Below are 220,780 nucleotides of genomic sequence, written 5' to 3' on the forward strand. Positions count from 1 at the left end.
CACGGCCGAGCCCGCCACGAGCCCCGGCGCGGCCGAGTCCGCCGTCGGCGGGCTGCGCGTCCACGCCGACCTGGACGGCACGCTGACCCGCCTGGACGTCGGCTGGCTGGTGAACGCCACCGGCCCGTCGCCCGACGTCACCTCCGATCCGTTCATCGCGAGCCTCGTCGCCGCCGGCCAGGCCCGCCCCGACCCGCTCATGCTCGGCCTCGACGCCTCTGATGACGGCCGGGTGCTGGACGCGTCGGGGCGGCCGGGCGATCGCCTGTTCGCGGTGGGCCCGCTGCTGCGCGGCGCCCTGTACGAGACGACCGCCGTCCCGGAGATCCGCGCCCAGGCCGCCGCCCTCGCCCCGCGCCTCCTCGAAGCCGCCGTCTCCCGGGCCGCGCCGTCGCGCGCGTGCGTATAGGAGCGCTCTCGTAGATGCCAGGACACTCCACGGGGCCACGCCGCTTCTGCAAGGAAAGGAGGGTGTGCAGGCTCGCACGTGCGGGCGTATCGTGGATGTCGTGACGACGTTTCGGATCAGCGAGGCGGCGGCGTTGCTCGGGGTCAGCTCTGACACCGTCCGCCGCTGGGTGGACGCGGGCCGGCTGCGCGCCGAGCGCGACGAGCACGGCCATCGGATGGTCGACGGCGCCGATCTGGCGGCCTTCGCGCGCGCCCAGGTCGGGGAGAGCGAGGGCGGCGGGCGCTCGTCGGCGCGCAACCGGTTCCGCGGCATCGTGACCGACGTGGTGCGCGACGCGGTGATGGCGCAGGTGGAGATCGCCGCCGGGCCGTTCCGCGTGGTGTCGCTGATGAGCCGGCAGGCCGCCGACGAGCTGGGCCTGGAGCCGGGCGTGGTGGCCGACGCGGTGATCAAGTCCACCAACGTCGTCGTGGAGCTCCCGGGTCATGAGCGCGTGGCCGCCGGCGTGTGAGGAGGGCCCCCTTTGGTGTTGAGACGTGTCTCCCGATGGGCGGTCGCGCTGCCCGTCGCGCTGGCGCTCGCGGGCCTGTCCGGCTGCGGCTCCGGCGAGCCCGCCGCGTCCACGGGCTCGGGGGCCGCGGCGGCCACGGAGCTGACGGTGTTCGCGGCGGCGTCGCTGACCGAGACGTTCACCGAGCTCGGCACGAGGTACGAGGCCGCGCATCCGGGCACGACGGTGCGGTTCAACTTCGGCTCCAGCGCCACGCTGGCCCAGCAGATCGTCCAGGGCGCCCCGGCCGACGTGTTCGCCGCGGCCGACCCGGCCACCATGAAGACCGTCACGGACGCGTCCCTGGCGGGCACGCCGGTCACGTTCGCGCGGAACAAGCTGCAGATCGCCGTCCCCGCCGGCAATCCGGCCGGGGTCGCCGGGCTGAAGGACCTCGCCGACCCGAAGGTGAAGGTGGCGCTCTGCGCCGAGCAGGTGCCGTGCGGCGCGGCGGCCGTCAAGGCGCTCGACGCGGCCGGGCTGCGGGTCAGGCCCGTCACCCTGGAGCAGGACGTCAAGGCCACGCTGACCAAGGTCGAGCTGGGCGAGGTGGACGCCGCGCTCGTGTACAAGACCGACGTCATCGCCGCTGGAGGCAAGGTGCAGGGCATCGAGTTCCCCGAGGCCGATCAGGCGGTCAACGACTATCCGATCGCCACGCTCGGCAAGGCTCCGGCCGGTGAGGCGGCCCGGCGGTTCGCCGACCTGGTGCTGTCGCAGCAGGGCAAGGACGTGCTGGCCAAGGCCGGGTTCGACACACCCTGATGAGCGCGCCCGATCGGGAACGGCGCGGCCGTGAGATGGCCGGGCGGCCGCCGTGGATGCTGCTCGTGCCCGCGCTGGCCGGGCTCGCGTTCCTGGTGCTGCCGCTGGCCGGGCTGCTCATCCGCGCCCCCTGGGGCACGCTGCCCGCCCGGCTGGCCGAGCCGCAGGTGCTGGAGGCGCTGCGGCTGTCGCTGGTGAGCGCCACCGTCGCCACCGCCGCGTGCCTGCTGCTCGGCGTGCCGCTGGCCTGGCTGCTGGCCAGGGTCGAGTTTCCTGGACGGCGGGTGGTGCGGGCGCTGGTCACGGTGCCGCTGGTGCTGCCGCCCGTGGTCGGCGGCGTGGCGCTGCTGCTCGTGCTCGGGCGGCGCGGCATCGCCGGGCAGTGGCTGGAGGCGTCGTTCGGCGTGACGCTGCCGTTCACCACGGCGGGGGTGATCGTCGCCGAGGCGTTCGTGGCCATGCCGTTCCTGGTGATCAGCGTGGAGGGCGCGCTGCGCGGGGCCGACCGGCGCTTCGAGGAGGCCGCCGCCACGCTCGGCGCCTCGCGGTGGACGGTGTTCCGGCGGGTGACGCTGCCCATGGTCATGCCGGGCGTGGTGGCGGGGGCGGTGCTGTGCTGGGCGCGGGCGCTCGGCGAGTTCGGGGCGACGATCACGTTCGCGGGGAACTTCCCCGGCACCACCCGCACCATGCCGCTGGCCGTCTACCTGGCGCTGGAGACCGAGCCCGAGGCTGCCATCGTGCTCAGCCTGGTGCTGCTGGCCGTCTCGGTGATCATCCTGGCGAGCCTGCGCGACCGGTGGGTGAGCGCGCCATGACGCTGGACGCCCACCTGGTCGTCACCAGGCCCGCCTTCACCCTCGACATCACGCTCAGTGCCCGGGCGGGCGAGGTGGTGGCGCTGCTCGGCCCCAACGGCGCGGGCAAGACCACCGCCTTGCGCGCGCTCGCCGGGCTCACCCGGCTGTCCGGCGGCCACATCACGCTGCACGGCCGGCCGCTGCACACCTTGCCCGCCGAGAGCCGCCCGATCGGCATGGTGTTCCAGGACTACCTGCTCTTCCCCCACCTGTCCGCGCTGGACAACGTCGCCTTCGGGCCGCGCTGCCAGGGCGTGCCCAAGGCCGAGGCGCGCCGGGCCGCCGCCGAGCTGCTGGAGCGGGTCGGGCTCGCCGGCCTGGCCGCCGCCAAGCCCCGCCGGCTCTCCGGCGGGCAGGCGCAGCGGGTGGCGCTGGCCCGCGCGCTCGCCGTACGTCCCGAACTGCTGCTGCTCGACGAGCCGCTGGCCGCGCTCGACGCCCACACCCGCCTGGAGATCCGCTCGGGCCTGCGCCGTCACCTCGCCGGTTTCGACGGCGCGACCGTGCTGGTCACGCACGACCCGCTCGACGCCATGGTGCTGGCCGACCGGCTGATCGTCATCGAGAACGGCGCCGTCGTCCAGCAGGGCACGCCCGCCGAGGTGGCGCGCCGCCCGCGTACCGACTACGTGGCCCGCCTCGTCGGGCTCAACCTCTACCGGGGCACGGCGGACGGGCACCAGGTCAAGGTCGGCGAGGTGGCGCTGCACACCGCCGAGCGGCCGTCGGGGCCGGTGTTCGTGGCGTTCCCGCCCGGCGCCGTCGCGCTCTACCGTTCCCGTCCCGACGGCAGCCCGCGTAACCTCTGGCGGGCCCGCATCGATGGGATCGAACGCCACGGTGACAACGTCCGCGTCCATCTCGACGGCCCGATCGCGGTGTTCGCCGACATCACGCCCGCCGCGGTGGCCGACCTCGACCTGAGCCTGGGTCAGGAGATCTGGGCGTCGGTCAAGGCCACCGAGACCCATGCGTACCCGGCATGAGCGCCCGGCAAGGCCGCGCCCGCACCGCCATGCGCCCGGGCGGGCCGTGCTGCGGCCTCCTCACGCACCTCGGCGAGGCGCCACCCTGTAAGGGTTGAAGCGCATAAGACCCTTACGCCAGCCTGGATGTCGTGACACCCACTGATCACGACATGTCAGCACTCGTTCTGTTCAGCCCGTCATGCCGGCTCGCGTGAGGGCGGCGGGCGGGTACCGCTGGGTCGTCCTGGGGGTCGCGACGTTCACCCAGGCCGCGGCGGCGTTCTTCGTGCAGGGCATCGGCGCGATGAGCGTCCACCTCCAGCGTGACCTCGACCTGAACACCACCCGCCTGGGCCTGCTGCTGTCGGCCGCTCAGCTCATGCCGCTGGCCGGGCTGCTGGTGGCGGGACGGCTGCTGGACCGGCACGACGAGCGCTGGGTCGTCGGCATCGGGGCTCTCGTCGTCGCCGCCGCGCTGGCCGCCGGCAGCCTGGCTCCCGGGTACGTCTCGCTGCTCGCCGCGCTGCTGGTCGTCGGCGCCGGGTACAGCACGATCCAGCCGGGCGGCAGCAAGTCGGTGGCGTCCTGGTTCGACGCCTCGCAGCGCGGCCTGGCCATGGGGATCCGGCAATCGGGGCTGCCGCTCGGCGGGGTGCTCTCCGCCTCCGCCCTGCCCGCCCTGGCCGCGGCCTTCGGCTGGCGCTCGACGCTCGTGGCCGGGGCGGGCGTCGCGCTGGCGGGGGCGGTCGCGTTCCTGGCCTTCTACCGCCGCCCGCCGCACCGGCCTCCCGCGCAGACGGCGTCCCCCGTGCGGCTGGACCTGCTGCGGGAGCCGTACATGAAGAAGGTCATCCTGTCCGGTACGTGCCTGGTGTCGGTGCACGGCGGGCTCGGCGTGCTCACCGTGCTCTACCTGCACGAGGTGGCCGCCATGGACGCCGCCGCGGCCGCTGCCGTCTATGTGGCGGTCCAGTGCGCGGGCGCGCTCGGCCGGATCCTCCTGGCGGCTTGGAGCGACCGCCACAAGTCCGGCCGGTACGCCTGCGTGCTCGCCTGCCTGGCCGCGGTGATCGCCGGGATGGCGCTGCTCGCCACCCCCGCCGGCCGCTCCCCCGCCGTCGCCTGCCTGCTCTTCGTCTGGCTCGGCTTCTTCGGCATCGGCTGGTACGGCCCGTGGGTCGCGTACGCGGCGGACGCGGCACCGCCGGACCGGACCGGGTTCGCGCTCGGCCTGGCCATGGCGGTCAACCAGGTGGCGATCATCCTCGCGCCGCCCGCGCTCGGGCTGCTCACGGACGTGACCGGCGGCTTCACGGCCGCGTGGGTCCTGCTCGCCGCATCGGCCGGGCTCACCCTGGCCGCGACGGCCCGGCGTACCGGGTGACCGCCGCGCTCCCCCGCGGCTGGAGCCGGGCCCGATACGTTGTGCCGGTGAGTCCGTGAAATGACGCGGTGGGATCAGGGGGGACGTACCGCCCGATCCCACCGCTGGGTGACTACTGGTCGGCGATCACGATGTCGTCGACATGGAGGATCTCGCCGGCGTCGCCGTCACCGGTCAGCTCCAGGGCGACGGTGGCCGTGCCGGAGGGGGCGGTGAGGTCGGCGGTGAACTCCTTCCAGCTCGTGCTCAGCCCGTTCAGCGCGATCTCGTCGCTGCGCAGCAGCTGTTCGCTGGAGTCGCGCCACACCACGCTGAGCGTGGCGGCGGTGACGCCGGGGCTGCCCTGCCTGGCCCAGAGGCCGACCTGCTTGCCGCCCTGCCTGGCGGTGAAGCCGGGCCAGTTGTCCGTGGCGACGCCCCAGCCGTCGGGCTCGGTCACCGCGACGCGCAGGCCGTAGTCGCCGTCGTGGGCGGCGTCGGCGGAACGCTCGGCGGAGGCGCTGTACCAGGCGGCCCAGGCGCCGATCGAGCCTTCGAGGGTCGAGGTGTCGGTGTCGAGGGCGTTGGGCGTGGGCGGCTCCTCACTCGAGCCGTTCAGCGTGCTGCCGGCGTCCTGGTTGTACGGGGCGGCGCGCCACACGTCCCAGGTGACCGTCTCACCCCAGCCCTTGGCGAACTTCCAGTCACCGACGTAGGTGTTGTCCGCGAACGTGTTGCCGCCGTCGAACATGACGTTCTGCTGGATCTCCGCCACCGTGTACGGCGCCCACGGCATGTTGTCGGCGCCCTGGGCGTACAGGGCCTGGACCCCGCAGTAGGTGCCGGCGCAGGGCACGTTCGAGCGGTCGAAGCGGAACTCGTTCCCCGTCACCTTCACGTTCTGCGCGTGCCAGCGGCAGTCGGTGCGCAGCGGCTCGTTCGCGATGCCGGTGTAGCAGGGGTGGGTGTCGTTGATGGGGTTCGGGTAGACGGTGTTGCGCGGCTCCGGGATCACCGTCGGGGAGACGAACGGCGTGCAGTAGCTCTTGCTGGTGTTGCCGTTGCTGTTGCAGAAGCGGTTGGCGTTCTCGAAGATCGAGACGCCGGAGAAGTTGTCCTCGAAGTAGTTGCCGGCGATTCTGAGGTCGGTACTGCCGCTCACCTCGCTCGGGAGCCTCGGGTCACCGCCCGACTCGGAGATGTAGATGGCGGGCGACGGGGAGCCCTGGTTGTCGTTGCCGCCGACCCAGCCGTTCCTCTTGAAGACGTTGCGGGTGATGGTGGCGTTGTAGCTGATCTCGTACCAGAGGCCTTCGCTCTCGTTGTGCTCGATCCAGTTGCGGTCGAACAGGAAGTCGACGTTGTTGGTGTCGGCCCAGAGGCCGACGCCCAGGTTGTCGTGCACGTAGTTCTGGGTGACGGTGGCGCCTTCGACGTCCCAGAACTTGGCGCCGCCAGTGCAGCCGCAGCCCGGTTCCCTGGTCTCCCAGTCGTCCTGGTTGTTGCCGGTGATCTCGTTGTTGTGGACGACGAGGTCCTTGACCGCCCGCTCGCCCTCGATCTCTTCCCGGTACGCGCTGGCGCCGTACTGGCCGTTGTCCTTCAGGCAGCTGAAGCGGACGGTGTTGGCGTTGCCGAGGAACACGGCGGCGCCGTCGTTGTGGTGGGCGTAGAGGTGCTCCATCACCCAGCCGGAGGCCGCGTCGTGGTTGATGACGCCCTCGTTGTTGTTCTCCGCACCGGTGCCGAAGTTGCGGACCTCGAGGTAGGCGATGCGCACGTTCGAGGCGTGCCCCGAGAAGGCGTAGGCGTTCGTGTTCCTGCCGTCGAGGACGGCGCCGGGAGCGCCCAGGAAGGTGCTGTCGTCACCGGGGGTGATCTGGCTGAAGTGGGCGTCGCCCATGGTGTGGACGCCCGGGGCGAACCAGTACGTCTTGCCGCTCTGACCGAAGTCGACGTCCGCGTTGTCGCCGGCCGGGACCACGATGGCGCCCTCAGGCGCGCTCTCCGGGCCGTCCTGCCACGTGGCGTTGTCGCAGACCCGCATGGCGTCCGGTAACTCGGTGTACCAGCCGCCGGACGCGCTCTCCGCCGACGCGGCGGCGCCGGTGGTCTGCCCGGCCAGGAGGCCGGCGGTCGTGACCACGGCGAGTAACGCGCCCACGACAACAGGGTGTCGCATGAATGCTCCCGTCCTGAGGTGATCTTGTTGACCACGCAGGCTAGCGGTTGGTGATCACCCCAGTCAGCCGATTGACACCTTTCTGCACCCTCTGTCCACTTCGGTACGCCCGCCCATTTGATATGAGACTTATAAAGTATGAGTTTCATCCGCGATCCGCGGGCGAGCGGCCTGCCCGCCGGAGTGGAGGTCGTCACCGGCGATCCGTCGCGACCGGACACCATCGCGGCGGCCCTCGACGGCGTCACCGCGCTCTTCCTCCACCCGCGCCGCGGGAACGTCGGCGGCCCGCCTCCTTCGCCGCCGGCACGCTCCTCACACTGGCCCCCAGGTGCGCGCCGGCGACGTCGTACGCGGCCCGTACGCCTCCTTCGCCGAGCCGCTGATCTTACGCGCGGAGCATGATCCAGCGCGGCTTCCCCCGCCGTTCGTGGAGGCCCTGCTGGCCAGGTACGCGAGGGGCACCGGCCCCGCCGAGGCCGTCACCGGCGAGGTGGAGCGGATCCTCGGCCGGCCGGCGCGCACGTACGCCGGCCGGGTCGCCGACCACGCCGCCACCCTCGGCGGCTGACGATGTCCCGGCCGGGCTCGCCGGCCTCCGGCCCGCTCGCGCTCAGCCCGCCTCGCCGGCCGCGATCGGCCCGAGGCCGGCGGCGGTCTGCGCGAGCGCACGAAGGTGCGGCCCGTCGGCGACGTTCGCCCAGACCAGGGCGAAGCGAAGGGCGGGGGCGTCGTGCAGAGGCACGAAGACGACGCCGGGCGGGCGGTTGTAACGGGCCGCGATCTCGCCGAGCGGGTGGACGCAGCGACCGGCGGCGACCAGGGTGAGGATCTCGTGGAACGTCCGGGCGACCGGCCCGCGAGGGATCCGCCGCCCGGACGGCGTACGGACCGGGACCATGGACGCGACCCAGTACTCAGGGGCGCCGGGACCGAGGTCCGCCACATGCTCACCGGCCAGATCCTCCAGGGACGCGCTGCCGCGTCCGGCGAGCGGATGCCCCGCCGCGACCGCCAGCACCCTCCCGCTGGTGAGCACGGTGGGGCCGACCGTGAGATCGGGCTCGGCCACCGGTAGCCACAGCACGTGCGCGTCGGCCTCCCCGGCGCGCAGCGCGCCGAACGGGTCGCCGCCGGTGACCTCGCTGAACTGCACGTCGAAGCCGGGGCGGCGGGCGCGGAAGGCGTCCACGAGGGGGCGCAGCACGTACCCGGCATGGCCGAACACGCCCAGCCGCACGGTCCGCGCCGCACCGGCCGCCCTCGCCCGGGCGAGCCCTTCCTGAATCAGCTCGTACGCCTGCGCCAGGTCCTCGCGCAGCCGCCGGCCGGTGGGGGTGAGGGTCACGCGGCGGCTGGTGCGGTCGAACAGCGCGACGCCGAGCCGCCGTTCCTGCCTGCCGATGGCCTGGCTGACGCGGGCCTGCGAGACGCGCAGACGTTCGGCGGTGCGGCCGAAGTGCAGTTCCTCGGCGAGCGTCAGGAAGATCTCGATGTCCCTCAGCTCCACGGATAACCCCTCTGTTATGGATCGCCGCTCGAACCCTACGTTGTTCCGCCGCCCCCTCGCTCCGATGCTGGAACGCGGCACAGGAACGAAGGGGGAACCCATGAGCGACATGCGAGCCGTCGCCGACCGCGTCGAGATCGAGGCGCTGCGCGGCGAGCTGACCGACGCGGTGATGACCCGTGACTACGACCGCGTCGAGTCCCTGTTCACGCCCGACGCCGCCGTGCGGTGGCCGCACATCGGCAGGGAGTTCGTCGGCGGCAAGGAGATCCGCGCCGGGATCGAGTGGGGGCAGGGACTGTGGGAGTTCTTCGTCCAGAACGTCCACCCCGGCGTCATCAGGATCGACGGCGACACCGCGACCGGACGCGCCTACATCCACGAGTTCGGGCGGATGCGCGACGGCGCCTCCCACGCGAACTACGCCGTCTACCACGACCGCTACCGGCGCACGCCCGACGGGTGGAGGTTCGCCGAGCGCGTCTACGAGGTCAGGTACGCCGACGACAGCCCGCTCCCGGGCGCGGCACCCACCAGGTGAACCGGACCGCGCCCGCCGGCGGGACCGCCGCCGCGTGCGGTCCCGCCGCGCACGGGTCAGTTCGACAGAGCGGCGAACGCGCCCGGCCGGTACGAGCCTCCCGGGTTGTGCACGATGACGTTCATCCGGGTGGCCGCGTTGATCAGAGAGACCAGGCAGACCAGCGCACCGACCTGGTCGTCGTCGTAGTGCTCGCGCACCGCGGCCCAGGTCTCGTCGGACACGCCGCCGTCGCCGAGCCGGGTGCCCTCCTCGGCGAGCGCCAGCGCAGCCCGCTCGGCCTCGGTGAAGACCGTGCTGTGCCGCCAGGCGGCGACCAGGTTGATCCGCAGCGCGCTCTCCCCGGCGGCCGCGGCCTCCTGGGTGTGCACGTCCACGCAGAAGCCGCAGCCGTTGAGCTGGGCGACGCGCAGCTCGACCAGCTCCCGCAGGGTCTTCGGCAGCGTGGACTGGTCGAGGATCGCCGAGACGCCGAAGAACCGCTTGGCCACCTTCGCCGCCGTCGGGCTGTCGAACAGGTTGAAACGAGGCTCCATGATGTTCCGTCTCACTGGGTGCGTCGTGTACTGGACGACCACGAGATGCCGGCGCCCCGCCCCTTGTGACGGCGCGGCGATGTGACATGCGCCACCTGTCCGTGATGTCACAGATCGGCGCCGGCGGGCGTCTCGTGTGCGTACCCTGCAGGCGACGAGACAGGCGGGAGCCGACACGATGAACGATCCGGCAGGCACGGACGTGAGCACCGAGACCTTCGTCACGCACCGGAACCTGCTCTTCACCGTGGCCTACGAGCTGCTCGGCTCCGCCGCCGACGCCGAGGACGTGCTGCAGGAGACCTGGCTCCGGTGGGCGGACGTCGATCCCGGCACCGTGCAGGACCACCGCGCGTACCTGGTGCGCATCGCCACCCGCCAGGCGCTCGGCCATCTGCGCAGGCTCGGCAGGCGCAAGGAGTCCTATGTCGGCCCTTGGCTGCCCGAACCGCTGCTGACCTCGCCCGACGTGGCCGAGGACGTCGAGCTGGCCGACAGCGTCTCGATGGCGATGCTGCTGGTGCTGGAGACGCTGGCGCCGGTCGAGCGGGCGGTGTTCGTCCTGCGCGAGGTGTTCGGCGTGGCGTACGAGGAGATCGCGGACGCCGTCGGCAAGACCCCCGCCGCGGTCCGCCAGATCGCGCATCGGGCCCGCGCGCACGTCGCCGCGCAGAAGCCGCGCACGGCCGTGTCCGCCGCCGAGTGCCGGGGTGCGCTGGCGGCGTTCCAGGAAGCGGTGGAGACGGGCGATCTGCGGCGCCTGCTCGACGTCCTCGCGCCGGACGTCGTCCTCCTCACCGACGGCGGCGGGGTCGTACGCGCGGCGCTCGCGCCCGTCGTGGGGGCGGACGAGGTGGCCCGCGTGCTGTGCCGGCTCCACGCGACGGTCTCCCTGGAGCCCGCGCAGGTGAACGGCCACCCGGCGCTGATCGTCCGGCGGGGAGGCGAGCTCGACTCGGTCCTCGCGGTCCGCCTCGACGGCTCGCTCATCACCGGCCTGTACGCCGTCCGCAACCCCGAGAAGCTGTCCCGCATGGACCGGGAGACCGCCCTGCGCCGCTGAACCCGCCCGAGCCGTACGCGCCCCATCACGTGGTCGGACGTCAGGAGGGCGAGCGGTGCGGGATCGCCGCGCACGTGGGCGCGTCGCGCGGTCGTGCTGATCGCTGATTATTCGAGCCGCATAAAATACGTGGGCCAAACTTACCGGCGGAAGGCCCATCGCATGACGTCCTCGACCTCCGAAGAAGCCGAGCCCGCGCGGCGGCGGCGCCGGGTGACGAGCGAGATCAAGGAGTCGCTGCGCGCGCTGAGCATCCAGCTCTCGCTGCTCAACCACCAGGTCGGCGCGCACGCCGGCCTCAAAGACGTCGATCTGTCCTGCCTGGACATCATCAACCGGTACGGCCCGCTCAGCCCCACCGCCCTGGCCCGCCGCGCCGGCCTGCACCCGGCCACCATCACCGGCATCCTCGACCGGCTGCAGCGCGGCGGCTGGGTCACCCGCGAGCGCGACCCGGAGGCGTCCGACCGGCGCGCCGTCATGGTGCGGGCGCTCAAGGAGCGCAACGCGGAGCTGTTCGAGCTGTACGGCGGCATGGGCTCGAGGATGGACGACATCTGCGGCCGGTACACCGACGCCGAGCTCGACCTGCTCGCCGACTTCCTCCGCCGCACCACGGACGCCGGGCAAGCCGCCACCGGCGACCTCACCCGCCGCTGAGCTCACCGGCCACCAAGCCCAGCCGACGACCGAGGCCCGCCGACCGCGAAGACCCGCCAACCACCCAGACCCGCCGACCGCCAAGGCCCGCCTACGACCGGGGTAACCGGCGTCTGTCCCGGCCGAAGTCTCGACCGAGCGGACGGCCCACCCTGCCGGTGTCTCAGCGGATGGCCGGGCGCCGTGCCGGGTGCTCACGCCGTGGCGCCCGGATCAGCCACGCACGCCGCCGCGCCGCAGCGGCTCGGCGGCCGGCGCGAACTCCGGCCTGGCCAACACGTCACCCGCAAACTTGGCGTATGGTGTACGGTACTGCGTACGACAACGATGAGGAGGGGCGGCATGTACCGACCGAGCGCTGACGAGCTGAAGAGCATCGACGAATGGTTCGCCACCTACGACGCGATCGCCGAGCGGGGCGCGATCGAGGAGCTGGCCGATCTGGCGGTGTTCCCCATGAACGTGGTCACCGACGTGCCAGACGGTTACGCGAGCGCCAAGCAGTGGACGCGGGCCGAGTACATCGAGGCGATGAAGGAGTCGATGGGCGGCGGCACGGCGGGGCTCGACCTGCGCTCCACCCGCACCCCGCGCTTCCTCAGCCCGAACCTGGTGATCGTCGAGACCGAGGCCACGATGACGATCGACGGGCAGGAGCAGCGGATGCACTACGCCGACCTGCTCGTGCACACCGAGGACGGGTGGGCGTTCCAGACCATGGTGCAGGGCGGCTGGGGACACGGCTGGCCGCCCGCCAAGCGCGGCTGACCTCGCCGCCCGAGACGGCACCCCGCCGCCGTGATGCGACGGCGGCGGGGCCCGGCGCGGCCGTTCGCCGGATGCAGCCGAGCGGGTTCAAAGGTCCCAGTGCTGGTTGGCGCCGCCCCAGCAGTCGTACTGCTGGAGGCGCGCGCCGTTCGCCGTGGACTGGCCGGACACGTCGAGGCACTTGCCCGAGTGGCGGGCGACGATCTCCACGTAGCCGGTGCCGGACACCGGGCGGAGCCGCCACTGCTGGTTGGCGCCGGTGCCGCAGGTGTACTGGATGACCGGCGCGTTGTCGGCGGTGGAGGCGTTGTTGACGTCGAGGCACTTGCCGGAGTGCCGGGCCACGATGTTGTAGTAGCCGTCGCCGAGGTCGCGCAGCTCCCACTGCTGGTTGGCGGCGCCGGTGCAGGTGTACTGGATGATCTCGGCGGCGTTCGCGGTCGACGCCTCCAGCACGTCGGCGCACTTGCCGGAGTTCTCGTTGACGATCGGGGTGGCCGGCGTGCCGCCGCCGTCGTCGACGTCGTCGCCCCAGCCGTAGCGCAGGCGGTCGGCGCCGGACTGGTTGCGGATCGTGAGGTCGATGTCGGTGCCGCTGCCGCTCTTGGCGTACATGGAGTACCAGTCGTAGCCGATGTCGCCGGGCTTGCCGCCGAGCGCCGGCCAGTACGTGCCGCCCATGGCGTTGTCGCGCATCACCTGGGTGACGGCGCGGATGTGCCGGACGAAGTTGTCCGGGCTGCCGGGGTCGAGGTAGTCGAGCCCGTTGTTCATGGGCGCGCCGAACTCGGTGACGACGGCCCGCGAGGCGCAGCTTCCGAGGCGGGTCTGTACGTGGGAGCGCCAGCCGTCGTAGGTGTTCTCCGGGTAGAAGAACGCGTAGTGGTGGAACGAGAACAGCGTGCCGGCGAAGCGCGAGTCGCCGCACAGGTCGCGCAGGTCCTGGCTGTAGCCGGTGCCGCCGATGAGCACCCGGCCGTGCGGGACCGAGGAGTGCCGGCTCAGCCAGTCGGCGGCGAGGTCGCGCCACTCGGCGGAGCTGTAGCCATGGGGTTCGTTCATCGGCTCGAAGTAGACGAGGCCGTTGGCGGCGTACTGCGCGGTGACGGTGGACCACATCGAGTGCCACGCCGTCAGATCGGTGATGCGGCCGCCCGATGCCGCGCCGTCCTCCCAGTACGCGAGGATGACCTTCCACCCGCGCGCCGTGGCGGCGTCGATGGCGCCGCGGTAGGCGTTCCACCAGGCGGTGCCGACGGTGTGGGTGTTGATCGGCAGGCGGACCGTGTTGACGCCGAGCGTGGCCTGCATGTCGTCGTAGATCGCGTTCGCCTTGGCCTGCACGGTGGCGTAGCCGTCGGAGCTGCTGAGGCCGTCGACGACGAGCGGGCCGGTGCTGAAGTTGTCGCCGAGCACCGCCCAGTTGACGCCACGGAACTGGTTGGTGGCGGCCACGGCGGGCGTCGCCCCTAAGCTCACCGCGATGATCGGCAGGAGCGCCAGCGCCGCCAGCCCGGCGAGCAGCCTCCTGGCCCGGAATGCGTTCATGAGCGAACCCTTCTCGTACGCCGTCACCCCACGGAGATCACTTCGCCTTACAGCGCCAAGTTAGCGCTAACACGACGGCGGGAAAAGGCCTGTGAGAACCGGCCCCGTCCATGAGACCGCCGCCCGCCTTCTCGCGCGCCCCGCTCGACGTGCGCCGATCACCCCAATGGGCCCCCATGAAGGCCGATGAAATTTTCACCTTGCCGAAAGTTTTATCGGCGCCCCGTTGAACCAAGTCACAGCGCCTTTCTCGCGCCTTCAGGCCGCCCTTTCTGACCACCCCGAGTTGACATGATGCAGCCCGAGAGTCGACCTTTTTGGGAGCGCTCCCATACATTTCCATCCGGCTTGTGGAGATGACACAAGGCGGCACGGTGAGAGCCCTGTTGAGAAAGGACGCCCGCCATGGAAACACTGGTCAAAGAGCGGCAGGATCTCTTCCTGGCCCTCTACAGAATGGTGCTCGGCCTGCTGTTCGCCTGCCACGGCGCCGCCTCGCTCTTCGGCATTCTCGGCGGTCCTGAGGGCGGCGCGCCACCGGCGTTCGCGGAATGGCCCGGCTGGTACGCCGCCGTCATCGAGCTCGTCGCGGGCGCGCTGGTGCTCCTCGGTGTGGCCACCCGCATCGCCGCCGTGATCTGCTCGGGCACCATGGCGTACGCCTACTTCATCGTCCACCAGCCGCAGGCGTTGTTCCCCATCGAGAACGGCGGCGAGAAGGCCGCGCTGTTCTGCTGGGGTTTCCTGCTGATCGCCGTGCTCGGGCCGGGTCGCTGGGCGCTGTCCACCCTGCGTACCCGCCAGGAGGAGTCGCTCGCCAGTTGACCCCGCCACGAGAGGCCGCCCGCCCGCCGGCTCGAAGGGGTGCGCGGGCCGGGGCGACCGGCGGGCGCGCCGTCCACCGGCGGGGCACGTCACACGCCGGCAGGCGCGTCACACACCGGCGGGCACGTCACTCGCCGGCAAGGTGCACGAGCCGAGAGCCCCATCCCCCGGCGGCCACCGGCGCGCGGCGTCACCTGCCGGTGGTGCGGGCGGCCAGCTGCCTGGCGACGTCCTTGACCGGGTTCAGCACCCGCTCCTGGCTGAGCGCGGTGGTGTCGGAGTCCGGGCCGGTGGTCGTGGCCACGGTCGACAGGCCGCCGAACGTCACCTCGACCACCTGCCCGCCCACCCGGTAGACGAGGACCGCCTCGCGCCGGTTGACGATCTGCGTACTCGTCCTGATCTGGACGAACGCCTCCTCACCGATGCCGGCCACCGCCATCGGCCTGCTGTCCTTCGTCAGCTGCACGGACCCTCCGGGGGGCGTGGCCGCGGCGAGCTCCTTCTTCTCCCGGAACTCGGCGCGGGCCGCGGCGGCGCCCTTCTTCATGGTCGAGACCTCCACCCGCAGGTTCACCATGTCGTAGGCGGTCCCGCCGGTGCCGTCGGGCTCGAAGGTGCTGCTCCAGCTGCACACCGCCCGGCGGTGGCCGGAGTACTCCTTGTTCTGGGCGCTGGTGCCGGCCTTGCCGATGTACTTGCGCACGGTCTCCGCCGGGAGCGCCTTGCACACGTCCTGCCCCCGGGAAGCGGCGGTGATCCGGCCGGCCTCGCCGTTCCCCTCGTCGCCGCGGGCGCCGCCCTTCAGCAGCGCCGCGGCGAACGCCTTCGCCGCCTGCTGCGCCGAGCCCATCACCTGCGACTCGGGAAGCCGCCGGTAGCCGCCGTTCAGGCCGGGCAGACTGTCGTACCCGCCGTAGCGCAGGGTCACCAGGGCACCGGAGAGCTGGAACGTCACCTCGGCGTCCACGCTCTTCGTGGGCGTGTCCGTGGATGCGGCCGTGTACGCGTACGACGCGTCCCCCAAGCCGGGAACGCTGGTCAGCCTGCTGAACCTGGTCCCCGCGGGCGGGTCCGCGAGCATCTCCTGGGTGTCCTGCTTCTTGATGGCGAAGTGCCGCTGCGCGGTGAAACCGCCCCGGGCCTTCTCGTAGGTGAGCAGGCTCACCTCGAGGTCGCGCTTGTGATCGATCTCGCCGCTCGGCTGCTCGCCCGAGTTCCACTCGCAGGTGCTCTCGGCGGACGACAGCGTGGAGGTGTCGTCGGCGGGGTTCTCCTCCGCGTTCGGCACCAGCTTCTTCAGCAGGGCGGCGGGGAAGATCGAGCAGAGGTCCTCACCCTTGTAGGACGCCAGCCGTACGGCGGCCCGTTCCTTCTCCGGCTTCTCCTCCGGCGCGGTCGCCTCCGCAGGCGCGCCCTCGCCGCCGCCGCGCCCCGCCGGGGGCAGCAACCCGCAGGCGGCGACGCCACCGCCACCGACCAGGGCGAGAGCGAGGATCGACGCGGTCAACGGTTTGCGAGGCGAGTGCGACATGGCCGTCGATCGTACGAACGCGGATTGGCGCGATGTTGGCGTGACGCTCGGTGGCGCGGGGCGGGCGCCGACCGCGTGTGATCCCGGCGGCGGTCTCGTGCTCCACGCCGACGCCCGGGAGGGCTACTTCGGCGGGTGGCCGGCGGCGCGGAACAGGCGGTCGCGGGAGGCCGCCGCCCGCTCGAACACGGTCTCGCCGCCCTTCAGCAGGCCCCCTTCCTTCAGCACCCGGCCGCCGACGAGCACGGTGTCCACGTTGCCCGCGTGGGCGCCCGCGACGATCGCGGCCGCGACGTCGGTGGCGGGCAGCAGGTTGGCGTGGTCGAGCCTGATCATGATGAGGTCGGCCTGCTTGCCGGGCGTCAGGCTCCCCGTACGGTGGTCGATCCCGCAGGCCCGCGCGCCTTCGATGGTGGCGAACGAGATCAGGTCCGCCGAGTCGAAGGTGGGCAGCCCGGGGACGCGGTCCAGGGGACCGCCCGCCCCGGCGATGACGAGCTGCTGGTAGGCGAGCGCGGCCCGCATGACGCCGAACATGTCGCCGCTGACGATGGTCTCGGTGTCGACGCTCAGGCTCGGCCGTACGCCGGCGGCGAGCAGCCGGTTGGTCGCCGGCTGGCCGAGCCCCGGCATGAAGACCTCCAGCGCGGAGGCCACGGACGCGGTGGCGCCGTGGCCGGCGAGCATCCGCAGCTCCTCGTCGGTCGAGGTGCAGCAGTGGATGAACGTCATGTCGGAGCCGAGCAGCCCCGACTCGGCGAGTCTGCGGATGGCCTGCTGTTTGGCGCCCCATTCGCCGAGACCCACGTGCATGCTGATGCGGAGCCCGAGTTCCCTGGCGAGCCGGATGTCGTGCTCGGCCACCTCGAACGTGGACAGTTCGGGGCCGCGGAGCATCGCGTTGAGCGTGACGCGGGCGGTGTCGTCGGGGAGCACGCCGGCGCGTACCCGCCGGATGTCCTCGGGGTGCGTCCTCGCGCTGCCGAACTGCCACTCCTCGGCGTCCGTCGACGGCCAGCCGTGGTCGAAGACGGCGCGGATGCCGGAGTCCCAGTGCGCGTCGATGGCCGCGTCGGTGTGCTCGGGGCTGTTGCTGATGTGCGACTCGTCGCGCACCGTGGTGACGCCGGCGTCGATGGACAGCAGGTCGGCGGCGAGGTTGCCGATGTAGACGTCCTCGGGTTCGAAGTACTGGCCGAGGCCGATCTGGACGGCGTTGCGGTACTCCTGGTAGGTCCAGGACGGGCCCAGGCTGCGCAGCGCTCCCTGCCAGTTGTGGCGGTGGGTGTCGATGAAGCCGGGCAGCACGGCGCTGCCGGAGCCGTCGATCACGCGGGCGTGCTCGTCCTGGAGGCCGCGGCCGATCGCCTGGATCGTTCCATCGGCGATGAGGACGTCTCCGGCGAGGTCGCCGAGCTGCTCGTCCTGCGTCATCAGGTACGCGCCCTTGATCAGGATGCGGTCGTACGACATGGTCTTTCCTTCGTGTTGTTCGGAAGGCCCGAGCGGCGGGCGGCGATCCAGACGGCCGCGAAGGTGAGGAGCGCGCCGGCGACGGTGAACGCACCCGGCGGGTGATCACCGGACGGCGGCACGGCGTCCAGCACGATCGAGCCCGCGAGCTGCCCGGCGATCGATGCCATACCCAGCAGGAGCACGCCGATTCTGCGGACGAGCACGGCGGCGGTGCCGATGAACACCACGCCGCACAGGCCGCCGAGATACATCCACCACGCGGTGGGCTGCGCGGCGCCCGATGTCCCTCCGGCCAGGGTCTTCGCGGTCAGGGCGAGGCCGAGGACGATCGAGCCGACGGCGAAGTTCACCCAGGTGGCGGCGAGCGGCGAGGCGACCGCCGCGCCGGTGGTGCCGTTCATGGCCTGCTGGAGTCCCAGCAGGAGGCCCCCGAGCACGGCGAGCAGCGCGGGGAGCAGCACCGTGGCCGCCGACGGCACACCGGCGAGTCCCGGCAGGGCGGAGACGACCGCGGCCACCAGCGTGAGCAGCGCGCCCGCCAGGCGATGGACGCCGGGCCGCCGCCGGACGCCGCCGCCGACGCCCCGGGCGTCGACGATCAGCCCGCCGACGGTCTGTCCCGCGATGGCCGACACGGTGAACACCGCGATCCCCGTGACGAGCGCCACCGTGGACTGCGCCAGTGCGAACGTCCCGCCCAGCGCGCCCGCCAGCAGGTAGCGGCGGGGCAGGCCGCGCTCGCGCGTGGCGGCGGGCAGGTCCTTCAGCGCCCGGCGCAGCCCCGGCAGGAGGAGCGCGAGCACGCTCATGATGATCAGGCCGCCGGTGAAGCTGATGGTCGCGGCGGCCGTCCCGTCGCCGAGCCGGTGGCTCAGCTCGGCGTTCACCCGGGACTGCACCGGTACGACCGCGCCCGCCGCGACGGCCGCGACCACGGGCAGGGCGCGCGAGCGGGACGGCGACCGTGCAAGCGCCTGGCGGGACATCGTGGACGAGGTCATGGAATCCCCTCCGGGACGGGTGTTGCGCGTCGGGAGGCGGCGACGGACTCGGCGCTCCGGTTGCCGAGGGCCGCATGGACACTCTCACCGACGCTCACCTATCGTGTCCAACGAAGAATTCCGATGCCTTCATCGCGATCTCCGATAGATGGGGAGGGCGGGATGGACGAGCGCAGGCTGGAGTACTTCATCGCGGTGGCCGAAGAGATGAACTTCACCCGCGCCGCCCAGCGCCTGCAGGTGACGCAGTCGACGCTGTCGGCGGGCATCAAGGCGCTGGAGAGCGAGCTGCGCGTCGAGCTGGTGTCACGCTCGACCCGATCGGTGCGCCTCACCGAGGCGGGGGCGGCGTTCCTGCCCGAGGCCAGGGCCGCGCTTGAGGCCCTCGACCGGGCCCGCGCCGCCGTCGAGCCGGTCTCGGCCGGGCTGCGCGGCAGCCTCAACGTCGGCGTGCTGAGCAGCATGACCGTCGTGGACGTGCCCGCGCTGGCCGGCGACTTCCACCGCAGGCACCCGGGCGTGCTGCTGCGCATCTCCATGTCGCAGCGCGGCACCGCGGGGCTCACCGAGCACGTCAAGGAGGGCCGTATGGACGTGGCCTTCGTCGCCACGCACCTGCCCGACGAGCACCTGCACGTCGTCCCGATCAAGCGGTACGACCTGCGGCTCATCGTCCCCGAAGAGCACCCGCTGGCGCGGCGCGAGGCGGTGGGCCTGGCCGACGTCGCGGGCGAGCCGTTCATCGACATGCCGCTGGGGTTCGGCCAGCGGGACCGGGTGGACGAGGCGTTCGCCCGCGCGGCGCTGACCCGGCAGGTGCGGGTCGAGGTCTCCGACATCACCACGATCCCCCAGTACGTCGCCCACGGCCTCGGCGTGGCGCTCCTGCCCGACGCGCTCGGCGTACGACCGGGCGTGCGGGCACTGCGCCTGGACGGGAAGGGGCTCTCCTGGACGCTCTGCGCGATCCGGTCGGCCCGCCGCAAGCCGACGCGGGCGCTGCACGCGTTCCTCGACCTGCTCCCCCAGCACATCCACCACGACCGCGCCTTCTGAACGCCGCCGCGTCACCGGTGAAGAGCGTTCGATGAAGTGAACGCCAGGTTCAGTGTCGCTACCTGTTCGCTATAGTGAACGTATGATTCACCCGATTGGCACGGATAGCGAACAGGTCAGCGTCTACCTCGACGACACCTACCTGGAAGAGGTCGACACACGGGTGATCGCCGTCGGCAAGCGGGACGGCGCGCTGTGGGCGGCGGTGGAGCGGTGCCCGTTCCACCCGCAGGGCGGCGGGCAGCCCGCCGACCGGGGCTGGCTGGACGGCGAGGAGATCGTCCCGGTACGTGACCACGAGTCGGGCCTGGTGGTGGCGATGGCGCCGGAGGGCGGGAGCCTGCCGCCGTTCACCGAGGGTCAGCCGGTGCGGGCGCGGATCGACCTGCAGACCAGGATGCTGCACGCGGCGCTGCACACGGCGGGTCACCTGGTCGAGGCCATGGGCCAGCGGCAGGGCTGGGAGAAGGTGGGCAACAACCACTTTCCGGGTCAGGCGCGGATCGAGTTCCTGCTGCCGGAGGCGGAGACGCGGCTGGGAGATCCGCAGGGCCGCGCGGAGGCGACGGCCGCGCTGCAGGCCGCGGTGGCGGAGGCGGTCAAGGATGACCTGCCGGTCTTCGCGCGCAACGACGGCGCGGGGCGGCGCATGGTGCACATCGACGAGGTGCACGCGGTGCCGTGCGGCGGCACCCACGTACGCAGCCTCTCCGACCTCGCCGAGGTGACCGTGACGGGGCTGAAGGTCAAAAAGGGCCGCATCCGCGTCTCCTACACCGCCGAACACAGGAGCGTCTGATGAGCGGCCCCGGCCGGCAGCCGGTCAGCAGCACCGCCGCCGCGATCGGCGTGAAGATCCGCCTGCGCCGGCAGCAGCGCGGCATGAGCGCGGCCGAGACGGCGCGCCGCGCCGGGCTGAGCAAGGCCACGTTGTCGCAGCTGGAGGCGGGCAAGGGCAACCCGACCATCGACACCCTGGACGCGATCGCCATCGCGCTGGGCATCCCGCTCGCCGACCTGCTGGCCCGCGAGGCCGACACCGGCCCGATCTACCGTCCGGGCACGCCCGCCGCGCCGGGAGAGGTCTCGCGGGAACTGCTGCGCCGCATCAGCAGCGGCAACAGCCTGGAGATCTGGCGCCTGCGCGTGCCACCGGAGACGGAGCTGGCCGGGGTGCCGCATGCGACCGGCACGACTGAGCACCTGCTGGTCTCCTCCGGGCATGTGACGGCCGGCCCCGTCGACGCCCCGCAGGAACTGAACCCCGGCGACATGCTGGCCTTCGCCGGCGACGCCCCGCATTTTTACCGCACCGGCGGCGATTCCGCGGACATCACGGTCGTCCTCGCCTCCCCCGTCAATCCCTGATGTTCACCGATATAAGGAAAGGCGCATTCCGCGCACGGCCCGACACACAAACGATCTTGTGACGATGTGCCGTCAACGCTGGCCGTGTCCGCGTACTGGACAGGAAGCCTGCAGGTCCTGGGCAAGCGGACGCACAGGCTCCCCAGCGGAACGGTCACCACCACGCTCACGCGGCTGTCGCGCACCTGGCACGTGGACAACCCGGCGAGCGGCCGCTACGAGAAGACCCCGTGGTCGTGGGTGGACGTCGCGCCCGGCCTGCGCAAGACCGCCGTGCCGGCAGGCGAGCTGCCGTCCAGGCGGCTCGGGGTGCTCGACCCGGCGACGCGGAAGGTGCTCTCCCGGATCGAGCCGCCGCAGGGTGCGGCGCACGTGAAGTGGTCGCCCGACGGCAGATTCATTCTCGCCACCACTGCAACCGGCACCCCGACGACCTCGAACTCCGCTCCGCTCATTCGATTGCCGGAACGGACGCCACCAGCACGCGCACCGGATACTCCATCGTGGACGCCGCAACCCTGCAAGTCGGGTGTTCGACCTCCTCGCCTGGGCCGACGACGACCGGCTGATCGGGGTGGGCTGCGCGGGCACGTGCGGCAACGAGTTCCGCAACGCCCTCGTGCCGGTCAGCGTGGACGGCAGGAAGGTCATCCGCCTGTCGGCCTACCGCGAGAACAGCGACTCCGAGAAGAGCCGGCATCCCGTACTGACCCCCAGGTGAGACCCCAAGGACTCGGCGCCGCTCTCCAGAACGATCGAGCCGGCATCGCCCTCCTTTCGGCGAACGCCGTGTGCCGCCCGCCGAAGCCCGGCATCATGAGCGCTCACACCGCGCGTCCCGTCGCCGCAAGTGTCGGTGTCGGCGCGTACGTTCACACCGAAGCCACGTTCGAGACGGTGAAGAGCATGCCCATGATCGACGAGCAGGCCGCAGTCCTGGCACTCACGCAAGCCACCCATGACGGACCCTGGCACGACACCGCTCGAGCCGTCGCCGCCGCCGGCAGCGCGCTGAAACTCCTCGACGGCGACATCGGAGATCTTCATGACGATGACAGGGCGCACGCCGCCGTCATCAGAGGCAGGGTCGGGAGCGCCGACCTGGACCGGGCGCGGAAGCTCATCGCGGCCATGCGCTCCCTGGGCGTCCGCCTCGTCACCGTGCTGGACGAGGAATATCCCGGCAACATGTTCTGGACCAACGACTACCAGCCGTTCTTGTGGGTTCGCGGCCCGATCGCTCTGGACGGCCATCGCGTGGTCGCGGTCGTCGGCGAGCACGACCACGAGCAGGCCGCCGCTGCCGCCCGTGCCCTCGCCGACGCAGGACTGACCGTGGTCGCACCGGTGCACACCGCATGCGGTGCGACCGTGCTGCAAAGCGCGGCGGCGGCCGGTGGACGGACGCTGGGAGTCCTGGACGAAGGCCTGAGCCGCCCGCCCGGCCGGTATGCGAATGTCACGCGGCGGGTGGCCGAGCGTGGAGCGCTCGTTTCCGCGTTCTGGCCGGAGACCGTCGCCGGCGAGCGGACGGCAGCGCTCACCCCCATCGTGACCTGCGGATTAGCGGCGCTTCTTTACGTCGCCGACGGCCGCGGCGACGGCTTCAGCCACCGCCATGTCACAAAGGCGCTGAGGACCGGCAAGCATGTGTTCGTGCCCCAACGGCTTCACCGGGAACAACCGTGGGTCGCCGAGGCGGGCTTCAGGGGAGGCATCACTGCCGTCCAGGACACTGACGACCTCTGCACGCAGGCGGTCAAAGTCGTAGATATGGACTCCCGAGCGACGATGTTCTGACCATGAACAATGCCGAGGCGGTGACGAACCTCGTCCTCCCGTTGTTCAGGAACGTTCCAGCGGCACGCCCAGGCGTCTGCCGGATCTGCCACACCGGGCCCAACAACAAAGGCGATGACACGCCGTACGAGATCTGCTCCAGTTGCGAGCGCACGGTGAACGGGCTCCGCCGGCATGTGGAGCCGGTGGTGCCGATCTCGCTGGCCGTCACGAAAGGCGAGGACAATCAGCTGTTCAGGACTGTGGCCCGCAAAACCCTCGTGTGGTCGGGCACCGGCTGGTTGCGGCCGGAAGTCCTGATGGCGGCCACCCTGTCCCGCTTCTACGCCGCCCACAAGAGCTGCCTCACCCGGTTGGCCGGAGGGCCGTTCACCATGGTCGTCACCGTTCCGAGCACTCGGCTGGAGCGGCCTGTCGAGGCGGTTGACATCCTGCCGCGGGTCATCGGCTTGATCGGCGCGTTACGCGGTCTCTACAGGCCGCTTCTCTGGGCGAACGACGAGTACGCGGCGGTGCTCGCCAAGCGCTGTTCGCACCCGAAGGCCTTCAAGGTGATGGGCGCAGCGGATGGCGCAAAGCCGCTGCGCGGCCACCGCGTGCTGCTGGTGGACGATTGGTTCATGTCGGGCGCGCACGTGCAGAGCGCCGCGTACGCGCTGTTCGAGGCGGGGGCGGAGGAGGTGGTCGGCCTCGTCATCCTCAGGGTGATCGTGCCCAGTCCTTCGCACGAGAACAGGTGGAGCATCTGGCAGGAGGCCAACGCCGAGCCGTTCTCCTTCGACCGCTGCTGCCTGTGCGCTGCGGCGAGGCGCTGAATCGGGTGGGGGCGGCGCGGACCGAGGCGATGAGCACCACCGCCGTCGCCCTCCCGGCAAGACGTCTGAAGCGGGCCGTGTTCAGCAGGTGCGCGCCCCGGTGCGGCCACGCCGCCATGAGCAGGGCGTGGGCGCTCGCCGGTGTGAGGATCTGGCCGGCGACGGGGCGGCCGGGGGTGAGAAGCTGCGGGACGAGGGTGCGGGTGGCGTGCGCGTACAGGCCGGCGGGCCGGTCCGGCCGTCCCGAGTCGGGCAGCGGGTGGTGGAGCACGGCGGGCGGCTGGTGGAAGGCGATCAGCGCGGGCGTGTCCGGGCCGAGGCCGTCGAGGGTGGCGCGCGTCCAGGCGAGGGTCTCGGCGTCGAGGATGCGGGCGGCCTGCCCGTACTCGGCCTCCGCGCCGTGGTCGGCGATGTCGCCGGTGACCAGGAGGCCGTCTCGACGGAGCGCGACCCCGGCGTGCGGCTGCTGCTCCAGCGCGGTCCACCCGCCGGCGTAGGGGCTCACGTCCCATTCCGGACGGCCGGAGCGCCAGGTGGCGTAGATTCTGGGTCAAGCCAGCCATGTCCACAATCTCAGGAGATGGCGGGTCGCCGCGTGAGGAGGGTGGGAGCCGTGGGCGCCGACAAGCCGCTTCAGCCGATGCCCGAGCCGGCCGCCCGGGAGGCGGGCGTCTCGGCCACGACCGTCTCCCCGGCGTCGAACGGGCGGGCCGACGTCCCTACCAGGACCCGGCGGCTCATCGCCGAGGTACTGGAGCGGCGCGGCCTGCCCAGGCGGCGCGGAACCCCCAAGGGCGGCATGATCGACGTGGTCCTGCCGGGGCTCGGCGCGGCGTTCGGGACCGCGATGCTGGAGGGTGTCGAGGAGGCGGCCTGGCAGCTCGGCGTGGAGCTGGTGGTCGCCGCCGTCGCCGCCCGTATCGAGCACGGCCGGCCGCCGCACGTCCGGCTGGAGCGGCTGAGCGCCCGCGACAGCGCGGGCGTGCTGCTGGTGCGCACCTCGCCGGGCGCGACGCAGCGGGCCTGGCTGGCCGACCGCGGCATTCCCGCGGTGGTCGTCGAGCCGCGGCGCAAGGTGCCCCGAGGCCTGTCCGTGGTGGCCGCCGCCGGCATGGCCGGTGCGCGCGCCGCCACCGAGCACCTCATCGGCCGGCCTCGGCCACGAGCGCATCGCGATCATCACGGGACATCCCGGGGTGCCGTGCTCGTCCGAGCGGCGAGCGGGTTACCGCAACGCCATGGCCGGGGCGGGCCTGAAGGTCGATCCGCGCTGGGAGGCCTGCGGGAACTTCCAGATGCACGACGCGCTGCAGGCCACGCGGGCGATGTTCGACGAGCTGTCCGAACCGCCGACGGCGATCTTCGCCTGCTCGGACGCCATGGCGCTCGGCGTGTACTGGGCGCTCGCCGAGCGCGGCCTGCGCGTTCCCGACGACGTGAGCGTGGTCGGGTTCGACGACTCGCCGGCGGCGTACCACGCCACTCCGGCCCTGACGACGGTGCGGCAGCCCTGGCCCGAGCTGGGCGCCGCCGGGCTGGCCGCGCTGGTCTCCGACCGGCCGCCGGCGCGGATGGAGATCGAGACCACGCTCATCGTCCGCGCCGGCACCGCTCCCGCGTGAGCCGCCGGGGCCCGGCCGCCGGCAGGCGGACGGCGGGCTCAGCGCGGCAGGGGACCGAGGTCGATGCGGTGGACCTGCGCCGCCGACTCGATCACCAGCGCCCGCTCCTCCTGCCGCCAGGCCACGGGCCGCCCGTCGCCGAGCGCGCGCACCCCGGTGATCTCCCGGTCGAGCAGCCCGGATGAGCGCCCCAGACGGCGCAACACCACCGGGCCGTCAGGGCGGGCGAGCGCGATGGCGTACAGGGACGTGCCGGTGGCGGTGTAGCGGATGTCCTCTGCGGTCATCGCGCCGCCCTCGTTGAAGCCCTGGGCCTGCAGCGCGGGCGGATCTTCCGCCGACGGGCCCTCGCCGAACACCTTCCACGGGACGGTGTCGAAGATCGCCTCACCGTTGACCGCGAGCCAGTCGCCGATGCCGGCCAGGATCGCCCGCTCGTCGTCGTCGATCTCGCCGTCGCCGGTGAGCGGGACGCTGAGCAGGAGGTTGCCGTTCTTGCTGACCACGTCGGCGAGCATGCCGGCCACCTGCGCCGCGCTCTTGTAACCGTGCTCGGCGAGCCTGCGCTCGTCGTAGTGCCACGAGCCCAGGCAGGTGCAGGTCTGCCAGGGCTCCGGCTCGATGCGGTCGCTCGCGCCGCGCTCGACGTCCCAGGTGAGGGCGCGCCGCTGCCGCTCGTCGAGGATCTTGCCGCAGACGACCATGTCCTCGCTCAGGTTGTACAGCTCGGCCGCGATCTCCAGGCCGATCGGGCCGCACTGATGCAGCGGCAGCACGGTGTCGTCGAAGTACACCAGGTCCGGCCGGTACGTCTCGGCGAGCTGCAGCGTCCTGGCTTTGAAGTTCGCCTGGTAGGCGGCGTCCGGCCGGTGCTCCAGGGCGGGCCAGTCCCAGTGGCGGCCGACGGTCTCCGGCCGGTCGAAGCCGGGGACCGGCCGGTGGCGCTGGACGTACAGCTCCTGCGGATCGAGCCCCTCCCACCAGGTGCCCGCGCCGTCCTCCTTGGTCAGCCGCCCGTCGTACGGCACGCCCGCCATCGGCCCGTCGGGGTCGGCGCCCTGGCTCGGCTCGTACCACGACCAGGCGTGCGCCGCGTGCACGCTCACCCCGAACCGCAGCCCCTGCCCGCGCGCCGCCGCGGCCCACTCCCCCACGATGTCGCGGCGCGGTCCCACCCTGACGGAGTTCCACGCGTGGTGCGGGCTGTCCCACAGGTCGAGGTTGTCGTGGTGGTTGGCCATGGCCACGAAGTAGCGGGCGCCCGTGCGGGCGTACAGGCCGAGCAGTTCCTCAGGGTCCCAGCGGGCCGCCTTCCACTCGTTGATGACGTCTTTGAACCCGAACCGCGACGGATGCCCGTACCGCTCCAGATGGAACCGGTAGGCGTCGGTGCCCGGCAGGTACATGTTCCGGGCGTACCAGTCCCCGAACCCCGGCTGGCACTGCGGCCCCCAATGTCCCCACAGCCCGAACTTGGCCTTCGGGAACCACTCCGGCGTCTTCCGCTCCTCCAACGACTCCCACGACGGCGTGAACCGCACGGCTCTCCTCACTCTTCGTCCGGCTGCCCCAAGGTGGCGGTGCGTGAGCCAGGTACACCATCGCACAGGCGTTCCGCGCGGCCGGCCGGACCTCCATTCGACGAGCCCGGCGTGCACGCGTACGGCGCATGGCGCGTCTACGCCGACTCCGTCGAGGCCGGCACCCACATCGTGGACAGGGTGGACAGGAAGGACAACGGTCACGTCTACGAGGTGTACTGGGTCACGTCGGAGGACAGCGCCCTGGAGTACCCGCGCCGCCGGGACGTCCGCCACGAGGGCCACTATGTGATCGTGGAGACGCCGCGCCGCAACCTCGGCCGCGACATGATCATGATTTTCGACGAGGCCGACGGCTCCTTGATCGAGATCCCCGAACGCACACCGCTTCCGCGGCCGACGGCGTCGCCGACCCACTGCGCCCGCTGAGGCTACCCGGTCTTACCCGTGACCGACGTGGCGCCCTCCTCCTGCGACGACCCGGACTTCGGCCACCCCTGGCACACCGCGGACTTCGGGTGGAGCGCCGAGCGGGTGATCCTGTCCGGGGCGGGATACCGGTGCACGCAGTGCCGCAGCGCCGCCTGCCGGGCCTGCTACGACGCCACGGGCGGCGCACAGACGACGATCACGCGCGGCTTCGTGCGGGGAGAGGACGACGGGCGGTCGCATCCCTCCGACGCGATCCTGATGCGCCTCTGCTGGATCTGCGGGAGCCCCGTCACGATCCTCCACGACTGATCGGCCCCTCCGCTCGCCGGCGTCGCGCCCTATGTCATGCCTCAGGCGCGTGCGCGCCGCCGCCGGGTTGCGGGCGCAGGCCGTCCATCATGACCGTGACGAAACCGGCGGCGAGTTCCGGGGAGCTCTCGCTGGAGCGGGCGATGGCGTAGGTCGCCTCGCCCAGCAGGGCGGTGGTGACGGCGGGGTGGATGTCCGTCCTGATCGCGCCGGCGTCGCGGGCGCGGCCGAGCAGGGCGTGCAGGGCGTCGCGGAGCTCGGTGCGCAAGGTGGCGGTCAAGGGGAGCTGCAGGCCCTCGAGCTGCTCGCTCATCACCCAGTGGGCGGCCTGGAAGTCGATCAGTTCCAGGAGGAACGCGCGCAGCGCCGCGCCCGGATCGTCCTCGGCCAGGGCTTCGCGGGCGCGCCGGATGAGCGGTTCGAGCAGGTCGGCGGTGGCGGCGTCGATGAGCGCGTCCTTGGTGCCGAAGGCACGTACGACCGTCGCGGCCCCCAGCCCGGCCTGGCGGGCGATGGTCTCCACGGTGAGGGTCGCGCCGGGCCGGACGAGCAGCGTCTTGGCCGCTTCCAAGGCGAGGTTCCTGTTGCGTATCGCGTCCGCCCGGCGCGGCTGCTGCTGGGCCGCCTTGGGGGTTGACATCTGGAACGCCCTCCCACCTCAAGAAATGGAACAATTATTCCAGTTGAACGCTATCGACCTGGGGCAACCGGCGCAAGCATGGCTCACGCCTCGCCGAGGACGCGGCGCAGGGCGGTGGTGGCGGCGGCGAACTCGGCGTCGTTCAGCAGCGTCGAGCCCCATTCGAGCAGCGGCCGCCGCGCCTGGCGGATGCGGACGGCCATCTCCTCCCCATGCTCGGTGAGCGTGAGCCGGACGTGGCGGCGGTCGTGCGCGGACGGCTCGCGGTGGACGAGCCCGGCGGCGTGGAGGCGGTCGACGAGCTTGCTGGGGTTGCCGGTCTCGGCGACGATGCGGGCGCCGAGCTCGCCGAGGGTGAGCGGCTGGGCCCCGGCGATGTCAGGGTCAGGCCCCGGCGATGTCAGGGTCAGGGTGGTGGCGGCCGGGGTCGGCGCCACGAACGTGATGGCGCGCAGGGGCGAGTACCTGTTCCAGCGCAGGCCGGCCGTTCAGTCCCGGCTACGAGCTGGTGGGCGAGGTGGTCGACCACGGCGTCGGCGAGCCGCCGCCCTGGCCGGCGGCCGGGGCCAGGGTCGCCGCCTGCCTGCCCAGGATGGGCGGCTACATCGAATACGCGAACGTGCCCGTCCGGCTGCCGGCCCCCGTACCCGACGGGCTGGACACTCTGGAGGCCGCCGCGCTGCCGCTGGACTACCTGACCGCGCTGAGCCTCCTCGACCGGCACGGCCGGGCCGCCCCGGCGACACCGTCCTCATCCAGGGCGCGACGGTGGTGAGCACGCCGCTCGGCTTCCTCGTCCTCCCCCAGTGTCAGTCGAAGAGGTGGCGGTGGGCGCGGGACCAGGCGAGCCTGCCGCGCAGGTCGTCCGGATGCCCGTCGGCGACCCAGCGAACCTGGGGCTGACGCCCGGCGGCGCGGGGCAGCGCAGCCAGCGCAGGCACTCTTCGCCGCCGCGGAACGGGCGACGTACTCGAGCGCGACCCGTGCGCCGGGGGCGTCGCCCTGGGCAGGGCGCGGAGGACCTCCTCGTCGGACGTCGTCGCCCGCTCGGGGATCTCCGGCCGGGACGGCCCGGCGCGCGGCGAGGATGCCGTCGCCGGCCGCGACCCTTGCGTCAGGGACGCCCTGGCGCGAGGGTCAGGAGGTCACGGTGATGCGGTACGTGCGGCCCGCGCGGCCCGGCAGGGCGATGACGTCCTGCTCGGGGCGCTCGACGGTCACGGCGCGGCCGGTCCTGGTGTCGCTCACCTCGACCTTGCCGGTGAAGGCGCGGCTGCGGACGTTCACCGTCGCCGTGCGGTCGAAGCCGATGCGGACCTCGGTGGCCGCGCCGGACCGCCAGGTGGCGTCCACCGTGTGGCCGCCGCGTCCGCGCAGCCCGCGCACCTCGCCGTTCGGCCAGGCGGGCGGCAGGGCGGGCAGCACGTGCAGCTCGCCGGTGTGGCTGTGCAGCAGCATCTCGGCGATGCCGGACGTGGCGCCGAAGTTGCCGTCGATCTGGAACGGGGGATGCAGGTCGAACATGTTCGGCGCGAGCCGGTCCGTGCGGACGAGGAGGCGGAGCAGCTCGTGCGCCCGGTCGCCCTCCTCCAGGCGCGCCCAGTAGTTGATCTTCCAGGCGAGCGACCAGCCGGTGCCGTCGTCGCCGCGCAGTTCGAGCGTGCGCCGGGCGGCCTGGTGCAGCTCGGGGGTGCCGCGCTTGGTGATCTGGTTGCTGGGGTGCAGACCGTAGAGGTGGGAGACGTGCCGGTGGTCGGTCTCGGGCTCGATCCAGTCGTACAGCCACTCCTGGATGTTGCCGCGCGAGCCGATCTTCATGGGGGCGAGCCGGTCGCGGGCGGCGAGCACCTTGTCGCGGAAGTCCGCGTCGACGCCGAGGAGGTCGGCGGCCTTGGCGCAGCCGTCGAACAGGTCGCGCAGGATCTGGTTGTCCATCGTCGGCCCCGCGCAGACGCTGACGTCGGGGTGGTGCGCCTGTTCGGGCGAGTTGGACGGGTTGGTGACGAGGTAGCCGAGGTTCGGCTCTTCGACGAGCGTGTCGAGGAAGAACTGCGCCGCGCCCTTCATGGCCGGGTAGTGCTCGCGGAGGAACCCGAGGTCGCCGGTGAAGGCGTAGTGGTCCCAGATGAGGGTGGCCAGCCAGGCGCCGCCGGTCTGCCACATGCCCCAGAACGCGCCGTCCACGACCGACGTGCCCCGCCAGGCGTCGGTGTTGTGGTGGGTCACCCAGCCGCCGGCGTCGTACTGCGCCTTGGCCGTACGGGCGCCGCTGACCGCCAGCTCGTCGATCAGCGTGAAGACCGGCTCGAAGCACTCCGGCAGGTTCGTGGTGTCGGCCGGCCAGTAGTTCATGGGCAGGTTGGCGTTGATCGTGTACTTGGAGTCCCACGCCGGTTCGAGCGAGTCGTTCCAGATGCCCTGCAGGTTGGCCGGTTGCGTGCCGGGCCTGGAGGAGGAGATCAGCAGGTAGCGGCCGAACTGGAACAGCAGCACGGAGAACTGCGGGTCGTCGGTGCTCGCGTGCTGCGCGATCCGCACGTCGGTGGGCTGGTCGGCGGCCGCGGTGCGGCCGAGGTCGAGGCTGACGCGCTCGAACAGCCGCTGGTAGTCGGCGACGTGCCGGCTTCTCAGGTCGTCGTACGCTCTGCCCGCGGCGGCGTCGAGGTGACCGCGGGCGATGCCCTCATGGTCGCCGCTGACGTCGCGCCAGTCGCGGTAGCTGGAGCCGATGGAGATCAGCAGCGTGACGCTGTCGGCGCCCCGCACCTGGAGGGTGCCGTTCGCGCTGCTGACGGTGCCGCCCTCGGCGACGGCGCGGGCCAGGGCGAGGAACTTGACGGAGCCCTTCAGCCCCTCCATGTCGCCGGAGACGCCGTCGAGCGCGACGGTGGCGGCGTCGGGGCTGGTCAGCGTCGTCCGCTGGGGGCTGGTGAACGTCGCGGAGAACGTGATCGAGCCCGGCTGGTCGGCGGTCAGGCGGACGGCGATGACCTGGTCGGGGGCGCTGGCGAACACCTCGCGCCGGTGGCGCACGCCGTTGCGCAGGTAGGACACGCCGGTGATCGCGGTGGTGAGGTCGAGGTAGCGGTGGTACTCCGAGACGGCGGCGTCGCCGGGGAAGGTGAGCTGCAGGTCGCCGACGGTCTGGTACGCGAGCTGCCCGGCGGGGCTGCCGAGCATGGCCTCGTCGATGAGGGCCTGGGCCTGGCTCCACTGCTCCTGGAAGACGAGCTGCCTGATCCGGTCCAGCGCCTGGGCGCCCTTGGGGTTGCTCTGGTCGTACGGGCCGCCCGCCCAGACGGTGTCCTCGTTGAGCTGCAGCCGCTCGGTATCGGTGTTGCCGAACACCATGGCGCCGAGGCGGCCGTTGCCGATGGGCAGGGCGCGCAGCCAGTCGGTGCCGGCGCTCTCGTCGTACCAGAGGGCGAGGTCGTGGGCGGCGCGCACCTCGGGAGGCGGCGCGACGGCGGCTCTCGCGGTGGCCGTCCAGGACAGCGGGAACATCGCGGCGCCGGCGCCGACGGCGCCGAACTTCAGAACTTGCCTTCGCGATACATCGGACATCTGGTGATCGTCCCCCTTGGGGGTCGCAGGCTTACGGGGGCGCGCCGGCTTCCTGGAGGAAGGTAAAGCGGCATGACTGTGCGCGTCAACCGGGAGATCGCGCATCGGACAGGAAACCGGCACCCGGGAGACCCGGCGACCGGGCGGTACCTAACATCGGATCTCTGCCGACCCGAACCTGCTCCGCCTTGAAAGTTTCACGCCCGCGGGCGGCGCGCGGTGATCTCTCCTGGCGCGAAATCCCAGGCGAGAAGGCGTGGCCTCCGCGACGCCTCCGGGGGCCGGCGGCCGTCGTCATTGACTCCGCCAGGGGCCTCGGCTGTACTCCGCGGCAGGAGCTTCACGTACCCGCTTGATGTTAGCGCTAACAGCACCTGTCACAAGGGAGACCATCGGTGAAACCCGTCCTGCGCACGGTCCTGTGCATCATGGGCCTGCTGCTTCCCAGCGTGCTGTTCCCGTCCGCGGCCGCCGCCGACAACCCGATCGTGCAGACCATCTACACGGCCGACCCCGCACCCCTCGTCTACGACGGCCGCCTCTACGTCTACACCGGCCACGACGAGGACGGCTCCACGTGGTTCACGATGCGCGACTGGCGCGTCTACTCCACCACCGACATGGCCAACTGGACCGACCACGGCTCGCCCATGAGCCTGGAGACGTTCGCCTGGGCCGACGACAACGCATGGGCGGGCCACGTCGTCCACCGCAACGGCCGTTTCTACTGGTACGTGCCGGTGCGCCACCGCGCCACCGGGTCGATGGCCATCGGCGTCGGGGTCTCCGACAGCCCGACGGGCCCGTTCCATGACGCCCTCGGGCACCCGCTCGTCAACAACAACGAGATCGACCCGAACGTCTTCATCGACGACGACGGCCAGGCCTACCTGTACTGGGGCAACCCGAACCTCTGGTACGTCCGGCTGAACCCGGACATGATCTCCTATTCGGGCAGCCCGACGCAGATCCCGCTCACCACATCCGGGTTCGGCACGCGTTACGGCAACTCCGACCGCCCGACGCTCTACGAGGAAGGCCCCTGGGTCTTCAAGCGCAACGGCCTGTACTACATCGTCTTCGCCGCCGAGTGCTGCTCGGAGTTCATCGGCTACTCGACCGCGCCCACCCCGACCGGCCCGTGGACGTACCGGGGCACGATCATGCCGACCCAAGGCAGCAGCTTCACCAACCATCCGGGCGTCATCGACTACCGGGGCGGCTCGTACTTCTTCTACCACAATGGCGCACTCCCTGGCGGAGGCGGTTTCACCAGGTCGGTGGCCGTGGAGCAGTTCACCTACAACGCCGACGGCACGTTCCCCACGATCAACATGACCACCGCGGGGCCGCCGCAGATCGGCACGCTCGACCCGTACACCCGCCAGGAGGCCGAGACGACCGCGTGGGCCCAAGGCGTCGAGACGGAGCCGTCCAGCGAGGGCGGCATCAACGTCGGCTACATCGAGAACGGCGACTACCTCAAGGTCAAGGGCGTCGCGTTCGGCGACGGCGCGTCCTCCTTCACCGCCCGCGTGGCCTCGGCCACCGACGGCGGCCAGATCGAGCTGCGGCTCGACGGCCCCACCGGCACCCTCGCAGGCACCTGCACCGTCCCCGGCACCGGCGACTGGCAGAGCTGGACCTCGGTGACCTGCCCGGTCTCCGGCGCGACCGGCACGCACGACCTCTACCTCCGCTTCACCGGCGGCAGCGGCTACCTGTTCAACGTCGACTGGTGGCGCTTCACGCGCTGACCCGCCCCGTACCCCCCACTGTGGAGAGACCTCGATGACCAGGAAACGAACCCGCATCTCCCTCGCCCTGACCATGCTGCTGACCATGACGGCGGGCGCCGTCGTGACAGGGCCGCCCGCCCAGGCGCTGGACAACGGCGTGGGCCGCACCCCGCCGATGGGCTGGAACACCTGGAACACCTTCGGCTGCAACATCAACGAGACGCTGATCAAGGAGACGGCCGACGCGCTCGTCAGCAACGGCATGCGCGATCTCGGCTACGAGTACGTGGTGGTCGACGACTGCTGGTTCGCGCCCGAGCGCGACTCGGCCGGCAACCTGCAGGCCAACTCGTCCAGGTTCCCCAGCGGCATGAAGGCGCTCGGCGACTACCTGCACGCCAGGGGCCTGAAGTTCGGCCTCTACCAGGGGCCGCTGGACCGGACCTGCGCCCAGTACTTCGGCAGCTACCCGGGTGCGACCGGCAGCCTCGGCCACGAGGAGCAGGACGCCCGGCAGTTCGCCGCCTGGGGCGTCGACTACCTCAAGTACGACTGGTGCTCCCCCACCGGCACCATCGACGACCAGGTGCGCACGTTCGCGAAGATGCGCGACGCGCTGGCCGCCACCGGGCGGCCGATCCTCTACAGCATCAACCCCAACAGCATCCACGAGAAGACCGGTCCGCAGCGTGACTGGGGCGACGTCGCCAACATCTGGCGCACGACCGAGGACATCACGAACGCCTGGGACACGGGGCAGACCAACGGCTACCCGATGGGCATCAAGAACATCGTGGACGTGAACGTGCCGCTCGCGGGCAACGCCCGGCCGGGGGGATTCAACGACCCGGATATGATGGTCGTCGGCCGCGGCGGCATGAACGACACCGAGATGCGCAGCCACTTCGCGCTGTGGGCGATCATGGCGGCCCCGCTGATCGCCGGGAACGACGTCCGCAACATGGACGCCGCGACCTCGGCGATCCTGAAGAACGCGAACCTCATCGCCATCAACCAGGACCCGCTCGGCCTGCAGGCCGTCCAGGTCGCCTTCGACGGCACGCGCCGCGTGCTGGCCAAGCGGCTGAGCAACGGTGACGTCGCGGTCGCGCTGTTCAACCAGGGCGGCTCCACCACCACGATCAGCACCACGGCCTCCGCCATCGGCCTGACCGGCGGTCCGTTCACGCTGCATGACGCCTGGACGGACGCCGTCACCACGACGACCGGCACCATCTCGGCGAGCGTCCCCGCACACGGCACCGCCGTCTTCCGCGTCAGCGGCGGCACCCCCGCCCCGCCGCCCGTCCGCATCCGGGGAGAGGGCTCGGGCCGCTGCCTCGACGTGGAGGAAGCCTCCCAGGCCAACGGCACCCCCGTGATCATCTGGGACTGCCACCAGCAGGCCAACCAGCAGTGGTCCGAGACCGCCGACGGCGAGCTGCGCGTCTACGGCGGCAAGTGCCTGGACGTCGAGGAGGCCGGCACCGCCGACGGCACCCCGGTCATCATCTGGGACTGCAACGGCCAAGACAACCAGAAGTGGCGCTTCAACAGCGACGGCAGCATCACCGCGGTCGGCGCGGGCAAATGCCTGGACGTGGCGGGCAACGCCACCGCGAACGGCAGCCGCCTGCAGATCTGGACGTGCACGGGCGCGGCCAACCAGCGCTGGTCCCGCATCTCGTGACGCGTTCCCGTCGAAGCGCACGAGCGGAAGCCCGCCGCCTCACCCGGGAGACGGCCGAATCGGAGCACGAGGCCGAGGTCTGCCCTTTCCGGCGCGGGCGGACTAGGCTCAACGGAAGGGAGAACAAGGAGTGAGCCATGGCACGTGTGCTTGTTCTGGCCGGTGATGCGGCGGAAGAGCTCGACACCATGTACCCCGTCTTCCGGCTGCGCGAGGGAGGGCACGAGGCGGTCGTGGCCGCCCCCACCACCCGCGCGCTGAAGCTGGTCGTCCACGACTTCGAGCCCGGGTGGGACGCCTACACCGAAAAGCCCGGCCACCAGCTCCAGGTGGATCTCGCGTTCGGCGACGTACGCCCGGAGGAGTACCAGGGGCTGGTGATCCCGGGCGGGCGCGCGCCGGAGTACATCCGCACCGATCCCCACGTCGGACCGATCGTGCGCCACTTCTTCGAGCGCGGCCTGCCGGTGGGCACGATCTGCCACGGCCCGCAGGTGCCGGCGGCGTTCGGGCTGCTGCGCGGGCGCAGGACGGCGGCGTTCCCGCCGCTGAAGACCGACATGGAGCTGGCGGGAGCCACCTTCGTGGACGCGCCCGACGTGGTGGACGGGCCGATGGTGTCCTGCCGGGGCTGGCCTGACCTGCCGGACTGGTCGCGCGCCTTCATGCGCGTGCTCGAGGGCGCGAGTGTGACGGTCTAGACGGCCTCCCCGATCACGGCCCCGGCCGGCGGGGCCGTGATCGGGGAGCGGTCAGGCGCAGGTGTAACCGGACGGCAGCGCGGTGTCGCCGTCCGGCCTGCTGACCTGGAAACCGACGCTGGTCGTCGCGGCTCCCGGCGCGAGCGTGCCGTTGTGGCCGACGTTCTTGACCGTGACGGTCTGCCCGCTGGTGGTGACGTCGGCGTTCCACGAGCCGGTCAGCGTGTGACCGGCGGGCAGGGTGAACGTGACGGTCCAGCCGGTGATCGTGGCATCACCGGTGTTGGTGATGGTGAGCGGCTGGATGACATAGCCGTTCCCCCACTCGGACTGCACGGTCGGGACGGCCGAGCAGGTGCCGTCGCTCGGCTCCCCTTCCAGGGTGGTGATCTCGACGGTCTCGGAGACCGGTGAGACGTTGCCGGCGGCGTCGCGCGCCCGGACCTGGTAACGGTAGGTCGTGTCCGGGGTCAGGCCCGTGTCGGTGTACGAGGTCGTGGCCGAGGTGCCGACCTGGGCGAAGGTCCCGCCCGACGCGCCCGGTGCGCGCAGGATGTCGTAGCCGGTCACGCCGGTGTCGTCCGTGGAGGCGGTCCACGTCAGGGTGGTGCCGGTCGCGGTGGTGTCCGAGGCGGTGAGCCCGGATGGGGCCGTGGGCGGCGTGGTGTCGTTCGAAGCGGTGGTCAGGCCGAAGAACTCGATGGCGTAGCGGGCCATACCGGACTGCGGGAGCACATGGCCCGCGCCCTGGATGCTGTACGCCTCCACCAGCACGGTGCCGGACGCGTCGGCGTAGCGGCTGCGGCTCCAGCCGGCCTGCGGGGTGTCGGTGTCGGTCGGGGTCTGGCCGAGCCCGAACACGTCGGTCCACTGCTCGATCGACTCGCCCAGCAGCGAGTACGGCACGAGGGGGTCGGCGGTGCCGTGCCAGAGCTGGATGCGCGGGCGGACGCCGGAATAGCCGGGGTAGACCTGGCGTACCGCGTCGCCCCACTGCTGGGGTGTGCGGTCCATGCCGCCGCCGGTGCACCTGCTGCTGCCCGGCGGGTAGTCGGAGGCGCCGGCGAAGCAGTCGAACGGCACGCCCATGAAGGACGCGCCCGCCTTGAACACGTCCGGGTGGACGGCGAGCATGTGCTGGGTCATCATGCCGCCGGAGGAGCTGCCGGTCGCGAAGACCCGGCCGGGGTCTCCGCCGTAGGTCCGCTCGACGTAGTCGATCATGGAGAGGATCGAGTCGGGGTCGCTGCCGCCGCCGCGCCGTTTGGCCGCGTCCGACCAGGTGTCGAAGCAGTTGCCGAACCCGGCCGACTGGGTGGCGGTCGGGTAGATGACGATGAAGCCGTACTGGTCGGCCAGGGAGGCGAACTCGCTGCCCTGGTAGAAGCCGGGGCCGGAGCCGCCGCAGCCGTGCATGGCGACCACGATCGCGGGCGAGGCGGGCCGCGAGTCCGGTACGTAGACATGCATCTGCATGTTGCCCGGGTTGCTGCCGAAGTTCGTCACCTCGACGAGGCTCGCGGCGGCGGCCGGTGAACCGGTCACCACGGTCATGACGGCGAAGAGCGCCGCGGCGCATGCGGAGGCCAGCGCGGTGGTTAATCGTGTCATTCGCGGTCCTTTTCTCCGTGTCAGCGTGTGAATCCGGGTTGCGCGGAAAATAAAAGCGCCGCGGCCCAGCGTCAATGGTCGCCCGAGGCGCGCGTTCACGTGATCTCGCGGGGAGAGTCCGTTGCCGCTGGTTATCAAGTACCTTGACATCAAGGTCCTTGATACAAGTTCAAGAAACTTACATCCGAGCGCGGGCGCGATATCGTCGCCTGGTGACCGATCCGGCTGTCCCCGCGGCCACCGCGCCGCACGCACCGCCGCCCCACGTGAGCTACCTGGTGTTCCGCTTGGAACGCCGCATCCGCGCCTGCCTCGACGAAGCGCTCGCCCGGCACGGCATCACGACGACCGAGTACATGGCGCTCAGCGAGTTACGCCTGCGCGACGCTCCCTCGTCGGCCGACCTCGCCCGCATCGCCTTCGTCACCCCGCAGGCGATGAACCTCGTCATCCGCGATCTCGAAAAGCGCGGCCTGATCGCCCGCGAACCCCACCCCGACGGCGGGCGCGCCCTGCGTACCCGCCTCACCCCTGAAGGGCTGCGCAAGCTACAGCGCTGCGACCGCTCGCTCGACGACATCGAAGCCGTCATGCTCGCCGGCGTCGACGCCACCGACCGCAGGAGGCTCGCCGAGACGCTCACCGCCTGCGCCCGGGCCCTGCACCCCGACAGCCATCCCCTGCCTCCCGCCCTGCGAAGCGCGGAGAACCCACCTCCGCCCAAGCCGTAGCCACCCACCCTCCGCGGGCCGGCCAACCGTGCATGGGCCGCACCCCACCACCGCAAGCCGCACCCACCCTTGGCAGGGGCATCCCACCCTCCACGGGCCGGCCTGCCGTCGGCGGGCAGCGCTGCGCCGGTTCGGGCCCGTCCGCCTTCAACGCCTTCGGCGCGCCACCCCGAGACAAGAGCCAGTTGCTTCGCTATTGTTCTTGCAACTGATTTGCAAGTAGGAGTGAGGAGCAACAGGCCATGGGCCAGTACACGCTTCCCGACATGCCGTACGACTACGCGGCGCTGGAGCCCGCGATCACCGGCGAGATCCTGGAGCTGCACCACGCCAAGCACCACGCCGCCTACGTCAAGGGCGCCAACGACACCTTGGAGCGGCTGGCGGAGGCCCGCGAGAAGGGCGAGTTCGGCGGGCTGGTCGGGCTGGAGAAGACGTTCGCGTTCAACCTGTCGGGCCACGTTCTGCACAGCATCTTCTGGCAGAACCTGTCCCCCGACGGCGGCGACCGCCCGGACGGCGACCTCGGCGCGGCCATCGACGAGCACTTCGGCTCGTTCGAGGCGTTCAAGAGGCAGCTCACCACCGCCACCACCACCGTGCAGGGCTCGGGCTGGGGCGTGCTGGCCTGGGAGCCGCTCGGCCGCCGCCTGGTCGTCGAGCAGGTCTACGACCACCACGGCAACGTCGGCATGAACACCACCCCGCTGCTCGTCTTCGACGCCTGGGAGCACGCCTACTACCTGCAGTACCGCAACGTGCGCCCGGACTACGTCGAGAAGCTGTGGGACCTCATCAACTGGGACGACGTCATCGCCCGCTACGAGGCCGCGCGCGGCGCCTGACGCGCCCGAAGACGGCGGCGCCCGCCCGGCCCGAGCTTGGTCCGTGGGGCCGGGCGGGCGCCGCATCCCTCATGCGCGAGCCCTCTCATGCGCGAGCCCCCTCATGCGCGAGCCCCCTCATGCGCGCGCAAGCCCCTCCATGCGCGAGGCGGGGAGGGGACGGATGCGGTCGGCCGCCACAGGTGGAGGCGCGGCGCTCGCGAGGCCGGGGGCGGCACCCATCCTGCGGGCGGCGAGCGCGCCGCGCGCAGGACTTCGCGACCGGGACGGCGGTGGTCGGCCGCGTCAAGGGCCTCCCGCTGTCTCGGTCTCGGCGCTTACGCCGAGGTTCGTGCTCTGGTTCTCGATCGCCGGGCGTCGCCGGCTGGGCCGCGCCGGCGCCCGGCGGGCCGTCGCGAGGGACGGGGCCTGGGGCCGAGCGGCCCCGGCCACCCTCCTGACGGTGCGGTCACGTGCGTGCCTGGCTGCCGTTCTGGCCCTTGCCGATGATCGCCTCGTGGGCGTGCGCGGCGAACTCCGCCGGGCTCGCCCGTAGCAGCGAGTTGATCAGACGCAGATTGACAGGCCGGCTCTCCTCGAGGTCGGGGCCGGTGATGCTGGCCGTCTTGGGCGCCTTACCGGTGAAGGTGACCCTCATGCGCCAGTGGTGGCGCTCCACGGCGATCACTGGACCCTCGGCGGACGCCACCTTCCATCCATGGCGGCGGGCGCGTTGGGTTAACGCCTCAGGATGCATGTGATGTGTCTTCCTCGTCGTCGTGGTGGACGCGGCGGCGGACGCGGGTCGCGCTCCCCTGCCGCGTTCGGTCAGAGGTCCGGGTCGAACGCGGAACCTCCGTCGTCGGAGGGTGCACCGGGCACGTTCACGGTGTGCTCGGACTCGGGACGCTCGGAAAGTGCCGGACGACCGTACGCCTGCGCGGGCGACGGCGCCGGGGGGTGGCCACTCCCCCGGCCGTGGAAGGGATCGATCGGGCGCGCCGAGCCGCCGGCGGTCGTGCCGCCGTGGCGGGCGTGGTCGCGGCCCGTTGCTTTCACCTCGTCTCGGTGACCTCCCCTGCGCTGTCGATGCTACGCGCGGGAACCGGGTGTCCGGTTCCTCGCTCCTTCCGTAGATGGGATGGGACGAGCAGGGGTGATGGTTCCCATCGGCTCAATCTTGTCCCTGACCTCGCAAGTAGCGGCGTCCGTTCAGCGACTTCAGGTCGAGCCGTTTTCTCGACGAACCGGGATGGAGCCACGACGAGGTGCTCCTCTTCCTGGGCGTCCGCACGTTCACGCGGAGCCGGTAGCGGCCCTCCCCGTTGATCGCGAGGTTCGCCGGTCAGAGCAGTTCACGTCCCACCCGGTGCGGCTGAGGCGTGCCTGCTCCTCCGGCTGGACCAGGAGGGCGATCGGCAGCATGGTCACGGCCATCACCGCCGCCCGGCAGGCCCGCCCGCGCGGCCGGGTCACGAACGATGCCGGGAGGGGCGCGGCGGTCAAGCTCCCGGGCGGTCCCGATGAGGTCGAGCGTGCCGAGCAGAGCATCGATCGCGGCCCACAGCGCGAGCTCGAAGCCCGCACCGGCCGCCTCGGACAGGCGGTCGTGATATAACGCCATAAATCAGCTGAAAGACGGGATGGGAGCTTATCGAGCGCCACTGTCAAAAAATCGCGCATGAGAAAGGAAATCCCCTCCCTCATGCCTTGCGATATGCGATCGAAACCCGCCCAGGGCCACAAGTCGAAAACTCCACAAAGCCGCCACATAGGCACGGACTTCCGGAGCGAAACCCGAAGAGCGAATACGTCGCCACGGCACGAACATCGCATATGATCGCCACCGGCAAAAGCCACGGCGCCGGGCGTTCTTCTTCAGTGGATCGCCGATCCCGCGGCCGTTGGTCCGTGCCAATATGGGGGCGATGCTGGAGTGGGGCGAGGGCCTGACACCGAGGGAGCATTGATGCCGGCCGCCGACACGAGGGACGTGAGCGACATCACCGACGGAGGCGGGCTCTGGTCCGCGCCCACGACGCTGCGCGCCCTGGTCGGGGCCCGGTTGCGACGGCTGCGGGAGGCGCGCGGGGTCACCCGCGAGGAGGCGGCCTTCCTCATCCGCGGCTCGACCTCCAAGATCAGCCGGATGGAGGCCGGCCGCACCGGCTTCAAGGTACGCGACGTCGCCGACCTGCTCACCCTCTACGGCGTCACCGACGAGGGCGCGCGGGCCGGCCTGCTGGCCCTGGTCGAGCAGGCCAACGCGCCGAGCTGGTGGCAGGAGTACCGCGAGGCGATCCCCGACTGGTTCGAGCCCTACCTCGGCCTGGAGCAGGACGCCTGCCTCATCCGCGCCTTCGAGGTGCAGCTCGTGCCGGGGCTGCTGCAGACCGAGGCGTACGCGCGGGCGGTCATCGCCCAAGGCGCCACGGGCAGCGTGCTGGAGCAGCGGGTGGCCGTGCGGATGCGCCGCCGGCAGGTGCTCACCAGGGACGATCCGGCCAGGTTGTGGGTGGTGCTCGACGAGGCCGCGCTGCACCGCCGCGTCGCCGGCGAGGCCGTCATGCGCGCCCAGTGGGAGCACCTGGCGCTCATGAGCGAGCTGGCCAACGTCACCATCCAGGTGCTGCCGTTCACCTCCAGCGAGATGGCCGGGGGCATCGGCCCGGTGACGATCCTGCGCTTCCCGCAGCGGCAGCTGCCCGACGTCGTCTACATCGAGCAGCTCACCACCGCGCGGTACGTCACCAAGAGCGCCGACGTGCTGCCGTACCACGCCCTGATGGACGAGCTGGGGCTGGCCGCGCTGCCGCCGGACGAGACCGCCGCCCTGCTGCGCGCCCTGGCAAAGGGCCGGTCGAGCTGAGGCACGGCCGTGCGGGCAGGCGGAGGCCCGCACGCTCAGCCGAAAGCCACGCGGTCAGCGAAGGGCCGGGGTGGTCAGCGGAGGAGCCTCGGCCGCCGTCTCGGGCTCGACCGTCTTGGTGCCGTCCTCGATGATCAGGTAGCTGCCGGACGGCAGCACGCGGGCGTGCAGCAGCACCACCGGGTCGTTGTCGACGTGCAGGATGCGGCTGGACGGGTCGACGCGCTGGGCCACCTCGTGCGTGTTGTCCTCGGTGGGCAGGCCGGTGCCGATCCGGCCGAGCGGGGTTTCGTCGGCCACGGGCTGCTCCTTGCCGGCGTGAGGGGTGCCGCCTTTGCGGCAGTCGCCTGTTCTACCGAGCACCTGCCCGCCGCCAGGAGAGCCCGCGGGCCGCTACGGGTCAGCCGGTGACGGCGGCCTCCGCCTGCCAGCAGTGCGTCCAGTGCCCGTCCCCCAGCTCGGTGCGCCCCGGCACCTCGGACGAGCACACCGGCAGCGCCACCGGGCAGCGCGGGTGGAACCGGCAGCCGCTCGGCGGTGTGATGAGGCTGGGCGGCTCGCCGTGCCGCTCGCCCGCAGGCGGCGCCACCCGGTCGGGGTCCGGCGCCGACTCCAGCAGCAGCTGCGTGTACGGGTGGCGCGGCGACTGCGTGAGCTCCTCGCTGGGCCCGCTCTCGATCAGCCGGCCCGCGTACATGACCGTGATGTCCTCGGCGAAGTAGCGGGCGCTGGCGATGTCGTGCGTGATGTAGAGCAGCGCCAGCCCGTTGTCCCTGGCCAGCCCCTCCAGCAGGCGCAGCACGCCGAGCCTGATGGACACGTCCAGCATGGACACCGGCTCGTCGGCGATCAGCGCGACGGGCCGGACGGCGAGCGCCCTCGCGATCGCCACCCGCTGCCGCTGGCCGCCGGACAGCTCGTGCGGCATCTTGTCCATGAACTGCTCGACCGGGGTGAGGCTGACGCGTTCGAGCAGCTCGGCGACCTGCTCGCGCTCCTCGGCGTCGGTGCGGGCGTGGCCGTGCAGCCGCAGCGGCCTGGCCAGGTGGTAGCGGACCCGGTGGAAGGGGTTCAGCGACGCGAACGGGTCCTGGAAGATGAGCTGGACCTGCCGCCGGTACTCCTTGAACGCGGGGCCGCGGTGCGCGCGTACCGGCTCGCCGTTGAGCAGCACCTCGCCGGAGGTGGCCGGATAGACCTGGGCGAGCAGCCGGGCGACCGTGCTCTTGCCGCAGCCGCTCTCGCCGACCAGCGCCGTCACCGTGCCGGCGCGCAGCGCGATCGAGACGTCCTCGACCGCCCGCACCGGCGGGCGCTTGCCGAAGCGGCCGCGCGGGCCGCGGGCGGCGGTGAAGTGCTTGGTCAGGTTGCGTCCCTCGAGGACGACGTCGTTCATGGCGGTGTTCATGACAGCCCCCTCCCGTCGTTGAGCAGGCACGCGACCTCGCCGTCCGCCTCGGACCGCAGCACCGGGAGGGTCTGCGAGCACTCCTCCATCGCCTTGGCGCATCTGGGGTGGAAGGCGCAGCCGGGCGGCAGGGTGCGCAGGTCGGGCGGGGTGCCGGGGATGCCGAGCAGCTCCTCGCGCGGGCCGCGCAGACGGGGGAAGGAGCGCAGCAGGCCCAGCGTGTACGGGTGGCGCGGCGCGCGGTGCAGCGCCTTGGCCGTCCCGGTCTCCACGACCCGGCCCGCGTACATGATGGCGATCCTGTCGGAGATCTCCATGAGCAGCGACAGGTCGTGGGTGATGAAGACGACCGCGAAGCCGTACTCTTCGCGCAGCGCCCTGATCTCGGCGAGGATGTCGCGCTGGACCACCACGTCGAGCGCGGTGGTCGGCTCGTCCATGATGATGATCTCGGGGTTGAGCGCGAGCGCGATGGCGATGGCGGCCCGCTGGCGCATGCCGCCGGACAGCTCGTGCGGGTAGGAGCGCCGGCGGTCGGCGCTGATGCCGACGCGCTGCAGCAGCTCCACCGCCCGCTCGGTGCGCTCGGCGCGGGACATGCCGGGCGCGTGGATGCGCAGCACGTCGTCGATCTGGGCGCCCACGGTGCTGACCGGGTTGAGGGAGTTCATGGCGCTCTGGAAGACGACGGCCAGCTCCTTCCAGCGGAAGGCGCGCAGCTCCTTCTTGCCGAGGGAGAGCACGTCCACGGCGGTGCCGTCCTGGCGGCGGTAGGTGACCGTGCCGGAGGTGACGGCGGCGGGCGGGCGCAGCAGCCTGGCCACCGCGTTGGCCATCGTGGACTTGCCACTGCCGCTCTCGCCGGCCAGGCCGAGGATCTCGCCGCGGCGCAGGTCGAGCGAGACGCCGGAGACCGCGTGCACGGCTCCGGAGCCGGACAGGTAGTCCACGCTAAGGTCGCGGACTTCCAGGACGTTCATGATGCGCGTGCCTTCCTGGGGACCTTGATCGTGCGCAGCCGCGGGTTGGCGATCTCGTCGATGCCGAAGTTCACCAGGGCGAGGCCGGTGCCGATGAGCGCGATGCACAGGCCGGGCGGGATGAACCACCACCAGGCGCCGATGAGCAGCGCCTGCCCGTTCTGCGCGAAGTACAGCATGCTGCCCCAGCTCACCGTGGACAGGTCGGCCAGGCCCAGGAACGACAGCCCGGCCTCGGCGAGGATCGCCGAGACGACGGTGGCGAGGAAGCTGGTGGCGATGACGGGCAGCAGCACCGGCAGGATCTCGAAGAAGACGATCCGCAGCGGCCCCTCGCCGCTCGCCCTGGCGGCCTGGACGAAGTCGCGGCGGCGCACCGACAGGGTCTGGGCGCGCAGCACGCGCGCGCCCCACGCCCAGCCGGTCACCGCGATCACCACGGCGACCGAGGTGACGCCGCGCTGCGGCAGGTAGCCGGCCAGCACGATGATGAGCGGCAGCGCGGGCAGCACGAGGAAGATGTTGGTGAGCACCGACAGCACCTCGTCGACGGCGCCGCCGACGTATCCGCCGACGAGGCCGACCGCGACCGCGAGCACGGTCGCGATGACCGCCGACAGCACGCCGACGCCGAGCGAGACGCGGGCGCCGTAGACGAGCTGGACGAGCACGTCCTGCCCGGTCTGGGTGGTGCCGAGCCAATGCTCGGCCGACGGGGGCTGCAGCCCGGCGTCGCTGGTGGCGGCGGGATCGGCGCCGATGAACAGCGGGCCGAAGATCGCCACCAGTGCGAAGAAGGCGAGGATCCCGGCCCCGATCTTGATCTTCATTCCGACTCCTGCCTGGTCCGGGGGTCGAGCACCACGTACGCCAGGTCGGCCAGGAAGTTCGCGACGAGCACCGCGAGCGAGATGACGAGGAAGATGCCCTGCATGAGCGGGAAGTCCTCGTTCTCCACGCCCTTGAGCAGCATCGAGCCGATGCCCGGATAGGAGAAGACGATCTCGGTGAGCACCGAGCCGCCCACCACGAAGCCGAGCGAGAGCGCGAAGCTGGTGATGTTGGGCAGGATGGCGTTGCGGGCGGCGTAGGCCCACATGACCCGGCGCGAGGTCAGGCCCTTGGCCTCGGCCATCACCACGTAGTCCTCGCCGAGCGTGGTCACCATGACGTTGCGCATGCCGAGGATGCGGTCGGCCATGGAGGCGACGACGATGGTGATCGCCGGGAGGGCGGCGTGGTAGAGCACGCTCTGCACGAACTCGGCGTTGAGGCCGGGCGTGACGTCCAGCCCGTACGCGCGGCTCACCGGGAACCACTGCAGGGTCACGCCGAAGACGAACACCAGCGCGAGCGCCACCCAGAAGTACGGCACCGCGTGCATGAACGTGGCGGCCGGCAGCACGCCGTCCAGCCAGGTGCCGCGCTTCCACGCCATGATGACGCCGAGCGCGGTGCCGACGAGGTAGCTGATCAGCGTGGCGACGCCGACGAGCCCGATCGTCCACGGCAGGCTGTCGGCGATCACCGAGGAGACCTCGGTCGGGTAGAAGGTGATCGACCGGCCCAGCTCGCCGTGGGCGAGGTTGACCAGGTAGTCGACGTACTGCTGCCACAGGCTCGCGTCGCTGATGCCGAACGCCTTGCGCATCGCGTCGATGGCGGCCGGCTCGACGTTGCCCTTCATGCGGGCGACCAGCAGCTCGACCGGATCCCCCGGCATGAGCCGGGGGATCAGGAAGTTCAGCGTGATGGCGGCCCAGGCCGTCAGGAGGTAGAAGCCGAGCCGCCTGGCCAGGAACCTCACGTGCCCGCCGGCTTCAGTCGCAGCAGCACCATCGCCGCGTCAGGCGAGGTGTAGGGGGACGGCATCGCGTACGGGTCCTGCTCGGACGGCCAGCCGACGTACTTGGTGGTGCGGAACTGCGCCCAGGACGGGCTGTAGAACAGCGGCAGCGCGGGCATCTTCTCGACCATGATCCTGGCCAGGCCCTGGGTGGCCTGCTGCTGCTCGGCCAGGTCCTCGGTGGCGGCGTACTCGGCGATCAGCTTGTCGGTCTCCTCGTCCTTCCACCGCTCGTAGTTGCCGGTGGCGGACTCGCCGACGGGCTTGGCGAGCTTGCCGTAGAGCAGCGTGCGGAGCTGGAAGTACGGGGTGGGACCGGCCGGGGTGCCCCTGATCGACAGGTCGTAGTCGCCCTTGCCGACCTTGGAGACCCAGTCCTGGAAGGCCACGCCCCTGGTCTCGACGGTGATGCCGACCTTGGCGAGGTCCTCGCGGATGAGCTGGGCGGCGTTCACCCAGTCGGTGTACGGCGACGGCACCAGCAGCTCGAACTTCAGCTTGGCCGGGTCGATGCCCTTGAGCAGCTCCTTGGCCTTGTCGATGTCCACCTTGTAGGCGGCGTCGCGGTACTCCTCGGGCACGTACGCCTCGCCGCCCGGCATCGTCACGCCGCTGGGGTGGGCGACCTTGGTGTAGTCGCGCTCGGCGATCCTGACGATCTTCTCCCGGTCGATGGCGAGGCTGATGGCCTGGCGTACCTCGGGCTTGCCCAGCACCGGGTTGGTCAGGTTCGGCAGCAGCGTCACCAGGCCCTCGGGCGGGAAGAAGTACTTGTTCTGCTCGGGCTTGCCCTGCACGTAGATCTTGTCGATGTCGGGCACGAACGCGCCCGCCCAGTCGACCTCGCCCTGCTGCAGCGCCGTCTGCAGCGCGTTGGCCGTGTACGCGGGGAAGCGCACGACCGGCACCTCGGGCTTGCCCGGCTGCCAGTAGGACGGGTTCTTGACCAGCTCGTAGAGCTGGGAGGAGAACGTCGACAGCGTGTACGGCCCCGTGCCGACCGGCTTGGGGTTGGTGAAGGTCGACGGGTCCTGCTCCTTCTCCCAGATGTGCTTGGGCACGATGGGCGAGTTGCCGGCGATGTCGTACAGCTTGGCGTAGGAGGTGGCGGCGAAGTCGATGCGCACCTTGTCGGGCGCGAGCACCTCGGTCCCCTCGAGCTCGAGGGCGCTCTTGTTGAGCTGCGGGTGCTTCTTCAGCATGTCGAAGGTGAACGCCACGTCGTCGGCGGTGAACGGTTGACCGTCGGACCACTTGACGTCCTGCCGCAGCGTGAACGTCACCGACTTGCCCTTGTTCGACCACTCGTACTTCAGCGCCAGCCAGGGCGTGATCTCGCCCGGCTTGAGCTTGTTGAAGAACATGAGGGTCTCGTGGATCATCCCGCTGGTACCGAAGTTCACGCCTTCGAGGTGGTACGGGTTGAAGTCCTCCTGGAACGTGCCCGCGTCCACGGCGTGCACGATCAGCGGCGGCGCGTCCCCGCCCGTGGCGGCGCCACCGCCGCCTCCGCCGCCGGAGCAGCCCGCCACCGCCAGTGCCAGCGCGGCCGCCATCGCCGCGATCCGGCTCGCCGGTCGTCTCATGCGGAGGCTCCCTTCCCGAAGTACTTGGTGCGCAGCTGCCGCGAGCCCTTCGGCGCGGCGAACGCCTGGGCCCGCTTGAACCCGGCGGGGGCACCGCGCACGATCGTCAGCGCGCGGTAGTAGTCGACGTAGGGGAAGCCGTAGGTCTCGCCTCTGGCGTAGGCGTAGCCGGTGATGGCCTGCGACCAGATGTCGTACGCCTCGTCCTCGATCCCGACGAACGTGTCGGGCACGAAGCCGTCGGCGTCCTCCCAGTTGTCGGCGTAGTAGAGCTCGCTCGCCCAGTAGGCCTCGTGCTCGCGCTCCAGGGTCTTCAGACCGCCGTAGAAGCGGGCGTCCTCGACGATGCGGTGGGTGCGGGCGTGGTCCTTGTGGATCGAGGCGCTCCAGTGCGTGATGATCACGTCGGGGCGCAGCTCCCTGATCATGTCGCCGACGCGCATCTTGGTCTCGTCGTCCTCGGGCAGCAGACCGTCCTCGTAGTCGAGGAAGCGCACGCCCGCGCCGATCCGCTCGGCGAACGTCTCGGCCTCCTCGCGCTTCTGCTTGGCGTAGTCGGAGACCGGCATGCGGGGGTGGCCGCGCTCGCCGAGCGTCAGGTGCAGCAGCGTCGCGCGGTCGCCGCGCAGCACGTGCTGGGCGAGCACCGCGCCCGCGGTCAGGTCCATGTCGCCCGCGTGGGCCCCGATGGCGAGAACGTGTGTCATGCGGATCGCCTCATCACGTGGAACTTTCTGGTGATCTCGTAGCCGGCCTTGGTGTAGAGGTGGCCGGCCGGGCTGGTGGCGCCGGTCCAGAGGAACCAGGAGGAGTGGAGCCCCTCGGCGCGCATCCTGGTCATGGTGAGGTGGAGGAGGATCTTGCCGAGCCCGGTGCCGCGCAGCTCGGGGTCGACGCCGAAGGGGCCGAAGCGCTCGGGGATGCCGCGGTAGGCGGCGTACAGGGCGAAGCCGGCTATGCGGCCGCCCTTCGTCGCGATCACGATGCGCTCGGGGTCGCGGTGCTGCCGGATGGCCTCGCCCCAGTCGGGGTTGAACTCGCCGGCGGCGAACCTGATCAGCTCGGGCAGCTCGCCCACGGTGGGGCTGCGGAAGGCGTACCCCTCGCGCTCGCGCCGCTCGCGCAGCTCGCGGACCTCGGGCGGGGCCTGGTAGCCGACGAGCGTGCGGTCCATGGCGACCGGCGAGTAGAGGGTGGTGAAGCCGAGCTGCCGGAGCAGGTGGTATGCGGCGGGGTAGAGCTCGGCGTCCGCGCCCGGCAGCACATAGAAGGGGGTGTAGGAGGAGAATTCGATCTTCGTGCGGCCGAGGTCCTCCAGGAACGCGACCGCCTCCCGCAGCAGCCGGCGGCCCAGGCCGCCGCCCCGGTGCTCGGGGACGACGAAGAAGAACGGGATCCAGCCGGTGTCCGGCTCCAGGCCGGTGCCCGGCGCTAAGGGGATCAGGCGGCGGACGGCGTACGCGCAGCCCACCACCTCGTCGCCCGCCACGGCCACGCGCAGGCCCTCGGGGTCGAAGTTGGGGTCGAGCAGCACGCAGTCCTTGAACCAGCCGGCCGTCGTGGGGTCGGCCGGCATGCTGCGGTTCCAGGCGTCGACCAGCGCGGTCTCATCACCGGGCTGGAAGGGGCGGACGGTGACCATGGGGGGAGCGGTCCTTTCACCTTTTGCACTCCCGCCACAGCTTTCCCAGTGTCAACGGGCCAGGTCAAGCGGTTTTCGGAAGAAATTTTCTAACAAGTCGGTCATGTAGAAAATTGTTTTCGTATGCGGTATGTATGGATAGTTCACCCTGTTCGAGGTGTGCGTCCGAGGTGTGCGTCCGAGGTGTGCGTGCGAGGTGCGCGTCCGAGGTGTGCCGAGGCGCGGATCCCGCGCCGACCTGCCGCGCTGATCCCGTGCCCCCGCGCGGGCATGCCGGAGGCCGGGCCCGGCGGCGCCGGACCCGGCCGTGGCGGTGCCTGGTTCAGTCCTTGTCGTGGGCGAGCGGGCCGGACAGCGTACGGGCAAGCAGGCCGAGCAGCGCGTCCGCGGCCTTGCCCAGCAGGGCGAGCAGCAGGATCGACAGCAGCAGGATGTCCGTCCTGCCGGTGTTCTGGCTGTCGATGAGCAGGAAGCCGAGCCCCATGGAGGAGGCGATCAGCTCGGCGGCGACGAGGAACAGCCAGCCCTGGGCGAGGCCGAGCCGCAGCCCGGCGAGCACGGACGGCGCCGCGTACGGGAGCTGGATGCGGGTGAGCAGGCCGACGCCGCGCAGCCCGTACGCGCGGCCCGCCTCGACGAGGTGCGGGTCCACGTGGGACAGCGCGGAGGCGACGGTGGTGTAGACGGGGAAGAACGCGCCGATCGCCACCAGCACGATCTTCGGGGCCTCGGCGATGCCCAGCCAGAGCACCAGCAGCGGCACCCAGGCCAGCGACGGCACCGCGCGCAGGGCGGCGACGCTGGGTGCGAGCAGCGCCCTGACCGGGGCGTACAGGCCGACCGCCGCGCCCAGCAGCAGGCCGGCGGCCGCGCCCGCGGCGAAGCCGAGCAGCACCCGCTGCCCGCTGATCGCGATGTGCTGCCACAGCTCGCCGCGCTGGATCAGCTCGCCGACCGCAGCGAGCACGGCCGACGGCGCGGGGAGCTGGGCCGGGGTGAACACGCCCGCCGACGCGGCGGCCTGCCAGGCGGCCAGTGCGGCCAGCGGCACCACCAGCCCGGCGGCGACCCGCCCCACCCGCGAGAACCGCCGCCCTCCCGCCCGCGCGCTCCCCCGGTCCGGCGGCGGGGTCGCGGGGCCGTCCTGCGTGCGGTCCAGGTTCGGCGTGCCGGTGGGGCGGGTGGTCACGACGCCGCCTTCGCCTGCTCGGCGAAGCCCGGCTCGAACAGCGAGTCGAGCGCCTTGCGGGCCTCGTCCTCGGAGCGGACCTGGTTCTCGCGCACGAGGGTCGGCAGGATGCGTTCGAGCACCTTGCGCTGCTCGGCGCCGGGCACCGGGCTGATGTCGGTCTTCGTCCGCTCCTTCAGCACCACCGCGGCGACCTCGGGCGTGATCTTGGCCTCCTGGGCCAGCAGCTCGACGGCCTCGTCGGGGTGCTCGGCGACCCAGGCGCGCGCCCGCTCGTAGGCGTCCAGCACCTTCTGCGCGAGGTCGGGGTGGTCCTTGATGAAGCCCTCGCGGGCGTTGAGGAAGCCGTAGGTGTTGAAGCCGGGGTTGCGGTAGACGAGCTTCGAGCCGGCCTCCAGCTCGCTCTGCGCCATCATCGGGTCAAGCCCGGCCCAGGCGTCCACGTCGCCGCGTTCCAGCGCCGTCCTGCCGTCGGCGTGCTGCAGGTTGACGACCTCGACGTCCGAGCCGCCGAGCCCGGCCTCCTCCAGCGTCTGGAGCAGGAAGAAGTACGGGTCGGTGCCCTTGGTCGCGGCGACCTTCTTGCCCTTGAGCTCCTTGACGTCCTTGATCGGCGAGTCCTTGGGCACGACGAGCGCCGTCCACTCGGGCTGGGTGTAGATGCCGATCGTCTTGATGGGCGTGCCGTTGGCGCGGGCCTGCAGCGCGGCGGAGCCCGCGGTGGAGCCGACGTCGATGGTCTCGGCGCGCAGGTTCTCGTTGGCCTTGTTGCTGCCGGCCGACAGGACCCAGGTGACCGTGGTGCCCTTCAGCTCGTCCTCCAGCCAGCGCTGCCGGCGGATGACCAGGCTGAGCGGGTTGTAGTAGGCGTAGTCGAGCCGGAGCTCACCTTGCGCGGGCGTCGCGGTGTCGCTCTCGCCCTGCACGCAGCCGGTGGCCAGGGTCGCGACCAGCGCGGTGATGAGCAGGAGGCGACGGTGGATCATGGTGTTTCCTTCACGGGCTTCATCACGGCCTTCTTCACGGCGTCGCCTCTTCGGCGGGGACGGGCCTGGGCACGCCGAGCCGTTCCAGCAGGTCGGCGCGGAGCTCGGCGAGCTCGGGGTGTGCGCGGTCGCGCGGCCGCGGGTGCTTGACGTCGAGCGTGGTCACCACGGTCGCGCCCGGCTCCGGCGGGATGCTGCCGAGCATGACCACCCGGTCGGCCAGGTGCAGCGCCTCGTCCACGTCGTGGGTGACGAGCAGCACCGTCGTCCCGGCGCCGCGCTGCACGTCGGCCAGCAGGTCCTGCATGCGCAGCCGGGTGAGCGCGTCCAGGGCGGCGAACGGCTCGTCGAGCAGCAGTACGCCGGGCTCCCTCGCGAGCGCTCTGGCCAGCGCGGTGCGCTGCGCCATGCCGCCGGAGACCTGGCGCGGACGGTGCCCGTGGAAACCGGCCAGGCCGACGACGTCGAGCCAGTGCCGCACGATACGGTCGCCCTCCGCCTTGCGGGTGCCCTTGGGCAGGCCGAGCCGTACGTTCCCGGCGAGGTCGCGCCAGGGCAGCAGGCGCGGCTCCTGGAAGACGACGGCGCAGCGCTCGTCGATGCCCGTGACGGCGCGCCCGTCCACCAGCACCTCGCCCGCCGAAGGGGTGTCGAGCCCGGCCACCAGCCGCAGCAGCGTCGACTTGCCGCAACCGCTCGGCCCCAGGATGGCGACGATCTCTCCGGGCGGGAGGTCGAGGTCGATGTCCCGCAGCACGGCGTGACCGTTGCCGAAGGTGTGGCCGAGGCCGCGCAACCGCACCCCCGCGGCACGTGCCGCCATGCCCCTCCCTTTCCGGAAATTGCTATTACCTACAGGTTGTGCATGATTCTGGCACGTGTGACCACTCCTTGGAAAGTGCGTCTTACCTTGTGGGCAGCCGGCCCCTCGCCGATCGGCACGAACGCCCGCACCCGAGACCGGCCGCGATCCTGCGGCGTGAGCAGCGGCAGTCCGGGACGGGCCCGGCCTCCGGGTGGTCGAGGCCACGCCGCCCGCGCCGGCCGCCGCCGGCTGGACCTTGCGATCAGTGCCTGCCTGTCCGGCGTGAGGGGTGTCGATGAACGCGAAGACCGGGACGCCGTCCCGCCGCCCACCAGCACCGGGTGGGCGACGGCCCGGTACTCGTCGATCAGGTCCGAGGCGGCCGCCTCGGCGGCGGGGGCCGCGCCGCCGATCGCGATCTCCCCCCTCCCCCGGCTCGGCGCGCAGCCGCGCGATCTCCTCGGCCAGGCCGCCGATGGCCAGGCGGGCGTTACCCTGCGCCCCGGTGAGCATGGTGGAGAAGACGACCTTCCGCAGCGGGTTCCCCGGCGCGATCCATGCGCGCGTCGTCGTCGGGCGACGGCTCCTCGCCGGCGGTCTCCCGGAAGAACATCGTCTCGTACGGCCGCCGCCCCATCAGGTGGACATCGACCCGCCGCAGTTCGTCGATGTGGGAGCGGAAGATCTCCTCATCGGGCCCGGCCCAGGCGAAGCCGCCGCCGGGGCCGGCGATGCGGCCGTCGAGCGAGACTCCCATGGAGCAGGTGACGCTGCGCGCCGGGTCTCCTCCTCGGCGCTCCGGGCGCCGAGGAAGGACCGCCGGCCCGCGGCGGAACTCACTGCTCGCGCGCGAACCTCGTACGCACCCCCCTGAACTCGAAGTCATAGACCGTGCGGTTGACCTGGAGTCCGTCCACGGCGCCGATGAACGGGTTGTCGCGGCCCTTGGAGATGCCGAGGCTGAGACTGATCACCGCGTCCGGCAGCTTGTTCTTGAGCTCGGTGAACGAGCACGGCGTCGCCTGGGTGCAGGTGATGGCCCCGCCCGTGGCGCCGGTCGCGTACCACTTGCTGCCGTCGGCGGAGGCGTCGTACTGCTGCCACCGGTTGACCTCGCGGGTCGTGGGCGCGGACGGGCTGGTGGAGGTGTCGGGCAGGTAGACGAGGCTCGTGTAGTCGGCGGGGCCGACGTTGGGGTCGACCTCGATGGTGATGTTCGGCAGGCTGACGCCGGTGAGGCTGTCCATGCCGGCGAACACCCAGTACTTGAGCGTCTTGATGGACGACAGCCGCTTGCCCGCGAAGATCTTCTCGTTGCCCCACGCGATCTTGTCGGCGCCGCTGCCGACGATGATGCCGAGGCTGCCGTGCCCGTACGGGGGCGGCTGGGTGGCGGCGAACGAGGCGCCGATGCGCCCGTAGGGGCCCTCGCGCAGGACCGCGTTCGGCCCGCCGATCGTGTTGCGCCCGATGATGCCCCAATGGCTGTCGGTGACGATGCCGGGCAGGAGCGCCGGGCTCGCCGAAGGGCCGGCATCGGCTCGCCGCGGTTGCGCTTCGCCGTGCGCGGCGATGGGTGCGGATATCAGAAGAGCCGCCGCCGCGATGACGACGCCGGAACGCCGGCCGTGAAATGCGTCCATGAATCCCCCCGGAAACGAATTTTCGTGGATCTCGCGCATATCGGACATAACGTCATTCCGGCCCGATGGTAAGCGCGGATCAGGTCTTTTCCTGCGGGAATGCGGGCTAAGCACGACCGTCGCCGAATTTGGGAAATGCTTGATCGGATACGCCAGGCGCAATTCCGATTTTTCATCCGCAACCACGCCTGAAGTCGTCATAGGTGGAAAAACAGCCACGCCGCACGTCGTCGCGAGCGGGAGAAGAAGCCGCCGTCACGAGAGAAGAAGCCGTCACGGGTGGGAGGAGAAGCCGTCACGGGCGAGAGAAGACGCCGCCGTGAGCGGGAGGAGAAACCGCCGCGGACGGGAGAAGAACCCGTCGCGGGCGAGAGAAGAAGCCGCCGTGAGCGGGAGGAGAAACCGCCGCGGACGGGAGAAGAAGCCGTCACGGGCGAGAGAAGAAGCCGCCGTGAGCGGGAGGAGAAACCGCCGCGGGCGAGAGAAGAGGTCGCGCGGCGGGAGAAGGTGGCGCTGTGCCGGGATGACGGCCGAGCCCGGCGGCGTCTCGTCCATGCGTGCCGGCTTGGACCGGATACGCCTGGAGATCCGCCCGGCACGGCCGCCGGCGGTGTCACAGCAGCTTGTCCGGGATGATCGGCAGGTCGCGGATACGCCTGCCGGTCGCGTGGCAGACGGCGTTGGCGATGGCCGGGGCGGTGCCGATGGTGGCCATCTCGCCGATCCCCTTCACGCCGCCCGGGATGTGCGGGTCGTCCCGCTCCACGAACATGGCCGTGATGTCGGGGACGTCGGCGTTCACCGGCACGTGGTAGCCCCAGAGGCCGGCGTTGGAGATGCGCGCGTCGCGGCGGTCCACCTCGGTGGCCTCGGTCAGCGCCTGGCCGATGCCCATCACGACGCCGCCGATGATCTGGGAGCGCACGGTGCGGGGGTTGAGGATGCGGCCCGCCTCGACGACCTTGACGTGCCTGGTCACCCGGACCGTGCCCAGCTCGGGATCCACCTTCACCTCCGCGAAGTCGGCGCCGAAGGCGCGCCTTGCGATCGTCGCCTCGTGGGGCGGTGGCGGGTTGTGGTCGCCGGCGGCCTCCACGGACTGGAGCCGGTTGCGGCGCAGGATCCGCGCGTACCGCTCGCCCCTGGAACGGTCGCCCCGGACGTACACGTCGCCGGAGGTGCAGTAGCCGCACTGGAACGCGTCGCAGTCGAGGAACGCCTGCTGCACCGGATGCAGCTCGTCCCCCTCCGCCGGCCCCTCGATCGTGGTGATCTCGGCGTCGCGCTGCATGACCGCCAGCGTGAGACAGGCGTTGACGCGCCGGCCGTCGACCAGCACCGTGCACGCCCCGCACGCCCCCTGGTCGCAGCCCTTCTTGGCGCCCGTCAGCCCGAGCCGCTCGCGCAGCGCGTCCAGCAGCGTCGCCCTGGGCTCGACCCGCAGCGTGTGCTCGCGGCCGTTCACCCGCAGGCTGATCACCACCGGCTCGCCGGCCTTCATGCTCACCGCGTCATCTGGCATGGGACGTGTGCCTCCCTGGTCCCGCTCGGGGCTTTCGCCCTGGGCTGGACCGCAGCGTAGGGTGGGGCCTGAGACGCCGACTAGGACGAAATCGACATGGACCACGTGCAGACGGTCAGGTGGCTCCCGCGGCGGCTCCCAGGGGTCGAAGTCGTGGCCGAGCACCCGGAGCCGCACGCCGACCGGCGGGTCCGCCTCGACGGCGGGTACGGTATCAAGATCACGCCGGGCGGGGCTCCGCCTCCCGTGCACTACCGGGGGCGGGTGCACGGCGAGGCCGGCTCCGGTTTGGTGACCGTCGTCGAGCCGGACGAGGTGGTCTCCTCGGCCGGCGGCGGCCCTGACGCGCACCCGCTGACGCGGATCCTCGTCGTGGACGCATCCCTCCTGCCGGCGGGCGGCCGCGCCGACCGGCCCCGCTTCCGCGAGCTGCGCTACCGCGACCACGACCTGTTCGACGACATCGCGGCGCTGCATGGCCTCCTCGCCGAGGACGACGACGCGCTGACCGTGCAGTCGGCGCTGACCGGGGTGCTCGACCGCCTCGTCACCCGGCACGCCGTCTCATCGCATCCGTCCGGCGCGCCGCCGCGCCACCGGGCGCTGCGCGAAGTGCGACCTTCTGCACGATCGGCTGGACGATCGGCTGGACGACAACATCGGGCTCGACGAGCTGGCGTCGGTCGCCGGGTGCGGCAAGCACCACCTCATCAGGAGTTTCCAGCGCGCGTACGGCGTGCCGCCGCACCGCTACCGGAACCTGGTGCGCCTGGCCAGGGCCAAAGAGATGCCGGCGGCGGGCAAGAGTGTCGCGGAGGTGGCCGGTGAGCTGGGCTTCTTCGACCAGAGCCACCTCAACAGGCACTTTCGGCAGCCGTTCGGGATGAGCGCGGGCGCCTTCGCCAAGGCCGTCCGGTAGCCCGCCTCGATCCCTGCTCGCCCGCCCGCCCCCGGCCGCCCGCCTGGTCGCTGATCACCCGCCCGGCCCCGGCCGCCCGCCTGGTCGCCGGTTGCCCGCATCGTCGCTGATCAACCCGTCTGGTCTCGGGGTCGCCCGCGAGGGCGCGGCCTCGTGCGGCGCTCTCGCGGGCCGTCCGGGTCAGACTCCGGCGTTCACGGTGACGCCGGAGCCGACCGACCGCTGGGTGGTCACGTCGGTGACGAGGTTGCCCGTCGAGGTGACGGTGAGCTGGTTGCCGCCCCGCTGGTACGACAGGCCGGTGCCGGAGCCGTTGCCCCGGATGACGTTGCCGGTGACGGCGACGTTACCGGTGTCGTAGTTGACCCCCGTGATGGCCACGTACGTGGTCCCGGAGCCGCTGAACTGGAAGACGCGGTTGCCCGCGATGGTGCTCGCGGCGTCACCCTGGACGGCGACCTCGATGCCGTAGGTGGCGAAGTCCTCGACGTAGTTGTCGCTGATGGTGGTCGCGTAGAGGCGATCGGCGTTGATGCCCGCGCCGCCGACCTCGTAGACGTGGTTGCGCTCGATCACCCAGCCGGCGCTGTTCTCCAGCTTGATCGCATCGCCCCCGGTCTCGTCGACCCAGGTCTCGGTGAGGTTCCAGTCGGTCACCGCATTGTCGCCCTCCTCGACGTAGATGCCGTTCTGCCCGGATTGATCGATGAAGAGGCCGTGAATGCGGCCGTTGACCATGCCGCCCTGGGGCACGACGGCCCCATTGCGGGCGACGCTGGTGATGCGGAGTCCGTTGGCCTTGGCGTTCTGGATGTGCAGGTTCTCGATGATGCTGCCCCAGGCGCGGATCAGGACACCGTCGCCGCCCTGCGGGTTGCCGGCCGAGTTGGCGTCGATGGTGAGATCGCGCAGCACGATCCGCCCGTCGGCGCTGGGGTCGTCTTCGTCACCGTCGGCCCATGACCTGGAGGCCACGACCGCCGGAAGATTGCGGCCATCGGCCTGCTTGAGGAGGGTCGTCGGGCTCTCGCCCCGGTACGTGCGGTCACCGGCCAGCAGGATGGTGCTGGTGATCAGGCAGGGGCCGTCGATGACGATCTCGTCGCCCTCGTCGGAGCCGTCGATCACGGACTGGATCGTGGCGGCGTCGCCGCTGTTGTTCGCACAGGTCGCGGTGATCCGCGCCGCCTCGGCCGGGTCCGCGTCGGCGAGTATCGCGGCGGAGGCGGCGGCCACGACGGCCGTCAGGGAAGCGACCGTCAGTGCCCGGCGCACGGCAGGCCTCAGATGTGCCATGAAGTCTCCTGTCATCTGCTGCGGAACGCCATGATGATCATGGCGCGCATATAGTGAACAATGAGACGAGACACAACGAAAGTGGTGATTTTTCCGACATGGGTTGATCACCACGACCACCGGCGTCCGGCGAGGCGGAACCCGCCCCGGAGGTCAGGCGATCGGCTGCTGGGAGAGGCCCAGATCGGTGCCCCTCGGCTCCTTCACGGCGGTGACCGCCACCAGCGAGATCACGCAGAGCACCATGATGTAGCCGCCCACGGACAGCGCCGATCCCGTGCTCCGCACCAGGGCCTCCGCGATCATGGGGGCGAACGCGCCGCCGAGGATCGCGCCCAGCGCGTACCCGATCGCCGCCCCCGAGTAGCGCACCGATGCGGGGAACATCTCGGCGTACATGGCCGACATCGGGCCGTACGACAGGCCGAGACCGACGGCCAGCACGAGGATCGCCACGGTGAAGAGCCAGATCCCGCGGGTCTCCATCAGCAGGAACAGCGGGATCATCCAGACGAACACCAGCGCGTACCCGATCTGGAACGTGCGGACGCGGCCGATGCGGTCGGACAGCGCGCCGCCGTACAGCGTGAACACCAGCCATGCCACCGAGCCGGCGACGGTCGCCAGCAGCACGGACGGGCGGGGCAGGCCGAGCGCGGTGGTGCCGTAGCTGATGAAGTACGCGATGAGCAGGTAGCCGGCCGCGTTGTTGGCCACGAAGACCAGCGCGGTGAGCAGCACGTTCCTGCTGTGGCCGCGGAACAGGTCATGCAGCGGCGCCGACGAGGTCTTGGTGCGCTGCTGCAGCTCCTTGAAGACCGGGCTCTCCTCCACGGCGCGGCGCACGAGGTAGCCGATGACGATCAGGGTCAGCGAGAGCAGGAACGGCACCCGCCAGCCCCACGCCTGGAACTGCTCGGGGGTGGTCACCGTACTCATGATCCACAGGACGCCGGTCGCCAGGATGAGCCCGATCGGCACGCCGATCTGCGGGAACGTGCCCCACAGACCGCGGCGCTCGCGCGGCGCGTGCTCCACGGCCAGCAGGGCCGCGCCGCCCCACTCGCCGCCCGCCGAGAAGCCCTGCACGATGCGCAGCAGGATCAGGGCGATCGGCGCCGCCACCCCGATCGACCCGTACGTGGGCAGCAGGCCGATCATCGTGGTGGCCCCGCCCATGAGCAGGAGCGTCATGACCAGCATGCGCTTGCGGCCCAGCCGGTCGCCGTAGCGGCCCGCCACGATCGCGCCGAGCGGCCGGAACAGGAAGCTGATGCCGATCGTGGCCAGCGAGATGATCGTGGCCAGGCCCTCGGACCGGTCGTTGACCGGGGCCAGGAACAGCGGCCCGAACACCAGGCCGGCGGCCTGGGCGTAGATGAAGAAGTCGTACCACTCGATGGTGGTGCCGGCCAGGGTGCCGGCGAGGACCTTGCGGTCGTCGGCGGTCATGGAGCGGGGTTCAGTCGTCACGTCGGCTCCGTTCGTGCTGGTGGGGGGTTCCGGGCAAGGGCCGCTGACGATCACCTCGCCGGGGTGGTGCCGAGGCCACGGTCACCATTCAAACGTGCGCGTTGTGAATTGTCAGCGCCGTGAAGCGCTCGATGCCTCTGCCGCCTGCCGGTTCGCCGGCCTGCTGCTTTGCCGCCCCTTCTCAGCGCGCCCCTTCTCAGTGCGCCCCTTCTCAGCGCGCCCCTCTCAGTGCGCCCCTCTCAGTGCGCCCCCTCTCAGCGCGCCCCCTCTCAGCGCGCCCCCTCTCAGTGCGCCCCTTTCCGCGCCTTGCCCCGGCATGCCGCTCCATCGTGGTACCGCGGCCACGCCGGCGGCGCGTACGGGCCGTCAGGGCCGGTGGTCCCGGGAGGGGCGGATGAGACCGGTCTCGTACGCGAGGATCACCGCGTGCACCCGGTCGCGCAGCAGCAGCTTGCTCAGCACGTTGCTCACGTGGGTCTTCACCGTCTGCTCCCCGATCGTCAGGTCGGCGGCGATCTCGGCGTTCGACCGGCCACGGGCGATCAGCTCCAGCACCTCCCGTTCCCTCGCGGTGAGCGTGCTGATCTCGGGCGGCGGATTCCGGGACGTACGGGCGGGCGGCCGGGCGCGGACGAACTCGCCGATGAGCCGCCGGGTGACCGACGGTGCGAGCAGCGCCTCTCCGGCGGCGACCACGCGTACGGCCTCGACCAGGCCGGACCGGCGCACGTCCTTGAGCAGGAAGCCGGCGGCGCCCGCGCGCAGGGCCTCGAAGACGTACTCGTCCAGGTCGAAGGTGGTCACCACGAGCACCTTGACCGGGTCGGCCGCGTCCGGTCCGGCGATGCGGCGGGTGGCCTCGAGGCCGTCCATGCGGGGCATGCGTACGTCCATGAGCACGACGTCGGGCCGCCACCGCCGGGCCGCCTCGACGGCCTGCACCCCGTCGGCGGCCTCGGCGACCACCTCCATGTCCGGCTGGGCGTCGAGGATCGCGCGGAAGCCGGCGCGTACCAGCTCCTGGTCATCGGCCACGACGATCCTGATCGTCATCCCGCCCGGCTCCCGATCGCCCGCATCGTCATCGCGCACCGCCGATCGGGAGCCGGGCCACCACGGCGAAGCCGCCCTCGGGCCGGGCTGCGGCGGTCAGCTCGCCGCCGAAGAGCTGGACGCGCTCGCGCATCCCGATCAGCCCGTGCCCGCTCGGCCCCTGGCCGTTCGAATCGGACGCTGCCGCACCCCGCCCGTCCTCATCGGATGGTTGCGCATCGCGCCCGTTCTGGCCAGGCCGGTCGATGCCGTCTCCTCCCCCGGTCCCGGGGCCGTCGTCGCACACCTCGATGCGCAGGTCACCTTCGGAGTGCCGGACCGCTACGCGGACCCGCGCCCCGCCCGCGTGCTTCATCACGTTCGTCAGCGCCTCCTGCACGATCCGGTACGCCGACAGCTCCACCCCGGCGGGCAGCGGCCCCGCAGGCCCGTCCACCTCCAGCGAGGCCCGCACCCCGGCCCGGCGGGCCTGTTCGACCAGTTCGGGCACCTGCGCGAGCCCGGGCTGCGGCTCCAGCGCGCCCTCCCCCCGCTGCGGCGCGTCCGCTCCCGGCGGGCTCTCCTCGCGCAGCACGCCTAACAGGCGGCGCATCTCGGTCATGGCCTGCCGCCCGGTCTCGGCGATGGTGTCGAACGTCCGCTCGGCGGACCGCGGGTCGCGTTCGGCGAGCACCGGACCCGCCTCGGCCTGCACCACCATCATGCCGACGTGGTGCGTGACGACATCGTGCAGCTCGCGGGCGATGCGGGCGCGTTCCGCGGCGACCGCGCGGCGGGCTTCGAAGTCGCGTTCGCGGGCCAGCAGCTCGGCGCGGGCCTCCAGCTCGGCCGTGTACGCCCGCCTGATCCGCGCGCTGTCCCCCAGCACCCACGCCCCGGCCAGCAGCAGCGTGGTGAAGGCGACGTCCAGCAGGTCGCTGTCGGTGGCCGGCACCAGCGCGACGACCGCCACGCCGACCCCCGCGAGCACGCCCACGACGGCGGAGACTCTCCTGCCGCACCAGGCGACCATGGTGTAGAGGGCGACGACGCCGCCCGGCGCCACGGGCGTGACCAGGTCGGGGAAGGGTGCGGCGCCGTAGGCGGCCGTCACCGCGCCGACGCCGAGGTTGATCCACAGGGGGTGGCTGCGCCGCCACGCCAGCGGCAGCGTGCTGAGCAGCACCATGGTGACGGCGAGCGGCCCGGGGCGTGGCATGTGCTCGGCGAGGGCGCGGACGAACAGCGCGATCAGGGAGATCGCCGCGAGGAGCACGGCGAGCGCCCCGTCGGCGGCCACCGGGTGCTCCCGGATCCACGCCGCCACGCGTTTCGTCGGCATACGCCCAAGTATGAGGCGCGGCGCCGCGCTCGACCTCCCTCTCAAGAGGGAGCCTCCCCGGACCGGGTGAGCCCGAGGTTCCGTGCGGCGGGGGATCCGGTACGCCGGCCCGCCGCCTACCGTCAGAGGTCACAGGGATCCCGCTGGAACACCGGTTCACCGTTCTCCGACCGCTGCCACCAGGAGGTCCCTCATGTCCGAGATACCGCTCCCCCGCGCCATGGGTGCGTCGCTGCGCGTCACGTTGTGGGACGAAGCGCGCGGCTACCAGCGGCTGGCGTACGCCGTCGGCGCCGCCCTCATCCTCACCGGCCTCGTGCACGGCGCGATCTGGGCGGTCACCGGCGGCCCGATCGAGGGGCCGCTGTCGTGGCGCAAGCCGACCACGTTCGGGATCTCGTTCGGCCTGACCACGCTCACGCTCGGCTGGATCGGCGGCCACCTGCGGGTGCCGGCCTGGTCGGGATGGCTGGTGTCGGTGCTGCTGTGCGTCTCGACCGCGCTGGAGGTGGCGTGGGTGAGCGTGCAGCGCGCGCGGGGCGTGCCGTCGCACTTCAACGACATGACGGAGCTGGACGGGGCGCTGTTCACGGCCGGCGGCGTCACGATCGCGGTCACCAACGTCGCGCTGCTGCTGATCACGGTGGCGGCGTTCACCGTCTGCACCGCGCCCGCGCCGATGGCGTGGGCGATCCGCGGCGGCATGCTGGCGCTGCTGGCCGCGCAGGTGGTCGGCATATGGATGATCGTGCACGGGCTCGGCCTGCTCGACGCGGGCGCCTCGCCGCTGACCCACTCGATGAGCACGTACGGGCGGGCGGGCGCGATGAAGTACGCCCACGCGGTGCCGATGCACGCGATCCAGGTGCTGCCGGGGCTGGCCTGGCTGATGGGCTTCACCCGGCTGTCCGGCCGGGCGCGGCTGGCGGCGATGAGCGCGGCCATCGCCGGGTACGCGAGCCTGTTCGCGGTCGCGCTGGGCCGTACGGCGCTGGGGCTCGAACCATTCGACCTGCTCAGCCCTTCGACGCTGCTGTACCTCGTGCCGGCGCTGCTGCTCGGCGCGGCCTCGGTGGCGACGGCGGCGGGGCTGCGCCGCCGGTCAGGGCTCGGCTGACAGCCGCCTGCGCACGTCGGCGGTCAGCTTGTCCAGCAGGTGGACGAGGGTGGCGCGCTCCTCCGGGGTCAGCCCGGCCACCAGGGAGGCCTCGCGGCCGAGCACCGAGTCCACCGAACGTTCGATGAGCGCGTGGCCCTCGTCGGTCAGCGTGACGACGACGCTCTTGCGCCCCGCGCCGCCGGGCGCGCGGTGGATGAGGCCCGCGCGCTCGGCCCTGGCCACCCGCTGGGAGATCGCTCCGGCCGTGACGAGCGTGCGGCGGGCCAGCTCGCGGGTGGTCAGCCGGTACGGCGGCCCGGACCGGCGCAGCACGGACAGCAGGTCGAGGGTGGCCGCGTCGATCCCGGCGGCGCGCAGCACGCGGGCGCGGTCGTCGGCGAACATCTTCGCCAGCCGCCAGATGGGCGTGACGATCTCGATGGACGAGGTCGGCGTGCCGGGGCGCTCGCGCTGCCAGGCGGCGGCGATCTCCGCGGGGCTGGTGGGGGCGTCGGCCATGTCGGAACCCTTCGCTATATTTAGCCCTAAACATACCTGCCGTCAGGAGGGACTCATGGGCAGGACCGTACTGGTCACCGGGGGAACCAGCGGCATCGGCCGCGCCATCGCGGCCCGCTTCGCCGCCGACGGCGCGGACGTCGTCATCACCGGCCGCCGCCCCGCCACCGTCGAACCCGCCGCCCAGGAGCTGGGCGTGCGCGGAGTGGCCTGCGACGCCACCCGGCCCGACCAGGTCGCGGCGCTGGCCGCCGAGCTGACCGGGCCGCTCGACGTACTCGTGAACGCGGCCGGCGGGCTCCCCGCCACCCCACCCGAGGGCACGCCGCCGCTGGAGGCGCTCGCCCTGCAGTGGCAGTCGAGCCTGTCGTTCAACGTGCTCAGCGCCGCGCTCACCACGGCCGCCGTACAGGACCGGCTGGCGCCCGGCGGCACGGTGGTCAGCATCGGCTCGATCGGCGCGGAACGGCGCGGCGGCTCGTACGGCGCCGCCAAGGCCGCGCTCGCCGCCTGGAACGTCTCGCTCGCCGCCGAGCTGGGCCCGCGCGACGTGACCTGCAACGTCATCTCGTCCGGTTACGTCACCGGCACCAACTTCTTCGGCGACGGCATGACCGAGGAGCGCCACCGCGCGCTGGTGGAGGAGACGCTGCTGAAGCGGCCCGGCACGCCCGGCGACATCGCGCAGACCGTCTTCTTCCTCGCCTCGCCCGGCGCGCGCCACATCACCGGCCAGACCATCCACGTGAACGGCGGCGCCTTCACCACCCGCTGACCCCGCCCGCCGCTCGCACCCGGGGGACGCCACGCCGAGCCACCGACGCCCCTGGGGCAAAGTCCGGCATCGGCAGGGTTTCGAGGCCGAGCCGCCCGCCTCAACGGCCGCCACGAAAACGACCACGGCCCGGAAAACATGACAAGGGTTGTCGGCTTTCCTCGTTACGTTCGCCGCATGAGCAACCATCCGAACCTGCACGGCAAGGTCTGCCTGGTCGCCGGGGCGACGCGCGGCGCCGGCCGGGGCGTCGCCGTCGAGCTGGGCGCGGCCGGCGCCACCGTCTACGTGACCGGCCGCACCACCCGGCGGTCGCGCTCGGAGTACGACCGCCCGGAGACCATCGAGGAGACCGCCGAGCTGGTGAACGCGGCCGGCGGCCACGGCATCGCCGTACCCGCCGACCACCTCGACCGCGACCAGGTCAGGTCGCTCGCCGAGCGCATCGGCCGCGACCACGGCCGCCTCGACGTCCTCGTCAACGACATCTGGGGCGGCGAGCACCTCGCCCAGTGGGACACCCCGCTGTGGGAGCACGACCTGGACGCCGGCCTGCGCCTGCTCCGCCTGGCCATCGACACCCACATCATCACCAGCCACTTCATGCTGCCCCTGCTGATCAAGCGGCCTGGCGGGCTGGTGGTGGAGATGACCGACGGCACCAAGGAGTACAACGACCGCAACTACCGCGTCTCGTTCTTCTACGACCAGGCCAAGAGCGCGGTCATCCGGCTCGGCTACGCGCAGGCGCACGAGCTGCGCCCGTACGGGTGCGCGGCGGTGTCGCTGACCCCCGGCTGGCTGCGCTCGGAGCTGATGCTCGACCACTTCGGGGTGAAGGAGGAGAACTGGCGGGACGCGACCGCGCGCGAGCCGCACTTCGCCATCTCGGAGTCGCCCCGCTACGTCGGCCGCGCCGTCGCCGCCCTGGCCGCCGACCCCGGCGTGATGCGGTGGACCGGCCGGTCGCTGTCGAGCGGGCAGCTCGCGCAGGAGTACGGCTTCACGGACGTGGACGGCTCCCAGCCGGACTGCTGGCGCTACCTGGTGGAGGTCCAGGACCCCGGCAAACCCGCCGACGTCACCGGCTACCGCTGACCTCCGCCGGCGACAGCGGTACTAGACCACGTCGAACTCGTTGCCCTCGGGGTCGAGCATCGCCACCGCGTAATGGTCGGTCCCGGGCCGCGCGTGCACCCGGACGACGGACGCCCCTGCCTTGACCAGCCGTTCCACCTCGGCGTCCACCCGCGCCTTCCTGGTCTCCAGGGGCGTCTCGTCGCGCTTGCCGCCGACCAGCACGTCGAGGTGGAACCGGTTCTTGACGACCTTGCCCTCGGGCACCTGCTGGAACCAGATCCTCGGCCCGCGCCCTTCCGGATCGACGATGCCGTCGTTGCCGTCGCCCTCGCCCAGCTCGTCCTCCGGCACGCCGATGCTGCGCCAGTACGCCCGCCACGTATCGAAGCCATCCGGCGGCGGCTCCAGCTTGTAGCGCAATGCGTCCGCCCAGAATCGGGCCATCCGCTCAGGATTCGCACAATCGATCACCAGTTGATACGAGACCATGCCCGCCATCCTGCCCGAGGTCCGGCGATTCGGGGTGCTCGTCAGGCCGAATATCGAGGCCTCAGATCAAGCTCCGGTGACCGGCACGCGAGGAGGCACCGCATGAGCACGATCGCGCCCCGGGCGGGCGACGCGCTCCCGCGTGATCGCTCACGTGTCGAGAGACAGGAGCGGAAGGCTGCGCCCGGAGATGGAGCCGGACGGGGCCAGACCGATCCGGGCGGCGCCCATCGCCAGGTAGAACGGCTCGGCGTGCGGGTCCGCCTCGATCAGCAACCGCACGAAGCCGAGCCTCCGCGCGGCGGTCACCGCGTGCTCGAGCAGCAGGCGGCCGATGCCGTGCCCGATGGCGTCCGGTTCGACGAAGAGCATGCCCAGCTCCCCCTCCGGCGGATCGCCCTCGACGGTGACGAACCCCAGCACGCGGCCGTCCCGTTCGGCCACCATCGTCCGCCGGGCCTCCACCTGCGATGCCGGGACGGTGAGCTCGTCCCGGCAGGCCGCCATGAACGTCTCGTCGTAGCCCCAGTAGGCCTTCGAGCGCAACGCCAGCTCGCTCAGCGGCTCCGCCTCGTCCGGCCGTGCGGCCCTGACCAGCACGTCCGTTCTCCTGCTCATGCTCTCCTGCCTGGTCACAGGCCCACCGCACCGTCGATGCCCTGACGCAGGAGGTCGGCGTGGCCGTTGTGCCGCCCGTACTCCTCGATCATGTGGAGGAGCACCCAGCGCAGCGTGATCGTACCGCGCCAGGGGTCCGTGCCGGTGATCTCCAGGTTCGCCGCCCCGGCCACGAACCGGTCGGCGAAGTCCACCTCGTCGTGCCAGAGCCGCCACGCCTCGGCGACGATCTCCGCGTCAGGCACGGCGTCGTCGAAGGCCGCGTCGGGACGCTCCTCGGTCTGAAAGTACGGGCCGGCCGGTTGCCCGGCCATGTCCCGGCGGAACCAGCGCCGTTCGACGTCGGCGAGGTGCCGTACGAACCCCAGCAGCGACAGGTTCGCGAAGGGCACCGACCGGCGGGCGAGCGCTCCCGGGTCGAGGTCCTTGCACTTCAGCTTCAGCGTCTCGCGATGCCAGCGGAGGCAGGCGGCGAGCATCGCCTTCTCGTCCCCCTGGGCCGGCACGGCGGGCCTGGGGTCGCTGTCCTCGGGCACGAACAGCTCGGCGAACATCGGCATGTGGATCTCACCTCGCTCGCGCGGACTCGGCCGGCGCGGCGGCGAGGCGCTCGCGCAGCGCCGCTTTGACGGCGGGCCATTCCGGGGCGATCACCGAGAACATGGCCGAGTCGCGCAGCAGGCCCTCCTCACCCGGCGCCCAGGAGGGTGACCAGCTTCGCAGGACGCCCTCGAAGTGCGCGCCGAGCCGCTCGATCGCCCGGCGTGAGCGGTGGTTGCGGGCGTCGGTCTTGAGATCGACGCGGGTCACGTTCAGCGTTTCGAACGCGTGGGTGAGCAGGAGCAGCTTGGCCTCGGCGTTGATCATGGTGCCCTAGGCCGAGGCGGACAGCCAGGTCCAGCCGATCTCCACCGCGCGCAGCTCGTCCCGGCCCGGCCACGTACGGGGATCCCAGAGCCCGGTGCATCCCACCGCCTTCCCGTCGCTCAGCCGAATCTGGGCGAAAGGGGTCAGCCCCTCGCGGGAGAGCTGGGCGCGCAGGTAGGCCGGGACCTCATCGGCGCGGGGCACGAGGGTGAAGGCGTAGGAGGAGCGGTCCTCCTCGGCGGCCTCCGCCAGATCCGCCGCGTGGCTCATCGCCAGCGGCTCCAGGCGGACGCGAGATCCGGTCAGCACGGGAACGTCGAGCCGGCGGTGCATGCGGTCTGCCACCTTTCTGCCGAGCGGGGTGCGGGGAGCACGGCGTGAGCGTCATCGGCGAGCCTCGGCCGGATTTGTATGGTACACCCTACAAATTAACGGTCGTGGGGGAGCTGCACCGGCATCTGGGGAGGTTCGCCGTGGCCGGGCACGATGCTCCGGCTCACCGCCCTGCCGGACGCCTCCTATGCTGGCAGCGCGATCCAGACCCGCATCCGCGAGTAGCTGAAAGGCCATCAAGCAGTGGTACGCCCGCCGGGACCGGACCGGCCGCTCTACATCCGCATCGCCATGTCGCTCAAGGCCCGGATCCTCGCCGGAACCTACCCGCCCGGCAGCCGGCTGCCGCCCGAGGGGGAGCTCGCGGCCGGTTTCGGCGCCAGCCGCAGCACCATCCGCCAGGCCATCGCCGACCTCCGCGGCAACGGGTACCTCACCAGCCGGCGCGGCTCGGGCACGTACGTGAACGCCGAGCTGCCGATCGAGCCGCTGTCACCCCGTTCCGGGCCGGTCTACACCGGGTTCCTCGACGACCTGGACGACGAGGCCCACCATGTCCACGAACTGCACCGATCCCGGCGGGTCATCGTCGCCGACGAGGCGCTCGCGGCTCGGCTGCACATCCCGGCCGGCAGCCGCGCGGTCCGCTTCCGCGGCACCCGGGTGCGCGACGGCAAGGTCTACGGCGTCGCGACCGACATCCTTCCCGCGCACGTGGCGGAGCGGATGGACGCCCAGGTCCTCGGGCGCTGCCCGACCGTCGTCGACGCGCTGGCGGCCGTGGGCCACCGCGTACGGGAAAGCCTCCAGCGCGTCGAGCCGGCCTCACTGGACGCCGCCACCGCCCGGCTGTGCGGCGGCTCCCCCGGCGAGCCCGCGCTCTGCATCACCGGCGTCGCCTACGGCGAGGACGGGCGGCCGGTCGACGCCTACACGCTCGTCGTCGTCGGCGGATACGGCATCGGGCTGCACCTCGTACGGGCCGGTGACCGCCCCACGGCGTGAGCCGTCACCGTCCGAGCAGGGCGACGCGCCGCCCCACCGAGAACGCCCGCGCCACGTTGCCGCGGACCGCGGGCCCGGCGACCGCGCACTTGGCGCAGCAGTGCACGCCGATGGTGACGCGCATCAGGATGAAGACGTACGAGCCGACGTCCTTGAGCGTCCCCACCTGGACCCCGGCGCCGATGATCGCGATGACGACCGCGTACAGCAGCATGGACCTCCACCGCTGCCCGTAGCCGCGCGCGCATCTGCGGCTCTCCTCCGGCGTGGTGGAGTACACGAGGGGGCTGCAGAGGGCGGCCGCCGGCGCTCCCACCGTGCACGTCCAGGGCCACAGCCAGTACGTCGATTCGCGGAACGCCGCGAAGACGGTCGTGGGCAGGCCGATCAGCGCCAGCGACCGGATCATCACCTCGGTGCAGCGGGCGCGCCGGCCGGGCACGCCCCGCACCGTGACCTCGCCCGGAGACGTGCGCGGGACCGTCTTCATCCCGGACCGCCTGGGCGGCCGCCGTCGCGGTGGCGCTGGGCAGGCCGGCGACGGATGAGCGACCGTGGCTGCGCCGTATGTACGAGCGGGTCAACAAAGCTCCGTACGCCGACCCGTTCTCGTGAGGCCTGACGAGCTACTCGAACTCCGCGGCCCCGCAGAGTGCGCTCGTCTCCGGCGATGGCTCAGCGGTCAGGTGACGGTGAGGACGAGTTTGCCGCGGGTGCGGCCCTGTTCGCCGTGGCGGTGCGCTTCCGAGGCCTGGGCGAGGGGGTAGGTCTGCTCCACCTCGACCGTCAGGTCGCCCTTGTCGATGAGGCCGGCGATGCGGGTGAGGGCGGCGCCGTCGGGTTCGACGAGGATGCCGGTGGCGCGTACGCCCTGCTCGCGGGCGCGGTCGAGCAGGTCGGCGGCCACGCCGGACGGGACGGCGATGAGCAGGCCGCCGGGGCGCAGGACGCCCAGCGAGCGGGTGCTGGTCTGGTCGTGGACGTCGCCGATCAGGTCCAGGACCACGTCCACGTCGGCCACGGCCTCCTCGAAGCGCGTGGCGGTGTAGTCGATGAGCTCGTCGGCGCCGAGCGAGCGCAGCCAGTCGTGCTTGGCGGAGCGGGCGGTGCCGATCACGTACGCGCCCGCGTTCTTGGCGATCTGCACCGCCAGGTGGCCGACGCCGCCGGCCGCCGCGTGGATGAGCACGCGCTGCCCGCCGCCGATGCGGGCGGTGTCGATGAGGGCCTGCCAGGCGGTGAGCGCGGCCAGGGGCGTGGCGGCGGCGCCCACGTGGCCGATCGTGCGGGGCTTGCGGGCGAACTGGCGGGAGGGCGCGGTGACGTACTCGGCGTACGCGCCCGCCTGGCGCGGGAACCACGGCATGCCGAACACCTCGTCGCCCGGCTGGACGATGGTCACGCCGAAGCCGACCTCCTCGACCACGCCGGAGACGTCCCAGCCCAGCACGAACGGCGGGTCGCCGAGCACCCCCGCCATGCCGCCGCCCTGGCGGGTCTTCCAGTCCACGGGGTTCACGCCGGCGGCGTGCACACGTACCAGGATCTCGGTGGGCAGCGGCGCGGGGCGCGGCACCTCGGCCAGGTGCAGCACCTCGGGGCCGCCGAAGGTGTCCTGGGTGATCGCGCGCATGGTGGGTGGCATGGGCTCAGGTCCTCGCTCGGCTCGTCCGCGGCCGGACGCCGATCGCCCGGCCGCGTCCGGAGGTACCCGCAGGCCGGTAGTGGCTAGCGGAAGACATGTCCAGCTTTCGGCAAGCCCTACCGCGATCGCCCCGGCCTTCGCGAGGACCGCGAGCCGTTCAGCCCGGGTACGGGCGGTTGAAGCGGGGCGGGGTGAACGGGATGTACCGGGGTTCGGTGCCGGCTCCCAGGCGCTTCGCGCGGGCGTTCATCGCCGGAGCGGACGTCGCGGGCCAGCGGCCCGTGCGCAGCCGGTCGACCATGACGGACAGCGCGGCGTGCTGCTCCGCCGGTGTGAAGTCGCAGTGGCCGGCGCTCTCGGTGTACGTCTGCCGCAGCAGCGAGCCCGCCCCCGCCCGGCGCACGTTCTCCTCGTACGCCTGCTGCTGCGCCACGGTGGAGATCTGGTCGCCGATGTTCGACAGGGTCAGGACGGGGATGCGCAGCCTGCCGTCCAGGACGAGACCGCGGGCGAAGCGCTCGACGGCGTCCGGGTCGGCCGCGATGCGGGGTGCCGCGGCCAGCGTCTTCAGGTCGTCGGCGAGCTTCAGGCCGGCCTCCTTGTAGAGCTTGTCCACGGCGCGCCGCAGCGCGGGGTCGGCCTGGCGCAGTTGCGCGGCGTAGTCGACGCCGGTGTTCCAGGACGGGTTCCCGCCTGTCACCTGCGCGATCTGGCGGCGGCTGCTCATGGCCTGCCCGACGTACGGCAGGGGGCCGCCGGCGAGCGCGAGGTAGGCGCCCTGCTCGAGAGCGGCGGCGTCACCCGGGGCGGGCGGTGGCGGCGTGGTGCCGTCGGGGTTCCTGCCCCAGGCGGGAAGCTGGCCGATCGCGGCGGCCAGCGCGATCCTGGCCCGTCCCTCAGGGGTGCGCTGGGCGGCGGCGAGCGCGTCGAACCACGCCTGGCGGGCCGACTCGACGTCCTCCGGAATGTCGATCACCGGGAGACCGGGCGCGACCAGGCGTTCCAGCACGAACATCGTGTCGAGCTTCTGGTTCCACTGGGCGACGGATCCGCTGAGCCCGCCGCACATGGGGACGGCCGCGTCGAAGACGCCGGGATGGAGCTGGGCGACGCCGGCCGAGACGAAGCCGCCCATGGACGTCCCGGACGCGATGGCGTAGCGGGCCTTGCCGTACGCCTGCTCGAAACGGGCCAGCGCTTCGGCCTGGTTGTCGATGGCGGCGCGCAGGTTCCAGCCGGTGATCTCCCGGCTCGTCCCGCCCCGGGCGATGCCGTCGGCGAGCAGCCGGGCGGTCAGCTCCTCGTCGCGGCCGGTGCCGGCGAAGTCGAGCGCGACGACCACGGTGCCGTTCCAGCGGGCCGGGACGACGAACTCGTACGGCGTGCCGTCGCCGAGCGTGCCGCTGATGCAGGTGGGGCGGGCGGGCGAGGCGGGCAGGCAGGGAGTTCCGCCCGGCGGGCCGGCGGCGGTGGCCGCGGTGGCCGGCAGGGCGGTGGTGGCCATCGTGACCGCGACGGCCAGGCCCAGCATCGCGGATGCGCGGCGGCTCACAGCGGCAGCCCCTTCGACTCGACCGTCCAGCCGTCCTCCCCGCACAGCCCGCAGTCCGGTCCGGCGAAGCGCGCCCCGGCGGCCCGGTCGCCGCGCAGGGTGTAGTCGAACCAGTCGGCGGCCACCTGCCAGCCCATCGTCGTCTGGAGGCCGGCGATGAAGCCGACGTGCCCGGCGCTCGCGTTCGATGCCAGCACGGCGGGGACGTCGAGCAGGGCGTAGTTGTCGATGCTGTTCTGGTACGCGACGTCGTCGGGGCCGCCGTTGACCAGGAGCGTCGGCGTGTGCAGATCGGCGAGGCGGTCGCGTCCGTAGCCGCCGAACGCCGGCTCGGGCAGGTACCCGGTGTTGAACCCGGCGACCGAGTCCACGATCGGGTCGGTGCCGGCGGCGAGCGCTTCGACGCCGCCGCAGCTGTGGCCGAGCACGCCGACGCGCGTGGTGTCGGCGCGGTCTTCGAACTGCTTGCGCGCCTGCTTCGACTCGGTGGCCCAGCGGGCGGCGGCGAGCAGCGCCTCGGGGTGCGCGACGGTGTCCTCGGGCGTGCCGGGTTCCGGGAAGTCGGACACGCCGCCGTTGGCGATCACGATGTACCCCTGGGAGGCCAGGCCGGTGAGGAACGCGATGCCTTCGAGGTTGCTCTTCGCGCAGGCGCCGTTGCCGTGGACGATCACGGGCAGGCTGCCCTTGCGCAGCTTCTTCAGGTCGGCGGGGCGGTAGACGGTGTGGCCGGGGAGCCCGTCGGCGGCCTCTCTGACGGTGGGCAGCACGGTGCGGGCCGGCGCGGGGGCCGGCGGTAAGGGCTTCGGGGCGGGCGAGGCCGTCGCGGCGGGGACGGAGCCGGCGAGGACGACCGCTCCCACGGTCGCCGCCAGCAGCATCCGGGCGGTCTTGAAGCGGGCCGACATCGGTGTGTGCCTCCACATCGGATGGGTTGAGGCCGGCACGAGACTCGTGCCGGGCAAGAGGTGAACGGGAACGAACCCGGCAGCACCGGCGGGCGGTGGCCGGGATACGACGTCAGGAAGCCGGACCGGGAAGCGAGTCCGGCGAGCGGGGGCAGGCGCGGGGGACGAAGCGCAGCGGGGCGGACTTGGGGCCGAATTCCAGCCAGTTGAACATCTCCACCTCGCCGCCGGGCTCGACGCGAGCGGTGGCGGAGAGCAGCTCGCCGAGGGCGGCGGCCAGCTCCAGGCGGGCCATCGCGGCGCCGGGGCAGCGGTGCGGGCCGCGGCCGAACGCGAGATGCCGGTTGGGCCGCCGGTCCAGGTCGAGCCGGTCGGCGTCGTCGAAGACCGCCTCGTCCCTGTTCGCCGAGGGGAAGATCATCGCGATGGGCTCGCCGGCGCGGATCGTGCGGCCGCCCAGTTCGACGTCCCGCGTGGCGGTGCGGGCGAACACCCGGTAGGGGGCGTACAGCCGCAGCAGCTCCTCGATGGCGGCGGGCAGCAGGCCGGGGTCGGCGCGCAGCCGGTCCTGGAGCGCGGGGTCGCGCGACAGGTGGACCGCGGCGCTGCCGAGCACGGCGTGCGGCGCGCCGATGCCGGCCACGACGGTCTGCCGTACGGTGGCCACGACCATGTCGTGCGGGATCGGCCGCTCGGGGTCGCGGGAGGCCTCCAGCAGGCTGGAGACCAGGTCCTCGTCCGGGTCGCGCGGATCGGCGGCGCGCTCTTCGACGATGGTGCGGGCGATGGCGTACAGCTCGTCGCTGGCCGCGGCGACCCTCGCCCGGTCCATCTCCTGGATGGCGAAGCTGTACTCGACGCCGATGCGGCGGATCTCCAGCACCTGCTCGACGGGCAGCCCGAGGAAGATCGCGAAGCACTGTGCCGCGTACGGGAGCGCGAACTCCTGCGAGTAGTCGCCGCGGCCGCGCGCCAGCAGCGGATCGAGCAGTTCGCGGGCGGCCCGCGCGAAGGCCGGTTCGAGGCGGCGCACGACGGCGCGGCGCAGCACCCGGTCCATGGGGGCGCGGTAGAGGCCGTGCTCGGGCGGGTCGAAGTGCAGCGGCGGGCGGCGCTGGGTGCGCGGCACGTGCGGGACGACGTTCTGGGTCGCGGTGCTGAACGTCGCGCTGTCGCGGGCGACCCGCACCACGTCCGCGTAGCGGGTGGCGGCCCAGAAGCCGCCGAAGGCGTCGCTCCACGGCACCGGGCAGCGCCGCCGCAGACCCGCGTAGACGGCGTGCGAGCTGTCGAACGTCTCGGGCGCGGTGGGGTCCCAGTCGGAAGTGCGGCCGGGGTCCGCGGTGGTGGTCATGGCAGGGTCCCTTCGTCGCGGTCTCGTCCGGTCACGGTCACAGCAGGTGGCGGCGGGCGGTGCGGGCGAGCGTCTCGATGGCGTACACGACGACGGCGATCGCGATGACGATCGCGGCGGTGGTGTCGTAGCGCAGGGTGGCGATCGACTCCTGCATGAGGTAGCCGACGCCGCCCGCGCCCGCGATGCCGAGCACGACCGACTCGCGCAGCGCGAGGTCGGCGACGAACAGGCCGTTGCCGGTGAACGCGGGCACGAACTGCGGCCAGGTCCCGGCGGTGAACGCCTGCAGGCGGCTCGCGCCGACCGAGGTCAGCGCTTCGCGGGGCAGCGGGTCGAGCTGTTCGAGCGAGTCGGTGAAGAACTTGGCGGCGAGCGCCGTCGAGGAGATCCACAGGGCGAGGAAGCCCGCGAACGGCCCGAGCCCGAGCGCGGCGACGAACAGCAGCGCGTACACGAGGTCGGGGACGCCTCTGACCACCACGAGCAGCACCCGCAGCGCCGCGCCGAGTGCCGGCCACGGGGTGGTGTTCGCGGCGGTGAGGAGGGCGGCGACCAGCCCGCAGGCGGCGCCCGCGGCCGCCGCGCCGAGCGCCATGAGCAGGCTCTCCAGCACCGCCATGAGCAGGTCGAGGGTGAACGCGGGCGGCCACATGCCACTGAGCAGGGCGCTCAGGTTGGGCCATGCGGAGGACAGCCGGCCGGGGTCGGGGCGTACCTGCCACAGGGCGGCCAGGAAGACGGCGAGGGCGGCGGCCGCGCCGAGCACGCGCAGCACGCGGGCGCGGTCCCAGCCGACGTCGTGCGGGGCCCGCCCGGCGGGCAGCGCCGCGGCGCCCGTGGCGCGCCCGGTGGAGCGGCGGCGCAGCGCCACCGACAGCAGCTCGAGCAGCAGCACGAGGGCGACGATCACGCAGATGATCCCGGCGGCGCGGTGGTAGTTGAGGCTGCCGAGCGCGGTCTGCAGCGCCACGCCGATGCCGCCGGCTCCGACGATGCCGAGCACGGCGGAGGCCCTGATGTTGATGTCGAGCCGGTACAGCACGATCGCGGTCAGCGCGGGGAGCACGCGGGGCAGGACGGTGGCGGCGGCCACCTGCGTCTCGCGGGCGCCGCACGCGCGGGCCGCCTCGGCGGGGGCGGGGTCGGTCTCCTCGATGGCGTCGGCGAGCAGTTTCGCGATCATGCCGACGGAGTGGACGGCGACGGCGAGCGCGCCGGCCGCCGGGCCGAGCCCCAAGATGCGGACGAACAGGATGGCGAACGCCAGCGTGGGCACGGCTCTGGTCAGCACGATGACCGCGCGGGCGGCCTGCCGGAGCACCGGGTTTCCGCGGTGCGTGCGCGCGGCGGTGAAGGCCAGCGGCACGGAGGCGATCGTCGCCAGGCCGGTGCCCGCGACGGCGATGAGCAGCGTCTCGGCGATCATGGACGCGACGTCGCCGGCGGCGGGGAAGGTCGGCGGCCACATGCGGGCGAGCAGCCGGGCGGTGTCGTCGAGCCCGGCGGCGAGCGCGGCCGGTGACAGGCCGATCCACCAGAACGCCAGCCAGGTGACGGCCACGGCCCCGCCGAGCAGCCCGGCCGCGACGAGGGCGCGGGCGCTCACGGGCGGCCGGAGCGGGCCGGGATCCTGCGTGGCGGTGGCGGAAGGGGCGGAGGCGGTGTCAACCATCGAGGTCCCCCACGGGCTCGTGCACCCGGCGCGGCCGGAGGGCGGGCGGTGCGCAGGCGGTGTCAACCATCGCGGTCTCCCGCGTGGTCGTAGATCGCGTGCAGCCGGGCGGCGGTCAGGTCGCGGGCGGGCTCGTCCAGCACCAGGCGGCCGCCGCGCAGCGCCACCACCCGGTCGGCGGTGGACAGCGCCAGCTCGACCTGGTGCAGGCTGCACACGACGGAGATGCCGTCCTCGGCGCCGATGCGCTTGAGCGTGTCGAGCACGAGCACGCTGGCCGCCGGGTCGAGCGAGGCGACCGGCTCGTCGGCGAGGATCAGCTCGGGGCCCTGCAGCAGCGTGCGGGCCACCGCGACGCGCTGCTGCTGGCCGCCGGAGAGCGTGTCGCAGCGCTGGAAGCGCTGGTCGGCCAGGCCGACCCGGTCGAGCTGCTCGACGGCGCGGGCGCGCAGCGCGCGCGGGTAGCTCATGACGCCGTAGCGGGGCAGGCGCAGCGTGGCGAGGGCGCCCATGAGCACGTTCTCCATCGCCGACAGCCGCCCGACGAGGCCGAACTGCTGGAAGACGAAGCCGACCCTGGCCCGCAGGGCGCGCAGCCGGGCGCGGGAGCAGGCGGCCGGGTTCTCCCCCAGCGTGCTGACGGTGCCGCGGTCGGGCAGGTGCATGCCGTTGACCAGCCGCAGCAGCGTGGATTTGCCGGCTCCTGACGGCCCCGCCAGGGCGACGAAGCTGCCGCGCGGGACTTCCAGGGAGACGCCGTCGAGCACGGTGACGCCACCGAAGTCCTTGCCGACGTCCGACAGGCGCAGGACCGGCTCGCCGTTCGTGATCTCAGCCACCGGAGGTGCACACCTCCGCCTTGGTGACCTCGCAGATGCGGGTGATCGGCTGGTAGGTGGCGTCGGTGGCCTTGACGAACGTCCAGGCGGTGGAGGTGCCGAGGGTGCAGGCGGGGGCGCCGGCGTGCTCGCCCCAATCCTTCGGTCCCTTGATCTCGCTGCCCTTGCACAGCCCCGCGGAGGCGGCGCCGGTGGCGGTCAGGCCGGTCACGGTTTGAGTGATCTTGTCGCGTACGTCCTGCGGCAGCCAGGTCCCCACCACGATCGGCGGGCCGGGGATGAGCGGCGAGGTCCACACCTTGGTGACCTGTCCCGGCTTGAGCTGGCCGCGCGCGGGCAGCAGCTGGTCGATGAAGACGTCGCCGACGAAGGCGATGTCGCAGTCGCCGGCCAGGAGCGAGGCGACGGCGGTGTCGTGCCCGTGGGTGAACACGGTCTTGACGTCCTTGTCCACGTCGACGCCGGCCTCGCGCAGCGACGCGAGCGGCTGCAGGTAGCCGGTGGTCGAGCCGGGGTCGGTGAAGCAGACGTCCTTGCCCGCGACGTCCTTGAGCGAGGAGATGCCGCTGTCGCCGCCGCGGGTCACGCCGTAGGCGTACGCGCCGGGCTCGCCGCCGGGCGCGGCGACCGGCACGGCGACGGGCTCGACGTCGGCGCGGGTGCGGGCGAGGTAGTAGCTGAACGCTCCGTAGACGGCGACGTCCACCCGCTTGGCGACCTGCGCCTCGACGACGGCCGCGTTGCTCGTGACGGCCTGGAAGCGTACGGGGATGCCGAGCTCCTTGCCGAGCGCGGTGACGATCGGGGCGAACGACGCCTCGAGGTCGTCGCTCTGCTCTGACGGGATGGCGGCGAAGACCAGCTCGGCCGGCCGGCCTCCGTCGGAGGCCGCGCTGCGGGTGCTTCCGGGGCCGGCGCCGCAGGCGGACAGGAGTGCGATCGAGGCAGCCGCCGCGATGGCGCCCAGAGCTGACTTGCGGAACATCGAGGCTCCTCACATGCGGGTGGTCGGGCCAAAGTAAGCAGCCCTCACACCATTGTCAACACTTATGTGACGACCGTAGGATTTGTGTCGAATAACATCGACGACTCGATCTGGACGAGCGTCCCTCGATGTGTTGCCTTTCTTTCGCGTTGCAGCTTCCCACCCCTGGAGGCGGACATCAATCCCCTTATCGTGATCAAACGGTCATCCTGCGCCGTGGCCGTGTGCACGGCGCTCGCCGTCGCACCACCCGCATCCGCCCAGGCCGCATCCGCCCAGGCCGCATCCGCCCAGGCCGCATCCGCTCAGGCACCGTCCGCTCAAGCCGGCCCCACCTCGACCGCGCCCACTCCGAGCGCACCCGCGCAGGCCGGGCGAAACGGCCCGCTCAGCCTCGCGGGCGTGCACCCGAGCGGCGCCACGTACGCGATCGAGGTGCCGCGCGGCTGGAACGGCACCGTGCTGTCGTTCACCCCCGGCTACGGCCAGGGCGCCGGCCCCGAGCACCTGCCCGCCGAGCTCGGCGGTGACGCGGCCTCGCGCGCGTGGCTGCTGGACCACGGCTACGCGCTGGCCGGCACCCGCCCGTACGGCGACGGCTGGGCGGTCGAGGAGAGCCTGCGCGCCTCGGCCGAGACGCTGGCGGTCTTCAGGAAGGCCGCGGGCGAGCCGGAGATCACGCTGGCGTGGGGCGCGTCGATGGGCGGCGCCATCGCGGCGGGCCTGGCGGAGCTGCGGCCCGACCTGATCGACGGCGCGCTGCCGTACTGCGCATCGGTCGCCGGGCCGGTGGCGATGCTCAACCAGTCGCTGGACGCGGCGTTCGCGTTCAAGACGCTGCTCGCCCCCGGCGAGGACGCGATCAAGCTGGTCCGCCTGGCCTCGGCGGACGAGGAGGCGCGCAGCACGGCGGCGGCCCGCGAGGTGCTGGAGGCCGCGCAGCAGACGGCGCAGGGCCGGGCGCGCATCGCGCTCGCGGCGGCCTTCGCGCAGGTCTCGACCTGGTCGGTGCCGGACACCCCGGAGCCCGCCCCGCACGACTGGGAGGGGCAGCAGGCCCAGGAGTACGCGGCGTTCCTGGCGACCGTCTTCTCCCCGCGCCATCCCCTGGAGCAGCGGGCGGGCGGGAACTTCTCCTGGAACACCGGCGTGGACTACCGCAGGCAGCTGCGCGAGTCGGGGCGCGAGCGGCAGGTGCGCGCGCTCTACGAGCGGGCGGGGCTGGACCTCGACGCCGACCTCACGGCGCTGGCCAAGGCGCCCAGAGTGGCGGCCGACCCTGACGCGGTGGCGTACATGGAGGACTACTTCACCCCGCGCGGCCGGCTCGGCGTGCCGGTGCTGACGCTGCACGAGCGCGGCGACAACTACCCCACCGTCACCCAGGCCCGCGCGTACGCCGATGCGGTCAAGCGGGCGGGGAAGGCCCCGCTGCTGCGGCAGGCGTACGTGGACAGGCCCGGCCACTGCCGCTACACCGGGGCGGAGCTCGCCGCCGCGGTCGAGACGCTGCGCGACCGGGTCGCCACCGGCCACTGGAAGGACACCCACGCCCACGGGCTCGGCCGGCTGGCCGCGCGCCTGGCCGCCGCCGACCCCGCCCTGGGGAGCGCACAGTTCACCGATCACCATCCCGGCCGGTTCCTGCGCCCGCATACACCGCGATGAGCGAGCGCCGGAGACGTAGGATTCAGCCAGCCGCAGCCGACGGGGACTTCAGACGATGGGGGGACGCCAGGTGGCCGCGTCGCCGGAGCCCGGCGCCCTGCCCAGGGCCCGGCAGGGGGCCGAACCTCAGCGCCTGCTGACCACGCTGCTGGGCGACTACTGGTTCTGGCGGCAGGAGCACATCCCGTCGGCGGCGCTGGTCCGCCTGCTCGAGGAGTTCGGCATCACCCCGGCAGGGGCGCGCGCCGCGCTGCGCCGGGTCACCTCGCGCGGGCTGCTGACCAGCTCGCGCAGCGGCCGCACCACCGCGTACGGGCTTCCTCCGAGGGCGCACGACGTGATCGTGGCGCACATGCGCAGGCTGCTGACGTTCGGCGCGGTCACCCCGCGCTGGGACGGGCAGTGGACGGTGGTCGCGTTCTCGGTGCCGGAGGAGCAGCGCGACGTGCGCCGCGCGCTGCGTGACGGGCTGCGCCTGCTGCACTTCGGCATGGTCTTCGACGCGATGTGGGTGTCGCCGCACGACCAGGCGGACGACGCCCTCGCGCTGCTGGGCAGGCTGGGCGTGCGCGGCGCCGCGGTGTTCCGCGCCCGCGAGGTCGCGGGCGGCGACCTGGATCCGGTGCTGGAGCGGGCGTTCGACGTGAACGCGCTGCGCGAGCGCTACGCCCGCTTCATCGAGACCCACCGGCCGATCGCCGAGCGGATCGCAACGTCGAGCCCGCCGCCCGCGGAGGCGCTGCGGCTGCGTACTGCGATCATGACGGACTGGCGGGTGTTCCCCGCGCTCGACCCCGACCTGCCGGCCGAGCTGCTGCCGGAGGGGTGGCCGCGCGAGGAGGCCAGGAGGCTCTGCGTGGAGATCTACGACTCGCTCGGCAAGCCGGCCGAGGAGCGCTTCCGCGAGATCCTGGCCGGGTTCGACCCCGAGCTGGCCGGGCTCGCGGCGCATCACACGTTCGCGCAGGCGGCCACGCTGGAGTCGCCGGCGATCCGCCGCCGTACGAGCTTCGACGAGGACACCGACCGGGCCCGCCTTGACCTGCTCGACGAGAACGGCCGGTCACGCCGCCGGAAAACATGACACGTTGATAACGACCGCACTTTCAAACGTTGTCAATATACTCAGGATGTGAATGATCGGAAGCTGTCTGAGGCAGTAGGCATCGACTTTCCGCGCTTCCAGGTGGGCACACCCCCGCAGCACCTGATCACGACGCTGCTCGGGGACTACTGGATCAGCCGGCCGGAGCAGCTGCCGTCGGCGGCCCTGGTGCGGCTGGCCGAGGAGTTCGGCGTGTCCGCGGTGGCCGCCAGGGCCGCGCTGAGCCGCCTGACCAAGCGCGATCTGCTGGTGTCGTCCAAGTCGGGACGGCGCACCTATTACCGGCTGACCGACCAGGCCGCCGCCGTGCTGCAGGAGGGCCGCCGGCGCATCATGTCCTTCGGCCTGGAGCAGGGCCCCTGGGACGGCCGGTGGGTGATGGCCGCGTTCTCCATCTCCGAGGAGCAGCGCGACCTGCGCCATGCGCTGCGCGCGCGGCTGCGCTGGCTCGGCTTCGCCCCGCTCTACGACGGGCTGTGGGTCTCGCCCAGGGCGGACGCCGACGGCGCCGCGGCGGTGCTGGCCGAGCTGGAGATTCCGATGGCGACGGTGTTCCGCGCCGAGGCGCTCGACCTGCCCGGCATGCGCGCCCCGCAGGAGGCGTGGGACTTCGAGGCGCTGCGGCGCGCGTACGACGACTTCATCGCCCGCTACGAGCAGCTGCTCGACCGCGTGCGCCGGGGCACGGTCGGCGCGTCGGAGGCGCTGGTCGCGCGCTCGGGGCTCATGGACACCTGGCGCACCTTCCCCAGCCACGACCCCGACCTGCCCGCCGAGCTGCTGCCCGCGGACTGGCCGCGCGCGGCCGCCCGCGACCTGTTCGTGGAGATCTACGACACCCTCGGGCCGCTCGCCGAGTTCCGCGTCCGCCAGATCGTCGCCGAGTTCGACCCCGCGCTGGCCGAGCTGGTCTCCCACCACCGGACGGGCTCCATCCTCACCCCCACCTGATCCGCCGCCCCTCCCTCTCCGCCGCACAACGGGCCCTTGACAGCTGTGCACCTCAACGTGTGACACTTGCCTCAACGACCGCACATCCAAGTGCATCATTAGCTGGTCGCGGAAGGACCCCCCATGAGACTGTCCAGGACCATGCTCGCGGGAGCGGCGGCGGTGGCTCTCGCCTCCGTCGCGGCGTGCGGCGGAGACGGCGGTGCGGCGCAGCGGCCGGCCGGTGCGACGGCTCTGTACGACGCTTTGCCCGATGCCATCAAGGAGGCGGGCGTCATCCGGTTCGCCGGTGATTCCCATCCGCCGTACCGGATCGTCGCCGACGACGGCAAGACGGTCACCGGCATCGACAAGGAGCTGCAGGACGCCCTCGGCAAGGTGCTGGGCGTGCGCACCGAGATCACCATCGTGAGCGGCCTGCCCGCGGCGCTGTCCGGCATGCTCGCCTCCCGGTACGACGCCTTCAACGGCCCGGTCAAGGACACCGCCGAACGCGAGAAGCAGTTCGACGCGATCGTCTGGATGGTCACCAGGACCTCCTACCTGATCCCCAAGTCCGGCTCCGCGGCCATCAAGAGCTCGGACGACCTGTGCGGCAAGCGCGTCGCAGGCACGGCGGGCAGCATCGTGGAGGACCAGGCCAAGCGCCTGACCGACTGGTGCGCCAAGCAGGGCAAGCCCAAGCTCGACTTCATCGGCTTCGCCGACACCAACGGCACGATCCTCGCCGCCAAGTCCGGCCGCGCCGACGCGGCGGGCATGACCGAGAGTGCCGCGCTCGACGTGCTGAACAAGGAGAAGGACGCCTTCACCTACGTCACCCAGACCGACGAGCAGGGCGCCGGCGTCGACCAGCTGGCGCTCCTCGTGCCCAAGTCCAGCGGCCTCGGGCCGGTCATGTTCGACGCGTTCAAGGAGATCTTCAAGAACGGCGAGTACAAGCGGATCATGGACAAGTACGGGCTGCAGAACGTCGCCGTGAAGGAGCCCGCGATGAACACGGCGGCCGGGCAATGAGCGTCGCCCCGCAAGCCGCCGCCCGGCCCGTGGACGTCGCCACCGCCCGGCCGCGCATCCGCCCCCTGCGGTGGGTGGCCGGAGCCGTGCTGGCCGTCCTGGCCGCGCAGTTCGCCTGGTTCCTCGTCACCAACCCGCGCTTCGAGTGGCCGGTGGTCGCCCGCTACCTGTTCGACGCCAACATCCTGCGCGGCCTCGGCATGTCGCTGCTGCTCACGGTCATCGGCATGGTGCTGGGCAGCCTGCTCGGCGTGCTGCTCGCGGCCGGCCGGCTGAGCGGCTTCAAACCGGTGTCGTGGGCGTGCGGGATCTACATCGCGGTCTTCCGCGGCATCCCGCCCCTGGTGCAGCTGATCTTCTGGTTCAACCTCGGCTACCTGCTGCCGCGCATCTCGCTGGGCGTGCCGTTCGGGCCGACGTTCGTCTCGTGGCCGACCAACACCGTGATCAGCTCGCTGACCGCCGCCATCATCGGGCTCACTCTGCACGAGGCGGCGTACATGGCCGAGATCGTCAGGGCGGGCATCCTCGCGGTGGACTCCGGGCAGCGCGACGCGGCCCGCGCCATGGGCTTCACCGCCGCTCAGGGCTTCGTCAAGGTGGTGCTCCCGCAGGCGATGCGGGTGATCGTGCCGCCGACCGGCAGCCAGTTCATCAGCCTGCTCAAAGGCACCTCGCTGGTCAGCGTGATCGCGATGGCCGACCTGCTCTACTCGGTGCAGGTGATCTACAACAGGACGTACGAGATCGTCCCGCTGCTGATCGTCGCCTGCGCCTGGTATCTCGCGGTGGTCACCGTGCTCTCGCTCGGCCAGCGCCGCCTGGAGCGGCACTTCGGGAAGGGGCAGCGGTGAGTGAGACGCCGGTGCTGCGCGTCTGCGACGTGCGCAAGCGGTTCGGCGGCCACACGGCGCTCGACGGGGTGAGCCTCGACGTGCACGAGGGCGAGGTCGTCACCGTCATCGGCCCGTCCGGGTCGGGCAAGTCCACGCTGGTGCGCTGCGTCCACCAGCTGGAGAGCATCGACGGCGGCTCGATGTACCTCGACGGCGAGCTGCTCGGCTACGAGATGCACCGGGGCCACCTGCGCCCGCTGCCGGACCGCAAGGTGGCCGCGCAGCGCAGCCGCATGGGCATGGTCTTCCAGCAGTTCAACCTGTTCCCGCACTGGAGCGTGCTGCGCAACGTCGTCGAGGCGCAGGTGTCGGTGCACGGCCGCGACCCGGACCGGGCGCGCGCCCAGGCGCTGCGGCTGCTGGACCGGGTGGGGCTGGCGGACAAGGCGGACGCCCATCCCCGCATGCTCTCCGGCGGCCAGCAGCAGCGCGTCGCCATCGCCAGGGCCCTCGCGACCGACCCGCGGATCATGCTGTTCGACGAGCCCACCAGCGCCCTGGACCCCGAGCTGGTCGACGAGGTGCTGAGCGTGGTGCGCGACCTGGCGCGCGGCGGCATGACCATGATCATCGTCACGCACGAGATGAGCTTCGCCCGCGAGGTGGCCGACCGCTGCGTCTTCATGGAGCAGGGCCGCGTGGCCGCGACCGGCACGCCCGAGGAGATCTTCGACTCCCCCGCCTCGCCCCGCCTGCGGGCCTTCCTGACGCGCTTCACCGGACGCGCGGAGCAGGCCCCTTCCGAACCTGTGCTTGAGGAGGAGAGCACGTCTTGAGCCTCACGGTGATGGCCGTCGGCGATCTGATCGTCGACGAGCCCGATCCCGCGTCCTTCTTCGACCCCGCCCGGGAGACGCTGGGCCGCGGCGACGTGGTGATCGGCCACGTCGAGGTGCCGCACAGCACCTCCGCCGCCCAGGTCAGCACCGACGTGCCCGCACCGCCCGCCGACCCCGCCGCGCTGCGCGCCGTCGCCGAGGCCGGCTTCGACGTGGTGACGCTCGCGGGCAACCACGTCTACGACGCCGGCGACCAGGGCGTGGCCGACACCATCGCGTACGCCACCGAGGCCGGGATGGTCACCGCCGGCGCCGGCATGAGCCTCGCCGAGGCCCGCCGCCCCGCCGTGGTGACCCGCGACGGGCTGCGCGTCGGCGTGCTCAGCTACAACTGCGTCGGGCCTCGCGAGTCGTGGGCGACCAGCCGCAAGCCGGGCTGCGCGTACATCAAGGTGCTCACCCACTACGAGCTGGACCACGCCAGCCCCGGCGGCCCGCCGACCGTCTACACCTTCGCCGCCCCCGAGTCCCTGGAGCAGATGGCGGCGGACGTCAAGGCGCTGGCCGCCGAGGCGGACGTGGTGCTGGTGTCGCTGCACAAGGGCGTCGGCCACACGCCGGCCGTGCTCGCGATGTACGAGCGGCCCGTCGCGCACGCCGCGATCGACGCCGGCGCGCACGCGGTGTTCGCCCACCACGCCCACATCATGCGCGGCGTCGAGATCTACCGCGACCGGCCGATCTACCACGGGCTCGGCAACTTCGTCACGGTCACCCGGGCGCTGACGCCCGCGGCGGGCGACGAAGGCGAGCGGGCCGCGTGGGCGCGCCGCCGGGTCGAGCTGTACGGCTTCGCCCCCGACCCGGACATGCCGTACTACCCGTTCCATCCGGAGAGCCGCAACACCGCGATCGCGCTGTGCCGCTTCGACCGGGACGGCCTGGTCTCGGCGGGCCTGCTGCCCTGCTGGATCGACGGCGCGGGACGGCCGGTGCCGCTCGGCGACGGCGAGCAAGGCCGCGAGGTGGCCGCCTACATCGAACGCATCACACGGCAGGTGGGCCTGGAGACGGAGTTCCGCTGGGACGGCGACGAGGTGGTGCTGCGTGGCTGAGCGTCCGCTGGCCGGCCGTACGGTGATCGACCTGACCACCGCGCTGTCGGGACCGTACGCGACCCTGCTGCTCGCCGGGCTCGGCGCCCGCGTGATCAAGGTGGAGAACCCGCTGACCGGCGGCGACACCTCCCGCAACAACGCCCCGTACCTCGGCGTGGACGGCCTGTCGCTGGCCCGGCGCGACGAGGACGACATGTCGGTGTCGATGCTGCTGCGGGGCCGCAACAAGCAGAGCGTCACGCTGAACCTCAAGCACCCCAAGGCCCGCGACCTGCTGGCCGGCCTGGTCAGGGTCGCCGACATCATGATCGACAACTACAGCGCGGGGGTGACGGCGCGGCTCGGCATCGACCACGCCTGGGCGAGCTCGATCAACCCGCGCATCGTGTGCACCTCGATCAGCGGCTTCGGCGGCCAGGGCGGTCCCGGCTCCGGCAAGGCGATGGACACCATCATCCAGGCGCTGAGCGGCGTCATGATGACCGCGGGCGCGCCCGGCGAGCCGCCGGTCCGCTTCGGGCTGCCGGTGGGCGACCTGGTCGCGCCGCTGTACGCGGTGATCGGCACGCTCGCGGCGGTGCTGCAGGCCGACGCAACCGGCAAGGGACAGCACGTGGACGTGTCCATGCTGGGCGCGCTCACCTCGCTGGTGGCGTGCGAGCCGTTCGACGCCTACGAGAAGCTGGGCCTGCCCATGCGCACGGGCGCGACCGTGCCCAGGCTGGCGCCGTTCGGAACGTTCCCGGCCGCCGACGGCTGGTTCGCGCTGTGCGGCCCCACCGACGCCTTCGCGCGCGGCCTGTTCACCGCGATGGGCCGCGACGACCTGGCCGCCGACCCGCGCTTCGCCTCCCGCGACGCGCGCGTGACCAACGCCGCCGAGCTGCACGAGCTGGTGCGCGCGTGGGCGGCGGACCGGCCGCTCGCCGAGGTGCTCGGCCTGCTGACGCGGCACGGCGTGCCCGCCGCCGAGGTGCGCGAGCCGGGCGACGCCGTACGCGACCCGCTCGTGCTGGAGCGCGAGGAGGTCGTGCCGCTCGCGCACCCGCGCCACGGCGAGACCGGCGACCTGTACGGCACCGGCGTGCCGATCCGCTTCTCCGACGCGGAGACGGCGCTCGACCGGCCGGCGCCCGCGCTCGGCGAGCACAACGACGAGATCTACGGCGGGCTGCTCGGCTACTCCCCCGAGGAGCTGAAGGCGCTGGCCGAGGAAGGGGTGATCTGACGTGGTCACCGCACTGGCCGCGCTCGAGGAGGCCTACGCCCGGCGCGGCGCCCCGCCGCCCCGCAAGGACGGCCCGCCCGCGGGGAGCGGCCCGGCCGCGCAGCACGACCGGCCCGCCCAGGACGGCCCGGTGGTCGGATACGTCGGGGCGGACGTGCCGGTCGAGCTGCTGACCGCCGCCGGGATGCGCGCGGTGCGGCTGACGGGCGACCCGGAGTCCGGCTCCGCGCCCGGCGACCGCTACCTGGGACGCGGGGTGGACCCGGCGGCCCGCTCGGTGCTCACCCGGCTGCTCGAAGGGGCGTTCGGCGACCTGGACAAGGTGGTGGTCTCGCACGGCTCCGAGGCGTCGCTGCGGCTGTTCTACGCGCTGCGCGAGCTGCGCCGCGTGGAGCCGGAACGGGGGCTGCCCGAGGCGTACCTGGTGGACCTGCTGCACCTGCCGCACCGCACGACCGCCCGCTACAACCGGCGCAGGATCGGCGAGTTCGCGGCCCGGCTCGAAGCGTGGGCGGGCCGCCCCCTCGACCTCGCGGCGGCGGTGGCGGCGCACGACGAGCGCCGCCGGCTGCTGGCCGCCGTCGCCGAGCTGCGCAGGGCCGTGCCCGCCCGGCTCACCGGCCGCCAGTTCCTCGCGGTGGCCAACGCCGCCCTGCCGGTGGAGGAGCACGTCGCGCTGCTGCGCCGGCTGCTGGAGGAGGCGGACCGGCTCGGCGAGCATCGCGGGCGGCGGGTCTTCCTCAGCGGCAGCGACCACGACACCCCGCACGTGTACGAGGCCATCGAGGCCGAGGGCGACGTCATCGTGGGCGAGGACCACTCGTTCGGCGAGCTCGCCGTGACGGGTCCCGTCGGCGCGGCGAGCCTCGACGCGCTGGCCGAGCACTACCACCGCAACATACTGACCGCGCACCGGTCCACGCCGGGCGCGCGGGCCGCGTACGCGGCGGTGGCCGTCCGGCGCTGCCGCGCCGAGCTGTTCGTCTCCTACTGCCGCGCGTCCGACGAGGCCCCCGCCTGGGACTTCCCCGCCCAGCGCGCGGCCCTGAACATCCCCGCCGTGCTGCTCGAACGCCAGGAGTACGGGCGCGCCGACCTGACCGCCCTGCGGAAGGAGCTGCCATGCCCCCAGTGAAGCCCCCAGCGAGCTCGCGCAGCGTGAAGTCGCTCGCCACGGCGGCGGAGGCGGGCAGGCATCAGCGCGAATGGTTCGCCGAGCTGCGCCGCAGGGTCGCCGCGGGCGAGCCGTTCGCCCTGCTCAACGCGGACGTCCCGCACGAGATCTTCCGCACGATGGACATCCCGTACGTGGTGGGCCAGTGGTGGGCCTCCCTGGTGACCGCCAAGCAGCGCTCGGGGCACTACCTCGACCTGGTGCGGCAGCGCGGCTACCCCGACTACTCCGAGCAGTACAACGCGGTCACGCTCGGCTCCGCGTTCGACCCCGAGCCCGATGAGGGCCCGTGGGGCGGCCTGCCGAAGCCGGACATCATCGTCGGCGAGGCCACCGGCGACGTCACCCGCAAGATCTTCGACATCTGGGGGCACGAGCCCGGCGTCACGTTCTTCCCCTTGGAGAGCGCGGCGGAGAACGAGGTCCCGGTCAACTGGTGGGAGCTGATGCCGCACCGGTGGGAGGAGGCCGTCGGATCGGCCCGGCTCGACCTGCTCACCGCCGAGCTGGAGAACCTCGTCAGGTTCCTGGAGACCACCACCGGCCGGCGGTTCGAGGAGTCCCGCTTCCGCGAGGTGATGGCGCTGGTCAACGAGCAGGAGGAGTGGAACAGGAAGGCGCGCGACCTCATCGCCCGCGCCCGCCCCGCGCCGTTGAGCGTCGTGGACAGCATCCCCAGCGTCATGCTGCCGCAGTGGCACCGCGGCACCGAGTGGGCCCGCGACCTCGCGCGGAGCTTCTACGAGGAGGTGCGCGAGCGGGTGGAGGCGGGCGTGGGCGTCTGCCGCGATGAGCGGGCCAGGCTGATGTGGATCGGCCGGGGTCTCTGGTACGACATGGGCTTCTACCAGCGCTTCCAGGAGGAGTACGGCGCGGTCTTCGTCTGGTCGATGTACCTCGCGATCGCCGCCGACGGCTACATCCGCTACGGCGACGACCCGATGCGGGCGCTGGCGGCGCGCTTCGCCGCGTTCGGCGACCAGCTCTACACGCCGCCGTGGTCGAGCGAGTGGTACGTCAAGGAGGCCCGCCTGCACGGCATCGACGGCGTGGTCCACCTGGTCTCCGACGACCCGCGGGGCAGCTATTTCACCGCGAGGGCGCTGGAGTCGGCCGGTTTCCCGGTGATCGAGGTGCACGCCGACAACGTCGACACCCGCACGTTCGGCGGCGACGTGGCCGATCGCGTCGCTCAGTGGCTGGAGACCGTGGTGCTGCCGCGGGCGGGCTCGTCGCGGGCGTCGGCCGTCTCGACGATCTCCGACGCGAGCTTCGCCGCCGGCGGCTCGTAGAGGCGGGCGAGGCGGTGGAAGACCTGCTCGGCGCGGATCGCCGGCCAGTCGGGCGGCAGGTGCTCGGCGGGCAGGTGCGGGTCCTGCCGGATGAGCTGCAGCCAGTCGGTGTGCAGCAGGAGCTGGCGGGCGAGGTCGTCGGCGGCCTCCGGCAGCGGCCGCTCGGTGTCCCAGCGCTCCAGGAAGGCGCGGTAGCGGGCGGCGATCTCCTCGATGTCGAACGCCTTGCGGACGATGTCGGCCGACTCGGTGGGCGCGAGCGCCCTGGCCTGCAGCACCGTGACGTGGTCGGTCACCCGCAGGCCGCCGCCTTCGAGCGAGTCTTCGAGCGAGGCGAGGATGCCGCCGACGTCCTTGGTGCCCGGGGCGGCCCACAGGCCGTTCTGCAGCAGGCCGAAGCCGGCCCAGATGAGCTGGGAGCGCAGGTCGTGGCGGGTGGGGCGGAGGCTGTCGGGCAGGGAGAAGCCGACGAGCGTCCACGTGCCGTCCCACTCGCGGTTGACCGCGCCGGTCTCCCAGACGCGGCGGCGGCCGTCCTCCAGCACCTCCTCCGCGCGTCCGGTCAGCCCGAAGTACGTCTTGCGCCCGCGCCGGTGGCGCTCCAGCAGGTTGCGCTTGGCCATGCGGGCGAGCGTGGACCTGACGGCCTCCTCGGAGACGCCGAGGCGGGCGAACACCTCGATGAAGCTCCCGGAGTAGACCGCCGTGCCACGGCCCAGGACGTAGATCCCCAGGAAGCTGAGCAGCAGGGACTGCGGCCGCGCGGCCGAGGCCGCCTGCCGGGTGTCGTTGCCCGTGTCGTTGCCGGTGTCGTTGTCCTCGGTCCTCGTCACAGGACGAGCCTAGGCAGACCCCTAACGTTGGGCAAATCTTTGACGCCCGTCAGAAGAGTGACATATATTCGCATCCGTCCGCCTTACCACCTCAGGGGGAATCCCATGGATCTTTCCGGCAAGGTCGCCGTTGTCACCGGTGCGGGCCGCGGGCTCGGCCGCGCGTACGCCGAGGCGCTCGCCGCGGCCGGAGCGGCGGTGATCGTCAACGATGTGGACGCCGAGGCGGCGTCCGGGGTCGCCGCGGGCATCGCGGACCGAGGCGGCAGGGCGCACGCCGTCGCCGCCCCCGTGGGCTCGTCCGAGACCGCCGAGCGGCTGGTCGAGGCCGCGACCGGCGAGTTCGGGCGGCTGGATGTGATGGTGACCAACGCCGGCATCCTGCGCGACCGGGTGCTGTGGAAGATGTCGGACGACGACTTCGACGCGGTGATCGACGTGCACCTGCGCGGCACGTTCACCTGTGCGCGGGCCGCCGCGGTCAAGATGCGCGAGCAGGGCGGGGGCGGGCGGCTGATCCTCATCTCCTCCCCCGCCGGCCAGCGCGGCAACTTCGGCCAGACCAACTACGCCGCCGCCAAGGCCGGCATCGTCGCCATGGCCAGGACCTGGGCGATGGAGCTCGCCAGGGCGAACATCACGGTCAACGCGGTCGTGCCGGTCGCGGCGACCGAGATGACCAAGACGATCCCGGCGTTCGCCCCGGTCATCGAGGAGGCTGAGCGCACCGGCAAGCCGTTCCCCGAGTGGCTGCGCAAGGACGAGGGCATGGGCACCGTCGAGGACGTCGCGGGCCTGATCGTCTTCCTCGCCTCCGATGCCTCCGCCGGGATCACCGGCCAGGCGATCGGCATCGGCGGCGACCGCCTCGCGCTCTGGTCGCACCCCGCCGAGAAGGCCGTCGCCTTCCGCGACGGCGGCTGGACGGCCGACGCCATCGCCGAGTCCTGGCAGTCGGGGGTCGGGGCCGAGCCCGAGACGTACGGCATCCCCGCGCCCAAGGCGCCCGCCGGTCAGGGGGCCTGACATGGCGATCGACGTCGCGGACCTCGTCGCGATCGACGTCCACACCCACGCCGAGATCTCCAAGGACGGCCACCGCTCGCTCAGCCCCGAGCTGTTCGGCGCCTCCGAGGAGTACTTCAAGGCCCACGGCCACCGGCAGCCGACCATCGCGGAGACGGCCGCGTACTACCGCGAGCGCAAGATGGCCGCCGTCGTCTTCACCGTGGACGCCGAGCACGCCACCGGCCACCCGCGCATCTCCAACGAGGAGGTCGCCGAGAGCTGCGCCGAGCACGCCGACGTGCTGATCCCGTTCGCCAGCGTCGATCCCTGGAAGGGCAAGGCGGGGGTGCGCGAGGCGCGGCGGCTGGTCGAGGAGCACGGCGTGCGCGGCTTCAAGTTCCACCCCAGCATCCAGGGCTTCGCGCCCAACGACCCCATGGCGTACCCGCTGTACGAGGCCATCGAGGAGCTGGGCGTGCCCGCCGTGTTCCACACCGGGCAGACCGGCATCGGCGCGGGTGTGCCCGGCGGTGGCGGCATCCGGCTCAAGTACGGCGACCCGATGCTGATCGACGACGTGGCCGTGGACTTCCCCGAGCTGCGCATCATCCTCGCCCACCCGTCCTTCCCCTGGCAGGACGAGGCCCTGGCGGTGGCCGTGCACAAGCCGTACGTCTACATCGACCTGTCCGGCTGGTCGCCCAAGTACTTCCCGCCGCAGCTGGTGAGGTACGCCAACTCGCTGCTGAAGGACAAGGTGCTCTTCGGCTCCGACCACCCCGTGATCACCCCGGACCGCTGGCTGAGCGACTTCGACAAGCTCGACATCAAGCCCGAGGTCCGCCCCAAGATCCTCAAAGAGAACGCCGCCCGCCTGCTCGGCCTGAAGGAGAACGCCTGATGACCATCACCGCGCACGGACTGTCGGAGATCAAGGCCCTGGCCGGCAAGGACCTCGGCCACACCGGCTGGCTGGAGATCACCCAGGACCGCGTCAACACCTTCGCCGACGCCACGAACGACCACCAGTGGATCCACGTCGATCCGGTCAGGGCCGCCGAGGGGCCGTTCGGCGGCACGATCGCGCACGGTTACCTGACGCTGGCGCTGCTCATCCCGCTCTTCGGGGAGCTGCTGGAGATCCAGGGCGTCAAGATGAGCATCAACTACGGCCTGGACCGGGTCCGCTTCCCCGCCCCGGTCAAGGTCGGCGCGCGGGTGCGGCTCGGCGGGGTCGTCGCCTCCGTCGAGGACGTGCCCGGCGACGGCGTGCAGATGCACCTCGACTTCACCGTGGAGATCGAGGGCTCGGACCGGCCCGCCTGCGTCGCCCGCGCCATCTACCGCCACTACGCCTGACCCCGCACCCGTTCCTCCTGATCCCGCCCGACTCCGCAGAACACCGCCGTCCCCGACCCCTGACCGATCCCCTGGCCTGTTCCACCTGATCCTGGCCATCCCCCGCCGACAGGAGGCCGAACACCGATGCGCAACGCCGGACTGGGATGCTGGCCCGCCCGCCGGGCCAGGATGACGCCGGAGCGGACCGCGTTCATCTTCGCCGACAGGACCGTCACCTACGCCGAGGTCCACGACCGGACCACGCGGCTGGCCGCGCAGCTGCGGGCGTCAGGGGTGCGGCCCGGCGACCGGGTCGCCTACCTCGGCCGCAACCACGTCGCCTTCGTCGAGACGATGTTCGCCGCCCACATGCTGGGCGCGATCTTCGTACCGCTGAACTTCCGGCTGGCGGCGCCCGAGGTCGCGTACATGCTGCGCCATTCCGGCGCGGACGTGCTGGTCTACGCGCCCGAGTGCGCCCAGGTCGTCCGCGCGCTGCCCGGCGACGCGGCGCGCCCGCGCGAGATCGTCGCGCTCGCCGACCCTGGGCCCGGCGAGCGGCACTACGACGACTGGCTCGCGCAGGGCGACCCCACCCCGATCGACACCCCCGTACGCCTGGACGACCCCGCCCTCATCCTCTACACCTCCGGCACGACGGGGCGGCCCAAGGGCGCCGTGCTCACCCACGGCAACCTGATCTGGAACTGCTACAACCTGCTGCTCGGCGTGGACGTCACCAGCGACGAGATGACGCTGATCAGCGCGCCGCTGTTCCACGTCGCCGCGCTCAACCAGACCCTGCTGCCGACCTTCCTCAAGGGCGGCTGCTCGGTGCTCATGCCGTCGTGGGAGGTGGACGCCTGCTACGACCTCATCGAAGAGCACGGCATCACCTGGATGTTCGGGGTCACCACGATGTTCGCCGCGTTCGCCCGCTCGCCGCGGTGGCCGGATGCGGACCTGTCGTCGCTGCGCCACCTCATGGCCGGGGGCGCGTCGGTGCCGGCCGCGCTGATCCGTACGTACCAGGAGCGCGGCCTGGTCTTCTGCCAGGGATACGGGCTCACCGAGACCGCTCCAGGCGCCACCTTCCTGGAGGCGAGCCAGAGCGCGCGCAAGGTGGGCTCGGCGGGGGTGCCGGTGTTCTTCGCCGACGTACGGGTCGTGCGCGCCGACGGCACCGACGCCCCGCCGGGCGAACCGGGCGAAGTGCTCATCCAGGGGCCGAACGTGACGCCCGGCTACTGGCGCGACCCCGACGCGACGGGCGCCGCGTTCACCCCCGACGGCTGGTTCCACTCCGGCGACGTCGCCGTCCTGGACGAGGACGGCCACCTGTACATCGTGGACCGGGTCAAGGACATGTTCATCTCGGGCGGGGAGAACGTCTATCCGGCCGAGGTCGAGGCGGCGATCTTCGAGCATCCGGCCGTCGCCGAGGTGGCCGTGCTCGGCGTTCCGGACGCCAAGTGGGGCGAGGTGGGCCGGGCGTTCCTGGTCCTGCGCCCCGGCGCCCAGGTCACGGCCGGAGAGCTGCGGGACTTCCTCCGGTCGCGGCTGGCTTCGTACAAGATCCCGGTGTACGTCGACGTCGTGGACGAGCTGCCGAAGACCGGCTCCGGCAAGATCCACAAGCCCCGGCTGCGCGATCTCCCGCTCCCCGTCCCCCGGTGACGCGATCAGCGCCGCCCCCGGGTCGCCCCTCGGGCGCTGCACGGCCTGCCGCCGGTCGCTCGGCGAGACGCCTCACGAGATCAGCCCGAAGCCCTTGATCGCGCGTGCGAAGTGGGCGCTGAGCTCGGCGTCGATGCGCTCGGACACCTCGGCGGTGAGCAGCCCGTCCCCGGGTCCGGGGCGTCCGTACGGTCGCGGGCGGCCGCCCGGATCTCCGCCGCGCTCTGCCCGCGCAGCGCGGCGGCCTGCACCGGAGCGAGGACCGGCAGGCCGAGCACCGCGCCCAGCCCGCGGCCCTTCGTGCCCATGCCGGCGTCGGCGCCGGACGGGGTGCCCGCCGGACCGAGGGTGGCGCCGATCCGCGTGTGCGCGTCGGAGCGTCCCGGCGCCTCCTCGCCACGCAGCAGCGACTCGCGCCAGACGGCGAGGCGGGCGTTCGCCCAGATGATCCAGCACCCCACGGCCATGAACGCCAGGGTGAGCGCGTGGACGACGAGCGAACTACGGCTTCACCACGGCCGACGGCGGCTCGTTCTTCCTGTTCGCCATGCTGAACGACACGCAGCACGTCAACCAGGTGCTGAGCGAGGCGGTGCTGGTGCCCAAGGGCGCCGACACGATTCAGGAGGTCGGCGCGAACTGGTTCTCCTGACCCCGCTCAGCTCCACCAGCCGGGCACGACCTCGACGTCCTCGCGCTCCAGCGCCGCGTGCCACACGGGGTCGCGCAGCAGCCGCGCCTCCCACGTGCGCACGACGCCGTCAGGGCCGGTGACGGCGTCCTCGCGGGAGGGGTGCAGGAACAGCTCGCTGGTGCCCTCGGGCAGATCGGCCAGGCGGCGCAGGTAATCGTCGCGGAGCCGTTCGTACGCGCCGAGGTCGGCGGCCGTGCGGCGGTTGGTGGCGATCGTCTGCGGCAGGGCGACGCCGAGCGCGTCGGCGAGCGCGACGGCGCTCTCGTGGGCGGCGGCGAGCGGCGGCGGCAGCGGCCCGCCCATGTACGGCTCCGGGTCGCGGGGCAGCCGGAACGCCAGCCCGTGGCGGGCGCACCACTGGAGCGTCTCGGCGAGGAACGACCTGCCGTGCAGGCCGTACACGGTGCCGGCGTGGGAGTCGGCCGCCACGGGCGCGAGGTCGCGCTCGCGCATCCAGGCGAGCTGGGCGCCGGCCTCGCCGATGACGTCCTCGGCCTGGCCGCGCGCGGCGAAGGCGAAGGGGTCGTCGGTGAGCGTGCCGTCGGGGCCGGCGAGGCTCGCCGCGCCATTGAGCGGCCGCCAGCGCGGCACCCCGCGCTCGCTGGTGAGCGTGATGTGCAGGCGCGGCAGCACGCCCAGTTCCCGCATCCGCCGCGCGGCCCGCTCTGCCTCCGGCGAGACGCAGATGAGCGTGGTCGCGCTGATGTGTCCCTCGGCGAGCAGGGAGGCGATGACCTCGGTCGTGCCGGGCTCGCGCCCGAGGTCGTCGGCGGTGATGACGACGCGGCGGCTCATTGCGGCTGCTCCACCTCCGGCTGCTGCTCGGCGGGCGACTCGATCGGGACGGAGATGAAGCGGGCGGCCACCGCGCCGATCGCGGTCAGCACGAACGGATAGACGCACAGGTAGACGCGGAACGCCAGCCCGGGATCGCCGCCGGGGTCGTCGCCCGAGTTGTAGCCGAAGAACACGCCGAGCGAGGTGAGCGCGAGCCCGGTCACCACGCCGTTGAGCCGGCCGAAGAAGCCGAACGCCGACAGGAACAGCCCTTCGCGGTGCTCGCCGTTGCGCGCCGCGTCGGCGTCGAGGACGCGCGCGACGATGAGGTCGTTCGTGGCGAGCATGCCCGACCAGCCGGCGCCGACCAGCACGCCCGCGGCGATCGCGGTGACCAGGCCGGTGGCGAAGAACAGGGCGGCGAAGCCGGCCGCGAGCACCGCGAACGCCAGCCGCCACGTCCACAGCGCGCCGCGGCGGGCCACGACCCGCGTCCAGGCGACCAGGCCGCCGGCCGAGACGAGGATGACGATGCCCTGCAGGTAGAGGCTGTGGCTGACGGGGAGGCCGAGCGAGTAGCGCACGTACAGCTGGATGCCGGAGAGCACGAGCGCCATGGCGACGCCGTAGCAGGCGCCGGTGAGCCCGACCGTCCAGAACAGCCGGTTGCGCAGGATCGACCGGACGCTGCGCAGCAGCAGCGGGCGCTCGCGGGTGGCGTAGCGGGGGTTCTCGCGGGCGCTCAGCGCCATGAACACGATCACGGCGGCCGCGACGACGCCGTAGATGATCGCGGTCGTCCTGAAGCCCTGGGTGGAGGTCTCGGTCCCGAACACCTTCGTGGTGAGCAGCGGGGTGACCGCCAGCGAGATCACCAGCGCCACGAGCTGGAACCCCTGGCGCAGGCTGTTGGCGACGGCGCGATCGCGCTCGCGCGGGTAGAGCTCGGGCAGCAGCGCGCCGTAGTTCGCGTTCAGCATCGAGTCGAAAGCCTCGCACAGGATCGCGAACACCGCGAACCACAGCAGCAGGCCCATGCCCTCCAGCGACTCCGGCACGAAGAAGAACGCGATCATGCAGGCGGCCAGCATGGGCGCGCCGACCAGCAGCCACGGGCGGCGGCGGCCGAAGCGGGTGCGGGTGCGGTCCGACAGGTGGCCGAGCACCGGGTTGTCGATCGCGTCGATGACCGCGTAGATCACCATCACCACGCCGTAGGCGCGCACGTCGAGCCCCAGGATGTCGACGTAGAAGAGGATCATCGACCCCTTGATCATGTTGATCGGGATGGAGGTGCCCAGCATTCCGACGGCGTAGCGCCAGGCGGGGGTCCGTCCCGGGGAGGGGGCCGGGCCGGGGAGTGCCACGCGATCACCTTCCTTGCCGTTCGCGACTGCGGCGCCGTTGCGCTGCACGGCGACACGTTCGCAGGCCGAGGCGAACGGCGGGTGATGCGCGGGGCGGGCCGGACGTCGTAAGACAGTGTCGCGCTCGGGGGTCGCGAGCAGGTCACGGCTTTCACGCGCACGCGGTCGGAAGACGGGGGCCCGAGGCGGCGCGGGGCGGGGTCGCCAAGGCACGGGCCCGGGGCAGCCGGGAAAGGCCGGCTCGGCCCGGACGCGCGAGCGCCGCCGTGCGCTCCCTGCGGAGCTCATCGGCGGCGCGCGCTTGTTTCGGATTCGGAACGTCAGATCGCCAGCAGGTCGAACCCGCCGTCGGCGAGCGCGCCGGTGCTGGTGTTGTGGACGTTGACGGTGATCGTGTTGTGCCGCCAGCAGGTGGCGGACGGGTTACGGTAGGCGATGCTCGGCAGCCTCCGCGGTTCGCGCGGGGTGAGCTGGATGAGCGTGTGGGGCGCGGACACGTGGTGGCTCAGCTGGATGCAGTACTTGCCAGTGCCTGCCCGCCACGACCGCACGACGTTCGTCCCGTTGTTCAGGCTGCCGTCGGAGTTGATGATGGCCGCGGCCGTGTCGTAGAAGTCGGCCGGGCTCGTGGACTCGGCCTGCGCGGGAGAAGCCGCAGCCGCGATGAGACCGGCGACCGTCAGAGCGAAAGCGCCTGACACAGTACGACGGAGCATGTGTTTTCCTTTCGTTCGCGTCCCGATAGGAAGCAAGAAAGAAAGTAAGACCGCCCCAGCCGCGACGCCGCGCGCCACCCCGACAAAGATGATCAAGAAACCTTGGTCGTTCGCAAGAGAACCCGTGACCATCCGGCGAGGGACATCGGTTCCCCACAGCCTGGGCAGGCGATTACATGGGGAATCCGCGTGCTGGTAAAACGAACGTTTCCGGGTCCTCCCTTTTGTACCTCAGGAACATTCGCGCACCGCTTCCGCGGCCATTCCGGCCGCCCCCTGAATTTACCTTCGAGTGCGCCTTCGCATACCCCTGTACGGCCGTCCTCCGCGCCGTTACCGTAGGGCTGCGAACTTCTCGTGGTGGGGGGAGGTGCCCGTGCCGGAACTGACGTTCGCCACGCAGCGGCTGCCCGGGGTGAGCGTGATCTCCGTGGCGGGCGAGATCGACGCCGTCACGGCCGTACTGCTCGACCAGCGGCTGCGCGCGACCCGCCGCACGCCCCATGAGCACCTGGTGATCGACCTCAGCGACGCCCACTTCCTGGGCAGCGCCGGGCTGCGGGTCCTGCTCAACACGCACGCCTTCGCCCGTCAGCACGGCGGCACCCTGCGCCTGGCCGCGCCGCATCCCCGGCTCGCGGCCATGATGCGGATCACCCGTGCCCATACCGTGCTGCACGTGCACGACACCGTGGAGGAAGCGGTCTTAGCCGCGCTGCGGCTGCCCGCTCCGGCGGCCGCGCAACCGGCCATCGAGGCGGCGCCGTCGTAACGCGCCGCCTGCGGACGTCCGCCCGTTGAAGCCCGCCTGCTGAAGCGCGCCCGTTGAAGCGCGCCCGTTGAAGCGCGCCCGTCGATGCCCGCCCGCTGAAGCGTGCCCGTCGATTCTCGTCCGTTGAAGCCCGTTCGTTGAAGCCCGGGCGGCGCTGCCCGGCGTGGGCTCATTCGTCGGCCTTCGCCTCCTCCTTGGCCGGGGCGGTCTCTCCCGGGTCCGGCATGTCGTGCTGGGTGAACATGTCGATGAGCAGGCGGACGGGCAGGTCGGCCTCCGTGGGGTACCGGAACCGGGCGTCGAGGTTGAGACTGTACTCGTTGCGCCGGCCGACGCGGTCGATGGTGACGTAACCGGCTTGCTGCAGGTCGGAGACGATGCCCTGGACGGCGCGCTCGGTGATGCCGATGCCGGCGGCGATGTCGCGGACGCGCGCCCGCGGATTGCGCGCGATCTCGACCAGCACGCGGGCGTGGTTGGTCAGGAAAGTCCAGGAGCTGGGTCGGTTCGCGGACGTGCTCACGAAATCTCTACTTGTACCAGATCAGGTGGTTCACGGCGCGCTCCCCACCCGGACGGGTCCCGAACCCGGTTCTCGCACGCAGGGACGCCCGGACACCAGAGACGCTTGAGGACCGGACCTGAGGCAGCGGGGGAACTCAAGGCCATCGCCCAAAATCATACGAACAGCACTTCCGGTATTGCAATTCGCGCATTAGGCTGCAGAGCCTGAGACGAACGTCGGACCGACCTCGCCCGGGAGGACGCCATGCACGTTCACATCGCTCACCGGCCCGGCGGCAGCCTGGCGCGCGCCGCATCGCCCCTCACCCTCGAACACCGCCGGCACGCCGCGGGCCTGGTGATCACGGTGCTGGGCGAGGTGGACCTGACCAACTCCGCCGTGTTCGAGCAATACGTCCGCGAGCACGCCTCACCCGGTGACCGGGTGGTGCTCGATCTGACCATGCTGACGTTCATCGACAGCAGCGGCCTGCGCGCCCTGGAGCACCTGCACGTCGACCTGCGGCACGGGGGCGGCTCGCTGCACCTGAAGGGCGTCCACGGAGTGCTGGCCCGGCTGCTGGACATCACCGGCCTGCTGCCGATGCTGAACATCGAGAGCTTCACGGACTCCAGGCCGCCGGGCCGCTAGAACCAGCTCAGCCGACCGACACCGAGAAACTCCGCGTCTGGAAATCCAGGCCGCCGCTAGACGAGGTGATCTCGTACCCGAACTGCACGTCGCCCAGCGTCACGTCGCCGAACCAGTTCCTGTCGCGCAGCCAGGTCAGCACGGCCTTGATGTCCACGGTTCCCGCGTAGGCGTTGCCCTGGCGGACGAAGGAGAACACCTGGTTGGACCCGTTGGAGCCGCGGTAGACGTCCCAGGAGTGGCCGCCGGCCGAGGTGCTGGTCTGGTACGACCCGAGCGGCCCGACCGGGCCGTACTTGTTCATCCAGAGCATGATCTCGTAGGTGTGGCCGTCGCACCAGATGTCGTACGCGGTCGCGTACGCCCCGGCGTTCGGCACCGACACGTCGAACCGGCTGGTCACGCTGCCGAGGGAGCTGATGCGGCGGTTCACGTTCCTGGTGGCGTTGGGGTAGGACTTGACGCCGCCGGTGTCGGGATGGTTCGCCCAGACGCCCCAGTCGCTGTACGAGTTCGCCCAGATGGTCTGCGGGCCCGCGCCGCTGCCCCAGATGTTGTTGTAGAGCGTGTAGCCGCCGTTGGTCCAGGTGCCCCACTGGTCGGACGACGACCAGACGGCGGCCTGGGCCGGCTGGGCGAGCACGGTGACGAGCGCGACGATCACGGAGACGGGGATGAGGAGGCGGAGCTTGCTGAACATGGTCTCCCTTTCCGCTGGGGTCCACCCGCCGGCACCTGTCCGACGGTGTCGCCGGACGACTGTCGAAGCGCTTCGACAGTCGTCCGGCGAACAGCAGCCGGGTTCCGGCGGGGAGGTGGAGCCACCGTAGATCCGTGTACGCGAGATGGAAACCGCGACGGGCAAGCCCTCCTGACAGCCCCAGGTCAAGCCCGGCCGCCCATGAAACTTTCACACGTTGTGAGGCCTTCGCCCCTCGGAGGCCGTACGCGACCGGACGACTGCCGCCGCCGCTCGATCAACCGGCGTGACACATCGCGTAGAGCCCCGACATGTCCGTATTGATATCCGCGATCACCTGATCGGGGTCGCCACCGGTCATGCCGGTCAGGCGGAAGTTGAGTTCCTGGAACTCAGCGGCCAGCCGCCTGATCTTCGCCGCCACAGGTTCCTCCGCGCGGAGACCCGCCCCCATCAGTTCCTGGTACGCCCGTTGAGCCGCGGCCGCCTGACCGCCGCGGCCGGTCCCGGCGTTCCTGTGATATCCGGCCAAGGCCGCCTCCGCCTGGTCGCAACCGTCGGGCCGGACGGATGCCGGCGTCGGCTCGGCACTTCGCACCTCGCGCGAACGAGGTGACGGCGTAGGTGCAGCAGGCTCGGGCGTCGGGTCATCAGTCGGCGGACCCTCCTGTGTTGGCGGTGGTCGAGGGACTTCTCCCGAAGGAGATGGAGCCGGGGTCGGGCTCTCGATCACGGTGACGCCCGGGGGCGGAGTCGGGGCGGAGGTCCCAGATGTCACCGACGGCCTCAGGTAGGCGACGAGCGCGACCAGAGCCGCAATCGAACCCGCGATCGCACTCACCGCCGTCCAATTGAAACGCGACCCCACTCCCCCGCCTCCCGTCCCCGCCGTCCCGCTGTCAGCCATGCGCTCATCGTGGCCGACGCACCGAACCCGGTCCAGGACGTCACCCACAGCCGTTCTTGATCTACAGGAGATGCCGACCAAGCGGCGACATTCGAATGCCTCAAATCTCGCGGAGGGTGACACCTCAATCCACGCCCTGGCGACCATATCTGCAGCCCGGGCAAAAGGAGCGACGCACGATGAACTGCGATGCGCCGCCGGGCGCCCATATCCGGATATATACGCATTTACAAGCGGCGAGGTCACCGTGGGAGTTCGGGCGCTGTGCGCGGTCCTGCTAAGGTCCGAAACCGCATCACGGGTGCTGCTCATAACAAGTACGCATGCCGTGCGGACGAATGTTGTCGAAGCGTGACATCTTAGGATTTGTGGCGGGCGAGACGACCGGTCTAGAAGAGGCCCTCAGTCGCGTGGTGCGGCTGGCGGGCGATCATATCGGCGCGCTGGACTCCACGTTGCGCCACATGGCGGCCCACGCCTGGGTCGGCGGCGGTGCGACCCCTTTCACCCAGGCCACCCAGGACCAGCGCACCCGGCTTCAGCGGGCCCTCGAAACCGCGGCAGCGCAGATCGTCGAGCGTATCCGGGCCCAGGGCGGAAACGCCACCGCTCCATCACTGGCGACCGCGCTTCCGGTCAGCACGTCGACACGCGGCGGCTTCTCGGGGATGGACGTGGGAGTCATGACCCGCATGGTGGCCGACCTGGAGCGCGCCGGACACGACCTGCCCGCCGCAGGAAGCCGGCTCTCCGCAGCGTTGGGCTCGGTGTGCGTCAGCCCCGTACCCGCCCAACAAGTCGCGGCTGTGGGCACCTGGGCAACAGGGCAGGCCGCCGACCTGCGCAGGCGGCTGACCGTGCTCCAGCAGCGCCCCGACGGTGCCATGGCGAACGCGGCCCTGCTCGGCTTCGGGCTGTTCGGCGGGTTCGCACCCGATCCGGACGGCGTCGGCGGCCTCCTCGCCGCCGCCGCGAACGGCGACACCGCGGCGCTGAAAAAGGTGGTGGAGGCACAGAACACCGGCAAGGACCCCACCCTCGCCGCCCGCGTCCACGCCTGGTGGCAGATGCTCGACCCGGCCGCTCGCCAACGCCTCATCGACGCCGAGCCCCGGCTGGTCGGCTCACTGAACGGCGTACCCGCCGCCACCCGCGACAGCGCGAACCGCGCCTATCTCGGCATGCGTAAGAGCGTGATCGACAAGCAGTTAGCGGAACTGCGCGAGATGACAGAGAACATGAAGGGAGGGGCATGGCAGTCTCGGCTGCTCTTCGACTTGGATGCGCTGGAGGAGGAGCTACGCAAGATCGCGGCCATCGAGAAAAGCCTGGCGTTGGGCGGAATCGAGGGTCGCCCGCCGGCCCTTCTGCTTCAGGTCGATGTGGCCGGGCTCGGTAAGGCGGCCATTTCGTTCGGCGACCCCGATAAGGCGGACTCAGTGGTCACCTCCGTACCGGGCACCGGCAGCACATTGGAGGGGATCGGCGGTGACGCAAAGCGCGCCGCAATGCTGTGGGACCAGTCCAGCAGCTCCTCTCCTGACACAAAAGTCGCTTCGATCGTCTGGCTTGGCTATAAGGCACCGCAACTTGACGCCAGCGTTCTCTGGGCCGACTCGTCAGTGGCATCGCCCAAGCTCGCCGAAGACGGAGCGGGTCCGCTGGCAGGTTTCCTCGACGGTTTGCACGCAACACACCAGCCGACCGGAACGCCTCGCTTCACCGTTCTGGGCCACAGCTATGGCAGCGTGGTGACCGGCATAGCCGCCCAATCGAGGAAAGGAACATTCGCCGACCAACTCATTCTGCTGGGAAGCCCTGGCACTATGGCGGCAAAGGCCAGCGATCTCGGGGTGAAGCATGTGTGGGTGGGCGAGTCGCCGCAAGACCCTATCGCCGATCTTGGCCATCTCGGGATGAGCGGCGTACGGCACCCGATCTCGGGCATCCTGCATCCCTGGCTGCCGAACGGCGAAGGCCCTTTCGGGACCGACCCCAGCAACATCGCCTTCGGCGCGAACCGCTTTGTCGTCGACCCTACGCCTGCCGGGTGGACCGGCTACAGCTTTGACGCTCACTCCAGCTACTGGATTCGGCGCTCGTCTTCCCTGAGAAACATGGGATTCATCATCACCGGCCGATACGATTCGGTGACGCTGCTGCCGACGCCGAAGCCGCCACCACCTTCGCCATCTCAGCCGATGCCTACTCCGCATTTCTCACCCACGCCGACGGGAGACTAGATGCTCCGGACCGTCTGGTTTATCGCCGCAGCAGTAATCCTGGTTGCCGGATGCGCGCCCGGCACAGGTCCGGGGGGAGCCATGAACCCGTCATCTAACAAGCCTACGATAACCAAGGCCCAGGCGCTCAGCCGCATTGATCAGCTCGTGAACGGAACGGTAAGCGTCATCCGTCCGAAGCCCCGGCTCGAGCTTTATAGGCCCAGCCTCATCGACGGCACCTGCTCTCCTCCAGGGAGCACTGACCTCCGCCACCCGGTAGAGGTCAGTCGCGAATACTACCTACGAGGACTACCTGAAACCGAGGATGCGCTTCGAAAGGTGGTAGCCGACGTCAAGGCCTACTGGCAGAAGGAAGGACATTACATCGCCGTCGAGCACGAAAATGGTCTACAGCTCTATGGGCACTCTCGACCCGACGACTTTCTCATGGCGATTGGGGTGGAGGCCGGCAACGTACTCACCCTCGGTGCCACCTCGACCTGCCTCTGGCCCAACGGCACCCCCGAGCCATCCCCGACAACCACACCCTGACGCATCCGCTCGATGGCCCCATCGAAGCTGAGCCCGTTCGTCAGGTAGTGCGATGAATGAGCCGCCTCGCCGCGTATCCGCAGCGCAGCGGGCCCGCCCGCCAGTCCTCATTCGCCTCGGCGACGCTTTTCCAGCGCAGCGCGAGTTCCGCGGGTTCCTCGTCGCCGTCCTCTTCCTCCGGGTCGCATGGGTCTATGACGGTGACGAGCCGGCCGTACTCGGTGTGGACGATCTGTGCATCCCCGTTCGCGTTCCGGAACACGCTCGTAGCCCGGCCGGCAACGACAGGCGGGAACTTTGGAACCCGTTCGGCTCCGGGCCGAGGGTCCCTGGGCCCCGGCTTTCCCGCGTAAGCGGCCCCGTGGTTTCAGGGCGCGCGGCGGAGGCCGCCGTGACCGTCTCGAAGATGGTGCGGTCAGCGATCGTGTCAGGCAGTCCGCCGATCCGGAGCAGCGCATCCTCGGCTTCCGGGCCGTCGCACCACGTCAGGTATGAGGGGTGGGGCATATCTGCTGGTCATCAGAGATCTCGGCCACTCCGCATCTTGGGATCGGCACGTGTGCGAACCCGGCATGGAGTGTTGCGTCAACAGCCCGCTGAACAGGTGCCCCGATGCCGGGCTTTGGTCGGGCTGACATACTGGCGGGCGTGTTCGATCGGGGTGTGATGCGGGTGGTGGCGGCGGCCGTCGTTGATCAGGGGCGGCTGCTCGTCGTCAGCAAGAAGGCCGCGCCGGGGACGTTCTACCTGCCCGGCGGGAAGCCGGAGGCCGGGGAGAGCCCGGAGGAGACCCTGGTGCGGGAGCTGAAGGAGGAGCTCGGCGTCGCGCCGCGCGATCCGGAGCTGTTCTGCGAGGTCGAGGACGTGGCCGCGCTCGAGGGTGTGCCGATGCGCATGACGGTGTTCACGGCCGCGCTCGCCGGACGCCCTGAGCCTGCCGCCGAGCTCGCCGCGCTGGGATGGACCGATGGGCGTGACGGCTATGAGGCTCGGCTGGCTCCGGCGGTTCGCCATCACGTGGTTCCGCGGCTGATCGAAGCCGGAGCCCTTCGCCCCGCCCCATGAGACCCCACTCCGGGCAGGCGGCCTCTCAGCCAGCCGGTGAGGTGAGGAGTTCGCGGGCCAAGGTTTCGGCCCACCATTGTTCGACGCGGTCCGGGAACCAGCCGCGTTCCACGGTGAGCGTGGTGTAGACGTCGATGTTGCACAGGGCCGCGTAGATGTCGGTGGCGATGCGGACGTCCAGGCCCGGGCGGAGAGTGCCGTCCGGCCAGGAGGAGAAGACCGTCAGGCGGGTCTCGTCGGCGCGGGCACGGCTGTCGCGGTAGAGAGCGGCGAGCTCGTGCTCGGTGCGGGCGGCTTCGCGCAGCGGCACGATGACGTCTCCGGCCTGCTCGAACAGCCGCCGGTCGAAGGCCGCCATCGCGGCGAGCTGGCGTCCGGGGGTCGCCTCCGGTGCCTCCAGCTCGGCGAGCTGGCGCGAGAGGCCGGCGGACAGGCCGGCGGCGTCCGCCAGCGCCCGGGTCAGCCCCGTCTTGTTGCCGTACACCGAGTAGACCGTCGGCACCGAGATCCCGGCCTCGCGTGCGACGTCGCGTACGGTCGTCGCACCCCAGCCGCGCGCGACGAAGAGGCGGCGCGCGGCGCGGGCTATCTCGGCGCGGGCCTCCATCGCCTGCGCCGTGCGGCGCAGCGAATCGTAGCGGCGGCGCGCCGGAGGCAGGGAGCGCCCGGCGAAAGCGCAGCAGAGGCGGGGAGCGCTGTGCGAACGCGCGGCGACGGGTGGAACCGGCGGCGATGGGACGGGCCGGCGGGGCGACCCGTCCCATCGACCAGGCACGGACGGTCGGCGCGACGGGCGGTCAGACCAGGGAGCGGATCGAGCCGGGAGCGCAGGAGGAAGGGGAGGTGGCGTGGAGGCGGTCGGCGAGGGAGTCGGCGATCTCGCCGACGCGGACAGCGGTGTTGGAGAGCAGGGTCGAGGTCAGGCCGTGGGTGTGCTCGCTGGCCCCCTGGACATAGATGCCGCAGCGCAGCTCGGGTGAGGTGGCGATGCGGTAGTCGCGGCCGAGGCGGACGCCGCCGCCGGGGAGGCGTTCGCACAGGCGGCCGGTCTCGCCGAGGAGGGTGAGCGGGTCGGTGGGGCGGTAGCCGGTGGCGTAGATGAGGACGTCGGCGTCCAGCGGGGTGCGCTCGCCGGTGGGCAGGAACTCGACGGTGACGCGCAGGCCGGTGTCGCCGTGCGAGACGTCGGTGAGGCGGGAGGCGTTGAAGATGCGCAGGCGTTCCTTGCCCTGCACCTTCTCCTGGTAGTGGCGGCGGTAGAGCTCGTCGATCAGCTCCAGGTCCACGACGGAGTAGTTGGTGGCGGCGTGGTACGCCCGCAGCCGCTCCTTCACGTCGTCGGGGGCGGCGTAGAAGTGGTCGACGGCGGCGGTGTCGAAGATGCGGTTGGCGAAAGAGCTGTCGTCGGCGGGGGTGTAGCCGTACTTGGCGAAGACGGCGCAGACCTCGGCGGCGGGGAACGCGGCGTGCAGGTGGCCGGCCACCTCGGCGGCGCTCTGCCCGGCGCCGACGATCACGAACCTGCGGGGGCCGCGCAGCGCGGGCAGCTTGTCGAGGAGCTCTTCGCTGTGCCAGATGCGCTCGCCGGTCGTGACGCCGTCGGGCAGGACGGGTTCGAGCCCGGCGGCGAGGACGAGGTTGCGGGCGCGGCGGGTGACGAGGGTGCCGTCGCCCCGGCGGGCCACCACGTCGAGGAATTCGATGGAGCCGTCCACGTGCACCGGGGAGACACCGAGCACTTCGGAGGAGTACGACACCTGGCCGGTGAACCGCGCGGCCGCCCATTCGAGGTAGTCGTGGAACTCCAGCCGCGACGGGAACATCGTCTTGTGGTTGATGAAGTCGAGCAGCCGCCCCTTTTCCCGCAGGTAGCACAGGAAGCTGAACTCGCTGGCCGGGTTCCGCATCGTGACCAGGTCCTTCAGGAACGACACCTGCATCGTGGTGCCTTCGATGAGCATGCCGCGGTGCCAGCCGAAGGCGGGCTGTTTCTCCAGGAAGACCGCGTCGACTCCGTCACCGTGACGCTCTTTCAGCGCGATGGCCAGGGCCAGATTGGAGGGCCCGAAGCCGATGCCGATGAGGTCATGGACGTGCTGCTCCGAGGAGGACATGGAGGCCTTTCTGACGACCGGACCGGGGATGGAGACGAGGCCCAAATTAGGTTAGCCTTGCCTAATTAAGGTCACCCTAACCGAAGCGGTTCCTCTCGACAAGGAGACACCATGCGGGTCGTGATGTTCGGCTACCAGACCTGGGGGCATCGCACGCTCCAGGCGCTCTTGGACTCCGAGCACGAGGTCGTGCTCGTGGTCACACACCCCAGGAGCGAGCACGCGTACGAGAGGATCTGGAACGACTCGGTGGCCGAGCTGGCCGAGGCCCACGGTGTGCCGGTGCTGCTGCGCAACCGGCCGGACGACGAGGAACTGATGTCCCGGCTCAAGGAGGCCGACCCCGACCTCATCGTCGCCAACAACTGGCGCACCTGGATCCCGCCGGAGATCTTCAACCTGCCCCGTCACGGCACGCTCAACGTGCACGACTCGCTGCTGCCGAAATACGCCGGCTTCTCCCCGCTGATCTGGGCGCTGATCAACGGCGAGAAGGAGGTGGGGGTGACCGCCCACATGATGAACGAGGAGCTGGACGCCGGTGACATCGTGGTGCAGCGCGCGGTGCCGGTGGGCCCGAAGGACACGGCCACGGACCTGTTCCACCGCACCGTGGACCTGATCGGCCCGATCGTCACCGAGGCGCTCGACCTCATCGGCTCCGGAACGGCCGTCTTCACCCCGCAGGACCGCTCGCAGGCGAGTTTCTTCCACAAGCGCTCGATCGAGGACGGCAACATCGACTGGACCTGGCCCGCCGAGGACATCGAGCGGCTGGTCCGCGCCCAGTCCGACCCGTATCCCAACGCCTTCACCTACTACAAGGGCGAGCGGATCAGGGTGACCAAGGCGTCGGTGTCGCGCGGCCGCTACGGCGGCACGCCGGGGCGGATCTTCATCCGCGAGGGTGACGGCGTGGTCATCGTGGCGGGCGCGGAAGCGCGCAAGGGGCGCTCTCACGGGCTGGTGATCGAGCAGGTACGTACGGAGGACGGCGCGGAGCTGCCCGCCACCGAACTCTTCCGCAGCATGGGCGGCTACCTCACCCGGCGGCCCTGGACCCACTGGCCCTGAGCGCGGCCATGAGCACGGCCATGAGCACGGCCATGAGCACGGCCATGAGCGCGGCCCCGAGTACGGCGCTGCGAGCCTCACCCGAGCGCCCAGGCGACGCCCCGCAGCAGGGCGCCGCGCCAGCCCGCCCGGTCGTGCCCCGAGGGCGAGCGGGACACGCGTACCGTGGCTCCGGCCTGCTCGGTGAGGCGTTCGACGCGTTCGCAGTGCGGGAGCATGCGGTGCTCGTGCTCCCCCACGTCGAAGGCGACGCGCAGGCCGGACAGGCGGGGGCGGTCGCGCTCCAGGCGGGCGGCGATGGCGCCGCCCGCAGGGCCGCCGAGCGGGTCGGGCCGGGATCCGGCGCCGGGCGACCACCAGAAGGAGCCCGACTGGCAGGCCACGCCGGACAGCAGGCCGGGGAACTCCAGCGCCGCGTACAGGGCGCTGAGCCCGCCGAGGCTCTGCCCGGCGGCCACGATCCGGCCGGGGTCGGCGGGCACGCCGCTGCCGGCGATCAGCGGCAGCAGCTCGTCGCGGACGGCCCGCCACAGCTCGGGGCGGCAGGCGTACTCGTGCTCGCGGTCGCGCGCGGGCAGGAAGACGAGCGTGACGGGCGGCAGCGCGCCGGCGGCCACGGCCGCGTCGAAGGCGGTCATGGCGGGATGCAGGTAGAGCCAGTCGTCGCCGTCGAGCAGCAGCACGAGGGGCCCGCCGTCGCCCGCCGGGTGCACGCGCACGGTGCGCCGCCCGCCGAGCGGGCCGGTCCAGCGCAGGCGGGTGTCCGGGAGCGGCAGCACGTCGTCGGGGCCGATGGCGGGCCAGTACGGCTGCTCGGGCACGTCGGGCGTGGCCGCGATGGACCGTTCGCCGCCCGCGCCTGCGGGGTTGAGCGGGTCGGCGTGCGCGCCGTCGCCGGCGACGATCTGGTACGTCACCCGCAGCCGCGCGGGCATGGCGACCTCGGCGTACCAGCAGTCGCTCTCGCCCCAGCGGGCCAGCGGCAGCGGGCCGGGCAGGCTCTCGAAGGAGAGGGTGGCCGGGCCGCCGCGCCACAGGAAGAGCGTGCTCCAGCCGCCGCCGTCCGGCGCGCTGACGGGCGAGCGCGCCGCCCGCCAGAACTCCTCGCTGCCGGGTTCGCCGGTGAGCCCGTACCTGGCGAAGGTCTCCCCCATGCGCCGCGTCCCTTCCCCTCGACCGCGAACTAAGGATAGCTTTACCTAAGTCCGATCTTCCCAGCGTGAAGGAACTGCCGACGTCGCCATGAGCACGACTGTGGTGAACCGTGCCCGCCGGCGGCGGGTTCTCGGCGCGGGCGCGCTCGCGCTCGTCCTGGCGGCCGTGGCGGGCGCGTCGCTGGCCGTCGGAGCGCGCGCGCTGAGTCCCGGCGAGGTGTGGCAGGGCCTGTTCGGAGCGGCGGGCGGAGATCAGCGGCTCACCGAGATCGCGCTCATCGTGCAGACGGTACGGGTGCCGCGCACCGTGCTCGCGATCGCCGCCGGCGTCGCGCTGGGCGTGGGCGGGGCGCTGATCCAGGGCTACACCCGCAACCCGATCGCCGACACCGGCCTGCTCGGCGTGAACGCCGGCGCCTCGTTCGCGGTGGTCACCGTGAGCATCCTGTTCGGGCTGGCGAACCCGTACCAGTACGTGTGGTTCGCGTTCCTGGGCGCGGCGGCGGCGGGCGCGGTGGTGTTCGGGCTGGCCGGCATCGGCCAGGGCGCGGGCAGCCCGCTGACGCTGGCGCTGGCCGGGCAGGGCACCGCGGTGTTCCTCGCGGCGATGACGACGGCGATCGCGCTGACCGACCAGACCTCGCTGAACGCGCTGCGGTTCTGGAATGCGGGCGGCGTGGCCGGCGTGGGCTTCGACGTGATCTGGCCGGTCGTCGTGTTCATCGCGGCGGGGCTGGTGCTCGCGGCGACCACGCTGCCCGCCATCAACCTGCTCAACCTGGGCGACGACGTGGCCCGCGCGATGGGCGTGAACATCGCGCGCAACAGGACGGTCGGCGTGGTCGCCATCACCGTGCTGGCCGGGGCGGCGACGGCGGCCTGCGGGCCGATCGCGTTCCTGGGACTCATGGTGGCCCATATCGCCCGGTACGTGACCGGGCCCGACTACCGCTGGCTGGTGCCGTTCGCCGGGCTGCTCGGCGCGGTCGTCCTGCTGGCCTGCGACATCCTGGGGCGCGTGGTGACGCGGCCGGGCGAGCTGCCGGCGGGTGTCGTCGTCGCCCTGGCCGGTGCCCCCTTCTTCGCGGCGCTCGTGTGGCGCGGAAAGTTCAGGAGAACGTGACGGCCCTGATGCGAGGCGTCCGGGTCGGCCGCGCGTCGTTCGTGTGGCGGCCGTGGATGGTGTGCGTGACGCTGCTGCTCGCGGTGGCGGCGTTCCTGGTGTTCTGCCTGTCGATCGCGCTCGGCGACTTCCCCATCGCGCTGCCGCAGGTGGTCGCCACGCTGTTCGGGCAGGGCGAGCGGGTGGACGAGTTCGTGGTCCTGGAGCTGCGGACGCCGCGCGCGCTGGCCGGGCTCGTGGTCGGGGTGGCGCTGGGCGTGTCGGGGGCGATCACGCAGTCCGTCGCGCGCAACCCGCTGGCCAGCCCCGACGTGCTGGGCATCACGGGCGGGGCGAGCATGGTCGCGGTGTTCCTGGTGACGGTGACGGGCGGGGCCGCTTCGGCGATCACCGGCACGGTCGGCCTGCCCGCGGCGGCGCTGACCGGCGGCCTGGGCACCGGCCTGCTGGTGTATCTGCTGGCCTGGCGGCGCGGCATCGACGGCTTGCGGCTGATCCTCATCGGCATCTCGGTGAGCGCCGTGGCGGAGGCGATCACGGTGTGGCTGCTCGCCACGGCCGACATCCGCGACGTGGCGAGGGCGCAGGCGTGGCTGGTCGGGTCGCTGGACTCGCGCACCTGGGAGGAGGTGCGGCCGGCGCTGTGGTGCGGGCTGGCGCTGCTGGCCGTGGTGGCGTACGTGGCCTTCCACCTCAAACCGCTGCACTTCGGCGATGAGGTGGCGACCGGGCTGGGCGTGCGGTCCTCGATGGTGCGCGGCGTGCTGCTGCTGTGCGCGGTGCTGCTCGCCGGGGTGGCGGTGAGCGCGGCGGGGCCGGTGCCGTTCGTGGCGCTGGTGGCCCCGCAGGTGGCGATGCGGCTCACCCGGTACGCGACGCCGCCGCTGGTGGCCTCAGGGCTGACGGGCGCGCTGCTGCTGATCGGCGCGGACCTGGTGGCGCGGACGGCGCTGCCGGTGTCGCTGCCCGTCGGCGTGGTGACGGCGGCGATCGGCGGCCCGTTCCTCGTGTACGTCCTGGTGCGCGCCAACCTCAGGAGCGCCGGAGGTCGCTAGCAAGTTAGGTTAGCCTTGCCTAACTAGATCGTGTTACGGTGTGCCTGCCCCACGTCGGTGGTGCGCTGAAGCACGACAGCAAAGGGACCCCCGGATGCTCTCCTCTCGATCCACAGTTGCGAAGACCCTGCGGCGGCTCACGGTGCTGCTGTCGGCCGCGGCCCTGCTCGCGGGGTGCGGTTCCGGAGCCGCCGAGCAGCCGGGCGCGGCCACCGGCGCGAGCGCGGCCGCCGGCTCGGGCGGCGCGTTCCCCGTCACGGTGGAGCACGCGTTCGGCACCACGGAGATCACCAAGGCCCCCGAGCGGGTCGTCTCCGTGGGCTACACCGACGACCAGGCCCTCCTGGCGTTCGGCATCAAGCCGGTCGGCATGGTGGACCAGTACCCGAACCCGCCGGGCAAGACGCCCGACATCAACACCCAGTGGCCCTGGGTGAAGGACAGGTGGGGCGGCACCCTGCCCGAGGTCATCATGACCAACGGCGACTCCGGCCCCAACTACGAGAAGATCGCCGCGCTGCGGCCGGATCTGATCGTCGCGGTCTACTCGGAGATCGACCGGACCGCCTACGACCGGCTGTCCAAGATCGCGCCGGTGGTCGCCCGCACGAAGACCGAGAAGGAGCCGTTCAGCGCCCCCTGGCAGGACAACGCGCTGCACATCGCCAAGGCGCTCGGCAAGGCCGAGGAGGGCGCCAAGATGGTCGCGGAGATCGACGCCAAGCTCGAGGCGGCGCGGAAGGCGCACCCCGAGTGGGCCGGGAAGACCGCGGTGGCGCTGTCCTGGTACAAGAACTCGGTGGCGCCGTTCACCACCACCGACGTGCGCGGCCGGCTGGTGACCGGCATCGGCTTCAAGGGGCGGCCGGAGATCGACGAGATCGCGGGCGGCGGCTTCTACACGGTGCTCTCCCCCGAGCGCATCGACCTGGTGGACGTCGACCACATCTTCGTCATCGCCGACCAGGCCGACCAGGACGCGCTGAAGAAGTTCGAGCTGTTCGCCAACCTGCCCGCGGTCAAGAACGGCGACGTCTCATGGCTGCTCGACAGCGAGGGCCCGGCGATCGGCGCGGCCATGTCGCAGAGCACGCTGCTGTCGCTGCCGTACGCGATCGACGAGCTGGTCAAGTCGGTGGAGCCGTGAGGAGGACGCATATCCCCGCTGCCCCGGCGGTCCTGGTGTGAGCACCGAGACCGGGACCGCCCCCGCCATCCTGCGCACGGCGAGCGCGCGCGAGGCCGCCCGGTGGGTCGCGGCGCACTGCCGCGACACGCCGTGGCTGACCGCCGCGACCGTCGTGACCACGGTGGCGGGGGCGGCGCTGCAGGTGCTGCCGGTGTTCCTGCTCGGCCAGGTGGTGGACGGCGTCATCGCGGGAAGGCCGCACGACCTGCTGGTCACGATCGGGGTGCTGCTCGCGGCCGCCCTGCTGCTCGGCACGGTGGCCGCAGCGGCGTCGTCGTACCTGATCGGACGGCTCGGCGCGGACCTGCTCGCGCGGCTGCGCGAGGGGGCGGTGCGGGCGGTGCTCGGCCTGCCGAGCGCCAGGATCGAGCAGGTCGGGCACGGCGATGTGCTGTCGCGGGTGGGCGACGACGTGGCGGTGGTGTCCAAGGGCATCCGCACGGCGGTCCCCACGCTGTTCTCCGCGGCGGTGCTGGTCGTCATCGCCACGGCGGGCATGTTCGGCCTGGACTGGCGGCTGGGGCTGGCGGGTGCCGGGGCGCTGCCCGCGTACGCGCTGGCGCTGCGCTGGTACCTGCCCCGCTCGGCGCCGCTCTACCGCCGCCAGCGCGAGGCGCAGGCCGATCGGGCGCAGGCGCTCATCAGCGGGCTGAACGGCATCGACACCGTGCGGGCCCACCGGCTCGAAGCGCTGTTCCGCGAGCGGGTGGCCCGCGAGTCGTGGCGGGTGCGCGACCTCGGCATCGAGGTGTTCCGGCTCTTCGGCCGGTTCGTGGGCCGGGAGAACCGCGCCGAGTTCATCGGGCTCACGCTGATCATCGTCGCCGGGTACGTGCTGCTGGAGACCGGCCAGGTCACGCTGGGCGAGGCCGCGGTGGCGCCGCTGCTGTTCCACCGGCTGTTCAACCCGCTCGGCTCGATCCTGTTCACCTTCGACGAGGCGCAGAAGTCGGGTGCGAGCCTGGCCCGGCTGGTCGGGGTGCTGAGCGAGGCCACCCAGGAACGCCTGGCGGGCGCCCCGGACATCGCTCCGGCGGGCCCCGGCCCGTACGCGGTGACGGTGGAGGGGCTGACGTACGCCTATCCCGGTTCCGACCGGCCGGTGCTGCGCGATGTGAACCTGACGATCCCGGCCGGGCGCTCGCTCGCGCTGGTCGGGGCCACGGGCGCGGGCAAGACGACGCTGGCGGCGCTCATCGCCGGCATCGGCACCCCGCAGTCCGGGTCGGTGCGCATCGGCTCGACCGCGATCACCGAGCTGGACGAGGCGGACGCGCGGGCGCTGGTGAGCATCCTCACGCAGGAGACGCACGTGTTCTCCGGCACGCTCGCCGAGGACCTGCGGCTGGCCGCGCCGGAGGCGAGCGACGCCGAGCTGATGGACGCGCTGCGCACGGTCGGCGCGGAGCCGTGGGTGTCGGCGCTGCCCGACGGGCTGGACACCCTGGTCGGCGAGGGCGGCGAGCGGCTGGACGGCACCAAGGCGGCGCAGCTCGCGCTGGCCAGGCTGGTGCTGGGGCGGGCGCCGGTGGTGGTGCTGGACGAGTCGACCGCGGAGGCGGGCAGCCAGGGCGCCGCCGAGTTGGAGCGCGCGGTGCTCGCCGCGTGCCGGGGGCGTACGGCGCTGTTCGTCGCGCACCGGCTGACGCAGGCGATGACCGCCGACCGCATCGCGGTGCTGGACGGCGGCCAGGTGGTCGAGGAGGGCACCCACGAGGAGCTGGTGGCCGCGGACGGCCGGTACGCGCGGCTCTGGCGGGCCTGGCGCGAGTCTGGCTAGGTGGTCTTTGTTAGGTTAGGCTAACCTTACTTGCGAGCGTCTGAAGGGGCGGCTGAGGTCTTCATGCTTCGACCAAGCACTCGTGTGGTCTCCCTCTCTCCCGAACGGCTGGCCGGCCTGCGCCGCCGGGCCGGCGACCATCCCGACGGGGTCCTGCTGGAGGCGTGTGCGATCGGGCTGGCGTACTGGGCCGACGGGCCGGACGGCGTCGGCGACCTCGCGCTCTCCCCCGGCACGCCGTTCGCCGACGTGCTGGCCTGGGCGGCGGAGGGCGGGCGCGCGCCGGACCGCTGGCGGACGGACGGCCTCGCCATCGCCGTCCCCGAGGGCGTCGATCTCGCCGACGCCCAGCTCGCGCTCGACGACCTCGCCGACTTCCCCGACCGGCCCGTCGGGACCATCGCCCCGTCGAGCATCGAGATCCGCCTCGCCCAGCTCGCCCGGTGGAACGACACCCGCGCCGACCGGGTCAGGCCGACGCTCGTGGAGCTGTTCCACGAGCAGGTACGCACCCGTCCCGACGCCGTCGCCATCGTGGACGAGCGCCGCACGCTCACCTACCGCGAGACCGCCGAGCTGGCCCACCAGCTCGCCCACCACCTCATCGAGCGCGGGCTGGCCGCCGAACAGACCGTCGGCATCTCGCTCGAACGCTCGGCCGAGATGGTGATCGGGCTGCTGGCGGTGCTCATGGCGGGCGGCGCGTTCGTGCCGCTCGACCCGCACTGGCCGGCCGAGCGCCGCGCCCAGGTCATCGCCGACGCCGGGCTCGTCGCGCAGCTCGACCGCACCGGCGAGCACGACCCCGCCGAGCCGGACGCGGTGGCCGTGGACCTCGACGCCTGGGGGTACGGCTGCTACCCGGTCACCGAGACCGGGGTGACCATGCCGGGGCCCGCGCTGGCCTACGTGATCTTCACCTCCGGCTCCACCGGCCGGCCCAAGGGCGCGATGATCCGGCACGAGGCGATCAGCGAGCGGCTGCTGTGGCAGTCGCAGGAGATCCTCGGCTTCGGCCCCGACGACGTCTCGCTGTTCAAGGCGCCGCTGTCCTTCGACATCTCGATCAACGAGATCTTCCTGCCGCTGATCCGCGGCGGGCGGCTCGTGGTCCTGCGTCCGGGCGGCGAGCGCGACCCGCACCACCTGCTGAGCGTGATCGCCGAGCAGCGGGTGACGTTCACGTACCTCGTGTCGTCGATGCTGGACGTGCTGCTGGAGATGGCCGGCGACTCGGACCGCCTGGACAGCCTGCGGCACGTGTGGTGCGGCGGCGAGGTGCTCACCCCCGAGCTGTACGAGCGCTTCCGCACCCGCCTCGGCATCCCCCTCTACCACGGTTACGGCCCGGCGGAGGCGACGATCGGCGTCTCCCACGTCATCTACCGGGGCGCGGCCGAGCGCCTGTCCACCTCGATCGGCAGGGCCAACCCCAACACCTGCCTGTACGTGCTGGACGACGAGCTGCGCCCGGTGCCCGTCGGCGTGGGCGGCGAGCTGTACGCCGGCGGCTTCCTGCTGGGCCGCGGCTACGTCAACGCGCCCGGCCTGACCGCCTCCCGGTTCGTGGCCGACCCGTTCGCCTCCGACGGCTCCCGCCTGTACCGGACCGGCGACCTCGCCAGGTTCGCCCCCGACGGGTCGCTGGACTTCCTCGGCCGCGCCGACAACCAGGTGAAGATCCGCGGCATGCGGCTCGAGCTGGAGGACGCCGAGATCGCACTCGCCGAGCATCCGGGGGTGCGGCACGCGTGCGTGGCCGCCAGGAAGCACGCCTCCGGCGGCACCTACCTGGTCGGGTACGTGATCCCGGCGGCCGGCCACGAGGACCTGCGGCCGGAGGACGTCCTGGAGTGGGCCGCCCGGCACATGGTCGAGTACATGGTGCCCGCGCACGTCGTCGTCATGGACGCCTTCCCGCTCACCCCCAACGGCAAGCTGGACCGGCGCGCGCTGCCCGAGCCCGGGCCGCGGGCCGAGCGGGTCGTCGCGCCCGCCACCGAGGAGGAGCGCGCGGTGTGCGCGGCGGTCGCGTCCGTGCTCGGCCTGGAGGACGGCAGTGCGGTCGGTGTGGACTGCGACTTCTTCCGGCTCGGCGGCGACAGCATCCTCGCGATCTCGCTGATCGGCGCACTGCGCGAGCGGGGCCTGCACGTCACGGCGGCGCAGGTCTTCGCCTCCCCCACGCTGGGCGCGCTCGCGGCGGCGGCCCGGCCTGCGGGCGACGCCGCCACCGACCACTCCGACGTGGCCACCGGGCGGATCACCGGGTCGCCGATCGTGCGGTGGCTCGGCGAGACGACGGACGCGATCGACGGGTTCGCCCAGTCGGTGGTGCTCAACACGCCGGACGGGCTCACGGGCGAGGCGCTCGGCGCGATGCTCGCCGCCTTGCTCGACCGGCACCCCATGCTGCGGGCGCGGCTGGTGCGCGGCGCGCACTGGGGCTTCGACGTCCCCGCCGCCGGCGCACACAGCGCGATCTGGGAGGAGAGCGACCGGAGCCTCGCGGAGTGCGTGGACCGGGCCGTGGCGGCGCTGGACCCGGATCGGGGCGTGATGCTGCGCGCCGTGTGGCAGCGGGCGGAGCGCCGGCTCGTGCTGGCCGCGCACCACGTGGTGATCGACGGCGTGTCGTGGCGCATCCTCATGGAGGATCTGGCCACCGCCTGGCGGCAGCTCTGCTCCGGAGAGCCCATCGCGCTGCCGCCCGCGGGCACGTCGTTCCGGCGCTGGACGCAGCTGCTGGAGTCGGCGGACTTCGAGGCCGATCGCGCGTACTTCGCCCGCCCGCTCCCCGGCGACGACCTGCCGCTGGGCAGCCGGCCGCCGGCGGCGTCGGACACCGTGGCCCGCGAGCGCACGCACGTCGTCAGGGTCGGCCCGGAGGCGACCGCGGCGCTGCTGGGCGAGCTGCCCGCCAGGTTCCACGCGAAGGTCAACGACGTGCTGCTGACCGCGCTGGCCGTCGCGCTCGCCCGCCGCCGCCGCGACCTGGGGCAGGACCAGACGTTCGCACACGTCGAGCTGGAGGGGCACGGCCGCGAGGGACGGTTCGTCGCCGCGTCGGCCGGGTTCGAGCCCGAGCTGTCGCGCACGGTGGGCTGGTTCACCACGCTGTTCCCGGTGACCGTGGACCCGGGCGCGGCGGACGACGTCACCGACCCGGCGTACCTGGCGGCGGCGCTGAAGCGGGTCAAGGAGGACCTGGCCGGGGTGCCGGGCAACGGCCTCGCCTACGGCGTGCTGCGCCACCTGCGCGGCGTCGCGTTCGGCGCGCCCGCGCCGCAAGTGCTCTTCAACTACCTCGGCAGGTACGAGGCGGGCAGCCGGGCGGACTGGGGACTCGCGGTCGCGACGGGGCGGCTCGGCGAGCGGCGCGACCCGAGGATGCGGCTGCCGCGTCCCCTGGAGTTCAACGCCATCGCCGAACCGGGCCCGTCGGGCGCGTACGAGCTGATCACCACGATCTCCTGGCCCGAGGGCGTGTTCACCGACGCGGACATCGAGGCGCTGGCCGGCTACTTCCGCCAGGCGCTCGAGTCGCTGGCGGCGCTCGACGGCGGCGGCCACTCCCCCAGCGACTTCGCGCCGCTCGTCCTCACCCAGGCCGACGTGGACGCCCTCGACGGCCCCGCGCTGCGCGACATCCTGCCGCTCACCCCGCTGCAGGAGGGCCTGTACTTCCACTCGGTCTTCGACGACGAGCCCGCGGGCGGCTACGTCGAGCAGCAGATCATCACCCTGGACGGCCCGGTGGACGCGGGCCGGCTCGCCGCTGCGGCGACCAGGCTGCTCGCGCTCTACCCGAACCTGGCGGCGCGGTTCGTGCCGCTCGCCGACGGCCGCGTGGTCTCGGTGCTGGAGGACGGCGTGCGCGCGCCGTTCACCACGCTGGACCGGCCCGGCATCACGGACGAGGAGCTGCGGGAGCTCGCCGAGCGGGACCGGCGGGCCGGGTTCGACCTCGCCGCCGGGCCGCTCATGCGGTACACGCTCATCCGCCGGGCCCCCGACCGGCACGTCCTGGTGCAGACCGTGCACCACATCGTGGCCGACGGCTGGTCGGTACCGGTGATGCTGCGCGCGCTGCTGGACGAGTACCACCGGCCCGGCAGCGGGTACCCGAACCACGGCTTCGCCGCGTACGTCCGGGAGCAGGCCGGGCGGGACGGCGCAGAGAGCGAGCGGGTCTGGCGCGAGCAGCTGAGCGGGCTCACGGGACCCTCGCTGGTGGCCGAGGGCCACACCCCGTCGGACCGGTACGCCGACGTCACCGAGATCCCGGACGCCGACGCCGACGAGGCGGCCAGGGCGGCGGGGGTGCCGCTGAGCGTGGCCGTGCACAGCGCGTGGGCCGCCACGCTGGGCGGCATCCTGCAGCGCACGGACGTGGTGTTCGGCTCCACGGTGTCCGGGCGGGAGGCCGACGTCCCTGGCATCCAGGACATGGTGGGGCTGCTGATCAACACGATCCCCGTACGCGTCCGGTGGGACGCCGCCACCACGGCGGGCGAGCTGCTGGAGTCCGTGCGCGCGCACCAGAGCGCGGTGCGCGACCACCAGCACGTCTCGCTCACCGCGATCGGGCGTCAGGCCGGCAGCGGGCCGCTGTTCGACACGCTGGTGGTGTTCGACGTCGCCACCGACGTGGCGAGCCTGCGCAGGCCCGGCGACGAGCTCGTCGTCACCGGCGTCCTGAACGAGGGCGCGCCGCACTACCCGCTGACCCTGGTCGTGGGGCGGGAGCCCGGCGGCGGGCCGCGGTTCACCCTCATCTACGACGGCGCGCTGCTGCGGGAGCGGGCCGCGCGGCACATCCTGGGCACGTTCACCCGCACGCTCGTCCGGCTGCTCACCCGTCCTGACGGCCCCGTCATCGAGCCCGCGCGGGCTCTGCCCTCCCACGGCACGCTCGGTGAGCTGTTCGACGCCGCCGCCACGCGGTATCCCGACGCTGTGGCCGTCACGCAGTGCGCGCTGGACGGCGGCACCCGGTCGATGACGTACCGGGAGGTGCGGGAGGCCAAGGAGCAGCTGGCGTCGGCGCTGCGCGCCGCCGGGGTGGGGCCCGGCGACCGGGTGGCGGTCGCGATGCCGCGCTCGCTCGAACAGGTCGTCGCGATCATCGCGGTGGTCACGGCGGGCGGCGCGTACGTGCCGCTGGACCCGGCGTACCCGGACGAGCGGCTGGCGTACCTGCTGGCCGACTCCGCGCCCACGGTCGTGCTGGCCGCCGGTGAGCTGCGCGACCGCATGGCGCGGCTGGCCGGCGGGCGGGTGCCCGTGCTCGTCCAGGGCGACGACCTGCCGCTCGACCCCACCAGGCCGCGGGTCGCCGCGCACGACCCCGCGTACGTGATCTACACATCCGGCTCCACCGGCCGGCCCAAGGGCGTGGTGGTGCCGCACTCCGCCGTGCTGTCGCTGCTCGCCGGCACGTGGCCGGACATGCGGTTCGGGCCCGGCGACGTGTGGGTGCAGTTCCATTCGGCGTCGTTCGACTTCGCGGTGTGGGAGCTGTGGGGCGCGCTGGCCTACGGCGGCGAGCTGCTGGTGCCGGAGTACGCGCTGACCCGCTCCCCCACCGACTTCCACCGCCTGGTGCGCGAGCGCGGGGTGACCGTGCTCAACCAGACGCCGTCCGCCTTCTACCGGCTCGCCGAGGCCGACCGGCACGCCGATCGGCGCCTCGAGTCGCTGCGGCTGGTCGTCTTCGGCGGCGAGGCGCTGGACCTCGGGCGGCTGCGCGGCTGGGTCGAGCGGTACGGCACGCGCACGCCCGAGCTGGTCAACATGTACGGCATCACCGAGACCACCGTGCACGTCACCCACCGGGTGCTGACCGCCGACGACTTCGCGCGCTCCGACGTGTCGCCGATCGGGCGGGCGATCCCCGGCCTGGTGACGTACGTGCTGGACGAGCGGCTGCGGCCGGTGCCGCCCGGCCGGGTGGGCGCGGTCTACGTGGCGGGTGCGCAGCTCGCGCTCGGCTACCTGGGGCGGCGCGGGCTGACCGCCTCGCGGTTCGTGGCCGATCCCTTCGCCGGTGACGGGTCCAGGATGTACCACACCGGCGACCTGGCGCGGCGGACGCTGGACGGTGAGCTGGAGTTCGCCGGGCGGGCCGACGACCAGGTGCAGCTCAAGGGGTTCAGGATCGAGCTCGGCGAGGTCGAGTCGGCGATCCGGGACCTGGACGGGGTCGTGGACGTGGCCGTCACCGTCGCTCCGTCCGGCGACCACCTCGTGGCGCACGTGGTCGGCCGGGTGCCGGACGACTGGGCCGGCCTGCTGGGGGCGCGGCTGCCCGCGTACATGGTGCCGGGGCTGATGCTGCCGATCGGCGCGCTGCCGCTGACCGTCAACGGCAAGCTGGACCGCGCCGCCCTGGCCTCCTCGCCCGCGACGCGCGCCCGGTCCGTGGTGGACGCGCTGGTCGGGGTGTTCGCCGAGACGCTGCCCGGCGTCGAGGTGGACGCGGAGACCGACTTCTTCCGCGCCGGGGGCGACAGCATCGTGGCCATCGCCCTGGTCAACCGGGCACGGGCGCGCGGGCTGCCGGTCACGCCGCGCGAGGTGTTCCTGTTCAAGACGCCCCGCGCGCTCGCCGAGCACCTGGACGTATCCCCCAAGCCGGCACCGGCGCCCGCCGCCCGTGGGGACGGGCCGTTCGCGCCGACCCCGATCATGCTACGGCAGCGCGAGCTGGGCGGCTCCCTGGCCGGGTTCGCGCAGGCGAGGACGCTCCGGGCACCGGATGAAGCCGGGTTCGCGGACGTCGAGCGGGCCGCGAACGCGGTCGTCGCCGCCCATCCGGCGCTCCGGCTGCGGCTGCGGATCGAGCACGGCGTGTGGACGGTGCGCACCGAGCCGCCGCGGCCCGTCACCGTCGTCCGGGCCAGCGGCGCCGACGCGAAGGCGGCGGCGGACGAGGCGGCCGGGCGGCTGGATCCCGAGTCCGGGGAGACGGTCGCGTTCACCTGGCTGGAGGCGAGCAGGACGCTGGTGATCACCGCGCATCACCTCGCCGTGGACGCGGTCTCCTGGCTGATCCTGCTCGACGACCTGTCAGCCGCGCTCAAGGGCGCCGCCCCGCCGCCGGAGACGACGCCGTACGCCGACTACGCCGACGCGCTGGCCGCCACCGCCGCACACGACACCGGCACCCTCGGCCGCTGGCTCACCGCCCTGGCCGCGCCCCCGCTGCTGCCCGGCCCGCCCCAAGGGCGGCGGACGGTGACGGTGGAGGTCGCACCGGAGGTGAGCGCGGTCGTGACGCGGGACGCGGCCGCCGCGCTCGGCGCCGGCGTCACCGAGCTGCTGTGCGGGGCGCTGCGGGCCGCGCTGACCCGCGTCCAGGACGTACCGGATGATCTGGCGATCGACCTCGAACGGCACGGCCGGGTCCCGGTGCTGCCGCACCACGACTACACGCGCACGGTCGGCTGGTTCACCTCGATCGCGCCCGTCCGGCTGGCCCCGCACACCGACCCGGTGGCGGCGGCGCGCGAGCTGGCCGCACGGCAGCCGGACGAGCGCGCGCACCTCGCGTACGGGCGGCTCCGCTACCTCAACCCGCAGACGGCCCCGCTGCTGACCGGGCGGCCGCAGGTGCTCTTCAACTACCTCGGCCAGGGCAGCGAGGCGCAGGCGGTGCGGGTCGCCGATGGCGGGGCCTGCCATTACGCGGTCGAGGCGGACGCCTGGCTCGACGCGGGCACCGGGGCGCTGCGCGCCACGTTCGCGCTGGCCGAGGGCGTGCCGGACGAGCTGGCCGAGCACTGGCGGGACGCGGTCGCCGAGATCGCGCGGGCCGCGGCGGCGGCCGAGCGGACCGCCCCGGTGACCCCGCTGCAGCAGGGCCTGTTCTACCAGGCGCAGCTCTCCGGGCCCTCCGGGCACTACGTGGCGCAGAGCTGCTTCACCTTCGACCGCCGCCTGGACGCCGGCGCGCTGGCGGAGGCGATGGCGTACGTGATCGCCCGGCATCCCGGCATCGGAGCCGGGTTCACCACCGGCGCGGACGGCGCCCCCGTCCAGGTGCTCGCAGCAGGCCGCCGGGTCGAGGTGCGCACCGTGGAGGCGGCCTCGGACGCCGAGGTCGAGGAGCTGCGCGCCCGCGACCGGGCGACCGGCTTCGACCTGGAGCGTCCGCCGCTGATCAGGATGACCGTGCTGCACCGCCCGAGCGGCGGCGACGTGCTGCTGCTCAGCTACCACCTGCTGCTGTGGGACGGCTGGTCGCGCGAGATCGTGCTGCGCGAGCTGTTCGCCGCCTACGAGGCCCTGCTCGCCGGCCGGCCGCTCGACCCGGCTCCTGCGACGCCGTGCTTCGAGGAGTACGCCCGCGCGCTCGCCGCCCGCGACCCGGCACCGGCCAGGCGCTTCTGGGCCGGCCATCTCGCGGGTCTTTCCGGGCCGACGCTGCTCGCGGGGCCCGCGCCGAAGCTGCGCGACGAGCCGCCGCAGGCGATCGTGCGGACACTGCCGGCCGAGCGGTCGGAGCGGCTGCGGGCGGCGGCCAAGCGGCACGGCGTCACCCTCAACACGGTGCTGACCGGCGCGTTCGGCCTGCTGCTCGGCGCGCACACCGGCCGCTGCGACGCGGTCTTCGGCGTCACCGTCTCCGGCCGCGACGGGCAGGACCTTCCCGGCCTGGACGGCATGGTGGGCGTGCTGCTCAACACCGTCCCGATGTGGACGCGGCCCCGCCCGGCGGAGACCGTGGGCGACTATCTGGCGCAGGTGCAGGCGGACCGGGTCGCGGCGATGGAGCACGAGCACCTGGGGCTCGGCGACATCCAGCGCGGCACCGGCCACGACACGCTGTTCGACAACCTCTTCGTGCTGCAGAACTTCCTCGACCTCGACGCGCTGGAGGAGATCAACGCCCGGCACGGCATCGTCGAGGTGCGCGCGGACGACTCCACGCACTACCCGTTCACGTGGGTCGTCACGCCCGGCGAGCGGCTGGCGGTGAAGCTGGAGTACCGCGACGGCGACACCGCGCGCGCCGAACGCCTCCTGGACGACTACCTGCTCCTGCTCGACGAGCTGGCCCGCGCGGACGGCCCGGTCGCCGCCCTGCCGGGCCTCGGCCCGATGCCGGTGCCGGGCCCGCGTACGGACACCGGCATCGAGACGGTGGTGGACCTGTTCGACCGGGCGGCCGAGCGCGCCCCGCACCGGACGGCGCTCGTCGCGGGCGGCGCGTCGATGACGTTCGAGCAGCTCAAGGAGCGCAGCAGAGCGGTGGCAGGGGTGCTCGCCCAGCGCGGCGTCGGCCCCGAGCGGAGCGTCGCGCTGGCCGTCCCCCGCTCGCTCGACGCGATCGTGGCGCTGTTCGCCGTGCTGCGGACCGGGGCCGCGTACGTGCCGCTCGAGCTGGACCACCCGGACGAGCGGATCGCCGCGATCGTCGCCGACGCCCGCCCCGACGTCGTCCTCACGGTGAGCGGGGTCGCGCACCGGCTCCGCGACGTCCCCGCGGAGCTGATCGAGCTGGACCGGCCGCTGCCGGAGGCGGAGCCGTGCGTGACGTTCGCGCCCGGCGACCCCGACCGGCTGCGGCACCCCGCGTACGTCATCTACACCTCCGGCTCGACCGGACGGCCGAAGGGCGTGGTGACGGAGTACGCGGGACTGACGAACATGCTGCGCAACCACCGGCGCCGCATCTTCGAGCCGGTGCTCGCCGAGCACGGGCACCGGGTGTTCAAGATCGCGCACACGGTGTCGTTCGCGTTCGACATGTCGTGGGAGGAGCTGCTGTGGCTCGCCGACGGCCACGAGGTGCACATCTGCGACGAGGAGCTGCGCAGGGACGCGCCCCGGCTGGTCGCGTACTGCCTGGAGCACGGCATCGACGTCATCAACGTCACCCCCACCTACGCCCAGCGGCTGCTGGCCGAGGGGCTGCTCGACGACCCGGTGCGGCGGCCCGCGCTGGTGCTGCTCGGCGGCGAGGCGGTGACGCCCGGCCTGTGGTCGCGGCTCGCGGAGACCGAGGGCACGTGCGGCTACAACCTGTACGGGCCCACCGAGTACACGATCAACACGCTCGGCGTGGGCACGTTCGAGTGCGCCGACCCGGTGGTGGGCGTGCCGATCGACAACACCGACGTGTACGTGCTCGACCCGTGGCTGCGCCCGGTGCCCGACGGGGTGCCCGGCGAGCTGTACGTCTCGGGCGTCGGCATCGCGCGCGGCTACCTCGGGCAGAGCGGGCAGACCGCGCACCGGTTCGTGGCCTGCCCGTTCGGCGAGCCGGGCGAGCGGATGTACCGCACCGGCGACCTCGTGCTGCGGCGGCCCGACGGCAACCTCGCCTACCTGGGCCGTACCGACCGGCAGGTCAAGATCCGCGGACACCGGGTGGAGCCGGGCGAGGTGGAGGCGGCGTTCGCGGCGCACCCGGCGGTGCGGTTCGCCGCCGCGGTGGCGCAGCCCGACCCGGGGGCGGACGGGGCGTACCGGCTGGCCGCCTACCTCGTGCTGGACGGCGCGGACCTCGCCGCCGTGGCCGCCGAGGTGTGCGCCGCGCTGCCCGGCCACCTGCGGCCCACCCACTACGCCCAGGTGCCGGCGATCCCGCTGACCGTGAACGGCAAGGCCGACACCAGGGCGCTGCCCGAGGCCAAGCCGCTCGGCGCGCTGACCTCGTCGGGCGGGCGCGGGCCGGAGACCGAGACCGAGGAGGTGGTGTGCGCGCTCTTCGCCGAGACGCTCGATCTGGACGACGGGGAGGTGAGCGCGGTGAGCGACTTCCTGGCCATGGGCGGGCACTCCATGCTCGCACTGCGGCTGGCCGGTCTGCTGCGCCGCGAGTTCGGCCCGGTCGTCACCGTACGCGACCTGTTCACCCTGCGAACCCCGGAAGCGCTGGCCCGCCACATCGATGAGCACTCCTGACATGACCGACGAGACTCCCGTGCGCACCGGCTCCGACGTGCTGCGCGCCGCGCTGCGCCGCAACGCCGGCGCGATGGCGGCGGGCACCCTTCTCCTGGGGACGTACCAGGCGGCCGAGACCGCCTTCCCGATCGCGCTCGGCGTCATCGTCGAGCACACGCTGCAGGAGCGCAGCCCGGGCGCGCTGGCCCTGTCGATCGCCGCGCTCGCCGTGATCGTGACGACGGTGTCGCTGTCGTGGCGGTTCGGGATGCGCATCCTGCAGAAGGCCAACACGACCGAGGCGCACCGCTGGCGGGTCAGGGTCGCCTCCTGCGCGCTGCAGCCGGTGGCCAGGGACACCGGGCTCAAGTCCGGCGAGGTGCTGACCATCGCCACCGAGGACGCCGACCAGACCGCCGACATCATCGAGGTGGTGCCGCTGCTGATCAGCTCGCTGGTCGCGGTCGTGGTAGCGGCGGTGGCGCTGGGCATGGCGAGCCCGCCGCTCGGCCTGCTGGTGATCGCCGGCACGGTGGCCATCCTGGCGGCGCTGAGCGTGCTGTCGCGGCGCATCGGCGCCGGCACCCGCGAGCAGCAGGCGAGGGTGGCCCGGGCGGGCGCGAAGGTCGCCGACCTGATCAGCGGCCTGCGCCCGCTGCACGGCTTCGGCGGCGGGCACGCGGCGTTCCTGTCGTACCGGAAGGTCAGCGCGCACGCCCGCGACCAGGCGGTCACCGTCGCCAGGGCCGGGGGCGCGTACGCGGGGACCGCGCTCGCGCTCAACACGCTGCTCGCCGCCGCCGTGACGCTGACGGCGGGCCGGCTGGCGCTGTCGGGGGAGATCTCCATCGGAGAGCTGGTCATGGCGGTGGGGCTGGCGCAGTTCGTCATGGAGCCGCTCAAGCTGTTCTCCGAGATGCCCAAGTACGTGACGGTCGCGCGGGCGTCGGCCGACCGGCTGGCGCTGGTGATGGCCGCGCCGCCGGTGGCGGCGCCCGGCTCCGGGCATCCGCCGTCTGACGGCGACCTGGAGGTGGACGGCCTGCGCTACGGGGCGCTCGAAGGGCTGACGTTCCGCGTGCCCGCCGGTTCCTTCGTGGCGATCGCCGCCTACGACCAGCGCGCGGCGGCCGACCTCGTCGCCGTCCTCGCGGCGCGCGTGCCGCCCGGCGCGTACGAGGGCGCGGTGCGGATCGGCGGCCGGGACATCCGGGAACTGTCGATCACCGGGCTGCGCGAGCACCTGCTGGTGAACCCGTACGACGCGGAGATCTTCGCCGGCACACTGCGCAGCAACATCGACCCGTCGGGCGCCGGCCGCGACGTCGCGGCCGCGGTGGAGGCGTCCATGCTGACCGACGTCGTCGCCCTGCACGCCGAAGGGCTCGACCATCCCGTACGCGACCGCGGCGCGAACCTGTCCGGCGGGCAGCGCCAGCGCCTGTCGCTGGCCCGCGCGCTCGCCACCGACCCCGCCGTCCTCGTGCTGCACGACCCGACCACGGCCGTGGACGCGGTCACCGAGCAGCTCATCGCCCGCAACCTGGCCGCGCTGCGGCGCGGCCGTACCACGGTCGTGATCACCGGCAGCCCGGCGCTGCTGGACGCGGCCGACCGCGTCCTCGTCCTGGACGGCGGCGCCGTCGCCGCCGAGGGCGCGCACCGTGACCTGCTGACCCGCGACGACACCTACCGCCTGGCCGTCGCCAGGTGACACCCGTAGAGAGGAACGAGCATGACCAACCCCTTCGACGACGCCGACGGCCGCTTCCTGGTGCTGGTCAACCCGGAGAACCAGCACTCGCTGTGGCCGTCGTTCGCGCCGGTGCCCGCCGGGTGGACCGTCGTGCTGCCCGAGACCACCCGCGCCGCCTGCCTGGAGTACATCGAGACCCACTGGACGGACCTGCGGCCCAGGTCGCTGGCCGAGACCATGGACTCATGACCTGATCTCCCGCCCGTTTACGAGCCGCCGCTCTGGGCAGACGCGCCGCATGCCTGTTGTGGACCAGACGCTGATGTTGTTGCTCAAGGGATACGCCTGGCTCCCCGATCTGCGCAGGCGGGCGGCCGGCGACGTGGTGCGCACCCGCGTGCTCGGCCGGCGGGCGACCGCCCTGTGCGGTCCCGACGCCGCGCGGTTCTTCTACGACGAGGACAACGTGCGGCGGCGGGCCGCGCTGCCCGGCCCGGTCAAGAGCACGCTGTTCGGCCACGGCTCGGTCCACGGCCTGGACGGCGCCACGCACCGGGCGCGCAAGGCGATGTTCACCTCGCTGTTCAGCGGGCCCGCCGTGGCCGCGCTGGTCGCGCACGTCACCACCGAATGGGATCTCGCGGTGGCGTCCTGGCAGGGGCGGCCGGTGGTGCTGTTCGACGAGAGCGCCCTGGTGCTGACCAGGGCCGTGTGCGAGTGGACCGGCCTGGCCGTGGACGATACGGACCTGCCGGGGCTGGCCGCCGACCTGGTCGCGATGGTGGACGGCCTCGGCACCGCCGGGCCCCGCCACTGGCGGGCCAGGCAGGCGCGGATGCGCCGCGAAGCCTGGCTGGAGCGGCTGGTCCGCGACCTGCGCAACGGCTGCGAGCAGGCGCCGCCCGACTCCGCCTTCGAGGTGGTGGCCGTGCACCGCGACGCCGGCGGCCGGCCGCTGCGCCCGCGCGTGGCGGCCGTGGAGCTGCTCAACGTGCTCCGGCCGACCGTGGTGGTCTCGTGGCTCGTCACGTACGCGGCGCACGCCCTGTACCGCTGGCCGGAGCATCGTGCCCGGCTGGCGAGCGGCGACCAGGAGTTCGCCGAGGCGTTCGCGCACGAGCTGCGGCGCTTCTACCCGTTCGCGCCGCTGCTCGGCGGCCGGGCCGCGCGCGACCTCGACTGGCGCGGCACGCACATCCCCCGCGGGTCGCTGATTCTGCTGGACGTGTACGGCCAGCACCACGACCCGAGGTACTGGCGCGACCCGTACACGTTCGACCCCCGCCGCTTCCTCGGCGCCGCCCCGGGCCCGCACGACCTCATCCCCCAGGGCGGCGGCGACGTACACGGCGGCCACCGCTGCCCCGGCGAAGCGCTCACCATGGCGCTGCTGCGCGCCCTCACGCCCCGCCTGGCCAGGCTGGACTATGAGGTGCCGCCCCAGAACCTGACCATCTCCCTGCGCCGCATGCCCGCCCGTCCGGCCAGCGGCTTCGTCCTCACCCCCGCCCGCCCGGCGTCCCCGTCCTCCTCGCCTCCTCCCCTCCCCCGCGCCGGGGGCCGCACCCCCGCCTGACCGTCCGCCGTGCGGGGGCCTGGGCGGCGAACCCGCGGCTCGCGCGAGCACATCGGGGGCCGGCGCCACCTGCTCGGCTCTGAGTGCGCTGAGAGTTTGTCTCGGACGCTTCCGTGGCGGCCCATCCGTATTTTATGCTTTTCCTACCCGAACACTGGGTTATTGTCGCCGACCGGAACAGGAAGACGCACCGATGAGCTCCGAGTTCCTCTGGTACATCCCGAACCAGAACGACCCAGGCCACCGCGGCGACGACGTCGTGGAGGGCCACAACAGCCTGGAGACCCTCACCGGCCACGCCCTGGCACTGGAGAAGCACGGCTGGGAGGGGGCGCTCATCGGCACCGGCTGGGGGCGCCCCGACACCTTCACCGTCGCCACGGCCCTGGCCGCGCGCACGACGACGTTCCGGCCGCTGATCGCCGTACGGCCCGGCTACTGGCATCCCGCCAAGTTCGCCTCCGCCGCCGCCACCCTCGACCACCTGACCGGCGGGCGGGTGCTGGTCAACATCGTCTCCGGCAAGGACAACCTCGCCGCGTACGGCGACAGCGAGGGCGACCAGGCGCAGCGCTACGCCCGTACCCGCGAGTTCCTGCAGATCGTGCGGCGGCTGTGGACCGAGGAGGACGTCACCTTCCACGGCGAGCACTTCCAGGTCACCGGCTCCACCGTCCGGCCGCGCCCGGTCGTCAGGGGCGAGCGCCGCCACCCGAGGCTCTACTTCGGCGGCGCGTCCGAAGCGGCCGAGCGGGTGGCCGCGACGGACGCCGACGTGCAGCTCTTCTGGGGCGAGCCGCTCGACGGGATCGCCGAGCGCATCGACCGGCTCAAGACGCTCAGCGAACGCCTCGGCAGGGAGCTGCCGCCGCTGGAGTTCGGGCTGCGGGTGACCACGTTCGTCCGCGACACCACCGAGCAGGCGTGGGCCGACGCCGAGGCCAAGGTCGCCAAGATGGCGCGGGACGACAACTTCCGCGACCCCAACCGGCACACCGCCGTCGGCCAGCAGCGCCTGCTCGACCTGGCCGCCCGCGGCGAGGTGCTCGACGACAACCTCTACACCGCGCCCGGCAGGTACGGCGGCGGCGGAGCCGGCACCACGTGGCTCGTCGGCTCGCCCGAGGACGTCGCCAAGGCCCTGCGCCGCTACCAGGCGCTCGGCATCACGCACTTCATCCTGTCCGACACGCCGTACCTGCCGGAGATCAAGCGCCAGGGCGAGCAGCTCCTGCCGCTGCTCCGGGACTGACGCCGCCCCGCACGGGCGTCGCGCCCCCCTGGGTCGCCTGCGGGGTCCTTCGGCCCGGCGGGCTGCTCCTTCCTTCCGCGATCCGGCTCTCGGCCCGGCGGGTTCCTCCTGTCCCGCCGGGCCTCTTCGCGTCTTCGCGAGGCGGCAGCACAGCCGGCCTTCAGTAGTTGCAAGTTGCTCGCAACTAAGAGACTTGTGCAGAATGTGGTCCCGTCAGACGATCTCGCACGACCACCGGAGACTCGCCGCATGAGCCGCCCGCCGCGTACCGCCCCCGACTCCCCCTCCCGCGACCCGCAGGCGGTGTCCGGCTCATGAGGAGGCTGCTCGCCCTGGTGGCGGCCCTGGCGCTCACCGCCGCCTGCGGGCAGGCGCCCGCCGCCCCCGAGCCTCGGGAGCGGGCGACGGCGGCCGGCTTCCCCGTCACGGTGGAGAACTGCGGCCGCACGCTCACCTTCGACCGCCCGCCGTCCAAGGTGGTGACCGGCTACCACCCGTCGCTGGAGACGCTGCTCGCGCTCGGGCTGGGCGACCGGGTGGCGGGGCGCACGTCCTTCGGGGAGAGCGCGTTCCTGCCCGGCCAGAAGGAGCAGTACGACAGGATCCCGCAGATCTCCGACACGATCATGCTGCCGCAGAAGGAGGTCATGCTCGCCCAGGGCGCGGATTTCGTGCTGGACAACAGCATGGCGAGCTTCGAGGCGGCCGGCGGCTACGCGACCGTGGAGGAGCTGGACGCGGCCGGCAGCCCCGTCTACATCCTGGGCGGCTGGTGCAGCCCCGAGGAGGTGCTGCGGTTCACCATCGACGACACGTTCACCGACCTGCGGAACCTCGGCAAGATCTTCGGCGTCTCCGACCGGGCCGAGAAGCTGATCGCCGACCTGCGAGAGCGGCTCGCGGACGTGAAGAAGCGGGTCGAGGGCCGCACGCCGGTCACGGTGCTCGCCACGGACGGCGGCAAGGGCCCCGTCAACGCCTACGGAGGCGCGGGCATCACGAACCAGATGATCGAGCTGGCGGGCGGCGTCAACGTGCTCAAGGACGTCAAGGCCGACTACACCGAGGTCAGCGCCGAACGGGTGAGCGCGTCGCAGCCGGAGGCGCTGCTGGTCAGCGACTACGCCACGCTGCGCGGCAAGGACATGCCGAGCTCGCGGGCCAAGGCGGAGGAGGCGTTCGCGATCGCGAGGAACAGCCCGGCGGCCAAGGCCGGGCGGTGGCTCGCGCTGCCGGTCGCGGCGCAGCATCCCGGCTATCGCAACATCCTGGCCGTCACCGACATCGCCAGGTTCCTGCACCCGGACGCGTTCGGCCGATGACCCCTCCGCGTGATCCCGTCGCGGGCGGGCGGCGCGCGAGCCGGTTCGCCGTGCTCGTGGCCATGCTCGCGCTCTCCATCGTCGCCTCGACCTGGCTGGCGGTGAGCATCGGCGCGGTGCGGGTGGCACCGGGGCAGGTGTGGGGCATCGTGGTCGACAGGCTCGTCCCGGGTGCGCTCCCCCGCACGTGGACGCCCGTCCAGGAGCAGATCGTGTGGGAGTTCCGGCTGCCGCGCGCGCTGCTGGCGCTGCTCGTCGGCGCCGGGCTCGCCGTGGTGGGCGCGGTGCTCCAGGCGCTCGTACGCAACCCGCTGGCCGACCCGTTCCTGCTCGGCATCTCCTCCGGGGCGTCGTTCGGCGCGGTGCTGGTGGCCATCCTGGGCGCCTCGGCGCTCGGCGGGCTGTCGATGTCGGCCGCCGCGTTCGCCGGCTCGCTGCTCGCGCTCGGCCTGGTCTACCTGCTCGCGCAGAAGTCGGGGCGGCTCACGCCGTCGCGGCTGGTGCTCGCCGGGGTGGCGCTGGCGTACCTGTTCCAGGCGGCGTACTCCTTCGTGCTGCAGCTCGCCCAGAGCGGGCGGGCGGCGCAGCAGGTGCTGTTCTGGCTGATGGGCAGCCTCGGCGGGGCTCGCTGGCACCTGCTGCCGGTGCCGGCCGCCGTGCTGGCGTGCGGGGTGGCGTACCTGCTGACGCAGCACCGCCCGCTGAACGCGCTGGCCGCCGGCGAGGAGACGGCCGTGTCGCTCGGCGTGAACGTCGCCCGCTTCCGCCTGACGCTGTTCGTGCTGACCTCCCTGCTGGTGGGCGTGCTGGTGGCCACGAGCGGCGCGATCGCGTTCGTCGGACTGATCGTGCCGCACGCCGCCCGGCTGCTCGTCGGTGCCGACCACCGCCGGGTGCTGCCCGTGACGGCGCTGCTCGGCGCGGTGTTCCTGCAGCTTGTGGACGTCGCCGCGCGCACCGTCAACGCGCCGCAGGAGCTGGCGCTCAGCATCGTGACGGCGCTGTTCGGGGTGCCGTTCTTCCTGTGGCTGCTGCGCCGCAGGTCCGCGGAGCGGGCGGTGAGCGTCACGTGAGGCTGCGGCTGAACGGCGTGTCCGTCGCGGCCGAGGGCACCCCGATCGTGTACGACGCCGCACTGGAGGTGGGTGACGGCGAGTTCGTCGCGCTGGTCGGGCCGAACGGGTGCGGCAAGTCCACGCTGCTGCGCTCGATCTACCGCGCGTTGCGGCCCTCTGCGGGGCTGATCAGCGTGGACGGCGACGACGTGCACCGGCTGCCCGCGCGCGAGGCGGCCCGCAGGACCGCGGTCGTCGCCCAGGAGACGCCGGCCGACCTGGACTTCACGGTGGCGGAGATCGTCCGGATGGGGCGCACGCCGTACCGGGCGGACTCGGCCGTGGACGCGGAGCTGTGCGGGCGGGCGCTCGACCGGGTCGGCATGTCCGGCGCCGCCGGGCGGATCTTCGCCACGCTGTCCGGCGGCGAGAAGCAGCGCGTGCTGCTGGCCCGCGCGCTCGCCCAGGACACCCGGCTGCTCCTGCTCGACGAGCCCACCTCCCACCTCGACATCCGCCACCAGCTCGAACTCCTGCACCTGGTGCGCGAGCTGGGCATCGCGACCCTGGCCGTGCTGCACGACCTCAACCAGGCCGCCGCGTTCTGCGACCGCCTCTACGTCATGAACGCGGGCCGCATCGTCGCCGGCGGCCCGCCCGGCGAGGTGCTCACCGCCGAGCTGATCGCGCGGGTGTACGGCGTCCGCGCGACCCGCCGCGCCCAGCTCGTCTTCGAACGCCTGAAGGAGGACTGACGCCGTCGCGGCCGGGCCGTAGATACCCGTCCCGCCGCCGGCCTCGGCATGCTCGCCGTCGCGATACCGGCCCCGCCGGGCGCCGGCCTCTGCCGGGAACGCCCGGCGGGCCGCCGGTCCCCGTCTCAAAGCCGCTGGGCCGAAGCGGGTCAGTCGGTGGGTTCGGCGTCAGGACGGATCTCCCCGTCGTCGGTCCGCGCCTCGCGCCGCTCGTCCTCGACCTTCTGCTCGAGGTCGGGCGGTGGATCGATGGGTTCGGCCGGGATGGGGCGGCGGCTGGCTCTCAGCTCGATGCCGGCCCGCTTGGCGATCGTGTCGCTCTCCCCGTTCACCTTGCCGACGGCCGGGGGCAGCGTGGCGCTTTCGTCCTGTCGTGTCATGCCGGATCACTGCCCGGGAACGGGGTGGGCAGTCCAGACACGGGACGCACAAAACGGACATATGCATAGATTTGGGGCGACACGGGTAGGTTGACGGGCAGGGATCGATTGCCCACCCCACAAGGAGTGCTCCGGCTGTGGGGAAAGCAGCCGGAGCACTCCTTGCCTCGGCTCACCAGGACCCGGCGAACGCCCCTTCCGCTCAGGCCGGGACCTCGGCGACGAAGCAGAGGAAGCGCAGCGCGTTCGCGAACTTCTGGAACGACTCCTCATCGGGGAACCTGTCGCGGGCCGGCGAGTCGCCCTTCGGCTCGGTGATGGCGGCCAGGCGAAGCCCACGCCGATGAACGCGTCCGTCATCGACTGCGGCGACCGGCGCCACACGGTCATCGGATACGCCTCGCCGCCGCACGTCCACTCGTCGGTGGAGCCAATGGTCGCGCGGTAACAGGGCCGGGGCTCCTGGGCATCCATACGTCGGTCATCGTGCCGGCCAGTGATCCACTGTCGGTGCCGGGTGATATGCCGGAGGTTGTCATCGCATCAAGGAGGCATCGATGGCTGAGTCCCGCACGGCGATTCTCGACGGCTTGCGCATGCACTACCTCATCGAGGGCGACGGCCCGCTGCTGGTGCTGCTGCACGGGTGGCCGCAGACCGGCCACTGCTGGCGGCGGATCATGCCGGAGCTGGCGAAGCGGTTCACGGTCGTGGCGCCCGACCTGCGCGGCTACGGCCTGACGGACAAACCCACGAGCGGCTATGACAAGCGCACGATGGCGGCCGACGTCCGCGCGCTCGTGCGCTCGCTCGGCCACACGACGGTGACCCTGGTGGGCCACGACCGCGGCGCGCGGGTCGCCCATCGCTACGCGCTCGACCACCCCGGCGAGGTGGAGCGCCTGGTGGTCATGGACATCGTGCCGACCAGGGAGATGTGGGCGCGTTTCGACATGAAGACCGGCGTGGCGCGCGGCACCTGGCACTGGACGTTCCACCTGCAGCCCGACCTGCCGGAGCTGCTGGCGGGCCACGACGTGCGCGGCTACCTCGGCTACTTCTTCGACAAGTGGACGGTGCACCGGGCCGGGCTCGACGTCGATGAGTACGTCAGGGCGTTCGAGCGGCCGGGCGCGCTGCGTGCGGGCTTCGACGACTACCGCGCCTCGTTCCCCGACGACGCCGAGCACGACGAGGCCGACTGGCGGGCGGGCCGGCGGCTGGAGATGCCGGTGCTGGCGCTGTGGGGTTCCGCGGGCCTGCTGGGCACGCTGCCGGTGCTCGACATCTGGCGCAGATACGCGCGTGACGTGCGCGGCACGGTCATCCCCGAGTGCGGTCACTTCCTGGCCGAGGAGCGCCCCGACGTGGTGCTCGCGCACCTGCGCGACTTCTTCGACGGCCCGCCCGAGCCCGCGCGGCCGAAGGAGCGGCCGGTGCGCCAGGACGTGACACTCGACGAGATCCAGATCCGCGACCCGTTCCTGCTCAGCGCAGGCTCCGCCTACTGGCTGTACGGCAGCACCGACCCCGACATCTGGTCGGGCCCGGGCGTGGGCTTCGACACCTACCGCAGCGAGGACCTGCGCACATGGGAGGGGCCGTTCCCGGCGTTCCGCCCGCCCGCGAAGTTCTGGAGCGAGGGCCGGTTCTGGGCGCCGGAGGTCCACGCGTACGGCGGCCGCTACCACATGTTCGCCACGTTCACCGCGCCCGACGGCTACCGGGGCACACAGGTGCTGGTGTCCGACACGCCGCAGGGGCCGTTCCAGCCGTGGAGCGACGGCGCGGTCACCCCGCGCAAGTGGCAGTGCCTCGACGGCACGCTGTTCGTGGACGAGGCGGGCGATCCCTGGATCGTCTACTGCCAGGAGTGGCAGCAGGTGCACGACGGCGCCATGTGGGCGCAGCGCCTCAGCGCCGACCTGCGCGAGACGGCCGGCACGCCGGTCTTCCTGTTCAACGCCTCCGACGCGCCCTGGGTCAGGCCGCTCGACCGCCCGTCCACGCGCGATGCGAAGTTCCCGTCGTACGTCACGGACGGCCCGTTCCTGTTCCGGCTGTCCAGCGGCCACCTGCTGATGCTGTGGTCCAGTTACGGCGAGAAGGGCTACGCGATGGGCATCGCCCACTCCGAGAGCGGGCAGGTGACCGGGCCGTGGACGCAGGAGGAGCGGCCGCTGTGGGCGGAGGACGGCGGCCACGGCATGATCGTGCGGCTGCGCGACGGCTCGCTCGCCCTCACCCTGCACCAGCCGAACGACTCGCCGAACGAGCGGGCCGTCATCCGTCCGCTGGTCGAGCACGAGTCGACGGTCACCCTGGCCGAGCCGTCCGGCGACCGATCCTGACGGCCGGCGGCCCGCGCTTGTCCACGTGACCGCGCTCCTCGCTGATCGGACAGCCGTAGGCGCTGCCCTGACCGCCGGCCGAGCGCCAGTAGTCGCCGATGAGGCCGCCGCGGGCCGCGATGAGGGCGGAGCCGCAGGCTAGGCAGGGCCGCCGTGCGGGGCGGGTGCGGCGTGCCGGGGCGTGTCTCCGTGCGAGGCGTGGTGGTGCGGCCCGCCGTGCGCGGCCGGCGCGGCGGATCGCGTACGGCGGGGCAGGAAGAACGCGATCAGGAACGCCAGCAGCGCCGCGCCGCCGCCGATGGCGAGCACCACGCGGAAGCCGTCGTCCGACGGCAGCTCGGCGGGCCCGAACCTGATCGTCATCCCCGCCAGGACGGCCCCCGCCACGGCGCTGGAGACGGAGGTGCCGATGGCGCGCATGAGCGTGTTGAGGCTGTTGGCCGCGGCCGTCTCGCCGACCGGCACGGCGGCCATCACCAGGGCGGGCATGGACGCGTACGAGAAACCGATGCCGGCGCCGATGACGACCGAGACCAGCACGAGGTGCCAGACCTCCGACATGAGCACGATGTTGAGCCCGTAGCCGCCGGCCACGATGAGCGCGCCGATCATCAGCGTCAGCTTGGGTCCGCGGGCGGCCGTCACCCGGGCCGCGACCGGCGAGAGCAGCAGCATGACCAGGCCCGACGGCGCCATCACCAGGCCGGCCACCAGCATCGACCGGCCGAGCCCGTAGCCGGTGGCCTCGGGCAGCTGCAGGATCTGCGGCAGCACCAGCGACATCGCGAACATCGAGAAGCCGAGCATGATCGAGGCGAGGTTCGTCAGCAGCACCTGGCGGCGCGCGGTGGTGCGCAGGTCCACCATCGGTTCGCGGGTGCGCAGCTCCCACCAGCCCCACAGCGCCAGCACCACGACCGCCCCGGCGAACAGGCCGATCGTCAGCGCGTCCGTCCAGCCCCAGTCGGAGCCCTTGGAGATGGCCAGCAGCAGGGCCACCAGGGCGGCCGACAGCCCCATGGCGCCGACCAGGTCGAAACGGCCGCCGCTGCGTACCGCCGACTCCGGCACGAGCGTCACCACCAGCACGAACGCGACGGCGCCCAGCACCGCGGCGGTCCAGAACAGCATGTGCCAGTCGAAGTTCTCGGCGAGCAGCGCGGCGGCGGGCAGGCCGAGCGCGCCGCCCACGCCGAGCGAGGAGCTCATGGACGCGATCGCCGAACCGAGCCGCGCGGGAGGCAGCTCGTCACGCATGATGCTGATGCCGAGCGGGATGACGCCCGAGGCGAGGCCCTGCAGCGCACGTCCGGCGATCATGGGCGGCAGCGAATCGCTCAGCCCACACATGACCGAGCCGGCGACCAGCATGACCAGGCTCAACAGCAGCATGCGGCGCTTGCCGTACATGTCGCCGAGCCGTCCCATCACCGGCGTGGCCGCGGCGCTGGCCAGCAGCGTCGCCGTGACCGCCCAGGCGGTGTCGCCCGCCGGGGCGCCGAGCAGCGCGGGCAGCTCGGGCACCAGCGGGATCACCAGGGTCTGCATCAGCGACACCGCGATCCCGCTGAAGGCGAGCACCACGACGAACGTGGACGCCCGTGGCGGACCGGCCGCGCCGGCGGACGGGTTGGTCATACGGAGGCCTCCGGTTCGGTGGCGAGGGAGACGGCAGCGCGTCGTGGAGCACGAATTAATTCAACCGCTTGAGTTAAGTTACCAAGATCGATATTTCCGGCTCGTTGCGCCCTTGGTAACCGCAGCGGAATTTGGCGAAGCCGCCCGCGACTGGAATCATGACGCCGGACGTCGGGCGCAGGGCAAGCGAGCAGTTCCGGTGCGGTGATGATGATGAGCAGGACCATCCGGGCCGAGCGCGTCGGCGTGACCCGCGAGCAGATCCTCACGGCGGCCGAACGGCTGTTCGCCGAGTACGGCGTGTGCGCCGCGTCCAACCGGCGCATCAGCGAGGCCGCCGGGCAGGGCAACACCGCGGCCGTCGGCTACCACTTCGGCGGCAAGGCCGACCTCGTCAGAGCGATCGTGCGCCGGCACGCCGAGCCCATCGAGGAGCTGCGCGCCCGCATGGTGACCGCCGCCGAGAGGTCGGGCGACGTACGCGCCTGGGTCTCGTGCATGGTGCGCCCGGTCACCGAACACCTCGCCGCGCTCGGCTCCCCCACCTGGTACGCCCGCTTCCTCGCCCAGGTGGGCACCGACCCTGCGCTCTGCGAGATCCTCGACGAGGAGAACCGCACGTCGCCGTCCCTGCGCCGGGCCGTCGAGGGGTTCACCCGCTGTCTGCCCGGCCTGCCCGCCGCCGTCCAGGACGAGCGCGGCGCGATGACGCGCCAGCTCATCCTGCACACCTGCGCGGAGCGCGAACGCGCCCTGGCGCGGGGCGCGGCCACACCCCGGGCGAGCTGGCACGACGCCGCGACCGGCCTCATCGACGCCCTCGTCGGCCTCTGGCTCGCCCCACCCACCCACCCCACCTGACCCGCGCTCCGGCCACCACTTCTCCCGGCTTGTCGACCGCGCCCTCGCACCCCGCCCCTCCTACCGCCCCGCCCGCATCCCCGCCGCCCACCCCTCCCGGCTTGTCGGCCGCGCCCCGCCCGCATCTCGCCGCCACAACGGCCCCGCGCTGCAGCCGCCTCGGTTACGGTCCGCCCGGTCACCGTCCTCGGGCCGCTCACTCACCGCACCGTCCGGAACGGCGACAGCCGAGTATCCTCGCCGTCGCTCCCCGGCCCTCACCGGCCACGCCCTGACGCTGGAGAGGCACGGCTGCGAAGGGGGCGCTCGACGGCACCTGGCCGAGGGCGCCGCAGGGCCCCCGAGCTGCAACGCCCGCTCGGGGCCGCACGGGGTGCCTCACGTCACCGGGACTCGCCCGTTCGCCGTCATCGACGGCGTCCCCGCTCACCTCACCCTCATCGACGGCGCCCCCGCCCACCTTGCCGTCCGGACCCCTGGTGGCAGACGAGCGCCCGCGACGCGACGTCCAGGGTTGCCAGACGCAATCCTGGAGGTCTAGTATCCAGATTCATGAGGATGAGCGAAGGCGTGGAGTGGGCGATGCACAGTTGCCTCAACCTCGCCTGGCTCGACTCGGACGAGGCGATGACCGCGGCACGGCTGGCGGCGTTCTACGACCTGCCACCGGCGTACCTGAACAAGCAGCTTCAGGCGCTGGCGCGGGCAGGCATCCTCACCTCGACGCCGGGCCCGCGCGGCGGGTTCAGGCTGGCCCGCCCGCTCGAGCGGATCACGCTGCTCGACGTGGTGACGGCGATCGAGGGTCCCGGGGATGCGTTCCGCTGCGAGCAGGTGCTGCGCAACGGGCCCGAGGGGCGGGACGACGTCGACTATCGCAAGTCGTGCTTCATCTCGCAGGCGATGCGGCAGGCCGAGCTGGCCTGGCGCAGGGAGCTGGCGGGCCAGACCTTGGCCGACATCAAGGCGAAGGTGGAGCGCGCCTCCCCCGGCACGCCCAAGGCCACGCGCGAGTGGTTCGCCCGCCGCAGGTCCTGACGGCGAGCGGCCCTCTCGAGGCCTTTCGTTTCGTCTAATTCTGGATATCAAATACCCAAGTTATCGACAAAAGGAGTGGCGACATCATGCGCATGGACGTCAAGCGCCCCGCGGCCGAAGGTCTGAAGGGCATGTACGCGGTGGAGGCGTACCTGAACGCGGGCCCGGTGCCCCGCACCACGCTCGATCTGCTGCGGCTGAGGGTCAGCCAGATCAACGGCTGCGCCTTCTGCGTGGACATGCACGCCAAGGAGGCCAAGGAGGCGGGCGTGCCCGAGCGGAAGCTGCACGCGCTCGCCGCGTGGCGGGACGCCCCGTTCTTCACCGACGAGGAACGCGCCGCGCTGGCCCTCGCCGAGGCGGCGACCAGGCTGGCCGACAACCCGGAGGGCGTGCCGGACGACGTGTGGGACGCCGCGGCCGACGTGTACGACGAGGAGCAGCTTGCCGTGCTGGTGGTGGCGACCGCCCAGATCAACGCGTGGAACCGGCTGAACGTCACCGTCCGCAACGCCCCCGCGGCGTGAGACCGGGGCGGCGCGCCTGGGGACCGATCCGCCCCGGCACGCCCGCACCGCAACGCCTCCCGGCGGGCCGCGCCGCCCGGCCTCCGGCGCGGCCCGGATCGTCACAGCCCCCGGCGGGGGCGCCGCACGACTGAGGCGTGCCCGCGCCGCAACGCCCTCCGGCGGGCCGCGCCGCCCGGCCTCGGTGGGCCCGCGTGGGTGGTACCGCCGGTCCTAGTCTGCGCAGGGCCAGCTCACGCGCCCCGTCGAGGGCCCTCTGGCGTCGAACATGGAAGGGAGGGCCTGCAGACGGAGAGGGAGTCAGCGAGATGTGCATGACGGCGCCGCCGGGGCCGTACGTACGCGACCGCCCCCTGTCGGAGGAGATGCGCCGGCTGGGCGCGGACGCCGGGCACGCGCTGCGCACGCCGGTCACCGCACTGCGCGTGGAGCTGGAGGAGGCCAGGCTACACCCCGACCAGGTCGATCTGGACGCGCTGCTCGGCCGCGCCATCGACGCCGTCACCCGGCTGGAGCACGTCATCGAGCAGCTGCGGCTGCCGGCCGACCCGTCGCCGGGCGTCGTGTACGGCTGCCGGTTCGGGGAGCACCTGCGCGGCTCGCATCCCCGGTGAGGAGCCTGGCCGGGGCCTTGCCTCGCTCACTGGTGGTGGGCGGCGGCACGGCCCCGGACCGTTCCTCCTACTCTACCCGCCGCCGGTCGGCGGAGCGGCGGCCCTGCGGCAGTCGCGCGGGGCGAGGCCCGTCACACGGCCAGGAGCACTACCGCCGAAGTGCTCGAAGGCGTCGATGTGACCGGCCGACGGATGATCGTGACCGGCGGAGCGTCCGGGATCGGGCTGGAGACCGTACGCGCTCTGCGGGGTGCCGGGGCGGACGTCACGGTCGCCACCCGCAACCCGGCCGCCGGCGAGCGGCGGCTCGATCTCAGCGATCTCGGTTCCGTACGCGCGTTCGCCGCCTCCTGGAGCGGCCCGCTGCACGCGGTCGTCGCCAACGCCGGTGTCATGGCGCTGCCCACCCGCCAGATCGCGGCGAAGGGCCGGGAGCTGCGGCTCGCCACGAACTTCCTCGGCCACTTCGCCCTGGTCACGGCTCTGCGCGAGAACCTGCGGCAGGCCGGAGACGCGCGGGTGGTCGTGGTCGGCTCAGGCGCGCAGCTGCGGGAGCCGTTCGACTTCGACGATCCGCATTTCGAGCGGCGCCCGTACGACCCGTGGGCGGCGTACGCGCAGTCGAAGACGGCCGGGGTGCTGCTCGCGGTCGGCGCGGCGCTGGGCGGGTGACGACATCACCGCCAACGCCCTCGAACCCGGCTATGTCCACACGAACCTTCAGCGGCACGTGGACGCGGCGACGATGCGGGCCATGGGCGCGATGGACGAGCAGGGCCGCCTGTTGACGCCCGGCTGCTTCAAGACGCCGGAGCAGGGGGCCGCCACCTCGGTGCTGCTCGCCGGATCTCCGCTGGTGAAGGGCGTGACCGGCCGGTATTTCTCCGGCGACCAGGAGGCCGAGGTGGTCCGGGGCGGGCCCGAGGTGATGACGGGTGTGGCGTCGTGGTCGGTGGACCCGGACGCGACGGACCGGCTCTGGGCGTACGCGCACGCGGCGATCACCGCCTGAAAGTCTCAAAGGATGCCGCGCTCATGAGCCCGCTGCCGTCCCGGCCGCGCCTGCCCGCCCTGGACGAGCCGACCCACGGTGAGCCGTTCGCGCGGCTCGTCGAGCAGGAGGGCCGCCGGTGCGTCGCGATCGAGGGCGGCTGCTCGACGGGTGAACGACCACGTCACCCCGGGCACGGGCGATATGGACGATCCGGCTCTGGATCATGAGCGGCAACCGCCACGTCGCCCTGGACGGGCTCCCGCCGCTGCCGGAGCGCCCCCGGCCATGGGACGGTCGAGGTCGCCGACGCCCTCGGGATGATCGGCCTGTCCCGCTGGTAGCAGAGGGGGTCAGGGGCGGGCGGCGCGGCTGACCATCACGTCGATGATGTCGTCCGTACTGATCCCCTTGTGCGTGAAGTCGCTCACCGTGACCAGCTCCGCCACTCCGTGCGCGCTGGCCAGCAGGGCCGCGAGCGCGGCCTTGTGGCGGGGGCCCGAGCCGTCGATGTCGACGCTCAGCGCGGACAGGATCTCGTCGATGGCCCGCTCCACCTCGGGATGCCGTCCGGCGACGAACATCGACGAGAACACCAGCCGGTACTCCTCGGGGTGTTCCACGGCGTAGTCGACATAGCTGCGGTAGAAGGCGCGCAACCGCTCCTCCTGGCTGCCCTGCGAGAGCACCGCGGCGGTGATGCGGGCGGCGATGTCGGTCATGATGCGCGCGGCGACCGCCGCGAGCAGCGCCGTCTTGTCGGCGAAGTGGCGGTAGGGGGCCATGCGCGACAACCCGGCCAGCTCGCCGACCGCGCGCAGCGTCACGCCTTCGAGCCCCTGCTCGCGCAGCAACGTCAGCGCGCTCTCTATCAGCCGGGACCTGGTGCCGTCGATCATGCCCTAACTCTCTCACGACCTTCGGTGTTGACAACGTCAGCATCGTTGTTGACACTGTCCACATACCCCGATGTTGACAGTGTCAGCAGGAGAGCCATGAAAATCACGGTGAACGGCGAGCCGCACGAGGTGGCCGCCGGACGCGACGACCCTGTGGTGGACGTCCTGCGCGACGGCCTGGGCCTGACCGGGACCAAGGCCGTCTGCCGTACGGGCGTGTGCGGGGCGTGCACGATCGCGGTCGACGGCACCCCGCAGGCCGCCTGCCTGCTGCCGGCCGCGGCGGTGGAGGGACGCGCCCTGACCACCGCGGAAGGACTCGACCATCCCGTCCAGCGGGCCTTCGCCGCCCACGACGGCCTGCAGTGCGGATACTGCACGCCCGGCTTCGTGGTGGAGGCGGCCGCCTTCGTGGACGCCTGGCGGGCCGCGCACGGCGACGTCGAGCCGCCCAGGGAGGAGATCGCCGCGGCCCTGGCCGGCCATCTGTGCCGGTGCGGCGCGTACGGGGGCATCTACGAGGCGGTCGCGGCGGCCTGCCGGGGCGAGCACGACGGCGGTGACGTCACGCCCGCCAGGGTCGAGGCCATGGAGAAGATCACCGGACGCGCCCGCTACACGACGGACGTCCGGCTGGACGGCATGCGCGAAGGGGTGATCATCCGCTCGGCGCGGGCCCACGCGCGGGTCACCTCGGTGGAGGTGGACGGCTCCCCCGTCGTGGACCTGCTGCCGGAGGACCGGATCGTCCGTTACGCCGGGCAGCCGATCGCCGCCGTCGCCGCCGCGACCCGCACGGAGGCCGAGGCGATCGCCGCGAACGCGCGGATCGGGTACGAGCCGCTGCCCGCCGCGCTCGATGACGACCCGGACGCCCCGCCGGTCTACGACGAGCGGAGCAGGAAGAACGCGCCCAGCTCCAGCGAGGGCGTACTGGTGCCCGGCGCATGGAACGGCAACCTGCGCGGGCCGTTCAGCGGGCTGAGCAAGCGGGCGGGCAAGGCGGCCGAGCTGATCGACGCGGCCCGGCGGCGCGGCGATCCGCTGCTGGTGACGGGCACGTTCAGCACCGCCGTGCAGGTGCACACGCCGCTGGAGCCGCACGCCTGCGTGGCCAGGTGGGACGAGCACGGCGACCTCCACCTGCACCTGTCCACCCAGACGGTGGCCATCGCCGCCGAGCAGGCCGCCAAGCGCTGGAAGCTCGACCCGAGCCGGGTGCACGTCGTCGCCGAGCACGTGGGCGGCGGGTTCGGCGCCAAGTCCGGCATCACCGTGGAGGCGATCGCGGCGGCCGAGCTGGCGCGGGCCTGCGGCGCGCCCGTACGCGTGGTGTTCAGCCGCGCGGAAGAGCTGACCGACGCGGGCGGCCGGCCCGGCAGCACCACGAACATCGCGCTCCTGGCCGATCGGGACGGGAAGCTCGCCGCGCTCGCCGTGGACGTGCGCGGCCGCGGCGGCGTCGCCATCGGAGGGATGTCCGCGGCGCTGGCCCGCTTCGTGTACGGCACCGCGCCCCGGCGGCTGCGCGACTACGACGTCGTCACCAACGAGCCGCCCGGCACGCCCTTCAGGGGACCCGGCGCCCCGCCGGTGCTGTGGGCGCTGGAGCAGGCCGTGGACGAGATGGCGCACCGCCTCGACGTGGACCCGATCGTGCTGCGCCGCCGCTGGGACGGCAACTCCAAGCGGCACGCGCTCTACGAGCGGGCGCTGCGGCTGCCCGTCTGGCGCGACCGGCCGCGCAGCGGGTCGCAGACCGGACGGTTCCGGCGCGGGGTCGGCGTGGCCATGGCGAACTGGATCTACGCGATCACCCCGGCGACCCAGGTCGAGCTGGAGGTCGTGGAGGACGTGGTCGTGGCCCGCACCGCCACCCAGGACATCGGGACCGGCGTGCGCAGCGTCATCGCCGGCGTCCTGCGGGAGGAGCTGGGCCTGCCCGCCGAGCGGATCCGCGTCGAGATCGGCACCTCCTCGGCGCCGCCCGGCCCGCCCTCGCTGGGCAGCCGCAGCACCACCTCGGTGGCCCCGGCCGCCCGGGACGCCGCCCGCCGCCTGCTCGCCCAGGGCATCAAGCCCGGCGCCAAGGTCGTCGGCAAGCGGGGGCGCGACCGGGGCGGCTACGTGACGCCGTTCCCGCTGAACGGCATGGCGGTCGGGCGCGGGTTCAGCGGCGCGGTGCACGTCACCGAGGTCGAGGTGGACACCAGGTTCGGCACGGTCAGGCCGCTCAGCGTCTGGGGCGGCATCACGGCCGGGCGCATCTATGCGGAAAAGCCCGCGCGCAACCAGTGCGAGGGCGGCATCATCCAGGGCATCGGGTACGCCCTGTACGAGGAACGCCTCACCGACCCCGTCACCGGCACCATCCTCACCTCGAATCTGGAGGACTACCGCATCCCCGTCATCGGCGACGTACCGGAGATCACCCTGTACTTCCACCAGGAGGGGTGGGACCACGTCAACGGGGGCGGCGTCGGGCTCGGCGAGGTCTCCACGGTCGGGGTGGCCGCCTCGGTGGCCAACGCCGTGTACAACGCGACGGGCTGGCGGCCCCGCGACCTCCCGATCCGCCCGGACCGCGTCCTTCAGGGCCTCTCCCGGTGACCTCTCCGCCCGCTCCCGGGCGAACGTTCCCCTCTCGAAGGCCGCCCCGGCCCCCTGTGCGCCGGCCGCCCTCGCCCCGCAGGACCTGTGCCAGGGGCGGCGGCTCCACGCTTCCGATCCGTTCCGCATCCCGAAGGGACCAGACGTTGACCGTCTCCACCGATCTCCTCCAGGCCGCCCGGCACGGCGTGCCGCGCGCGGGCGGCACCGACCTGATGAGCCGGCGCGTGGCCGGGCCGTTCGTGGACCTGGCCGGCCTGCGCGACGCACCCGCAATATCGGGCATCACCTGGCAGCCGGACGGCTCCGCCCGCATCGGCGCGCTGACCACCGTCGCCGAGGTGGCCCGCGATGAACGGCTGCGCGCGGCGTACCCGGCGCTGGCGCTGACCGCAAGCGGGCTGGCCACCCCGCAGATCCGAGCGGTGGCCACCGTCGGCGGCAACCTGCTGCAGCGCAACCGCTGCGCGTACTACCGCAACCCCGCCTTCACCTGCCACCAGGACGGCGGCGACTCCTGCCCCGCCCGCGCAGGACAGACCCTGTACGCCGCCGTCATCGACACCGGCCCCTGCCTGGCACCCCACCCGTCGTCCCTGGCGATGGCGCTGCTGGCGTACGACGCGGTCGTGGAGGTGCCCGGCAGGGACCCGTTTCCGATCGCCGGGTTGTACGGCGACGGCTCGGACCCCACCCGCGACCACCTGCTCGGCCCCGGCGAGCTGCTCACCTCCGTGCACCTGCCGCCCCCGGTGGCCGGGGAACGCGGCGCGTACCGCCGCGCCATCACGCGCGCCGAGGCCGAGTGGCCGCTGGTGGAGGCGGCCGCCCGCCTGGTCATGGACGGGTCGAAGGTGACGGCCGCCGCCGTGGCGGTCGGCGGCGTCGCCCGGGTGCCGCTGCGGCTCGGCGAGGTCGAGGACGCGGTGCTCGCCGGCCGGCCCTTCGAGACCGCCGCCGGGCTCGCCGCCGCCCGCTGCACCCCGACCGCCCGCAACGCCTACAAGGTCACCCTGCTCACCGCGACCATCCTGGAAGTCCTGGAACGCGCCGCATCCCCCGCCTGAAGCCGCCCCGCCGCCAGCTCGACGGGCCGGTTCCGAGATCCACCCACCGGGCCGCCCGCCGATCGCCCCGGCGAGGGACGGCCGGGAGGCGCCTCGCCCGCTCACCGGCGATCAGCGACGGAACGCCCGGCAGGACCAGGCGCCCGGAACGGGGGCGGGCGCCTGCGACAGCGGCGAGTCGGGGGCCGGGTCATCGGGGGTCAGATGCACTTGCCCTGGAGCCAGGCGCGGTACTCCTTCGTGTAGTTCGTCATCACGCTCTTCGGCGCCTGGGCCAGCACCTCCGTCCAGCGGGCGGTGTTGCCGGTCCAGGACGGCGGCGGTTCCTCCCAGCCGACGCTGTCGGTCCAGCGGGCCTGGGAGCCCTTGAGCAGTCCAGGGTGGCGCTTGGCGAGCTCGGACTGGATCCAGGAGTCGTTGGAGTAGACGAGGATGCGCATCGACGCCTGGCGCTCCTTGATCGGGTCGGAGACCTCCTTCCACGCCTGTGCCCCGTACGTCGGGTCGGACAGCACGGGCCGGGCCTCCGGCTTGATCTCCAGCAGCGCGATCATGCCCCGCGACTTCACGTGGTCCAGCCACTGCCGTAGCGTGTGCACCTTCTGTCCCTTGTAGGGCCCGCGCGTGATGCTGCGGTCGCGCAGGTTGTCGCTGCCGGCGGCCCACCACAGGTCGGTGATGTTCTTCCTGGTGCCGGTCAGGCCGTTGGTCGTGGTGTTGTGCCACATCACGGCCTTGGTGCCCTGCTTGGTGACCTGAACGTCCCCTTCGACCCCGTCGGCGCCCCACGCCTTCTGGTCGTCGATGCCGCGGGCGTGGTTGGGCTGGCGGATCTGGTCACGGTCCCAGGGGTTCGGCCCGGTGGGGTAGCCGCCGTGGCCGAAGACCTCGGGGCAGGCGACGGCGGCCGGGCGGGCGTGCGTCGCAGGTGCCGCGAGCGTCGTGCCGAGCGCGGCCAGCGTGGAGAGTAACGCCGCCTTTGTCATGATCGTCATGCCTGCTGGCTCCCTGACGTCGGGGATGATCGGCACGGGCAGGCTATGCGGCGCCCGCTGGACGATCAAGCACGTGACGAAGCGGCCCCGTTCGCGCCGCCGCCGGCGGGTCCTTCATCAACGCGGCCACCGTCGCCGGCGCGCCCCTTGGAGACGGCGTGCCTCTTGGAGACGGCGCGCCCCTTGGAGATATCGCGGCCGTCGTCTGCCGCCCCTTCGGCGACGCCGCCGTTGTCGATCAGGACGCCGTTCAGCAACGCGTTCAGGTAGCGGGAGGCGACGCCCGGGTCGCCGGGGTGCGGGGTGTGGTTGACGGCGTACGCGATCCCGCAGATCAGCACGAGCAGGTCGAGCGCGTCGATGCCGGGCCGCATGACGCCGTCGGAGACGGCGCGGGACAGCAGGTCGCGGAGCAGCCCGGCCAGCTCGTCGCGCAGCTCGCGGGTGCGTTCTGTGGTGGGCGCGGGGCCGAGCGCTTCGGCGGCGAACGCCTTGTCCTCGAGGTAGGCGGTGAGCCCGTGCTCCAGGATGTCGCGCAGGGCGGCGCGGACGTCGGGCGCTGCGGTGGCCCGCCTGACCTCGTCGATCAGCTCCTCGAACCGCTGCTCGGCGAGCGCGGCGAGCAGCGCCTCGGGGGTCGGGAAGTGCCGGTAGACGGTGCCCACGCCGACGTCGGCCTCCCGGGCGACGGCGTTGAGCTGCAGGGTGGCGCCCGCGTCGAGCATGGCTCTGGCCGTCTGGAGGATCTGCCGGCGGTTGCGGGCGGCGTCTTTCCTCAGCGGTGTGGCGGGCATGTGCCCCACCTTACAACCGGATACGCTATCCGCGTCATCCGCGTCATCCGCGTCGTCCATGTCATTCATGTCATCCACGACCCTCAGACGGGGTGGCCCGCAGGGCACGCAACAGCGTGTCGGTGAGGTCGTCGAGATAGGACGGGCCGGCCTCGGCGGCGCGTACGGCCAGCCGCCAGTAGACCGGTGCGGCGATCAGGTCGAGGGCGAGCTCGATGTCGGTGTCCTCGGGCAGCTCGCCGCGCGCGATCGCGCGCCGGAAGATCTCGGCCGTGCGCTCCCGCTTCGGCTCCCCCACCAGCAGCCCGACGACCTCGCCCAGCTCGGGGTTGCGGGCCATCTCGGCCACGAGGTCGGGCAGGATGCTCGCGAAGCGCGGGTGGGTGAGCCACCGGGCCACGGCCTCCAGGGACGCGCGCAGGTCGCCGCGGAGTGTGCCGGTGTCGGAGACCTTGATCATGGCGATGCTGTAGTCGCGGATCACCGCCATCGCCATCTCCTGCTTGGACTTCCAGCGGCGATACAGCGCGCTCTTGCCGACCCCGGCCCGTTTGGCGACGCCCTCCATCGACAGCCTGGCGTAGCCGTGCTCGGCCAGCTCGTCCAGCACGGCCTCGGTGATGGCCTCGGTGACCTGGGGCTGCAGCACGGCTGCGCCGGTGGGAGTGCGGCGGCTCATGGCTCCGCAGTTTACCGATTGGACGATACGGGACCGTTCCGTCTATATTCACCGACGGGACGGTACCGTATCGTCCTGACGCTGAGAGGATCAGAAATGAACGCTGCCGAGCTGGTCGAGCGCGGCATCGAGCTGCTGCTGGCCAAGGACATGTCGGGTTTCGCGGACCTGTGGGCGGAAGACGGCGCGATCGAGTTCCCGTTCGCGCCTCCGGGATACCCGCGCAAGCTGGAGGGGCGCGAGGCCATCAGGGAGTACCTGCGCGACTATCCCCAGATCTACGACGTGCGGGAGGTCGCCCGTAAGGTGATCCACCGGACCGAGAACCCGGAGGTGGTGGTCGTGGAGCTGGAGCTGGCCGGGATCGTGCCGCGCAGCGGGGAGCCGTACCGGATGGAGTACGTCGCGATCATCACCGTGCGGGACGGCGAGATCCGCCACTACCGCGACTACTGGAACCCGCTGCAGGCCGCCAGGTCGCTGGGCGGGCCGGAGGCGTTCAGCGGGGGTGCGGCATGAGCGAGGTCCTGGTGATCGGCGCGACCGGCACGACCGGCTCGCGGCTGACGTCCTTCCTGCGCGAGCGCGGCGTGCCGGTGCGGCCCGCGGCCCGCAAGGCCGACCGGCCGGGGTTCGTGCGCTTCGACTGGACGGAGCCGGAGACCCACGCGCCCGCGCTGTCCGGTGCGCGCGCCGTCTACATCCTGCCGCCCCCGGCGGTTCCCGAGCCGGCCCCGCTGGTGGAGCCGTTCCTGCACGAGGCGGTACGCCAGGGCGTGCGGCGCGCGGTGCTGCTCGGCACGTCGGCGCGCCCCGAGCGCACGCCCGGGGCGGCCGCGCTGTACGAGCTGGTCCGGACGATGCTGCCGGAGTGGGCGGTGCTGCGGCCCTCGTGGTTCATGCAGAACTTCGCCGGCCGGGCCATCGCGCTGCGCCGCCGCGACGGCGAGCTGATCTCCGCGACCGGCGCGGGCCGGGCGGCGTTCGTGGACGCGGGCGACATCGCGGCCGTGGCCGGGCACGCGCTGACCGACCCCGAGCCGCACAACACCGAGCACGTGATCACCGGCCCCGAGGCGCTGAGCTACGACGACGTGGCCGCGCTGCTCACCGAGCTGGGCGCGGGCCCGCTGCGCCACCGCCCGGTCGGCCAGGACGAGCTCGCCGCACACTTCGCCGCCGCCGGCATGCCGCGCGCGTACGCGGAGCTGCTGGCCGCGCTGGACACCGACATCAGCACCGGCTCCGAGGACCGGGTCACCGACACGGTGGAGCGCGTCACCGGCCGCCCGCCGCGCTCCTTCCGCGACTTCGCCGCCGCCGAGCTGCGCTGATCGCGGGGGCCGAGAACACACCGAACCGGGCAAGGAGGTATATTCCGCTAAACCTACTAATTTGGTAAGCAATGGTGGAGTTTACGTTGAACAGGAAGTTCGCCGGCGTCGCGGTCGCACTGGCCCTCGCACTCGCCGCGTGCGGCTCCGGCCCGGAGGACGCGTCGCCCAGCGGCGCCCCGGCCGCGCCGGCCACGATCGAGATCGGTTCGCTCTACGAGCCGCAGAACCTCGACAATACCGCCGGCGGCGGCCAGGGGATCACCGAGGCGTTCAACGGCAACGTGTACGAGGGCCTGTTCCGGCTGACCGACGAGGGCAAGGTGGAGCCGCTGCTGGCCGAGAGCCACACGGTCTCCGACGACGGCCTGACCTACACGTTCACGCTGCGCAAGGGCGTGACGTTCCACTCGGGCAAGGCGCTGACCGCCGATGACGTCAAGCGCAGCATCGAGCGGGTGACGGCGAAGGACTCCCAGTCGGCCCGCAAGAGCAACCTCGAGGTCATCAAGTCGGTCGAGGCGCCCGACGACGGCACGGTCGTGGTGAAGCTGAAGCACCGCTCGATCTCGCTGATCTACAACCTCAGCTACGTCTGGGTGGTCAACGCCGACGCCAAGGACCTGGCGACGAGCGCGGACGGCACGGGACCGTACAAGCTGGGGTCGTGGAAGCGCGGCTCGACGCTCAGCCTGGAGCCGTTCCCCGGCTACTGGGGCCCCAAGCCGGCCAACGGTGGCGTGGTGTTCCACTACTTCACCGACGCATCGGCGCTGAACAACGCGCTGCTGACCGGCGCCGTGGACATCGTGACCAGCGAGCAGAGCCCGGACGCGCTCGCGCAGTTCGACAACAACCCCGACTACAAGGTCAGCGAGGGCAAGTCGACGACGAAGCTGCTGCTCGCGTTCAACGACCGCAAGGCGCCGTTCGACAAGCCGCAGGTGCGCAAGGCGGTCGCGGCGGCCATCGACGACGCCAAGCTGCTGGAGTCGGTGTGGGCCGGGCACGGCACGCTGATCGGCTCGATGGTGCCGCCCACCGACCCGTGGTACGAGGACCTCACCTCGCTCGACACCTACGACCCCGAGGCCGCCAAGCGCGAGCTGGCCGCCGCCGGGTACGCCAAGGGCTTCCGCTTCACGCTGGACACCCCCAACTACGACCCCCACCCGACGGCCGCCACGTTCATCAAGAGCGAGCTGGCCAAGGTCGGGATCACCGTGGACATCAACGTGATCACCGCCGACGAGTGGTACACGAAGGTGTACAAGAACCACGACTTCGCCGCCACCCTGCAGGAGCACGTCAACGACCGTGACGTGGTCTGGTACGGCAACCCCGACTTCTACTGGGGTTACGACGACCCGCAGGTCTCCCAGTGGATCGAGGAGGCCGAGCAGGCGCGTACCGAGGCCGAGCAGACCGAGCTGCTGAAGAAGGCCAACAGGAAGATCGCCGAGGACGCCGCGAGCGACTGGCTCTACCTGTACCCGCAGATCGTGGTGGCCTCGTCCGACCTGTCGGGCTACCCGGTCAACGGCCTGAACTCGCAGTTCTACGCCTACGGGATCAAGAAGGGCTGATGGGGCGCTACCTGCTGCGCCGTACCGCGTTCCTGCTGGCCTCCTTGCTGCTCGCGGCGTCGCTGCTGTTCGTGCTGCTGCGGTTGCTGCCGGGCGATCCGGCCAACGCGCTGCTGCCGATGGGCGCGACGCCCGAGCAGATCGCGGCGGCGCGCCACGAGGTCGGCTCGGACCTGCCGCTGCCGCGGCAGTACGCGGCCTGGCTGGGCGACCTGGTCAGGCTCGACCTCGGCACCTCCTACATCAGCAAGCTGCCGGTCGGCGAGGAGATCGCCGGCCGGCTGGCGGTCACCGTGCCGCTGACGCTGCTCGCGTTCGCGCTGGCGGTGCTGGTGGCGCTGCCGGTCGGGTTCCTGGCCGCGTACCGAGCGCACCGCTGGTACGGCGCGCTGCTCAGCGGCCTGTCCCAGCTCGGCATCGCGGTGCCGGTGTTCTGGATCGGGATGCTGCTTGTGACGGTGTTCGCGCTGAAACTGCGGCTGCTGCCGGCGGGCGGCTTCCCCCGGCAGGACTGGGCCGAGCCGGGGCGCGCGCTGACCTCGCTGGCGCTGCCGGTCGTGACGATCGCGCTGGTGATGTCGGCGTCTTTGATCCGGTACGTCCGCTCGGCCACGCTCGACGTGCTGACCGCCGACTATCTGCGCACGGCGCGGGCCATGGGCGAGTCGTTCGCCGGGGCGATGTGGCGGCACGGCCTGCGCAACGCCTCGGTGCCGGTCATCTCGATCCTCGGCATCGAGCTCGCGACCACGTTCCTCGGCGCGGTGGTGGTGGAGAGCGTGTTCGCGCTGCCCGGCCTCGGCACCATGCTGGTCAAGGGCATCGCCGAGCACGACTATCCGGTGATCCAGGGCGTGCTCGCGGTCAGCACGCTCGCGGTGCTGGTGATCGGGTTCGCCGCCGACGTGGTGCAGCGGCTGGTGGACCCGCGGCTGCGGACCAGGCTGGGGCGCTCATGAAGTCGTTCGTGACGGGCTGCGTGCTGGTCGGTTTCGTGGTGCTCGTGGCGGCGGTGTCGCTGGTCTGGCTGCCGTACGATCCGGCCGACACCTCGGGCGGGCGGCTGGCGCCGCCGGGCGGCGCGCACCTGCTGGGCACCGACAAGCTGGGCCGCGACCTGCTCACCCAGCTCATGATCGGCGCCCGCATCGCGCTCGCGGCCGGTGCCGGGTCGGTGCTGCTCGGCGGGTTGCTCGGGGTGGCGGCGGGCCTCGCGGCCGGGTTCGCCACCCGCTGGCTCGACGACGCGCTGGCCGCGGTGCTCGACGCGCTCATCGCCTTCCCGACGCTGCTGCTCGCCATGCTGGTGGTGGCGGTGCGGGAGGCGTCGCTGGGCTCGGCGATCCTCGCCATCGGGCTCGCCATGTCGGCGGTGGTGGCCAGGCTGACGCGGGTGCTGGTCAAGCGGGTGCTGGCGCAGGACTACATCGCCGCGGCCCGCACCTCGGGCGGCTCGTGGCCGCGGATCATCGCCGAGCACGTGCTGCCGAACATCTGGCCGACGCTCATGGTCAACCTCGCCCTCCAGCTCGGCCTCGCGGTGCTGGCCGAGGCGTCGCTGTCGTACCTGGGGCTCGGCCCGCCGCCGCCGAACGCCTCGTGGGGCCGGCTGCTGCAGGAGGCGCAGGCCACGGTGCTCACCGCCCCGGTCGGCGCGATCGCGCCGGGCCTGCTGCTGGTCGTGCTGGTCATCGGGACGAACCTGGTGGCCGACGGGCTGCGCGGCCTCGGCGGAGGGAGGTCCCGGTGAGCGAGCTGCTGTCGGTGGAGAACCTGTCGGTACGCCGCGACGACGGCCACGAGCTGATCCACGGCCTGTCGTTCGCTCTCGGGCCCGGCGAGCGGCTCGGCCTGATCGGCGAGTCCGGCTCCGGCAAGTCGCTGACCGCGCTCGCCGTGCTCGGCCTGCTGCCGCCCGGCCTGACCGCGCACGGCAGCGTGCTGCTGTCGGGCACGCAGGTCGTCGGCGCGCCGGGCAGGCGGCTCGACCGGCTGCGCGGCCGGGCCGCCTCGGTCGTCTTCCAGGAGCCGCTGACCGCGCTGGACCCGCTGATGCGCATCGGCAGGCAGGTCGCCGGGCCGATCAGGCGGCGGCGCGGGCTGCGCGGCGCGGCACTGCGCTCGGCGGTGCTGGCCGCGCTCGACGAGGTCTCGCTGCCGGAACGCGTCGCGCGGGCGTACCCGCACGAGATCTCCGGCGGGCAGCGGCAGCGGGCGGCGATCGCGATGGCGCTGGCCTGCGAGCCCGCGCTGCTGATCGCCGACGAGCCGACCACGGCGCTGGACGTCACCGTGCAGGCCGAGGTGCTGGCGCTGCTCGACCGGCTGATCGCGGCCAGGGACATGGCGCTGCTGTTCATCGGGCACGACCTGGCGGTGGTCGCGGGCGTGGCGGACCGGCTGATCGTGCTGAAGGAGGGCTCCGCGGTGGAGTCGGGAAGGACGCGGGACATTGTGCGCGAGCCACGCCACCCCTACACGCGGTCTCTGGTGGACAGCGCCAGGGAGCTGGAGGCCGAGCTGGATCGGATGGCGCCATGACGATCATGGAGGCGCGCGAGGTCGGCTTCGCCTACCGGGGCGGGGCCGAGGTGCTGTCCGGCGTGTCGGTCGAGGTGACGCGCGGCCGTAACCTGGCCATCGTCGGCGAGTCGGGCGCGGGCAAGACGACGCTGCTGCGGCTGCTGCTCGGGCTGGCCAGGCCGACGTCGGGGCAGGTGCTGTTCGACGGCAGGCCGGTGACGTCCGCGCGGGACCGGGAGTTCCGGCGGGCGGTGCAGCCGGTGTTCCAGGACCCGTACTCGTCGCTCGACCCGCGCCAGCGGATCCACAGGATCGTCTCCGAGCCGCTGCGGGCGCTGCGCGCCTGCCCGCGCGACGAGATCGGTGACCGGGTGGCCGAGGCACTGCGCTCGGTGGGCCTGCCCGCCGACGCGGCCGAGCGCTACCCGCATGAGTTCTCCGGCGGGCAGCGGCAGCGCATCGCGATCGCCAGGGCCATCGTGTGCGAGCCGCGGGTGCTGCTGGCCGACGAGCCGGTCAGCGCGCTGGACGTCTCGACCCGGGTGCGGGTGGTCGAGCTGCTGAAGGAGCTCAGCGCCGCGCGCGACCTGACCGTGGTGATGGTCTCGCACGACCTCGCGGTGGTGGCCGCGCTGTGCCAGGAGATCGCGGTCATCGAGCGGGGCAGGATCGCCGAGCGCGGGGCCGCCGCCGACGTGCTGGGCGCGCCGTCGCACCCGTACACGCGGCGGCTGGTGGAGAGCGTCCCCCGGCTCAGCCGGTACTAGTCGCCGTCGGTGTCGGACGCGGGCGGCAGGCGCAGCGCGATGACCGCGATGTCGTCGAGCCCGGTCGTCGGCAGGCTGCTCAGCACCTGGTCGCAGAAGCGCTCCAGAGAGCAGCGGGCGAGCGAGCAGGCCAGGCGGCGCAGCCGTTCGAGGCCGTCGTCGATGTTCTCGCCGGGCCGCTCGATGAGCCCGTCGGTGTAGAACAGCACCGTGGAGCCGGACGGAAGCGGCTCGATGCTGGAGCGGCAGCCGTCCTCGTTCGGGAAGCCGAGCAGCGGGTTGACGCAGCTCTCCAGGAAGCGGCCCACGCCGTCCGCGGTGACCAGCAGCGGCGGCGGGTGTCCCGCGACCGCGTAGTTCAGCCGGTAGCGGCCGCCGTACTCCTCGATCCTGGCCAGCACGCACGTCGCGGTGACGTCCGACGACAGCGAGCCCATCGCGATGTTGAGCCTGTTGAGGATCTCGCCCGGCGGCTCGCACCGGTCCATGGCGAGGGCCCGCAGCATGTTGCGGATCTGGCTCATCGCGACGGCCGCGCCGAGGTCGTGGCCCGCGACGTCGCCGATGGCCATGACGGGGACGCCGTCGGGCAGGATGAACGAGTCGTACCAGTCGCCGCCCACCTCGGCCGCCGACGGGCTGGCCCGGTAGCGGGCCTCGATGCGCAGGTCCGCAAGCTTGGGCGGCTCGGCGAGCAGGCTGTGCTGCAGGGCCAGCGCGATCTGCTGCGTGCGCTGAAAGCGCATGGCGCCGCTCAGCGCGTCGTGCGCGTGGTCGAACATGCGGCTCAGCAGGGCGACGTCGGCCCTGCTGATCGGCGGGCGATCGCCGCAGGTCATCAACGTCACGACGACGGGCACCGCGCCGTCCACCACGACGGGCAGCACGACGATGCTGTTCGCCTTGTTCGCCACCATCCACTGCTGCGACCACGACGGCGCCACGCCCGCCGGCGGGCAGCCGGGCGGGAACCGCTTCGACATCGGGCGGCGCCGCCGCGCGGCCAGCACGACCCAGTTGTCGGGCGGCAGCCGCTCCTCGCCGTACGAAGGCAGGCGGGGCAGGCCGGGCCGCGCGGCCGTGGCGACCCGCTCGACCACGAACGGCGCCCCGCTGCGCTGCTCGCCGGTGAGGTCGGTGACGAGGTGGACGCCGCAGCCGTCGGCCAGCTCCGGCACGATGACGTTGGCGACCGCGCCGAGCATCTCCTCCAGGTTGGTCCGCTCGGCCGTGGCGGCGGCGGCGCGGTCGAGCAGCTGCTGGCTGCGCTGTTCCTGCCACTGCTGCTCGATGTCGGTGCAGGTGCCGACCCACTCCACCAGCTCGCCGTGCTCCTTGATCGGCACGCCCTTGACCGCGTAGTGCCGGTAGGTGCCGTCGACGGTGCGCAGCCGGTAGGCGTACTCCCAGACCTCCATCCTGCCGACGGCCTCCGCCCACGAGGCCATCGTCGCCTCCCGGTCGTCGGGGTGCACCATCGTCAGCCAGCCCCGCCCCTTGTACTCCTCCCACGGCTGGCCGGTCACCCGCTCCCAGCTCGGGCTGCGCTCGATCACCTCGCCCGTGGGCCCGGCCACCCAGAAGATCTCGGCGCTGACCCGCATGAGGCTCTGGTAGCGGCGCAGGATGTGGCTGCGCTCCTCGGCCAGCGCCTCCACCTGCCGGGCGGCCGTGATCTGGTCGGTGACCTCCACCGCGACGACCAGCACGCCGTACTCGCCGCCGCCGAACGACACCCGCGACAGGCTGGAGGTGAAGTACCGGTCCGGCTCCGCGGTGCTGGCCGGGGCGGCGGTGAGCACGACGGGCTCGCCGGTGGCGTACACCTGGTCGAACAGCTCGCGGTAGCGCACGCGGTGCCCGTCGGCGAACGACGCGTGCAGCGGCGACCCGATCGGGCGGTCGCCGAGCTGCTCGCGGTAGGCCTTGTTGGTGTAGAGGAGCCGGTGATCGGCCCCGCGCGTCACCGCCACACTGACCGGTGCAGGATCCAGCACCTCGAACGGCAGCCCGCTGATAGCACGATCACTCTCATCCCCCATCGTGACCTCCCCCGATGGTCACATCTCCCCTCATGCCTACCCCTGTCCGGCCCGCGCGGAACGCCGGGTTCCGCCGTACCTTGCCGGGTCCGTCACAGGGCGCTGAACGTCTCCTCCGCGCGGTCGCGCCTGGTGACCATGTCCCAGGCGGTGCCGGCGATGGCGTCCGGGTCGAGTGTCTTGGCACCCAGCGCGGCGAGGCGGGCCGGGTCGGCGGCGATGTACCGGTGGATGTCGCCGCCCTCGATCAGCCCGCCGATCGTCAGGCTGCCGGCGTAGACGCCCTGCCCGGCCAGGGCGGCGTGGAGGGTCAGCGCGTACGTGCGCAGCGCCGCCGCGGCGGGTGCGAGCGCGCCGAGCGGCGGCATCGGCAGGACGGCGCCGAGCCCGCTGGCGAACAGCAGCCCGCCCTCGCCCCTGTCCACCATGCCGGGCAGGACGTGGCCCACGACGTCGACGGCCGCGTACACCACGCCCATCGCCTTCCTGACGTCGCCGGAGGTGGTCTGGGTGATCGGCTCGGGCATCGCGGTCACGTCGGCGGCGCCGGGGCCGTAGTAGAGCAGTCCGACCGGGCCGAAGCGGACGGTGATCTCGTCGAGGGCGGCGAGCACGCGCTCGCGGTCGTGGACGTCGGCGGCGAACCCGGCCGCTTCGACGCCCGCGGCGGCCAGCTCGGCGACGTAGCCGGGGTGGCGCTCGGGCGAGCGGGAGATCAGGGCGACGGCGTAGCCCTCGGCGCCGAAGCGGCGGGCCATGGACATGCCGAGTCCAGGGCCTGCTCCGACGATGACGGCGGTCTTGCGTGGGGGCATGGCGAATCCTCCCGAGGCAAAGTTGAGGGTTATCTCAAGTTCTTGCCCGCGACCGTACCACAAACTTGAGGGTCTCCTCAGATTCGTATGATGAGGAGCATGGCAGCCGGACCCAAGCCGCTGCGGTCGGATGCCGCGCGCAACCGCGACAAGCTCCTCCTCGCGGCCACCGAGATCTTCGCCGACCGCGGCCTCGACGCCCCGCTCGAACACATCGCCCGCCGCGCCGGGGTCAGCATCGGCACCCTCTACAACCACTTCCCCACCCGCGAGGCGCTGCTCGCGGCGGTCCTGCCCGGCCGGCTGGCCGCGCTCGAACGGATCACCGAGGCCGCGCTCGCCGACCCCGACCCGTGGGACGGGTTCGTGACGTTCCTCGAGGGGCTCTTCACGCTGCAGTCGCAGGACCACGGACTCAACGACGCGCTGACCCGGGGGTTCACGCTCGCCACCGACGTGCTCGACGTCTGCAAGCAGGGCTTCCTCGACGCGGAGCGGATCGTCGCGCGGGCCAAGGAGGCGGGCAGGCTGCGCGCCGACTTCGGCATGCCCGACCTGGTCACCCTGATCTGGGCGATGTCGCAGGTCATCCGCGAGTCGATGGACACCGCGCCGGACACCTGGCGGCGCTGCCTGTCGTTCTTCCTCGACGGCCTGCGGGCCGAAGCCGCCCATCCCCTGCTGCCCGGCGCGCCCACCCTGACGGACAACCGTCCGTAGAACGATCGCTTGGCAACGCCTGCATCACTTCACCCGTACCCTTGACCCTGTAAGCGCGGTTGAGACGGCACCGCTATGCTCTCCTCGGCCGCCGCTGTGCGGACATCCGGCCGCGAAGGTCTAGAGTCGGGTCCTGCGGGACCCCGACGCAGGGAGGCGTATCCATGGCACGTGCTGACACCGGCCCCGACTTCATCGAGGCGCTCGCACGCGGCCTCGACGTCATCAAGGTCTTCCAGCCGGGCCGGCCGGTCATGTCGCTCACGGAAGTGGCCACCGCCGCCGGGCTCGCACGGCCCACCGCCCGCCGCATCCTGCTCACCCTCCAGGAGCTGGGCTACGCCCGCAGCGAGCCGCGCGGCTACGCGCTGACGCCGCGCGTGCTGGAGCTCGGCGTGTCGTACGTGCGGTCGATGGGGCTGTGGGAGGTGGCGCGGCCGCACATGGAGCGGCTGGTGGAGCGGACGCACGAGTCGTCGTCCATCGCCCAGCTCGACGGGTCCGACATCGTGTACGTCGCCCGCGTCTCCGTCCCCAAGATCGTCACACTGTCGGTGCAGATCGGCACCCGGTTCCCCGCCTTGCAGACGTCGCTCGGCAAGGTGCTGCTCGCCGCGCTGCCGCCCGAGGAGGTCGATCGCGTGCTGGCCGAGCCCAGCCGCTCCGGGGTCGAGCCGCGCTGGCGTCCCGGCGTGGCCGAGCGCGAGGCGGCGCTGCGCGAGGTCAGGGCCAGGGGGTGGGCGCTGACGGACGAGGAGCTGGCGCTCGGCATCCGCAGCGTGGCCGCGCCGCTGCGCGACGGGCTCGGCAACGTGATCGCCGCCATCAACGTCAACGTCAACGCCGCCGAGACCTCGGTCGAACGGCTGGTCGAGGAGTACCTTCCGCTGCTGCTCAAGACGGCCGGCGCGATCAGCGCCGACTGGGCCGCCTACGACACCGTCCCCCACGCCACCCTCACCCCCTGACACCTGCGGGAGCGTCCCCGGCGGGTCAGGGCGGGGTGAGCACGAGGCGGCCGGGGGCGATGCCGGTGCCCTGGCGCTCCCAGGCGGAGGCGACGTCCTCCAGGGGGACCGCCTCGTGGTCCACGTGCAGCCGGCCCGAGACCGCGAGCCCGGCCACCGTCGCCATGACCTCGGCCCGCTGCGCGCGGGTCAGCTCGGTGTTGGTGTAGCCGAGCACGCGCAGGGAGCGGCTGCGCAGGGTGGAGGAGTCGAACGGCGCGGTCTCACCGGCGGAGGCGCCGAGGTTGACCAACCGGCCGTGCGGCCGCAGCACGCGGGCCGCCGCGGCGGCGGGGGCGCCGAAGAGCGGGTCGAGCACCAGGTCGAGCGGCCCGTCGCAGGCGCCGGCCAGGCGCTCGGCCAGCTCGGCCACGTCCTCGGTGTCCAGCCGGACGACGGCGTCCGCACCGGCCCGCGCGGCGCGCTCGCACCCGGCGGACGAGCGGGTCGCGGCGACGACCCGGCGCGCCCCGGCGACACGGGCGAGCTGCACGGCCGCCTGCCCGACGACGCCGCCCGCGCCCAGCACCAGCACCTGCTCGCCAGGAGCCAGCTCGCCGCGCCAGATGAGCGCCTGGTGCGCGGCCACCGCCGACAGTCCGAGCGCGGCGACGGCGACGGGATCGGCGCCGGTGGGCAGCTCGACGAGATCGCCGGCGGGCACGCACGCCAGCTCCGCCATGCTGCCGTCGCCCGGCGCCATCCCGGCCGAGGTGGGGAACCACACCAGCCGCCCGTCCACCGTCCCGACGCCCTGCACGCCCGGCACGTACGGCGTGGCGGGCACCCCGAAGTAGGAGGCGCCGCCGGCGCACAGCAGGTCGAGCGGCGTGATCGGGGCGGCGAGCACGCGCACCAGCCGTTCGGACTCCCCCGGCTCGGGGGCGGGCCGGTCGGCCGGGCGCGGCGGGCGGCCGCACGTGTCGATCTGCGCGGCCCGCATCACGTGGCGATGTCCGGATACGGCAGCCTGTGGTGCGACAGCCGGCGGGCGTACTCGTGCTGGAAGCCCAGCGGCTCGGGATAGTCGCGCTCGAACATCGCGATGAACAGCGTCAGCGTGAGGAACGGATGGGCGCCCAGCTCGAACAGCCTGCCGTAGTCGTGGGTGGCCAGCGCCTCGCGTTCGACGTCGTCGAAGCGCAGCCAGGTGGACGCCTCGCCGGAGTGGCAGTTGAGCAGGCGGTTGGAGTACTCGGCCTCCCACCACTCGACGGTCGCGCGCGGCTGCTCGCGGTAGCGCTCGACCAGCTCGGGATCGCGGTCGACGGTGAAGAGGAACTTGTTCAGCAGGTACTTGCTCATGCGCGCCCGCCTCCCTTGGGGTACCAGGTGAAGTACGCCTCCATGGTGTGGAACAGGTCGTAGGTGTCCACGTAGTCGGCCTTGGCGCCCTCGCCGGCGACGCCCATCATCAGCATGAAGTCCATGAAGCCGTGGGTGGCGTTGCCGGGGTTCCACAGGCTGTCGAGGGTGACCTCCGACAGGCAGCCCTCGATGTCGCCGGTGGAGATCCACTCGACGGCCTTGCGGTCGAACTCGGGGTCGGGGCCGTGCGGCCCGAACTGGCGGGGGCCGCCCAGCTCCAGCGACAGGTGCCCGGTGCCGATGACCGCCACCCGCTGGTCGCCGGGCCACGACTCGACCAGCTCGCGGATGGCCCGGCCGAGCTGGATGAAGCGTTTCGGCTGCGGCAGCGGCGGGGCGAAGATGTTGGTGTAGACGGGCACGATCGGCAGGTCGTTCTGCGGGCGCAGGGTGATGATCGGGCATGTGATGGAGTGGTCGATCCGCAGCTCGTTGGAGAAGGCGAGGTCGAAGCCCATGTCGATGCCGCCGCGCAGGATGTGGGCCGACAGGTCCTCCTGGCCGGTGAAGAACATGCGGGGCAGGCCGAACTCGCGTTCCTCGTTGTACCAGTTGGCGTCGTAGAAGGGCGCCTTGCCGACGAGGAACTGCGGCATGTTGTCGAGCCAGAACTGGTGGAAGTGGTCGGAGCCGACCATGACGAGGACGTCGGGGTTCGCCCTGGTCAGGGTCTCGCGGAAGGCCTCGACCTTGCGGACCCACTCGTCGGCGAACGGCGGCCGGTCCTCCCCGGTGGAGGTGGAGGCGCGGTAATAGAACGGGTGGTGCGTGGATGCGATGACCGCGACGAGTTCAGCCATGCAAACCTCCGTAGGGCTGGGGATCGATCGGCCGGTTGTTGAGGTCCACCGACAGGAAGATGTCGTTGGCGACGGGGTTGCGCAGCTCCTCCGCGAGCTGCCCGATGAGCCCCGCGGTCCTGGCCAGCAGGGCGAACGCGCGCAGCAGCTCCAGCGGCAGGCCGAGGTCGGCGAGCGCGGCCCCGCACACCCCGGCGCCGTTGAGCGGCAGCGTGCGGCCGAGCACCTGGGGGTGCACGCGGCCGATCGCGGCGAACAGCGACAGGTGGGGGCCGTAGAGTCCTTCCTCGGCGGCGATCTCGAACAGCCGGGGTGTGCGCGGGTCGCCTTCCTTATGCACGTGGTGGCCGAGCCCGGGGATGAGCTTGCGCTGTTCGCGGAACGTGCGCACGGTGCGCAGGGCGAGCTCGTCCCAGCCGGCGTCGTCGGCGGGCAGCGGGTCGCCGTGCTCGCGCAGCACGTCGTCGAGGAAGCGCCCGCAGTCCTCGGTGACGCCGAGGAAGCGCGAGCCGCCGCCGAGCAGGCCCGCCGCCAGCGCTCCCTGGACGGAGTCGGGCGCCGACAGGTACGTCAGCCGCGTCACGATCGCGGTCGGCGTGAACCCGTGGTCGGCCAGCGCGGCCAGCACGGCCTCGAAGACGCGCACCTCGCCGGGTGACGGGCGGCGCTGGGTGGCCAGCCAGAAGGCCAGCTCGCCGAAGCCCACCTCGCCCATGACGTCGTTCGCGAGGTCCTGCCCGAGCAGCGTGATCTTCTCCAGGGACGACGCTCCGAGCGCCGTGGGGTACTCGCGCCCGCTCATGCCCGCTCCCCCTCCTCGTCCGCCTCGTCGCTGGTGGCCAGCCATGTGCGCAGCTCCGCGCCGTGCTCGTCCAGCTCCGGTGGCGGCAACGTGTAGCTGACGGGCGTCTCCGAGAACCGGATGGGATGCCGCGTGGTCGGCACCGCGCGCTCGCCCTCGCCGGCCTCCACGATCGGGTCGAGGCCGAACCGCTCGGCCATGGCGAAGCCGCCGTCGATGGTCTGGATCGGCCCGCTCGGCACGCCGGCCTCGACCAGCAGCTCGAACCACTCGACGGCGCCGCGGGTGCGCAGCCGCTCGACGAGGATCGGGCGCAGCACGTCGCGGTTGGCGGTGCGGTCGGCGTTGCGGGCGAAGCGCGGGTCGTCGGCGATCTCGGGGATGCCGAGCACCTCGCACAGCTTGCGGAACTGGCCGTCGTTGGCGGCGGTGACGATGAGGTCGTCGTCGGCGGTGGGCAGCGGCTCGTACGGGAACACGCTGGGGTGCGCGTTGCCCATGCGGTACGGGATGACCCCGCCCGCCACGTACGCGGAGCTGTGGTTGACCAGCCCGGTCAGCGCCGAGGACAGCAGGTTGATCTCGACGTGCTGCCCGCGCCCCGTGGCGTCGCGGTGCCGCAGCGCGGCGAGGATGCCGATGACGGCGTGGTTGCCGGCCATCACGTCGAAGACGGAGATGCCGGCCCGGTACGGCGGCCCGTCGGGGTCGCCGGTGAGGCTCATGAGCCCGGAGATGGCCTGCACCATGAGGTCGTAGCCGGGTACGCGGGCGCCCTTGCCGGAGCCGAACCCGCTGATGGAGGCGTAGACGATGCCGGGGTTGGCGGCCTTGACGGCGTCGTAGTCGAGCCCGTACTTGGCCAGGCCGCCGGGGCGGAAGTTCTCGATGAGCACGTCGGCGCGCCTGGCCAGTTCCCTGGCCGCGGCGGCGTCCCCCTCGTCGCGCAGGTCGAGCGCGATCGAGCGCTTGCCCCGGTTGACGCCGAGGTAATAGGTGGACACCTCGCCGCGCGTGGGCGGCATCCAGCCGCGGGTGTCGTCGCCGTTCGGGCTCTCGACCTTGATGACGTCGGCGCCCAGGTCCGCGAGGAGCATCGTGGCGTACGGACCCGCCAGGATCCGGGAGAAGTCGGCCACCAGGACGCCGGACAGCGGCCCGCCCCCCGCCGGTCCGTGCTCTGCGGCGTCTCGTGTCATCCGGCCTTCCCTTCGTTCTCTCAAACGTTCGTTCAGCGGACACATGTCCGTAAACGGATTCTGGCACACCACCCCGCGCTCAGGCCACAGCGCAGAGGACACCCTTGACAGCACGTGATGCGCTCGTAGAGTTACCGGCACAGACATGACCGTTGTGCGGACATGTGTTCGCGCAGGCGGCCTGCCGTGCTTCCGCCTTCCGTGCCGTGAGGAGTTCCGACGATGAGAGAGTTCGAGGCCGGGCGGCCGCTGGTGCTGCGCAACGGCACCGTGCTGCCGATGGACGGCAGTCGGGTGCTGACCGAGACGGACGTGCTGGTCACCGGCGACACGATCGCCGCCGTCGGCCCCCGGCTCGAGGTGCCCGAGGGCACGGCCGAGATCGACGCATCGGGCGGCATCGTCATGCCCGGCATGATCGACACCCACCGGCACATGTGGCAGACCGCGATGCGCGGCTACGGCGCCGACTGGACGCTCACCCAGTACTTCGTCTGGTACTACCTGGAGTACGGCAAGCTGTTCCGCCCCGAGGACGTGCACGCGGGCAACACCCTGGCCGCCATCGAGGCGCTGGACGCCGGCGTCACCACCGTCGTCGACTGGTCACACGGCCTGCGCACGCCCGACCACGCCGACGCCGCCGTGGACGCGCTGCAGGCGGTGCCCGGCCGGTACGTGCTCGCGTACGGCAACATCCAGGCACCGCCCGCCGAGTGGACCACCGCGCCCGAGTTCCGCGACTTCGTGCGCCGCCGCATCACCGGCGACGACATGCTCGGCTTCCAGATCGCTTTCGACGTGACGGGCGACCCGTCGTTCCCCGAGAAGCCGGCCTTCGAGGTGGCCCGCGACCTCGGCGTGAACGTCACCACGCACGCCGGCGTGTGGGGCGCCACCAGCGACGAGGGCATCCGGCTCATGTACGAGCACGGCTTCATGACCCCCGGCACCGTCTACGTCCACGCCGCCTCGCTGTCGGCCGACTCCTACCACCGCATCGCGGCCACCGGCGGCTCCATCTCGGTCTCCACCGAAAGCGAGCAGAGCGCCGGCCAGGGCTACCCGCCCACCTGGGCGATCCGCAGGCACGGCATCCCGGTCTCGCTGTCGATGGACACCAGCGTGTGGTGGAGCGGCGACCTGTTCTCCGCCATGCGCGCCACGCTCGGCGCCGACCGGTCACGCGAGCACCTGGAGGCCCACGCCAAGGGCGAGACCGTCACGCACGCCGCGCTCCGCGCCGACCAGGTGGTGCACTGGGCCACCCGCGGCGGCGCCGACGCCATCGGCCGCGACGATCTCGGCACCGTCGAGCCGGGCAAGAAGGCCGACATCGTGCTCATCAAGAACGATCACTCGCCGGTGTCGTTCCCGCTGCTCAACCCGTTCGGGCACGTGGTGTTCCAGGCGCAGCGCGGCGACGTGCACACAGTGCTGGTCAACGGGCGGGTGGTCAAGCACGAGCACCGCCTGGTCGGCATCGACCTCGCCGCCGCCCACGCCCAGGTGGACAGGACCGTCGAGTACCTGCGCGGCGAGCTGGGCGAGGAGGCCTGGGAGAAGGGCATGAACCCGGACATCCCTACGACGAAGGTGCTCGACAACCCGTACACGTACACCGACTACCGCAGCGACGTCACCCACCGCCAGTAGCCGTCAGCGGGCGGGCAGCACCCCGACGCCGGCCAGCGCCTCCAGCGACCGCTCCGGGTAGGGGTCGTCCGTGCGCGGCCGCCACTCGCTCAACGGCACCAGGCCCGGCTCGATCAGCTCGAAGCCCTCGAACAGGCCGGCGATCTCCTCGCGGGTGCGCGCCCGCAGCGGGTTCGTGGTCTGCCGGTACACGGCCTGCCCGCCCTCCACCTCCTCCTGCGACACGTGGTCCACGCAGGCGTGGGATAACGCCAGGCAGGAGCCGGGGGCGAGCGCCTGCCGGATCCGCGCCTGATGGTCGTAGACGTCGTCCTCGGGCAGGAAGTGCCACACCGCGATGGTCAGCACCCCGATCGGCCGGTCCAGGTCGAGCAGCCCGGTCACCTCGGGGTTCGCGAAGATCTCGGCCGGCTTGCGCAGGTCGCCCTCCACGGTGACCACGCCCGGCTCGTCCCGCAGCGCGCGGCCCTTCGCCAGCACGATCGGGTCGTTGTCCACGTACGCGACCCGCGCGTCCGGCACCACCCTGCGCGCGATGTCGTGCACGTTCGGGTAGATGGGGATGCCGCAGCCGATGTCGATGAACTGGCGGATGCCCATCTCGGCCATCGCCCGGGTGGCGCGCAGCACGAACCCGCGCGTCGCGCGGGCGGAGTTGCGCGCGTTCGGCACGGCCAGCATGAACGTCTTGGCCGCCTCCCGGTCGACCGCGTAGTGGTCACAGCCGCCCAGGAGGTAGTCGTAGATGCGCGCCGAGGACGGCTTGGAGGCGTCGACTTCTAAGGGGGAACTCACCATCATGTCCCTTCTCGGAGGTGGTCGCGGATGGCGGCGAGCACGAGCGCGAATTCGGCCGGGGTGCGCGCCATGCCGGCGATCTGGTCGAGCAGCAACCCGTACCGCTCGTGCTCGCGCAGGTCGCCGGACTCCTCGCCGCCGAAGCGGTGGAACGCGATGACCTGCTGATCCGGCGGCCGCCGGGCGGGCGCCGCAGCACCGTCTCCTCGATGACCGCCCACAGGCGGGCCCGCCGGCTCTCCTGACGGCGGCGCAGGTTCTCGGCCTTCGCCCGCGTCACCTCGCCGGGCGGCGCCGGGAACCGCACGGCGCGCTGCACGGCCTGCTCGTACTCCGGCGTGCGCAGCGGATCCGGCACGAAGTGCGTCGCGTACGTGCGGATGAGCGTCGCGGCCTGCTCGTGATGCCACAACGCGGTCTCTTCCAGCGGGGCCTGCTGGTCCCACCAGCCCGGTTCCCGCCGCCCTATGGCGCCTGGCGGCCGCCGTGTTCGCGCCGTTCACGCGCCCCCTTCACGCGGGTCCGGCACACCGCCCGGCCGCCCGACCGAATTTTCAGTGATCACCAGACTCTATGTAGACATATCGCATTCCCCCATGTAAAGGGGGAACAGCCCTCCACTGCGAAGATCACAGAATTTTCAGCGAGCGGGAACCGCGCGAGCAGGCCGCGCGCCAGGGAGCGGAGCGTTCAGCGGACGTAGTGGGCGACGCCGTCCCCGAAGGACCAGTCGATCGAGGCGTTCTCGGTCACCGAGATGAAGACGTCGCGCGGCTCGGTGCCCGCGTATTCGCGGGCGAGCTCGGCGATGCGCCGGTACATGGCCTTCTTCTGCTCGGGCGTACGGCCCGCGCGGAAGGTGATCGCGATGAACACGACGTCGTCGGTGCGGCGCAGGCCGGGGAACGTGCCGTACCGCATCATGCTGCGAGCGCCGTCGTGCGAGGTCAGCACCTGGAACAGGTCGTCGTGCGGGATGCCGATGGTCTCGATCATGGCGTCGTGGACGGCGCGGCCCAGCGCGTCAAGCCGCTCGGGGGCGGCGCGGATCGCGTCGATGCGGACGAACGGCACGATCGTCTCCCTTCCTGATGCGGGCTATCGGGTGAGCATGCTGAGCGCGCCTTCGACGGCGGTGGCCAACACCTCGGCGTCGCCCGCGGCGCGGGCCAGCACGTACCCGCCCTGGAGCGTCGCGACGAGCGCGGTGGCCGTGGCCCTGGGGTCCAGCGCGGGGTCCAGCTCGCCCGCGGCGCGGCCCTCTTCGAGCAGCTCGGCGATGCGTCCGGTGAGCCAGGCGAACGTCTCCTCGACCGGCCGCCGCAGCCCGGGGTCGGCCATCACGTCGGGGTCCTGGGTGAGCCGGCCGACGGGACAGCCCTTGAGCGCGTCGCGCTCGCGGCGCAGGTAGGCGGCGACGCGTTCGACCGCGCCGCCCGGCCCGGTGAACGCGGCCTCGGCCCGCCGCCGCAGCTCCGCGGCGCTGCGGTCGATGGCGGCCAGGGCGAGGTCGGGCTTGCCGCTGAAGTGGTGGTACATGCTGCCCTGCCCGGCTCCGGACCGCTGCTGGATCGCCTTGGGGCTGGTGCCGACGTAGCCGCGCTCCCACAGCAGCTCGCGGGTGCTCTCGATGAGCCGTTCCCTGGTGTCCATGCTGGACATACTAGTAGGTACACGCGATCGGCACCGAGCCCGAACGGCTCGTGCCGCCTCCGTCGCGGGCCTGGTACGACGTGCGCAACGCCGAACCGCACGAGGCGGCCGGGATCCTGTGCGCGGAGGCCACCTGGGAGGAGGACCTCCACGGCGGTCAGGACGGCCGCCGGGGCGGGTCAGCGGGGGGCGTGGGTGCGGAGCAGGTCGGAGACCGTCGGCGCCTGCATCATGTAGGGGTCGAGCGCCTCGGCCCGGCGGCGCGGGATGCCGCCGGCGAGGGCGGCCTCGGTGAGCGCCGCCTTGACCCACTGGACGTCCACGGGGTGCCCGTCCTGCTGCCTGATGAGCGGCTCTCCGGGGGTCCTGGACGACGACAGCGTGCGCAGCAGGGGCCTGGCCACCGGCGGGACCGGGAAGGCCACGAGGTCGCCGCGGCCGTCGGGGACGGTGACGATGGCGGGTTCGCCGGCGGTCACCGCCCGCAGGTCCTGCAGGGTGATCCCGGCCAGCGAGGAGACCGGCGCGCCGGTGGCGTCGAGCAGCGCGACCGCGGCGGCCTCGGCCGGCTTGCCCTCGGCGGCCAGCCGGGCGACGCCCTTGCGCAGCAGCCGCCGGTCGCCGGGGGTCAGCGCGGGGATGGGGCCCGGCCGCACGGCGCCCCTCTGCCAGGCGAACGTGTAGAACGCCGACAGCATCGCCCGCTTCCTGGACACGGTGGCCGGCGACAGCGGCCTGCCCGGGGTGCGCACGCCGACGGTCAGCGTGCCGCTGAGCGCGCCGTTGCAGTAGGCGTCGAGGTGGGCGCCGGTGGCCGCGAGCGGGTCGAGTGCGGGCTCGGCGTCCTGGAGCCAGCGCAGGAACGCGGCCAGCACCTGCAGCCTGGCCTGCCGGGTCGCCTTGGACGGCTTCTCGGTCAGCCAGGCCACGACCGTGCGGCGGGTCGGCGCGGCCAGCCCGTCCACGAAGTCGACGTCGGCACCGGCCACCTCGCCGCCGTCACCGGGCCTGCGGCGCGGCCGGAGCCCGGGGATCCGGCCGACGCTGCCCGCCCGCGGCTCGGCCGCCCCGGCGTCGGCGCCGCCCTGCTCGGTCTCCCGCGGCTCGGACGTACGAGGGTCATCCCGGCCGCTCATCCGGGCCCCGGACGCCCCGGAGCCGTCCGGACCGGTCGCCCGCGCCCCGGACCTCCGAGGGGCGCCGTCTCCAGGCGTGCCCGTCATCCTCGGGGCGCCGCCGTCCTGCCCGCCTGCCGGGCGGAGAGCACGGTCCTCAGGCTCCGCGGCGGCGCCGGAGGGACCGGGACGGTGGGCGTTCGCCCTGGCGGCCAGGCGGCTGGGCAACCGGGAGGGGCCGGGCGACGCGTCCGGCGGGTGGGCGGCGCGTTCGTCGCCGGGCGACGAGCCCGGCAGGTGCGGCGCGGCAAGCTCACCGGACGAGGAACCGGAGCCGTGCGGCGCGGGGAGGTCGCCCGGCGAGGAGCCGGTCAGGGGGTCCGGCGCATGCAGGGGGTGGTGGTCGCCGGGCGTTAAGGACTGCGCGCCTCCGGAGACGGCGGGGACGGCGTCGTCGTGGGCTTTCGGCATGCTCAGCACTCGACCGCACCCGTCCTCTCCACGACAGCGGCATGGCCGAGCAGCCCCGGCCGTGCGAAGGACGTCACGGAGGAGTCGGTGGCCGTCGCGCGGGCATCGTGAGCGCCCGGGCGGCCTGAGCCAGGCAGTCCAATCATGATCTCGATCTTCTCACGGAGCGGCCCGCTCTCCCCCGCGTTCCGCCCCGTTCGTCACCCGGCATGTCGGGCGTTCCACACGACCGACCCCTCAAAGCTGAAATACATCGATTTTCGAGATAACTGCGCACGTGACATCCGGGCCATCCGGCGACGTGCCGGACCTCGACCGGCCGGCGACCACGATCGAGGACTTCAACACGTACGACATCCGCCTGCCCCCGGTCCGCCGCCTGAACTTCTCGGCCCTGTCGGTCCTGCACACCTTGTCCCGCAAAGGCGAGATGCGGCTCACCGACCTGACGGCGACCGAGCAGCTCAAGCAGCCCGCGTTGACCGGCCTCGTGGCGAAGCTGGAACGCGAGGGGCCGGTGTCACGCCGTCCCGACCCCCGAGACGGGCGGGCCGTCCTGCTGTCGCTCACCCCCGAGGGCCGGCGGATCGCCGGCTCCCGGCGCGCGGACCGGGTCGCGCGGCTGCGCCGCCTGGTGGAGTACCTGGACGGCGACGACCGGGCGGCGCTCGCCGACGTGATGCGGGTGCTCGGCCGGCTGACGGAGATCGCGGCGCGACTGGAGGATCGATCATGACAACGCCGCTGGAGCCGGTGCCGCTGCACGCGCCCGACGAGGTGCTCGACGACCTGCGCCGCAGGCCGGCCATGACCGGATGGACGCCCGACCCTGGCAACGACGACGGCCGTTACAGGGTGCGGCGGGACTGGACCGGCGCTTCGCCGTGCACCTGGCCGCGCACATGATGGCGCCGTCCAGCCTCGCGCACGGCCTGGCCGACCTGCCCGAGGTCTCCCTCGTCACCGGCAGGACAGGACGAGGAGGGTGGCCAGGGCGGAGATGAGCAGCACCATGCCCAGCACGGCCACCACCTCCCAGTTGCCGACCTGCGAGGCGAAGCGCTGCGGGTTGTCCTCGCCGACCCTGGCGTTGAAGGCGCTCAGCCGGCTGGCCAGGCGCGCTTCGGTGTGGCGCAGCTCCAGCTCGATCTCCGCCAGGATGAGCTGTTCGTGGGGCGACAGGCCGTCCACGGTGCTCACTCCTTCTCCGCTGCGGCTTCGACGGCGGGCGGAGCCGAGTGCGGGTAGTGCAGGTCGAAGGCGGGCCGCTCCGAGCGGATGCGCGGCAGGCTGGTGAAGTTGTGGCGCGGCGGCGGGCAGCTCGTCGCCCATTCCAGCGAGTTGCCGAAGCCCCACGGGTCGTCCACGGTGACGCGGGGCGCGTGCCGGACGGTCCACCAGAGGTTGTAGAGGAACGGCAGCGTGGACAGTCCCAGGATCGCCGCGCCGATGGACGAGACCAGGTGCAGGTCGGTGAAGTGGTCGGCGGCGCTGTAGTCGGCGTACCTGCGCGGCATGCCGGCCACGCCCAGCCAGTGCTGCACCAGGAACGTGGTGTGGAAGCCGATGAACAGCAGCCAGAAGTGCACCTTGCCGAGCCGCTCGTTCAGCATCCTGCCGGTCATCTTGGGCCACCAGAAGTAGAAGCCCGAGAACATCGCGAACACCACCGTGCCGAAGACCACGTAATGGAAGTGGGCGACGACGAAGTACGTGTCGGTGATGTGGAAGTCGAGCGGCGGCGAGGCGAGGATCATCCCGGTCAGCCCGCCCAGCAGGAACGTGACGAGGAAGCCGACCGCGAACAGCATGGGCGTGTCGAAGCTGAGATGGCCCCGCCACATGGTGCCGGTCCAGTTGAAGAACTTCACGCCGGTCGGGATGGCGATGAGGAACGTCGTGAAGGCGAAGAACGGGAGCAGGACCTGCCCGGTGCCGAACATGTGGTGCGCCCACACCGTCATCGACAGCCCCGAGATGGCGATGGTCGCCCCGACCAGGCCGATGTAGCCGAAGATCGGCTTGCGGCTGAAGACCGGGATGACCTCGGTGATGATGCCGAAGAACGGCAGCGCGATGATGTACACCTCGGGATGGCCGAAGAACCAGAACAGGTGCTGCCAGAGCATGGCCCCCGCGTTGGTGGGGTCGTAGATGTGGGTGCCGAGCTTGCGATCGGCCTCCAGCGCGAGCAGCGCGGCGGCCAGCACCGGGAACGCCATCAGCACGAGCATGCTGGTGAGCAGCGTGTTCCAGGTGAAGATCGGCATGCGGAACATCGTCATGCCCGGGGCCCGCAGGCACACGATCGTGGTGAAGAAGTTGACCGAGCCGAGGATGGTGCCGAGACCCGACATCGCCAGGCCCATGATCCACAGGTCGCCGCCGAGGCTGGGGCTGAACGTGGACTGCGAGAGCGGGGTGTAGGCGAACCACCCGAAGTCGGCGGCGCCGCCGGCGCTGAGGAATCCGCTGACGGCTATGAGGCCGCCGAACAGGAAGAGCCAGAAGCTGACCGCGTTGAGCCGGGGGAAGGCGACGTCGGGGGAGCCGATCTGGAGCGGCATGATCACGTTCGCGAACCCGGCGAACAGCGGGGTCGCGAAGAACAGCATCATGATCGTGCCGTGCATGGTGAACAGCTGGTTGTACGCCTCGGGGCTGACCAGGTCCAGGCCGGGCTGTGCCAGCTCGCCCCGGATGACCAGGGCCATGACCCCGGCCAGCAGGAAGAACAGGAACGAGGCGATCAGGTACATGTAGCCGATGATCTTGTGGTCCGTGCTCGTGAGCCAGGCCACGATGAGCCGCCCCTTGCCTTTGGCCTCGACCGGCGACAGGGCGGACGTCAACGGTTCGTCAGTACGCGGTTCCTCAATGGTCACCGAAGCCCCCCTTTTTGCCCCCACATGCCTGCGCTGCCCTGTTTTCGCAGGTCAGCGCCGTACGACGGGCTTACCCTCTCCGCCCGGACCTATGCTCAGCCCGCCCCTCGCCCCACCTTCGCCCCGCCCGCACCACGAGCCCACAGCCGAAAGGCCGGCCCGCGGAAAGCTCCCGAATCGGCCACCGCCCCGCACTCACCACCAGCCCGCACCCGAAAAGCCGCCCTCGGACAACCTCCCGAATCGACCACCACCAGCAGGCCGCAGCCAGAAAACCGACCCCCGACTCGACCAGCACCCCACCACCCCACCCGCACCCACCAGCCCACAGCCGGAAAACCGACCTCCGATAGCCTCCTGAATCGACCACTTTGGGAGGTATCGGGGTGTCGGGGGTTGTCGCGGCGTTCGCCGCTCTGGTGTCGGTCGCCGTGCTCGGCTACGTCATCGGAGCGACCGGCCTGCTGCGGGCGAGCGACGAGCTGACACTGTCGCGGCTGGCGTTCTTCGTGGCGACCCCGGCGCTGATGTTCGCCACCGTCTCCAAGGCCGACCTTGCGGCGCTGCTGTCGCCGGTGCTGCTCACCCAGGTCATCGCGGTGGCGTTCACACAGCTGGTGTTCGTGCTGGTGGCCAGGCCGGCGTTCCGGCGCGACACCCGGCAGGCGACGATCGGCGCTCTCGCCTCCTCGTACGTCAACGCCGGGAACCTGGGCGTGCCGATCTCCCTGTACGTGCTGGGCGACGCCGCCCTGATAGCCCCCGTCCTGCTGTTCCAGCTCCTGGTGCTGACCCCGGTGTCGTTCCTGATCCTGGACAAGGGCGCCCGGTCACCGCGCGCCGCCCTGCTGCTGCCGTTCAGGAACCCGCTCACGGTGGCCTCGCTGCTCGGCCTGGCGCTCGCGGTCAGCGGCGTCTCGCTGCCGGTCGCGGTCATGCGCCCGATCGACCTGCTCGGCGGCGCGGCCGTGCCGGTGGCGCTGTTGGCCTACGGCCTCAGCCTGTACGGCTCCCGCCGTCAGGCGCCCGCCCCCGAGGAGAACGGGGTGGGCAGGGACATCGCGCTGGCCGTGGCGCTCAAGGCCGTCGCCCAGCCGGCGGTGGCGTACCTCACGGCCCGTTTCGCCCTTCACCTGGACGGCCTGCACCTGCTCGCCGCCACCCTCTTCGCCGCCCTGCCCACGGCCCAGAACATCTACGTGTACGCCGTCACGTACGACACCGCCCGGCGGCTGGCGCGCGGCACGATCCTGGTGACGACCGGCCTGTCCATCCCGATCATGACCGCGATCGGCGCCGTCCTGGGCTGACCTGCACCGCACCTGCACGAGTTGTGTCGACCCGCTCGCACCGCGTAGGGACATCTGCGATCATCTGAGGTTGATCACGACAACCCCCACGCGGAAGCGGCGCCCATGACCAACCCCCTTCGCGACGGCGATCCCCGGAAGATCGGGCCCTATGAGCTGCACGCGCGGCTGGGGCAGGGCGGCATGGGGCAGGTGTTCCTGGGCCGGTCGCCGGGCGGGCGGCTGGTCGCGGTCAAGGTCGTACGCCCCGATCTCGCCGAGGACGCGGACTTCCGGCGGCGCTTCGCCGACGAGGTGGCCGCCGCCCGCAAGGTCGGCGGCGCCTTCACCGCCCCGGTCATCGACGCCGACACCGAGGCCGGCCTGCCGTGGCTGGCCACCGCGTACGTCCCCGGCCCCTCGCTGCACCAGGCCGTCGCCGACCGCGGGCCGCTCCCCCTGGAGTCCGTGGCCGTGCTCGGGGCCGCTCTGGCCGAGGGGCTGGCCGCCGTGCACGCGAGCGGCATCGTGCACCGCGACCTCAAACCCGCCAACGTCCTCCTGGCCGAGGACGGACCCCGGCTGATCGACTTCGGCATCGCCCGAGCCCTCGACGCCACCTCCACCACCCACACCTCCACCGTCCTCGGCACGGCGGCGTTCATGTCCCCCGAACAGGCCCGCGCAGAGAAGGCCGGCCCGGCGGCGGACGTGTTCTCGCTCGGCTGCGTGCTGGGCTTCGCCGCGACCGGCCAGAGCCCGTTCGGCACCGGCCCCGTCCACGCGGTCGTCTACCGCGTCGTCCACGAGGAGCCCGACCTGTCCGGCGTGCCGGAGCCGCTGGCCGCCCTGATCACCGCCTGCCTCGCCAAAGACCCCGCCGCCCGCCCCGCCCTGGAGTCCTTACGCGACGACCTGGCAGCGCTCTCACCCCGGCGAACGGAACCGTCCGCAGGCCGGCTCCCCGCCGACCTCACCCAGGTCATCGCCCAGAACGCGACCCGCATCCTCCCCGCCGGCACCACCCCCGAGAAATCCCCTGCCCCCACCCGCCGGCTCCCGCCCGACACCGCCCGCAGGCCACCCGCCAAAGGTGCCACGCGTCCACCCACCCCTGCTCGGCGCCGAGCCGAAGCCGCCGAACGGCCCCCGGAGGTCTTCGACCTCAGCACTCCGGAAGGACGGCTGAGAAGCAGTGTGTTGAGGCCGATCTGGGGGCTGGGCTGCGCGTCGATCGTCCTCATCGTCATGTTCTTGGGCGCTGCCGCGGAACTCGATAGCGCGTCTGACGCGTGGGCCGCCGCCTGGCAGGAAACGATGGAAGGCGGCGGCCGGTTCTGGGCACTGGCCCTGTTCGCCTTCGGGTTCTTCGGCAGCGGGCGCGACGGGTATGACGTGCTGGTCCTGGACAAGGAAGGGCTGACCGTCATCGACAAGCGGTGGCTGCGCTGGAGCGACCGCTCCCTCTTCCTCGCCTGGAAGCGTCTGGAGTCGGTACGGCTGGTGCCTGATACCAACGACCGTGGAGACGCACAGGCCTACAGGGTGTTCGTCCACTTCAAAAAGGACTGGAGGCCGGAACCGTCCTGGCTGAAAGAGCACGGTCTCGAGGCGAAGGAATTCGGCTATGACGTGGTCAAGCTATCGCTGGCCAAGGACACCGCGAAGCAGGCCCGCGAGCCGGCCCGGCTGCGCACGGCTCTGGAGCGGTTCGCCGGTGACCTCTACTCGAAGCGCCGCAAGAGAAGAGAGCGCCGGCCCGGCCCAACCGATGACCGCCCCGCCTGACCTGATCGTGCCGGCTCCTTCAGAACAAGCCCGCCGGGAAGCCCGGATCCTCGGTGACCGCCAGGGCCTCGAGCAGCAACGCCACCCCCATCGCCCCCGGGTCGGGCAGGCCACGGGCCCGCTCCCCCACGTAACTGGCCCGTCCGCGGCGAGCCCGCAGGTCGGCAGTCGCACGGGCCCCTTCTGCGGCGGCACGGGCGGCGGCGGCGAAACCAGTGCCGCGTTCCAGCTCCGCCACCGCCGGGGCCAGCGCGTCCACGAGCGTGCGGTCCCCCACCTCGGCCTCGCCGACCCGCTGGATGGCGGCCAGCCCGGCGGCGGCGCCGCGCGCCCACCCGCCCTCGGGGTCGTCGCGGAGGGCGCGGGCGATCTCCGTGAACAGCAGCCCGAACAGCGGCCCGCTGGTGCCGCCCACCTCGTCGAGGAAGACCCGGCCCGCCACGTCGAACCCGTGCTCCTCCCCCGCCTGCCCGGCATCCAGTTCGGCGAGGACGCGATGCAGCCCTGAGCGCAGGTTGTCGCCGAAGTCGCCGTCGCCGCTGGCCTGGTCGAGCCGGGTGAGTTCGTCGTACGCGGCCTCTACGGCCTCGGCGTAGCGGCGCAGCACGGGCGCTGCGGTCACGCTCATCGTCCCTCCTCCTCGCTCAGATCGGGGAACGCGGGCGTGCGCGCCGGTGCCCGCCACCACTCGCGCCACCCGTCGTGCAGCCGGGTCAACGTCAGCGAGAACCCGGCCATGTCGAGCGCCGGCACGTACGTCCCCACCAGCGACTCCGCCACGCTCAGCGCGCGCCCCTCCAGCGCGCCGGCGGCCAGGTCGAAGATCCCGTACAGCTCCATCTGGGTGGTCGCGCCCAGCCCGTTGACCAGGACCAGCAGCTCGCCGGGTCCGGGCGGCAGGCCAGCCAGCAGCTCGTCGATCATGCGGTCGACGAGGTCGGGCAGCGGAGGCCGGTCGATGGTGGTGGCGGCGCGCTCGCCGTGGATGCCGACGCCGTACTCCAGCTCGCCGGCCTGCAGGGAGAACGCGGGCTCGCCGGTGTGGGAGGAGGTCTGGGCGCGGGAGGCGACGGCGAGGCTGCGGGACGCGGCGGCGACCGCGTTGCCGATCTCGGTCAGCTCGTCGAGGCCGCGCCCTTCGTCGGCGGCGGCCCCGAGGAGTTTCTCCACGACGACGGTGGCGGCGGTGCCGCGCCTGCCGGTCGCGCTGCCGGTGTCGTCGGTGGCCAGGTCGTCGTCCACGAGCACGCGGCCGACCCGTACCCCCTCGTGGCGCAGCCGCTCGGCGGCGATGCCGAAGTTGATGCGGTCGCCGGTGTAGTTCTTGACGATGTGCACGACGCCCTGCGGCCCGGCGGCGGCGCGGCCGGCATGCAGGACCTGCCGGTTGTGCGGGGAGGCGAACACCTGGCCGGGCGCGACCGCGTCCAGCATCCCTCTGCCGACGAACCCGGCGTGCATGGGCTCATGTCCCGACCCGCCGCCCGAGACCAGGCCGACGGCGCGGCGCGGGTCGCGTTCGCGGGCACGCAGGTGAACGGGGTCCTCGTGCAGCTCGACGAGGTGGGCATGCGCGCGGGCGAACCCGCGCAGTGCGGGCCCGACAGGATCATCCGCTGCGAAGAACGGCGCACTCATGCCCTTGCTCCTTCCCCGTACAAGCGGCTTCTGGCCTGGTGAACGTCCCCTTCAGACCGGATGCGCGGCCGCCATCCCGAGCCCCGCTCCACCACCCACCTTTGGAACCTTTGGAAACGCCACCCCGAGCCACGCTCCGCCGCTCGGCCGAGCGGCTGTTTCGGTGGCGACGGCTCACGGGGCGGCGGAGCCGGGCGCGCGCAAGGCGCCACCCGCCCGCTCACGGAACTCCGCTGGTCACCTCAGCCGGCGCCGGAGACCAGGGCGGATGCGACGGACCGTGTGGTGTCCACCGGATGGTCCTGCCGCATGACGGAGTGGCGGGCGTTCGCCAGAAAGCCCGGCCGTCTCCCGGTGAACGGCCGCGTGTCCCCTCGGGTCCGCCGGCGACGTCAAACGGATTGCGAGGCGTGCGGCGCGCTCCCGCAGGGCGGGCGTGTCCTGGGCGAGGACCGGGGTCAGCGCTCCCAGCACGACATCGGCGCGGGTCGCGTCGCGCAGCACCGCCTCGCCCGCCCACTCCAGCGCCGCACGCAGCAGTTTCTTCTCCGGCCGGGACGTCAGCGCCGTTAACGCCCGCCCGAACAGCCCCTCGTCCAGCCGCCCCGCCTCCTCCAGACGCCAGAGCTGCGACAGCGCCATGTCGGCGACCGCGACCGGGGCGGCGGGCAGCAGGCGTACGTAGTCGGGGGCGTGCGCGGCCGACTCGTCGATGGTGAGGTCGAGACGATCGTGCAGGCCGACGAGCTGGGCCGATGTCAGGCCGCCGGGACGCAGGGCGGCGATCTCCTCGTCGGGCGGCCGTCGCTCGAACGTGCCGGAGTGACGAGTGGAGCGGGTCAGACGATCGAGGAGGACGTCGATGACGCCCGCTCGATCGAGCAGCCCGTCCTCGACGAGACGCGCCACCGTACTGACCAGTGGCCACAGCTCCGTGTGCGGGAGACCGTCGAGGTCGAGGAGGCGCGGCGCGTACGCCACGAACAACGGGTCCCCCGCCAGGGCGCCGGACCACGATGATCGTCGTGCTCGCAGTGACCGCAGCCAGCCCACGATGAACGCTCTGTCCTCGGGCGGCGCGATGCCCGTCTCGCGCACCAAGGCGGCCGCCACGTCCCAGTGCCGCAGCTCCGGCAGGCTCAGCCGGGACACGAGGTGGCGCGCCACCTCGGCCCGCCACTCCCACGGCCTCCCCCGCAGCGCCCGAAGGACGCGTCGGCCATCCACGCGCTCACCCTCCGCGCGCCATCCCTCCAAGCCACCGCCCTCCGCGCGTCCTTCTCCCGCGCCACCGCCCTTCACACGCTCACCCTCCGCAGTACCGCCCTCCTCGCGCTCGCTCTCCGCGCTGCGGCCCCTCGAGCGAGTCCCCGCCGTGCTGCTGAGGTACGCGATGCCGCCCTCCGTACGCTCGGTCTCCGCTGGCTGGGCCGTCTCCCGGTGGCCCGCGCTTTCTCGCCCCGCTCCCCCGCCGTCGCGGCGCTCAGCGCTTCTCCCGGTGATGTCGTCGCGCCCGCGCGGCCGCGTCCCTCCCCGCGTGATGTCGGCAAGGGCGCTGTGCTCCCGGAACTCCGGGCGGAAGAGCCAGGCCGCGACCTCCGGCGGGTCGCTCAGGCAGCCGGCCCCGGCCAGCAGCAACGGCCCGGTCTGCCGTCCTAGGTCGGGCGTACGGGCGACGTAGCCGGGCAGTTCGGCCGCGATCGCGGCGCGTGCGGACGGGCCCAGCGTGCTGACGTATCGCTCGGTGCCGGGCACGTCGCCCGCCCGGGCGAGCGCGAGCAGCTTCGTCCACGCCTCCGCGACCTCCGGCCGCCGCGCCGGCATCACCGCATCCACCATGGCCAGGACCATAGCGAGCGCCCACGACAATTCCGGTTCTCGAACGTGATCACGAAATCGTGATATGATCATTTTGTCATGAAGACTCATGACACCTCTGGCCCTGCCGAGGCCGCAGCCCGCTTCGTCGAAGCCATGAATTCCGGCGGCTCCTTCGATCACGTCTACGAAGACGGCGCCGTACTCGTACCGGTGCCCGGCAACGCCGTCACCGGACCCGCTCTCGCCGCCGCCAACCGGCACCTGCAGAGTTTCGGGGTGCCGATGGAGGCGGTCCCGCGTCAGGTGTACGTCGCCGGGGACATCGCCCTGCTCATCGTCGACTGGTCGATGCGCGGCACCGCCCGCGACGGCACCCCGATCGACATGAGCGGCACCGCGACCGACGTCCTCAAGCGCGGCGCGGACGGCCAGTGGCGGTACGTCATCGACAACCCGCACGGCACCGCCAGGTTCCCGAGCTGACGTCACCGCTGCCGGAAGGCCCGCGCCCGCAAGCCCACGCCGGGCGGCCTCCTGCACCGCCGACGCAGCTCGGTGCGAGTTGCGGGGCGACGTCCACGACTCGCGCACCAGCTCGATCGCCGAGGAGGCGGCGCGGGCCAAGCCGGCACGGGCGAAGCCGACGAGGCCGGACACCAGGCGGTTGCGCAGACGGCCGAGCAGCAGGCCGAGGAGTGGAGGGGGCGGTCAGGTCGTCGCGGGGGTCACGTCCAGGACGGCCTTGCCGGCGACCCGGCGCTCCAGCAGGTCACGGGCGGCGGTCGCCACGTCCTCCCAGGGGCCGCGGCGGCTCACCTCCGCCTTCAGCCGCCCGGTGGCGAGGAAGCGCAGGAGCGTGGCCAGATCGGGGCCGACCTCGCGGACGTCGCCGAACGTGCTCATCGTCTTCGCAGGTCCGATCGAGAACAGCGAGTACGGCTCGAAGACGGCGGGTTCGTCCGATGCCCAGCCGATGTTCTGAATGTTCCCGCCGGGCGCCAGGAGCTTCCAGGCGGCGGCGAGCTGGGGGCCGCCGACGGTGTCGAGGATGAGGTCCACCGGCTGATCGATGCCGTCCAGCCCGATCACGACCTCGTCGGCGCCCAGCTCGGCCAGGCCCTCGGCGCGGGCGGGCGAGCCGACCGAGGCGATGACGTGGGCGCCGCCCAGGGCGGCGAGCTGGACCGCGTACCGGCCGACTCCTCCGGCCGCGCCGGTGATCAGCACGCGGTGGCCGAGTATCGGGCGTGCGCGGAGGGTGCGCAGCGCGGTGATGCCGGCGACCGGCAGGGCGGCGGCGTCGGCGGGATCGACGCCGCCGGGGATCTCGGCGACGGCGGGGGTGTCCGCGGCCATCCGCTCGGCCCACGCGCCTTCCCCGAAGGCCACGACGGGGGTGCCGGCGGCGGGTCCCGTCCCGTCGGCGGCGGCCCGTACGACGATGCCGGCGGCGTCGTGGCCGTGCACGGTGCCGGGTGGGCGGCCGGCGGCGAACGCGACCTCGCCCCGGTTGAGCGAGATGTGCCGGACGTCGATGAGGAGCTGGTTGGGGGCGGGTTCGGGTTCGGGGGCGGTGCCGAGGCGGATGGCGGATGGGGCGGCGGGGTCGATGAGGAGTGCGCGCATGGGTCGAGGCTCCCTGAGGTGATGCGCGGAAACGTTCACGCGGCTATTCGGACCATCGGTCCGGTTTATCGAACGGTAGCATATACGGACCAGCGGTCCGCATCGCGCGGACCTGGTGCTCGCCCCGGCGGGCGCCACTTCCGGCCGGCGGGCGCTCGAACCGGCGGGCGGACGGCAGCGGGACGCCATGCGCAGAGGGGGACCCATGACCCGTACGGAACGTGCCGACGCCGCTCGCAACCGCCGCGCCGTGCTCGACGCGACCGAGCGGCTGCTCGCCGAGGGCGGCGGCGACCACGTGTCGATCGATCGGGTCGCGGCGCTGGCCGGGGTGGGCAAGGGGACGGTGTTCCGGCGGTTCGGCAGCCGCGCGGGGCTGCTGCAGGCGCTGCTGGAGGAGCGTTCACGCGCGCTGAAGGAGGCCATCATGACGGGGCCGCCGCCGCTCGGACCGGGGGCGCCGGCCAGGGAGCGGCTGACGGCGTTCCTGGACGGGCTGGGCGCGATCGCCGAGGGCAACGCGGTGCTGCTGTCGGCGCACGAGCAGGCGTGCGCCGAGGACAAGTACGCCGACCCGAGCTACCGCTTCTGGCACCGGCACCTCAGCGAGCTGCTGGCCGAGGCCCGCCCGGGGCTGGACGCCGGGTTCGCGGCCCACGCGGTGCTCGCGGTGTTCGACGGCGGCCTGATCCGCCATGTGACGCCGCCCGGCGATCCGCGCTTCTTCACGCGTTCCGTGCAGCGGATGGTGGCCGCGCTCCTCGGCGACCTGACCGGTGCCGGCCCCGAACCGGGAAGCGCGGCCGGGAAAGCCCCGAGCCAGGACGGCGTCAGGACGTGATGAGCGTCAGGCCCAGGCCGGACAGCGCCTCGGTGACCGGATGGAAGAACGTGGTGCCGCCATACGTGCAGTCGCCCGAGCCGCCCACGGTGATGCCCTGGGCCTGGTCGCCCGCGACGAACGGCGCTCCCGACATGCCGGGCTCGGAGCAGACGTTCGTGCGCGCCAGGCCGGTGACCACGCCTTCGGGGAAGTTCACGGTGACGTTGCGCTGCTGGATGATGCCGCAGTGCCAGCCGAGGCCGGGGGCGGCGCGGCAGACGGACGCCCCGACGGGGGCCTGGGCGGCGCCGTGGATGGGCTGCTCGGTGCCGCCGGCGGCGACCGCGCCGCGCGGGGTCCAGCCGGGGTAGAGGGAGACCCAGGCGTAGTCCCAGCCGGTGGATGAGGAGTACGCGAAGACGCCGATCGGGGTGCCGCCGAGGGTGGTGGCGATGTCGCCGGGCTCGCCGCAGTGGCCGGCGGTGAGGAAACCGTCGGTGGTGCCCTGCCGCGCGGTGAAGCCGACGACGCAGCGTCCCTTGCCCTCGACGACGAAGCCATCGCCGCCGCGGATGTCGGCGTAGGGGACGGGCCTGGCGGACGAGGGCTCGACGCGTACGGCGGATGCCTCCACCCCTGCGGCCTCGACGAAGGCGGCGGCTTCGGCGGGGTCGGCGGCCAGGATCACGATGTCGTTGGCGGCCACGTCCACGTACCAGGCGTGCACGCCGGCTCCCGCGCTGCGGGCGGCGGCGTCCAGGCGGGCCTTGGCGGCGTCGAGCGCGGCCAGCGGGCGGGCGGCGACTTCGGCGCGGGCGCCGGTCTTCTCGACGGCCGGGACGCGGGCGGCGTCCGTGGTGGCGGCGACGAGCGTCCCGTCCTCGGCCAGCCAGGCGCCGGCGAAGGCGTCGCCGAGCTCGCGCCGTAATTCCGTCTCCGCGGCGGCGGCGCGCTTCTCGGCGGCGAGCCGGGCGGCGACCTGCCCGGAGGTAAGCCCGAGGTCCCGCTGCATCGCCGCCGTGGCAGCGGCGTCGGGGCCGGGCGCGAAGGCCGCGACCGAAGGGCCGGCGGTCAGGGCGAGGACGAGGGTGAACGCCGTGGCGGCAAGGCGGTACACGTTCATGCGGGTGGGGCCTCCTGGCAGCAACCGTAGATCGTCGAGCCCGCCGTCCGCCCCATATCACTTTGCACCTATCACGCCGTTATGGATGCCGTGCAGAACCAGGCCGATCCCGCTCAGGAGCTGCTCACAGCCGTCGTGCTCACGCGCCCCTTCCTGCGATGGCCCTCATGAACGGGTGCTCGCCGGGGTCGAGGTCATGGTGAACCAGTCGCGTTCCGGCACGCCGAGCGCCTGGATCGGGCGGCCGAAACCCCTGAAGGCCCGCAGCGTCACCGGCCCCCAGGGGTCGCGGGTGATCTGGGCGGCGAGCCAGGGATGCCGGGCGACCGCGTCGAACAGCCCGAGCGCACGTTCGGCCGGGACCTGCCCGCGCCCTCCTGAACCCGGAACTTCTAAACGGGACAACTATCCCGTTAGCGTGTTACCGTACTTAACGGTAAATCCGTTCCGTTTAGGAGGTCATGGTGGAGTACAGGCGACTGGGCGGGCTCGAAGTGCCCGTGCTGAGCTTCGGCGCCGGAACGTTCGGCGGCAGGGGCGAGCTGTTCGGCAACTGGGGCAACACCGACGTGGCCGAGGCCAGGCGGCTGGTGGACGTGGCGCTTGACGCGGGGATGACCATGTTCGACACGGCGGACGTCTACTCCGACGGCGCCTCGGAAGAGGTGCTCGGCCAGGCCGTCAAGGGCCGGCGCGACAAGGTGCTCATCTCCACCAAGGCCGGCCTGCCCATGCACGACGGGCCGAACGGCGCGGGCACCTCGCGCTCCCGGCTGATCAAGGCCGTGGACGACGCGCTGCGCCGTCTCGGCACCGACTACATCGACCTGTTCCAGCTGCACGCCTTCGACGCCGCCACCCCCGTCGAGGAGGTGCTGGACACGCTCGGCGACCTGGTCACGGCGGGCAAGCTCCGGTACGTCGGCGCGTCCAACTTCTCCGGCTGGCAGCTGATGAAGTCGCTGGCGCACGCCGACCGGCACGGCCGTCCCCGGTACGTGGCGCACCAGGTCTACTACTCGCTCGTCGGCCGCGACTACGAGTGGGAGCTGATGCCGCTCGCGCTGGACCAGGGCGTCGGCGCGCTGGTGTGGAGCCCGCTCGGCTGGGGCCGGCTGACCGGCAAGATCAGGCGGGGCAGCCCGATCCCGGAGGGCAGCAGGCTGCACAAGACCGCCGTGTACGGCCCGGCAGTGGACGACGAGCTGCTCTACCGGGTCGTGGACGTGCTGGACGAGCTCGCCGCCGAGACCGGCAAGAGCGTGCCGCAGATCGCGCTCAACTGGCTGCTGACCCGGCCCACCGTGTCCTCGGTGATCGTGGGCGCGCGCAACGAGGAGCAGCTGCGCGAGAACCTCGGGGCCGTCGGCTGGCGGCTCACCCCCGAGCAGGTGAGCAGGCTGGACAAGGCGAGCGAGGTCACCGCGCCGTACCCATACTACCCGTACCGGAACCAGGAGGGGTTCGCGCGCCTCAACCCGCCGATCGAGCGGCTCATCGCGGCGGGGCTCGCCGGTTGAGGCTCACCCGTCCACGAGCCGCGCCCGGTCGACCTTGCCCGTCTGGTTGCGCGGCACCTCCGGCACGAACACCACGTCGCGGGGAGCCTTGAACCCGGCCAGCTCCTCCTTGACGGCCCGGCGCAGCTCGCCGGCCGACAGCTCGGCCCCGTCCTCGGGGACGACGTACGCGGCCAGCCGCTGCCCGAACTCCTCGTCGGGCACGCCGAGCACGGCGACGTCGGCCACGCCCGGCATGGAGGCGAGGAAGTCCTCCACCTCCTGCGGGAACACGTTCTCGCCGCCGGAGACGATCATGTCGTCGTCGCGGCCGTCGATGAACAGCCGCCCGTGCTCGTCGCGGTGGCCGAGGTCCCCGGTGGGCAGCGGCCCGCCGGGACCGAACGTCAGCCCGCCCGCCACGACCACCCGGCCCACCTGCCCGGGCGGCAGCTCCCGACCCGAGGCGTCCTCGATGCGGACGGTGGCGCCGCGTGGCGGGCGGCCCACCGTGCCGGGCGCCTCGCGCAGGTCGGCGGGGGTGGCCAGGGCGGCCCAGCCTGCCTCGGTGGAGCCGTACAGGTCGTGGAGCACGTTCCCGTAGGTGTCCATGAAACGGGTGGCGAGGTCGGCGGGCAGCGCGGAGCCGCCGGAGACGACGACGCGCAGGCGGGGCAGCGGCCTGGGCGGCAGCTCCAGCAGCCGCCGCAGCATGACCGGCACCGCGATCAGCGCGCCCGCCCCGGTGCGGCCGAGGTCCTCGAGCACGGCGGCGGCGTCGAAGTGGCGGCGCAGCACGACGGGGCAGCCGAGGACGAGCGCGGCGCCGTACCAGAGCAGGCCGAGGCCGTGGAACAGCGGCGGCGCGATCAGCATCGGCTCGCCGCCGCGCAGCGGCACGGTGGCCAGCATCGACACGAACGGCTCGGCCAGCGCCGCCATCGACAGCCGGCGCGGCGCCCCCTTCGGAGTGCCGGTGGTGCCCGAGGTGAGCAGCACCAGCCGGCCCGGCCGCTTCGGGTACGGCGGCGTGTCCTCCGGCGCGGAACCCGCGAGGTCGTCGAGGTCGCTCACGCGCGGCCCGGCGAACTCGACCTCCCGCAGGCCGGGCGCGGCGACGAGCACGTGCACGCCCTCGCGCCGCAGCACCTCGCGCAGGCGCGGCCCGGCCAGGCCGGTGTTGAGCAGCAGCAGGTCGGCGCCGAGCCGCGACACCGCCCCCGCGGCGGCGGGAAAGCCCCGGTCGTTCGGCCACATGACGGCGACCGTCGTGCCCGGCCCGGCGCCGTACCGGTGGTGCAGCCCGGCCGCCAGCGCGGCGGCGCGGGCGTCCAGCTCGGCGAAGGTGATCTCGCCCTCCTCGTCGATGACGGCGGGGCGGTCCGGCCAGCGCGCCGCCGCGACGGCCAGACCGGTCGCGGGGGTGAGGTGGAAGTGCCGGTACGCCTCCACGACGCGGGCGAGCGCGGCCGGGTGCACCGGGCCGAGCAGGCCGTTGCGGGTGAGCGTGGTGACGGCCTCCACCCCGAAGCCGCCCAGGTCGATCAGCCGTCCGAGCACCGGCGTCCCCTCACCTTTCCGGTACGAGCCAGGAGGAGGTACGCGTACCCGCTGAAGCCCGGACGCAACCTCCGGTCAGCCGGGCGTCACTGCTGCCCCGGCCGGCGCGCGGGAACAGGAGCGGGCCCCGCCGTGCCGTCGGTGAAGCGGCCCGGCCTGAAAGGGGCGAGCAGCGCGGACTCCTCGCCGTGCAGCTCCCGGGCCACCTCCTCCATGAGCAGCGGCGCGAGCGTGACGCCGCTGTGCGTGGCCTCGGCGGCACGATCGCGGCGCTGCTGACCGGGGCGGGCGCGAAGGCGGGCGTCACGACGCCGTTCCTCACCTCCGCCGGCGACCGCGCGGCGCGCCTCTACCTTCGCATCGGCTATCGCAAGGCGGGCGAGATGCTGCACATCTCGCTGCGCTGAGGGCGGCTCAGGCGTTCGTGATGTAGCGCTGGATCACCGGCCCGATGTCGCGTACGAGGTCGTCCACCTCGGCCTCCGCCATCGGCGGCAGGCGCAGGATGTAGCGGGTCAGCGCCAGGCCGAGCAGCTGGGTGCCGACCAGCCCGGCCCGGTACGCCGCGTCGTCCGCCCCGTCACCCGGCCGATGAAGGCGGCGATCTGCGTCTCGAAGACCTCGCGCATGCGTTCGGCGGCCATCGGGTTGGTGCTGGCCGAGCGCAGCAGCAGGATCAGCACGTCGTCGGAGAGGTCGCCCTCCCAGCGGGCGAGGAAGTGGCGTACGAGCAGCTCGCCGAGCCGCTCGGCGGGCGGGTCGGCGACGGCGGCGAGCTTGAGATCGACGTCCACGGCCGCGCGGAACAGCCCGGCCTTGCTGCCGTAGTAGCGCATGACCATCGAGGGATCGACGCCGACCATGGAGGCCACCGCCCTGATCGTCATCGCCTCATAGCCGCGCTCGATGAGCAGCTTCCTGGCGGCGGCGAGTATCGAGCTCCTGGTCGCCGCCGACCTCTCCGTGAACGCCATGACAACAAGTGCAGGCCAACGCCTGTACGACCTGTTCGCCGCCGGGACCGGGCCGCTCACCGGCCTGATCTCAGCGCCGGCTCTCGTGGTGGCCGGTGACTCCGGCCCTCCCCACAGGAGGAGCGGCGGGCAGCGCTCGCGCGCTCACCGGCGACCGGAAGCCGTCCGCGGCACGGGCCGACGAAGGGCCTGCGCCGAAACGCCGGAAACGCTGGAAACGCTGGAAGGAGGCAGGGGACGCCGCCATGAGGTTCTGCGTGGGCCGACGTCCCCTCCCCCGTCCTTCACGGCCGGAAGGCGGCGGCGTGGCGGGCCGCCCAGTCGGCGAACGTGCGCGGCGCGCGGCCCAGGACCGCCGCCACGTCGGGGCTGACCTGCCGCTCGGCGGCCATCGGCGTGCCGAGGACGCCCAGCGTGGCCTCGACGACCTCGGCCGGCATGAACCTGGACATCTCCGTACGCGCCTCCTCCCGGCTCTGCTCGGTGAAGCGCACCTCGCCGCCGAGCGCCCGCCCGATGGCCGCCGCCCGCTCGCGCGGGGTGATCGCCTCGGGGCCGGTGAGCACGTACGTGCGGCCCGCGTGCCCGTCCCGCCGCAGCACCGCGGCCGCGACCTCGGCGATGTCGGCCGGGTCGATGAACGGCAGCGCGACGTCGGCGAACGGCGCGGCGGCCGTCTGGTGGGCGCGGATGGAACCGGCCCAGGCCAGGGTGTTGGTGTAGAAGCCGCTGGGACGCAGGATCGTCCACTCCAGCCCTGAGGCGCGCACGGCCTCTTCGAAGGCGGCCGGGTGGGCGTACCGGTCCGGCCTGGTGCCCGCGCCCTGCGAGGAGAGCAGGACGACGCGCCGGATCCCCGCCTCCCCGGCGACCTTCAAGACGGCCTCCGGCTCAGGCCCGGCGACCAGCAGGAACAGCGCGCTCGCCCCGGCGAAGGCGGCCCGGAGGCTCGCCGGATCGCCGAGGTCGGCCGCGACGTGACGGACGCCCTCGGGCTGCGGCGCGGGGTTCCGCGAGACGGCGGTGACCTGCTCCCCCGCGGCGGCGAGCAGGCGGACGACCTCAGCGCCGACGTTCCCCGTGGCTCCCGTGATGACGTGCATGGACGGCTCCTCAGTTCTTAGTTAGTTGACTGACTTAGAGCTGAGACCATAGCGGACCCGGGGCGCGGCTGTCTATAGTTAGTCAGGTGACTGACTCAAAGCGGCCGGGAAAGCGGGAACGGCTCGCCGGCGCCGCCGCCAAGGTGCTGCACGAGCAAGGAGTCGAGAGGACGACCCTGGCGGACATCGCACGGGCCGCCGACGTGCCCGTGGGCAACGTCTACTACTACTTCAAGACGAAGGACCAGCTCATCCAGGCCGCGATCGACGAGCACGGCCGCGAGCTCGACACCCTCATCGCCGGGCTCGACCGGCTCGAAACCCCGCAGGAACGGCTCAAGGGGCTGGTACGCGGCTGGATGAGCCGGCCCGAGATGACCGCCCGCTACGGCTGCCCCACCGGCACCCTCGCATCCGAGCTGGACAAGCGCGACGACGGCCTCGACAAGGCGATCGCCGCAGTGATGCGGCGGGTGCTCGACTGGGTGGAGACGCAGTTCGCCGCCATGGGGCGCGAGGACGCACGGGAGCTGGCCGTCGCGCTGTTCGCCGCATACCAGGGCGTCTCGCTGCTCACCAACACCTTCCGCGAGCCCGAGCTGATGACCGCGGAAGGCCGCCGCCTGGAGCGCTGGATCGACTCCCTGGCCTGACTCCCTCCTGGGCAGACCCCTGCGCGGCGGCAAGGGCCTGCCCAACCAGCCGGGCGGCTCAGGCGAGGACCGGGTAGTTGGCGCGCAGCACGCCGCGCGGGTCCCTGGCGCGCTTGATCGCGCGCAGCCGCTCCAGCACGGGCGCGGTGAAGGCGGCAGCGGCGCGCTCCCCGTACCCGAGCAGGGTGTACGGCTTGCGCCCGCTCGCCCGCTCCCCCAGCCGCCCGGCGAACCACCGCAGCCGCTCCCCCGCCGCCTCGGCCAGCTCGGGCGTGAAGGCGGGCCCGAGCAGGTACAGCAGGTACGGCTCCGCCACCGGCCCGCCCGGCCCGCCGTCCGGCCGGGCGGCGGCCAGCGCGCCGCCGAGGTGCCGCACCTGCGCGACGGCCAGCGGCGCGAGCGGCGCGTCCAGCACCAGGTCGGCGACCTCGTCGTCCAGCCTGGTCAGCAGCTCCGAACGCGACCTGCCGGGAGTGGGATCGACCGGTTCGGCGGTGATGGCGCCGAGATCGGCCACCGCGAGCGGCCCCCGGGTGTCACGGAGCACGTCGCCGATCTTGCCGAGCCGGTCGAGCAGCGCGCGTCCCTCCCGCTCCTCGCCGAGGAACGCGGCGTCGATCGTCACCATGGGCGGCAGGTTGGGGAGGTTCACCCGGCCGAACCACAGCGACAGCTCGTCCGGCGCCTCCGCGGTGAGCTCGCGGTAGGCGTCGAACACCTCGCGGGCCCGGTGCTCCGGCCACGCCACCCGGCCCCCGTACAGGGCGGGGGCGGGGAACAGCGCGAACTCGACGGCCGTGACCACCGCGAAGTCGCCACCGCCGCCGCGCAGCGCCCAGAACAGCTCGGGGTCCGACTCGGCCGTCACCGTGACGGGCTCCCCGTCCGCGGTCACGACGTCGAAGGCCCGTACGGCGTCGGCCGCGAACCCGTGCCTGCGCCCGAACCAGCTCAGCCCGCCGCCCAGCGTGTACCCCGCGACACTCACGACCGGGCTGCTGCCCGCGAGCCCCGTCAGCCCGTGCCGGCCCGCCTCGGCCAGCACCTCGCCCCACTTCACCCCCGCGCCCACCCGGGCGACCCGCTCGCCGGGGCGTACCTCGACGCCGCCCAGGCGGGTGGTGCGCAGCAGGATCGCCCCCTCGGTGCCGCCCGCCGCGCCGTGCCCGCCCGCCTGGGCGGCGACCGGGATCCCCGACTGGGCCGCGTACTTGACGACGGCCGCCACCTCGCGCGCGTCGCCCGGCTCGACGACGGCGGCGACCGGCTGGCGCACCGACGCGTTCCACGGCCTGGCCGCCTCCTCGAACCCGTCGTCGCCCGGCAGCAGCACCCTTCCGCCCGGCACGGCCGCGCGCAGCTTCGCGTTCGTCATATGTCCTTCGCTCCTCTGGATCGTTCCGACGGCCCCGGACACTCGATCCGGGGTCACCGTTACGACGAAATCGGCGGCGAGAGTGTGACCTCGTGCCGGTCAGCGGGCTCACCGCCCGCCGGCGCGAAGACCGGGTGCCGCGCCGGGGCCGCCACCGTGCGCCACCAGACGGCGCTCCTCAGGCGGCGGCGCGCCACCGGACGGGTCAGGGCCGTACGCGGCCAGACGACGTGCGTCAAGGGACCGCGCGCAGCCAGGCGGCGTGCGGGCCTCGGGCTCCGGCGGCGAGCCAGGCGGCCGCGGCCGCGGTGTCGCCGGCGATCGTGACCGGGGCGCTCCACCGCTCCTCGCACAGCCGCAGGACGTGCTCGCGCACCGGGCCTTCGGCGGTGAGGACGCCGCCGGCCAGCACGATCGGCGACGTCTCGCCGGGCGCGCGCACGTGAGCCAGCGTGGCGAGCAGCCGTTCGGCGGCGGACTCGACGATCGCGACGGCGGCCGGGTCGCCCGCCTCCGCGGCCTTGCCGACCAGCGGCGCCAGCGGGGCGAGCGTCGCCACGGGCGCGGCCTGCGCCCGGATGATGAGGAGATCGGCGATGCGCGCCGTCGGCTCCTCCCCCGGACCGGCCACCGCCTCGGCCACCAGCCGCACCAGCTCACCCGAGGAACCGGCAGCGGCCGGGCGGTCCGAGCGGCCGTCGGACGTGCGCTCGCCCGTCGCGTCCGCGGCGGCCGGAGGAGCCGAGCCGCCGGGCTCCGGCCGGACCGCCCGGGCGGCGGTGAGGCGGCGGATGGTGTGGCGGGCGGCGGCGCGGCCGAGCCAGAAGCCCGAGCCCTCGTCGCCCAGCAGCCAGCCGTGCCCGTCGGCGACCCGGGTGACGCGCCTGTCCTCGACGCGCAGGGCGACCGCTCCCGTTCCCGACAGCAGCACGTGCCCGGACGGCTGCGGGGTGCCCGCGACGAAGGCGAGCAGGGGGTCTTCGACACCGCGTACCGGGAAGCGCAATCCGCAGCCGGCCCAGGCGCGGGCGAAGGCGGCGTGCACGGCGGAGTCCTGGAGGGCGCCGAGACCGGCGAGCCCGATGACGCCGTTCGCCACCCGGCCGGGGTCGATGTCCCCGAGCGCCTGCCTGACGGCGGCGGTGATCTGGGCGAGCGCGGCGTCGACGCCGTGCGCGACGGGGTTCCCGCCTCCGGCCAGGCCGTAGCCTGCGCGTTCGCCGCTGGAGGTGGTGAGCAGGGCACGCGTGGAGGTGCCGCCGGCGTCGATGCCCAGGTACAGGTCCATGGTCGCTCTCTCGTCGTGCTGGGGGGATCGGCGCGCACTGTACCCGCCCCGCCCGCTTCAGCGCCGCCCCGCTCCGTGCGGCGCCGAGCGGTTCGGGCCCGGCCGGATCGGGGTGGGGCAGGTGGGCGGGCGTGGGATACTGCGGAAATGGCGCGGATCGTCTTCATCGGGGTCGGTGACGTGGAGCTGACGCGCCGCGTGGTCTCCGCGCTGGTGCTGGCTCCCGGCCTGCGCGGCGAGCTGGAGCTCATTCTCCACGACGACGACCCGGGCAAGCTGGTCACGACCGAGCGGCTGGTACGCGCGATCGACGCCGAGGCGGGCGCGGACGCGAAGATCCGCAGCGTGTTCGACCGGCGGCAGGCGCTCAAGGGCGCCGACTTCGTGGTGAGCCATCTCGATGTGGGCGGGTTCGACGCGACGTTGCGGGACTTCGAGATCCCCCACCGTTACGGCCTGCGCCAGACGATCGGCGACACGATCGGCATCGGCGGTGTCTTCCGCGGCCTGCGCACGATCCCGGTGCTGGTGGAGCTGGCCGGGCAGATGGCCGAGGAGTGCCCGGACGCGTGGCTGCTGAGCTGCAGCGACCCGATGGCGATGACCGGGTGGGCGGTGCACGAGGCGACGGGGTTCGAGCGGTTCGCCGGGCTGTGCCACTCGGTGTGCGACACGCACGCGTACCTGGCCGATCTCGTCGGGCGCGACGAGGACGAGGTGACGTTCCTCAGCGCGGGGCTCAACCACCAGTCGTTCGTGCTGCGCTTCGAGGCGGACGGCCGCTCGCTCTACCCGGAGCTGGACGCGGTGCTCGACGCCGACCCGCAGCTGCGGCGGCACGTACGCGTCGAGCTCTACCGTACGTTCGGCTACTTCCCGACGCAGTCGAGCGAGCACGCCGCCGAGTACGTGCCGTGGATCATGCGTCATCCCGATGAGACGGCGAGGCTCGGCGTGCCGGTCGAGGAGTACCTGCGGCGCGTCGGCAAGAGCCTGCACCTGTACGAGGAGACGCGGCGCGCCCTGTCGGCGGGCCACCCGCTGCTGATCCGGTGGCAGCATCAGGAGCCGGCGGCTGCGATGATCCTGGCGATGCTGACCGGCGAGGAGAAGGAGATCTACGTCAACGTGGCCAACCGTGGCCTGATCGGCAACCTGCCCGAGGGGTGCTGCGTGGAGGTTCCGGCCGTGGTCGGCGCGGCGGGGGTGCGCCCTCTGCCCGTCGGCGACCTGCCGGTGCAGCTCGCCGCCCTCAACCGGACGTTCCTGAACGTGGTGGAGCTGACCGTGCGGGCGGCGCTCGACGGCGACCGTTCGCACGTCTACCACGCGGCGATGCTCGACCCGAACACGGGCGCGACGCTGCCGCTGCCCAAGATCAAGGAGCTGTGCGACGAGCTGATCGAGGCGCACGGCGACCTGCTGCCCGCGGCGGTCCGCGCGTGATGGAGCAGATGCCGACGGAGGTGCGGCGCGAGCGCATGCTGGCGATGCTCGCCGAGCAGGAGTTCGCACGGGTGGCGGAGCTGGCCGAGGCGTTCGGGGTGTCGAGCGTGACCGTGCGCGCCGACCTCGACGCGCTGGAGGAGCAGGGCAAGGTGCGCCGGGTGCGCGGCGGCGCGATGATCGCCGGGCCGGCGCCGCACGTGGAGCCGTCGTTCGAGCTGTCGCTGGGCACGGCGGCGGTGGAGAAGTCGCTGATCGCGAAGGTGGCGGCGCGGCTGGTGACCTCCGGCGAGTCGGTGCTGATGGGGGCGGGCACGACCACCTCGTACGTGGCCCGCGAGCTGGTGGCGCGCACCGATCTGACCGAGGTGACGGTGTTCACCAACGGGCTGCGCACGGCGCTGGAGCTGGAGCCGGCGCTGCCGCGGATCTCGGTCGTGGTGACCGGCGGGAGCCTGCGCCGCCAGCAGCACTCGCTGGTCGATCCGCTGGGCGGCAAGCTGCTCGAGGGCATCAGGGCGCACACGGTGATCCTGGGCTGCGGTGGCATCGACCCGGTCGCCGGGGTGACGAATGTGAGCCTGCCCGACGCCGAGATGAAGCAGCGCATGCTGCGGGCGGCGGCGAGGAAGATCCTGGTGGCCGACGCCTCGAAGCTGGGCGTGGTGGAGATGGCGCCCATCTGCGCGATCGGGGACATCGATCTGCTGATCACCGGGGAGTCGGCCGATCCCGAGTGCGTGGCGGCGCTGCGGGACAAGGGGCTCGAGGTCGAGATCGCCCGCTGAGCCCCGGGCTCCCGCCGGCCGTCGCTCCCCGCGCCGCCGCAGCAGCAGCCCCGGGCCCCGCCGAGGCGTGGCGGGCCCGGGGCGATCGCGGGCGGGACGGCGGGCGCGGGTGCGGCGGGGGCGGTCAGGCGCGCAGGGCCTCCGGGAGGAGGTCGCCGTGGGCGCGGGTGAGGTCGTCGGCCATGGCCCAGATCTGGTCGAGCGTCAGTGACGCGGACGTGTTCGGATCGACCATCAGGGCGTGCCTGACCAGGCGGGGGTCGCCTTCCAGCGCGGCGCGCACGGTCAGCTCGTTGACGCTCACGTACGCCCGGTTCAGCGCCGCGCACTGCGGCGGCAGCGCGCCGACGGCGGTGGGCCGGACACCGGTGGCGTCCACCACGCAGGGCACCTCGACGACGCAGCCCTGCGGCAGGTTCGAGATGAGGCCGTCGTTGACGACGTTGCCGTAGACGACGCGCGGGGTGCCGGTGACCATGCTGTGGATGATCTGCGGCGCGTACTCGTCGGTGCCGGCGATGTCGAGCTCGCCGCCGCCGCGTACGAGGTCGCGGGTGCGTTTGTACTCGGCCAGGTTCTCCTCGCTGACCCGCAGGTACTCGCCGACGGGGATGCGCAGCCGGTCGATCTCGCTGTCGTGGTGCATCAGCCACGGCACGTACTCGGCGGAGTGCTCGCTGGTCTCGGTCGGGTAGTAGCCGAGCCGCCGGTACATGTCGATTCTTACGCGCCGCCGCAGCTCGGGGTCGTCCACGTCGAGCCGGGGGTAGAGGTCTTCGCCGTCGCGTTCGAAGCGCAGCACCCACGCCTGGTGGTTGACGCCGGCCGCGACGTACGAGACCTCCTCGTACGGCACCGACACGAGGTCGGCCAGCCCCCGCATGGTCCAGTAGACGGAGTGGCACAGCCCGACGACGTTCTTGACCTTCCCCGACAGGTACCACACGTTCATGGCCATCGGATTGGTGTAGTTGAGCAGCAGCGCGTCGGGGCAGACCGCGGCGATGTCGGCGGCGAGCGCGTCGAGCAGGGGGAACGTGCGCAGGGCGCGGAAGACGCCGCCGGCGCCGATGGTGTCGGCGATGGTCTGGCGCAGCCCGTACCTGGCGGGGATCTCGAAGTCGGTGACGGTGGCGGCGTAGCCGCCGACCTGCACCATGTTGATGACGAAGTCGGCGCCGTCGAGCGCTTCGCGGCGGCCGAGGTGGGCGGTGACGGTGGCGGCGCCGCCGGTGATGCGGCGGGCGACGGCCTCGGCGACCTCCAGGCGTTCGGCGTCGATGTCGTGCAGGGCGATGCGCATGCCGCGCAGCTCGGGGAAGGCGATGAGGTCGGCGAGCAGCCCCTGGGTGAAGACGACGCTTCCCGCCCCGACGAACACGATCTTCTTCATGACGTTGCTTCCTCCCAGGTGGGCTGCGCCGCGGTGCCGCCTGCGGCGCGGGTGGAAAGGGTGCCGCAGGTCACGGCCACGGTCATGGCCTGCTTGAGCGGCAGGCCGCGCAGCAGCGCGGCGAGCAGTCCGGCGTTGAAGCTGTCGCCCGCGCCGACGGCGTCGACGACGGTGGCGGGGGTGGCGGGGACCTCGGCGGGCTCTCCGTCGGCGAAGGCGAGCGCGCCGAGTGCGCCGCGCTTGACGACGGGCAGCGTGCCGCGGGCGGCCAGCTCGCGTACGGCCCACTCCACGCCCGCGCCGTCGGGCGGCGGGCCCGCGACGGCGGCGGCGATGGCGCGGGCTTCGGCCTCGTTGGGCAGCAGGACGTCGGTGACGGGCAGGACCTCGGCCAGGCCCGCCCACCGGCCGGCGGGGTCGTCGTTGGTGTCGAGCGAGGTGGACGCGCCGGCCGCTCTGGCCAGGCCGAACAGCCCGGGGAGGCCGGCGGCGAGCCGCGGCTGGAGGAAGTACGACGACACGTGCACGTGCGCGGCCCGCTCGACGAGCCCGCGCGGCACGTCGCCGGCGGTGAGCCGGTCGAGGCAGCCGGGGGCGGTGAGTATGGCCCGGTCGTCGCCGTCCGCGAGCACCACGGTCATGGCGGTGGGCACGCCGGGGTCGACGACACAGGCGGAGACGTCGACGCCGCCGCCGCGCAGGGCGTCCAGGACGAAGGCCCCGGCGGGGTCGTCCCCTACCCGGCCGACGAACGCGGTGCGCAGGCCGAGCCGGGCGGCGCCGTACGCGGTGATCGCTCCGGAGCCGCCGAGCACCAGGCCGGCGGCGGGGACGAGCTGTTCACGCTGGCCGAACTCGGGATGGCGGGGCGCGCCTGAGACGATCACGTCCGGGTTGGCGTCGCCGACGACAAGCAGGTCGAAGGTCGTTCTGGACACCACGGCACCGTGCCAGGCGTTGTGAAAGCTTGTCAAGCCTTGCGCTTTTTCGAAGGTATTGACAAGACTTCGAAAGTCACCATGATTGGCTCCAATCATTCCGGGAGGAGCATCCACAGTGCGAAGAACAACCGCGGCGGCCCTGGTCGCGGCGATCGTCCTGGCGGCCGCGGGCTGCGGAGGGTCGGCGCAGGAGGGCGCGAAGACGGTGGACCCGCAGGCGAAGGTGAAGCTCACCTGGTGGACGGGCCAGACGGCGGACGCGGAGAAAGTCCTCGAAGGGCTGGCCGCCGAGTTCACCCGGCAGCACCCCAACGTGACGATCGAGGTCTCCTCCGGCGCCTCGACCACCGACGACCTGCTGCAGAAGCTCTCCGCGGGCTTCGCGAGCGGCGTCTACCCCGACATCTCCTACGCTTTCGGAAGCTGGGCCTCGCAGCTCCAGGAGTCCGGCAAGACGCTCGACCTGACCGAGAAGGTGAAGGACCCGTCGGTCGGGTGGGAGGAGTTCCCCGAGGCGGCCCGCTCGACCGCGACGCCGAACGGGCAGGTCATCGGCTTCCCCGCGATCGTGGACAACCTTTCGCTGCTGTACAACAAGAAGCTCTTCGACGCCAAGGGCGTGCCGTACCCGACCGACGAGTGGACCTGGGACGACTTCCGCGCGGCGGCGAAGAAGCTCACCGACCCGGCGGAGAAGATCTACGGGACCGCGTACTCGGTGAGCGCGTCCGAGGACACGACCTGGCACTTCTGGCCGCTGCTGTGGCAGCGCGGCGGCAGCATCCTCACGCCCGACCAGAAGAAGCCCGCGTTCAACTCGCAGGCCGGGGTGGACGCGCTGGAGTTCCTGCGGGCGATGGCGGTGGACGACAAGAGCGTCTACCTCGACCAGACCGACGAGCGCTACGCGCCGCTGTTCGCCGACGGCCGCATCGCCATGATCATCAACGGGCCGTGGTCGCTGTACGACCTCAAGCAGAAGAAGACCGACTACGGCGTGACCTTCCTGCCCGGCACGAACGGCGACCACCAGACCGTCTCGGGGCCCGACCTGTGGACGCTGTTCGACAACGGCGACGCCAACCGGGCCTACTGGTCGTTCGAGCTGATCAAGTGGCTCACCTCGGCGGAGGGCGACGCCCGGTGGAACCTCACCCAGGGCAACCTGCCGCTGCGCACCTCCGAGACGGAGCTGCCCGAGTACGACAAGTACATCAAGGAGTACCCGGGCGCGGAGAAGATGGTCGCCAACCTGGCCAACGCCAAGCAGGCCAGGCCCACGGTCAGCGGCTACGTGGAGATGTCGCGCCATGTCGGCGAGGCCATCGCCAAGGCCATGCAGGGCGCGGCGACGCCCGAGCAGGCCCTTGACGAGGCGGCGCAGAAGTCCGTGCCGGCGCTGGCCGGGGGCTGACGATGTCGGTGCTGTTCGCCGGGCGCCGCCCGGCCGCGCACGCGGCGACGCTCCCCTCCGGCAGGGTGCGGTGGCTGCATCGCACGCTGACCGGCTGGGGCTTCGCCGGCCCCGCCACCCTGCTCGTGGTCGGCCTGTCGATCTTCCCGGCGGTGTGGGCGTTCCTCATCTCCCGACAGAAGTGGAACGGCATCTCCCCCGCCAAGCCGATCGGCTGGCTCAACTACGAGCTCATGGCGCAGGACCCCGACCTGCTCGCGGCCGTGCGGCACACGCTGGTCTTCACGGTGCTGTTCGTCCCGTCGTCGATCTTCCTCGGGATGCTCGTCGCGGTCGCGCTCAACCGGCCGATCAAGCTGGTCGGCTTCTACCGTACGTGCATCTTCATCCCGTTCGTGGCCTCGGCCGCGGCCACCGGCATCCTCGCGAACTTCGTCTTCAACCCGCAGTACGGCGCCGCCAACAGCGTCCTGCGCGTGCTCGGCCTGCCGCAGCAGCAGTTCCTGGAGAGCCAGTCGCAGGCGCTCGCGGTGATCTGCCTGATCGCGCTGTGGGGGCAGGTCGGCTTCACCGTCGTCGTCTACCTGGCCGCGCTGCAGGACATCCCGAAGGACGTGGTGGAGGCGGCCCGCATGGACGGCGCCAATCGCCGGCAGATCTTCCGGCACGTCACCATGCCGCAGCTCGGCCCGGTGACCGTCTTCACCTCCATCTGGCAGACGATCACCGCGCTGCAGCTGTTCGACCTGGTCTTCACCACCACCAGGGGCGGGCCGCTCGGAGCCACGCAGACGATCGTCTACTACGTCTACGTCCAGGCGTTCAAGCTCACCAAGTTCGGTTACGGCTCGGCCGTCGCGTACGGGCTGTTCGCCGCCACCATGCTCATCACCGTCGGGATGATCCTCTACTCCCGGCGCAGCAAGATCGAGGCCTTCTGATGAGACGCCTGCCGTTCAGCCCGTGGCACCTGCTGCTCATGCCGCTGGCGCTGCTGTTCGCGCTGCCGCTGGTGCAGATGGTGCTGACCGCGTTCATGCCGGACAGCGACATCAACCGCTTCCCGCCCCGCTTCATCCCGAGCCGGCTCACCCTCGACGGGTTCGCGGGCCTGTTCAGCCAGTCGCACGCGCTGCTGTGGCTGCTGAACACGGTGATCGTGGCCGCCGTCTCCGTCGTGTCGCACCTCGTCCTGTGCTCCATGGCCGGGTACGGCTTCGCGCGGCTGAAGTTCTTCGGCAAGCAGGCCGGGTTCCTGATGATCCTCGCGACCATCATGATCCCGACCCAGCTCCTGATGATCCCGACGTACGTGATGTTCAGCCGGCTCGGCCTGATCGACACGCTGGCGGCGGCGTTCGTGCCGTGGCTGGCGTCGGCGTTCGGGATCTTCCTGATGCGGCAGTTCTTCCTCTCGCTGCCCGCCGAGCTCGAGGACGCCGCCCGCATCGACGGGTGCACGACGTTCGGCGTCTTCTGGCGCGTGGTGCTGCCGCTGGCCAGGCCCGCGCTGGCCACGCTGACGGTGTTCACGCTGCTCGGCTCGTGGAACGACCTCATCTGGCCGCTCATCGCGATCAGCGACGAGAACATCTACACGATCCAGCTCGGCCTTGCCAACTTCCAGGGCACCCGGCACACCCAGTGGTCGCTGCTCATGGCCGGGAACGTGGTGGCGACGCTGCCGCTCATCATCGGGTTCGTCGCGGCGCAGCGGCAGTTCGTCGCCACCATGACGTTCACCGGGCTCAAGGGCTGAGGGCCCCTACCACGCGACGGGCAGGGAGGTGAGGCCGTAGACGACGTTGAACGAGCGGAACTCGGCGGGCGGGCCCGCCTCGCGCAGGCCGGGGAAACGCTCGAACAGGGCGGGGAACGCGATGCCCATCTCCATCCTGGCCAGCGGCGCGCCGAGACAATGGTGCACGCCGTGACCGAAGGCGACATGGCCCATCTCGCCGCGCGAGATGTCCAGCCGCTCCGGGTCGGGCACGAACGCCGGGTCGCGGTTGGCGGCCGGCAGCGCGCACACCACCAGCTCGCCCTCCGGGATGCGCACGCCCGACACCTCCACCTCGGTGGTGGTCACCTTGACCGTGCCCGAGTGCACGATGCTGAGCCAGCGCAGCAGCTCCTCGACCGCCGCGCCCCACCGCTCGGGCTCCTCACGCAGCAGGCCGAGCTGATCGGGGTGGCGCAGCAGCGCCAGCGTGCCGAGTCCGAGCATGTTGGACGTGGTCTCGTGGCCGGCCAGCAGGAGCAGGCTGCCGATGCCGGCCAGCTCGTCGGCCGACAGGTCGTCGCCGTGCTCGCGGACGAGCATGCCGAGCAGGTCGTCGCCGGGGTCCTTCAGAGCGCGGCCGACCAGCTCGCTCATGTAGGCGCGCGACTCGAGCTGCGCGGCGGCCCGCCGCTCCACCGGCTGCGACAGGTCCAGCATGATGCCGCTGCGGCGCTGGAAGTCGGCGCGGTCCTCGTACGGGACGCCCAGCAGCTCGCAGATCACCAGCGACGGGATCGGCAGCGCGAACGACGTCACCAGGTCGGCGGGCGGGCCCGCCGCCTCCATGGCGTCGAGGTGGCCGGCGACGATGTCCCTGACCCGCGGCTCCAGGCGGCGCATGCGGCGCATCGTGAACTCGGGGGTGAGCATGCGGCGCAGCCGCGTGTGCTCGGGCGGGTCGAACATCAGCATGTTGCCCGCGCGCACGCGCTTCAGCTCCTCATCGGTGAGCTGCGGCGCGCCCGGCGGCCGGTGACCGGCCGAGCGGGCGTTGCTGAACCTGGACGGGTCGCCCAGCACCTCCCGGACGTCGGCGAACCTCGTCACCATCCAGACCTCGGCTCCGAACGAGGTGCTGACCTTGCGCACGCCCTCCTCCTCGCGGATCCTCGCCAGATCGGGATCCGGGGTGAAGGCCGAGCGCCGCATGTAGACGGGCATCGCGGGCGTGGTCGTGGAATCAGTCATCGAGTCGCTCCCCCCTTGGCCTCCATTAAACGCGGCGGTACGGAGGCGGGTCCCGGCCGGGTCGCCTTCCCGCGGGTTCGGCCGGGACCGTCCCGATGCCTCGTCAGCCCTGCGCTGCCGGGTCGTGGAACGCCACCGGAGCGGGCCGCTCGCAGGTGCTCTCGACATCCACCGACCTGCCGGAATGGGCGGAGGCGAGCAGCGACTCCATGACGTCCAGGACGTGGAACGCCATCGTCCCGCCCGCCCTGGGCTCCGGCTCGGACAGGAAGTCGATGAGGCCGACGCCGCGTCCCGCCTCGGTGTACCCGGCCGAGACGGGCAGCTCGCGGGCCTCGCCGTCGCCGAGCTTCGTCAGCAGGACGGACCCGTCGAAGCGGTTGGGGTCGGGGACGACGAGCGAGCCCCGCTCGCCGTGCACCTCGATGTTGGGGGCGCGGGTGGCCACCGCGTCGAAGCTCATCACCAGCGTGGACAGCACCCCGGACTCGTGCACGAGCACGCCGGTGACGTGCGTGTCCACGGTGACCGGGATCTCCTCGCCCTGGCGCGGGCCGGAGCCGATCGTGCGCTTGGAGCGCGTCCTGCTGGCCGCGCCGATGACCGAGCGCACCGGCCCGAGCATGGTGACCAGGCTGCTGATGTAGTACGGGCCCATGTCCAGGAGCGGGCCGCCGCCCGGCACGTAGTAGAAGTCCGGGTTGGGGTGCCAGCGCTCGTGGCCGGGCGTCATCATGGTCGCCGTCGCCGCGATGGGCCGGCCGATGAGGCCGTCGTCGATGGCGGCGCGGGCCGTCTGGGTGCCGGTGCCGAGCACGGTGTCGGGCGCGCAGCCCACCCGTACCCCCGCCGCGCGGGCGGCGTCCAGCACGCGCCGGGCGTCCTCGCCGGTCGCGGCCAGCGGCTTTTCGCAGTAGACGTCCTTGCCCGCCGCGATCGCCTGCAACGCGACGTCCGCGTGCGCGGCCGGGATGGTGAGGTTGAGCACCACCCGGATGCGCGGGTCCGCGATCAGCTCGGCCACGCCCAGCGCCTCGACGCCCTCGTACTCCGCGGCCGCCGCGCGCGCCCGCTCCGTGTCGAGGTCGGCCACCGCGACCAGCTTGACCTGGGGCAGGCGGTCGATGGTCTTGAGGTACTGCGCGGAGATGGCTCCGCAGCCCACGATGCCGACGGTCAGCGGCTGGCCCACAGCATGCCCCTCTCGATGATCGTGCGCACGCTGTCGTGCTGCAGGACGTCCAGGCTGTGCCCCGGCGTCGTGACGAAGATCCGGCCCTTGCCCCAGCGGCGGGTCCAGATGGCCGGCGAGGTCACCTCGCGGTGCCACGGATCCCACGGGCGCACCTTCTGCGTCGTGGTGGCCAGCACGTCGATGTAGTCGTCGGTCAGCACCCAGTACTGCTCGGTCACCAGGTCGAAGTCCTCGATCCCCTCCGTGATCGGGTGCGCGGCCGCCTCAGGCAGCATGTTCACCGTGTACGGGACGAAGTTGTGCCGCTCGGTGCCGGCGTCCGGGTCGTCGGGATGCTTGCCCGGATGACAGGCGAACTGCCCGCCGATGAGGTGCAGGTAGTCGGAGGAGTTGCGGAACGAGTCGGCGATGCCGCCGTGCCAGCCGGCCATCCCCGTACCCGCCTCGATCGCCGCCCGCAGGCCCTTGAGCTCGTCGGGCTCGATGGTGCCCATCGTGTAGCACTGCACGATGAGGTCGATCTCGGCCATGAACGCGGGGTCCGCGTACGGGGCCGGACTGTCGGACAGCCGCACCTCGAAGCCGTTCTTCTCCAGGAAGGGGACGAAGAGGTCGGTGGCCGCCACCGGCGCGTGCCCCTCCCATCCTCCTCGCACCACGAGAACCTTGCGCGTGTGCTCGCCCGCCATGCAATCGCCAATCACTCGTTGAACGATAAACCGTTGTGTACCACCCATTCCACGAATAGCGGCACACTTCGCCAATTCTGTCTGACTTCCCCCGAAACCCCCACCCCCTTTTCCCTACCGGCAACGAGAAGTTCGCCTCACCCCGAAGGAACATGGACCCCTCGCCGGCGAAAGGTCGCGGTCTTCCACTCTCCTCCAAGGCGGTTCGACGAACGGGCGCCCGGCCCCGGCGGAAGGGCACCACGGGCGCTCCTTCCGGGGGCGGGCGACCGTCCCCGGAAGGAGCGGGACGTGACGAGCGACCACCCCCGGCAGGACCGAGGCAGGGCGAACGACCGCCCCGAAGGGGTGAAGCGGGGCGAGCGCCCACCGCTTCCCAAGGGGATGCGTGACGGGTGGCCCTTCAGGAAGTGAGGGCGTGGCGGGCGTAGGCGCGGACGTCGGCGTCGGGGTCGGTCAGGGCCCCTTCCAAAGCGGCGGACACGGTGGCGTCGGCGGCCCAGGGTGTCAGGGCCAGGACGGCGGCCTTGCGGACATCCAGGTTGCCGTCCGAGAGGGCGCCCACGAGAGGTTTCGTGGCGGTGCCGGGGTCGGCGGCGGCGAGGCAGCGGGCCGCACCGACGCGGACCTGCCAGGCGGGGTCGGACAGCGCGGGCAGGGCTTCGGCGACCAGGGGCGCGCCGGTGGCGGCGGACGCCTCCAGGGCGGCGGCCCTGACGAGCGGGTCGGCGTCCCGCGCCAGGCCGGCCAGCACGGGTGACGGGCGGCCGATGGAGCCGAGGCCCTTGGCGGCCCAGACGCGTACCTCGCGGGACGGGTCGGAGGCGGCGGCGGCCAGCTCGTCGGGGGCGTCGAGCGAGACGAGCCCTCGGATGGCGGCGATGCGCACCCGGTGGTCGCCGTCGCCGATGGCGGCGCGGAAGGTCTCGACGCCGCCGAGCCGCAGCGCCCGCAGCACGTCGAGGACGGCGGCGCGGACGAACGCGTCGCCGCTCGCGAGCCGCGCGGTCAGGGCGGCGCCCAGGGCGGGGGTGGCGGGCAGCACCTCGACGAGCTCGGTGAGCCCGGTGGCGGCGGTCCTGCGTACGGTGCCGTGCGGGTCGGCGAGCGCCTCGGCCAGCGCGGTCCCGGTGCCCTCGGGGACGGTCTCGGTGAGGGTGGCGATGGCGGCCCTGCGCACCTTGGGGTCGGCATCGGCGAGGTAGGGGGCGAGGTCGGCCACGGTGGGCTGCTCCTCGGCGAGCCGATGCAGCTCCAGGATGCGCGGCGAGCGCCCGACGGCGGCCTCCTGGCGGCGTTCCGCGGTGGCGCGGTGCGTGACGACGGCCGTGCCGACGGTGCCGAGCACGACGGGCTCGGCCTGGACGGGCGTGAACTCCTCGACCGGCACGAGGTAGGGCTCCACGGGCCGCTTGATGAACTCCATGGCCCCGTCGTCCCGCTTGCGCAGGTTGAGGTGGAACAGCCACTCGGCGTCGTCGCGCCGCGGCAGGTCGGCCCGCTCGTGGTAGAGCCCCCACCGGCTCTCGGTGCGCGCCAGCGACGCCCGCGCCGCCATCTCGGCGCAGTCGCGGATGAAGCCGACCTCGGCGCAGCGCATCAGCTCGTGCGGCGTGCGCGCCCCCATGGCGGCGATCTCGTGGCGCATCCGCTCGAACGACTCCAGCGCGATCTCCAGCTTGGCCGCGGTCTTGGGCGGCGCGACGTAGTCGTTGACGAAGCGGCGCAGCTTGTACTCGACCTGCCGCTGCGGCGTCCCGTCGGGGTTGCGCAGCGGACGGTAGACGAGATCGTGGGCGGCGGCGATCTGGTCGGCGGGCAGGTCGGCGAGCGGGGCGTGGTGTGCGGCGGCGTGGGCGCCGGCGAGGTCGCCGAAGACGAACGCGCCGATCATGTAGTTGTGCGGCACGCAGGCCAGGTCGCCGGCCGCGTACAGGCCGGGGACGGTGGTGGCGCCGTTCTCGTCCACCCAGACGCCGGACGCGGAGTGCCCGCCGCACAGCCCGATCTCGGAGATGTGCATCTCGACGTCGTGCGTGCGGTAGTCGTGGCCGCGCCCGGCGTGGAACGTGCCACGGGTGGGCCGCTCGGTGGTGTGCAGGATGTTCTCGATGGCGGTGATGGTCTCGTCGGGCAGGTGGGTGAGCTTGAGGTAGATGGGCCCGCGGGCGGAGGCGATCTCGGCGGAGACCTCGGCCATCATCTGCCCCGACCAGTAGTCGGAGTCGACGAACCGCTCCCCCTTGTTGTTGACCTGGTAGCCGCCGAACGGGTTGGCGACGTACGCGCAGGCGGGCCCGTTGTAGTCCTTGATGAGCGGGTTGATCTGGAAGCACTCGATGCCGCTCAGCTCGGCCCCCGCGTGGTAGGCCATGGCGTAGCCGTCGCCGGCGTTGGTGGGGTTCTCGTACGTTCCGTAGAGGTAGCCGGACGCGGGCAGCCCGAGCCGCCCGCAGGCGCCGGTGGCGAGGATGACGGCGCCGGCCGAGACCGTGACGAACCGCCCGCCGCGGGTGTCGAACCCGGCCGCGCCGACGGCCCGCCCGCCGGAGGTGAGCACCCTGACCGGCATGAACCGGTTCTCGATGCGCACCTTCTCCCGGATGTGGCGCTGCCGCAGCACCCGGTAGAGCACCTTCTTGACGTCCTTGCCCTCGGGCATCGGCAGCACGTAGCTGCCCGAGCGGTGCACGCGGCGCACCGCGTAGCCGCCGTGCTCGTCCTTTTCGAACTTCACGCCGTAGCGCTCCAGGCGGCGGACCATGTCGTAGCCCCTGGTGGCGGTCTGGTTGATGGTCTTCTGGTTGACGATGCCGTCGTTGGCGCGGGTGATCTCGGCGACGTAGTCCTCGGGGGTGGCCTTGCCGGGGATGACGGCGTTGTTGACGCCGTCCATGCCCATGGCGAGCGCGCCGCTGTGGCGCACGTGGGCCTTCTCCAGCAGCAGCACCCGCGCGCCGTGCTCGGCGGCGGTGATGGCGGCCATGGTGCCGGCGGTGCCGCCGCCGATGACGAGCACCTCGCACTCCAGGTGCAGGCGGTCCTCGATCGCGGGGATCTCCATCGTTCACAACTCCTTGAGGATCTGAGCGCGCAGGCCGGACCGGCCGGCCGCCGGGTCACGAGGGCTCGGCACGTCGATGACGGTGCGCACGGCGCCGTGGCCGAGCACCACGACCCGGTCGGCGAGCAGCAGCGCCTCGTCCACGTCGTGGGTGACGAACACGACGGTCGCCTGGGTGTCGCGCAGCACGTCGAGCAGGAGCGCCTGCATGCCGGCGCGGGTCTGGGCGTCGAGCGCGCCGAACGGCTCGTCCATGAGCACGGCCCTGGGCGAGCCGGCGAGGGCGCGGGCGAGCTGGACGCGCTGGCGCATGCCGCCGGACAGCTCGCGGGGCAGCCGGTCCTCGTGCCCGGCCAGGCCGACGCGGCCGATCCACTCTTCGGCGACGGCCCGCCGCCGCGCCTTGGACCAGCCGCGGATGCGCAGGGGCAGCTCGACGTTGCCGCGTACGGTGCGCCAGGGCAGCAGCGCGTCGTCCTGGAAGACCATCGCGCGCTCGCCGGAGGTGGCGGTGATCTCCGCGCCGCCGGCGACCACACGGCCGTCGCGCGGGCGCAGCAGCCCGGCGATGGCGCGCAGCAGCGTGGACTTGCCCGACCCGGACGCGCCGACGATCACCAGCACCTCGCCGGGCCGGACGGCGAGATCGACGTCGCGCAGCACGGGCCCGCGGCCGTAGCCGAGGGTCAGGGACTCCATGGTGATGCCGAGCGTCATGACGCGGCCTCCTCCGCGCGCGGCAGCCACCGCGTCAGACGGCGGCCGGCCAGCTCGACGGCGGCCGAGGTGAGCCAGCCGAGCAGGCCGATGGTGATCATGCCGACGATGACGGAGGGGTAGTCCACGATCGTGTACGACATCCAGGTGCGGTAGCCGACCCCGAACTCGCCGGAGATCATCTCGGCCGAGATGACGCAGATCCACGACACGCCCATGCCGACCGACAGCCCGCCGAACACCCCGGGCAGGATGCCGGGGAGCACGACGTTCAGCAGCACGTGGCGGCGCCCGCCGCCGAGCGTCCTGACGGCGTCCTCCCACAGCGTGGGCAGCGCGCGCACGGCGTGCCGGGTGCTCACCATGATCGGGAAGAATGCGGCGGCGAACGTGATGAACACGATGCCCTGCTCATCGGTGGGGAACAGCAGGATGGCGACCGGCACCAGCGCGATGGCCGGGATCGGCCGTACCGCCTCCATCAGCGGCAGCAGCACGTCTCCGGCCTGCGCCGACCTGGCGACCAGGATGCCCGCGGCGACACCGGCGACGGCGGCGAGGCCGAAGCCCGTGCAGATCCTCATGAGGCTCTGCAGCAGGTCGAGCCAGTAGAGCCGGGTGGCGAGCAGGCTCGCGGCCCGCTCGGCGACCTCGACGAGCGTGGGCAGCCGGTCGAACCTGAGCCACAGCCGGGCGTCGGTGACGGTCAGCAGCTGCCACAGCCCGGCCGCGGCGAGCAGGGAGGCCAGGCGGACGAGCCGCCTGCGCGTCTTGCCCGCTCCGCCGCCCCGCGAGCGCGCCTTCCCGCCGGATTCGGGCAGCGCGGGTGCGCGTACCTCGGTGCCGGCGGTCATCGGTCGTCACCTCCGGCGGCTTCGAGCGCGTCGGCGTAGCCGACGGGCCTGGTGCCCAGGTGCTTCGCGCGGTAGGCGTCGGCGCCCTCCTGCGTGGTGAACGGCAGGAACCGGTGCTCGGGGCCGGCGCCGGGGTCGCGCAGCCAGACCGCGCGATCGGCGAACCAGCGGGTGCCGGTCGTGGTGTCGGGCACGTACGCGGCCCGCACCTGCGCGGTCGCGGCGGCCACCTGGCGCAGCAGGCAGGTGGGTGTGGCGGCGGGCCGGAGGTCCTTCTCGCCGGTCAGCCAGAGCTCGGAGGCGGTCTCCGGGTCGTCGACGGGCTTGCCGCAGGCGGCGTCGGTGCCGGTGACGGCGGCGGGGTTCGCGGTCGATGCCCGGTCGGCGTCATAGTCCTCCCCGTACGCCTTGCGCAGGTAGGAGTCGTTGACGAACGCGCTCACGTCCACGCCGGAGAAGCCGGGGCTGATCCGCTTGAGGTAGGCCACGTCCCGCTGGTGGGCGGCCTGCAGCGGCTCCTTGAGCGTGACGTCGAAGGTGGCGATGCCGCCGCGCCCGTTATAGAGGTAGACCACCTCGGGCGGCAGCCCGGTCGCCTCGGCCACCGACTCGGCCGCCTCCACCGGGTGCTCGTGCAGGTAGCGGGTGGCGTCGATCTGCGCCTTGAGGAAGGCGTCCACGACCTCGGGGTGCTCCTCGGCGTACGCCTTGCGGACCACGACGCCGTGGAAGGTCGGCACGTCGAGCGCGGAGCCGTCGTAGACGAGCCGGCCCTTGTTCTGGAAGGCGAGCAGGCCGGGCCAGGCCACGAACTGGGCGTAGCCCTGCACGCCGCCCGACTCGAGCTGGGCCGCTCCCACGGCGGGCTGGTGGTTGACCACGTCGGCGCCGATGCCGGCCCGCTCCAGGGCCTGCACGAGCGTGCCGTGCCCGGCCGAGCCGACGCTGGCGGAGACCTTGGTGCCGGCCAGGTCGGCGAGCGTGCGCGCGGACGACGTGGGCGAGACGAGCACCATGTTGAGCCCGCCGCGCAGGTTGTAGCCGGTGATGGAGATCATCTCGGTCCTGGCCGACGGCACGTTCTGGGTGCGGGCGGCGTTGATGAGCAGCGGGTAGTCGCCCATCGAGCCGATGTCGATCTTCCCGGCGACCATCTTGGCGGTGATCGGGGCGCCGGTGTCGTAGTCCTGCCACTCGACGGTGTAGCGGGGGCCGAGCCGCTTCTCCAGGTAGCCGAGCGAGCGGAGCAGGGTCCCCGCGGTGACGGTGTTGATGGTCTTGGACTGGTAGCCGACGACCACGGTGGTCGTGCCGCCGTCGCCCTCGGAGGCGCCGCCGGCCGCGCCGGCCACCGAGCAGCCGGTCGCCGCGAGCAGCAGGGCGGTGGCGGCGGCCATGAGTGCTGTGCGCATCGGGCGTTCCTTCATCGCAGCAGGTAGGGGATGTTGATGGTGACCGCGTCCACGGGGCAGCGGGCCGCGCAGGGCCCGCAGTACCAGCACTCGTCCACGTGCATGTACGCCTTGCCGGTCTCGTCGCTGATGGCCAGCGAGTCGAGCGGGCACGCCTCCACGCAGAGCGTGCAGCCGTCGATGCACAGGGACTCGTCGATCGTGACCGGGACCTCGACGCGCTGGTCGATCAGGGCCATGCGTGCTCCTCTTTCTCGTTACGCCGCAGGTGACCGCGCATCGTCAGGCGGTCGCCCCGGAAACGGATGAACTCCAGGTCCACGGGCCTGCCGCCGGCCAGGTGGGTGAGCCGCTCGACCATGAGCAGCGCGGCCCCCCGCGGCGCGCCGAGCACGGCGGCGGTGTGCGGGTCGGCGTTGACCGCCTCCAGGGTCAGCTCGGCGGTGCCGAGCGGCCGGCCGGTGATGCGTTCGAGCAGGACGAAGATGTCGTTGCCGGCGAGGTCGAAGTCGAGCAGCGGCTCGCCCACGTCGCGCACCAGGTAGGTGAGGTCGAGGGAGAGCGGCAGGCCGTTGAGGCTGCGCAGGCGTTCGAGGTAGACGACCTGCTCGCCGGGCGCCAGGCCGAGCCGGTGGCTGACCGGGGCGGGCGGCTCGATGATCGTCATCGTGCGCACCTGGTTGACGACCCGGCCATGCTCGTGCAGGGTCTCGGCCAGGCCGAGCAGGCGGTGCAGGCCGTGCGGGTACTTCTCGGCGGCGACCGTGGTGCCGACGCCGGGACACCGTTGGACCAGCCCCTCCTCGCGCAGCAGGTCCAGTGCCTGGCGCACGGTGTTGCGCGAGGTGTCGAACTCGCGGGCGAGCGCGGACTCCAGCGGGAGCTGCCCGCCGGGGTATCCGCCGTGGATGATCTGTCTTCTCAGCAGGTCGGCGATCTGCCGGGCGCGGTCCGCCCGGCGGCGCCGATCGTCGAGGGCCACCCGTTCCATGGCCCACAACCTACTCAATCGGTAGGAAAAAGGGGATAACGGGAGGATTGCGCCACCAGGAGGCGGCTACGTACCCGCGCTGACCTGCGATTCCGCGCTCGGCTCCGGAAGATCTGCCACCTTCTCCGAGGGCAGCCGGGGCACGGCGGCGACCAGTTCGCGCGTGTACGGATGGCGCGGCCGCAGGAACACCTCGGCCACCTCGCCCTCCTCCACGACCTGGCCGTCCTTCATGACCAGCACCCGGTCGGCGACGTGCTGGACGACGCCCAGGTCGTGAGAGATGAACACCATCGCGGTGCCGTACTCGGCCTGCAGCTCGGCCAGCAGGTCGAGCACCTGGGCCTGGATCGAGACGTCCAGCGCGGAGACCGGCTCGTCGCACAGCAGCACGTCGGGGCGGGTGCCGAGGGCGCGGGCGATGGCGACGCGCTGGCGCTGGCCCCCGGACAGCTCGCGGGGGTGCCGCTCGGCCACGTCCTGCGGCAGCCCGACGCGGGCCAGCAGGTCCAGCACGCGGGCCCGCCGCTCGGCCTTGGGCAGCCGCAGCGGCTCGGCCACCAGGCGGCCGACCTTGTGCCGCGGGTCGAAGGAGTCCAGCGGGTTCTGTGTGATCACCTGGATGCGGGGCCGCAGCGGTCTGCGCTCGCGCTCGCGCAGCCCGCTCCACGGCCGCCCGAGCAGGGTCACGCTGCCCGCGTCCGGCTCCAGCAGAGCCATGCACAGGCGGGCGAGCGTGGTCTTCCCGGAACCCGACTCGCCGACGATGCCCAGCGTCTCACCCTTGCGCAGGGTGAAGGAGACGTCGTCCACGGCGCGGCGGGCGCCGTACGTGCGCGTCAGCCCGGTAGCGGCCAGCACCGGCCCGCCCTCCGCGGCCGGCGCGGGGCGGGCCAGCGGGCGGCCGTCGGTGAGCCGGGTGCCGCGCGAGGCGGCCGACGGGACGGCGGCCAGCAGCGCGCGGGTGTAGTCGTGATGCGGCCGGGTCAGCACGTCGCGCGCCGGGCCCTGCTCGACCACCCGGCCGTCGTGCATGACGAGGATGCGGTCGGCGATCGAGCCGACCACGGCGAGGTCGTGGCTGATGAGCAGCAGCGCCGTGCCCGCCGCCTTCTGCGCGGCGAGCAGCCGCAGGATCTGGGCCTGCACGGTGACGTCCAGCGCCGTCGTGGGCTCGTCGGCGATGATCAGCGCGGGGTCGGCGGCGATGGCGGAGGCGATGAGCACCCGCTGGCGCAGCCCGCCCGACAGCTCGTGGGGACGCTGCTTCGCGCGCAGCTCCGGCTCCGGCACCCCGGCCGCCTCCAGCAGCTCCAGCACCCGTTCCGCCCGGCGGGCGCGCGGCACCACGTCGTGCACGGCCAGCACCTCGGCGATCTCGGAGCCCACGGTGCGCAGCGGGTCGAGCGAGACCAGCGCGTCCTGCAGCACGAGGCCGGCGAAGCGGCCGCGCAGCCGCCGCCAGTCGTGCGGGCCGAAGCGCAGCGCGTCCCGCCCGGCGACGGTGAACGCCGACGCCTCCACCGTCGAGCCGGGACCGATCAGCCCGAGCAGGGTGCGCGCCGTCACGCTCTTGCCCGACCCCGACTCCCCCACCACGGCGACGCACTCGCCCGGCGCGATCGCCAGCGACAGGCCGCGCACCACCTCGTGCTCCCCGAAGCTCACCCGCAGATCCCGCACGTCGATCAGCGGCCCGGCGGAGCCGGACGGCGCGGCCGCGGCGGAGACGGCGTCGTGGGTGGTGGTCATGACGTCCTTCCTTCGAAGCGTTGCTGGAGCCGGCGGCCCACGACGGTCAGGCACACGACGGTCAGCGTGATCGCAAGGCCCGGGAAGAGCGCCTCCCACCAGGCCACCCGCAGGTAGTTGCGGGCCTCGGAGAGCATGGCGCCCCATTCGGCGGCCGGGGGCTGCGGTCCCATCCCGAGGAAGCTGAGGCCCGAGCCGGCGATGACGGCCTGGCCGAGCCCGATCGTGGCCAGCACGGGGATCGGGCCGAGCACGTTCGGCAGCACGTGCCCCACGGTGATGGCGAGCCGGGAGCGGCCGAACGTGACGGCCTGCTCGACGTAGCCCGAGCGGCGCACCACGAACGTCTGGGCGCGGATCACGCGGGCGTAGTTGGGCACCTGGGCGACGGCGATCGCGAAGATCACGTTGCCGGTGCCGGGTCCGGTGATCGCCACGATGAGCAGCGCGAGCAGCAGCTCGGGCAGCGTGGACAGCACGTCGAACGAGCGCGCCAGCGCCTCGTCCAGCCACTTCGGCGACAGCCCGGCGGCCAGGCCGAGCAGCACGCCCGAGGTGACGGCGAAGACGGTCGCGGCGACGCCGATGCTGATGGAGTGGCGGGCGCCGTGGACGACCCTGGCCAGCACGTCGCGGCCGAGGTGGTCGCTGCCGAACCAGTGCTCGCCGCCGGGCGGCGCGAGCGCGGCGAGCGGGTCGGCCGCCAGCGGGTCGGCCCCGGTGACCAGCCCCGGCACGGCCACGGCGAGTGCGAGCACGGCGAGAAAGACGAGGGGGAGGATCAGGCGGCGCACGGTCAGCCTCTGATGCGTGGGTCGATCGCGCGGTAGGCCAGGTCGAGCAGGGTGCTGATGGTGACGTACACGAGGGCCGACAGCAGCACGACCGCCATCACCACCGGCATGTCGCGGCCCTGCACGGCGTCCATGGCGACGCGGCCGAGCCCCGGCCTGCCGAACAGCACCTCGGTGATCACGGCGCCGCCGAGCAGCGCGCCGGTGAACCAGCCGGCCAGCGTGACGGCGGGGATGAGGGCGTGCCTGAGCGCGTGCCTGGCGACCAGCGCCCGCTCGGTGAGCCCGCGCGCCCGCGCGGTGACCGCGAACGGCTGCTCCAGAGCCCGTTCGAGGCCGCCGCGCAGCACCTGCCCGAGCACGCCCGCGATGGGCAGCCCGAGCGCGAGCGCGGGCAGCACGAGCGCGCGCGGCCCCTGCGCCCCGGAGACGGGGAACCAGCCCAGCGTGAACGAGAACAGCGACAGCAGCAGGATCCCGATGAGGAACGGCGGCACCGACACCGCCACCAGCTCCGCCAGCGAGGCCGTGCCGCGCGCGAGCCGTCCCCGGCCGGCGGTGACCAGGGCGATCACCCCGGCCAGCGCGATCCCGATGCCCGCCGCGGCGGCGGTGAGCTGCAGGGTGGGCCCGATCTGCGTGGCCAGCAGGTCGCCGACGTCCTGCTGCAGCCGGTACGAGCGCCCGAGGTCGCCGTGCACCAGCCGCCACAGGTACGACAGGTACTGAACGATCTCGGGCCGGTCGAGCCCCCACTCGGCGATGATCCTGGCCCGGATCTCGGGGGTGTCGGGCCCGTCGCCGACCAGGATGTCCACGGTGTCGCCTGGGGCGAGCAGCAATGCCAGGTAAGCGGCGGTGGCCGCGGCCCACAGCACGGCCAGCCCGCTGCCGAGCCTTCTGATCATGTTCCGATCCGCACGTCGTAGGCGCTCGCGGGGGTGCCCGACGCGGGCTCGAAGCCGAGCCCCTGCACGCTCTTGTGCGCGGCGATCTGATCGGCGGGCACGTAGAGCGGGAACACGATGGCCTTGTCCAGCACCGCGGTCTGCTGGACCTTGTGGTAGAGCTCCTTGCGCCGCTCCTGGTCGGAGCTGGCGCCGGCCTCGGCGAGCCAGGAGTCCAGCCGCTTGTCGGCGTAGTGCGTCCTGTTGAGCGAGCCGTCGGCGGGCAGGATGAGGTTGAGCGCGGCGCCGGAGTCGGAGTCGCCGCGGGAGTTCTCGAACACCTCGTAGTCGTTGTCCTGCAGCGCCTGCTGCGCCGCCCCCTGATCGACGACCTTGACCTGGTAGTCGATGCCGGCGTTCTGCTTGACCTGGGCCTGGATGGCCTGGGCGAGGACGTCGCGGCGGTCGCGCTGGAACGCCGCGGAGGCGAAGACGCGCACGGTCAGCCGCTTGCCGTCCTTGACGCGGTACCCCTCGGCGTCGCGCTGCCTCCATCCGGCGGCGTCGAGCAGCGCGTTGGCCTTGGCCACGTCGCCGCCGTAGCGGCCTTCCAGGCTCGCGTCGTAGAACGGGCTCGACTTGGCGACGAGGCTCCACGCCCTGGTCGCGGTGCCCTGGTAGACCGACTGCAGCACGGCGTCGAGGTCCACGGCCTCGCGGAACGCCTCGCGCACGCGCTGGTCGTCGAACGGGGTGCGGGAGGTGTTGAAGTAGTAGCTGAAGGAGGTGCCGGTGTTGAGCGAGGTGGTCAGCGTGAGGTCGGGGTCGCGTTCGATCATCGCGGCCTCGGTGGCCGGCACGCCCTCGATGACCTGCACCTGGCCGGAGGTGAGCGCGCCGACGCGGACGGAGGCCTCGGGCAGGAACCGGTAGGTGATCTCGGCCAGGTGGGCGGGGCCCTGGTGGGCGGCCGTCGCGGGCGGCCACTTGTAGTCGGGGTTGCGGCGGTAGTGGATCTCCTGGCCAGGGACGTACCTGTCGAGGATGAACGGCCCGGTGCCGACCAGGTCGGGCCCGCCGAACTTGAGGTCCTTGGCGTTCTTGAGCGAGCGCGGCGAGACCTGCCCCGAGTAGGGGGAGGCGAGGAAGTCGAGGAAGAGCCCGTCGGGCTCGGTCAGCGTGATCTTGATGGTGGTCGGCGAGACGACCTCGGACTTGTCGTAGCTCTTGAGCTGGATGGCCGCGACGGCCGGGTTGTAGCCGGGCACCTTGAACTGGTCGAGGTTGGCCTTGACCGCGGCGGCGTCGAACTTGGTGCCGTCGTGGAAGGTGACGTCGTCGCGGAGTTCGAGGGTGTAGACGCGGCCGTCGTCCGACACCTCCCACGACTTGGCCAGCCACGGGTGGAACGTGCCTTCCTTGTCCCGCGCGAGCAGGGCGTCGAACTGGTTGAACACCAGCAGCCTGGCCTTGTTCTGCGCCCAGAGCTGGGGGTTGAGCGTGATCGGCTCGGTCTCGATGGCCCAGGTCAGACCGGCGGACGCGGCCTCCTCCTGGGCGGGCTCGGCACCGCAGGCGGCCAGGGTGAGTGCGAGCAATAAGGCGGGCGCGAGGCGCTTTCTCAGCTTCATGGGCGTCACTGGTGGTTCCATGCTTCGGCGAGCAGCTCGTACGAGCGCACGCGGTCTTCGTGATCGTGGGTGATGGTGGTGACGAGCAGCTCGTCGGCCCCGGTCACCCGGCGCAGGGTGCGCAGCCGCGCGGCGACCTGGTCGGGCGTGCCGACGAACTGCGTGTCGACGCGGTCTCTGACCAGGGCGCGGTCCTCGTCGGTCCAGACGTGGGCGGCGGCCTCGGCCGGCGTGGCGAAGCGCATGGCGCCCGCGCCGGTCCTGATGCTGCGCACCCACAGGGCGTAAGGGGAGGCGAGCTCGCGGGCGGCGGCCTCGGTGGGGGCCACGACGGCGTCGGCGGAGACCATGACGTACGGCTCGGGCAGCTCGTCCGACGGCTTGAACGCCTCCCGGTAGGCCTCCACCGCCTCCAGCACGTTGGAGGGGCTGACGTGGTAGTTGGCGGCGAACGGCAGCCCGCGCTCCCCCGCCACCCTGGCGCTCTGGCCGCCGCTGCTGCCCAGGATCCACACCTCCAGGTCCGCGCCCTCGCCGGGGACGGCGCGCACTTCGTGGGTGCCGTTGATGAAGGCGAGCACGTCGTCGATCTGCTCGGCGAAGTCGGGCGTCCGCGCGCCGGGCTGCTGCAGGAAGGTGGCGTAGTGGCGGAGCTGCGGGTGGGTGGCGAGCGTGGACAGGTCGAACGGCGCCGGGATGAGCAGCCCGTCCACCACCTTGTCCTCGCGCGGCGGCTGGGACGGCGCCTTGGGGGCCTTGGCAAGCTCGGCGCGGCGCTGCCCGGACCGGCCGATGCCGAGGTCGATGCGCCCCGGGTGCAGGGCGTCGATGATGCCGAACTGCTCGACGACCGACAGCGGGGTCTGGTGGCCGAGCTGCACCGCGCCGGAGCCGACCCTGATGCGCGAGGTCGCCGCGGCGACCAGCGCGATCAGCACGGCGGGCGCGGAGCTGGCCACGCCGGGCGCGAAGTGGTGCTCGGCCAGCCAGTAGCGGCGATAGCCGAACTCCTCGGCCCTGCGGGCCAGGTCGATCGTGTTGGCCAGGGCGTCGGAGGCCGTGCCGCCCGAGGGGATGGGGGCGAGGTCGAGGATGGACAGCGTCATGACGCGCCTCCCGCGACGGCGGGCACCCGATCGCCGGACGCTCCGTCGGACGCAGCGTCGGACGCGGCATCGGACGCAGCATCGGACGCAGCATCGGACGCGGCGGGAGACGAAGGCGGCGAGGGGAACGGCCGGCTCGGGATCTCGGCCCGCAGCACCGGCGCGATCTCCGACTGGAACAGCTCCAGCACGGCCCGGTGCTGCGCGGGCGTGAGCCCTTCGGCGTCGGCGGGGATGTGCATGACCTCGTGCCCGAAGCGCCGGTGGTAGCACAGCACCTTGTCGATGATCTGCTGCGGGCTGCCCACCAGGACCGAGCTGCGCTCGATGGCGTCCTCCAGCGTGGGGAAGACGATCGGGATGCCGGCCTTGCGCTGGCGCTCCAGCCGTGCCTGGAAGACCGGCCGGTAGGCGGCGATGGCCTCCTGCGAGGTCCTGGCCGCGAACAGGCCGGCGAACCCGGCTCCGACCAGCGCGTCCGCCGGGTCGTGCCCGTAGTGCGCCCACCGCTCGCGGTAGTGGTCGATCAGCTCGGCGTACGGCTCGATGGGGTTGGAGACGTTCGCGGAGAACAGCGGGTCGCCGTGGCGGGCGGCCAGCTCGACCGACTCCTTGCTGGTGGCGCTGCCGTGCCAGACCCTGATCGGCCGCTGCAGGGGGCGCGGCCAGGTCTGGGCGTCCTCGAGCGGGGGACGGAACCGGCCGCTCCAGGTCACCTTCTCCTCCCGCCACAGGCGGCGGAACAGCTCGTACGACTCCCGGTTGCGCTCCCACTGGTCCTCGGTGGTGACGTGGAACAGCTTGGCCTGGGCCGCGCCGTTGCCCTTGCCGATGATCAGTTCGAGCCGCCCGCCGGACAGGTGGTCGAGCGTGGCGTAGTCCTCGTAGGCGCGTACGGGGTCGAGCAGGCTCAGCGTGGTCACGGCGGTGAACAGCCGGATGCGGGAGGTCTTGGCCGCGATGTGGCTGAGCACGACGGGCGGCGACGAGGACAGGAACGGCCACTCGTGCCGCTCCCCCACCGCGAACCCGTCGAAGCCCAGCTCCTCGGCCAGCTGCGCGGCCGCGACGACCTCGCGGAAGCGCTCGGTCGGGGAGGTGCCGCCGTGATGCGAGATGAGGGTCATGGCCAGGAACTTCATCGTGCCTCCGCGTACCGGTTCGCCGGGCGGGGCAGGCCGAGCAGCCCGCGCAGTGTCCCGGCCTCGTAGGTGCTTCTGAAGGCCGAGCGCGCCCGCAGCTCGGCGGTCAGCCCCGAGGTGATGTGCGCCAGGTCGTACGGCAGCGCCCCAGGCCGCAGCCGGTACCCCTGGATGCCGGCCCGCCGCCACTCCAGCAGCAGGTCCGCGAGCTCCCGCACGTGGCCGGTGAAGATCGCCGCGTCGGAGGTGAGCTCGGCGCCGTCCTGCTCGTCCAGCCGTGCCTTGCGCCGCGCGGCGTCGTCGCCGAGGAACACCAGCAGGTCGGCGAAGATCTTGATGTCCGGCGACAGCTCCCTGACCTCGGCGACGATGGCGCGGGCGTGCTCGGCCGAGTGCGGCGTAACGAACACGACGTCGGCGTTCGCGGCGGCGAACTCGTACGGCAGCCGCTGGTGGGCGAGCGCGGCCACGACCGGCTGGCCCTGGGGCGAGCGCGGCGTGATGGACGGTCCTTTGATGGAGAAGAACCTCCCGGAGAAGTCGATGTAGTGGAGCTTGTCGCGGTCGATGAAGCGGCCGGTGGCGACGTCCCTGATCTCGGCGTCGTCCTCCCAGCTGTCCCAGAGCCGCCTGGCCACCTCGACCGCGTCGGCGGCCTCCTCGAACAGCTCCTGCACGTGCGGGCGCGCGCTGACCGACCCGGCGGCGGGGTCGAAGGGCGGGATGGTCCTGCGGCCGAAATGGCGGGCCTCGGCGGAGCGTACGGAGATCTGCGGCCGCCAGCCGGCCCGCCCGCCGCTGACGTGGTCGAGCGTGGCGATGCCGATGGCGACGTGGAACGGCTCGGTGTGGGTGGTGGTGGCGGTCGGCACCAGGCCGATCCGGTGGGTGAGCGGGGCGAGCCGGGCGGCGAGCAGCACCGCGTCGAAGCGGCCGCGCACCTGGTCGGTGCGGTCGTCGAAGCCGTCGGGCAGCGACGACTGCGGGCCGAAGGCGTCCTCGATGGTGACGAAGTCGAGCAGGCCGCGCTCGGCCTCGGTGACGAGCCCGGCCCAGTAGCGGGCGGTGAACAGGTCGCGGGCGGCCCCGGGCGCCTCCCGCCAGGCGGCCGGGTGCCAGCCCGCGCCGTCCAGGGCGACGGCAAGGTGGAGGGGTGCGGGTGGTGTCATGCCAGCTCCAGGTGCTCGCGCAGGGTGGCGCCGGTGTAGTCGGTACGGAAGACGCCGCGCTCCTGCAGCAGCGGCACCACCTTGTCGACGAAGTCGTCGAGGCCGCCGGGCGTCAGGTGCGGCACGAGGATGAAGCCGTCGGCGGCGCCGGCCTGCACGTGCTCGTCGATCTTGCGGGCCACGGTCTCGGGGGTGCCGATGAACGTCTGCCGCCCGGTCACCTCGATGACCAGCTCGCGGATGGTGAGCTTCTTCTCCGCGGCCAGCGCCCGCCACTTGGCGGCCACGGCGGCCCTGTCCTTGATCGGCACCCGTCCGCGCGAGACTCCCTCGCTGAGGTCGGGCTCGACGTCGGGCAGCGGGCCTTCGGGGTCGTAGGCGGACATGTCGCGGCCCCACACCTGTTCCAGGAAGGCGATGGCGGTCTGCGGGCTGACCTGCTGCCTGCGGATCGCGGCGGCGTTCTCGGCGGCCTCCTCATCGGTGTCGCCGAGCGCGTACGTGACGCCCGGCATGATCTTGAGCTGGTGCGGCTCGCGGCCGTACTTGGCCATGCGGCCTTTGACGTCGGCGGAGAACCGCTTGCCGTCCTCCAGCGTGCCGTGCCCGGTGAAGACGACGTCGGCGGTGGCGGCGGCGAACTCCCTGCCGTCGGGCGAGTCGCCGGCCTGAATGATCACCGGGTGTCCCTGGGGGCTGCGCGGCAGCGTGAAGCGGCCTTCGACGTCGAAGTGCTTGCCGTGGTGGACGACGTCGCCGATGGCGCGGTCCCGCAGGAAGCGGCCGCTCCCGGCGTCGGCGACCACGGCGTCCGGCGCCCAGGAGTCCCACAGCTCGCGGGCCAGGCGGACGAACTCGGCGGCCCGCTCGTAGCGCTCGCTGTAGTCGAGGAAGCCGCCGCGCCGGAAGTTCTCGCCGGTGAAGGCGTCGGAGGTGGTGACCACGTTCCACGCCGCCCTGCCCTCGCTGAGGTGGTCGAGGGTGGCGAGGCGGCGGGCCAGCTCGTACGGCTCGTTGAAGGTGGCGCTGACGGTGCCGGCCAGGCCGAGCCGTTCGGTGACCGCGGCCAGCGCGCTCAGCACGGTCAGCGACTCCGGCCTGCCGACCACGTCGAGGTCGTGGATGCGGCCCTTCAGCTCGCGCAGCCGCAGGCCCTCGGCCAGGAAGAAGAAGTCGAACTTGCCGCGCTCGGCGGTCTTGGCGAGGTGGACGAACGAGGAGAAGTCGATCTGGCTGCCGGAGCGGGGGTCGCTCCAGACGGTGGTGTTGTTGACGCCGGGGAAGTGCGCGGCGAGGTGCACCTGCTTGCGTGTCGTCATCGGTCCCGCCCGTGAGGAGTGCGCCAGGTGTCCGGCAGGCCCTCGGTGGTCTCGGCGAACGCGGGCAGCGTGTAGAGATCGCGGGCGTAGCCCCACAGGTTCGGGAAGCCGGACAGGTCGTGCTCGGTGATGAGGTGGTGGCGGTTGTACTCGGTGTCGTACCTGGCCAGCGTGACCCACAGGCGCACGTCGGCCTCGGTGACCGCGTCGCCTGACAGGTAGCGGCGGGCGGCCAGCCTGCGGTCCAGCGAGCGCAGCGTGCCGACGACCTTGCGGCGCTCGCTGTCGCGTTCCCGCTCGCTCGCGGCGCGGGCGACGCGCGAGACCCCGGTGCTGACGTCGTGGTAGATCCACGCGTTCAGCCTGTTGATCTCGGGGCGCAGCGCCTCCGGGTAGAGGTCCACGCTGCGGTCGGCCCACTCCTCGAACTGGGTGGCCAGGTCGATCGTGATGTCGGGGAAGTTGTTGCTGACGATCCTGCCGCGCTGCCGGTCCCACAGCACGGGCACCGAGATGTGGCCGGGGTAGCCCTTCTCGGTGGCGTCGTACGCCTGCTCCAGGAGCGTGAACCCGTTGACCGGGTCGGGGCCCCTGCGCTCCCTGAAGGCCCAGCCGCGCCCGTCGCGCTCGTCGTCCACGTACGACAGCGACACGACCTCTTCGAGCCCTTTGAGCTTGCGGACGATCGCCGCGCGGTGGGCGTACGGGCAGACCCAGGCGACGTAGAGATGGTAGCGGCCGGGCTCGGCGCGGTAGCCGCTGGACCCGTCGGCGGTGATCCGGCCCTGGAAGGGGTAGATGGGGCGGTTCCAGCCGGCCGACAGGTGCAGGCGGCCCGGGCCGTACGGGCCGTAGGCGTCGTAGTCGACGGGACTGGCGTAGGCGGGGGCGCCCGTCCCGGTGCGGGTCCGGGCGTGAATCCCGGTGTGCACGGTCACACTCAGCTCCAGACGCGGGGTCGCTCAGTCTTCGTTGTGCGGGCGGAAGCGGCCGAATCGGCCCTGGTGGTAGAGGAGGGGGCGGCCTTCGCCGTGCGTGCGCACGTCGGCGACGAGGCCGACGACGAGCACGTGGTCGCCGACGTCGGCGGTCTCGTACGGCAGGCACACGAGGTGCGCGCAGACGTCCTGCAGCAACGGCGCGCCGAGCGGGCCCGGCCGCCATCTGGTGGGCGGGGCGAAGCGGTCGATGCCCTTGCGGGCGAACCGCGCGGCCAGGTCGGCCTGGTCGGCGGAGAGGATGTTGACGGCGAAGTGGTCGGCGGAGCGCAGCCAGGGCCAGGTGGTGGAGGACTGGTCGACGTAGAAGGAGACGAGCGGCGGTTCGAGGCTGACCGAGGAGAACGAGGTGGCGGTCATGCCGACCGGGACGCCGTCGTTCTGCGCGGTGATCACTACGACGCCGGCGGCGTGGACGGCGAGCGCGCGGCGGAACGACTCGGCGCCGACGGCGCGGCCGGGCAGCGTGTCGGTCATGCCCAGGCACTCCCCTCGCGGTCGGTGCCGGCCGGTGCCGGGCTGGTCGGGGTGGTGGGACGTGATGGGATCACGGGATCGTTCCTCACAGGGAAGGCGTGCTCGCGCGGCGCGGCGGCGGCGGTGGTGCGCGAGCGCGGGTGTACGGGGTCGTCGGGCGGGAGCGTGGACGGCGTCGGCCACGCCCGAGCTCAAGGGGTGTCGGCGGCGTGAGGCCGCCCGCGGTGGTCCGTGATCAGCGACACTGCGCGCTGGCGACGTGGCAGAAGTCCACGTGCGGGCGCGCGGTCAGGTGGAAGCCCTGGCTCATGTCTTCGACGCTAAGCCGGACTTTCGGATAAGTCAATATTTCCTACTTGTTATACGGGAAATTAGTGCGTACCTGGCCGGACATGGCGACGCCCCGCCACCACCCGGTGGCGGGGCGTCGCTGACGATCGGTCCTTGACGCCTGTGAGCGCGACGCCTCCGATGCAGGAGCGTTGCCGGCAGAAGAACCGGACGATGATCGGCTCGAGGGCTCCGCTCGGGCGGCGTGATGAACCTCCGGGCGTCCTGCATGAACGCCGCCTACCGGCACGACCTGCGGGCCGCCGGGCGGGGTGCCCTCCTTCGGCGGGCAGATCACCGGCCGGTCGCCGCCCGCCGGGCTCACCCTCGACCGGTTCACCGGCACCGTCCCGGCACCACGACCGCCACCGACGGCCGCGCCGCGGAGCGGAGCGGCGCCGGCCGGGCTCCTCGACGCCAGAGCGTCCGCCTGACAGGCAGGGCTCCTCGACATCGCGCCATCCGCCCCACCAGCCGGACTCCTCGACATCGCGCCATCCGCCTCACCAGCCGGACTCCTGAACGTCAGGCCGTCCGTCTGACCGGTCGCGCGGATACCCACTTTTTTGTGGGTACTTGCCGCCCCGGCACTCCACCGACGAAGCTGAGGACACGGCGGCCGGAGGGCCGCCGGGAACCTGTGCAGGACGTACGAGAGGAGGCCGGGGCGATGCGCGTCACGAGACCTGCCGGGCCGCGGCCAGCCTCTCCAGGCGGCGGTGACCCCAGTCGGCGAGAGGCTCAAGCGCCTTCGCCAGGTCGCGGCCGAACGGGGTCAGCGAGTACTCGGTCCGCAGCGGCCGCTCGTCGTACACCTGCCGGTGGACCAACCCGTCGCCCTCCATCTCGCGCAGCGTCTGCGTCAGCACCTTCTCGCTGAGCCCCGGCAGCCGGCGCAGCAGCTCGCCGGGACGCCACGGGCCTGACTCCAGCAGCCAGAGCAGGGTCGTCTTCCACTTGCCGTCGATCACGGCGATCGCGGCGGTCACCCCGCAGACGTTCATGTCCTGTGCTCTGCTGCGCGTCATCGCCGCCCCGCCCTTCATCACCGAAGCCCTTAAAGGAGCCTTTCACGCATGTCCGCATCCATCCTGCAGTCTGCCGTCACCGTGCTCGGCCTGGGTCCCATGGGCCGGGCGCTGGCCGGCGCGTTCCTGGACGCGGGCCTTGCCGTCACGGTCTGGAACCGTACGCGGGGCCGGGACCGCGAGCTGGTGGCCCGCGGCGCCTCAGGCGCGCCGTCACTCGAGGCCGCGGTCGCCGCGAGCCCGCTCACCGTGCTCTGCGTGGTCGACTACGACGCGGCCGGCGCGATCGTGCGCGGGGACGCGGTGGCCGCCGCGCTCAAGGGCCGCACGCTCGTCAACCTGACCGCCGACACGCCCGCCCGGGCCCGCGACCTGGGCGCGT

213 protein-coding genes and 4 pseudogenes (2 of these 217 only partly in view) are annotated in these 220,780 nt (G+C 72.4%); 100 read left to right on the forward strand and 117 right to left on the reverse strand.

What is annotated here, in order from left to right:
- The 6 genes from ACGFIM_RS03740 to ACGFIM_RS03765 form a co-directional block, all read left to right on the forward strand.
- A protein-coding gene (locus tag ACGFIM_RS03740) for an FAD/NAD(P)-binding protein (RefSeq protein ID WP_393194054.1) crosses the window boundary here: on the forward strand, window positions 1-409 show its 3' end. Its footprint begins 974 nt before the window's first position; 409 of the gene's 1,383 nt are visible here — the last part of the coding sequence; its start codon lies beyond the left edge, outside the window; the stop codon is at window positions 407-409.
- 100 nt (window positions 410-509) lie between these two features.
- Complete coding sequence (locus ACGFIM_RS03745; RefSeq protein WP_393194057.1) at window positions 510-923, forward strand: molybdopterin-binding protein; 414 nt, start codon at window positions 510-512, stop codon at window positions 921-923.
- A gap of 12 nt (window positions 924-935) precedes the next feature.
- Window positions 936-1,727 carry a molybdate ABC transporter substrate-binding protein gene (gene modA, locus ACGFIM_RS03750; RefSeq protein WP_393194060.1) on the forward strand — a complete coding sequence of 264 codons (792 nt, stop codon included), beginning with the start codon at window positions 936-938 and terminating at the stop codon, window positions 1,725-1,727.
- Window positions 1,727-2,545: an ABC transporter permease gene (locus tag ACGFIM_RS03755; protein ID WP_393194063.1), complete on the forward strand. Its 819-nt coding sequence runs from the start codon at window positions 1,727-1,729 to the stop codon at window positions 2,543-2,545. The genes modA and ACGFIM_RS03755 overlap by 1 nt, the downstream gene beginning before the upstream one ends.
- Complete coding sequence (locus tag ACGFIM_RS03760) at window positions 2,542-3,573, forward strand: ABC transporter ATP-binding protein (protein ID WP_393194066.1); 1,032 nt, start codon at window positions 2,542-2,544, stop codon at window positions 3,571-3,573. The genes ACGFIM_RS03755 and ACGFIM_RS03760 overlap by 4 nt, the downstream gene beginning before the upstream one ends.
- A 181-nt stretch (window positions 3,574-3,754) precedes the next feature.
- On the forward strand, window positions 3,755-4,939 hold the full coding sequence (locus tag ACGFIM_RS03765) for an MFS transporter (protein ID WP_393194069.1): 1,185 nt from the start codon (window positions 3,755-3,757) through the stop codon (window positions 4,937-4,939).
- Window positions 4,940-5,051: 112 nt separating this feature from the next.
- Here the strand turns inward: ACGFIM_RS03765 and ACGFIM_RS03770 are convergent, their stop codons facing one another.
- On the reverse strand, window positions 5,052-7,100 hold the full coding sequence (locus tag ACGFIM_RS03770) for a right-handed parallel beta-helix repeat-containing protein (RefSeq protein ID WP_393194072.1): 2,049 nt from the start codon (window positions 7,098-7,100) through the stop codon (window positions 5,052-5,054).
- 331 nt (window positions 7,101-7,431) lie between these two features.
- Between ACGFIM_RS03770 and ACGFIM_RS03775 the strand changes: the two genes are divergently transcribed.
- Entirely contained in the window at window positions 7,432-7,671 is a 240-nt protein-coding gene (locus tag ACGFIM_RS03775) for a hypothetical protein (RefSeq protein WP_393194075.1), read from the forward strand.
- Between the two features lie 42 nt (window positions 7,672-7,713).
- On the opposite strand, the gene ACGFIM_RS03780 is transcribed toward ACGFIM_RS03775, so the two are convergent.
- The gene (locus ACGFIM_RS03780; RefSeq protein ID WP_393194078.1) at window positions 7,714-8,610 is read right to left on the reverse strand and encodes a LysR family transcriptional regulator; all 897 of its coding nucleotides are present in this window, start codon (window positions 8,608-8,610) and stop codon (window positions 7,714-7,716) included.
- Between the two features lie 100 nt (window positions 8,611-8,710).
- Here ACGFIM_RS03780 and ACGFIM_RS03785 point away from each other — a divergent pair, with 100 nt between their 5' ends.
- On the forward strand, window positions 8,711-9,151 hold the full coding sequence (locus ACGFIM_RS03785; protein ID WP_393194081.1) for a nuclear transport factor 2 family protein: 441 nt from the start codon (window positions 8,711-8,713) through the stop codon (window positions 9,149-9,151).
- A 56-nt stretch (window positions 9,152-9,207) separates the two neighbouring features.
- Here the strand turns inward: ACGFIM_RS03785 and ACGFIM_RS03790 are convergent, their stop codons facing one another.
- Entirely contained in the window at window positions 9,208-9,687 is a 480-nt protein-coding gene (locus ACGFIM_RS03790; RefSeq protein WP_393194084.1) for a carboxymuconolactone decarboxylase family protein, read from the reverse strand.
- 178 nt (window positions 9,688-9,865) lie between these two features.
- Between ACGFIM_RS03790 and ACGFIM_RS03795 the strand changes: the two genes are divergently transcribed.
- The 3 genes from ACGFIM_RS03795 (at window position 9,866) to ACGFIM_RS03805 (ending at window position 12,178) form a co-directional block, all read left to right on the forward strand.
- On the forward strand, window positions 9,866-10,750 hold the full coding sequence (locus tag ACGFIM_RS03795; RefSeq protein WP_393194087.1) for an RNA polymerase sigma-70 factor: 885 nt from the start codon (window positions 9,866-9,868) through the stop codon (window positions 10,748-10,750).
- Window positions 10,751-10,912: 162 nt separating this feature from the next.
- The gene (locus tag ACGFIM_RS03800) at window positions 10,913-11,410 is read left to right on the forward strand and encodes a MarR family winged helix-turn-helix transcriptional regulator (RefSeq protein WP_393194090.1); all 498 of its coding nucleotides are present in this window, start codon (window positions 10,913-10,915) and stop codon (window positions 11,408-11,410) included.
- Window positions 11,411-11,752: 342 nt separating this feature from the next.
- Complete coding sequence (locus tag ACGFIM_RS03805) at window positions 11,753-12,178, forward strand: nuclear transport factor 2 family protein (protein WP_393194093.1); 426 nt, start codon at window positions 11,753-11,755, stop codon at window positions 12,176-12,178.
- Window positions 12,179-12,265: 87 nt separating this feature from the next.
- Here ACGFIM_RS03805 and ACGFIM_RS03810 read toward each other — a convergent pair whose 3' ends face one another.
- Window positions 12,266-13,726 carry an RICIN domain-containing protein gene (locus ACGFIM_RS03810; protein WP_393194096.1) on the reverse strand — a complete coding sequence of 487 codons (1,461 nt, stop codon included), beginning with the start codon at window positions 13,724-13,726 and terminating at the stop codon, window positions 12,266-12,268.
- A gap of 405 nt (window positions 13,727-14,131) precedes the next feature.
- On the opposite strand from ACGFIM_RS03810, the gene ACGFIM_RS03815 reads away from it, so the two are divergent.
- Entirely contained in the window at window positions 14,132-14,551 is a 420-nt protein-coding gene (locus tag ACGFIM_RS03815; protein ID WP_393194099.1) for a DoxX family protein, read from the forward strand.
- 190 nt (window positions 14,552-14,741) lie between these two features.
- Here the strand turns inward: ACGFIM_RS03815 and ACGFIM_RS03820 are convergent, their stop codons facing one another.
- From ACGFIM_RS03820 to ACGFIM_RS03830, 3 genes are all read right to left on the reverse strand, one after another.
- Window positions 14,742-16,085, reverse strand: a complete 1,344-nt coding sequence (locus ACGFIM_RS03820; protein ID WP_393194102.1) for a hypothetical protein — start codon at window positions 16,083-16,085, stop codon at window positions 14,742-14,744.
- Window positions 16,086-16,208: 123 nt separating this feature from the next.
- Entirely contained in the window at window positions 16,209-17,558 is a 1,350-nt protein-coding gene (locus tag ACGFIM_RS03825) for an amidohydrolase family protein (RefSeq protein WP_393194105.1), read from the reverse strand.
- Window positions 17,537-18,562: a DMT family transporter gene (locus ACGFIM_RS03830; protein WP_393194108.1), complete on the reverse strand. Its 1,026-nt coding sequence runs from the start codon at window positions 18,560-18,562 to the stop codon at window positions 17,537-17,539. Before ACGFIM_RS03830 ends, ACGFIM_RS03825 begins: the two co-directional genes overlap by 22 nt.
- A gap of 162 nt (window positions 18,563-18,724) precedes the next feature.
- On the opposite strand from ACGFIM_RS03830, the gene ACGFIM_RS03835 reads away from it, so the two are divergent.
- The 3 genes from ACGFIM_RS03835 (at window position 18,725) to ACGFIM_RS03845 (ending at window position 20,986) form a co-directional block, all read left to right on the forward strand.
- On the forward strand, window positions 18,725-19,618 hold the full coding sequence (locus ACGFIM_RS03835) for a LysR family transcriptional regulator (RefSeq protein ID WP_393194111.1): 894 nt from the start codon (window positions 18,725-18,727) through the stop codon (window positions 19,616-19,618).
- A gap of 82 nt (window positions 19,619-19,700) precedes the next feature.
- On the forward strand, window positions 19,701-20,417 hold the full coding sequence (locus ACGFIM_RS03840) for a hypothetical protein (RefSeq protein ID WP_393194114.1): 717 nt from the start codon (window positions 19,701-19,703) through the stop codon (window positions 20,415-20,417).
- On the forward strand, window positions 20,417-20,986 hold the full coding sequence (locus ACGFIM_RS03845; protein WP_393194117.1) for a helix-turn-helix domain-containing protein: 570 nt from the start codon (window positions 20,417-20,419) through the stop codon (window positions 20,984-20,986). The genes ACGFIM_RS03840 and ACGFIM_RS03845 overlap by 1 nt, the downstream gene beginning before the upstream one ends.
- Window positions 20,987-21,201: 215 nt before the next feature.
- Here the strand turns inward: ACGFIM_RS03845 and ACGFIM_RS03850 are convergent, their stop codons facing one another.
- Window positions 21,202-21,387 (reverse strand): hypothetical protein, encoded by a 186-nt coding sequence (locus ACGFIM_RS03850; protein WP_393194120.1) that lies wholly within the window; start codon window positions 21,385-21,387, stop codon window positions 21,202-21,204.
- A 128-nt stretch (window positions 21,388-21,515) separates the two neighbouring features.
- On the opposite strand from ACGFIM_RS03850, the gene ACGFIM_RS03855 reads away from it, so the two are divergent.
- The 3 genes from ACGFIM_RS03855 to ACGFIM_RS03865 are packed head-to-tail and all read left to right on the forward strand — an operon-like array spanning window position 21,516 to window position 23,601.
- A complete protein-coding gene (locus tag ACGFIM_RS03855; RefSeq protein ID WP_393194123.1) occupies window positions 21,516-21,707 on the forward strand; it encodes a hypothetical protein in 192 nt (63 codons plus the stop codon).
- Window positions 21,704-22,786, forward strand: coding sequence for a DNA-processing protein DprA (locus ACGFIM_RS03860; RefSeq protein ID WP_393194126.1), 1,083 nt, complete (start codon window positions 21,704-21,706; stop codon window positions 22,784-22,786). The genes ACGFIM_RS03855 and ACGFIM_RS03860 overlap by 4 nt, the downstream gene beginning before the upstream one ends.
- Window positions 22,787-22,788: 2 nt before the next feature.
- A complete protein-coding gene (locus tag ACGFIM_RS03865; RefSeq protein WP_393194129.1) occupies window positions 22,789-23,601 on the forward strand; it encodes a hypothetical protein in 813 nt (270 codons plus the stop codon).
- Here the strand turns inward: ACGFIM_RS03865 and ACGFIM_RS03870 are convergent.
- Window positions 23,486-24,106, reverse strand: coding sequence for a hypothetical protein (locus tag ACGFIM_RS03870; RefSeq protein WP_393194132.1), 621 nt, complete (start codon window positions 24,104-24,106; stop codon window positions 23,486-23,488). The two genes, ACGFIM_RS03865 and ACGFIM_RS03870, sit on opposite strands and share 116 nt — an antisense overlap.
- Window positions 24,107-24,234: 128 nt before the next feature.
- Window positions 24,235-24,645 (reverse strand): hypothetical protein, encoded by a 411-nt coding sequence (locus tag ACGFIM_RS03875; protein WP_393194135.1) that lies wholly within the window; start codon window positions 24,643-24,645, stop codon window positions 24,235-24,237.
- A 74-nt stretch (window positions 24,646-24,719) separates the two neighbouring features.
- Between ACGFIM_RS03875 and ACGFIM_RS03880 the strand changes: the two genes are divergently transcribed.
- Entirely contained in the window at window positions 24,720-25,223 is a 504-nt protein-coding gene (locus ACGFIM_RS03880) for a substrate-binding domain-containing protein (protein ID WP_393194138.1), read from the forward strand.
- Window positions 25,224-25,261: 38 nt separating this feature from the next.
- On the opposite strand, the gene ACGFIM_RS03885 is transcribed toward ACGFIM_RS03880, so the two are convergent.
- Window positions 25,262-26,764 carry an alpha-L-fucosidase gene (locus tag ACGFIM_RS03885; RefSeq protein WP_393194141.1) on the reverse strand — a complete coding sequence of 501 codons (1,503 nt, stop codon included), beginning with the start codon at window positions 26,762-26,764 and terminating at the stop codon, window positions 25,262-25,264.
- Between the two features lie 111 nt (window positions 26,765-26,875).
- On the opposite strand from ACGFIM_RS03885, the gene ACGFIM_RS03890 reads away from it, so the two are divergent.
- Window positions 26,876-27,193: a hypothetical protein gene (locus tag ACGFIM_RS03890; RefSeq protein ID WP_393194144.1), complete on the forward strand. Its 318-nt coding sequence runs from the start codon at window positions 26,876-26,878 to the stop codon at window positions 27,191-27,193.
- A gap of 18 nt (window positions 27,194-27,211) precedes the next feature.
- Window positions 27,212-27,505, forward strand: a complete 294-nt coding sequence (locus ACGFIM_RS03895) for a hypothetical protein (protein ID WP_393194147.1) — start codon at window positions 27,212-27,214, stop codon at window positions 27,503-27,505.
- Window positions 27,506-27,539: 34 nt separating this feature from the next.
- Here ACGFIM_RS03895 and ACGFIM_RS03900 read toward each other — a convergent pair whose 3' ends face one another.
- Both ACGFIM_RS03900 and ACGFIM_RS03905 read right to left on the reverse strand, forming a co-directional pair.
- Window positions 27,540-28,145: a TetR/AcrR family transcriptional regulator gene (locus ACGFIM_RS03900; protein WP_393194150.1), complete on the reverse strand. Its 606-nt coding sequence runs from the start codon at window positions 28,143-28,145 to the stop codon at window positions 27,540-27,542.
- An 83-nt stretch (window positions 28,146-28,228) separates the two neighbouring features.
- Window positions 28,229-28,582, reverse strand: a complete 354-nt coding sequence (locus ACGFIM_RS03905) for a MarR family winged helix-turn-helix transcriptional regulator (RefSeq protein WP_393194153.1) — start codon at window positions 28,580-28,582, stop codon at window positions 28,229-28,231.
- Between the two features lie 71 nt (window positions 28,583-28,653).
- Between ACGFIM_RS03905 and ACGFIM_RS03910 the strand changes: the two genes are divergently transcribed.
- Window positions 28,654-28,920: a hypothetical protein gene (locus tag ACGFIM_RS03910; protein ID WP_393194156.1), complete on the forward strand. Its 267-nt coding sequence runs from the start codon at window positions 28,654-28,656 to the stop codon at window positions 28,918-28,920.
- Window positions 28,921-28,954: 34 nt separating this feature from the next.
- Here the strand turns inward: ACGFIM_RS03910 and ACGFIM_RS03915 are convergent, their stop codons facing one another.
- Both ACGFIM_RS03915 and ACGFIM_RS03920 read right to left on the reverse strand, forming a co-directional pair.
- Window positions 28,955-29,086, reverse strand: coding sequence for a hypothetical protein (locus ACGFIM_RS03915; protein ID WP_393194159.1), 132 nt, complete (start codon window positions 29,084-29,086; stop codon window positions 28,955-28,957).
- A gap of 196 nt (window positions 29,087-29,282) precedes the next feature.
- Complete coding sequence (locus ACGFIM_RS03920; RefSeq protein WP_393194162.1) at window positions 29,283-31,709, reverse strand: glycoside hydrolase N-terminal domain-containing protein; 2,427 nt, start codon at window positions 31,707-31,709, stop codon at window positions 29,283-29,285.
- A gap of 395 nt (window positions 31,710-32,104) precedes the next feature.
- Here ACGFIM_RS03920 and ACGFIM_RS03925 point away from each other — a divergent pair, with 395 nt between their 5' ends.
- From ACGFIM_RS03925 to ACGFIM_RS03935, 3 genes are all read left to right on the forward strand, one after another.
- Window positions 32,105-33,466: a glycoside hydrolase family 43 protein gene (locus ACGFIM_RS03925; RefSeq protein ID WP_393194165.1), complete on the forward strand. Its 1,362-nt coding sequence runs from the start codon at window positions 32,105-32,107 to the stop codon at window positions 33,464-33,466.
- A 34-nt stretch (window positions 33,467-33,500) separates the two neighbouring features.
- Window positions 33,501-35,138: a glycoside hydrolase family 27 protein gene (locus ACGFIM_RS03930; RefSeq protein ID WP_393194168.1), complete on the forward strand. Its 1,638-nt coding sequence runs from the start codon at window positions 33,501-33,503 to the stop codon at window positions 35,136-35,138.
- Window positions 35,139-35,275: 137 nt separating this feature from the next.
- Window positions 35,276-35,839, forward strand: coding sequence for a DJ-1/PfpI family protein (locus ACGFIM_RS03935; protein ID WP_393194171.1), 564 nt, complete (start codon window positions 35,276-35,278; stop codon window positions 35,837-35,839).
- A gap of 51 nt (window positions 35,840-35,890) precedes the next feature.
- Here ACGFIM_RS03935 and ACGFIM_RS03940 read toward each other — a convergent pair whose 3' ends face one another.
- The gene (locus ACGFIM_RS03940; protein WP_393194174.1) at window positions 35,891-37,450 is read right to left on the reverse strand and encodes a PHB depolymerase family esterase; all 1,560 of its coding nucleotides are present in this window, start codon (window positions 37,448-37,450) and stop codon (window positions 35,891-35,893) included.
- Between the two features lie 212 nt (window positions 37,451-37,662).
- On the opposite strand from ACGFIM_RS03940, the gene ACGFIM_RS03945 reads away from it, so the two are divergent.
- Together ACGFIM_RS03945 and ACGFIM_RS03950 are read left to right on the forward strand one after the other, a co-directional pair.
- Complete coding sequence (locus ACGFIM_RS03945) at window positions 37,663-38,181, forward strand: MarR family winged helix-turn-helix transcriptional regulator (protein ID WP_393194177.1); 519 nt, start codon at window positions 37,663-37,665, stop codon at window positions 38,179-38,181.
- 242 nt (window positions 38,182-38,423) lie between these two features.
- Complete coding sequence (locus ACGFIM_RS03950; RefSeq protein WP_393194180.1) at window positions 38,424-39,026, forward strand: superoxide dismutase; 603 nt, start codon at window positions 38,424-38,426, stop codon at window positions 39,024-39,026.
- 448 nt (window positions 39,027-39,474) lie between these two features.
- On the opposite strand, the gene ACGFIM_RS03955 is transcribed toward ACGFIM_RS03950, so the two are convergent.
- Complete coding sequence (locus ACGFIM_RS03955; RefSeq protein WP_393194183.1) at window positions 39,475-39,714, reverse strand: hypothetical protein; 240 nt, start codon at window positions 39,712-39,714, stop codon at window positions 39,475-39,477.
- A gap of 714 nt (window positions 39,715-40,428) precedes the next feature.
- Here ACGFIM_RS03955 and ACGFIM_RS03960 point away from each other — a divergent pair.
- Window positions 40,429-40,623, forward strand: a complete 195-nt coding sequence (locus ACGFIM_RS03960; protein WP_393194185.1) for a hypothetical protein — start codon at window positions 40,429-40,431, stop codon at window positions 40,621-40,623.
- Window positions 40,624-40,974: 351 nt separating this feature from the next.
- Entirely contained in the window at window positions 40,975-41,874 is a 900-nt protein-coding gene (locus tag ACGFIM_RS03965) for a helix-turn-helix domain-containing protein (protein ID WP_393194188.1), read from the forward strand.
- A 141-nt stretch (window positions 41,875-42,015) separates the two neighbouring features.
- Here the strand turns inward: ACGFIM_RS03965 and ACGFIM_RS03970 are convergent.
- The 14 genes and pseudogenes from ACGFIM_RS03970 to ACGFIM_RS04035 all read right to left on the reverse strand — a co-directional run.
- Window positions 42,016-42,147 (reverse strand): annotated as a pseudogene (locus tag ACGFIM_RS03970) (SAM-dependent methyltransferase); the annotation flags it as partial.
- 127 nt (window positions 42,148-42,274) lie between these two features.
- Complete coding sequence (locus tag ACGFIM_RS03975; protein WP_393194191.1) at window positions 42,275-43,282, reverse strand: ABC transporter ATP-binding protein; 1,008 nt, start codon at window positions 43,280-43,282, stop codon at window positions 42,275-42,277.
- Window positions 43,279-44,262: an ABC transporter ATP-binding protein gene (locus ACGFIM_RS03980; protein ID WP_393194194.1), complete on the reverse strand. Its 984-nt coding sequence runs from the start codon at window positions 44,260-44,262 to the stop codon at window positions 43,279-43,281. Before ACGFIM_RS03980 ends, ACGFIM_RS03975 begins: the two co-directional genes overlap by 4 nt.
- The gene (locus ACGFIM_RS03985) at window positions 44,259-45,092 is read right to left on the reverse strand and encodes an ABC transporter permease (RefSeq protein WP_393194197.1); all 834 of its coding nucleotides are present in this window, start codon (window positions 45,090-45,092) and stop codon (window positions 44,259-44,261) included. The genes ACGFIM_RS03980 and ACGFIM_RS03985 overlap by 4 nt, the downstream gene beginning before the upstream one ends.
- Window positions 45,089-46,069: an ABC transporter permease gene (locus ACGFIM_RS03990; RefSeq protein ID WP_393194200.1), complete on the reverse strand. Its 981-nt coding sequence runs from the start codon at window positions 46,067-46,069 to the stop codon at window positions 45,089-45,091. The genes ACGFIM_RS03985 and ACGFIM_RS03990 overlap by 4 nt, the downstream gene beginning before the upstream one ends.
- Window positions 46,066-47,694 carry an ABC transporter substrate-binding protein gene (locus tag ACGFIM_RS03995; protein WP_393194203.1) on the reverse strand — a complete coding sequence of 543 codons (1,629 nt, stop codon included), beginning with the start codon at window positions 47,692-47,694 and terminating at the stop codon, window positions 46,066-46,068. Before ACGFIM_RS03995 ends, ACGFIM_RS03990 begins: the two co-directional genes overlap by 4 nt.
- A complete protein-coding gene (locus ACGFIM_RS04000) occupies window positions 47,691-48,401 on the reverse strand; it encodes a PIG-L deacetylase family protein (protein WP_393194206.1) in 711 nt (236 codons plus the stop codon). The genes ACGFIM_RS03995 and ACGFIM_RS04000 overlap by 4 nt, the downstream gene beginning before the upstream one ends.
- The gene (locus ACGFIM_RS04005) at window positions 48,398-49,336 is read right to left on the reverse strand and encodes a GNAT family N-acetyltransferase (RefSeq protein ID WP_393194209.1); all 939 of its coding nucleotides are present in this window, start codon (window positions 49,334-49,336) and stop codon (window positions 48,398-48,400) included. Before ACGFIM_RS04005 ends, ACGFIM_RS04000 begins: the two co-directional genes overlap by 4 nt.
- 322 nt (window positions 49,337-49,658) lie before the next feature.
- Window positions 49,659-50,525 carry an ABC transporter permease gene (locus tag ACGFIM_RS04010; RefSeq protein WP_393194212.1) on the reverse strand — a complete coding sequence of 289 codons (867 nt, stop codon included), beginning with the start codon at window positions 50,523-50,525 and terminating at the stop codon, window positions 49,659-49,661.
- Window positions 50,522-51,511 carry an aliphatic sulfonate ABC transporter substrate-binding protein gene (locus ACGFIM_RS04015; RefSeq protein WP_393194215.1) on the reverse strand — a complete coding sequence of 330 codons (990 nt, stop codon included), beginning with the start codon at window positions 51,509-51,511 and terminating at the stop codon, window positions 50,522-50,524. The genes ACGFIM_RS04010 and ACGFIM_RS04015 overlap by 4 nt, the downstream gene beginning before the upstream one ends.
- 34 nt (window positions 51,512-51,545) lie before the next feature.
- Complete coding sequence (locus ACGFIM_RS04020) at window positions 51,546-52,334, reverse strand: ABC transporter ATP-binding protein (RefSeq protein WP_393194218.1); 789 nt, start codon at window positions 52,332-52,334, stop codon at window positions 51,546-51,548.
- A gap of 472 nt (window positions 52,335-52,806) precedes the next feature.
- Complete coding sequence (locus ACGFIM_RS04025) at window positions 52,807-53,073, reverse strand: hypothetical protein (RefSeq protein WP_393194221.1); 267 nt, start codon at window positions 53,071-53,073, stop codon at window positions 52,807-52,809.
- A 79-nt stretch (window positions 53,074-53,152) separates the two neighbouring features.
- Window positions 53,153-53,959, reverse strand: coding sequence for a hypothetical protein (locus ACGFIM_RS04030; RefSeq protein WP_393194224.1), 807 nt, complete (start codon window positions 53,957-53,959; stop codon window positions 53,153-53,155).
- Between the two features lie 613 nt (window positions 53,960-54,572).
- Entirely contained in the window at window positions 54,573-55,481 is a 909-nt protein-coding gene (locus ACGFIM_RS04035) for a molybdopterin-dependent oxidoreductase (protein WP_393194227.1), read from the reverse strand.
- A 709-nt stretch (window positions 55,482-56,190) separates the two neighbouring features.
- Here ACGFIM_RS04035 and ACGFIM_RS04040 point away from each other — a divergent pair.
- A complete protein-coding gene (locus tag ACGFIM_RS04040; protein ID WP_393199615.1) occupies window positions 56,191-56,400 on the forward strand; it encodes a helix-turn-helix domain-containing protein in 210 nt (69 codons plus the stop codon).
- A 180-nt stretch (window positions 56,401-56,580) separates the two neighbouring features.
- Here the strand turns inward: ACGFIM_RS04040 and ACGFIM_RS04045 are convergent, their stop codons facing one another.
- The 4 genes from ACGFIM_RS04045 to ACGFIM_RS04060 form a co-directional block, all read right to left on the reverse strand.
- Window positions 56,581-57,696: a right-handed parallel beta-helix repeat-containing protein gene (locus ACGFIM_RS04045; protein WP_393194230.1), complete on the reverse strand. Its 1,116-nt coding sequence runs from the start codon at window positions 57,694-57,696 to the stop codon at window positions 56,581-56,583.
- Window positions 57,697-57,849: 153 nt separating this feature from the next.
- A complete protein-coding gene (locus ACGFIM_RS04050) occupies window positions 57,850-59,148 on the reverse strand; it encodes an MFS transporter (protein ID WP_393199618.1) in 1,299 nt (432 codons plus the stop codon).
- Window positions 59,149-59,535: 387 nt separating this feature from the next.
- Window positions 59,536-60,222: a response regulator gene (locus ACGFIM_RS04055; RefSeq protein ID WP_393199621.1), complete on the reverse strand. Its 687-nt coding sequence runs from the start codon at window positions 60,220-60,222 to the stop codon at window positions 59,536-59,538.
- 28 nt (window positions 60,223-60,250) lie between these two features.
- Window positions 60,251-61,543, reverse strand: coding sequence for a sensor histidine kinase (locus ACGFIM_RS04060; RefSeq protein ID WP_393194233.1), 1,293 nt, complete (start codon window positions 61,541-61,543; stop codon window positions 60,251-60,253).
- 193 nt (window positions 61,544-61,736) lie between these two features.
- Here ACGFIM_RS04060 and ACGFIM_RS04065 point away from each other — a divergent pair, with 193 nt between their 5' ends.
- Entirely contained in the window at window positions 61,737-62,660 is a 924-nt protein-coding gene (locus ACGFIM_RS04065; protein ID WP_393194236.1) for a hypothetical protein, read from the forward strand.
- Here ACGFIM_RS04065 and ACGFIM_RS04070 read toward each other — a convergent pair.
- Window positions 62,646-63,161, reverse strand: a complete 516-nt coding sequence (locus ACGFIM_RS04070; protein ID WP_393194239.1) for a MarR family winged helix-turn-helix transcriptional regulator — start codon at window positions 63,159-63,161, stop codon at window positions 62,646-62,648. The genes ACGFIM_RS04065 and ACGFIM_RS04070 overlap by 15 nt on opposite strands.
- 55 nt (window positions 63,162-63,216) lie before the next feature.
- On the opposite strand from ACGFIM_RS04070, the gene ACGFIM_RS04075 reads away from it, so the two are divergent.
- Together ACGFIM_RS04075 and ACGFIM_RS04080 are read left to right on the forward strand one after the other, a co-directional pair.
- Window positions 63,217-63,936 carry an SDR family NAD(P)-dependent oxidoreductase gene (locus ACGFIM_RS04075; RefSeq protein WP_393194242.1) on the forward strand — a complete coding sequence of 240 codons (720 nt, stop codon included), beginning with the start codon at window positions 63,217-63,219 and terminating at the stop codon, window positions 63,934-63,936.
- A 177-nt stretch (window positions 63,937-64,113) separates the two neighbouring features.
- Window positions 64,114-65,034 (forward strand): SDR family oxidoreductase, encoded by a 921-nt coding sequence (locus ACGFIM_RS04080; protein ID WP_393194245.1) that lies wholly within the window; start codon window positions 64,114-64,116, stop codon window positions 65,032-65,034.
- Between the two features lie 21 nt (window positions 65,035-65,055).
- On the opposite strand, the gene ACGFIM_RS04085 is transcribed toward ACGFIM_RS04080, so the two are convergent.
- The 4 genes and pseudogenes from ACGFIM_RS04085 to ACGFIM_RS04100 form a co-directional block, all read right to left on the reverse strand.
- Window positions 65,056-65,514: a VOC family protein gene (locus ACGFIM_RS04085; protein WP_393194248.1), complete on the reverse strand. Its 459-nt coding sequence runs from the start codon at window positions 65,512-65,514 to the stop codon at window positions 65,056-65,058.
- 141 nt (window positions 65,515-65,655) lie between these two features.
- On the reverse strand, window positions 65,656-66,123 hold the full coding sequence (locus ACGFIM_RS04090) for a GNAT family N-acetyltransferase (RefSeq protein ID WP_393194251.1): 468 nt from the start codon (window positions 66,121-66,123) through the stop codon (window positions 65,656-65,658).
- Window positions 66,124-66,137: 14 nt separating this feature from the next.
- Window positions 66,138-66,683, reverse strand: coding sequence for a DinB family protein (locus tag ACGFIM_RS04095; RefSeq protein ID WP_393194254.1), 546 nt, complete (start codon window positions 66,681-66,683; stop codon window positions 66,138-66,140).
- Between the two features lie 7 nt (window positions 66,684-66,690).
- Window positions 66,691-67,323, reverse strand: a pseudogene (locus tag ACGFIM_RS04100) (GNAT family N-acetyltransferase).
- 243 nt (window positions 67,324-67,566) lie between these two features.
- Between ACGFIM_RS04100 and ACGFIM_RS04105 the strand changes: the two are divergent.
- Entirely contained in the window at window positions 67,567-68,328 is a 762-nt protein-coding gene (locus ACGFIM_RS04105; RefSeq protein WP_393194256.1) for a GntR family transcriptional regulator, read from the forward strand.
- A 4-nt stretch (window positions 68,329-68,332) separates the two neighbouring features.
- On the opposite strand, the gene ACGFIM_RS04110 is transcribed toward ACGFIM_RS04105, so the two are convergent.
- From ACGFIM_RS04110 to ACGFIM_RS04145, 8 genes are all read right to left on the reverse strand, one after another.
- The gene (locus ACGFIM_RS04110; RefSeq protein WP_393194260.1) at window positions 68,333-68,818 is read right to left on the reverse strand and encodes a hypothetical protein; all 486 of its coding nucleotides are present in this window, start codon (window positions 68,816-68,818) and stop codon (window positions 68,333-68,335) included.
- Window positions 68,819-69,010: 192 nt separating this feature from the next.
- Window positions 69,011-69,973 (reverse strand): NADP-dependent oxidoreductase, encoded by a 963-nt coding sequence (locus ACGFIM_RS04115; protein ID WP_393194263.1) that lies wholly within the window; start codon window positions 69,971-69,973, stop codon window positions 69,011-69,013.
- Window positions 69,974-70,130: 157 nt separating this feature from the next.
- The gene (locus ACGFIM_RS04120) at window positions 70,131-71,525 is read right to left on the reverse strand and encodes an alpha/beta hydrolase family protein (protein ID WP_393194266.1); all 1,395 of its coding nucleotides are present in this window, start codon (window positions 71,523-71,525) and stop codon (window positions 70,131-70,133) included.
- Window positions 71,522-72,433 (reverse strand): alpha/beta hydrolase family protein, encoded by a 912-nt coding sequence (locus tag ACGFIM_RS04125; protein WP_393194269.1) that lies wholly within the window; start codon window positions 72,431-72,433, stop codon window positions 71,522-71,524. Before ACGFIM_RS04125 ends, ACGFIM_RS04120 begins: the two co-directional genes overlap by 4 nt.
- 112 nt (window positions 72,434-72,545) lie before the next feature.
- A complete protein-coding gene (locus ACGFIM_RS04130; RefSeq protein WP_393194272.1) occupies window positions 72,546-73,787 on the reverse strand; it encodes a cytochrome P450 in 1,242 nt (413 codons plus the stop codon).
- A gap of 37 nt (window positions 73,788-73,824) precedes the next feature.
- Window positions 73,825-75,462 (reverse strand): phosphonate ABC transporter, permease protein PhnE, encoded by a 1,638-nt coding sequence (phnE, locus tag ACGFIM_RS04135; protein ID WP_393194275.1) that lies wholly within the window; start codon window positions 75,460-75,462, stop codon window positions 73,825-73,827.
- Window positions 75,463-75,524: 62 nt separating this feature from the next.
- Window positions 75,525-76,301: a phosphonate ABC transporter ATP-binding protein gene (locus ACGFIM_RS04140; RefSeq protein ID WP_393194277.1), complete on the reverse strand. Its 777-nt coding sequence runs from the start codon at window positions 76,299-76,301 to the stop codon at window positions 75,525-75,527.
- A complete protein-coding gene (locus ACGFIM_RS04145) occupies window positions 76,294-77,286 on the reverse strand; it encodes a phosphate/phosphite/phosphonate ABC transporter substrate-binding protein (protein ID WP_393194280.1) in 993 nt (330 codons plus the stop codon). The genes ACGFIM_RS04140 and ACGFIM_RS04145 overlap by 8 nt, the downstream gene beginning before the upstream one ends.
- Before the next feature lie 192 nt (window positions 77,287-77,478).
- Between ACGFIM_RS04145 and ACGFIM_RS04150 the strand changes: the two genes are divergently transcribed.
- From ACGFIM_RS04150 to ACGFIM_RS04195, 10 genes are all read left to right on the forward strand, one after another.
- Window positions 77,479-78,954 carry a hypothetical protein gene (locus ACGFIM_RS04150; protein ID WP_393194283.1) on the forward strand — a complete coding sequence of 492 codons (1,476 nt, stop codon included), beginning with the start codon at window positions 77,479-77,481 and terminating at the stop codon, window positions 78,952-78,954.
- Window positions 78,955-79,009: 55 nt separating this feature from the next.
- Window positions 79,010-80,038 (forward strand): PaaX family transcriptional regulator C-terminal domain-containing protein, encoded by a 1,029-nt coding sequence (locus ACGFIM_RS04155; protein ID WP_393194286.1) that lies wholly within the window; start codon window positions 79,010-79,012, stop codon window positions 80,036-80,038.
- Window positions 80,039-80,086: 48 nt separating this feature from the next.
- On the forward strand, window positions 80,087-81,010 hold the full coding sequence (locus ACGFIM_RS04160; protein ID WP_393194289.1) for a PaaX family transcriptional regulator C-terminal domain-containing protein: 924 nt from the start codon (window positions 80,087-80,089) through the stop codon (window positions 81,008-81,010).
- A gap of 123 nt (window positions 81,011-81,133) precedes the next feature.
- Window positions 81,134-82,027 (forward strand): transporter substrate-binding domain-containing protein, encoded by an 894-nt coding sequence (locus ACGFIM_RS04165; protein WP_393194292.1) that lies wholly within the window; start codon window positions 81,134-81,136, stop codon window positions 82,025-82,027.
- Window positions 82,024-82,881 (forward strand): amino acid ABC transporter permease, encoded by an 858-nt coding sequence (locus tag ACGFIM_RS04170; RefSeq protein WP_393194295.1) that lies wholly within the window; start codon window positions 82,024-82,026, stop codon window positions 82,879-82,881. The genes ACGFIM_RS04165 and ACGFIM_RS04170 overlap by 4 nt, the downstream gene beginning before the upstream one ends.
- A complete protein-coding gene (locus tag ACGFIM_RS04175; protein ID WP_393194298.1) occupies window positions 82,878-83,699 on the forward strand; it encodes an amino acid ABC transporter ATP-binding protein in 822 nt (273 codons plus the stop codon). Before ACGFIM_RS04170 ends, ACGFIM_RS04175 begins: the two co-directional genes overlap by 4 nt.
- Window positions 83,696-84,817: a CapA family protein gene (locus tag ACGFIM_RS04180; protein WP_393194301.1), complete on the forward strand. Its 1,122-nt coding sequence runs from the start codon at window positions 83,696-83,698 to the stop codon at window positions 84,815-84,817. The genes ACGFIM_RS04175 and ACGFIM_RS04180 overlap by 4 nt, the downstream gene beginning before the upstream one ends.
- On the forward strand, window positions 84,810-86,048 hold the full coding sequence (locus ACGFIM_RS04185; protein WP_393194304.1) for a CaiB/BaiF CoA transferase family protein: 1,239 nt from the start codon (window positions 84,810-84,812) through the stop codon (window positions 86,046-86,048). Before ACGFIM_RS04180 ends, ACGFIM_RS04185 begins: the two co-directional genes overlap by 8 nt.
- A 1-nt stretch (window position 86,049) precedes the next feature.
- Window positions 86,050-87,183 carry a 2-hydroxyacyl-CoA dehydratase gene (locus tag ACGFIM_RS04190; protein WP_393194307.1) on the forward strand — a complete coding sequence of 378 codons (1,134 nt, stop codon included), beginning with the start codon at window positions 86,050-86,052 and terminating at the stop codon, window positions 87,181-87,183.
- Window positions 87,171-88,514, forward strand: a complete 1,344-nt coding sequence (locus ACGFIM_RS04195; protein WP_393194310.1) for a 2-hydroxyacyl-CoA dehydratase — start codon at window positions 87,171-87,173, stop codon at window positions 88,512-88,514. The genes ACGFIM_RS04190 and ACGFIM_RS04195 overlap by 13 nt, the downstream gene beginning before the upstream one ends.
- Here the strand turns inward: ACGFIM_RS04195 and ACGFIM_RS04200 are convergent.
- Window positions 88,415-89,347, reverse strand: coding sequence for a PaaX family transcriptional regulator C-terminal domain-containing protein (locus tag ACGFIM_RS04200; protein WP_393194313.1), 933 nt, complete (start codon window positions 89,345-89,347; stop codon window positions 88,415-88,417). The two genes, ACGFIM_RS04195 and ACGFIM_RS04200, sit on opposite strands and share 100 nt — an antisense overlap.
- Window positions 89,348-89,452: 105 nt before the next feature.
- On the opposite strand from ACGFIM_RS04200, the gene ACGFIM_RS04205 reads away from it, so the two are divergent.
- From ACGFIM_RS04205 to ACGFIM_RS04220, 4 genes are all read left to right on the forward strand, one after another.
- Entirely contained in the window at window positions 89,453-90,373 is a 921-nt protein-coding gene (locus tag ACGFIM_RS04205; protein WP_393194316.1) for an SDR family oxidoreductase, read from the forward strand.
- A 1-nt stretch (window position 90,374) separates the two neighbouring features.
- Complete coding sequence (locus ACGFIM_RS04210) at window positions 90,375-91,256, forward strand: amidohydrolase family protein (protein ID WP_393194319.1); 882 nt, start codon at window positions 90,375-90,377, stop codon at window positions 91,254-91,256.
- Window positions 91,256-91,714 carry a MaoC family dehydratase gene (locus tag ACGFIM_RS04215; protein ID WP_364051998.1) on the forward strand — a complete coding sequence of 153 codons (459 nt, stop codon included), beginning with the start codon at window positions 91,256-91,258 and terminating at the stop codon, window positions 91,712-91,714. Before ACGFIM_RS04210 ends, ACGFIM_RS04215 begins: the two co-directional genes overlap by 1 nt.
- A gap of 126 nt (window positions 91,715-91,840) precedes the next feature.
- Entirely contained in the window at window positions 91,841-93,373 is a 1,533-nt protein-coding gene (locus tag ACGFIM_RS04220) for a long-chain fatty acid--CoA ligase (protein ID WP_393194322.1), read from the forward strand.
- A gap of 80 nt (window positions 93,374-93,453) precedes the next feature.
- Here the strand turns inward: ACGFIM_RS04220 and ACGFIM_RS04225 are convergent, their stop codons facing one another.
- From ACGFIM_RS04225 to ACGFIM_RS04240, 4 genes are all read right to left on the reverse strand, one after another.
- Window positions 93,454-93,840, reverse strand: coding sequence for a hypothetical protein (locus ACGFIM_RS04225; RefSeq protein ID WP_393194325.1), 387 nt, complete (start codon window positions 93,838-93,840; stop codon window positions 93,454-93,456).
- Window positions 93,841-94,031: 191 nt separating this feature from the next.
- Window positions 94,032-94,862, reverse strand: a complete 831-nt coding sequence (locus ACGFIM_RS04230) for a carbohydrate deacetylase (protein WP_393194328.1) — start codon at window positions 94,860-94,862, stop codon at window positions 94,032-94,034.
- A complete protein-coding gene (locus ACGFIM_RS04235; protein ID WP_393194331.1) occupies window positions 94,859-96,211 on the reverse strand; it encodes an MFS transporter in 1,353 nt (450 codons plus the stop codon). The genes ACGFIM_RS04230 and ACGFIM_RS04235 overlap by 4 nt, the downstream gene beginning before the upstream one ends.
- A 320-nt stretch (window positions 96,212-96,531) precedes the next feature.
- Complete coding sequence (locus ACGFIM_RS04240) at window positions 96,532-96,927, reverse strand: hypothetical protein (RefSeq protein ID WP_393194334.1); 396 nt, start codon at window positions 96,925-96,927, stop codon at window positions 96,532-96,534.
- A gap of 376 nt (window positions 96,928-97,303) precedes the next feature.
- Between ACGFIM_RS04240 and ACGFIM_RS04245 the strand changes: the two genes are divergently transcribed.
- On the forward strand, window positions 97,304-97,699 hold the full coding sequence (locus ACGFIM_RS04245; protein ID WP_393194337.1) for an STAS domain-containing protein: 396 nt from the start codon (window positions 97,304-97,306) through the stop codon (window positions 97,697-97,699).
- Between the two features lie 169 nt (window positions 97,700-97,868).
- Here the strand turns inward: ACGFIM_RS04245 and ACGFIM_RS04250 are convergent, their stop codons facing one another.
- On the reverse strand, window positions 97,869-98,222 hold the full coding sequence (locus tag ACGFIM_RS04250) for a helix-turn-helix transcriptional regulator (RefSeq protein WP_393194340.1): 354 nt from the start codon (window positions 98,220-98,222) through the stop codon (window positions 97,869-97,871).
- 246 nt (window positions 98,223-98,468) lie between these two features.
- Here ACGFIM_RS04250 and ACGFIM_RS04255 point away from each other — a divergent pair, with 246 nt between their 5' ends.
- Complete coding sequence (locus ACGFIM_RS04255; protein WP_393194343.1) at window positions 98,469-98,855, forward strand: STAS domain-containing protein; 387 nt, start codon at window positions 98,469-98,471, stop codon at window positions 98,853-98,855.
- Between the two features lie 7 nt (window positions 98,856-98,862).
- On the opposite strand, the gene ACGFIM_RS04260 is transcribed toward ACGFIM_RS04255, so the two are convergent.
- Both ACGFIM_RS04260 and ACGFIM_RS04265 read right to left on the reverse strand, forming a co-directional pair.
- Window positions 98,863-99,555, reverse strand: coding sequence for a hypothetical protein (locus ACGFIM_RS04260; protein WP_393194346.1), 693 nt, complete (start codon window positions 99,553-99,555; stop codon window positions 98,863-98,865).
- Window positions 99,556-99,832: 277 nt separating this feature from the next.
- Window positions 99,833-99,979, reverse strand: a complete 147-nt coding sequence (locus ACGFIM_RS04265; RefSeq protein WP_393194349.1) for a hypothetical protein — start codon at window positions 99,977-99,979, stop codon at window positions 99,833-99,835.
- An 851-nt stretch (window positions 99,980-100,830) separates the two neighbouring features.
- Between ACGFIM_RS04265 and ACGFIM_RS04270 the strand changes: the two genes are divergently transcribed.
- Both ACGFIM_RS04270 and ACGFIM_RS04275 read left to right on the forward strand, forming a co-directional pair.
- Complete coding sequence (locus tag ACGFIM_RS04270) at window positions 100,831-102,705, forward strand: alpha/beta hydrolase (RefSeq protein ID WP_393194352.1); 1,875 nt, start codon at window positions 100,831-100,833, stop codon at window positions 102,703-102,705.
- Window positions 102,706-103,239, forward strand: coding sequence for a hypothetical protein (locus ACGFIM_RS04275; protein WP_393194355.1), 534 nt, complete (start codon window positions 102,706-102,708; stop codon window positions 103,237-103,239). It begins immediately after the preceding gene.
- 40 nt (window positions 103,240-103,279) lie between these two features.
- Here ACGFIM_RS04275 and ACGFIM_RS04280 read toward each other — a convergent pair whose 3' ends face one another.
- The gene (locus ACGFIM_RS04280; protein ID WP_393194358.1) at window positions 103,280-103,501 is read right to left on the reverse strand and encodes a hypothetical protein; all 222 of its coding nucleotides are present in this window, start codon (window positions 103,499-103,501) and stop codon (window positions 103,280-103,282) included.
- A 350-nt stretch (window positions 103,502-103,851) separates the two neighbouring features.
- Here ACGFIM_RS04280 and ACGFIM_RS04285 point away from each other — a divergent pair, with 350 nt between their 5' ends.
- A complete protein-coding gene (locus ACGFIM_RS04285; RefSeq protein ID WP_378788650.1) occupies window positions 103,852-104,304 on the forward strand; it encodes an NUDIX domain-containing protein in 453 nt (150 codons plus the stop codon).
- A gap of 25 nt (window positions 104,305-104,329) precedes the next feature.
- On the opposite strand, the gene ACGFIM_RS04290 is transcribed toward ACGFIM_RS04285, so the two are convergent.
- Both ACGFIM_RS04290 and ACGFIM_RS04295 read right to left on the reverse strand, forming a co-directional pair.
- Window positions 104,330-104,911 (reverse strand): TetR/AcrR family transcriptional regulator, encoded by a 582-nt coding sequence (locus ACGFIM_RS04290; protein ID WP_393194361.1) that lies wholly within the window; start codon window positions 104,909-104,911, stop codon window positions 104,330-104,332.
- A gap of 190 nt (window positions 104,912-105,101) precedes the next feature.
- Complete coding sequence (locus ACGFIM_RS04295) at window positions 105,102-106,418, reverse strand: lysine N(6)-hydroxylase/L-ornithine N(5)-oxygenase family protein (RefSeq protein ID WP_393194364.1); 1,317 nt, start codon at window positions 106,416-106,418, stop codon at window positions 105,102-105,104.
- A gap of 111 nt (window positions 106,419-106,529) precedes the next feature.
- Between ACGFIM_RS04295 and ACGFIM_RS04300 the strand changes: the two genes are divergently transcribed.
- Complete coding sequence (locus ACGFIM_RS04300) at window positions 106,530-107,492, forward strand: methionyl-tRNA formyltransferase (RefSeq protein ID WP_393194367.1); 963 nt, start codon at window positions 106,530-106,532, stop codon at window positions 107,490-107,492.
- Window positions 107,493-107,569: 77 nt separating this feature from the next.
- Here ACGFIM_RS04300 and ACGFIM_RS04305 read toward each other — a convergent pair whose 3' ends face one another.
- Window positions 107,570-108,646: an alpha/beta hydrolase-fold protein gene (locus tag ACGFIM_RS04305; RefSeq protein ID WP_393194370.1), complete on the reverse strand. Its 1,077-nt coding sequence runs from the start codon at window positions 108,644-108,646 to the stop codon at window positions 107,570-107,572.
- A gap of 88 nt (window positions 108,647-108,734) precedes the next feature.
- Here ACGFIM_RS04305 and ACGFIM_RS04310 point away from each other — a divergent pair, with 88 nt between their 5' ends.
- The 12 genes from ACGFIM_RS04310 to ACGFIM_RS04365 all read left to right on the forward strand — a co-directional run bounded on the left by ACGFIM_RS04310 (window position 108,735) and on the right by ACGFIM_RS04365 (window position 132,345).
- On the forward strand, window positions 108,735-109,769 hold the full coding sequence (locus ACGFIM_RS04310; RefSeq protein WP_393194373.1) for a FecCD family ABC transporter permease: 1,035 nt from the start codon (window positions 108,735-108,737) through the stop codon (window positions 109,767-109,769).
- Complete coding sequence (locus ACGFIM_RS04315; RefSeq protein ID WP_393194376.1) at window positions 109,766-110,824, forward strand: FecCD family ABC transporter permease; 1,059 nt, start codon at window positions 109,766-109,768, stop codon at window positions 110,822-110,824. Before ACGFIM_RS04310 ends, ACGFIM_RS04315 begins: the two co-directional genes overlap by 4 nt.
- Window positions 110,825-110,918: 94 nt before the next feature.
- Window positions 110,919-111,971 (forward strand): iron-siderophore ABC transporter substrate-binding protein, encoded by a 1,053-nt coding sequence (locus ACGFIM_RS04320; RefSeq protein ID WP_393194379.1) that lies wholly within the window; start codon window positions 110,919-110,921, stop codon window positions 111,969-111,971.
- A gap of 37 nt (window positions 111,972-112,008) precedes the next feature.
- Window positions 112,009-113,793, forward strand: coding sequence for an ABC transporter ATP-binding protein (locus tag ACGFIM_RS04325; protein WP_393194382.1), 1,785 nt, complete (start codon window positions 112,009-112,011; stop codon window positions 113,791-113,793).
- Between the two features lie 84 nt (window positions 113,794-113,877).
- A complete protein-coding gene (locus ACGFIM_RS04330) occupies window positions 113,878-124,707 on the forward strand; it encodes an amino acid adenylation domain-containing protein (protein ID WP_393194385.1) in 10,830 nt (3,609 codons plus the stop codon).
- Window position 124,708: 1 nt separating this feature from the next.
- Complete coding sequence (locus ACGFIM_RS04335) at window positions 124,709-126,403, forward strand: ABC transporter ATP-binding protein (protein ID WP_393194388.1); 1,695 nt, start codon at window positions 124,709-124,711, stop codon at window positions 126,401-126,403.
- A 21-nt stretch (window positions 126,404-126,424) separates the two neighbouring features.
- Window positions 126,425-126,634 carry an MbtH family protein gene (locus tag ACGFIM_RS04340; protein ID WP_393194391.1) on the forward strand — a complete coding sequence of 70 codons (210 nt, stop codon included), beginning with the start codon at window positions 126,425-126,427 and terminating at the stop codon, window positions 126,632-126,634.
- Window positions 126,635-126,683: 49 nt separating this feature from the next.
- Window positions 126,684-127,961, forward strand: a complete 1,278-nt coding sequence (locus tag ACGFIM_RS04345) for a cytochrome P450 (protein WP_393194394.1) — start codon at window positions 126,684-126,686, stop codon at window positions 127,959-127,961.
- 193 nt (window positions 127,962-128,154) lie between these two features.
- Window positions 128,155-129,213 (forward strand): LLM class flavin-dependent oxidoreductase, encoded by a 1,059-nt coding sequence (locus tag ACGFIM_RS04350; RefSeq protein WP_393194397.1) that lies wholly within the window; start codon window positions 128,155-128,157, stop codon window positions 129,211-129,213.
- A 314-nt stretch (window positions 129,214-129,527) separates the two neighbouring features.
- Complete coding sequence (locus ACGFIM_RS04355; protein WP_393194400.1) at window positions 129,528-130,535, forward strand: ABC transporter substrate-binding protein; 1,008 nt, start codon at window positions 129,528-129,530, stop codon at window positions 130,533-130,535.
- On the forward strand, window positions 130,532-131,608 hold the full coding sequence (locus ACGFIM_RS04360; RefSeq protein ID WP_393194403.1) for a FecCD family ABC transporter permease: 1,077 nt from the start codon (window positions 130,532-130,534) through the stop codon (window positions 131,606-131,608). The genes ACGFIM_RS04355 and ACGFIM_RS04360 overlap by 4 nt, the downstream gene beginning before the upstream one ends.
- Window positions 131,605-132,345, forward strand: coding sequence for an ABC transporter ATP-binding protein (locus ACGFIM_RS04365; RefSeq protein ID WP_393194406.1), 741 nt, complete (start codon window positions 131,605-131,607; stop codon window positions 132,343-132,345). The genes ACGFIM_RS04360 and ACGFIM_RS04365 overlap by 4 nt, the downstream gene beginning before the upstream one ends.
- Window positions 132,346-132,494: 149 nt before the next feature.
- On the opposite strand, the gene ACGFIM_RS04370 is transcribed toward ACGFIM_RS04365, so the two are convergent.
- Both ACGFIM_RS04370 and ACGFIM_RS04375 read right to left on the reverse strand, forming a co-directional pair.
- The gene (locus ACGFIM_RS04370) at window positions 132,495-132,725 is read right to left on the reverse strand and encodes a hypothetical protein (protein WP_393194409.1); all 231 of its coding nucleotides are present in this window, start codon (window positions 132,723-132,725) and stop codon (window positions 132,495-132,497) included.
- 202 nt (window positions 132,726-132,927) lie between these two features.
- A complete protein-coding gene (locus ACGFIM_RS04375; protein ID WP_393194412.1) occupies window positions 132,928-133,107 on the reverse strand; it encodes a hypothetical protein in 180 nt (59 codons plus the stop codon).
- A gap of 175 nt (window positions 133,108-133,282) precedes the next feature.
- Here ACGFIM_RS04375 and ACGFIM_RS04380 point away from each other — a divergent pair, with 175 nt between their 5' ends.
- Complete coding sequence (locus tag ACGFIM_RS04380) at window positions 133,283-135,076, forward strand: alpha/beta fold hydrolase (RefSeq protein ID WP_393194415.1); 1,794 nt, start codon at window positions 133,283-133,285, stop codon at window positions 135,074-135,076.
- 138 nt (window positions 135,077-135,214) lie between these two features.
- Here ACGFIM_RS04380 and ACGFIM_RS04385 read toward each other — a convergent pair whose 3' ends face one another.
- Window positions 135,215-136,714: an MFS transporter gene (locus tag ACGFIM_RS04385; RefSeq protein ID WP_393194418.1), complete on the reverse strand. Its 1,500-nt coding sequence runs from the start codon at window positions 136,712-136,714 to the stop codon at window positions 135,215-135,217.
- A gap of 210 nt (window positions 136,715-136,924) precedes the next feature.
- On the opposite strand from ACGFIM_RS04385, the gene ACGFIM_RS04390 reads away from it, so the two are divergent.
- The 6 genes from ACGFIM_RS04390 to ACGFIM_RS04415 all read left to right on the forward strand — a co-directional run bounded on the left by ACGFIM_RS04390 (window position 136,925) and on the right by ACGFIM_RS04415 (window position 140,766).
- Window positions 136,925-137,575 (forward strand): TetR/AcrR family transcriptional regulator, encoded by a 651-nt coding sequence (locus ACGFIM_RS04390; RefSeq protein WP_393199624.1) that lies wholly within the window; start codon window positions 136,925-136,927, stop codon window positions 137,573-137,575.
- Between the two features lie 552 nt (window positions 137,576-138,127).
- Window positions 138,128-138,613, forward strand: coding sequence for an RrF2 family transcriptional regulator (locus tag ACGFIM_RS04395; RefSeq protein WP_393194421.1), 486 nt, complete (start codon window positions 138,128-138,130; stop codon window positions 138,611-138,613).
- An 86-nt stretch (window positions 138,614-138,699) separates the two neighbouring features.
- Complete coding sequence (locus ACGFIM_RS04400; RefSeq protein WP_393194424.1) at window positions 138,700-139,140, forward strand: carboxymuconolactone decarboxylase family protein; 441 nt, start codon at window positions 138,700-138,702, stop codon at window positions 139,138-139,140.
- A gap of 314 nt (window positions 139,141-139,454) precedes the next feature.
- Complete coding sequence (locus ACGFIM_RS04405; RefSeq protein ID WP_393194427.1) at window positions 139,455-139,754, forward strand: histidine kinase dimerization/phospho-acceptor domain-containing protein; 300 nt, start codon at window positions 139,455-139,457, stop codon at window positions 139,752-139,754.
- A 177-nt stretch (window positions 139,755-139,931) separates the two neighbouring features.
- Entirely contained in the window at window positions 139,932-140,426 is a 495-nt protein-coding gene (locus tag ACGFIM_RS04410; RefSeq protein WP_393194430.1) for an SDR family NAD(P)-dependent oxidoreductase, read from the forward strand.
- A gap of 58 nt (window positions 140,427-140,484) precedes the next feature.
- On the forward strand, window positions 140,485-140,766 hold the full coding sequence (locus tag ACGFIM_RS04415; RefSeq protein ID WP_393194433.1) for a hypothetical protein: 282 nt from the start codon (window positions 140,485-140,487) through the stop codon (window positions 140,764-140,766).
- Window positions 140,767-140,771: 5 nt separating this feature from the next.
- Here the strand turns inward: ACGFIM_RS04415 and ACGFIM_RS04420 are convergent, their stop codons facing one another.
- Entirely contained in the window at window positions 140,772-140,942 is a 171-nt protein-coding gene (locus ACGFIM_RS04420) for a hypothetical protein (protein WP_393194436.1), read from the reverse strand.
- Between the two features lie 156 nt (window positions 140,943-141,098).
- Entirely contained in the window at window positions 141,099-141,644 is a 546-nt protein-coding gene (locus ACGFIM_RS04425) for a TetR/AcrR family transcriptional regulator (RefSeq protein ID WP_393194439.1), read from the reverse strand.
- 96 nt (window positions 141,645-141,740) lie between these two features.
- Here ACGFIM_RS04425 and ACGFIM_RS04430 point away from each other — a divergent pair, with 96 nt between their 5' ends.
- Window positions 141,741-144,254 (forward strand): molybdopterin-dependent oxidoreductase, encoded by a 2,514-nt coding sequence (locus ACGFIM_RS04430; RefSeq protein ID WP_393194442.1) that lies wholly within the window; start codon window positions 141,741-141,743, stop codon window positions 144,252-144,254.
- 146 nt (window positions 144,255-144,400) lie between these two features.
- Window positions 144,401-145,321: an FAD binding domain-containing protein gene (locus ACGFIM_RS04435; RefSeq protein ID WP_393194445.1), complete on the forward strand. Its 921-nt coding sequence runs from the start codon at window positions 144,401-144,403 to the stop codon at window positions 145,319-145,321.
- Window positions 145,322-145,521: 200 nt separating this feature from the next.
- On the opposite strand, the gene ACGFIM_RS04440 is transcribed toward ACGFIM_RS04435, so the two are convergent.
- The 3 genes from ACGFIM_RS04440 to ACGFIM_RS04450 all read right to left on the reverse strand — a co-directional run bounded on the left by ACGFIM_RS04440 (window position 145,522) and on the right by ACGFIM_RS04450 (window position 147,789).
- Window positions 145,522-146,316 (reverse strand): glycerophosphodiester phosphodiesterase family protein, encoded by a 795-nt coding sequence (locus ACGFIM_RS04440; protein WP_393194448.1) that lies wholly within the window; start codon window positions 146,314-146,316, stop codon window positions 145,522-145,524.
- A 65-nt stretch (window positions 146,317-146,381) separates the two neighbouring features.
- Window positions 146,382-147,110 carry a TetR/AcrR family transcriptional regulator gene (locus ACGFIM_RS04445; protein WP_393194451.1) on the reverse strand — a complete coding sequence of 243 codons (729 nt, stop codon included), beginning with the start codon at window positions 147,108-147,110 and terminating at the stop codon, window positions 146,382-146,384.
- A 70-nt stretch (window positions 147,111-147,180) separates the two neighbouring features.
- Window positions 147,181-147,789, reverse strand: coding sequence for a TetR/AcrR family transcriptional regulator (locus ACGFIM_RS04450; protein ID WP_393194454.1), 609 nt, complete (start codon window positions 147,787-147,789; stop codon window positions 147,181-147,183).
- A gap of 96 nt (window positions 147,790-147,885) precedes the next feature.
- Between ACGFIM_RS04450 and ACGFIM_RS04455 the strand changes: the two genes are divergently transcribed.
- From ACGFIM_RS04455 to ACGFIM_RS04485, 7 genes are all read left to right on the forward strand, one after another.
- Window positions 147,886-148,308: a nuclear transport factor 2 family protein gene (locus tag ACGFIM_RS04455; protein ID WP_393194457.1), complete on the forward strand. Its 423-nt coding sequence runs from the start codon at window positions 147,886-147,888 to the stop codon at window positions 148,306-148,308.
- Window positions 148,305-149,123, forward strand: coding sequence for an ergot alkaloid biosynthesis protein (locus tag ACGFIM_RS04460; RefSeq protein ID WP_393194460.1), 819 nt, complete (start codon window positions 148,305-148,307; stop codon window positions 149,121-149,123). Before ACGFIM_RS04455 ends, ACGFIM_RS04460 begins: the two co-directional genes overlap by 4 nt.
- An 86-nt stretch (window positions 149,124-149,209) precedes the next feature.
- Window positions 149,210-150,709, forward strand: coding sequence for an ABC transporter substrate-binding protein (locus ACGFIM_RS04465; protein WP_393194463.1), 1,500 nt, complete (start codon window positions 149,210-149,212; stop codon window positions 150,707-150,709).
- Window positions 150,709-151,668 (forward strand): ABC transporter permease, encoded by a 960-nt coding sequence (locus tag ACGFIM_RS04470; protein WP_393194466.1) that lies wholly within the window; start codon window positions 150,709-150,711, stop codon window positions 151,666-151,668. The genes ACGFIM_RS04465 and ACGFIM_RS04470 overlap by 1 nt, the downstream gene beginning before the upstream one ends.
- Window positions 151,665-152,459, forward strand: coding sequence for an ABC transporter permease (locus ACGFIM_RS04475; RefSeq protein ID WP_393194469.1), 795 nt, complete (start codon window positions 151,665-151,667; stop codon window positions 152,457-152,459). Before ACGFIM_RS04470 ends, ACGFIM_RS04475 begins: the two co-directional genes overlap by 4 nt.
- A complete protein-coding gene (locus ACGFIM_RS04480; RefSeq protein ID WP_393194472.1) occupies window positions 152,456-153,250 on the forward strand; it encodes an ABC transporter ATP-binding protein in 795 nt (264 codons plus the stop codon). The genes ACGFIM_RS04475 and ACGFIM_RS04480 overlap by 4 nt, the downstream gene beginning before the upstream one ends.
- Window positions 153,247-153,999 carry an ABC transporter ATP-binding protein gene (locus tag ACGFIM_RS04485; protein WP_393194475.1) on the forward strand — a complete coding sequence of 251 codons (753 nt, stop codon included), beginning with the start codon at window positions 153,247-153,249 and terminating at the stop codon, window positions 153,997-153,999. The genes ACGFIM_RS04480 and ACGFIM_RS04485 overlap by 4 nt, the downstream gene beginning before the upstream one ends.
- Here ACGFIM_RS04485 and ACGFIM_RS04490 read toward each other — a convergent pair.
- Both ACGFIM_RS04490 and ACGFIM_RS04495 read right to left on the reverse strand, forming a co-directional pair.
- Entirely contained in the window at window positions 153,996-156,041 is a 2,046-nt protein-coding gene (locus tag ACGFIM_RS04490) for a SpoIIE family protein phosphatase (protein ID WP_393194478.1), read from the reverse strand. The two genes, ACGFIM_RS04485 and ACGFIM_RS04490, sit on opposite strands and share 4 nt — an antisense overlap.
- Window positions 156,042-156,133: 92 nt before the next feature.
- Complete coding sequence (locus tag ACGFIM_RS04495; RefSeq protein WP_393194481.1) at window positions 156,134-156,856, reverse strand: SDR family NAD(P)-dependent oxidoreductase; 723 nt, start codon at window positions 156,854-156,856, stop codon at window positions 156,134-156,136.
- Between the two features lie 99 nt (window positions 156,857-156,955).
- On the opposite strand from ACGFIM_RS04495, the gene ACGFIM_RS04500 reads away from it, so the two are divergent.
- Both ACGFIM_RS04500 and ACGFIM_RS04505 read left to right on the forward strand, forming a co-directional pair.
- Window positions 156,956-157,576, forward strand: a complete 621-nt coding sequence (locus ACGFIM_RS04500) for a TetR/AcrR family transcriptional regulator (RefSeq protein WP_393194484.1) — start codon at window positions 156,956-156,958, stop codon at window positions 157,574-157,576.
- A 164-nt stretch (window positions 157,577-157,740) separates the two neighbouring features.
- Window positions 157,741-158,544: an IclR family transcriptional regulator C-terminal domain-containing protein gene (locus tag ACGFIM_RS04505; RefSeq protein ID WP_393194487.1), complete on the forward strand. Its 804-nt coding sequence runs from the start codon at window positions 157,741-157,743 to the stop codon at window positions 158,542-158,544.
- Window positions 158,545-158,569: 25 nt separating this feature from the next.
- Here the strand turns inward: ACGFIM_RS04505 and ACGFIM_RS04510 are convergent, their stop codons facing one another.
- From ACGFIM_RS04510 to ACGFIM_RS04530, 5 genes are read right to left on the reverse strand one after another with little or no spacing between them, the layout of a single operon-like run.
- Entirely contained in the window at window positions 158,570-159,526 is a 957-nt protein-coding gene (locus ACGFIM_RS04510; protein WP_393194490.1) for a zinc-binding alcohol dehydrogenase family protein, read from the reverse strand.
- A complete protein-coding gene (locus ACGFIM_RS04515) occupies window positions 159,526-159,888 on the reverse strand; it encodes a hypothetical protein (RefSeq protein ID WP_393194493.1) in 363 nt (120 codons plus the stop codon). The genes ACGFIM_RS04510 and ACGFIM_RS04515 overlap by 1 nt, the downstream gene beginning before the upstream one ends.
- The gene (locus tag ACGFIM_RS04520; RefSeq protein ID WP_393194496.1) at window positions 159,885-160,751 is read right to left on the reverse strand and encodes an extradiol ring-cleavage dioxygenase; all 867 of its coding nucleotides are present in this window, start codon (window positions 160,749-160,751) and stop codon (window positions 159,885-159,887) included. Before ACGFIM_RS04520 ends, ACGFIM_RS04515 begins: the two co-directional genes overlap by 4 nt.
- On the reverse strand, window positions 160,744-161,553 hold the full coding sequence (locus tag ACGFIM_RS04525) for a citryl-CoA lyase (protein ID WP_393194499.1): 810 nt from the start codon (window positions 161,551-161,553) through the stop codon (window positions 160,744-160,746). Before ACGFIM_RS04525 ends, ACGFIM_RS04520 begins: the two co-directional genes overlap by 8 nt.
- Window positions 161,550-162,752, reverse strand: a complete 1,203-nt coding sequence (locus ACGFIM_RS04530) for a CaiB/BaiF CoA transferase family protein (RefSeq protein WP_393194502.1) — start codon at window positions 162,750-162,752, stop codon at window positions 161,550-161,552. The genes ACGFIM_RS04525 and ACGFIM_RS04530 overlap by 4 nt, the downstream gene beginning before the upstream one ends.
- Window positions 162,753-162,974: 222 nt before the next feature.
- Here ACGFIM_RS04530 and ACGFIM_RS04535 point away from each other — a divergent pair, with 222 nt between their 5' ends.
- Window positions 162,975-164,408: an amidohydrolase family protein gene (locus ACGFIM_RS04535; protein ID WP_393194505.1), complete on the forward strand. Its 1,434-nt coding sequence runs from the start codon at window positions 162,975-162,977 to the stop codon at window positions 164,406-164,408.
- 3 nt (window positions 164,409-164,411) lie between these two features.
- On the opposite strand, the gene ACGFIM_RS04540 is transcribed toward ACGFIM_RS04535, so the two are convergent.
- From ACGFIM_RS04540 to ACGFIM_RS04565, 6 genes and pseudogenes are all read right to left on the reverse strand, one after another.
- A complete protein-coding gene (locus tag ACGFIM_RS04540) occupies window positions 164,412-165,209 on the reverse strand; it encodes an SAM-dependent methyltransferase (RefSeq protein WP_393194508.1) in 798 nt (265 codons plus the stop codon).
- Window positions 165,206-165,427: a hypothetical protein gene (locus ACGFIM_RS04545; protein ID WP_393199757.1), complete on the reverse strand. Its 222-nt coding sequence runs from the start codon at window positions 165,425-165,427 to the stop codon at window positions 165,206-165,208. Before ACGFIM_RS04545 ends, ACGFIM_RS04540 begins: the two co-directional genes overlap by 4 nt.
- Window positions 165,427-165,564, reverse strand: a pseudogene (locus ACGFIM_RS04550) (hypothetical protein); the annotation flags it as partial. The pseudogene ACGFIM_RS04550 and the gene ACGFIM_RS04545, both read right to left, overlap by 1 nt.
- A 332-nt stretch (window positions 165,565-165,896) precedes the next feature.
- Window positions 165,897-166,280, reverse strand: coding sequence for a tautomerase family protein (locus ACGFIM_RS04555; protein ID WP_393194511.1), 384 nt, complete (start codon window positions 166,278-166,280; stop codon window positions 165,897-165,899).
- 24 nt (window positions 166,281-166,304) lie between these two features.
- A complete protein-coding gene (locus tag ACGFIM_RS04560) occupies window positions 166,305-166,859 on the reverse strand; it encodes a TetR/AcrR family transcriptional regulator (protein ID WP_393194514.1) in 555 nt (184 codons plus the stop codon).
- A gap of 179 nt (window positions 166,860-167,038) precedes the next feature.
- Window positions 167,039-168,445, reverse strand: coding sequence for a hypothetical protein (locus ACGFIM_RS04565; protein ID WP_393194517.1), 1,407 nt, complete (start codon window positions 168,443-168,445; stop codon window positions 167,039-167,041).
- Window positions 168,446-168,722: 277 nt separating this feature from the next.
- Here ACGFIM_RS04565 and ACGFIM_RS04570 point away from each other — a divergent pair, with 277 nt between their 5' ends.
- Complete coding sequence (locus ACGFIM_RS04570) at window positions 168,723-169,181, forward strand: MarR family winged helix-turn-helix transcriptional regulator (protein ID WP_393194520.1); 459 nt, start codon at window positions 168,723-168,725, stop codon at window positions 169,179-169,181.
- Window positions 169,178-169,351: a hypothetical protein gene (locus ACGFIM_RS04575; RefSeq protein WP_393194523.1), complete on the forward strand. Its 174-nt coding sequence runs from the start codon at window positions 169,178-169,180 to the stop codon at window positions 169,349-169,351. The genes ACGFIM_RS04570 and ACGFIM_RS04575 overlap by 4 nt, the downstream gene beginning before the upstream one ends.
- 54 nt (window positions 169,352-169,405) lie before the next feature.
- Here ACGFIM_RS04575 and ACGFIM_RS04580 read toward each other — a convergent pair whose 3' ends face one another.
- Both ACGFIM_RS04580 and ctaD read right to left on the reverse strand, forming a co-directional pair.
- The gene (locus ACGFIM_RS04580) at window positions 169,406-169,645 is read right to left on the reverse strand and encodes a DUF3040 domain-containing protein (protein ID WP_393194526.1); all 240 of its coding nucleotides are present in this window, start codon (window positions 169,643-169,645) and stop codon (window positions 169,406-169,408) included.
- Window positions 169,642-171,204 (reverse strand): cytochrome c oxidase subunit I, encoded by a 1,563-nt coding sequence (ctaD, locus tag ACGFIM_RS04585; protein ID WP_393199627.1) that lies wholly within the window; start codon window positions 171,202-171,204, stop codon window positions 169,642-169,644. The genes ACGFIM_RS04580 and ctaD overlap by 4 nt, the downstream gene beginning before the upstream one ends.
- A gap of 512 nt (window positions 171,205-171,716) precedes the next feature.
- Here ctaD and ACGFIM_RS04590 point away from each other — a divergent pair.
- Together ACGFIM_RS04590 and ACGFIM_RS04595 are read left to right on the forward strand one after the other, a co-directional pair.
- On the forward strand, window positions 171,717-172,640 hold the full coding sequence (locus tag ACGFIM_RS04590; RefSeq protein WP_393194529.1) for an AEC family transporter: 924 nt from the start codon (window positions 171,717-171,719) through the stop codon (window positions 172,638-172,640).
- A 105-nt stretch (window positions 172,641-172,745) separates the two neighbouring features.
- On the forward strand, window positions 172,746-174,407 hold the full coding sequence (locus ACGFIM_RS04595; RefSeq protein WP_393194532.1) for a serine/threonine-protein kinase: 1,662 nt from the start codon (window positions 172,746-172,748) through the stop codon (window positions 174,405-174,407).
- 19 nt (window positions 174,408-174,426) lie between these two features.
- Here the strand turns inward: ACGFIM_RS04595 and dhaL are convergent, their stop codons facing one another.
- The 3 genes from dhaL to ACGFIM_RS04610 form a co-directional block, all read right to left on the reverse strand.
- On the reverse strand, window positions 174,427-175,035 hold the full coding sequence (dhaL, locus tag ACGFIM_RS04600) for a dihydroxyacetone kinase subunit DhaL (RefSeq protein ID WP_393194535.1): 609 nt from the start codon (window positions 175,033-175,035) through the stop codon (window positions 174,427-174,429).
- On the reverse strand, window positions 175,032-176,045 hold the full coding sequence (locus ACGFIM_RS04605) for a dihydroxyacetone kinase subunit DhaK (protein ID WP_393194538.1): 1,014 nt from the start codon (window positions 176,043-176,045) through the stop codon (window positions 175,032-175,034). Before ACGFIM_RS04605 ends, dhaL begins: the two co-directional genes overlap by 4 nt.
- Before the next feature lie 237 nt (window positions 176,046-176,282).
- Window positions 176,283-177,884, reverse strand: coding sequence for a hypothetical protein (locus ACGFIM_RS04610; protein ID WP_393194541.1), 1,602 nt, complete (start codon window positions 177,882-177,884; stop codon window positions 176,283-176,285).
- A gap of 78 nt (window positions 177,885-177,962) precedes the next feature.
- Between ACGFIM_RS04610 and ACGFIM_RS04615 the strand changes: the two genes are divergently transcribed.
- Window positions 177,963-178,349, forward strand: a complete 387-nt coding sequence (locus tag ACGFIM_RS04615; protein ID WP_393194544.1) for a YybH family protein — start codon at window positions 177,963-177,965, stop codon at window positions 178,347-178,349.
- A gap of 225 nt (window positions 178,350-178,574) precedes the next feature.
- Here ACGFIM_RS04615 and ACGFIM_RS04620 read toward each other — a convergent pair whose 3' ends face one another.
- A complete protein-coding gene (locus tag ACGFIM_RS04620; protein WP_393194547.1) occupies window positions 178,575-179,492 on the reverse strand; it encodes a zinc-binding dehydrogenase in 918 nt (305 codons plus the stop codon).
- A 205-nt stretch (window positions 179,493-179,697) separates the two neighbouring features.
- Here ACGFIM_RS04620 and ACGFIM_RS04625 point away from each other — a divergent pair, with 205 nt between their 5' ends.
- Complete coding sequence (locus tag ACGFIM_RS04625) at window positions 179,698-180,333, forward strand: TetR/AcrR family transcriptional regulator (RefSeq protein ID WP_393194550.1); 636 nt, start codon at window positions 179,698-179,700, stop codon at window positions 180,331-180,333.
- Here the strand turns inward: ACGFIM_RS04625 and ACGFIM_RS04630 are convergent.
- Together ACGFIM_RS04630 and ACGFIM_RS04635 are read right to left on the reverse strand one after the other, a co-directional pair.
- Entirely contained in the window at window positions 180,323-181,438 is a 1,116-nt protein-coding gene (locus ACGFIM_RS04630; RefSeq protein WP_393194553.1) for a S1 family peptidase, read from the reverse strand. The genes ACGFIM_RS04625 and ACGFIM_RS04630 overlap by 11 nt on opposite strands.
- Window positions 181,439-181,603: 165 nt before the next feature.
- A complete protein-coding gene (locus tag ACGFIM_RS04635; protein WP_393194556.1) occupies window positions 181,604-181,843 on the reverse strand; it encodes a hypothetical protein in 240 nt (79 codons plus the stop codon).
- A gap of 59 nt (window positions 181,844-181,902) precedes the next feature.
- Between ACGFIM_RS04635 and ACGFIM_RS04640 the strand changes: the two genes are divergently transcribed.
- Entirely contained in the window at window positions 181,903-182,958 is a 1,056-nt protein-coding gene (locus tag ACGFIM_RS04640) for an aldo/keto reductase (protein ID WP_393194559.1), read from the forward strand.
- A gap of 3 nt (window positions 182,959-182,961) precedes the next feature.
- Here the strand turns inward: ACGFIM_RS04640 and ACGFIM_RS04645 are convergent, their stop codons facing one another.
- Together ACGFIM_RS04645 and ACGFIM_RS04650 are read right to left on the reverse strand one after the other, a co-directional pair.
- A complete protein-coding gene (locus ACGFIM_RS04645; RefSeq protein ID WP_393194562.1) occupies window positions 182,962-184,497 on the reverse strand; it encodes an AMP-binding protein in 1,536 nt (511 codons plus the stop codon).
- A gap of 86 nt (window positions 184,498-184,583) precedes the next feature.
- Window positions 184,584-184,712 (reverse strand): hypothetical protein, encoded by a 129-nt coding sequence (locus tag ACGFIM_RS04650; RefSeq protein WP_393194565.1) that lies wholly within the window; start codon window positions 184,710-184,712, stop codon window positions 184,584-184,586.
- Between the two features lie 27 nt (window positions 184,713-184,739).
- Between ACGFIM_RS04650 and ACGFIM_RS04655 the strand changes: the two genes are divergently transcribed.
- Window positions 184,740-184,904, forward strand: coding sequence for a hypothetical protein (locus ACGFIM_RS04655; protein ID WP_393194569.1), 165 nt, complete (start codon window positions 184,740-184,742; stop codon window positions 184,902-184,904).
- Between the two features lie 7 nt (window positions 184,905-184,911).
- Here ACGFIM_RS04655 and ACGFIM_RS04660 read toward each other — a convergent pair.
- Window positions 184,912-185,471: pseudogene (locus ACGFIM_RS04660) on the reverse strand (TetR family transcriptional regulator).
- A 284-nt stretch (window positions 185,472-185,755) separates the two neighbouring features.
- Complete coding sequence (locus ACGFIM_RS04665; protein ID WP_393194572.1) at window positions 185,756-186,574, reverse strand: NAD(P)H-binding protein; 819 nt, start codon at window positions 186,572-186,574, stop codon at window positions 185,756-185,758.
- Between the two features lie 86 nt (window positions 186,575-186,660).
- Between ACGFIM_RS04665 and ACGFIM_RS04670 the strand changes: the two genes are divergently transcribed.
- Window positions 186,661-187,227, forward strand: a complete 567-nt coding sequence (locus ACGFIM_RS04670) for a TetR/AcrR family transcriptional regulator (RefSeq protein WP_393194575.1) — start codon at window positions 186,661-186,663, stop codon at window positions 187,225-187,227.
- 58 nt (window positions 187,228-187,285) lie between these two features.
- On the opposite strand, the gene ACGFIM_RS04675 is transcribed toward ACGFIM_RS04670, so the two are convergent.
- On the reverse strand, window positions 187,286-188,602 hold the full coding sequence (locus ACGFIM_RS04675) for an FAD-binding oxidoreductase (RefSeq protein ID WP_393194578.1): 1,317 nt from the start codon (window positions 188,600-188,602) through the stop codon (window positions 187,286-187,288).
- Window positions 188,603-188,837: 235 nt separating this feature from the next.
- Window positions 188,838-189,890 carry an N-acetylglucosamine kinase gene (locus ACGFIM_RS04680; RefSeq protein WP_393194581.1) on the reverse strand — a complete coding sequence of 351 codons (1,053 nt, stop codon included), beginning with the start codon at window positions 189,888-189,890 and terminating at the stop codon, window positions 188,838-188,840.
- Between the two features lie 147 nt (window positions 189,891-190,037).
- On the opposite strand from ACGFIM_RS04680, the gene ACGFIM_RS04685 reads away from it, so the two are divergent.
- On the forward strand, window positions 190,038-191,336 hold the full coding sequence (locus ACGFIM_RS04685) for an alpha-glucosidase/alpha-galactosidase (RefSeq protein WP_393194584.1): 1,299 nt from the start codon (window positions 190,038-190,040) through the stop codon (window positions 191,334-191,336).
- Window positions 191,337-191,344: 8 nt separating this feature from the next.
- A complete protein-coding gene (locus tag ACGFIM_RS04690; RefSeq protein WP_393194587.1) occupies window positions 191,345-192,124 on the forward strand; it encodes a DeoR/GlpR family DNA-binding transcription regulator in 780 nt (259 codons plus the stop codon).
- Window positions 192,125-192,248: 124 nt separating this feature from the next.
- Here the strand turns inward: ACGFIM_RS04690 and ACGFIM_RS04695 are convergent, their stop codons facing one another.
- Together ACGFIM_RS04695 and ACGFIM_RS04700 are read right to left on the reverse strand one after the other, a co-directional pair.
- Window positions 192,249-193,517 carry an alpha-glucosidase/alpha-galactosidase gene (locus ACGFIM_RS04695; protein ID WP_393194590.1) on the reverse strand — a complete coding sequence of 423 codons (1,269 nt, stop codon included), beginning with the start codon at window positions 193,515-193,517 and terminating at the stop codon, window positions 192,249-192,251.
- Window positions 193,514-194,455, reverse strand: coding sequence for a carbohydrate kinase family protein (locus ACGFIM_RS04700; RefSeq protein WP_393194593.1), 942 nt, complete (start codon window positions 194,453-194,455; stop codon window positions 193,514-193,516). Before ACGFIM_RS04700 ends, ACGFIM_RS04695 begins: the two co-directional genes overlap by 4 nt.
- Window positions 194,456-194,573: 118 nt before the next feature.
- Between ACGFIM_RS04700 and ACGFIM_RS04705 the strand changes: the two genes are divergently transcribed.
- The 3 genes from ACGFIM_RS04705 to ACGFIM_RS04715 are packed head-to-tail and all read left to right on the forward strand — an operon-like array spanning window position 194,574 to window position 197,631.
- Entirely contained in the window at window positions 194,574-195,872 is a 1,299-nt protein-coding gene (locus tag ACGFIM_RS04705) for an ABC transporter substrate-binding protein (RefSeq protein ID WP_393194596.1), read from the forward strand.
- A gap of 2 nt (window positions 195,873-195,874) precedes the next feature.
- Window positions 195,875-196,813 carry a carbohydrate ABC transporter permease gene (locus tag ACGFIM_RS04710; RefSeq protein WP_393194599.1) on the forward strand — a complete coding sequence of 313 codons (939 nt, stop codon included), beginning with the start codon at window positions 195,875-195,877 and terminating at the stop codon, window positions 196,811-196,813.
- Window positions 196,813-197,631 carry a carbohydrate ABC transporter permease gene (locus ACGFIM_RS04715; RefSeq protein WP_393194602.1) on the forward strand — a complete coding sequence of 273 codons (819 nt, stop codon included), beginning with the start codon at window positions 196,813-196,815 and terminating at the stop codon, window positions 197,629-197,631. The genes ACGFIM_RS04710 and ACGFIM_RS04715 overlap by 1 nt, the downstream gene beginning before the upstream one ends.
- Window positions 197,632-197,637: 6 nt before the next feature.
- On the opposite strand, the gene ACGFIM_RS04720 is transcribed toward ACGFIM_RS04715, so the two are convergent.
- From ACGFIM_RS04720 to ACGFIM_RS04815, 20 genes are all read right to left on the reverse strand, one after another.
- A complete protein-coding gene (locus ACGFIM_RS04720) occupies window positions 197,638-198,843 on the reverse strand; it encodes a cytochrome P450 (RefSeq protein ID WP_393194605.1) in 1,206 nt (401 codons plus the stop codon).
- Window positions 198,844-198,946: 103 nt separating this feature from the next.
- Window positions 198,947-200,035 carry a Gfo/Idh/MocA family protein gene (locus tag ACGFIM_RS04725; protein ID WP_393194608.1) on the reverse strand — a complete coding sequence of 363 codons (1,089 nt, stop codon included), beginning with the start codon at window positions 200,033-200,035 and terminating at the stop codon, window positions 198,947-198,949.
- On the reverse strand, window positions 200,020-200,694 hold the full coding sequence (locus tag ACGFIM_RS04730; protein WP_393194611.1) for a ThuA domain-containing protein: 675 nt from the start codon (window positions 200,692-200,694) through the stop codon (window positions 200,020-200,022). Before ACGFIM_RS04730 ends, ACGFIM_RS04725 begins: the two co-directional genes overlap by 16 nt.
- A gap of 436 nt (window positions 200,695-201,130) precedes the next feature.
- Entirely contained in the window at window positions 201,131-203,791 is a 2,661-nt protein-coding gene (locus tag ACGFIM_RS04735) for a fumarate reductase/succinate dehydrogenase flavoprotein subunit (RefSeq protein ID WP_393194614.1), read from the reverse strand.
- A gap of 3 nt (window positions 203,792-203,794) precedes the next feature.
- Window positions 203,795-204,508 (reverse strand): ABC transporter ATP-binding protein, encoded by a 714-nt coding sequence (locus tag ACGFIM_RS04740; protein WP_393194617.1) that lies wholly within the window; start codon window positions 204,506-204,508, stop codon window positions 203,795-203,797.
- Complete coding sequence (locus ACGFIM_RS04745) at window positions 204,505-205,362, reverse strand: ABC transporter permease (RefSeq protein WP_393194620.1); 858 nt, start codon at window positions 205,360-205,362, stop codon at window positions 204,505-204,507. Before ACGFIM_RS04745 ends, ACGFIM_RS04740 begins: the two co-directional genes overlap by 4 nt.
- The gene (locus tag ACGFIM_RS04750; RefSeq protein ID WP_393194623.1) at window positions 205,359-206,774 is read right to left on the reverse strand and encodes an ABC transporter substrate-binding protein; all 1,416 of its coding nucleotides are present in this window, start codon (window positions 206,772-206,774) and stop codon (window positions 205,359-205,361) included. The genes ACGFIM_RS04745 and ACGFIM_RS04750 overlap by 4 nt, the downstream gene beginning before the upstream one ends.
- Window positions 206,775-206,785: 11 nt before the next feature.
- Entirely contained in the window at window positions 206,786-207,013 is a 228-nt protein-coding gene (locus ACGFIM_RS04755) for a 4Fe-4S dicluster domain-containing protein (RefSeq protein WP_364052304.1), read from the reverse strand.
- Window positions 207,004-207,765: a GntR family transcriptional regulator gene (locus ACGFIM_RS04760; RefSeq protein ID WP_393194626.1), complete on the reverse strand. Its 762-nt coding sequence runs from the start codon at window positions 207,763-207,765 to the stop codon at window positions 207,004-207,006. Before ACGFIM_RS04760 ends, ACGFIM_RS04755 begins: the two co-directional genes overlap by 10 nt.
- 66 nt (window positions 207,766-207,831) lie before the next feature.
- Entirely contained in the window at window positions 207,832-209,517 is a 1,686-nt protein-coding gene (locus ACGFIM_RS04765) for a dipeptide ABC transporter ATP-binding protein (RefSeq protein WP_393194629.1), read from the reverse strand.
- A complete protein-coding gene (locus ACGFIM_RS04770) occupies window positions 209,514-210,311 on the reverse strand; it encodes an ABC transporter permease (protein ID WP_393194632.1) in 798 nt (265 codons plus the stop codon). The genes ACGFIM_RS04765 and ACGFIM_RS04770 overlap by 4 nt, the downstream gene beginning before the upstream one ends.
- 2 nt (window positions 210,312-210,313) lie before the next feature.
- Window positions 210,314-211,219 carry an ABC transporter permease gene (locus tag ACGFIM_RS04775; protein ID WP_393194635.1) on the reverse strand — a complete coding sequence of 302 codons (906 nt, stop codon included), beginning with the start codon at window positions 211,217-211,219 and terminating at the stop codon, window positions 210,314-210,316.
- Window positions 211,216-212,829, reverse strand: coding sequence for an ABC transporter substrate-binding protein (locus ACGFIM_RS04780; RefSeq protein ID WP_393194638.1), 1,614 nt, complete (start codon window positions 212,827-212,829; stop codon window positions 211,216-211,218). The genes ACGFIM_RS04775 and ACGFIM_RS04780 overlap by 4 nt, the downstream gene beginning before the upstream one ends.
- A 5-nt stretch (window positions 212,830-212,834) precedes the next feature.
- Complete coding sequence (locus tag ACGFIM_RS04785; protein WP_393194641.1) at window positions 212,835-213,935, reverse strand: LLM class flavin-dependent oxidoreductase; 1,101 nt, start codon at window positions 213,933-213,935, stop codon at window positions 212,835-212,837.
- Window positions 213,932-215,077 carry an LLM class flavin-dependent oxidoreductase gene (locus ACGFIM_RS04790; protein WP_393194644.1) on the reverse strand — a complete coding sequence of 382 codons (1,146 nt, stop codon included), beginning with the start codon at window positions 215,075-215,077 and terminating at the stop codon, window positions 213,932-213,934. The genes ACGFIM_RS04785 and ACGFIM_RS04790 overlap by 4 nt, the downstream gene beginning before the upstream one ends.
- Complete coding sequence (locus tag ACGFIM_RS04795; RefSeq protein WP_393194646.1) at window positions 215,074-216,246, reverse strand: LLM class flavin-dependent oxidoreductase; 1,173 nt, start codon at window positions 216,244-216,246, stop codon at window positions 215,074-215,076. The genes ACGFIM_RS04790 and ACGFIM_RS04795 overlap by 4 nt, the downstream gene beginning before the upstream one ends.
- Complete coding sequence (locus ACGFIM_RS04800) at window positions 216,243-217,565, reverse strand: NtaA/DmoA family FMN-dependent monooxygenase (RefSeq protein ID WP_393194649.1); 1,323 nt, start codon at window positions 217,563-217,565, stop codon at window positions 216,243-216,245. The genes ACGFIM_RS04795 and ACGFIM_RS04800 overlap by 4 nt, the downstream gene beginning before the upstream one ends.
- Entirely contained in the window at window positions 217,562-218,503 is a 942-nt protein-coding gene (locus ACGFIM_RS04805) for a glutathione S-transferase C-terminal domain-containing protein (RefSeq protein WP_393194652.1), read from the reverse strand. Before ACGFIM_RS04805 ends, ACGFIM_RS04800 begins: the two co-directional genes overlap by 4 nt.
- 24 nt (window positions 218,504-218,527) lie before the next feature.
- Complete coding sequence (locus ACGFIM_RS04810) at window positions 218,528-219,040, reverse strand: flavin reductase family protein (RefSeq protein ID WP_393194655.1); 513 nt, start codon at window positions 219,038-219,040, stop codon at window positions 218,528-218,530.
- 1,007 nt (window positions 219,041-220,047) lie between these two features.
- Window positions 220,048-220,398, reverse strand: a complete 351-nt coding sequence (locus ACGFIM_RS04815; protein ID WP_393194658.1) for a winged helix-turn-helix transcriptional regulator — start codon at window positions 220,396-220,398, stop codon at window positions 220,048-220,050.
- 48 nt (window positions 220,399-220,446) lie between these two features.
- On the opposite strand from ACGFIM_RS04815, the gene ACGFIM_RS04820 reads away from it, so the two are divergent.
- Window positions 220,447-220,780: the 5' portion of an NAD(P)-dependent oxidoreductase gene (locus ACGFIM_RS04820; protein ID WP_393194661.1), read on the forward strand. It continues 554 nt past the right edge of the window; only the first 334 of its 888 coding nucleotides appear in the window; the start codon lies at window positions 220,447-220,449; its stop codon lies off the right edge, out of view.

It is taken from the genome of Nonomuraea sp. NPDC049309 (genome assembly GCF_043196965.1).
Taxonomy (GTDB): domain Bacteria; phylum Actinomycetota; class Actinomycetes; order Streptosporangiales; family Streptosporangiaceae; genus Nonomuraea; species Nonomuraea fastidiosa.

What these genes read in the sequence shown, in the direction of transcription:
- ACGFIM_RS03755 (WP_393194063.1), top strand. Translation starts at nt 1,727, where the DNA reads ATGAGCGCGCCCGATCGGGAACGGCGCGGCCGTGAGATGGCCGGGCGG.
- ACGFIM_RS03760 (WP_393194066.1), top strand. Translation starts at nt 2,542, where the DNA reads ATGACGCTGGACGCCCACCTGGTCGTCACCAGGCCCGCCTTCACCCTC.
- ACGFIM_RS03765 (WP_393194069.1), top strand. Translation starts at nt 3,755, where the DNA reads ATGCCGGCTCGCGTGAGGGCGGCGGGCGGGTACCGCTGGGTCGTCCTG.
- ACGFIM_RS03770 (WP_393194072.1), bottom strand. Translation starts at nt 7,100, where the DNA reads ATGCGACACCCTGTTGTCGTGGGCGCGTTACTCGCCGTGGTCACGACC.
- ACGFIM_RS03785 (WP_393194081.1), top strand. Translation starts at nt 8,711, where the DNA reads ATGAGCGACATGCGAGCCGTCGCCGACCGCGTCGAGATCGAGGCGCTG.
- ACGFIM_RS03790 (WP_393194084.1), bottom strand. Translation starts at nt 9,687, where the DNA reads ATGGAGCCTCGTTTCAACCTGTTCGACAGCCCGACGGCGGCGAAGGTG.
- ACGFIM_RS03795 (WP_393194087.1), top strand. Translation starts at nt 9,866, where the DNA reads ATGAACGATCCGGCAGGCACGGACGTGAGCACCGAGACCTTCGTCACG.
- ACGFIM_RS03800 (WP_393194090.1), top strand. Translation starts at nt 10,913, where the DNA reads ATGACGTCCTCGACCTCCGAAGAAGCCGAGCCCGCGCGGCGGCGGCGC.
- ACGFIM_RS03805 (WP_393194093.1), top strand. Translation starts at nt 11,753, where the DNA reads ATGTACCGACCGAGCGCTGACGAGCTGAAGAGCATCGACGAATGGTTC.
- ACGFIM_RS03810 (WP_393194096.1), bottom strand. Translation starts at nt 13,726, where the DNA reads ATGAACGCATTCCGGGCCAGGAGGCTGCTCGCCGGGCTGGCGGCGCTG.
- ACGFIM_RS03815 (WP_393194099.1), top strand. Translation starts at nt 14,132, where the DNA reads ATGGAAACACTGGTCAAAGAGCGGCAGGATCTCTTCCTGGCCCTCTAC.
- ACGFIM_RS03820 (WP_393194102.1), bottom strand. Translation starts at nt 16,085, where the DNA reads ATGTCGCACTCGCCTCGCAAACCGTTGACCGCGTCGATCCTCGCTCTC.
- ACGFIM_RS03825 (WP_393194105.1), bottom strand. Translation starts at nt 17,558, where the DNA reads ATGTCGTACGACCGCATCCTGATCAAGGGCGCGTACCTGATGACGCAG.
- ACGFIM_RS03830 (WP_393194108.1), bottom strand. Translation starts at nt 18,562, where the DNA reads ATGACCTCGTCCACGATGTCCCGCCAGGCGCTTGCACGGTCGCCGTCC.
- ACGFIM_RS03835 (WP_393194111.1), top strand. Translation starts at nt 18,725, where the DNA reads ATGGACGAGCGCAGGCTGGAGTACTTCATCGCGGTGGCCGAAGAGATG.
- ACGFIM_RS03840 (WP_393194114.1), top strand. Translation starts at nt 19,701, where the DNA reads ATGATTCACCCGATTGGCACGGATAGCGAACAGGTCAGCGTCTACCTC.
- ACGFIM_RS03845 (WP_393194117.1), top strand. Translation starts at nt 20,417, where the DNA reads ATGAGCGGCCCCGGCCGGCAGCCGGTCAGCAGCACCGCCGCCGCGATC.
- ACGFIM_RS03850 (WP_393194120.1), bottom strand. Translation starts at nt 21,387, where the DNA reads ATGAATCTGCCGTCGGGCGACCACTTCACGTGCGCCGCACCCTGCGGC.
- ACGFIM_RS03865 (WP_393194129.1), top strand. Translation starts at nt 22,789, where the DNA reads ATGAACAATGCCGAGGCGGTGACGAACCTCGTCCTCCCGTTGTTCAGG.
- ACGFIM_RS03875 (WP_393194135.1), bottom strand. Translation starts at nt 24,645, where the DNA reads ATGCCGCGGTCGGCCAGCCAGGCCCGCTGCGTCGCGCCCGGCGAGGTG.
- ACGFIM_RS03900 (WP_393194150.1), bottom strand. Translation starts at nt 28,145, where the DNA reads ATGTCAACCCCCAAGGCGGCCCAGCAGCAGCCGCGCCGGGCGGACGCG.
- ACGFIM_RS03920 (WP_393194162.1), bottom strand. Translation starts at nt 31,709, where the DNA reads ATGTCCGATGTATCGCGAAGGCAAGTTCTGAAGTTCGGCGCCGTCGGC.
- ACGFIM_RS03930 (WP_393194168.1), top strand. Translation starts at nt 33,501, where the DNA reads ATGACCAGGAAACGAACCCGCATCTCCCTCGCCCTGACCATGCTGCTG.
- ACGFIM_RS03935 (WP_393194171.1), top strand. Translation starts at nt 35,276, where the DNA reads ATGGCACGTGTGCTTGTTCTGGCCGGTGATGCGGCGGAAGAGCTCGAC.
- ACGFIM_RS03940 (WP_393194174.1), bottom strand. Translation starts at nt 37,450, where the DNA reads ATGACACGATTAACCACCGCGCTGGCCTCCGCATGCGCCGCGGCGCTC.
- ACGFIM_RS03950 (WP_393194180.1), top strand. Translation starts at nt 38,424, where the DNA reads ATGGGCCAGTACACGCTTCCCGACATGCCGTACGACTACGCGGCGCTG.
- ACGFIM_RS03960 (WP_393194185.1), top strand. Translation starts at nt 40,429, where the DNA reads ATGGTCACGGCCATCACCGCCGCCCGGCAGGCCCGCCCGCGCGGCCGG.
- ACGFIM_RS03965 (WP_393194188.1), top strand. Translation starts at nt 40,975, where the DNA reads ATGCCGGCCGCCGACACGAGGGACGTGAGCGACATCACCGACGGAGGC.
- ACGFIM_RS03975 (WP_393194191.1), bottom strand. Translation starts at nt 43,282, where the DNA reads ATGAACACCGCCATGAACGACGTCGTCCTCGAGGGACGCAACCTGACC.
- ACGFIM_RS03980 (WP_393194194.1), bottom strand. Translation starts at nt 44,262, where the DNA reads ATGAACGTCCTGGAAGTCCGCGACCTTAGCGTGGACTACCTGTCCGGC.
- ACGFIM_RS03985 (WP_393194197.1), bottom strand. Translation starts at nt 45,092, where the DNA reads ATGAAGATCAAGATCGGGGCCGGGATCCTCGCCTTCTTCGCACTGGTG.
- ACGFIM_RS03995 (WP_393194203.1), bottom strand. Translation starts at nt 47,694, where the DNA reads ATGAGACGACCGGCGAGCCGGATCGCGGCGATGGCGGCCGCGCTGGCA.
- ACGFIM_RS04000 (WP_393194206.1), bottom strand. Translation starts at nt 48,401, where the DNA reads ATGACACACGTTCTCGCCATCGGGGCCCACGCGGGCGACATGGACCTG.
- ACGFIM_RS04005 (WP_393194209.1), bottom strand. Translation starts at nt 49,336, where the DNA reads ATGGTCACCGTCCGCCCCTTCCAGCCCGGTGATGAGACCGCGCTGGTC.
- ACGFIM_RS04015 (WP_393194215.1), bottom strand. Translation starts at nt 51,511, where the DNA reads ATGATCCACCGTCGCCTCCTGCTCATCACCGCGCTGGTCGCGACCCTG.
- ACGFIM_RS04020 (WP_393194218.1), bottom strand. Translation starts at nt 52,334, where the DNA reads ATGGCGGCACGTGCCGCGGGGGTGCGGTTGCGCGGCCTCGGCCACACC.
- ACGFIM_RS04025 (WP_393194221.1), bottom strand. Translation starts at nt 53,073, where the DNA reads ATGGGAGTCTCGCTCGACGGCCGCATCGCCGGCCCCGGCGGCGGCTTC.
- ACGFIM_RS04030 (WP_393194224.1), bottom strand. Translation starts at nt 53,959, where the DNA reads ATGGACGCATTTCACGGCCGGCGTTCCGGCGTCGTCATCGCGGCGGCG.
- ACGFIM_RS04035 (WP_393194227.1), bottom strand. Translation starts at nt 55,481, where the DNA reads ATGCCAGATGACGCGGTGAGCATGAAGGCCGGCGAGCCGGTGGTGATC.
- ACGFIM_RS04045 (WP_393194230.1), bottom strand. Translation starts at nt 57,696, where the DNA reads ATGGCACATCTGAGGCCTGCCGTGCGCCGGGCACTGACGGTCGCTTCC.
- ACGFIM_RS04050 (WP_393199618.1), bottom strand. Translation starts at nt 59,148, where the DNA reads ATGACCGCCGACGACCGCAAGGTCCTCGCCGGCACCCTGGCCGGCACC.
- ACGFIM_RS04055 (WP_393199621.1), bottom strand. Translation starts at nt 60,222, where the DNA reads ATGACGATCAGGATCGTCGTGGCCGATGACCAGGAGCTGGTACGCGCC.
- ACGFIM_RS04060 (WP_393194233.1), bottom strand. Translation starts at nt 61,543, where the DNA reads ATGCCGACGAAACGCGTGGCGGCGTGGATCCGGGAGCACCCGGTGGCC.
- ACGFIM_RS04065 (WP_393194236.1), top strand. Translation starts at nt 61,737, where the DNA reads ATGTCCGAGATACCGCTCCCCCGCGCCATGGGTGCGTCGCTGCGCGTC.
- ACGFIM_RS04070 (WP_393194239.1), bottom strand. Translation starts at nt 63,161, where the DNA reads ATGGCCGACGCCCCCACCAGCCCCGCGGAGATCGCCGCCGCCTGGCAG.
- ACGFIM_RS04075 (WP_393194242.1), top strand. Translation starts at nt 63,217, where the DNA reads ATGGGCAGGACCGTACTGGTCACCGGGGGAACCAGCGGCATCGGCCGC.
- ACGFIM_RS04080 (WP_393194245.1), top strand. Translation starts at nt 64,114, where the DNA reads ATGAGCAACCATCCGAACCTGCACGGCAAGGTCTGCCTGGTCGCCGGG.
- ACGFIM_RS04085 (WP_393194248.1), bottom strand. Translation starts at nt 65,514, where the DNA reads ATGGCGGGCATGGTCTCGTATCAACTGGTGATCGATTGTGCGAATCCT.
- ACGFIM_RS04090 (WP_393194251.1), bottom strand. Translation starts at nt 66,123, where the DNA reads ATGAGCAGGAGAACGGACGTGCTGGTCAGGGCCGCACGGCCGGACGAG.
- ACGFIM_RS04095 (WP_393194254.1), bottom strand. Translation starts at nt 66,683, where the DNA reads ATGCCGATGTTCGCCGAGCTGTTCGTGCCCGAGGACAGCGACCCCAGG.
- ACGFIM_RS04110 (WP_393194260.1), bottom strand. Translation starts at nt 68,818, where the DNA reads ATGAAGACGGTCCCGCGCACGTCTCCGGGCGAGGTCACGGTGCGGGGC.
- ACGFIM_RS04115 (WP_393194263.1), bottom strand. Translation starts at nt 69,973, where the DNA reads ATGCCACCCACCATGCGCGCGATCACCCAGGACACCTTCGGCGGCCCC.
- ACGFIM_RS04125 (WP_393194269.1), bottom strand. Translation starts at nt 72,433, where the DNA reads ATGTCGGCCCGCTTCAAGACCGCCCGGATGCTGCTGGCGGCGACCGTG.
- ACGFIM_RS04130 (WP_393194272.1), bottom strand. Translation starts at nt 73,787, where the DNA reads ATGACCACCACCGCGGACCCCGGCCGCACTTCCGACTGGGACCCCACC.
- phnE (WP_393194275.1), bottom strand. Translation starts at nt 75,462, where the DNA reads ATGGTTGACACCGCCTCCGCCCCTTCCGCCACCGCCACGCAGGATCCC.
- ACGFIM_RS04145 (WP_393194280.1), bottom strand. Translation starts at nt 77,286, where the DNA reads ATGTTCCGCAAGTCAGCTCTGGGCGCCATCGCGGCGGCTGCCTCGATC.
- ACGFIM_RS04155 (WP_393194286.1), top strand. Translation starts at nt 79,010, where the DNA reads ATGGGGGGACGCCAGGTGGCCGCGTCGCCGGAGCCCGGCGCCCTGCCC.
- ACGFIM_RS04165 (WP_393194292.1), top strand. Translation starts at nt 81,134, where the DNA reads ATGAGACTGTCCAGGACCATGCTCGCGGGAGCGGCGGCGGTGGCTCTC.
- ACGFIM_RS04170 (WP_393194295.1), top strand. Translation starts at nt 82,024, where the DNA reads ATGAGCGTCGCCCCGCAAGCCGCCGCCCGGCCCGTGGACGTCGCCACC.
- ACGFIM_RS04195 (WP_393194310.1), top strand. Translation starts at nt 87,171, where the DNA reads ATGCCCCCAGTGAAGCCCCCAGCGAGCTCGCGCAGCGTGAAGTCGCTC.
- ACGFIM_RS04205 (WP_393194316.1), top strand. Translation starts at nt 89,453, where the DNA reads ATGGATCTTTCCGGCAAGGTCGCCGTTGTCACCGGTGCGGGCCGCGGG.
- ACGFIM_RS04210 (WP_393194319.1), top strand. Translation starts at nt 90,375, where the DNA reads ATGGCGATCGACGTCGCGGACCTCGTCGCGATCGACGTCCACACCCAC.
- ACGFIM_RS04215 (WP_364051998.1), top strand. Translation starts at nt 91,256, where the DNA reads ATGACCATCACCGCGCACGGACTGTCGGAGATCAAGGCCCTGGCCGGC.
- ACGFIM_RS04220 (WP_393194322.1), top strand. Translation starts at nt 91,841, where the DNA reads ATGCGCAACGCCGGACTGGGATGCTGGCCCGCCCGCCGGGCCAGGATG.
- ACGFIM_RS04225 (WP_393194325.1), bottom strand. Translation starts at nt 93,840, where the DNA reads ATGGCCGTGGGGTGCTGGATCATCTGGGCGAACGCCCGCCTCGCCGTC.
- ACGFIM_RS04230 (WP_393194328.1), bottom strand. Translation starts at nt 94,862, where the DNA reads ATGAGCCGCCGCGTCGTCATCACCGCCGACGACCTCGGGCGCGAGCCC.
- ACGFIM_RS04240 (WP_393194334.1), bottom strand. Translation starts at nt 96,927, where the DNA reads ATGCTCCGTCGTACTGTGTCAGGCGCTTTCGCTCTGACGGTCGCCGGT.
- ACGFIM_RS04255 (WP_393194343.1), top strand. Translation starts at nt 98,469, where the DNA reads ATGCACGTTCACATCGCTCACCGGCCCGGCGGCAGCCTGGCGCGCGCC.
- ACGFIM_RS04260 (WP_393194346.1), bottom strand. Translation starts at nt 99,555, where the DNA reads ATGTTCAGCAAGCTCCGCCTCCTCATCCCCGTCTCCGTGATCGTCGCG.
- ACGFIM_RS04275 (WP_393194355.1), top strand. Translation starts at nt 102,706, where the DNA reads ATGCTCCGGACCGTCTGGTTTATCGCCGCAGCAGTAATCCTGGTTGCC.
- ACGFIM_RS04285 (WP_378788650.1), top strand. Translation starts at nt 103,852, where the DNA reads ATGCCGGGCTTTGGTCGGGCTGACATACTGGCGGGCGTGTTCGATCGG.
- ACGFIM_RS04290 (WP_393194361.1), bottom strand. Translation starts at nt 104,911, where the DNA reads ATGGAGGCCCGCGCCGAGATAGCCCGCGCCGCGCGCCGCCTCTTCGTC.
- ACGFIM_RS04295 (WP_393194364.1), bottom strand. Translation starts at nt 106,418, where the DNA reads ATGTCCTCCTCGGAGCAGCACGTCCATGACCTCATCGGCATCGGCTTC.
- ACGFIM_RS04300 (WP_393194367.1), top strand. Translation starts at nt 106,530, where the DNA reads ATGCGGGTCGTGATGTTCGGCTACCAGACCTGGGGGCATCGCACGCTC.
- ACGFIM_RS04305 (WP_393194370.1), bottom strand. Translation starts at nt 108,646, where the DNA reads ATGGGGGAGACCTTCGCCAGGTACGGGCTCACCGGCGAACCCGGCAGC.
- ACGFIM_RS04310 (WP_393194373.1), top strand. Translation starts at nt 108,735, where the DNA reads ATGAGCACGACTGTGGTGAACCGTGCCCGCCGGCGGCGGGTTCTCGGC.
- ACGFIM_RS04320 (WP_393194379.1), top strand. Translation starts at nt 110,919, where the DNA reads ATGCTCTCCTCTCGATCCACAGTTGCGAAGACCCTGCGGCGGCTCACG.
- ACGFIM_RS04335 (WP_393194388.1), top strand. Translation starts at nt 124,709, where the DNA reads ATGACCGACGAGACTCCCGTGCGCACCGGCTCCGACGTGCTGCGCGCC.
- ACGFIM_RS04340 (WP_393194391.1), top strand. Translation starts at nt 126,425, where the DNA reads ATGACCAACCCCTTCGACGACGCCGACGGCCGCTTCCTGGTGCTGGTC.
- ACGFIM_RS04345 (WP_393194394.1), top strand. Translation starts at nt 126,684, where the DNA reads ATGCCTGTTGTGGACCAGACGCTGATGTTGTTGCTCAAGGGATACGCC.
- ACGFIM_RS04350 (WP_393194397.1), top strand. Translation starts at nt 128,155, where the DNA reads ATGAGCTCCGAGTTCCTCTGGTACATCCCGAACCAGAACGACCCAGGC.
- ACGFIM_RS04355 (WP_393194400.1), top strand. Translation starts at nt 129,528, where the DNA reads ATGAGGAGGCTGCTCGCCCTGGTGGCGGCCCTGGCGCTCACCGCCGCC.
- ACGFIM_RS04360 (WP_393194403.1), top strand. Translation starts at nt 130,532, where the DNA reads ATGACCCCTCCGCGTGATCCCGTCGCGGGCGGGCGGCGCGCGAGCCGG.
- ACGFIM_RS04370 (WP_393194409.1), bottom strand. Translation starts at nt 132,725, where the DNA reads ATGACACGACAGGACGAAAGCGCCACGCTGCCCCCGGCCGTCGGCAAG.
- ACGFIM_RS04380 (WP_393194415.1), top strand. Translation starts at nt 133,283, where the DNA reads ATGGCTGAGTCCCGCACGGCGATTCTCGACGGCTTGCGCATGCACTAC.
- ACGFIM_RS04385 (WP_393194418.1), bottom strand. Translation starts at nt 136,714, where the DNA reads ATGACCAACCCGTCCGCCGGCGCGGCCGGTCCGCCACGGGCGTCCACG.
- ACGFIM_RS04390 (WP_393199624.1), top strand. Translation starts at nt 136,925, where the DNA reads ATGATGAGCAGGACCATCCGGGCCGAGCGCGTCGGCGTGACCCGCGAG.
- ACGFIM_RS04395 (WP_393194421.1), top strand. Translation starts at nt 138,128, where the DNA reads ATGAGGATGAGCGAAGGCGTGGAGTGGGCGATGCACAGTTGCCTCAAC.
- ACGFIM_RS04400 (WP_393194424.1), top strand. Translation starts at nt 138,700, where the DNA reads ATGCGCATGGACGTCAAGCGCCCCGCGGCCGAAGGTCTGAAGGGCATG.
- ACGFIM_RS04405 (WP_393194427.1), top strand. Translation starts at nt 139,455, where the DNA reads ATGACGGCGCCGCCGGGGCCGTACGTACGCGACCGCCCCCTGTCGGAG.
- ACGFIM_RS04425 (WP_393194439.1), bottom strand. Translation starts at nt 141,644, where the DNA reads ATGATCGACGGCACCAGGTCCCGGCTGATAGAGAGCGCGCTGACGTTG.
- ACGFIM_RS04430 (WP_393194442.1), top strand. Translation starts at nt 141,741, where the DNA reads ATGAAAATCACGGTGAACGGCGAGCCGCACGAGGTGGCCGCCGGACGC.
- ACGFIM_RS04440 (WP_393194448.1), bottom strand. Translation starts at nt 146,316, where the DNA reads ATGACGATCATGACAAAGGCGGCGTTACTCTCCACGCTGGCCGCGCTC.
- ACGFIM_RS04445 (WP_393194451.1), bottom strand. Translation starts at nt 147,110, where the DNA reads ATGCCCGCCACACCGCTGAGGAAAGACGCCGCCCGCAACCGCCGGCAG.
- ACGFIM_RS04450 (WP_393194454.1), bottom strand. Translation starts at nt 147,789, where the DNA reads ATGAGCCGCCGCACTCCCACCGGCGCAGCCGTGCTGCAGCCCCAGGTC.
- ACGFIM_RS04455 (WP_393194457.1), top strand. Translation starts at nt 147,886, where the DNA reads ATGAACGCTGCCGAGCTGGTCGAGCGCGGCATCGAGCTGCTGCTGGCC.
- ACGFIM_RS04460 (WP_393194460.1), top strand. Translation starts at nt 148,305, where the DNA reads ATGAGCGAGGTCCTGGTGATCGGCGCGACCGGCACGACCGGCTCGCGG.
- ACGFIM_RS04470 (WP_393194466.1), top strand. Translation starts at nt 150,709, where the DNA reads ATGGGGCGCTACCTGCTGCGCCGTACCGCGTTCCTGCTGGCCTCCTTG.
- ACGFIM_RS04475 (WP_393194469.1), top strand. Translation starts at nt 151,665, where the DNA reads ATGAAGTCGTTCGTGACGGGCTGCGTGCTGGTCGGTTTCGTGGTGCTC.
- ACGFIM_RS04485 (WP_393194475.1), top strand. Translation starts at nt 153,247, where the DNA reads ATGACGATCATGGAGGCGCGCGAGGTCGGCTTCGCCTACCGGGGCGGG.
- ACGFIM_RS04490 (WP_393194478.1), bottom strand. Translation starts at nt 156,041, where the DNA reads ATGGGGGATGAGAGTGATCGTGCTATCAGCGGGCTGCCGTTCGAGGTG.
- ACGFIM_RS04495 (WP_393194481.1), bottom strand. Translation starts at nt 156,856, where the DNA reads ATGCCCCCACGCAAGACCGCCGTCATCGTCGGAGCAGGCCCTGGACTC.
- ACGFIM_RS04500 (WP_393194484.1), top strand. Translation starts at nt 156,956, where the DNA reads ATGGCAGCCGGACCCAAGCCGCTGCGGTCGGATGCCGCGCGCAACCGC.
- ACGFIM_RS04505 (WP_393194487.1), top strand. Translation starts at nt 157,741, where the DNA reads ATGGCACGTGCTGACACCGGCCCCGACTTCATCGAGGCGCTCGCACGC.
- ACGFIM_RS04510 (WP_393194490.1), bottom strand. Translation starts at nt 159,526, where the DNA reads ATGCGGGCCGCGCAGATCGACACGTGCGGCCGCCCGCCGCGCCCGGCC.
- ACGFIM_RS04515 (WP_393194493.1), bottom strand. Translation starts at nt 159,888, where the DNA reads ATGAGCAAGTACCTGCTGAACAAGTTCCTCTTCACCGTCGACCGCGAT.
- ACGFIM_RS04520 (WP_393194496.1), bottom strand. Translation starts at nt 160,751, where the DNA reads ATGGCTGAACTCGTCGCGGTCATCGCATCCACGCACCACCCGTTCTAT.
- ACGFIM_RS04525 (WP_393194499.1), bottom strand. Translation starts at nt 161,553, where the DNA reads ATGAGCGGGCGCGAGTACCCCACGGCGCTCGGAGCGTCGTCCCTGGAG.
- ACGFIM_RS04530 (WP_393194502.1), bottom strand. Translation starts at nt 162,752, where the DNA reads ATGACACGAGACGCCGCAGAGCACGGACCGGCGGGGGGCGGGCCGCTG.
- ACGFIM_RS04535 (WP_393194505.1), top strand. Translation starts at nt 162,975, where the DNA reads ATGAGAGAGTTCGAGGCCGGGCGGCCGCTGGTGCTGCGCAACGGCACC.
- ACGFIM_RS04540 (WP_393194508.1), bottom strand. Translation starts at nt 165,209, where the DNA reads ATGATGGTGAGTTCCCCCTTAGAAGTCGACGCCTCCAAGCCGTCCTCG.
- ACGFIM_RS04560 (WP_393194514.1), bottom strand. Translation starts at nt 166,859, where the DNA reads ATGGACACCAGGGAACGGCTCATCGAGAGCACCCGCGAGCTGCTGTGG.
- ACGFIM_RS04565 (WP_393194517.1), bottom strand. Translation starts at nt 168,445, where the DNA reads ATGCCGAAAGCCCACGACGACGCCGTCCCCGCCGTCTCCGGAGGCGCG.
- ACGFIM_RS04575 (WP_393194523.1), top strand. Translation starts at nt 169,178, where the DNA reads ATGACAACGCCGCTGGAGCCGGTGCCGCTGCACGCGCCCGACGAGGTG.
- ctaD (WP_393199627.1), bottom strand. Translation starts at nt 171,204, where the DNA reads ATGTACCTGATCGCCTCGTTCCTGTTCTTCCTGCTGGCCGGGGTCATG.
- ACGFIM_RS04595 (WP_393194532.1), top strand. Translation starts at nt 172,746, where the DNA reads ATGACCAACCCCCTTCGCGACGGCGATCCCCGGAAGATCGGGCCCTAT.
- dhaL (WP_393194535.1), bottom strand. Translation starts at nt 175,035, where the DNA reads ATGAGCGTGACCGCAGCGCCCGTGCTGCGCCGCTACGCCGAGGCCGTA.
- ACGFIM_RS04605 (WP_393194538.1), bottom strand. Translation starts at nt 176,045, where the DNA reads ATGAGTGCGCCGTTCTTCGCAGCGGATGATCCTGTCGGGCCCGCACTG.
- ACGFIM_RS04610 (WP_393194541.1), bottom strand. Translation starts at nt 177,884, where the DNA reads ATGGTGGATGCGGTGATGCCGGCGCGGCGGCCGGAGGTCGCGGAGGCG.
- ACGFIM_RS04615 (WP_393194544.1), top strand. Translation starts at nt 177,963, where the DNA reads ATGAAGACTCATGACACCTCTGGCCCTGCCGAGGCCGCAGCCCGCTTC.
- ACGFIM_RS04620 (WP_393194547.1), bottom strand. Translation starts at nt 179,492, where the DNA reads ATGCGCGCACTCCTCATCGACCCCGCCGCCCCATCCGCCATCCGCCTC.
- ACGFIM_RS04625 (WP_393194550.1), top strand. Translation starts at nt 179,698, where the DNA reads ATGACCCGTACGGAACGTGCCGACGCCGCTCGCAACCGCCGCGCCGTG.
- ACGFIM_RS04630 (WP_393194553.1), bottom strand. Translation starts at nt 181,438, where the DNA reads ATGAACGTGTACCGCCTTGCCGCCACGGCGTTCACCCTCGTCCTCGCC.
- ACGFIM_RS04650 (WP_393194565.1), bottom strand. Translation starts at nt 184,712, where the DNA reads ATGGAGGAGGTGGCCCGGGAGCTGCACGGCGAGGAGTCCGCGCTGCTC.
- ACGFIM_RS04665 (WP_393194572.1), bottom strand. Translation starts at nt 186,574, where the DNA reads ATGCACGTCATCACGGGAGCCACGGGGAACGTCGGCGCTGAGGTCGTC.
- ACGFIM_RS04675 (WP_393194578.1), bottom strand. Translation starts at nt 188,602, where the DNA reads ATGACGAACGCGAAGCTGCGCGCGGCCGTGCCGGGCGGAAGGGTGCTG.
- ACGFIM_RS04680 (WP_393194581.1), bottom strand. Translation starts at nt 189,890, where the DNA reads ATGGACCTGTACCTGGGCATCGACGCCGGCGGCACCTCCACGCGTGCC.
- ACGFIM_RS04685 (WP_393194584.1), top strand. Translation starts at nt 190,038, where the DNA reads ATGGCGCGGATCGTCTTCATCGGGGTCGGTGACGTGGAGCTGACGCGC.
- ACGFIM_RS04690 (WP_393194587.1), top strand. Translation starts at nt 191,345, where the DNA reads ATGCCGACGGAGGTGCGGCGCGAGCGCATGCTGGCGATGCTCGCCGAG.
- ACGFIM_RS04695 (WP_393194590.1), bottom strand. Translation starts at nt 193,517, where the DNA reads ATGAAGAAGATCGTGTTCGTCGGGGCGGGAAGCGTCGTCTTCACCCAG.
- ACGFIM_RS04710 (WP_393194599.1), top strand. Translation starts at nt 195,875, where the DNA reads ATGTCGGTGCTGTTCGCCGGGCGCCGCCCGGCCGCGCACGCGGCGACG.
- ACGFIM_RS04715 (WP_393194602.1), top strand. Translation starts at nt 196,813, where the DNA reads ATGAGACGCCTGCCGTTCAGCCCGTGGCACCTGCTGCTCATGCCGCTG.
- ACGFIM_RS04720 (WP_393194605.1), bottom strand. Translation starts at nt 198,843, where the DNA reads ATGACTGATTCCACGACCACGCCCGCGATGCCCGTCTACATGCGGCGC.
- ACGFIM_RS04735 (WP_393194614.1), bottom strand. Translation starts at nt 203,791, where the DNA reads ATGGAGATCCCCGCGATCGAGGACCGCCTGCACCTGGAGTGCGAGGTG.
- ACGFIM_RS04740 (WP_393194617.1), bottom strand. Translation starts at nt 204,508, where the DNA reads ATGACGCTCGGCATCACCATGGAGTCCCTGACCCTCGGCTACGGCCGC.
- ACGFIM_RS04745 (WP_393194620.1), bottom strand. Translation starts at nt 205,362, where the DNA reads ATGACCGCCGGCACCGAGGTACGCGCACCCGCGCTGCCCGAATCCGGC.
- ACGFIM_RS04750 (WP_393194623.1), bottom strand. Translation starts at nt 206,774, where the DNA reads ATGCGCACAGCACTCATGGCCGCCGCCACCGCCCTGCTGCTCGCGGCG.
- ACGFIM_RS04755 (WP_364052304.1), bottom strand. Translation starts at nt 207,013, where the DNA reads ATGGCCCTGATCGACCAGCGCGTCGAGGTCCCGGTCACGATCGACGAG.
- ACGFIM_RS04760 (WP_393194626.1), bottom strand. Translation starts at nt 207,765, where the DNA reads ATGGAACGGGTGGCCCTCGACGATCGGCGCCGCCGGGCGGACCGCGCC.
- ACGFIM_RS04765 (WP_393194629.1), bottom strand. Translation starts at nt 209,517, where the DNA reads ATGACCACCACCCACGACGCCGTCTCCGCCGCGGCCGCGCCGTCCGGC.
- ACGFIM_RS04775 (WP_393194635.1), bottom strand. Translation starts at nt 211,219, where the DNA reads ATGATCAGAAGGCTCGGCAGCGGGCTGGCCGTGCTGTGGGCCGCGGCC.
- ACGFIM_RS04780 (WP_393194638.1), bottom strand. Translation starts at nt 212,829, where the DNA reads ATGAAGCTGAGAAAGCGCCTCGCGCCCGCCTTATTGCTCGCACTCACC.
- ACGFIM_RS04785 (WP_393194641.1), bottom strand. Translation starts at nt 213,935, where the DNA reads ATGACGCTGTCCATCCTCGACCTCGCCCCCATCCCCTCGGGCGGCACG.
- ACGFIM_RS04790 (WP_393194644.1), bottom strand. Translation starts at nt 215,077, where the DNA reads ATGAAGTTCCTGGCCATGACCCTCATCTCGCATCACGGCGGCACCTCC.
- ACGFIM_RS04795 (WP_393194646.1), bottom strand. Translation starts at nt 216,246, where the DNA reads ATGACACCACCCGCACCCCTCCACCTTGCCGTCGCCCTGGACGGCGCG.
- ACGFIM_RS04800 (WP_393194649.1), bottom strand. Translation starts at nt 217,565, where the DNA reads ATGACGACACGCAAGCAGGTGCACCTCGCCGCGCACTTCCCCGGCGTC.
- ACGFIM_RS04810 (WP_393194655.1), bottom strand. Translation starts at nt 219,040, where the DNA reads ATGACCGACACGCTGCCCGGCCGCGCCGTCGGCGCCGAGTCGTTCCGC.
- ACGFIM_RS04815 (WP_393194658.1), bottom strand. Translation starts at nt 220,398, where the DNA reads ATGACGCGCAGCAGAGCACAGGACATGAACGTCTGCGGGGTGACCGCC.